Source organism: Streptomyces sp. NPDC031340, from assembly GCF_055569945.1.
In genome coordinates, this window is record NZ_JBVIIE010000002.1 from 80127 (window position 1) to 283145 (window position 203019).

General features: G+C 70.1%; 159 protein-coding genes and 14 pseudogenes. 100 read left to right on the forward strand and 73 right to left on the reverse strand.

Annotated elements, in window-relative coordinates:
* Positions 1 to 159: 159 nt before the first annotated feature.
* Positions 160 to 486, reverse strand: coding sequence for a rhodanese-like domain-containing protein (locus tag ACZ5GT_RS01790; RefSeq protein ID WP_469012693.1), 327 nt, complete (start codon positions 484 to 486; stop codon positions 160 to 162).
* Between the two features lie 124 nt (positions 487 to 610).
* On the opposite strand from ACZ5GT_RS01790, the gene ACZ5GT_RS01795 reads away from it, so the two are divergent.
* On the forward strand, positions 611 to 1066 hold the full coding sequence (locus ACZ5GT_RS01795; protein ID WP_469012697.1) for a MarR family winged helix-turn-helix transcriptional regulator: 456 nt from the start codon (positions 611 to 613) through the stop codon (positions 1064 to 1066).
* A 162-nt stretch (positions 1067 to 1228) separates the two neighbouring features.
* Here ACZ5GT_RS01795 and ACZ5GT_RS01800 read toward each other — a convergent pair whose 3' ends face one another.
* Both ACZ5GT_RS01800 and ACZ5GT_RS01805 read right to left on the reverse strand, forming a co-directional pair.
* Positions 1229 to 1516, reverse strand: a complete 288-nt coding sequence (locus ACZ5GT_RS01800) for a hypothetical protein (protein ID WP_469012700.1) — start codon at positions 1514 to 1516, stop codon at positions 1229 to 1231.
* 114 nt (positions 1517 to 1630) lie between these two features.
* Positions 1631 to 1954, reverse strand: a complete 324-nt coding sequence (locus ACZ5GT_RS01805) for a DUF2690 domain-containing protein (protein WP_469013133.1) — start codon at positions 1952 to 1954, stop codon at positions 1631 to 1633.
* Positions 1955 to 2259: 305 nt separating this feature from the next.
* Between ACZ5GT_RS01805 and ACZ5GT_RS01810 the strand changes: the two genes are divergently transcribed.
* From ACZ5GT_RS01810 to ACZ5GT_RS01820, 3 genes are all read left to right on the forward strand, one after another.
* A complete protein-coding gene (locus tag ACZ5GT_RS01810) occupies positions 2260 to 2607 on the forward strand; it encodes a hypothetical protein (RefSeq protein ID WP_469012705.1) in 348 nt (115 codons plus the stop codon).
* 251 nt (positions 2608 to 2858) lie between these two features.
* Positions 2859 to 3902: a zinc-binding dehydrogenase gene (locus tag ACZ5GT_RS01815; protein WP_469012710.1), complete on the forward strand. Its 1044-nt coding sequence runs from the start codon at positions 2859 to 2861 to the stop codon at positions 3900 to 3902.
* 36 nt (positions 3903 to 3938) lie between these two features.
* Positions 3939 to 4451 carry a hypothetical protein gene (locus tag ACZ5GT_RS01820; protein WP_469012714.1) on the forward strand — a complete coding sequence of 171 codons (513 nt, stop codon included), beginning with the start codon at positions 3939 to 3941 and terminating at the stop codon, positions 4449 to 4451.
* Positions 4452 to 4528: 77 nt separating this feature from the next.
* Here the strand turns inward: ACZ5GT_RS01820 and ACZ5GT_RS01825 are convergent, their stop codons facing one another.
* The 4 genes from ACZ5GT_RS01825 to ACZ5GT_RS01840 all read right to left on the reverse strand — a co-directional run bounded on the left by ACZ5GT_RS01825 (position 4529) and on the right by ACZ5GT_RS01840 (position 8076).
* Complete coding sequence (locus tag ACZ5GT_RS01825) at positions 4529 to 5722, reverse strand: OmpA family protein (protein WP_469012716.1); 1194 nt, start codon at positions 5720 to 5722, stop codon at positions 4529 to 4531.
* Positions 5723 to 5977: 255 nt separating this feature from the next.
* Positions 5978 to 6826, reverse strand: a complete 849-nt coding sequence (locus ACZ5GT_RS01830) for a hypothetical protein (RefSeq protein ID WP_469012720.1) — start codon at positions 6824 to 6826, stop codon at positions 5978 to 5980.
* Positions 6823 to 7269: a hypothetical protein gene (locus tag ACZ5GT_RS01835; protein ID WP_469012723.1), complete on the reverse strand. Its 447-nt coding sequence runs from the start codon at positions 7267 to 7269 to the stop codon at positions 6823 to 6825. The genes ACZ5GT_RS01830 and ACZ5GT_RS01835 overlap by 4 nt, the downstream gene beginning before the upstream one ends.
* Positions 7270 to 7374: 105 nt before the next feature.
* Entirely contained in the window at positions 7375 to 8076 is a 702-nt protein-coding gene (locus ACZ5GT_RS01840; RefSeq protein ID WP_469012725.1) for a hypothetical protein, read from the reverse strand.
* Between the two features lie 254 nt (positions 8077 to 8330).
* Here ACZ5GT_RS01840 and ACZ5GT_RS01845 point away from each other — a divergent pair, with 254 nt between their 5' ends.
* Both ACZ5GT_RS01845 and ACZ5GT_RS01850 read left to right on the forward strand, forming a co-directional pair.
* The gene (locus tag ACZ5GT_RS01845; protein WP_469012726.1) at positions 8331 to 10385 is read left to right on the forward strand and encodes a hypothetical protein; all 2055 of its coding nucleotides are present in this window, start codon (positions 8331 to 8333) and stop codon (positions 10383 to 10385) included.
* Positions 10382 to 11575: a tyrosine/phenylalanine carboxypeptidase domain-containing protein gene (locus tag ACZ5GT_RS01850; protein ID WP_469012729.1), complete on the forward strand. Its 1194-nt coding sequence runs from the start codon at positions 10382 to 10384 to the stop codon at positions 11573 to 11575. Before ACZ5GT_RS01845 ends, ACZ5GT_RS01850 begins: the two co-directional genes overlap by 4 nt.
* A gap of 236 nt (positions 11576 to 11811) precedes the next feature.
* On the opposite strand, the gene ACZ5GT_RS01855 is transcribed toward ACZ5GT_RS01850, so the two are convergent.
* On the reverse strand, positions 11812 to 13998 hold the full coding sequence (locus tag ACZ5GT_RS01855) for an ATP-binding SpoIIE family protein phosphatase (protein WP_469012731.1): 2187 nt from the start codon (positions 13996 to 13998) through the stop codon (positions 11812 to 11814).
* A gap of 286 nt (positions 13999 to 14284) precedes the next feature.
* Positions 14285 to 14607, reverse strand: a pseudogene (locus ACZ5GT_RS01860) (imine reductase family protein); the annotation flags it as partial.
* 534 nt (positions 14608 to 15141) lie between these two features.
* On the opposite strand from ACZ5GT_RS01860, the gene ACZ5GT_RS01865 reads away from it, so the two are divergent.
* The 4 genes from ACZ5GT_RS01865 to ACZ5GT_RS01880 are packed head-to-tail and all read left to right on the forward strand — an operon-like array spanning position 15142 to position 19649.
* Positions 15142 to 16422, forward strand: coding sequence for an ArgE/DapE family deacylase (locus ACZ5GT_RS01865; protein ID WP_469012734.1), 1281 nt, complete (start codon positions 15142 to 15144; stop codon positions 16420 to 16422).
* A 21-nt stretch (positions 16423 to 16443) separates the two neighbouring features.
* Positions 16444 to 17319, forward strand: coding sequence for a FadR/GntR family transcriptional regulator (locus ACZ5GT_RS01870; protein WP_469012737.1), 876 nt, complete (start codon positions 16444 to 16446; stop codon positions 17317 to 17319).
* 33 nt (positions 17320 to 17352) lie between these two features.
* A complete protein-coding gene (locus ACZ5GT_RS01875; RefSeq protein ID WP_469012740.1) occupies positions 17353 to 18171 on the forward strand; it encodes an alpha/beta fold hydrolase in 819 nt (272 codons plus the stop codon).
* 17 nt (positions 18172 to 18188) lie between these two features.
* Positions 18189 to 19649 (forward strand): APC family permease, encoded by a 1461-nt coding sequence (locus ACZ5GT_RS01880; protein WP_469012742.1) that lies wholly within the window; start codon positions 18189 to 18191, stop codon positions 19647 to 19649.
* Positions 19650 to 19842: 193 nt separating this feature from the next.
* Here the strand turns inward: ACZ5GT_RS01880 and ACZ5GT_RS01885 are convergent, their stop codons facing one another.
* Positions 19843 to 20892, reverse strand: a complete 1050-nt coding sequence (locus ACZ5GT_RS01885) for a LacI family DNA-binding transcriptional regulator (RefSeq protein ID WP_469012745.1) — start codon at positions 20890 to 20892, stop codon at positions 19843 to 19845.
* A 160-nt stretch (positions 20893 to 21052) separates the two neighbouring features.
* On the opposite strand from ACZ5GT_RS01885, the gene ACZ5GT_RS01890 reads away from it, so the two are divergent.
* The 12 genes from ACZ5GT_RS01890 to ACZ5GT_RS01945 all read left to right on the forward strand — a co-directional run bounded on the left by ACZ5GT_RS01890 (position 21053) and on the right by ACZ5GT_RS01945 (position 31325).
* Positions 21053 to 22039, forward strand: a complete 987-nt coding sequence (locus ACZ5GT_RS01890; protein ID WP_469012748.1) for an asparaginase — start codon at positions 21053 to 21055, stop codon at positions 22037 to 22039.
* Between the two features lie 60 nt (positions 22040 to 22099).
* Entirely contained in the window at positions 22100 to 22990 is an 891-nt protein-coding gene (locus ACZ5GT_RS01895; RefSeq protein ID WP_469012751.1) for a polysaccharide deacetylase family protein, read from the forward strand.
* A complete protein-coding gene (locus ACZ5GT_RS01900) occupies positions 22987 to 24366 on the forward strand; it encodes an MFS transporter (RefSeq protein ID WP_469012754.1) in 1380 nt (459 codons plus the stop codon). Before ACZ5GT_RS01895 ends, ACZ5GT_RS01900 begins: the two co-directional genes overlap by 4 nt.
* Positions 24367 to 24542: 176 nt before the next feature.
* Positions 24543 to 25331: an SDR family NAD(P)-dependent oxidoreductase gene (locus ACZ5GT_RS01905; protein WP_469012758.1), complete on the forward strand. Its 789-nt coding sequence runs from the start codon at positions 24543 to 24545 to the stop codon at positions 25329 to 25331.
* Positions 25328 to 26074, forward strand: a complete 747-nt coding sequence (locus tag ACZ5GT_RS01910) for an SDR family NAD(P)-dependent oxidoreductase (RefSeq protein ID WP_469012761.1) — start codon at positions 25328 to 25330, stop codon at positions 26072 to 26074. The genes ACZ5GT_RS01905 and ACZ5GT_RS01910 overlap by 4 nt, the downstream gene beginning before the upstream one ends.
* Before the next feature lie 9 nt (positions 26075 to 26083).
* Positions 26084 to 26431: a hypothetical protein gene (locus ACZ5GT_RS01915; protein ID WP_469012765.1), complete on the forward strand. Its 348-nt coding sequence runs from the start codon at positions 26084 to 26086 to the stop codon at positions 26429 to 26431.
* A 9-nt stretch (positions 26432 to 26440) separates the two neighbouring features.
* On the forward strand, positions 26441 to 27160 hold the full coding sequence (gene pxpA, locus ACZ5GT_RS01920) for a 5-oxoprolinase subunit PxpA (RefSeq protein ID WP_469012768.1): 720 nt from the start codon (positions 26441 to 26443) through the stop codon (positions 27158 to 27160).
* 43 nt (positions 27161 to 27203) lie between these two features.
* Positions 27204 to 27449 carry an acetyl-CoA carboxylase gene (locus tag ACZ5GT_RS01925; RefSeq protein WP_469012771.1) on the forward strand — a complete coding sequence of 82 codons (246 nt, stop codon included), beginning with the start codon at positions 27204 to 27206 and terminating at the stop codon, positions 27447 to 27449.
* Positions 27450 to 27453: 4 nt separating this feature from the next.
* A complete protein-coding gene (locus ACZ5GT_RS01930; protein WP_469012774.1) occupies positions 27454 to 28830 on the forward strand; it encodes an acetyl-CoA carboxylase biotin carboxylase subunit in 1377 nt (458 codons plus the stop codon).
* The gene (locus ACZ5GT_RS01935; RefSeq protein ID WP_469012778.1) at positions 28827 to 29717 is read left to right on the forward strand and encodes a 5-oxoprolinase subunit B family protein; all 891 of its coding nucleotides are present in this window, start codon (positions 28827 to 28829) and stop codon (positions 29715 to 29717) included. The genes ACZ5GT_RS01930 and ACZ5GT_RS01935 overlap by 4 nt, the downstream gene beginning before the upstream one ends.
* Positions 29707 to 30687, forward strand: coding sequence for a 5-oxoprolinase subunit C family protein (locus ACZ5GT_RS01940; RefSeq protein WP_469012781.1), 981 nt, complete (start codon positions 29707 to 29709; stop codon positions 30685 to 30687). The genes ACZ5GT_RS01935 and ACZ5GT_RS01940 overlap by 11 nt, the downstream gene beginning before the upstream one ends.
* Before the next feature lie 44 nt (positions 30688 to 30731).
* Positions 30732 to 31325 (forward strand): biotin transporter BioY, encoded by a 594-nt coding sequence (locus ACZ5GT_RS01945; RefSeq protein ID WP_469012783.1) that lies wholly within the window; start codon positions 30732 to 30734, stop codon positions 31323 to 31325.
* Positions 31326 to 31408: 83 nt separating this feature from the next.
* Here ACZ5GT_RS01945 and ACZ5GT_RS01950 read toward each other — a convergent pair.
* The 6 genes and pseudogenes from ACZ5GT_RS01950 to gcvPA form a co-directional block, all read right to left on the reverse strand.
* A pseudogene (locus tag ACZ5GT_RS01950) lies at positions 31409 to 31534 on the reverse strand (cytochrome P450); the annotation flags it as partial.
* Positions 31535 to 31575: 41 nt separating this feature from the next.
* Positions 31576 to 32217 (reverse strand): GntR family transcriptional regulator, encoded by a 642-nt coding sequence (locus ACZ5GT_RS01955; protein ID WP_469012785.1) that lies wholly within the window; start codon positions 32215 to 32217, stop codon positions 31576 to 31578.
* A 49-nt stretch (positions 32218 to 32266) separates the two neighbouring features.
* Positions 32267 to 33013, reverse strand: a complete 747-nt coding sequence (locus tag ACZ5GT_RS01960; RefSeq protein WP_469012788.1) for an SDR family NAD(P)-dependent oxidoreductase — start codon at positions 33011 to 33013, stop codon at positions 32267 to 32269.
* Between the two features lie 72 nt (positions 33014 to 33085).
* A complete protein-coding gene (locus ACZ5GT_RS01965) occupies positions 33086 to 34276 on the reverse strand; it encodes an ATP-NAD kinase family protein (RefSeq protein WP_469012791.1) in 1191 nt (396 codons plus the stop codon).
* Positions 34273 to 35865, reverse strand: coding sequence for an aminomethyl-transferring glycine dehydrogenase subunit GcvPB (gene gcvPB, locus ACZ5GT_RS01970; RefSeq protein WP_469012793.1), 1593 nt, complete (start codon positions 35863 to 35865; stop codon positions 34273 to 34275). The genes ACZ5GT_RS01965 and gcvPB overlap by 4 nt, the downstream gene beginning before the upstream one ends.
* On the reverse strand, positions 35862 to 37241 hold the full coding sequence (gcvPA, locus tag ACZ5GT_RS01975) for an aminomethyl-transferring glycine dehydrogenase subunit GcvPA (RefSeq protein WP_469012797.1): 1380 nt from the start codon (positions 37239 to 37241) through the stop codon (positions 35862 to 35864). Before gcvPA ends, gcvPB begins: the two co-directional genes overlap by 4 nt.
* Before the next feature lie 307 nt (positions 37242 to 37548).
* On the opposite strand from gcvPA, the gene ACZ5GT_RS01980 reads away from it, so the two are divergent.
* Positions 37549 to 38154 (forward strand): class I SAM-dependent methyltransferase, encoded by a 606-nt coding sequence (locus tag ACZ5GT_RS01980; RefSeq protein ID WP_469012804.1) that lies wholly within the window; start codon positions 37549 to 37551, stop codon positions 38152 to 38154.
* Positions 38155 to 38280: 126 nt separating this feature from the next.
* Here the strand turns inward: ACZ5GT_RS01980 and ACZ5GT_RS01985 are convergent, their stop codons facing one another.
* Together ACZ5GT_RS01985 and ACZ5GT_RS01990 are read right to left on the reverse strand one after the other, a co-directional pair.
* Positions 38281 to 38727 carry a hypothetical protein gene (locus ACZ5GT_RS01985; RefSeq protein ID WP_469012808.1) on the reverse strand — a complete coding sequence of 149 codons (447 nt, stop codon included), beginning with the start codon at positions 38725 to 38727 and terminating at the stop codon, positions 38281 to 38283.
* A gap of 199 nt (positions 38728 to 38926) precedes the next feature.
* The gene (locus ACZ5GT_RS01990) at positions 38927 to 40612 is read right to left on the reverse strand and encodes a cellulose binding domain-containing protein (RefSeq protein ID WP_469012810.1); all 1686 of its coding nucleotides are present in this window, start codon (positions 40610 to 40612) and stop codon (positions 38927 to 38929) included.
* 345 nt (positions 40613 to 40957) lie between these two features.
* Here ACZ5GT_RS01990 and ACZ5GT_RS01995 point away from each other — a divergent pair.
* Positions 40958 to 41644 (forward strand): annotated as a pseudogene (locus ACZ5GT_RS01995) (lytic polysaccharide monooxygenase auxiliary activity family 9 protein); the annotation flags it as partial.
* A 300-nt stretch (positions 41645 to 41944) separates the two neighbouring features.
* On the opposite strand, the gene ACZ5GT_RS02000 reads toward ACZ5GT_RS01995, so the two are convergent.
* The 3 genes from ACZ5GT_RS02000 to ACZ5GT_RS02010 all read right to left on the reverse strand — a co-directional run bounded on the left by ACZ5GT_RS02000 (position 41945) and on the right by ACZ5GT_RS02010 (position 44345).
* Positions 41945 to 43153, reverse strand: coding sequence for a cytochrome P450 family protein (locus ACZ5GT_RS02000; protein WP_469012814.1), 1209 nt, complete (start codon positions 43151 to 43153; stop codon positions 41945 to 41947).
* Positions 43154 to 43332: 179 nt separating this feature from the next.
* Entirely contained in the window at positions 43333 to 43557 is a 225-nt protein-coding gene (infA, locus tag ACZ5GT_RS02005; protein ID WP_469012816.1) for a translation initiation factor IF-1, read from the reverse strand.
* Positions 43554 to 44345, reverse strand: coding sequence for a GNAT family N-acetyltransferase (locus ACZ5GT_RS02010; protein WP_469012819.1), 792 nt, complete (start codon positions 44343 to 44345; stop codon positions 43554 to 43556). The genes infA and ACZ5GT_RS02010 overlap by 4 nt, the downstream gene beginning before the upstream one ends.
* A 457-nt stretch (positions 44346 to 44802) precedes the next feature.
* Between ACZ5GT_RS02010 and ACZ5GT_RS02015 the strand changes: the two genes are divergently transcribed.
* Both ACZ5GT_RS02015 and ACZ5GT_RS02020 read left to right on the forward strand, forming a co-directional pair.
* Positions 44803 to 46089 (forward strand): MFS transporter, encoded by a 1287-nt coding sequence (locus ACZ5GT_RS02015; protein ID WP_469012821.1) that lies wholly within the window; start codon positions 44803 to 44805, stop codon positions 46087 to 46089.
* A gap of 156 nt (positions 46090 to 46245) precedes the next feature.
* Entirely contained in the window at positions 46246 to 47196 is a 951-nt protein-coding gene (locus ACZ5GT_RS02020; protein ID WP_469012822.1) for an SDR family oxidoreductase, read from the forward strand.
* A 104-nt stretch (positions 47197 to 47300) separates the two neighbouring features.
* Here the strand turns inward: ACZ5GT_RS02020 and ACZ5GT_RS02025 are convergent, their stop codons facing one another.
* Both ACZ5GT_RS02025 and ACZ5GT_RS02030 read right to left on the reverse strand, forming a co-directional pair.
* Positions 47301 to 47801, reverse strand: coding sequence for an NUDIX hydrolase (locus tag ACZ5GT_RS02025; RefSeq protein WP_469012824.1), 501 nt, complete (start codon positions 47799 to 47801; stop codon positions 47301 to 47303).
* 246 nt (positions 47802 to 48047) lie between these two features.
* Positions 48048 to 48497 carry an excalibur calcium-binding domain-containing protein gene (locus tag ACZ5GT_RS02030; RefSeq protein ID WP_469012826.1) on the reverse strand — a complete coding sequence of 150 codons (450 nt, stop codon included), beginning with the start codon at positions 48495 to 48497 and terminating at the stop codon, positions 48048 to 48050.
* A gap of 240 nt (positions 48498 to 48737) precedes the next feature.
* Here ACZ5GT_RS02030 and ACZ5GT_RS02035 point away from each other — a divergent pair, with 240 nt between their 5' ends.
* Positions 48738 to 49238 carry a GNAT family N-acetyltransferase gene (locus tag ACZ5GT_RS02035; RefSeq protein WP_469012828.1) on the forward strand — a complete coding sequence of 167 codons (501 nt, stop codon included), beginning with the start codon at positions 48738 to 48740 and terminating at the stop codon, positions 49236 to 49238.
* Between the two features lie 142 nt (positions 49239 to 49380).
* Here ACZ5GT_RS02035 and ACZ5GT_RS02040 read toward each other — a convergent pair whose 3' ends face one another.
* Complete coding sequence (locus tag ACZ5GT_RS02040; RefSeq protein ID WP_469012830.1) at positions 49381 to 50601, reverse strand: NUDIX domain-containing protein; 1221 nt, start codon at positions 50599 to 50601, stop codon at positions 49381 to 49383.
* A 248-nt stretch (positions 50602 to 50849) separates the two neighbouring features.
* Here ACZ5GT_RS02040 and ACZ5GT_RS02045 point away from each other — a divergent pair, with 248 nt between their 5' ends.
* Entirely contained in the window at positions 50850 to 51554 is a 705-nt protein-coding gene (locus ACZ5GT_RS02045; protein ID WP_469013136.1) for an RNA polymerase sigma factor, read from the forward strand.
* On the forward strand, positions 51551 to 52690 hold the full coding sequence (locus tag ACZ5GT_RS02050; protein WP_469012832.1) for a CU044_5270 family protein: 1140 nt from the start codon (positions 51551 to 51553) through the stop codon (positions 52688 to 52690). The genes ACZ5GT_RS02045 and ACZ5GT_RS02050 overlap by 4 nt, the downstream gene beginning before the upstream one ends.
* Before the next feature lie 431 nt (positions 52691 to 53121).
* Here ACZ5GT_RS02050 and ACZ5GT_RS02055 read toward each other — a convergent pair whose 3' ends face one another.
* Positions 53122 to 53436: a hypothetical protein gene (locus ACZ5GT_RS02055; RefSeq protein ID WP_469012833.1), complete on the reverse strand. Its 315-nt coding sequence runs from the start codon at positions 53434 to 53436 to the stop codon at positions 53122 to 53124.
* 646 nt (positions 53437 to 54082) lie between these two features.
* Here ACZ5GT_RS02055 and ACZ5GT_RS02060 point away from each other — a divergent pair.
* The 4 genes and pseudogenes from ACZ5GT_RS02060 to ACZ5GT_RS02075 all read left to right on the forward strand — a co-directional run bounded on the left by ACZ5GT_RS02060 (position 54083) and on the right by ACZ5GT_RS02075 (position 59079).
* Entirely contained in the window at positions 54083 to 54898 is an 816-nt protein-coding gene (locus ACZ5GT_RS02060) for a CAP domain-containing protein (protein WP_469012836.1), read from the forward strand.
* 1111 nt (positions 54899 to 56009) lie between these two features.
* Positions 56010 to 57290 carry a N,N-dimethylformamidase beta subunit family domain-containing protein gene (locus ACZ5GT_RS02065; RefSeq protein WP_469012838.1) on the forward strand — a complete coding sequence of 427 codons (1281 nt, stop codon included), beginning with the start codon at positions 56010 to 56012 and terminating at the stop codon, positions 57288 to 57290.
* A 390-nt stretch (positions 57291 to 57680) separates the two neighbouring features.
* Positions 57681 to 58342: pseudogene (locus tag ACZ5GT_RS02070) on the forward strand (ISAzo13 family transposase); the annotation flags it as partial.
* Positions 58343 to 58689: 347 nt separating this feature from the next.
* Complete coding sequence (locus ACZ5GT_RS02075) at positions 58690 to 59079, forward strand: hypothetical protein (protein WP_469012841.1); 390 nt, start codon at positions 58690 to 58692, stop codon at positions 59077 to 59079.
* A gap of 55 nt (positions 59080 to 59134) precedes the next feature.
* Here ACZ5GT_RS02075 and ACZ5GT_RS02080 read toward each other — a convergent pair whose 3' ends face one another.
* Together ACZ5GT_RS02080 and ACZ5GT_RS02085 are read right to left on the reverse strand one after the other, a co-directional pair.
* A complete protein-coding gene (locus tag ACZ5GT_RS02080) occupies positions 59135 to 59284 on the reverse strand; it encodes a hypothetical protein (protein WP_469012844.1) in 150 nt (49 codons plus the stop codon).
* Positions 59285 to 59367: 83 nt separating this feature from the next.
* Positions 59368 to 60096, reverse strand: a pseudogene (locus ACZ5GT_RS02085) (APC family permease); the annotation flags it as partial.
* Between the two features lie 41 nt (positions 60097 to 60137).
* Here ACZ5GT_RS02085 and ACZ5GT_RS02090 point away from each other — a divergent pair.
* A pseudogene (locus ACZ5GT_RS02090) lies at positions 60138 to 60600 on the forward strand (IS5 family transposase); the annotation flags it as partial.
* 88 nt (positions 60601 to 60688) lie between these two features.
* Positions 60689 to 61105, forward strand: a pseudogene (locus tag ACZ5GT_RS02095) (hypothetical protein); the annotation flags it as partial.
* Positions 61106 to 61546: 441 nt separating this feature from the next.
* Here ACZ5GT_RS02095 and ACZ5GT_RS02100 read toward each other — a convergent pair.
* From ACZ5GT_RS02100 to ACZ5GT_RS02115, 4 genes are all read right to left on the reverse strand, one after another.
* Positions 61547 to 61978 (reverse strand): lipocalin-like domain-containing protein, encoded by a 432-nt coding sequence (locus ACZ5GT_RS02100; RefSeq protein ID WP_469012847.1) that lies wholly within the window; start codon positions 61976 to 61978, stop codon positions 61547 to 61549.
* Positions 61975 to 62811, reverse strand: coding sequence for an alpha/beta fold hydrolase (locus ACZ5GT_RS02105; RefSeq protein ID WP_469012852.1), 837 nt, complete (start codon positions 62809 to 62811; stop codon positions 61975 to 61977). Before ACZ5GT_RS02105 ends, ACZ5GT_RS02100 begins: the two co-directional genes overlap by 4 nt.
* A 50-nt stretch (positions 62812 to 62861) precedes the next feature.
* Positions 62862 to 63824 (reverse strand): VOC family protein, encoded by a 963-nt coding sequence (locus tag ACZ5GT_RS02110; protein WP_469012855.1) that lies wholly within the window; start codon positions 63822 to 63824, stop codon positions 62862 to 62864.
* A gap of 149 nt (positions 63825 to 63973) precedes the next feature.
* Complete coding sequence (locus ACZ5GT_RS02115) at positions 63974 to 65515, reverse strand: bifunctional 3-(3-hydroxy-phenyl)propionate/3-hydroxycinnamic acid hydroxylase (RefSeq protein WP_469012858.1); 1542 nt, start codon at positions 65513 to 65515, stop codon at positions 63974 to 63976.
* 251 nt (positions 65516 to 65766) lie between these two features.
* Here ACZ5GT_RS02115 and ACZ5GT_RS02120 point away from each other — a divergent pair, with 251 nt between their 5' ends.
* The 4 genes from ACZ5GT_RS02120 to ACZ5GT_RS02135 all read left to right on the forward strand — a co-directional run bounded on the left by ACZ5GT_RS02120 (position 65767) and on the right by ACZ5GT_RS02135 (position 70365).
* Complete coding sequence (locus tag ACZ5GT_RS02120; protein ID WP_469012861.1) at positions 65767 to 66600, forward strand: alpha/beta fold hydrolase; 834 nt, start codon at positions 65767 to 65769, stop codon at positions 66598 to 66600.
* Between the two features lie 34 nt (positions 66601 to 66634).
* The gene (locus tag ACZ5GT_RS02125; protein WP_469012864.1) at positions 66635 to 67537 is read left to right on the forward strand and encodes a VOC family protein; all 903 of its coding nucleotides are present in this window, start codon (positions 66635 to 66637) and stop codon (positions 67535 to 67537) included.
* Complete coding sequence (locus ACZ5GT_RS02130; protein WP_469012868.1) at positions 67534 to 69687, forward strand: FAD-dependent oxidoreductase; 2154 nt, start codon at positions 67534 to 67536, stop codon at positions 69685 to 69687. The genes ACZ5GT_RS02125 and ACZ5GT_RS02130 overlap by 4 nt, the downstream gene beginning before the upstream one ends.
* 102 nt (positions 69688 to 69789) lie before the next feature.
* Positions 69790 to 70365: a TetR/AcrR family transcriptional regulator gene (locus ACZ5GT_RS02135; protein ID WP_469012871.1), complete on the forward strand. Its 576-nt coding sequence runs from the start codon at positions 69790 to 69792 to the stop codon at positions 70363 to 70365.
* 317 nt (positions 70366 to 70682) lie between these two features.
* Here ACZ5GT_RS02135 and ACZ5GT_RS02140 read toward each other — a convergent pair whose 3' ends face one another.
* The 3 genes and pseudogenes from ACZ5GT_RS02140 to ACZ5GT_RS02150 form a co-directional block, all read right to left on the reverse strand.
* The gene (locus tag ACZ5GT_RS02140) at positions 70683 to 71030 is read right to left on the reverse strand and encodes an NAD-binding protein (RefSeq protein WP_469013140.1); all 348 of its coding nucleotides are present in this window, start codon (positions 71028 to 71030) and stop codon (positions 70683 to 70685) included.
* Positions 71031 to 71072: 42 nt separating this feature from the next.
* Positions 71073 to 71620, reverse strand: a pseudogene (locus ACZ5GT_RS02145) (NAD(P)-binding domain-containing protein); the annotation flags it as partial.
* Positions 71621 to 71737: 117 nt separating this feature from the next.
* A complete protein-coding gene (locus ACZ5GT_RS02150; protein WP_469012875.1) occupies positions 71738 to 72601 on the reverse strand; it encodes a class II fructose-bisphosphate aldolase in 864 nt (287 codons plus the stop codon).
* Here ACZ5GT_RS02150 and ACZ5GT_RS02155 point away from each other — a divergent pair.
* The 4 genes from ACZ5GT_RS02155 (at position 72590) to ACZ5GT_RS02170 (ending at position 75393) form a co-directional block, all read left to right on the forward strand.
* The gene (locus ACZ5GT_RS02155) at positions 72590 to 72997 is read left to right on the forward strand and encodes a hypothetical protein (protein ID WP_469012879.1); all 408 of its coding nucleotides are present in this window, start codon (positions 72590 to 72592) and stop codon (positions 72995 to 72997) included. The two genes, ACZ5GT_RS02150 and ACZ5GT_RS02155, sit on opposite strands and share 12 nt — an antisense overlap.
* A gap of 128 nt (positions 72998 to 73125) precedes the next feature.
* Complete coding sequence (locus tag ACZ5GT_RS02160; protein WP_469012881.1) at positions 73126 to 74310, forward strand: beta-ketoacyl-[acyl-carrier-protein] synthase family protein; 1185 nt, start codon at positions 73126 to 73128, stop codon at positions 74308 to 74310.
* A gap of 543 nt (positions 74311 to 74853) precedes the next feature.
* On the forward strand, positions 74854 to 75084 hold the full coding sequence (locus ACZ5GT_RS02165) for a hypothetical protein (RefSeq protein WP_469012884.1): 231 nt from the start codon (positions 74854 to 74856) through the stop codon (positions 75082 to 75084).
* A gap of 174 nt (positions 75085 to 75258) precedes the next feature.
* Positions 75259 to 75393 carry a hypothetical protein gene (locus ACZ5GT_RS02170; protein WP_469012886.1) on the forward strand — a complete coding sequence of 45 codons (135 nt, stop codon included), beginning with the start codon at positions 75259 to 75261 and terminating at the stop codon, positions 75391 to 75393.
* Here ACZ5GT_RS02170 and ACZ5GT_RS02175 read toward each other — a convergent pair.
* On the reverse strand, positions 75380 to 76036 hold the full coding sequence (locus ACZ5GT_RS02175; protein WP_469012889.1) for a cutinase family protein: 657 nt from the start codon (positions 76034 to 76036) through the stop codon (positions 75380 to 75382). The two genes, ACZ5GT_RS02170 and ACZ5GT_RS02175, sit on opposite strands and share 14 nt — an antisense overlap.
* 248 nt (positions 76037 to 76284) lie before the next feature.
* Between ACZ5GT_RS02175 and ACZ5GT_RS02180 the strand changes: the two genes are divergently transcribed.
* Positions 76285 to 77784, forward strand: a complete 1500-nt coding sequence (locus ACZ5GT_RS02180) for a LuxR C-terminal-related transcriptional regulator (RefSeq protein ID WP_469012890.1) — start codon at positions 76285 to 76287, stop codon at positions 77782 to 77784.
* Between the two features lie 179 nt (positions 77785 to 77963).
* Positions 77964 to 78614, forward strand: a pseudogene (locus tag ACZ5GT_RS02185) (ABC transporter permease); the annotation flags it as partial.
* A 316-nt stretch (positions 78615 to 78930) separates the two neighbouring features.
* Here the strand turns inward: ACZ5GT_RS02185 and ACZ5GT_RS02190 are convergent.
* The gene (locus tag ACZ5GT_RS02190; protein WP_469012894.1) at positions 78931 to 80187 is read right to left on the reverse strand and encodes a PucR family transcriptional regulator; all 1257 of its coding nucleotides are present in this window, start codon (positions 80185 to 80187) and stop codon (positions 78931 to 78933) included.
* Positions 80188 to 80342: 155 nt separating this feature from the next.
* On the opposite strand from ACZ5GT_RS02190, the gene ACZ5GT_RS02195 reads away from it, so the two are divergent.
* From ACZ5GT_RS02195 to ACZ5GT_RS02205, 3 genes are read left to right on the forward strand one after another with little or no spacing between them, the layout of a single operon-like run.
* Complete coding sequence (locus ACZ5GT_RS02195; RefSeq protein WP_469012896.1) at positions 80343 to 81830, forward strand: class I adenylate-forming enzyme family protein; 1488 nt, start codon at positions 80343 to 80345, stop codon at positions 81828 to 81830.
* Positions 81831 to 81871: 41 nt separating this feature from the next.
* Positions 81872 to 83689 carry a DUF3556 domain-containing protein gene (locus tag ACZ5GT_RS02200; RefSeq protein WP_469013143.1) on the forward strand — a complete coding sequence of 606 codons (1818 nt, stop codon included), beginning with the start codon at positions 81872 to 81874 and terminating at the stop codon, positions 83687 to 83689.
* Positions 83686 to 85104 (forward strand): phytoene desaturase family protein, encoded by a 1419-nt coding sequence (locus tag ACZ5GT_RS02205; protein WP_469012898.1) that lies wholly within the window; start codon positions 83686 to 83688, stop codon positions 85102 to 85104. The genes ACZ5GT_RS02200 and ACZ5GT_RS02205 overlap by 4 nt, the downstream gene beginning before the upstream one ends.
* A gap of 168 nt (positions 85105 to 85272) precedes the next feature.
* Here ACZ5GT_RS02205 and ACZ5GT_RS02210 read toward each other — a convergent pair whose 3' ends face one another.
* Positions 85273 to 85728 (reverse strand): hypothetical protein, encoded by a 456-nt coding sequence (locus tag ACZ5GT_RS02210; RefSeq protein WP_469012901.1) that lies wholly within the window; start codon positions 85726 to 85728, stop codon positions 85273 to 85275.
* A 15-nt stretch (positions 85729 to 85743) separates the two neighbouring features.
* Here ACZ5GT_RS02210 and ACZ5GT_RS02215 point away from each other — a divergent pair, with 15 nt between their 5' ends.
* The gene (locus ACZ5GT_RS02215) at positions 85744 to 85893 is read left to right on the forward strand and encodes a hypothetical protein (protein ID WP_469012903.1); all 150 of its coding nucleotides are present in this window, start codon (positions 85744 to 85746) and stop codon (positions 85891 to 85893) included.
* A gap of 561 nt (positions 85894 to 86454) precedes the next feature.
* Here ACZ5GT_RS02215 and ACZ5GT_RS02220 read toward each other — a convergent pair.
* Positions 86455 to 87273, reverse strand: coding sequence for a helix-turn-helix transcriptional regulator (locus ACZ5GT_RS02220; RefSeq protein ID WP_469012905.1), 819 nt, complete (start codon positions 87271 to 87273; stop codon positions 86455 to 86457).
* Between the two features lie 137 nt (positions 87274 to 87410).
* Between ACZ5GT_RS02220 and ACZ5GT_RS02225 the strand changes: the two genes are divergently transcribed.
* On the forward strand, positions 87411 to 88475 hold the full coding sequence (locus ACZ5GT_RS02225) for an aldo/keto reductase (protein ID WP_469012908.1): 1065 nt from the start codon (positions 87411 to 87413) through the stop codon (positions 88473 to 88475).
* Between the two features lie 428 nt (positions 88476 to 88903).
* A complete protein-coding gene (locus tag ACZ5GT_RS02230; protein WP_469012911.1) occupies positions 88904 to 89335 on the forward strand; it encodes a hypothetical protein in 432 nt (143 codons plus the stop codon).
* Between the two features lie 89 nt (positions 89336 to 89424).
* Here the strand turns inward: ACZ5GT_RS02230 and ACZ5GT_RS02235 are convergent, their stop codons facing one another.
* Together ACZ5GT_RS02235 and ACZ5GT_RS02240 are read right to left on the reverse strand one after the other, a co-directional pair.
* On the reverse strand, positions 89425 to 89769 hold the full coding sequence (locus ACZ5GT_RS02235) for a hypothetical protein (RefSeq protein ID WP_469012914.1): 345 nt from the start codon (positions 89767 to 89769) through the stop codon (positions 89425 to 89427).
* 182 nt (positions 89770 to 89951) lie between these two features.
* A complete protein-coding gene (locus ACZ5GT_RS02240) occupies positions 89952 to 90515 on the reverse strand; it encodes a hypothetical protein (protein ID WP_469012916.1) in 564 nt (187 codons plus the stop codon).
* A gap of 589 nt (positions 90516 to 91104) precedes the next feature.
* Here ACZ5GT_RS02240 and ACZ5GT_RS02245 point away from each other — a divergent pair.
* Positions 91105 to 91677 carry a LysR family transcriptional regulator gene (locus ACZ5GT_RS02245; RefSeq protein WP_469013149.1) on the forward strand — a complete coding sequence of 191 codons (573 nt, stop codon included), beginning with the start codon at positions 91105 to 91107 and terminating at the stop codon, positions 91675 to 91677.
* 10 nt (positions 91678 to 91687) lie between these two features.
* Here ACZ5GT_RS02245 and ACZ5GT_RS02250 read toward each other — a convergent pair whose 3' ends face one another.
* Positions 91688 to 91846: a hypothetical protein gene (locus ACZ5GT_RS02250; protein WP_469012917.1), complete on the reverse strand. Its 159-nt coding sequence runs from the start codon at positions 91844 to 91846 to the stop codon at positions 91688 to 91690.
* Between the two features lie 144 nt (positions 91847 to 91990).
* On the opposite strand from ACZ5GT_RS02250, the gene ACZ5GT_RS02255 reads away from it, so the two are divergent.
* The 4 genes from ACZ5GT_RS02255 to ACZ5GT_RS02270 all read left to right on the forward strand — a co-directional run bounded on the left by ACZ5GT_RS02255 (position 91991) and on the right by ACZ5GT_RS02270 (position 98022).
* On the forward strand, positions 91991 to 93547 hold the full coding sequence (locus ACZ5GT_RS02255) for an ABC transporter substrate-binding protein (protein ID WP_469012920.1): 1557 nt from the start codon (positions 91991 to 91993) through the stop codon (positions 93545 to 93547).
* 779 nt (positions 93548 to 94326) lie between these two features.
* Positions 94327 to 95751: a flavin-containing monooxygenase gene (locus ACZ5GT_RS02260; protein WP_469012922.1), complete on the forward strand. Its 1425-nt coding sequence runs from the start codon at positions 94327 to 94329 to the stop codon at positions 95749 to 95751.
* Positions 95748 to 96194, forward strand: a complete 447-nt coding sequence (locus tag ACZ5GT_RS02265) for an ester cyclase (RefSeq protein WP_469012925.1) — start codon at positions 95748 to 95750, stop codon at positions 96192 to 96194. Before ACZ5GT_RS02260 ends, ACZ5GT_RS02265 begins: the two co-directional genes overlap by 4 nt.
* Complete coding sequence (locus ACZ5GT_RS02270; RefSeq protein WP_469012927.1) at positions 96184 to 98022, forward strand: CocE/NonD family hydrolase; 1839 nt, start codon at positions 96184 to 96186, stop codon at positions 98020 to 98022. The genes ACZ5GT_RS02265 and ACZ5GT_RS02270 overlap by 11 nt, the downstream gene beginning before the upstream one ends.
* A gap of 195 nt (positions 98023 to 98217) precedes the next feature.
* On the opposite strand, the gene ACZ5GT_RS02275 is transcribed toward ACZ5GT_RS02270, so the two are convergent.
* On the reverse strand, positions 98218 to 98922 hold the full coding sequence (locus tag ACZ5GT_RS02275) for a DUF4328 domain-containing protein (RefSeq protein WP_469012932.1): 705 nt from the start codon (positions 98920 to 98922) through the stop codon (positions 98218 to 98220).
* 260 nt (positions 98923 to 99182) lie between these two features.
* On the opposite strand from ACZ5GT_RS02275, the gene ACZ5GT_RS02280 reads away from it, so the two are divergent.
* Positions 99183 to 99914, forward strand: coding sequence for a DUF6461 domain-containing protein (locus ACZ5GT_RS02280; protein ID WP_469012934.1), 732 nt, complete (start codon positions 99183 to 99185; stop codon positions 99912 to 99914).
* On the opposite strand, the gene ACZ5GT_RS02285 is transcribed toward ACZ5GT_RS02280, so the two are convergent.
* The 3 genes from ACZ5GT_RS02285 to ACZ5GT_RS02295 form a co-directional block, all read right to left on the reverse strand.
* Positions 99872 to 100537 carry a Mu transposase C-terminal domain-containing protein gene (locus ACZ5GT_RS02285; RefSeq protein ID WP_469012937.1) on the reverse strand — a complete coding sequence of 222 codons (666 nt, stop codon included), beginning with the start codon at positions 100535 to 100537 and terminating at the stop codon, positions 99872 to 99874. The genes ACZ5GT_RS02280 and ACZ5GT_RS02285 overlap by 43 nt on opposite strands.
* A 501-nt stretch (positions 100538 to 101038) precedes the next feature.
* Positions 101039 to 102766: a glycoside hydrolase family 43 protein gene (locus tag ACZ5GT_RS02290; RefSeq protein WP_469012939.1), complete on the reverse strand. Its 1728-nt coding sequence runs from the start codon at positions 102764 to 102766 to the stop codon at positions 101039 to 101041.
* 307 nt (positions 102767 to 103073) lie between these two features.
* A complete protein-coding gene (locus ACZ5GT_RS02295) occupies positions 103074 to 104123 on the reverse strand; it encodes a LacI family DNA-binding transcriptional regulator (RefSeq protein WP_469012942.1) in 1050 nt (349 codons plus the stop codon).
* A 379-nt stretch (positions 104124 to 104502) separates the two neighbouring features.
* On the opposite strand from ACZ5GT_RS02295, the gene ACZ5GT_RS02300 reads away from it, so the two are divergent.
* The 5 genes and pseudogenes from ACZ5GT_RS02300 to ACZ5GT_RS02320 all read left to right on the forward strand — a co-directional run.
* Entirely contained in the window at positions 104503 to 105780 is a 1278-nt protein-coding gene (locus ACZ5GT_RS02300) for an ABC transporter substrate-binding protein (RefSeq protein WP_469012945.1), read from the forward strand.
* 220 nt (positions 105781 to 106000) lie between these two features.
* A complete protein-coding gene (locus tag ACZ5GT_RS02305) occupies positions 106001 to 107008 on the forward strand; it encodes a carbohydrate ABC transporter permease (RefSeq protein WP_469012948.1) in 1008 nt (335 codons plus the stop codon).
* An 8-nt stretch (positions 107009 to 107016) separates the two neighbouring features.
* Positions 107017 to 107940: a carbohydrate ABC transporter permease gene (locus ACZ5GT_RS02310; protein ID WP_469012952.1), complete on the forward strand. Its 924-nt coding sequence runs from the start codon at positions 107017 to 107019 to the stop codon at positions 107938 to 107940.
* Between the two features lie 137 nt (positions 107941 to 108077).
* Entirely contained in the window at positions 108078 to 111674 is a 3597-nt protein-coding gene (locus ACZ5GT_RS02315; RefSeq protein ID WP_469012955.1) for a carbohydrate-binding protein, read from the forward strand.
* A gap of 351 nt (positions 111675 to 112025) precedes the next feature.
* Positions 112026 to 112160, forward strand: a pseudogene (locus ACZ5GT_RS02320) (IS256 family transposase); the annotation flags it as partial.
* Between the two features lie 375 nt (positions 112161 to 112535).
* Here the strand turns inward: ACZ5GT_RS02320 and ACZ5GT_RS02325 are convergent.
* The gene (locus ACZ5GT_RS02325; RefSeq protein WP_469012959.1) at positions 112536 to 113363 is read right to left on the reverse strand and encodes a hypothetical protein; all 828 of its coding nucleotides are present in this window, start codon (positions 113361 to 113363) and stop codon (positions 112536 to 112538) included.
* 147 nt (positions 113364 to 113510) lie between these two features.
* Here ACZ5GT_RS02325 and ACZ5GT_RS02330 point away from each other — a divergent pair, with 147 nt between their 5' ends.
* Positions 113511 to 114143, forward strand: coding sequence for a TetR/AcrR family transcriptional regulator (locus ACZ5GT_RS02330; RefSeq protein WP_469012965.1), 633 nt, complete (start codon positions 113511 to 113513; stop codon positions 114141 to 114143).
* A gap of 85 nt (positions 114144 to 114228) precedes the next feature.
* Here the strand turns inward: ACZ5GT_RS02330 and ACZ5GT_RS02335 are convergent, their stop codons facing one another.
* The gene (locus tag ACZ5GT_RS02335; RefSeq protein ID WP_469012970.1) at positions 114229 to 115899 is read right to left on the reverse strand and encodes a CocE/NonD family hydrolase; all 1671 of its coding nucleotides are present in this window, start codon (positions 115897 to 115899) and stop codon (positions 114229 to 114231) included.
* Between the two features lie 138 nt (positions 115900 to 116037).
* Here ACZ5GT_RS02335 and ACZ5GT_RS02340 point away from each other — a divergent pair, with 138 nt between their 5' ends.
* From ACZ5GT_RS02340 to ACZ5GT_RS02370, 7 genes and pseudogenes are all read left to right on the forward strand, one after another.
* Complete coding sequence (locus ACZ5GT_RS02340; RefSeq protein WP_469012973.1) at positions 116038 to 117732, forward strand: AMP-binding protein; 1695 nt, start codon at positions 116038 to 116040, stop codon at positions 117730 to 117732.
* Positions 117729 to 118499: an enoyl-CoA hydratase/isomerase family protein gene (locus tag ACZ5GT_RS02345; protein WP_469012977.1), complete on the forward strand. Its 771-nt coding sequence runs from the start codon at positions 117729 to 117731 to the stop codon at positions 118497 to 118499. Before ACZ5GT_RS02340 ends, ACZ5GT_RS02345 begins: the two co-directional genes overlap by 4 nt.
* Positions 118496 to 119305 carry an SDR family oxidoreductase gene (locus ACZ5GT_RS02350; RefSeq protein WP_469012981.1) on the forward strand — a complete coding sequence of 270 codons (810 nt, stop codon included), beginning with the start codon at positions 118496 to 118498 and terminating at the stop codon, positions 119303 to 119305. The genes ACZ5GT_RS02345 and ACZ5GT_RS02350 overlap by 4 nt, the downstream gene beginning before the upstream one ends.
* Before the next feature lie 248 nt (positions 119306 to 119553).
* A complete protein-coding gene (locus tag ACZ5GT_RS02355; protein ID WP_469012984.1) occupies positions 119554 to 120420 on the forward strand; it encodes an SDR family NAD(P)-dependent oxidoreductase in 867 nt (288 codons plus the stop codon).
* A 147-nt stretch (positions 120421 to 120567) separates the two neighbouring features.
* Complete coding sequence (locus ACZ5GT_RS02360) at positions 120568 to 121311, forward strand: SDR family NAD(P)-dependent oxidoreductase (RefSeq protein WP_469012987.1); 744 nt, start codon at positions 120568 to 120570, stop codon at positions 121309 to 121311.
* Between the two features lie 71 nt (positions 121312 to 121382).
* Entirely contained in the window at positions 121383 to 122855 is a 1473-nt protein-coding gene (locus ACZ5GT_RS02365; protein WP_469013151.1) for a CocE/NonD family hydrolase, read from the forward strand.
* Positions 122824 to 123084: pseudogene (locus ACZ5GT_RS02370) on the forward strand (CocE/NonD family hydrolase); the annotation flags it as partial. The gene ACZ5GT_RS02365 and the pseudogene ACZ5GT_RS02370, both read left to right, overlap by 32 nt.
* Before the next feature lie 107 nt (positions 123085 to 123191).
* Here the strand turns inward: ACZ5GT_RS02370 and ACZ5GT_RS02375 are convergent.
* Positions 123192 to 123365, reverse strand: a pseudogene (locus tag ACZ5GT_RS02375) (SbtR family transcriptional regulator); the annotation flags it as partial.
* A gap of 64 nt (positions 123366 to 123429) precedes the next feature.
* On the opposite strand from ACZ5GT_RS02375, the gene ACZ5GT_RS02380 reads away from it, so the two are divergent.
* The 3 genes from ACZ5GT_RS02380 (at position 123430) to ACZ5GT_RS02390 (ending at position 125089) form a co-directional block, all read left to right on the forward strand.
* Positions 123430 to 124338: an SDR family NAD(P)-dependent oxidoreductase gene (locus tag ACZ5GT_RS02380; protein ID WP_469012990.1), complete on the forward strand. Its 909-nt coding sequence runs from the start codon at positions 123430 to 123432 to the stop codon at positions 124336 to 124338.
* 242 nt (positions 124339 to 124580) lie between these two features.
* Complete coding sequence (locus ACZ5GT_RS02385) at positions 124581 to 124922, forward strand: transposase (protein ID WP_469012993.1); 342 nt, start codon at positions 124581 to 124583, stop codon at positions 124920 to 124922.
* Entirely contained in the window at positions 124919 to 125089 is a 171-nt protein-coding gene (locus tag ACZ5GT_RS02390) for a transposase (RefSeq protein WP_469012997.1), read from the forward strand. Before ACZ5GT_RS02385 ends, ACZ5GT_RS02390 begins: the two co-directional genes overlap by 4 nt.
* A gap of 41 nt (positions 125090 to 125130) precedes the next feature.
* Here ACZ5GT_RS02390 and ACZ5GT_RS02395 read toward each other — a convergent pair whose 3' ends face one another.
* The 3 genes and pseudogenes from ACZ5GT_RS02395 to ACZ5GT_RS02405 form a co-directional block, all read right to left on the reverse strand.
* Positions 125131 to 125811, reverse strand: coding sequence for a TetR/AcrR family transcriptional regulator (locus ACZ5GT_RS02395; protein ID WP_469013001.1), 681 nt, complete (start codon positions 125809 to 125811; stop codon positions 125131 to 125133).
* A 435-nt stretch (positions 125812 to 126246) separates the two neighbouring features.
* Positions 126247 to 127461, reverse strand: a pseudogene (locus ACZ5GT_RS02400) (helicase associated domain-containing protein); the annotation flags it as partial.
* 105 nt (positions 127462 to 127566) lie between these two features.
* Positions 127567 to 131058, reverse strand: a complete 3492-nt coding sequence (locus ACZ5GT_RS02405; protein ID WP_469013003.1) for a helix-turn-helix domain-containing protein — start codon at positions 131056 to 131058, stop codon at positions 127567 to 127569.
* A 163-nt stretch (positions 131059 to 131221) separates the two neighbouring features.
* Between ACZ5GT_RS02405 and ACZ5GT_RS02410 the strand changes: the two genes are divergently transcribed.
* The 4 genes from ACZ5GT_RS02410 to ACZ5GT_RS02425 all read left to right on the forward strand — a co-directional run bounded on the left by ACZ5GT_RS02410 (position 131222) and on the right by ACZ5GT_RS02425 (position 134906).
* Entirely contained in the window at positions 131222 to 131359 is a 138-nt protein-coding gene (locus tag ACZ5GT_RS02410) for a hypothetical protein (protein ID WP_469013006.1), read from the forward strand.
* 313 nt (positions 131360 to 131672) lie between these two features.
* Positions 131673 to 132770: a tyrosine-type recombinase/integrase gene (locus ACZ5GT_RS02415; protein ID WP_469013010.1), complete on the forward strand. Its 1098-nt coding sequence runs from the start codon at positions 131673 to 131675 to the stop codon at positions 132768 to 132770.
* Between the two features lie 229 nt (positions 132771 to 132999).
* Positions 133000 to 134352 carry a tyrosine-type recombinase/integrase gene (locus ACZ5GT_RS02420; protein WP_469013013.1) on the forward strand — a complete coding sequence of 451 codons (1353 nt, stop codon included), beginning with the start codon at positions 133000 to 133002 and terminating at the stop codon, positions 134350 to 134352.
* Positions 134349 to 134906, forward strand: a complete 558-nt coding sequence (locus ACZ5GT_RS02425) for a DUF6262 family protein (protein ID WP_469013014.1) — start codon at positions 134349 to 134351, stop codon at positions 134904 to 134906. Before ACZ5GT_RS02420 ends, ACZ5GT_RS02425 begins: the two co-directional genes overlap by 4 nt.
* 56 nt (positions 134907 to 134962) lie before the next feature.
* Here the strand turns inward: ACZ5GT_RS02425 and ACZ5GT_RS02430 are convergent, their stop codons facing one another.
* Complete coding sequence (locus tag ACZ5GT_RS02430) at positions 134963 to 137590, reverse strand: helicase associated domain-containing protein (RefSeq protein WP_469013015.1); 2628 nt, start codon at positions 137588 to 137590, stop codon at positions 134963 to 134965.
* Between the two features lie 851 nt (positions 137591 to 138441).
* Positions 138442 to 141144, reverse strand: a complete 2703-nt coding sequence (locus ACZ5GT_RS02435) for a P-loop NTPase family protein (RefSeq protein ID WP_469013020.1) — start codon at positions 141142 to 141144, stop codon at positions 138442 to 138444.
* A gap of 662 nt (positions 141145 to 141806) precedes the next feature.
* Here ACZ5GT_RS02435 and ACZ5GT_RS02440 point away from each other — a divergent pair.
* Genes ACZ5GT_RS02440 through ACZ5GT_RS02450 form a run of 3 tightly spaced genes read left to right on the forward strand, consistent with a single transcriptional unit; the run spans position 141807 to position 146766 of the window.
* The gene (locus ACZ5GT_RS02440; protein WP_450192429.1) at positions 141807 to 143120 is read left to right on the forward strand and encodes a ComEC/Rec2 family competence protein; all 1314 of its coding nucleotides are present in this window, start codon (positions 141807 to 141809) and stop codon (positions 143118 to 143120) included.
* Complete coding sequence (locus tag ACZ5GT_RS02445) at positions 143117 to 145669, forward strand: ThiF family adenylyltransferase (RefSeq protein ID WP_469013025.1); 2553 nt, start codon at positions 143117 to 143119, stop codon at positions 145667 to 145669. Before ACZ5GT_RS02440 ends, ACZ5GT_RS02445 begins: the two co-directional genes overlap by 4 nt.
* Positions 145666 to 146766 (forward strand): patatin-like phospholipase family protein, encoded by a 1101-nt coding sequence (locus tag ACZ5GT_RS02450; RefSeq protein WP_450192425.1) that lies wholly within the window; start codon positions 145666 to 145668, stop codon positions 146764 to 146766. Before ACZ5GT_RS02445 ends, ACZ5GT_RS02450 begins: the two co-directional genes overlap by 4 nt.
* Positions 146767 to 146898: 132 nt before the next feature.
* Here the strand turns inward: ACZ5GT_RS02450 and ACZ5GT_RS02455 are convergent, their stop codons facing one another.
* On the reverse strand, positions 146899 to 148878 hold the full coding sequence (locus ACZ5GT_RS02455) for a hypothetical protein (protein ID WP_469013031.1): 1980 nt from the start codon (positions 148876 to 148878) through the stop codon (positions 146899 to 146901).
* Positions 148879 to 149803: 925 nt separating this feature from the next.
* Here ACZ5GT_RS02455 and ACZ5GT_RS02460 point away from each other — a divergent pair.
* Positions 149804 to 150133 carry a hypothetical protein gene (locus ACZ5GT_RS02460; protein WP_451378170.1) on the forward strand — a complete coding sequence of 110 codons (330 nt, stop codon included), beginning with the start codon at positions 149804 to 149806 and terminating at the stop codon, positions 150131 to 150133.
* A 51-nt stretch (positions 150134 to 150184) separates the two neighbouring features.
* The gene (locus ACZ5GT_RS02465; RefSeq protein WP_469013036.1) at positions 150185 to 150799 is read left to right on the forward strand and encodes a hypothetical protein; all 615 of its coding nucleotides are present in this window, start codon (positions 150185 to 150187) and stop codon (positions 150797 to 150799) included.
* On the opposite strand, the gene ACZ5GT_RS02470 is transcribed toward ACZ5GT_RS02465, so the two are convergent.
* Together ACZ5GT_RS02470 and ACZ5GT_RS02475 are read right to left on the reverse strand one after the other, a co-directional pair.
* Positions 150784 to 152010, reverse strand: coding sequence for a hypothetical protein (locus ACZ5GT_RS02470; protein WP_469013037.1), 1227 nt, complete (start codon positions 152008 to 152010; stop codon positions 150784 to 150786). The two genes, ACZ5GT_RS02465 and ACZ5GT_RS02470, sit on opposite strands and share 16 nt — an antisense overlap.
* A 4-nt stretch (positions 152011 to 152014) precedes the next feature.
* Entirely contained in the window at positions 152015 to 153124 is a 1110-nt protein-coding gene (locus tag ACZ5GT_RS02475; RefSeq protein WP_469013039.1) for an ImmA/IrrE family metallo-endopeptidase, read from the reverse strand.
* A 369-nt stretch (positions 153125 to 153493) separates the two neighbouring features.
* Here ACZ5GT_RS02475 and ACZ5GT_RS02480 point away from each other — a divergent pair, with 369 nt between their 5' ends.
* Positions 153494 to 154666 carry a hypothetical protein gene (locus ACZ5GT_RS02480; RefSeq protein ID WP_383463737.1) on the forward strand — a complete coding sequence of 391 codons (1173 nt, stop codon included), beginning with the start codon at positions 153494 to 153496 and terminating at the stop codon, positions 154664 to 154666.
* 388 nt (positions 154667 to 155054) lie between these two features.
* Here the strand turns inward: ACZ5GT_RS02480 and ACZ5GT_RS02485 are convergent, their stop codons facing one another.
* The 7 genes from ACZ5GT_RS02485 to ACZ5GT_RS02515 all read right to left on the reverse strand — a co-directional run bounded on the left by ACZ5GT_RS02485 (position 155055) and on the right by ACZ5GT_RS02515 (position 165528).
* Positions 155055 to 156803 (reverse strand): UvrD-helicase domain-containing protein, encoded by a 1749-nt coding sequence (locus ACZ5GT_RS02485; RefSeq protein WP_469013043.1) that lies wholly within the window; start codon positions 156801 to 156803, stop codon positions 155055 to 155057.
* Positions 156800 to 158677, reverse strand: a complete 1878-nt coding sequence (locus ACZ5GT_RS02490) for an ATP-dependent nuclease (RefSeq protein WP_469013044.1) — start codon at positions 158675 to 158677, stop codon at positions 156800 to 156802. Before ACZ5GT_RS02490 ends, ACZ5GT_RS02485 begins: the two co-directional genes overlap by 4 nt.
* 391 nt (positions 158678 to 159068) lie before the next feature.
* Complete coding sequence (locus ACZ5GT_RS02495; RefSeq protein ID WP_469013047.1) at positions 159069 to 160136, reverse strand: hypothetical protein; 1068 nt, start codon at positions 160134 to 160136, stop codon at positions 159069 to 159071.
* Positions 160137 to 160225: 89 nt separating this feature from the next.
* Complete coding sequence (locus ACZ5GT_RS02500) at positions 160226 to 161362, reverse strand: ATP-binding protein (RefSeq protein WP_469013048.1); 1137 nt, start codon at positions 161360 to 161362, stop codon at positions 160226 to 160228.
* A gap of 34 nt (positions 161363 to 161396) precedes the next feature.
* Entirely contained in the window at positions 161397 to 163625 is a 2229-nt protein-coding gene (locus tag ACZ5GT_RS02505; protein ID WP_469013050.1) for a transposase, read from the reverse strand.
* A complete protein-coding gene (locus ACZ5GT_RS02510) occupies positions 163622 to 164335 on the reverse strand; it encodes a TnsA-like heteromeric transposase endonuclease subunit (protein ID WP_385149558.1) in 714 nt (237 codons plus the stop codon). Before ACZ5GT_RS02510 ends, ACZ5GT_RS02505 begins: the two co-directional genes overlap by 4 nt.
* Before the next feature lie 173 nt (positions 164336 to 164508).
* Positions 164509 to 165528: a TniQ family protein gene (locus tag ACZ5GT_RS02515; protein WP_469013053.1), complete on the reverse strand. Its 1020-nt coding sequence runs from the start codon at positions 165526 to 165528 to the stop codon at positions 164509 to 164511.
* A gap of 215 nt (positions 165529 to 165743) precedes the next feature.
* Between ACZ5GT_RS02515 and ACZ5GT_RS02520 the strand changes: the two genes are divergently transcribed.
* Together ACZ5GT_RS02520 and ACZ5GT_RS02525 are read left to right on the forward strand one after the other, a co-directional pair.
* A complete protein-coding gene (locus ACZ5GT_RS02520) occupies positions 165744 to 168068 on the forward strand; it encodes a helicase associated domain-containing protein (RefSeq protein ID WP_469013056.1) in 2325 nt (774 codons plus the stop codon).
* A gap of 120 nt (positions 168069 to 168188) precedes the next feature.
* Positions 168189 to 168997, forward strand: a protein-coding gene (locus tag ACZ5GT_RS02525) for an IS5 family transposase (protein WP_469013058.1) whose coding sequence is annotated in 2 segments (ribosomal slippage) — positions 168189 to 168536 and positions 168539 to 168997 — 807 coding nt in all. Because the reading frame shifts where the segments join, the coding sequence is not laid out codon by codon here.
* Between the two features lie 133 nt (positions 168998 to 169130).
* Here the strand turns inward: ACZ5GT_RS02525 and ACZ5GT_RS02530 are convergent.
* Positions 169131 to 169937 carry an endonuclease domain-containing protein gene (locus ACZ5GT_RS02530; RefSeq protein ID WP_469013060.1) on the reverse strand — a complete coding sequence of 269 codons (807 nt, stop codon included), beginning with the start codon at positions 169935 to 169937 and terminating at the stop codon, positions 169131 to 169133.
* A gap of 321 nt (positions 169938 to 170258) precedes the next feature.
* On the opposite strand from ACZ5GT_RS02530, the gene tap reads away from it, so the two are divergent.
* Both tap and tpg read left to right on the forward strand, forming a co-directional pair.
* Positions 170259 to 172361, forward strand: coding sequence for a telomere-associated protein Tap (gene tap / locus ACZ5GT_RS02535; RefSeq protein ID WP_469013062.1), 2103 nt, complete (start codon positions 170259 to 170261; stop codon positions 172359 to 172361).
* A gap of 6 nt (positions 172362 to 172367) precedes the next feature.
* Positions 172368 to 172922: a telomere-protecting terminal protein Tpg gene (gene tpg, locus ACZ5GT_RS02540; protein WP_197923581.1), complete on the forward strand. Its 555-nt coding sequence runs from the start codon at positions 172368 to 172370 to the stop codon at positions 172920 to 172922.
* A gap of 486 nt (positions 172923 to 173408) precedes the next feature.
* On the opposite strand, the gene ACZ5GT_RS02545 is transcribed toward tpg, so the two are convergent.
* Positions 173409 to 173630 (reverse strand): hypothetical protein, encoded by a 222-nt coding sequence (locus ACZ5GT_RS02545; RefSeq protein ID WP_197923580.1) that lies wholly within the window; start codon positions 173628 to 173630, stop codon positions 173409 to 173411.
* 389 nt (positions 173631 to 174019) lie between these two features.
* Between ACZ5GT_RS02545 and ACZ5GT_RS02550 the strand changes: the two genes are divergently transcribed.
* A complete protein-coding gene (locus ACZ5GT_RS02550; RefSeq protein ID WP_469013063.1) occupies positions 174020 to 174586 on the forward strand; it encodes a hypothetical protein in 567 nt (188 codons plus the stop codon).
* On the opposite strand, the gene ACZ5GT_RS02555 is transcribed toward ACZ5GT_RS02550, so the two are convergent.
* The 3 genes from ACZ5GT_RS02555 to ACZ5GT_RS02565 form a co-directional block, all read right to left on the reverse strand.
* The gene (locus ACZ5GT_RS02555) at positions 174504 to 174848 is read right to left on the reverse strand and encodes a transposase (RefSeq protein WP_469013153.1); all 345 of its coding nucleotides are present in this window, start codon (positions 174846 to 174848) and stop codon (positions 174504 to 174506) included. The two genes, ACZ5GT_RS02550 and ACZ5GT_RS02555, sit on opposite strands and share 83 nt — an antisense overlap.
* A gap of 293 nt (positions 174849 to 175141) precedes the next feature.
* Entirely contained in the window at positions 175142 to 175615 is a 474-nt protein-coding gene (locus ACZ5GT_RS02560; protein ID WP_307811843.1) for a PDDEXK family nuclease, read from the reverse strand.
* Positions 175616 to 175958: 343 nt separating this feature from the next.
* Complete coding sequence (locus ACZ5GT_RS02565; RefSeq protein ID WP_469013067.1) at positions 175959 to 176999, reverse strand: hypothetical protein; 1041 nt, start codon at positions 176997 to 176999, stop codon at positions 175959 to 175961.
* Positions 177000 to 177192: 193 nt separating this feature from the next.
* Here ACZ5GT_RS02565 and ACZ5GT_RS02570 point away from each other — a divergent pair.
* From ACZ5GT_RS02570 to ACZ5GT_RS02585, 4 genes and pseudogenes are all read left to right on the forward strand, one after another.
* A pseudogene (locus ACZ5GT_RS02570) lies at positions 177193 to 177455 on the forward strand (helix-turn-helix transcriptional regulator).
* Between the two features lie 157 nt (positions 177456 to 177612).
* A complete protein-coding gene (locus ACZ5GT_RS02575; protein ID WP_469013070.1) occupies positions 177613 to 178488 on the forward strand; it encodes a DUF6083 domain-containing protein in 876 nt (291 codons plus the stop codon).
* Positions 178485 to 178964: a hypothetical protein gene (locus ACZ5GT_RS02580; RefSeq protein ID WP_450328857.1), complete on the forward strand. Its 480-nt coding sequence runs from the start codon at positions 178485 to 178487 to the stop codon at positions 178962 to 178964. The genes ACZ5GT_RS02575 and ACZ5GT_RS02580 overlap by 4 nt, the downstream gene beginning before the upstream one ends.
* Complete coding sequence (locus ACZ5GT_RS02585; RefSeq protein WP_469013073.1) at positions 178961 to 180424, forward strand: UvrD-helicase domain-containing protein; 1464 nt, start codon at positions 178961 to 178963, stop codon at positions 180422 to 180424. The genes ACZ5GT_RS02580 and ACZ5GT_RS02585 overlap by 4 nt, the downstream gene beginning before the upstream one ends.
* A 98-nt stretch (positions 180425 to 180522) precedes the next feature.
* On the opposite strand, the gene ACZ5GT_RS02590 is transcribed toward ACZ5GT_RS02585, so the two are convergent.
* From ACZ5GT_RS02590 to ACZ5GT_RS02605, 4 genes are read right to left on the reverse strand one after another with little or no spacing between them, the layout of a single operon-like run.
* Positions 180523 to 181884 carry an AAA domain-containing protein gene (locus ACZ5GT_RS02590; RefSeq protein WP_037751206.1) on the reverse strand — a complete coding sequence of 454 codons (1362 nt, stop codon included), beginning with the start codon at positions 181882 to 181884 and terminating at the stop codon, positions 180523 to 180525.
* Positions 181874 to 183382 (reverse strand): hypothetical protein, encoded by a 1509-nt coding sequence (locus tag ACZ5GT_RS02595; protein WP_469013080.1) that lies wholly within the window; start codon positions 183380 to 183382, stop codon positions 181874 to 181876. Before ACZ5GT_RS02595 ends, ACZ5GT_RS02590 begins: the two co-directional genes overlap by 11 nt.
* Complete coding sequence (locus ACZ5GT_RS02600; RefSeq protein ID WP_450328849.1) at positions 183379 to 184524, reverse strand: hypothetical protein; 1146 nt, start codon at positions 184522 to 184524, stop codon at positions 183379 to 183381. Before ACZ5GT_RS02600 ends, ACZ5GT_RS02595 begins: the two co-directional genes overlap by 4 nt.
* Positions 184525 to 184572: 48 nt before the next feature.
* A complete protein-coding gene (locus ACZ5GT_RS02605; protein ID WP_125510606.1) occupies positions 184573 to 185418 on the reverse strand; it encodes a hypothetical protein in 846 nt (281 codons plus the stop codon).
* A 136-nt stretch (positions 185419 to 185554) separates the two neighbouring features.
* Here ACZ5GT_RS02605 and ACZ5GT_RS02610 point away from each other — a divergent pair, with 136 nt between their 5' ends.
* The 6 genes from ACZ5GT_RS02610 to ACZ5GT_RS02635 all read left to right on the forward strand — a co-directional run bounded on the left by ACZ5GT_RS02610 (position 185555) and on the right by ACZ5GT_RS02635 (position 198088).
* A complete protein-coding gene (locus tag ACZ5GT_RS02610; protein ID WP_037751211.1) occupies positions 185555 to 186874 on the forward strand; it encodes a metallophosphoesterase family protein in 1320 nt (439 codons plus the stop codon).
* A complete protein-coding gene (locus ACZ5GT_RS02615; protein WP_469013092.1) occupies positions 186871 to 190068 on the forward strand; it encodes an AAA family ATPase in 3198 nt (1065 codons plus the stop codon). The genes ACZ5GT_RS02610 and ACZ5GT_RS02615 overlap by 4 nt, the downstream gene beginning before the upstream one ends.
* 123 nt (positions 190069 to 190191) lie before the next feature.
* On the forward strand, positions 190192 to 191664 hold the full coding sequence (locus tag ACZ5GT_RS02620; RefSeq protein ID WP_385147493.1) for a hypothetical protein: 1473 nt from the start codon (positions 190192 to 190194) through the stop codon (positions 191662 to 191664).
* 13 nt (positions 191665 to 191677) lie between these two features.
* Positions 191678 to 192517, forward strand: coding sequence for a hypothetical protein (locus tag ACZ5GT_RS02625; protein ID WP_469013095.1), 840 nt, complete (start codon positions 191678 to 191680; stop codon positions 192515 to 192517).
* Complete coding sequence (locus ACZ5GT_RS02630; RefSeq protein ID WP_469013100.1) at positions 192510 to 197003, forward strand: coiled-coil domain-containing protein; 4494 nt, start codon at positions 192510 to 192512, stop codon at positions 197001 to 197003. Before ACZ5GT_RS02625 ends, ACZ5GT_RS02630 begins: the two co-directional genes overlap by 8 nt.
* Positions 197003 to 198088: a Wadjet anti-phage system protein JetD domain-containing protein gene (locus tag ACZ5GT_RS02635; protein ID WP_469013104.1), complete on the forward strand. Its 1086-nt coding sequence runs from the start codon at positions 197003 to 197005 to the stop codon at positions 198086 to 198088. The genes ACZ5GT_RS02630 and ACZ5GT_RS02635 overlap by 1 nt, the downstream gene beginning before the upstream one ends.
* A gap of 649 nt (positions 198089 to 198737) precedes the next feature.
* Here ACZ5GT_RS02635 and ACZ5GT_RS02640 read toward each other — a convergent pair.
* Complete coding sequence (locus ACZ5GT_RS02640) at positions 198738 to 198881, reverse strand: hypothetical protein (RefSeq protein ID WP_469013107.1); 144 nt, start codon at positions 198879 to 198881, stop codon at positions 198738 to 198740.
* Positions 198882 to 199817: 936 nt separating this feature from the next.
* Here ACZ5GT_RS02640 and ACZ5GT_RS02645 point away from each other — a divergent pair.
* Positions 199818 to 201179, forward strand: coding sequence for a restriction endonuclease (locus tag ACZ5GT_RS02645; protein WP_469013109.1), 1362 nt, complete (start codon positions 199818 to 199820; stop codon positions 201177 to 201179).
* 207 nt (positions 201180 to 201386) lie between these two features.
* Positions 201387 to 203019: hypothetical protein (locus ACZ5GT_RS02650; RefSeq protein WP_469013112.1), on the forward strand; the 1633-nt coding region annotated here is incomplete at its 3' end.

The window sequence follows — 203019 nt, forward strand, 5'->3', positions numbered from 1 at the left end:
CCGCCCCCCCCCCCCCCCCCCCCTCCCCCCCCCCCTCCCCCCCCCCCCCCCCCCCCCCCCCCCCCCCCCCCCCCCCCCGGGCCGGGACGGCGGGCACGGCGGTGTTGCGGTCCTACCGGCCCGTGTCCGTTTTCTTCTGCGTTCCGCGTGTGCCGGCTGTCACGCGGACTGGGTGGGCAGTCCGGCGGTGATCCAGTCCTCCTTGCCGTCCTTGTAGGTGTAGACGCGCTGGTAGCCGAGCTGGGTCAGCCGGCCGGCGGCCTGGGCGGAGTTGGGGCAGGTGGGGCCGGTGCAGTACACGATCACTTCGGACTGCTGGTCGGGGACCAGCTGGGGGGCGAGGGTGTCCACCTGGTCGAGCGGCAGGCAGTGGGCGCCCGGCAGGTGGGCCTCCTTCCAGTACTGCTCCGGCAGGGCCTCCAGGACCGTCACCGCGCCGGCGTCGATCTTCTGCTTGACCTCGTCACGGGTCAGGTTCTGCACCATGGGGTACCTCCAGTGGGTCGTGGCTGCGTGCGCACTCATGTGGCGCACCAGCGGGATTTCCGTGCGTGCGCACACACTTTAACCATTGTGTGCGCACGCACGCAACCCTGGGTATCATCGCCTGATGGCCGACCGAGACTACGGACTAGAGGCGTGGCGGGCGATGCTGCTCGCCCACAAGGCTGCACTGCAGGCGATCGAGAGCGACGTCCAGCGCGACGGCCGCGTCCCGCTCACGTGGTACGACGTACTGCTCGAACTGAAGGCGGCCGGCGCGGAGGGCCTGCGCATGCGGGAGGTCGCGGACCGCGTCGTACTCAGCCGCACCCGGGTGAGCCGTCTGGTGGACGACATGGTGCGCGCGGGGCTCGTGCACAAGACGCCCGATCCGTATGACGGTCGGGTGTCCTGGGCGGCGATCACCGAGGAAGGCGCCACCGTGCTGCGCGCCACCGCTCCTGTTTATCTGCGCAGCATCCACCGACACTTCTCCACATATCTGAGTGACGAGGACGCTCAGGTGGTCGCCGAGGCCCTGGGCAAGGTCGCGGAGCAGGACCGCGGCGTGCACGGGAGCTGACCGGGACCCGTCCGCGGCCCGCCGGTCCGTGCCGGCGGTGGCGAGATCCGGTGCTGCCGGCCCGGTGGCGCCGGCCCGGTGGCGCCGGCCCGGTGGTGCCGGCCCGGTGGTGCGGTGCGGAGTCCGGGACTGCCGCCGTCCGCGTTCGGGGGCGGACCGAGCTCAGCCGAGACCGCGGTGGGCGGCCCACAACGTCCCGGCGTGGCCGGCGGCGTCAGAGATCAGGGCCGCCAGTTCGGGTCTGTCCGGGACGGGGAACGAGACGTATGCGCCCCGGCCGCCGCCGACCGGCCGGCCATAGGCCTTGGCGGCGAGGCGGCCGTCCGGGAGAAGCCGGACGTTGAGGGTGGTCAGGGTGAACGCTTCACCCCGTCGAGTGTCCGTCCAGCGAAGCGCCTCCGGGATCGTGACGTTGATCGCCAGAGCACTCACTTCCAGGTCGCTGCTCATCGACGGATGATCTCACGCCGGTCGCCGCGGGCGGGTGCCACCGCGGATGCGCTCATGCGGCAGGGCGGCAGCCGTTCCGAGAGACCGTTGCGGGTTTCCCCGGCGATACGCGTCCTAGCGGCGGGTGGCTGTCCTGGACGGCGGTACGGAGACGGGCGGTTCGGGCGGCTGCGTCAGCCGGACCGTGCCGCCCGGCTTCGTGCAGCCGTGGGCGCCGGAGGTGAGGACCGTGCAGGCCCTGGCGTCGGACGGGGCGTCCGCCGCGACCATGGGGGTGTAGACGTCGGTGTCGTAGTGCACCGTGTCCTGTTCGGTCGTGCCCTTCGCGGACACGACCCGCGCGACGTCACCCGCACGGCCCCAGCTGATCCGGGCCCAGGCCGCCTTGCAGGAGTCGCTGTAGCGCAGTTCGACGTAGACACCGTCGATCCGGGTGATCGCTGAGGTTCATGGGTCGCCGCAGCCTTGCGTCTTGGGGTCCTTGCCGGTGCAACTCTGCTCGTAGCAGCTCACGTTGAGGGCACCGGAAGCGTGGGCGGTGGACGGTCGTCGGACTGCGGCGGCTGTGCCGTTCGCGCCTTTCGCGGCGTGCGTCGTCCACAGGGCGACGGCGGCTCCGGTCGCGGTGACGGCCAGCGCCAGGGCTGAGGCCGGCACGGTCCAGCGGCGGCTCGTTCCGGCCCATCGCCCCCGACGGCCCCGGCGGATCCGCGCCTCGACGGATGCGCCGGGCTGCTCCGTTGGTGAGCGGAACACCACCAACCACGGCGGGGACATCGCGGCGGCCCACGCGTGGGGGGAACGAAGGTCCCCTCGACAGCGGCCGGGTCCTGGTCGACGGAACGCTGAAGGACACCAGGTGGGGCTCCAGCAACGGCGACGGCATGTCGGCCTGCCTGCAGATCCACGCCAAGTATGCCGACGGCGGCACGCGCGACGAGTGGGTGTACACCGGCGGCAGGCACACGAAGGGCATCTACTGCACCTTCGCATCGAGCGTGCGCACGATCTGGGTGCGCGAGGGCCTCGGCAAGGGCGGCCACTGCACGAAGACGGCCCAGAACGGCGTCTACAAGATCTACCCGCAGTGAGCTCTCGGTCCTCAGCGCCCCCAGTGCTCCGCACAGGTACGGAGCAGAGCATTGAGCACTGAGCTCTGAGCACTGAGAGCGACACGGGGGAGAAGCGGGACGGGGCTCGCGGCAGAGGGGGAAGCCACGGGCCCCGTTCTCCTCGTCGCGCACGGCTTCGACGCGAGCCGACCGCACCAGCTCCCGCAAAAGGGTAAGAAGCGTCCATCTGGTCACACGGTGACCGTGTCCCGTTCCCCGGAGGTGAGCTGATGACGACGGCGACCATGCGTGCGGCGCGCTTCTCTCGGGCCGACCGCCGGCTGCGGGTGGCTCAGGTGCCGGTGCCGCAGCCGGGACCGTCCGACGTGCTGGTCCGCGTCGAGGCCTGCGGGATCTGCCTGTCGGACGTGCACATGATCGACGGCACCCTCGACTGCCCGCTGGAGGAGGTCACCCCGGGCCACGAGCCGGCGGGCACCATCGCCCGGGTGGGCGCCGACGTCCCGTACTGGCAGCCGGGCCGGCGGGTGGTCATCGCGCCGGGCAGAGCCTGCGGCTCCTGTCCCCACTGCGGTGACGTACAGGGCTGCCTCGCCCCGCAGACGATGGGACAGAACTGGGACGGCGCCTGGGCGCAGTACGTCGTCACACCGTTCCAGACCCTGGTGGAGGTGCCCGACGGGGTGCCCATCGAGCAGGCGGCGATCTGTGCCGACGCGGTCGCCACACCGTTCTCGGGAATCGTCGAACGCGGTGGGCTGCGACCGGGCGAGCGGGCCGGCGTGTGGGGGATCGGCGGCCTCGGCGTGCACGCCGTCCAGATCGCCCGGCTGGCCGGGGCGAGCCTCGTCGTCGCCGTCGACCCCCTCGACTCCGCCCGCCGGCGGGCGCTGGAGGCCGGAGCCGACCACGCCCTCGACCCCGCGACGACCGACGTCCCCGAGCAGGTGCGGCGGCTCACCGACGGTGAGGGGCTGGACCTGACGGCCGAACTCTCCGGCGTCGGCAGCGCCCTCGCCCAGGCGGTCTCCTGTCTCGGCCGGTACGGACGGGCCGTCATGATCGGCATGTCGCCGCAGCCGGTCCACCTCACCGAGAACACGATCCTCTTCGGCTACTACAACCACGCAGTCCTCGGCCACGACGGCTACACCCGCCGCCACCTCACCCAGCTCATGCGCCTGCTGGCGGCCGGCCGCCTCGACCTGTCCCGCTCGGTCTCCGAGGTACTGCCGCTGGAGGAGATCGCCCGGGGCGTGGAGCGGCTGCGGACGAAAGAGGGCGACCCGGTGCGCCTCGTGGTCAGGCCGTAGCCGGGAGAGGACCCGGCCGTGCAACGGAGAACTCGTATGCCGGTGACCTCCTACCTGCGCAGGCAGGCGACGATCGCCGTGCTCGTCAACGTGGTGGTCAACGGGCTGATCACCTGGCTCGGCCATCGCCGCACGGGCTTCGTTCCGCTCGCCGGGAGCAGCGGCATCACCACCGATGTCTTCGTGACCTCGGTCCTGCTGTCGTTGCTGGTCTCGCTGTTCGTCACCAAAGGAGTACGCCACGACCTCACCGCCGGACGCCTGGCGGCGGCGGACGAACCCCCCGGGGCGGGGCGCCTGCTTGCACGGCTGCCCGCGCGGTGGTGGGCGCTCGGCCTGCTGATCGGGGTGACGGCGGGCGTCGTCGCCGTCGTTGTGCTGGGGCTGCTCGGTGCGCTGGGGCTGTCCGGCCTCGGCCTGGGGGCGTTCGTGGCGTTCATGGCCGGATACACCGGGCTGCTCGGATACGCCGTGACCCGCTGGGTGATCCTCCGGCAGCTGGCGGAGCACCGGACGGGTCCGCAGGGCACGAGCGGCCCGGGCCGCTGAGACCGCGCACCCGGGAACTCGGCTCCCCTCCACCCGCACCGCCGCGGTCTTCTGCCGTGCTCGATGTGATCCGCGGGTCAGCAGTTCAGTGTGACGACGACCGAGCGGTTGCGCTCCGCCGGTCCCGGCAGCAGGACCCCGTCGGCGAGGTCGTTCACATGCCCGGGCCAGTCGGTGCCGACGCCACGCACGGTGATGCGGTCGGCGGGGATGCCCAGATCCACCAGGACGGCGCGGACGGTCTGGGCGCGCTGGAGCGAGAGCCGTCGGCGGCCCGCCTCCGTTCCCGCGGACGCGGTCGTACCGGTGAGCCGGACCTTGGCGTCGTGTGCCGAAGCCCAGTCGGCGATGTCCTGCAGCGCCACCTTCGCGGCCGCGGGATCGCGCAGGACGGCCCGGTCGGGCTTGAAGCCGACGCTGCCGCTGTTGTGCAGCACGTGGTCGCCGCAGCCGGCCGTGTAGGTCTCCACCGGCGGCACGGCGACGCGAGAGACCGCCGGGGTGCCCGCGACGGACTTCGACTGCCGGGGCGTGGTGTCCACCGAGACGCAGGCGGCGCCCGCCTTCTCGGCGATCGCCTGCCACATGGCGACCAGGTTGTCGTGCTGGCGGACCGGCAGGGCGGCCTGCGGAGCGGAAGTGTCCCCGATGCCGGCCAGCAGCACCTCGACACCGGTCAGCCGAGGCAGGGACGACTTCCGGGCCAGGAAGCCGGCGACGTCGGCGGGATCGGCGTCGAGCACATCGCCATGCCGGAAGTCGAGCGGGGGGACCGTCTGGAGCCCCGAGTCGACGACGACCACGGTGCCGCCCTCACCGACGGCCCGGGCGGCCACGCCGAGTGCGGTCAGCGGATCGGCCTCGGGCCGGACCGCCTTCGCCGCGCGCATCGCCGCCTCGACCTGCCCGACGTAGGCGTCGTGATCCGTGTCGCGGGCCGGACCGTTCTGTCCGTCGGTGTGGAAGGCCTGCGAGAAGACCTTCTCGGGGGCGCCGTCGACGCGTACGACGGTAACGGTCGCCTCCGCGTCCATCGCCGCGTCGAGCAGGGCCTGCACGGACGACGGCAGTTCCGGGGCGGGACTGTTGGCGCGGGCGCCCAGCACCAGGGCGAGCGACCTGGTCTCGGCGGCCCCGCACCCGGGGAGCCGGGGCGGCGTGCTCGCCCCCGCCGGACCGCCGCAGCCGGCGGCCGTCGCGATGACGGCGCACAGCAGCACGGTGGTGCGCAGGCGGCCGCCGAAGGGGCGGGAGAAGGCGGACGATTTCATCTTCGACCTCCTGGTCGTGAGGTTGAACCGGCAGGCAGGGCCGTGGGGAGGGAGGGGCGGGCGGAAGGCGGGCGGATCAGGGGCTGGTCCAATGCCGGCCGCAGCGCGGGCAGCGCCGCCCGAGGCGGCAGTCGCGGCAGGAACCGCTGCCGCCCTGGGGGCATGTCCCGCACTTCCGCAGCCGGCCGCCGCAGTGCGGGCAGAACGCGGGCGGGGGCGGAGGCGGCCGCATCGGGTCCCGCCCCGGCACCGGGCTCACGCCGCCTCCTCCGGCGGCGGGGCCGCGTGCAGGCCGGGCCGTCCCGGCGGCGCCTTCGCCAGCCGGGCACCGGATTCGGTGAGACCGTCGGTGGCGGCCGGGTCGCCGATGTGCGCGGCCATCAGGAAGCGCGCATAGTGCTTCAGCTCGTCCGCCCACGCCAGGCGCTCGGCCGTGGCCGACTCCCAGCGACGGCGGTCGCGATCCCGTTCCGCCTGATGCTGCTCGTACCGGTGGAGCGCGCGCACCTGACGTGAGGTCAGGACCCGCACCTCGGCCCTGGCCCTCTCGTGGTGGCGCTGCGCACGGGCGTACGACTCGGCCACCGGATTGTGGGAGAGATACGAGGTGATGCCCGCTACCAGGCCGCCCGCCAGGAACAGTCCGAGGAACAGCATGGCCCCGCCCATGTCGTGACGGGCGACGGCGTCCTCGGCCGGGGAGACGGAGTAAGGGCTGCCGATCGAGCGGCCGCCGGCGCGGCCGGCCGGCTCATGGGTGGCGCGGACGTAGCAACAGACCGCGCCCATGAACAGCCAGACCGTGGTCGCGGCCACGGTGAGCAGGCCTGCCGGGGGGAGGTGCCGCTCGACGTACCGGCGGGCCGTCGAGCCGATGAGGTGGGTCAGGCCGAGGGACAGACCGGTGAACCCCGCGACGAGCAGCCAGACCGTCCAGGGCTGCTGCTGGGCCATCAGCAGTGCGACGATCTGGTAGAAGGCGGCCGCGTCGGCGGCTGCGGCGATCAGCAGCAGAACGTACACGTGGCTGTTGCGGGAGACGCCGGTCAGGCGGTCGGCGTCCGCGAACGGACGGCGGCGGCCCGGCGAAGGGGATCGGGTCATCGGGCGGTCCTCCGGTTGTCGTCGTCAGGCGTGAGGCGGTCGCGTTGCAGGGCGAGGTCGTTCTCGGCGCGCAGCAGGTCGTCCTCCGCGTGACGGAGGGCTGTTCCGGCGGCCGCGAGTTCCTCCGCGGCCACCCCGACCAGGTGGTCGCAGACCGCCTCGCGCAGGGTGTGCTCGGCGTCCAGCCGGGCGATCCACTGCGCCGCCCACGCGTCGACGAGGTGGTCCAGGGCCGCGCCCGTGCCGGCGTCGATGCCGTCCGGCGCCAGTTCGCCGACGAACTGACGCAGGGTTTCCCGCGCGGTGCCCAGGTCGGCCGGGGGTGCCATCCGGTAGAGCGCGGGGATCGTCCAGCTCGGATCGCCGTCGACCACGGTGGAGACCGCGGGTTCGGGCTGGTCCTGGCGGGCTTTGCGCCTGCGGTGCGAAAGGGGTGTGAACACGGGGGACTTCCTCTCGGTGTGGCCGGTCGCGGGCGTCGTGAGGGGTGAGCGAGTCGTGGTCGTGGTGGCCGTCGTGGCCGTGTGCGGGCGTGCGTGGCCGGTCGGTCAGCGCGGGCTCGGGGCGCCGACGGCCCAGCCGGGCAGTTCCGGGCCCCCCTGCTTGAGTTGTGCGTTGATCCGGGCGCCGTCCGGGTGCCGCCGGACCAGTTGCCGGTAATAGGCGACAACCCGGCGCAGGGTCTGCTCGTGGATGTGGACCGCGCGCGCCGCCGCGAGCTCCTCCCGAGCGGCGATGCGGGCTTCGACCTCGCGCACCTCGATGCTGAGTGCCGCCATCCGCTCGGCCGCCCGGGCCTCGGCGGCACGGGCCGCGCTGAGCAGGCCGGCTCGCTCCCGGGCCCGGCGGGCTCGTACGACGGACTCGTCGGTCCGGTGCTCCCCGCCGCGGCGCCGCGCCAGGTCCTCGTCCGTCATGGGGGCGGCCAGCTCGCGGACGGCCGCCTCCGCTTCGGCCGAGGCGCGTTCCGCCTCCGCGAGGCGCGCACGGACCGCCTCAGCGTGCGCCAGGAGTTCGGCGCAGTCTTTGCGGCACCGGATCCACTCGCGCTGCTGGAGGGCGGCTGCTCCCCGGCCGAGGTATTCCGGGGTGGGAGTGCCGAGGGTGCCGTCCTGGTCGAGCGCGGGCAGTCCGGCGGAGGCGTCACGGTTGGCGTGGTGCCGGTCGACGAGACGCAGGTGGAGCGGGTAGCGCCGGGGCGCGGGCGGGTCGACGGGGCGCTGGGCGCGGCCGTTGCGACGTCGGAGCATTCGGGCCTCCAGTGGGCTCAGCGGCCACCGCGGAGCGGTGTGCGGATGGCGTCCCGGAGGCAGGCTCCGAGAACTTCTGACTAGACAGTCCCTTGCTTCGCCACTGGAGTCAACCTCATTGGTGACTTTTTCTCTATCAAAAGAAGATGTAGTTGCTCGGTTGGAAGCTTCTCCGCTGGTTTACTTGATACTGGAAGGTAGTATTCTTGTGGAGGTCCGCAGAACTCTGACGGAGGAAGAGGAAGGGCGTCGCAGTGATCCTCAAGGCCCAGATCCCGGCCATCCCGGAAAGTCGGCTCCAGCAGATGCCGGCGCGGCTCGCCCGGAAGGTCGGCCCCCTCTTCGGGGTCCCCTGGGACGGCGCCCCCGGTGACATGCGCTCATGGTGCTGCGACTACATCCAGCTCACACTCGCGGAGATCATGCGCGGCGCCCCCCGCAGGGCCAAGAAGTCCGAGCTGGGCGGCTACGACGACCGGGGCGTGCCCGACGACGTCGTACGGGGGCACCCCGTCATCGCCAACGCCACCGCGGCACGGTTCGGCCCGGACACCAAGGCCGCCTTCGTGCTCGTCGGCGCGAACGTCCTGCTGAAGCCGGTCACCGACGCCTTGTGCGGAGCGCTGCGCGAGGTACCCGTGCAGGATCCGCAACTCCTGCTCGGCGCGTACGGCTACTGCCTGATCGAGGTCTTCAGGTCCGAGCCGGTCCTGCTCGTCGCCGCTCTCCAGGCCCAGGGAGTCCAGCGGGCGCTGGGCGGAGTGTCCGTGCCCATCCAGACCGGCACCGTGACGAGCCTGGCCTCGCACGAGTACGGGCCGAACCGGGTGCGCTACGACCCCGGAAACGCACCGGTGAGCCTGGACCTGGTGGAGCGTCTCACCGACGTCCTGTGCGAGCGGCTGGAGCCCCGCGAGCGGGTCGACGCGGACGCCCCCGAACCGATCCCGGGCGGCAGCGCCCGCGACCGGCTGCACCGCACGATCGTGGGCATGGCCCAGGCCACCCTCCTGGACATGACCGAAGGAGCCGTCGACGCGGCCGTGCGGGTCGTGGACACGGCCCGAGGCCGGACAGGAGAGGTGCTCCTGATCACACCGGCCCGGATTCAGCGATTCGCACACGCGGCCTCGGTGCACGTGAAACTCCCCGAAGGCGCGGCGGAGAGCCGAATGGCCGACAAACTGACCCTGCTCGGCGACATCGCCGAGGGCATCCCCCAGGGATCGGACCTTGACCGCCGAGCCGCGCTGACGGTCCGCCGAGGATTGCTGACGGCCGCACTGGCCCTGTTCCAGAACCGGGACGAGTCCAGCCGGCACCTGAGAGGGCGCATGTTCGAAGCGCTCACCGAGCGCATCCGGGAGCAGTTCGGCGAGGACTCGGTCGACTACCGGTTGGAGCGCCTGAAGGCGCTCGCCGACCTCATCCACTTCCCGGCGGCACAGAACGAGGATCCCCGTGACCCGCACGTCGTCGTCCGGCGCGCCGCATGGCTGGATGAAGCGCTCGACCGGGCCCACGAACTCCTGGCGGACACCGCCGAGGGCCACGTCGACGCCGGGCAACTGGTCCAGCGACTGCCGGACCTGCTGGTCGCCGTCAACCAGGTGCGCAGGGCCGTGCACAAGGAGCCGATCGCGAGCCTGCCGGACGCGCAAGAGATCACCCGGCGACTCCTCCCCCTCTGGGACGCCTACCAGCGGCTGATCGCATCCTTCCTCGGCCAGGACAACCCGCGTTACCACTACCGGCAGCACAACTACTGCGCGTTCCTCGTCGGGCCGGGTTCCCCCCACGACCTGCGTGCGCGCGGACTCGAACTGTACGACCTGGAGGTGATTCCGGCCCGCAGGAAGGCGGTGGAAGGGGGCGCCGCGTTCGTCACCCTGCGCGGCCCGCTCCAGGTGGCCATGCGTGGCCACGTCGCCCTCGCCCGGGAACACGACGACCCGGCAGCGAGCCAGGTCCACCTCGCCACCGCGCGGTCCTACGCCCGAGAAGTGCTGGCGAACGAGGAAGAGACCCGCGCCCTCCTGGGGGAGTCCGGCGCCAGGACCACCAGCGGTTTCATCATGGCGACCGCTCTGGCCGAATGCTTCCTCGCCTCGGCGGAGTTCGCCCCGGCCGCCGACCAGGCAGAGGAACGCGCCGAGTGGCTCCACCAGGCCGCACAACTGCTGCGCCTTGCCGCGCCGTACGTCACGGGCGAGTCGACGGGCCACAAGAACCGAGCCGACCGACGCAGAATCTACGAGGAGTTGCGCGACCAGCTGACCGAGCTCGTCGGCGACGGTGGACAGGGATGACCCCCGAACTCGCCGGGATGGCCCGTGCCGACGACGCCGTGCGCCGCCTCGAGGCCGCCGCCGCGCACATGAACCCACTGCGTGCGGCGACCCCCCGCGACCTGCCCGATCACCGTGAACGCTTCGTCCGCGACTGGGAACGGGGACGGCCCCGCGATCCCCTCTTCACCTACGACGAGTGCTCCGATGACGGCGTCCGCGCGGCCACGGCGCTGCTCGCCGACATGGAGGGGCTGTCCGACCCCTGGCACCGCATGGTCGGGAACGAGGCCCGCCGCACCGTCGAGACCTTCCGCGCCTGCGCCGACCACGATGCCGGCCGCATCACCGAGCTGACGCTGGCGGCGAACGGACGCCCGGACGACGCCCTGCTCGCCGAGGCGCACGCGGTGCTGGCCGCCGCCCGGACGGACCCCGACGACAAGGGCGCCGCGGGCGAGGGCGGAGAGGCAGCGGGGCTGGACGCGGCGGCATCAGCGTCCGTCCTCACTCAAGTGCTTGCGGAACTCGGTCTGTCCGACTGGACCGTGCTGGTCAGGCCCGACATGGCGGCTCGCATGAGCGTGCTCGCTGCGCACCGCCAGATCAACCTGCGGGCCGACCTGCTCCTGACAGTGGAAGACCTCGTCCGGCTTGCCGTGCACGAGATCGGCACGCACGTCTTCCGCTCGGTGAACGCGCGCCGTGGCCCGCGGATCCTCCACCTGCGGCTGCCCGGCCACACGGAAACCGAGGAGGGACTGGCCGTCTGGCACGAGCGGACCGTGGCCGGGGCGGGCGCCGTCGACCCACGGTTCGCGATGCGGGTCGTCGCGGTGCACCGCGCGCTCACCGGGAGCTTCACCGATGTCGTCGCCGACTTGCTGCCGTACACCGGTCTGCGCACCGCATTCGACGTAGCCGTGCGGGTCAAGCGCGGCCTCACCGACACCTCCGTCGCAGGCGGCTACTGCAAGGACCACGTCTACCTTTCGGGGTATCACATGGTCCGCAGCCACCTCGAACAATTCCCGCAGGACCATCCGGTGCTGATGAGCGCGAAGTGGCCGCTGCGCCAGATCGGTCTACTGACCGAAGTCGGCCTCCCCGCGACGCTCCCGGGTCCCCTGATGCTGCCCGACGACAAGCTCGCCCGGCGCGTGCGGTCGCTCGCCCGCCGCTGTTCGACGACGCTCAGAACGCCCACGTGAGCACATCCGGATCCGTCTGCGCACAGCAGGGGGCGCCGGGGCGCCGGGGCGCCAGGGCGGCGGTACGGCATTCGGTGGCAGCGGCTGCGCGGGCACAGACGATGCCGGGACGGGTGGCCGGCGGGGCTGTCGGCCCCCGGCCGGGCCTGCTGTGTCACCGGTGACCGCGCAGGTGCAATCGTGCTCGGCGCACTTCCCGGCCCGGTCCGGAGGCGCCGGCGCTCGTCGCGTCCATCTCAGCAGTGGCGCGGTACGTCCATCTCCGCCCAGACGGCTTGGCCGGTGCTGGTCCACCGCACGCCCCAGCGTGTGGTGAGTTTGTGGACCACCAGCAGGCCGCGTCCCCGCTCGTCGAGCACGTCGCTGCGGCGCAGGCGCGGCCGGCCGTTGCCGGTGTCGCCGACCTCGCAGGTCAGGCGGCCCCTGGCGCTGACCAGCCGTAGGGTGACCGGTTCGGAGCCGAAGCGGACGGCGTTGGTGACCAGTTCACTGATGACCAGCAGGGCGCGATCGTGGGCCTGGTCGCCGGTGCGCCAGCGCCGCAGCAGGGGAGAGGCCAGGGTGCGGGCGCGGGCGGGGGTGTCGTCGCGGGCGGGCAGCTGCCAGGTCGCGGTGTGCCGGCTGTGGCGGCCGGTCATACGGGCGAGCAGCAGGGTCACGTCGTCGCGCAGGCGCCCCCGCGGGGCCAGCTCCGCGGTCACGCGGCGCGCGGCCTGCTGCAGGTCGTCCCAGGGATGCACCTCACGCACCACCTCTTCGAGGCGGCTGATGCCGTCGTCGATGGAGGTCACCGGGTCCTCGACCAGGCCGTCGGTGTAGAGGGCGAGAAGCGAGCCGGGCGGCGCGGCGAACTCGTGCACCTCGAACGGTTCCCGCACGGCGAACTCGGCTCCCAGGCCCGGGTGAGGCTGCGACGTGACGGTCGCGGCGGACCCGTCGGGACGGACGAGGACGGGCGGCAGATGCCCGGCGTTGGACATCGTCACCCGGTTGTCGACCGGATCGTAGACGGCGACGCAGCACGTCGATCCCAGTGCGCTGTATCCGGCCGCCAGGCCCGCGTCCGTGTCGTCCAGGAGCGTGACCGTCTCGTCGAGACGTTGCAGCACTTCTCCGGGGCCCAGCCCGGCCGACAACAGCGCGCGGGCCTCCATGCTGAGCTGGCCCATGGCCGCCGCGGCCCCCAGGCCGTGCCCGACGACGTCGCCGACCACCAGGGCGGTACGGTCACCGGGCAGGGGAAAGCTGTTCACCCAGTCACCGCCGACGCCTGCGCTGTCGGGGGTGGTGGGCTGGTAGACGGTGGCGACCTCGATGGTGTCGCTGCTGGTCCGCGGCAGCAGCCGGCGCTGCAACGCCAGGACCTGCGCGTGTTCACGCTGATGCTGGCGGGCCAGATCGACGTGACGGGCGGTCTTGGCCACGAGTTCCTGCAGGTCGAGCAGTTCGCCGGCGCGGAAGGGGCGGTCCTGGCGCCGCCAGACCTCCGTCACGCCCAGCACGACGGGCCCTGGTGTGCCTTCTGGTCCTTCGACGACCAACGGTATGCACGCCACACTCGCCGGCCGGTCGCCGGGCACCAGAGCGCGCACCAGCCGCGGATCGCCGAGATCCCGCTCGATCGCCGCACGGTCGGTGAGGACGACGGCCTGCGGTACCTCGTCACGCATGACCGCGCCGAGCAGCAGGCGGCTCGCTTCGCGGGGCAGGTTGTCCCCGCACGTCACATATCCCTCGGGCCAGGACCGGTCCGGCGCCAGGGCCGCCCGGCGCAGCCGGATCCGCTCGTGCGCCTGCTCGGTGACGGCCTCGCCCGTCCACACGGCGAAATCGAAGTCGACGGCGGCCACGTCTCCCCACGCCAGCAGGGACTGGGCCAGGGACTGGGCGGTTTCGCCGACGTCCAGTGACGTCCCGATCGCGGTCGCGGACGCGTACAGGTGCAGTCGCCTGGCCATGGCGATCAGGGAGACCGTCAGACCTCCCTGCGGTGGGGCGGCCGGCAGGATGCTCATCGAGACCACCAGCTCCGTCCCGTCGTCCCGCCGCAGGCGCTGGACCCGGGCGACGTGCGCCTCCTGCGTCTCGATGACGCTCCGCAGCCGCTGCGTGACCGTCGGCACGTCCTCGGGCGGCAGCAGTTCGGCGAAGGCGGCCCCCGGCGCGATGCTCACCCCGGCGAACGGGGCCGCGCTCAGATTGGAGCCGGTGATCCTCAGATTCCAGTCGAGATTGACCACTCCGAGGATCTGCTCCTGGCCCTCGGCTTCCGGGCTGTCACCTACGGGCCGACGCGCACCGGGGTCGCTCCCGGCAGCGGGATCTGGGGCCTCGGTTGCCGTGGCCCGGCGGATGTAGTCCGCCAGGGCACCGCTGACCATGCCGAACGGCGGCCCGGACGAGGAGGCGGGTGTGGGATCCATGCAGGCTCACTCAGCTCGCGGCCTCCGGCATGCGCCGGAGAGGAATTCCCGAGTCCGTGCGGCCGAGCCCCGAGATCCCTCACCGCACCTCTCCTGGATAGCACAGTCGTCGTCTTCACCGTAGGGGCGGAAGCGACCGGAGCGGACGCGGGCGCCGCCGATTCAGGGCCGCTCGGCCATCGGCCGGCGCCTGCTCGATCCGCTGATCGCGGGCTGCCGGCTTCGGCGATCGGCGAGTGTCGCCCGTTCGGCCCCGTGGAGGGTGCCGAGAAGTGCCGGCGTGCGGTCAGCGCGCTCCGCGGATGCTGTCGATGATGCGGGTCCAGTTGTCGCTGCCGTGCCCGTTCTCGATCGCGCGCCGGCAATGGGCCTGCACGGCGGGCGGAAGTGCCAGGTCGAACCCAGTGACGTGCTGGTCTCCACGATGTGGTCGGACGTCGCGCCCATCATGGTGACCGTGCTGAGGTCGCCGGGATGTTCTCCGGCATCGAGCACGGTGCCGGGATTCTCTAGAGCGAGTTGGGCTTGATGCATCAGCGGGGCGGAGGCCCGGGTCCTCGCCCAGACATGGGCCGCCTCCGTGCAGACCATCGGTGCGGGAACCGGCACGGCCGAGCCGAACGACGGGTGCGCCGCCGCCCCATCGTGCTTTCCGACCGCTTCCCGACCGCACAGACGTGTTTGCGTCAGTGAAGGTCTCTGGCGTGTTTCTGGTGTGTCGGGGGAGGACCCGAATCCGGTGAAGCCGGCGAGGCGGGTGTGTCCGACGCGCTGGCGGAGAGCGCTGCCGGCAGGGTCGGCCGGGGTTGTGAACAGGGCTGCTTCCGTCCCGCCCGCGGCCGACTCGCCCATGTTCACCTGGCCCGTCGCGGCGCCCGCGTAGCCGCGACCGCTCGGGCGGGGCCGGGGTGTGGACGGCGGTCCGCCTGTCGTCAAGGTGTGACCTGGCCGCTCGGCCGCGACATCTCGCTCGGTCGTACGTCGCCGCCTGTCGCCGAAGGGCTTCCCGATCGCGCACACTCCGCAACCAGCCTTCCCGGCGCCGTGCCGCGCTGCGATTCGTGCGGCCGGACTCCTTGACACCCTCGGCGTCCGGTGCGCTTAATAGCCCGAACTTCAGGCCTTTTAGCGAAAGGCGGCCTCATGACCGGTGTGCTCTCCCAGCGTGACGCGGCACGGATCGACGATGCCATCGCCGAGCAGGCGGAGGAGGCGTTCGTCTTCCTGGAGCGACTCGTCGCCGCGCCGAGCACCCTGGGGCGGGAGGCGGCGGCGCAGTCCGTGATCGAGGAGGAGCTCACCGGCCTCGGCTTCGAGGTGCGGCGGGTGGAGATACCCGAGACGATCACCGACGACCCGCTGTCGGGCGTGCCCCAACTGCCCTACCAGGGCCGGTACGACGTCTACGGCACGCTGGGCGGCAGCACCGACACCCCCGCGCTCCTGCTGAACGGGCACATCGACGTGGTGCCCGCCGAGGACGGCGAGCTGTGGTCCTCGCCGCCGTTCACCCCCACCCGGCGTGACGGCTGGCTCCACGGACGCGGCGCGGCCGACATGAAGTGCGGTTTCGCCATGGCCGCCCTGGCCCTGCGCGGACTGCGAGCGGCCGGTATCGGCCCCCCGCGCCCGCTGGGCTTCCTGAGCGTGGTGGAGGAGGAGTGCACCGGCCACGGCACCCTCGCCGCCGGCCGGGCCGGCATCCTCGGCGACAACGTCCTGCTGATGGAGCCCACCGACCTCGGCATCCTGCTCAGCGGCAGCGGCGTGCTGTGGGTCGACGTCGAGGTGATCTCGGGCGGCGGCCACGCCGAGCGAGCCGACCGCTCCGGCAACCCGGTGCTCCTCCTGATCCGGGCCCTGGAGCAGCTGCGCGATTTCGAGCGCAGGGTCAACGAACACCGGGACCCGGTGTTCGCCCGGGTCGACCATCCCTACAACGTGAACATCGGCCGCATCTGCTCAGGCGACTGGACGTCCAGCGTGCCCGCCCGGGCACGGGCCTCGGTCCGCGTCGGTTTCCCCCGGTCGTGGTCACCGGCCCGCGCCGAGCGCGAGGTCCGCGAGGCGATCGACCGGTCGGCCGCGGCCGACCCGCTGCTCGCGGCGCATCGCCCGACGGTGCGCGCCTCCGGCTTCCGTGCGGAGGGCTACGCCCTGGACCCGGACCATCCTCTGGTCGAGGTGGTGGCGGCGGCTCACCGGGACGCCCACGGCATCACCCCGGAAGCGTACGCGGTGGGCTCCACCACCGACGCGCGGTTCTACCTCAACCAGTTCGCACGCCCCGCGCTGTGCTACGGGCCACGGGTGCGCAACATGCACGGAGTCGACGAGGCCGTGGAGCTCGCGAGCATCGTGACGGGAGCGCGCACTCTCGCCCGGGTGATTCCCGCGCTGCTCACCGAACCCGGCTCTTGCTGACCACGACTACGAGGAGACTTCGTGACCGACCTCCCCACTGCCGATGAGGGCCCCTCTCCCGACATGCCCACCGGTGAACCCGACCTGTTCGCCGACATATTCGCCGAGGACGAACCGCCGGGTCTGAACACGCTGTTCCAGCCCCTGCGAATGCTGTCCGCCGGGGAGCGGATCGCCGACCGGCTGGTCACCGCGATCGCGCTGGGCGGCTTCGTGCCCGGCCAGCGGCTGCCGAGCGAACGGGAGCTGTCCGCCATGCTGCAGGTCAGCCGCTCGTCGGTGGGGGAGGCGATCCAGCGACTGAGCGCCGAGGGCTATGTGACGGTCCGGCGGGGACGCAGCGGGGGCGTCTTCGTCACGACGTCGTGGGGGCCGGGCTCCGCCGAGAAGATCCGCAGAACGCTCCTGCCGACCTGGAAGGAGATGGAGCAGGTACTCGAGTGCCGGGCCTTCACCGAGGAGATGATCGCCAGTGTGGCGGCCCGCCGTCGCACCGACGAGGACACCGCCGCCATCAGCGAGGCCCTGGAGGACTACCGCGCCGCCGGCGACGACCGTGAGGCGTCCCGGGCCGCGGACGAGGCCTTCCACCTGGCCGTGGCGCGCGCCACCCACAACGTGTACCTGGTCAAGCTGAGCCGGCGGCTGCGGCAGGCGGTCAACCTCGGTTTCCGGAGCGAACCGTACAGCGCGGAACTGCGCCGGACGGCGCTGCACCAGCACGCCTCGCTGGCCGAGGCGATCAACGACGGGCGGGCCGCGGAAGCCGGTGCCCTCGCCGCCGAGCACTTCACCCTGACCACCGAATCCACCCTGCGCGACCTGGTCGCGCGGATCCGTGACGACGGGCGGCACCCGGAAGGAGAGACCACCCCGCCCGGCCACGACCAGGCCTGACACCCCCGAAGAACCCCACGGAGAGGAACCCTCGTGCCCATCGCGGCCGTCAACGACATCCAGATCAATTACCGGCTCGAAGGCGAGGGCCCCGAGACGATCGTCCTCGTCAACGGGCTGGCCGACGACCTGACCACCTGGGACTACCAGGTCCCGGCCTTCCTCGAGGCCGGATACCGCGTCCTGCGCTTCGACAACCGGGGTGTGGGGCAGACCAGCAAGCCGGCAGGCCCCTACACCAGCCGGATGCTCGCCGACGACGCCAAGGCGCTGGTGGACCGTCTCGGCATCACCGGCTTCCATCTGATGGGCACCTCCATGGGCGGCATGATCTCCCAGGAGTACGCCATCAACTACGGGAGCGACCTGCGCTCCCTGGTGCTGTCCTGCACCTACGCGGCCCCGGGGCCGTTCTGCTCCCGGCTGTTCACCGTCTGGGCCGAACTGGCGCCCACCCACGGGGTCCCGTTCATCATGCGTGAGGTGACCCTGTGGGCCTTCACCCAGGACTTCTTCGAAAACCGCCCCTCCGAACTCGCGGCCTTCGAGGACGAGATGGCGGCCATGCCGTGGCCGGCCGAGGCATACCTGTCCCAGCTCGACATCATCCGCGAGCACGACACCACCGACCGGCTGTCCCGCATCACCGTCCCCACCCTGGTACAGGCAGGTGAGGAGGACATCCTCATCCCGGTCAGGCTCTCCCGCGCACTGCACAAGGGCATCCCGGACGCGGAGTGGGCGACCACCCGCGGTGGACACGCCTGCCTCTGGGAGCACCCCGACCAGTTCAACTCCACTCTTCTCGAGTTCTGGTCCAGACACCGCCGCGCCGCCTCACCGGCCGGATGAAAGCAAGGAGCACCACGTTGTCACAGCACAGCACCCCCGGTGAGAACGGGACCGGCGGGACCGCATCCGGGAAGCTCGGCCTCCTGGGCGTGATGATGCCCGGCCTCGCCCAGGTCGGGCCGTTCTTCAACATCCTCTTCAGCACGGTCCTCGTCGCCGGCCTGGTCGGTGTCTCGACCCCCCTGGTCTATCTCATCGCCATGTTCGGGATCGGCGCGACCGCCAACAGCTTCGCCCAGTTCTCCCACAAGTACCCGAGCTCCGGATCATTCGTCACCTTCATCACGCGGGCCCTGGGCGCCCCGGTCGGTGTGGTGACCGGCGTGGTCGCGATGCTCGGATACGTCATCGCCTTCGGCGGCATCTACGTCTTCGTCGGCGACTACATACGCCAGAACCTGCTCGGTGACACCCACTTCACCGGGGCCACCGCGCTGATCACCGTCGCGTACGGCGTCCTGGTGCTCCTTCCGGCCATCCTCGGTCTGTCGTTCGGTATGCGCACCACCATCGCCCTCTACATCGTGGAGATCGTGGTACTGGCCGTCTTCGTGATCGGTGTCCTGATCCAGGGCGGCAAGGACGGCCTCAGCCTGCTTCCCCTGACCCTGCAGGGAGTCGCCGATCCCAAGAGTCTCGCCCTGGCGCTGTCGCTCACCGTGCTCGCCTACGGCGGCTTCGAGGCCGCGGCGCCGTTCGCCGAGGAGACCGCCGACCCGCGCCGCAACGTGCCGATCGCCCTGCTCGCCAACGTCGCGATCAGCGGACTGGTCTACGTCCTCGGCTCGTACGCCCTGGTGATCGCGTTCGGCGTGGAGCACGTGGACACGATGGTCAAGGACCCCAACCCGTTCGTGACCGCCGGCCACGCCTTCGTCCCCTTCGTCGCGGTCGCCGTCAGCTGGGTGTTCATGTCGAGCATCACCAGCTCCTACATCGCCGCCAACCTCGAGACCTCCCGGGTCGTCGCGGCCGGCGCACGCGGCGGGCTGTGGTGGGGCGGCCTGTCACGACTGCACCCCAAGTTCGGCACGCCGTGGGTGGCCGTCGTCGGCTTCGTGGTTCCGAGCGTGGCGATCGGCGTACTGTCCACGCTGTTCACCGATCCGGGAACGGCCGCGGGCTTCCTCGGCACCTACGGCACCATCGGTTTCCTGCTGATGTACATGGTGACCAACGTCGCCCTGGTCGTCGAGTGGGTCAAGGACCGCCGTGCCGGGGAACGCGGCCATGTCTTCTCCCGGCTGATCTCGCCGGTCGTCGGGGTCCTGGTGCTGATCATCCCCTTCTGGGGCGACTTCCAGCCGGGGCAGGCCGCGCCGTACAGCTACCTGCCCGTGCTGACCGTCCTGCTGATCCTCGCCGGCGTCGCCTACATGCTGGTGCTGCGCAGCCGCAAGCCGCACGTCATGGACCGGGCGGCGGCTCTCCTCAGCGGGGAGGAGCTCGACGAGGAAACGGCCCCGGCCGCCGGCTGACCCGGGCCGACCCGCAGTTACGGCACCGGAGTGAACGCGCCGTTCCTCCGGGGCCGTGGCGTATCACGACCGCCGTCGGCCCGGAAGCGGTGAACTCCTCGACGGCGGACCGGTGGACGGCGGCGGAGACCACCGGGGTGTGGGCACGGGATCCGATCCGCGAGCAGGCCCCGGACCACGTGCCACGCCGGCCTCAGCCCAATGTCGAGGCGCGTGCGACCAGGGCGGGAGACAACAGCTCGGATTCGACGTCCTCGCCCGCCAGCCGCTTCATGAGCAACCGCACCGCACGCACACCCATGTCGTGCATGGGGGACCGGATGGTCGACAGTCCGATGGGCAGGCATCCCGCGAGCGGCACGTCGTTGAACCCGATGACCGCGATGTCGGTGCCGACGGTCAGCCCCGCGTGGCGGCACGCCTCCATGGCCCCGATCGCGGCGAAGTCGTTGACGGCGAACACGGCGGTGGGTCTGGTGCGCCCGGCCAGCAGTCGCTGCATGGCCTCCCGGCCCCCGCCGGTGTCGAAGCGGGAATGCACGATCCTGGTGGCCGGCACCTTGATCCCCGCGGCAGCGTAGGCGTCCCGGAAGCCGGCGGTGCGGTCGATGCCCGTGCTGGCGTACGGCTCACCGGCGATGACCCCGACCCGCCGATGACCCAGCTGCAGCAGGTGCTCGGCGGCCAGCTGACCGCCCCGGTAGTCGTCGCAGGTCACCGACGGATGGGAGCCGGCCCGCCGGGAGACCAGCACGAACGGCACGCCACGCCCGGCCACCTCGTCCAGGAAGCGCCCGTCCACGTCGGCATCGCCGAAGATCATCCCGTCCACACGACGGGCGAGCACCATTTCGGTGCGTTGGCGCCGCGCCACCGGGTCGTCACCGGTGTTGGCCACGAACGCGGAGAACCCCGACGCCGCGCACGCCTCCTCGATGCCCTCGTAGATGGTGGCCAGCACCATGTCGACGAGCCGTGGGACGAGCACCCCGATGAGGTTGCTGCGCTGGGTGCGCAGGCTCGTCGCGTGCGGGTTGGGTGTGTAACCGATCTCCTCCGCGATGCGCCGGATCCGGTCGGCGGTCTCCCGCCCGGCCATCCGGACACCGGTTCCCATCGTCCCGTTCAGGACCCGCGAAACCGTCGACACATGGACTCCGGCGAGCTCGGCGACCGTGCGCAAGGTGGCCCGGCCCGCCGCGTCTATGTGCGGCAGCTGCCCCCCCGTAGAACCTTCGACCATCCTCGCCTTCCTCTCCGCTCGACAACATTTTCCCCCAGATGCCTTGACGCCCGCCCCTGGGTCGAATTTTATATGCGCAATCGTTCGGCGCAATCGTTCGGCGCAAAGGTTCGCGCTGACACATCGGCCGGAGAAGACCGTGACATATCAGGAGGTATCCGTGCGGACCGTCATGGTGCTCGCGACCGGCGGGACGATCGCCACCCGGAGCAATGCCGCGGGCGGAGCCGTCGCTCGTGCCAGCGGCGCCGAGTTGGTGGAGCAGCTGACCGTGGCGGGCGATGTCCGGGTCCGGGTCGACGACGTGTTCCGGATCGGCAGCTACCTGATGACCCTGGAACGGATGCGGACGCTCGCGCTGCGGGCCCAGGAGCATCTGCGCGGGGAGGACGTCGCCGGCCTGGTGATCACGCACGGCACGGACACCGCGGAGGAGACGGCGCTCTTCCTGGACCTCTTCCTGCACGACGAGCGTCCGGTGGTGCTCACCGGCGCACAGCGGCCCGCGGACGCACCGGACAGCGACGGCCCGCGCAACATCTCCGACGCCGTCACGGTGGCTGCGCAGCCGTCGAGCAGGGGGCTGGGCACACTGATCGTCTTCGACGGCTCGGTGTTCGCGGCGGGAGGGACGCGCAAGAGCCACACGATTGCCTCGAGCACGTTCGCCTCCCCCGACGGCGGGCTGCTCGGCTGGGTCCACGGCGGAGCCGTCCATGTCTCACAGGCCTCGCGTCCACGGCCGCGACTGGACCTGTCGGCCATGGACCCCTCCCGCGCCCGCGTCGACATCGTCGCGTGCTACCCCGGCGCGGACGCGACGGCCCTGCACGCCTTCGCCGCCGCGGGAGCGCGCGGCATCGTGCTGGAGGCCACCGGCGCGGGCAACGCCAATGCCGAGATCTGCGAGGCGGTGTCCGAGCTGACCGCCGCCGGGGTCGTGGTGGCCACCTCCACGCGGGTCGCCGCCGGGCCCGTCGCCTCGATCTACGGCAACGGCGGCGGCGCCGACCTCCTCGCCGCGGGCGCCGTCCCCACCGGGGTGCTGCGCCCTCCCCAGGCCCGGGTGCTCCTCGCGGCGCTCCTGGGAGTCCACGCCGACCCGCGCGCGGCGCGCGAGGCGCTGGCCGCATACACCACCGGCTGATCCCAGCCGCTGGACACACGACTCCCGGCCGCAGTGGCCGGGTGATGGAAGGAGTCGACCTTGCCCAAGGAAATCCTGTGCGCGTTCGGCGTCGATGTCGACGCCGTCGCCGGCTGGCTGGGGTCGTACGGGGGCGAGGACTCCCCGGACGACATCTCCCGCGGCATGTTCGCCGGCGAGGTCGGTGTACCGCGTCTGCTGAACCTGTTCGCCAAGTACGACCTGCAGACCACCTGGTTCGTGCCGGGGCACTCGATCGAGACCTTCCCGGACCAGTTCCGCCAGGTCGTCGACGGCGGACACGAAGTGGGCGTGCACGGCTACAGCCATGAGAACCCGATCGCGATGACCCGCACCCAGGAGGCCGCGGTCCTGGACCGCTGCATCGACCTGATCGAGAAGGTCACCGACCGGCGCCCCACCGGCTATGTCGCGCCGTGGTGGGAGTTCTCGCCGGTGACCAACGAGCTCCTGCTCGAACGGGGCATCAAGTACGACCACTCGCTGATGCACAACGACTTCACGCCCTACCGCGTGCGGGTCGGCGACAGCTGGACCAAGATCGACTACACCGCCCGGGCCGAGGACTGGATGAAGCCGCTGGTCCGCGGCGAGGAGACCGAGCTCATCGAGATCCCGGCGAACTGGTACCTGGACGACCTGCCGCCGATGATGTTCATCAAGGCCAGCCCGAACAGCCACGGCTTCGTCAATCCCCGGGACATCGAGCAGATGTGGCGGGACCAGTTCGACTGGGTCCACCGGGAGATGGACTACGCGGCCGTCACCTTCACCATCCATCCGGACGTCTCCGGGCGTCCGCAGGTGCTGCTCATGCTGGAGCGGCTCATCGAGCACATCAACAGCCACGAGGGCGTCCGCTGGGTCACGTTCGACCAGATCGCCGACGACTACGCCGCCCGTCACCCATGGAAGGCACAGGCCAGATGAACAGCGAAATGGTCTCACCGACGGGCGACGTGCCCGAGGCCGAACCGGCGCAGCGCCGCCGGCGGCAGTTCCCGGCGTTCACCCGCCGGCAGACCAACACGGCCGTGGTCCTGGCGCTCCTGGCCTGGACCGTCGCGGTCTTCGACTACGGCCTGTTCGGGACCCTGCTCCCGGTGATGCAGGACGACTTCGGCTGGAGCGCGTCGACGGCCTACCTGGTCAACACGCTCATCGCCATCGGCACCGCGATCATCGCCTTCGGCGTCGGACCGGTCATCGACCGGCTGGGACGCCGGCGCGGCATGATGGTCACCATCGGCGGCACCGCCGTCGCCTCCCTCCTGACCGCTCTCACCCCCGCGAAGATGGGTCTGGCGAGCATCGCCGGCATGGTCGGCGTACGGTCGCTCGGCGGCCTCGGCTTCTCCGAGCAGTCGGTGAACGCGACATACCTCAACGAGGTGTTCTCGATCACCGAGGACGAGGAGAAGCGTGAGCGCCGCGGGTTCTGGTACGGCATCGTCCAGGGCGGCTGGCCGCTCGGCTTCCTGCTCTCCAGCGCTCTGGCACTCGTCCTGCTGGACTCGATGGGATGGCGCGCGATGTACCTGGTCGCGAGCCTTCCCGCGGTCGCCCTGATCATCACGATCGGCAAGAAACTGCGCGAGACCCCCCAGTTCGAGCTGCACCAGAAGCTGACCCGGCTCAAGGCCGAGGGGAAGACCCGCGAGGCCGAGGAACTGGCTGCCGAATACGGCGTGGAGCACACCGACAGCGCCCCGATCGCCCGGATCTTCCAGCCCGAGCTGCGCAGGAACACGATCGTGCTCTCGCTGGCCTGGATCGTGAACTTCTTCGGCATCAACATCTTCAGCGTGTTGGGGAGTTCCATCCTGGCCAACGCCAAGGGCGTGCAGCTGAGCACCGCGTTCTGGATGCTCATCGTCATCAACCTGGGCGCCTACTTCGGCTACATCTTCCACGGCTGGCTGGGCGACCGCATCGGGCGCAAGCGGACCATCGTCATCGGGTGGATGATCTCCGGCGTGGCCTTCGCGGTGATGCTCTCCCCGCTGGTCACCAGCACCGCACTCATCGTGGCCACCTACGCCGTGGGACTGTTCTTCCTGGTGGGCCCGTACGCGGCGATCATGTTCTACATGGGGGAGTGCTACCCGACGGACTGCCGCGGCACCGGCACGGTGATCATCGGAGCCATGAGCCAGCCCGGCACCATCCTCGGCGGGTTCCTCTTCACCGGAGCGGCGGCCGCCTGGGGCACCGGCATGGCGGCGCTCTGGGTCGGCGCGGTCGGCACCTTCCTCTCCGGTGCGCTGATGCTGCTGGCCAAGCCCGTCGCCCGCCTCCAGCACTGACCGTCCTCAGCGGCGCGCGGCCGTTCACGGGGCCCGGTGGGCGGGGCCATCTCCGCCCTCCGGTGTCGTCCCCTCACCGGTCCGCAGACCTCACGGGTCCCGGGGCCTCGCTACTCCGCGGGCCCCGGGGACCTCGAGGTTCCGCACATCTCACAGGATTCAGAAAGGCTCACATCATGTCAGCACAGACGCAGGGCGGTGATTTTGCGTCGGGTGTCGCGGTCATCACCGGAGCGGCCAGCGGGATCGGCCGGGCCGTCGCGGTCGGGTATGCCCGCCAGGGCGTACGCGTGGTGATCGGTACTTTCCCGGGCGATCCGCACGACCCCTACGAGACGCTGCGTCAGGTGGAGACCGCCGGCGGCGAGGGGCTGGTCGTCGAGGTCGACGTCCGCGACAGCGGTCAGGTCGACGAACTGGCGCACAGCGCCCACGCGGCATTCGGGCGCATCGACTACGCGGTGGCCAACGCCGGCGTCCTGCGGCGTGCCCCGCTGGCCGACCTCACCGACGAGGTGTGGGACGACATGCTCTCCGTCGACCTGACAGGTGTGCTGCGCACCTTCCGGTCGTGCGCGCCCTACATGGGGGAGGGTTCCGCGATGGTCGCGGTCTCGTCCATCGCGGGGGGTGTCTACGGCTGGGAGGACCACGCGCACTACGCCGCGGCCAAGGCCGGGGTGCTCGGGCTGTGCCGCAGCCTGGCGGTGGAGCTGGCTGCCCGTGGCATCCGCGTCAACGCCGTCATACCCGGGCTCATCGAGACACCCCAGTCCTCGGACCCGGTCAACTCCCTCGGCCCGCAGGGGCTCGTCCGGGCGGGCGGTGACATCCCCTTCGGCAGGGTGGGGCAGCCCGACGAGGTCGCCGACGTCATCCGGTTCCTCACCTCACCGCAGGCCGGGTACGTCACCGGCCAGCAACTCGTCGTCGACGGCGGCCTGACCGTGAAGATGCGCGCATGAGCGCGGTCGCGGACCTGACCGGTCGCACGGCCCTGGTCACCGGTGGCGCCAGCGGCATCGGCCGGGCGATCGCCGAAGCATTCGTCGCCGCCGGGGCGCAGGTGGTCGTGCTCGACCATGACGCCGAAGCGGCCGAGCGGACCGCGCGGTCCATCGGCGCGGCCGGCGGCGTTGCCGCCGACGTCACCGACGAGCAGCTGGTCCGGTCTGCGGTCGCCGCAGCCGAGCTGCGGCTCGGCCGGATCGACGTCCTGGTCAACTCCGCCGGCATCCTGACCCAGAGCCCGCTGGTGGAGATGTCGCTGGAACAGTGGCAGCAGACCATCGACGTGGACCTGACCGGAGTGTTCCTCATGTGCCGGTACGTGGTTCCCGGGATGGTGTCCCGCGGTCACGGCCGGGTCATCAACATCGCCTCCCAGCTGGCCATCAAGGGCGGGACGTCGCTGACGCACTACAGCGCGGCCAAGGCAGGCGTCCTGGGCCTGACGAAGGCCCTGGCCCTGGAGGTGGCCCGCGACGGGGTGCTGGTCAACGCCATCGCCCCCGGCCCCATCGAGACGCCCCTGGTCGACGGGATATCCGAGGAGTGGAAGCGGGCCAAGCGCGCCGAGCTGCCGCTCGGGCGGTTCGGCAGGCCCGAGGAGATCGCGCCGACCGCGGTGCTGCTGGCCTCGTCCCCCGGCGGTGACCTGTTCGTCGGCCAGACGCTGGGGCCCAACTCCGGCGACGTCATGCCGTAGGAGCGAACCGTGTGTGGCGCTTGTGGCAGGGCCGTGGCGACCGACGCCTGGTCCGGCATCTTCTGTACCCGGCGTGCCCGTTGGGAGGCAGCCCGGATCGTCAACGACGTGCTGGGCGCGTGCGGACATCCCGCGCGGGTGACCTGCCCGACCGGGGCGTGGGTGGTCCGCTCGGGGACGGGCCGGAGCGTCGTGGTCACCACCGTCAGCCAGTTGTGGCAGGTGCTCCTGTCCCTGCCGGGCCCCCGCCTCGACGTGGCCGGGGCACTGGCCGGCCGGCCGCCCACCCCGGTCCTCGACGCCGTCGCGGCCTCGGCGAGAGCGGCGGCCCCCTCACCTCCCCCTACGAACCGATGAGTTGTGATCATGCCTGTAAGCCTTAACTCGGACATGGGTGAATCGTTCGGCATTCACTCGTTCGGCAACGACGACGCTCTGCTCCCGCTGGTGGACGCCGCCAATGTGGCCTGCGGGTTCCACGCCGGCGACCCGGTGGGCGTCCGCGAGACGGTGACGAAGGCTGCCGCCGCCGGGGTCGCCATCGGCGCCCACCCGGGTCTGCCCGACCCGGTGGGCTTCGGGCGCCGGGAGATGAAGCTGTTCCCCGACGAGGTGCGCGACCTGGTGCTTTACCAGGTCGCGGCGCTCAAGGGCTACCTGGACGCAGAGGGAGTGCCGCTGTGCCACATCAAGCCGCACGGATCCCTCTACGGCATGGTGGCCCGCGACGAGGAACTGATGGACGCCGTCTGTGATGTGGCCGTGCAGTACGGCGTCCCGGTCTACGGCATGGCCGGCACCGCGCACGAACGCGTCACGGCCGGGCGCGGCGTCCCCTTCGTGTCCGAGTTCTACGTCGACCTCGGATACCGGGCCGACGGCAGCCTCGCCATCGTCCGCCGCCCCCACGCCACGGAGCCGCGTCTCGCCGCCGACCGCGCCCGGCTCGCGCTGACCGACGGTCTGGTCGAGACGGACTCCGGCGGGCGCGTCCCCGTTCGCTTCGACAGCATCTGCGTGCACTCAGACACCCCGAACGCCGTCGAAGTGGCAACCGCCGTACGCCAGGTCATCCAGTCCGCCTGAGCATCCCCCGACAGACAACGAACCAGACCGTGAAAGGACATTCATGGCCGAGCACACTGTGCGCTCCCCCATGCCCGGCGTCTTCTACCGGTGTCCGGCACCGGGCCGGCCGCCGTTCGCCGAGGCCGGTACATCCGTGACCGCCGACCAGACCATCGGAATCATCGAGGTCATGAAGCAGTTCGCGGAGGTCAAGGCCGGAGCCTGCGGCACGGTGACCGCCTTCATCGCCGAGAACGACGCGCTGCTCGGCCCGGGAGACCCGGTCGCGACCATCGAGGCGGGCTGACGACATGCACAAGCTTCTGGTCGCCAACCGAGGTGAGATCGCCGTCCGCGTCATACGGGCAGGGCGCGAACTCGGCGTGCGGACCGTCGCGGTCTGCAGCGAGGCCGACACCGACGCCCCGCACGTGCGTCTGGCCGACGAGCATGTGGTCATCGGCCCCGCTCCCGCGGCCCGCAGCTATCTCGACACCGAAGCGGTCCTGTCCGCCGCCGCCCGGTCCGGGGCGGACGCCGTACACCCCGGCTACGGGTTCCTCTCCGAGCGTGCGGCGTTCGCCCAGCAGGTCGCCGACGCGGGAATGACGTTCGTCGGGCCCTCCCCGGAGGCGATCCGGCTGATGGGCGACAAGTCGCTGGCCCGCTCCACCGCCACCCGCGCGGGCGTGCCGACGGTACCCGGATCCGACGGCGCGGTGACCGGCCTGAGCGACGCCCTGGAGGTCGCCGAGCGTGTCGGCTACCCGATCGCGGTGAAGGCGGCGGCCGGCGGCGGGGGCCGCGGCATCCGGATCGTGGAGGGCCCGGACGAGTTGCGTACGGCACTCCCGCTGGCCCAGGCGGAGGCCGCGGCGGCGTTCGGCAACGGCGAGGTCTACCTCGAGCGGTTCGTGCCCCGCGCGCGCCACATCGAAGTACAGGTCTTCGGCGACGGCGAGCACTTCCTGCACCTGGGGGAGCGGGAATGCTCCCTGCAGCGCCGTCGGCAGAAGGTCGTCGAGGAGGCCTGCGCGCCCGACGTTCCCGCACAGGTCCGCCAGGCCATGACCGAGGCGGCCGTGCGTCTGGCGGCCGAGGTGGGCTACTCCGGTGCCGGAACAGTGGAGTTCCTCTACGACTCCGCGAGAGAGGAGTTCTTCTTCATCGAGATGAACACCCGCATCCAGGTCGAGCACCCGGTCACCGAGATGGTCACGGGCAGGGATCTGGTGCGTGAGCAGCTCACCGTCGCCGCGGGCGACGCCCTGTCCTTCACCCAGGAGCAGGTGGAACTGCGCGGACACGCTTTGGAGTTCCGGCTCAACGCCGAAAACCCCGACCTGGGGTTCATGCCCAGCCCCGGCACGATCACCGCGATGCGGATGCCCGGGGGCCCGTTCGTGCGCATCGACTCCGGCTGCGAGCAAGGCGGCCAGGTCAGCCCGTTCTACGACTCCCTCATCGCCAAGCTGGTCGTCTGGGGCGACACCCGCGAGGCCGCGCTGACGCGCGCCCGCCGGGCGCTCGACGAGGTCGAGGTGCGGGGAGTGGCCACGACGGCACCGTTCCTGCGCGCTCTGCTCGACGTCCCGGAGTTCGTCGACGCGGACTACCACACCACATTCCTGGAGAGCTGGCTGGCCGGCCGGGCCTCCGACCGCGATGCCACCGGGAGGACGGCGTGAGTCCGCTCAGCAGCAGCCGCTACTCGTGGGGCGGCGACGAACACCTCGTCGTCCAGCTCGACGAGGCCATGAGCCTGCAGGTCAACTTCCAGGCGATGGCCATGGCCAAGCTGCTCCACAGCCGCAAGCTGCCGGGCGTGGTCGACATCTGCCCTGCCAACGCCTCCCTCCTGGTGCGGTTCGACCCGGACGTCATCGCCCCCGCGGCGCTGGAGACCGCCGTGCGGCAGGTGGAGCGGGAAGTCGGTGAGGCGCCGTCCCTGACGCTCGAGACACGCATCGTCGAGGTGCCCGTCTGGTACGACGACCCGTTCACCAACGAGACCGGGGCCCGCTTCCGCGACCGCCACCAGCGGCCGGAGGGGAACGACCTGGAGTTCGCGGCGCTCGAGAACGGACTGCCCTCGGCGCAGGCGTTCGTCGACCGCCACTCGGGATCACCATGGATCACCTCGATGGTCGGCTTCGTCGCCGGGCTTCCGTTCCTCTTCCAGATGGTCCCTCAGGAGCGGCAGCTCGAAGTCCCCAAGTACCTGCGCCCCCGCACGGACACACCGGCGCTGACCGTCGGGTACGGCGGTTGCTTCTCCTGCATCTACTCCGTGCGCGGCGCCGGTGGCTACCAGATGTTCGGCGTCACCCCGGTGCCGGTCTTCGACCCGGCCCGGAAGCTGCCCGACTTCGCGGACTTCATGGTCTTCTTCCGGCCCGGTGACATCGTGAAGTTCCGTCCGGTCGACGAGGACGAGTACGAACGCATCAGGGCAGAGGTCGCGGCGGGCACCTTCCGCTACCGCCAGAGCCCGGTCAGCTTCAGCCTGCGCGACTTCCTGGCAGGCCCTGACGCCTACAACGCCACACTGCTGGAGGCCCTGTATGGCCATTGAGATCGTCAGCCCCGGCCTTGCCTCGAGCGTCCAGGACCAAGGCCGTCCCGGCTACTACGAGGTGGGCATCCCGCCGTCGGGCGCGGTCGACCTGTACTCCGCCCTGGCCGCGAACCTGCTGGTCGGCAACGAGGACGGCGCCGCCCTGATCGAGGCCGCCTACCTGGGGCCTGAACTGCGGTTCACCGAGCCCGCGGTGGTGGCCGTCACCGGGGCCGGGATGCCGCTCCTGGTGGGCGGGCGGCCCGCACCGCAGTGGGAGTCCTTCGAAGTCGCGGCCGGCGAGGTGCTCTCCTTCGGCTACCTGGAACAGGGGGCCCGGGTCTACATCGCCGTGTCCGGGGGTGTCGATGTGCCCCGGGTGCTGGGCAGCCGGTCGACGTACACCCTCGGGGCGTTCGGCGGGTTCGAGGGCCGTGCGCTGAGGGCAGGGGACGTGCTGCCGGTCGGCACCGGCGGCGGGCGGCCGGGACTGGTCGTCCCCGAGCACCTGCGCTCCGCGCTGTCCCGCGAGCTCGACGTGCGGGTCATGCTCGGCCTGTACGACCACCGGCTCACCCCGGCCGGCCTCGCCTCGCTGCTGGACACCACGTGGACACTGACGCCGGTGGCGGACCGGGTCGGCTTCCGGTACAGCGGCGGGACGCTGGAGTGGCAGGAGCGGGTGCAGCCGTTCGGCGCCGGTTCCGACCCGTCGAACATCGTGGACGCCGGCTACCCGCTCGGCTCCATCCAGGTGCCCGGTGGGGTGGAGCCCATCATCCTGCACCGCGACGCCGTCTCCGGCGGCGGTTACGCCATGGTGGCAACGGTGATCAGCGCCGATCTCGACATCGTCGGCCAGTCCGCGCCCGGGACCCGCACTCGTTTCCGCCCGGTGTCCATGGAGCAGGCGCTGGATGCCAGAGCCGCCGCCGCAGCACGCGTCCGGCGGCTGCGCACGGCGCTGACCCGGCCCCAGCCCGCCTGACGCAGCACTTCCCCATGTCACTGTTCGAAAGGATTCCCACCACTATGAGTTCCCTTGCGCCGGTCGCCTCCGGAAGGGGCACGCTCGTCGACCTCTGGGCGCGCAGCCGCACCCGCGACGCCGCGCTCGTCGTCGGTGCCGCCGGACTCACCGCCCTGGCCGCCCAGGTCTCGGTTCCGGTGCCGGGCTCGCCCGTGCCGGTCACGCTGCAGACGTTCGCCGTACTCGTGACCGCGGTGGCCCTCGGCGCCACCCGCGGCGCACTGGGCCAGCTGGTCTATCTCGCCGCCGGTGCCGCGGGGCTGCCGGTCTTCTCCGGGGCCACCGGCGGCGTGTCCGCCGTCCTCGGTGCGACCGGCGGCTACCTCCTCGGGTTCGTGGTGGCCGGCTACCTCGTGGGAGTGCTTGCCCAGCGGGGTGCCGACCGGCGCCTGTCCGGCACCTTGCTGACGTACGCCGCCGGATCGCTGGCCGTCTACGCGCTGGGGGTTCCCGTACTCGCCCTGGTCACCCACCAGTCGCTCGGCTGGGCCGTGGCCCACGGCCTCGTGCCGTTCCTCGTGGGTGACGCCCTCAAGGCCCTGGCCGCGAGCGCGCTGCTGCCCGCGGCGTGGCGTGTGGCGGGCCGCACCCGCTGACCGGGCGGGCGCGCCGGCCGCCCGCGGACAGCCGGCCGGGTCGCAGGTGCCGGCGGGTGTGCCGTCGCATACGCCGGCGCCCCGGCAGCGAGCGCGAGATCGGGGCAGCTCGCCGGCTGGGCGCGGATCGCGACCCGGGCCTCCACGCGGGCGAGCGGCACGCCGAGGCAGTAGTGGATGCCGTGACCGAAGGCGGCATGGCCGCCGGCGACATGACCGCCCGCCGGCCGGCCGCGGTCCCAGGGTGCCCTCAGTCCGTGAGGTGCTCCAGGATCCGGTGCATCCCGCTGTTCCAGTTCTCCTTGAGCGCCGCCACCGCCGCGTCCATGTCACCGCGTTGCAGACACTCCGCGATCCGCTCGTGTTCCACGGCGGAGCGCTCCAGGACGTCCTGGTCCCCGAGGGCGACCCGCTCGTAGCGGTGCATCGTCACCTTCAGCGAGGTGATCAGCTTCATCAGCCGGTCGTTGGCGCAGCCTGACAGGAGCAGGTCGTGCCAGGCGTCGTCGTAGCGCTCTATGACGTCGTGCGGCGCCTGCGGCGCGGAGAAGGCACGCGCCTCCTCCAGGAGACGGGGAGCCGTCGCCCGCAGGTGCTCCGGGTCGCTCGACTCCAGGGCCAGTGCCTCCAGCGCCGCCACGATCGCGGTCAGGTCACGGAATTCCCGCGCGCTCAGCGGCGTGAACCGGAAGCCCTTGCCGCGCTCGCTGGTGATGACGCCCTCGCGCTCGAGCGTGATCAGGGCCTCCCGCAGCGGCGTGCGGCTGACCCCGAGTTCGGTGGCGAGCTGCCCCTCGTTGATCGGCTCGTTGGTCGCGATCGTGCCGCGCCCGAGGCGCTTGATCAGTTCCTCCTTGACCTGTTCGCGCAGCGGGCGGTTCTCGATTGGCATGTGGGGCGGCCCTCCTCTTCCGTCCGGTCGATTATCTGTTACCGGCGAGTCACGCGGTACCCGCACCGTCGACCGGGATGATCGCCCCGCTCACGAACGACGACGCGTCGGACGCGAGGAACGCCACGGTCTGGGCGATGTCCCTCGGCTGCCCGATCCTGCCGAGGGGCCGGTCGGCGGCCTCGGCGTAGAACGCGTCGGAGCTCTCGCCGAGTTGCCGGGCCTCCTCGGCGAGCATGCCGGTGGCCGTGTCGCCGGGGCAGACGCAGTTGACGCGGATGTTGTCGGGACCGTGGTCGATGGCCATGGCACGGGTCATATTGACGACAGCACCCTTGGAGGCGCAGTACGAGACCGCCCGACCACCGCCCGAAATGCCCCATCCCGAACCGGTGTTGATGATCGAGCCGCCGCCCTGCGCGGCCATGCCGGGAATCACCAGGCGGCTCATCAGCATGATGGAGCGGACGTTCACGGCCATCACCAGGTCCCAGTCGTCCTCGGTGATCTCGCAGACGGTGGAGCGGCGGATGACGCCGGCGTTGTTGAACAGCACGTCGACGCCGCCGAAGCGGTCCCGCGCGGCGGCGGCCACGGCCTCGCAGTCCTCACGCCGCGAGACGTCGCAGCGGACGAAGACACCGCCGGTGTCCCTGGCGGTCCGCTCGCCGCCGTCCGTGTCGATGTCGGCGACGACGACGCGGGCGCCGAGTTCGGCGAGGACCTGGGCGGTGGCGCGGCCGATGCCGGTGGCTCCGCCGGTGACGATGGCACGCTTGCCGTCGAGAGTGATCATGAGTCTTCCTTCACGGGGTACGGGGCGCGGTTGTCGAGCGCTCGAACGGCAGGTGGTCAGGTGGACAGGCGGTCAGGTGGTCAGGCGGTACAGCGACGTGCGGCGCCGGCCGGTGATGACGGGCAGGTGGCCTGTCAGTTCGGCGTCCAGCGCCTCGTCGCCCGTGTCGAGGAGGAGTGGGCGGCCGCCCAGAGACGCCAGTTTCTGTTCGGTGCACAGCACGAGCAGCCGCTCCCGGCCGCCTGCCGCGCGCAGCACACGCGGCGAGATCTGCTGGTTGCCGCGGCCGAGGAGAAAGCCCTGGCCGCCGATGGGGGAGAGGGCGATCCAGCGTGGCCCCGCCGCGAGGAGGGCGTCCTCCCCGGCGTCGCGCAGCACGACCCCGGCCGGGTGACCGGGCCGCAGCGCGAGCACGTCGACACCCGTGAGGGAGGCGTCGGCCCCCAGCGCGGCGGCCACGGCGCGGGTGGTGCTGCCCGGGCCGAGTGCCAGCAGCCCGTCGCCGACACGCTCGGCGACCTCGGCGGCGATGCCGCCGACCGTCTCCGGCGCACCGGCCGTGCCGCCGGTCTTGCGCTGCTGGACGCGCACCGGCACGTCGGGGACGCGGAGCCAGCCGTAGAGGCGGGAGGTGACGCGTCCCGCGCGCAGTTCGTCCTCGTCCCGGTCCATCACTTCGGCATCGCGCAGGCGTACGGAGCCCGAGCGGGCGAGCCACGCGGCGGCCACCTCGCCCGCCGCGCGCGGGCTGACGCCGAAGACGGCCGAGTGCATCTTGACCCCGGTCGGCACTCCGAGCACCGGGCAGCTCAGCCCGTCGAGCGCGGCGAGCATGTCCCGGGCGGTGCCGTCGCCGCCGGCGAAGAGCAGCAGGTCGACTCCCTCGGCGACGACGGCCCGCACGGCGGCGACGGTGTCCGCGGCCGAGGTCTCGTCCTCGGCCCCCGGGGCGTACACGACCCGCGCCGTCAGCCCGGCCGTGGCGACGGAGTCGGCCCCCATGGCGCCGGCGGCGGTGACGACCTCCGGTTCCGCGCCGGGGTGCCCGCCTCCCGGTCCCGCGACCACGCGCCCCGGGTCACCGGCACCGGTGCCCGACCTCGCCCGCAGTTCGCGCAGTGCCGCAGCCGCTCGTTCCCCCGCCAGGGGTCTCGCGCCCAGGCCGAGGGCGCGGTGGCGGCGCTCCCGGCCGTCGGTGCCGCCCAGGCCGACCCGGCCGCCGAGCCCGGCGACCGGGTTGACCACCAGGCCGATCCTGGTCAACGGGGAGCCTCACCAAGGATCTTGCGGCGGTAGGCGCGCCAGGAGACGGCCCAGGTGGCCGGGTCGTCCAGGGTCTCCGGGCGGACCCGGTGGATGGTCGAACGGTGCGGGGCCGTGCGGACCGTGTCCGGGGACTCGTACGCCTCGCGGGCGACCTCGGCGAGGATCGCCGCGTACTCGTCGAGGTCGGCGCGCGTGTACGACTCGGTCGGTTCGAGTGTCATCGGCTCGGGGACGAGGTGCGGGTGGTGGCTCGTCCAGTAGTGAGTGCCGAAGTCCGCGGCGCGCAGCCCGATGTCCTCGGAGTGCAGCCCGGTGTCCCAGTGCAGCTTCTGCCAGCTGTAGCGGACCTGTTCGACGCGTGGCCGCCCCTGGGCGTACGGCACCGAGACCCCCGGGATCTGCCGGACCTTGTGGAGCAGGTAGTTGTTGTTGAGGACGGCCGTCTCCGCGGCGCAGCGCAGCCCCTCCGCGCCGAGCGACATGATCCACGCGTACGCGCGCACGAGGTTGGGCACCACCCCGTAGAACGGCCGCATCTTTCCGACGGACTCGGGCCGGTCGTCGTCCAGACGGTAGCGCTCGCCGTCGAACTCGACCGTGGGCCGCGGCAGATACGGCGCCAGCTCCTCCGTCACCGCGCACGCGCCGGCCGCCGGCCCGCCGCAGGCGTGCGGCGTCGAGAACGTCTTGTGCAGGTTGAAGTGGCACAGGTCGAACCCGGCCTCACGGGCGCGCGTGATGCCGAGGATGCCGTTGGCGTTGGCCTGGTCGTACGAGCACAGGCCGCCCGCCTCGTGCACGATCCGCACGAACTCCTCGATGCGCGGGTTGTAGATGCCCGTGTCCTCGGGGTTGGTGATCAGCAGCGCGGCCGTGCGTGGTCCGACCGCGGCCTTGAGCGCCTCGATGTCCGGGTAGCCGTCCGCGTCGGGGTGGAGGGTGATGACCTTGAAGCCGGCCGTCTTGGCGCAGGCCGCGTTCGACGGGTGGGAGAAGATCGTCGTGATGACTTCGTCGCGCTGCTCCAGCTCGCCGCGCGCGGCGAAGTACGCCCGGATCATGGCCACGTTCGTGTAGATCGCGGCTGAACCGGCCCCCGGCTGGAGGGAGACCCGGTCCATCCCGGAGATCTCCTTGAGGAGCAGTTCCAGGCTGTGCATGATGCCGAGGACGCCCTGGACGGTGTCCTCGTCCTGGAGCGGGTGCAGTGCGGCGATGCGCGGGTCGCGGGCGAACTGGTCGTTGACCTTGGGGCTGTACTTCATGGTGCAGGTGCCCTGGCCGACGTCGACGTTGAGGTCGGCGCCCAGGTTCTCCTGCGACAGACGCAGGTAGTGGCGCAGGACCTGTTGCTGCGACATCTCGGGCAGGGCGGGCGGCTCGGCGCGGCGCAGTGCCGGGGGGATCTCCACCCGGGCGATGGAAGGGTCCGGTGCCGGGACGAGGACGCCGCGTTCGCCCGGCGAACCGAGTTCGAAGATCAGCTTTTCGTCCCAGGACGCCTGCTGGAAGCGGCGCAGGGACGGCTTGGGCGCGATCCGCGCGTCCTCGGGGGAGACCGGTACGGGTACGTGGTGGGCGGTCACTTGACGATCTCCTCGAGGGCGGCGGCGAGCCGGTCGATGTCGGCTTTGGAGTGGACTTCGGTGACGCAGAAGGCGGCCGTGTGCTCGCCGGTGGGCACGGAGCCGTAGATGCCGCGTTCCTTGAGGCCGGCGCGGACCTCGGCGGCGGTTCCGCCGTGGGTGTAGCGCACGGTGAAGTCGGCGAAGTGCAGGGCGTCCCCGTACGGCACCTCGATGCCGGGCACCTGGGCGAGGCGCTGCCTGGCATAAGCGGTGTGGGCGAGGATCGTCTCGCCGATCTCCCGCATGCCCTGCGGCCCCATCAGGGCGAGATGGACACCGGCGCCGATGCCGTGCAGCGCGGCCGCCGTGCCCACCCACTCCTTGCCCTCCTCGCGCAGGGCGAAGGAGGTCCGCCCGTACGCGACGTCGCCGAAGCCGTACTCGCCCTCGACCGAGGTGGGCACCAGCCCGAACAGGCGTGAGGGGTACTCGGCGACCAGCCACTCCTCGTCGCGGGTGGCGACGAAGCCGGCGTTGCCGCCGCCGAAGCTCTGGTGGATGCCGAGCGGCTGGATGTCGCCGCAGGCGATGTCCGCCCCGTAGGCGGAAGGAGGCGCGACCACGCCGAGGGTGAGCGGATTGCAGCCGACGACGTACAGGGCGCCCGCGTCGTGGGCGAGTTCCGCTAGCCGCGGCAGCGCCGAGTCGACGATGCCGAGGGCCGAGGGGGCGTCCGCGTAGAGGGCCGCGATGTCACCGGCGGCCAGCTCCTCGTGCAGCGCGTCGAGGTCGGCGCAGCCCGTCTCCGGGTCGACCGGGACCACGGTGACCTCATGGTCGGGACGGACGTAGTCCCGTATGCGTGACAGCTTGTCCGCGTCGATCGCGGTGGCGACGAGCACCCGGCGGCGCCCGGTGATGCGGCCCGCCATGCGCAGGGCGGTCCCGGCGGCCTGGAAGCCGTCGTACACCGGGACGTTGACGACCTCGACGTCGAGGAGTTCGGCCATCATCGACTGGTACTCCCACAGCGCCTGGAAGCGGCCGTGGTCCTCGTAGGGCTCGCCCGCGTACGCCGTGAGGAACTCGCTGCGATTGACCACCTCGTCCACGACCGCGGGCACATGGTGCTGGTAACAGCCCGAGCCGAGGAAGCTGAGGACCTCCCGCGTCGAGGTGTTGCGGCCGAGCAGTCCCTCCATGTGCCGAACCAGTTCCGCCTCCGAACGCAGCGGAGCCGGCAGGTCGAGGGGGCGGTGCAGCCGGATCCCGTCCGGGATGTCGGCGTAGAAGTCTTCGGTGCTCGCCGCGCCGATCTCGTCGAGCATCGCCTGCCGCACGGCGGGCACCGAGTTCGGGATGTAGGGGTGGACAAAGTTCTCGGACGACGTCATGCCGTGCCTTTCGGGTAGGCAGGGTCAGCTCGATCTCGGTCTGGCACGACCGGTCTCAGCAGTCTTCGCATGTACACGTCTTGGCGGAGAGACTCCATCACCTCCGTCATTCAGTGTTCTGAATACAGCATTCAGCATTCACTCCCAGAGGGCAAGTGTGTCCAAGAGCGCCGATGAGACCCCGCGCGGCGGACGTCCCGATCACAGGCCTCGCGGCCACGGCGCCGGCCCCGTTCGGCGGCTGCGCCATGGGGGAGCACCCATGGCGCAGCTTCGAGTGGCTTACGGCCGACATATAGTTCGGGTCATGAGCCGTTGGAATGCGTTGACCGGGGGGACGTCCGGAGAGGATTACGCCGCGAGGTTCGCGGCCCTCGCCCTCAGCGGGAAGGACGTGCACGGCGAAGCGCGGTTCTGCGCGGCTCTCGTACCCGTCGGAGCGCGAGTGCTGGACGCCGGGTGCGGTACCGGACGGGTCATGATCAGGCTTGCGGAACTCGGGTACGACTGTGTCGGGATAGACCTTGACGCGTCGATGCTGGCAGTGGCGCGGAAGCAGGCGCCGGGGCTGCCCTGGTTCCAGACCGATCTGACCGGGTTCGATCCGGCCCTGCTCGGCATCGCCGCGGACTTCGATCTCATCGTCGCCGCAGGCAACGTTTTCCCGCTGCTCGCTGCCGGCACCGAGGTCACGGTGGCCAAGCGGCTGGCCGCGGCCCTGCGTCCGGGCGGTCTGATGGTCGCCGGCTTCGGCCTGGACGAAGACCACCTGCCCGTGCCGCCCGGCATCACGCTGGCGGAGTACGACGACTACTGCGCCGAAGCGGGCCTCACCCTGGTGGACCGCTTCGCCACCTGGGACGCCGATCCTTACGACGGTGGCGGCTATGCCGTCAGTGTCCACCGCCGGTGAGGACGTGCCGGACGGGCCAGGTGCTCATGGCGGCAGGCTGCCCGATGCGGTCACGGGGAGGGTGTCGTCCGCGCACCGGGCGGCCAGGCACGCTACACCGGCCTTGAAGGAGGTCGCTCCGACCGGTTACAGACCGGCGATGTCACCGGCCCTCTTGAATGCCGAGCGGAACTTGTCCACCACCGCGTCGTGCCGCCTCTCGCGCGCCGCCCGGTCGGCCGGCACCAGTCGCTCGGCGGCCCGCACGGCGTAGGCGTCCGGATCGCCGAATGCAGCCTGCGGATGATCTCCCGTATCCGCGCAGTGCGTGGTGACCTCCTTGACCGCCTGAAGCACGACCGCTCGGTCCACGCCCGGCTGCATGGCCAGCCGTACCTGGAAGCGTGCCATCCATGTCTCGGGGTCCTTCCCCCAGGCCGCGTCCGTCGTCGGGTCCTTGTCCGTCACGTTTCTCCCGGCTGATCGCTGGCCGCTCTTCGTGGAGTTGGACGCGAGGATGACGAAGCCGGTTGCGCCGGCACTCTCGCTCCGCGCACGCTCCGGGCTGCCCGCCGGATCGAGACGGGTCTTCACCGGCGGACGGAATCCGCGGCGAGCACGATGCCACCATCGCCGGCGCCCGGCGCCGGCACCTGTAGGCCGGGGCGGTCGTGGAACGCGACCCGGAAGCGGGCCAGGACACGAACGCTTCCGGGCCGACCACGTCGAGCAGCGGATACCCGCGCCGGGGTACCGGGGTCCTCCTTTCTGCTTCCCCTGGGATCACGCCCGGTCAGTCGAGTGCGCAGACCGGATTGCCGGGCAGGCCGGAGGGGTCTCCGGTGGCGTTGAAGCCGAACGTCGTGCTGCCGGAGGGCGAGATCGCGCTGTTGTAGTCGACGTTCGAGGCCGTGACCGAGGAACCCGACTGCGTGAGCTTGGTGTTCCAGGCGGTCGTCACCTTCTGGTCGCCGGACCAGGTCCAGCCGGCCTGCCATCCGCTGCTGGTGGAGGTGCCGGTGTTGGTGATCGTCACCTCGGCGGTGAAGCCGCCGGACCAGGAGTTGACCAGCTTGGTGGTGGCGGTGCAGCCGGAGTCCGTACCGCTTCCGCCGCCGCCCGCCGGGCTCAGGGTGGTCGCGGAAACGCTGACCGAGGCCGCCGATGTGCCTCCCGAGCTGTCGTGGGCCTTGACCGTGTAGGTGTACGAGGTCGAGGCGGACAGCCCGCTGTCGGTGAAGGACGTGCCGGCGGTGCTGCCCGCCTGCTGCCCGTCGCGGTAGACGTCGTAACCGGTGGCACCGGACGAGGCGCTCCAGGACAGCGAGACGCTGCTGCTGGTGGTGCCGGTCACGGTGAGGTTCGCCGGCGCGGCCGGCGAGCCGCTGCCGCTGCCGCCGGTGGTGTAGCTGACGCCGGTGTACGGCTGGGGGCATCCGGAGGAGCAGGAACTCGGCATGGCGAAGCTGTACGTCCGGCCGTTCTGGACGAGGTTGCCGTCCACGTCACGGACCCGGATGGTGTAGTTCGATCCGCCCGAGGAGTTCGGGGCGATCGTGTACTGCTGTCCCAGGTCGCTGACCATGCCGGCCGGCACCCACGCGCTGCCGTTGTAGTACTCCACGCCGTGGATGCCGTTGGGCAGGTGCGTGACGTCGATGGTGGGCCACCAGGTGGCCGCGTTCTGGACGAAGCCGATCGAGATGTCGCCGGAGTAGTCGGGCGCCGGGATGAACGACCAGGAGATGTGCCGGTTGTTCCAGTGGTTGGGGTACATGTCCGCCACCGGCCGGCCGTCGAGTGCGAAGGCGTTCAGCGAGTTCGTGGCCAGGTCCAGGTGATACGGGTCGTCCCGGCACCAGGCGTTGGTGTCGCCGCAACTGTCGGCGACCAGCATGTCCAGGGTCGCGCCGTTGTACGTGTCCGGCGTCCAGTTTCCGTTCCGGCAGAACGCCTGGCCCGCCGCGCCGTCGTTGGTGCCGGTGCAGAAGTCGCCGATCGTCACCCGCACCCAGCGGCCGCAGTTGTGGCCGTTGTCGAACAGCCCCATGCTGGCCGAGTCAGCGGACGGGACGGGACGCGGGGTGGGCTGCCCGGTGTAGTCGCCCGGAGTGTTCCACACGTTGAGCGCCACGAAGTTCTGTGACTCCAGATTCGCCTGCGGTACCCCGCACCCGCCGTAGGGCGATCCGAGGCCGTCGAAGTGCGTGGCGTTGCCGGTGTGGTCCGACGAGTCCGCGGCTGCGGCGCCGCCGGCCGGTACGGCGGACGCCGGCGCGGCGGCGGCCGGGGACGGCAGGCCGCAGAGGAACGACGAGGCGAGCAGCAGTACGCCGAACACCGCGGTGATGAGTAATCGCCGGCCGGTGCGTTGTGCGAGAGGGGCGGTGATCACGGTGACCTCCCTGATGCCGGACCCGATGACCGGCATGTCGACTGGCCCGATGTGGCGGCCCCCGCGCACCACAGTCGGGTTCATGCCAATAATGCGGCCGCAGCCGCGCCTGGTCATCCCCCGCGCAGAATGTCGGCACAGGGCGTTTACGGCACCGCCGGTCAGCGCTATACCGATAGGTGGGAGCGCTCCCAGCGCACAGCTCCGGTCGGCCCCCCAGACCGCCGTGCGCCGACGACGGGAGCCTTCCACGCACGGTCGCACCACCCGCGGACGGTCCGCTTCCGGCCCTGCCGGAGGGCACCGGTCCGATGCTGACCGGTGTGCCTGACCGGCGCTAGCCGGGTGCCTGTCGTCCCCGCCGCGCTCGGATGACCCAGAGGAGACCCCCACATGACGAATCCACGCACCAGCCGCCGCAGGTCCCCGATGCCCGCCCCTCGCCTGCTCGGCCTGCTGGGAGCGGCGCTGCTCGCACTCGTCCTGGGCTTGCTGCCTTCCCCCGCGTCGGCCCACGGCGTCGCCATGGTGCCGGGCTCGCGCACCTACCTGTGCTACAAGGACCTGTTAGCCCACAGCAGTACCCAGATGCCCGCCAACCCGGCCTGCGCCGACGCGGTCAAGGCGACCGGCACCACGCCGCTGTACAACTGGTTCGCCGTCCTGGAGTCCAACGGCGGCGGGCGCACCAAGGGCTTCATTCCGGACGGGGAGCTCTGCAGCGGCGGCCACACCGGTCCGTTCGACTTCTCCTCGTACAACGCGGCCCGCACCGACTGGCCCAAGACGCACCTGACCGCGGGCTCGACCATCCAGGTGCAGTACAGCAACTGGGCAGCCCACCCCGGCACGTTCAACGTCTACATCACCAACGACGGCTGGTCCCCGACCAAGCTCCTGGCCTGGGACGACCTCACGCTCATCAAGTCCGTCACCAACCCGCCGCAGTCCGGCAGCCCCGGCTCGGACGGAGGCCACTACTACTGGGACCTCACGCTGCCGAGCGGCAAGACCGGCCAGCACGAACTGTTCATCCACTGGATCCGCTCGGACAGCCAGGAGAACTTCTACTCCTGCTCCGACATCGTCTTCGACGGCGGCAACGGCGAGGTGACCTACTGATCACCGAATGACGCGCCGTCCCGGACCCGCCGGGCACCACCCGGCGGGTTGTCGCCCCGCCGCGCCACCGGCCATCCGGCAGTGCGGGGACCTGCTGATCTCCGCGCCTTCCGGCGGCCTCGGCGACGGCCGCGGCGGGTGTCCTGTCCGGCGTACGCGCCGCTGCACGGCGGCGAACTTCCGGGCACGGTCGGCCAGAAGGCCGCCGACATCACCCCGCCGACATCATCTGGCCGGGCCGATGAATCTGCAGACGGCCGGGTCGCCGGTGCCGGCGGCGTGCCGGCGCGCAGCTCAAGGGCGCGGCTTCCACCGCACCGGCAGCTGACGGGGGCCCCGGATGAGCATGCCGTGGCGCCAGGTCAGGGCGGCCGGGTGGGCGTCGAGTGCGAGGTCGGGGCAGCGCTCCAGCAGGGCGCGGATCGCGACCCGGGCCTCCATGCGGGCGAGCGGCGCGCCGAGGCAGTAGTGGATGCCGTGACCGAAGGCGACATGACCGCCCGCGGCCCGCCGGATGTCGAAGCGGTCGGGGTCGGGGAAGCGTGCCGGGTCGTGGTTGGAGTCCGCCAGGGCGACGAGGACCAGCTCACCACCGCCGGGGATGACGGTACCGCCGATCTCGACCGGCTCCGTGGTGAACCTGAACGTCGGCGTCTCCACCGGCCCGTCGTAGCGCAGCATCTCCTCCACCGCGTTGTCGATGAGCGTCATGTCCTCGCGCAGTGCGGCGAGTTGGTCGGGATGGGTCAGCAGGGCCAGTACGCCGTTGGAAATCAGATTGACCGTGGTCTCGTGCCCCGCGACCAGCAGCAGCCAGGCGGTGCCGCGCAGTTCGTCCACGGACAGCCGGTCGCCGTCCTCGTCGGTGGTGCGGATCAGAGCGCTCATCAGATCCGGGCCCGGGGTCAGGCGCTTGCGATCCAGCAGCTCGGCGAGATAGGCGGACGTCTCGGCCGTCGCCGCCGACCGCACCGCCGGGTCGGGGTCGGTGAGGATCGTGCTGGTCCAGGCCCGGAAAGCGGCCCGGTCCAGCATCGGCACACCGAGCAGCTCGCAGATCACCGAGATCGGCAGCGGGAACGAGAGCGCCTCGACGAGATCGGCCCGTCCTTCCGGAAGCGCCACCATCGCGTCGAGCAACTCGTCGGTGATCTGCTGCACACGCGGCGTGAGCTGCTCGACCCGGCGCGGTGTGAACTCGCGGACGACCAGCCTGCGCAGCCGTTCGTGGTCCGGCGGATCGGAGTTGAGCATGTGCGGCCCCGCGGCGGGACTGGTCATCGGGAAGGAGGGCGAGGCGTTCTTCCACTGCTTGGACAACCGCGGATCCACGAGCGCGGCCCGTCCGGCCTCGTACCCGACGACGAGCCAGGCCTCCGCACCCTCCGGAATCCGCACCCTGTGCACGGGGCCGCGTTCCCGCAGCGCCGCGTAGACCGGATAGGGATCGCGGACGAAGTCCTCGCCCATCGCGACCAGATCGATCACCTCGGCTGTAGCCATCGCTCACCCCCGTCTCCCGCTTCGCCCGACGCTAGCAGCGGGGCGGTGCCCCGGCGAAGAACGCATTCAGCCGAACCGGGCCGGACGGGACCTCGCGAGCCGTCACCGGGACCCCGGTCACGGAAACGCCGTGACCGGGGCTCCGGGAGATCAACTGCCGCGGAGGGTGCCGACCGCCGCTAGTTCCGGTACCGGAACACGATCCGGCCGCGCGTCAGGTCGTAGGGCGGCAGTTCCACCAGCACCCGGTCCTCCAGCATGATCTTGATGTAGTTCTTGCGGATCTTCCCGCTGATGTGCGCGAGCACCTGGTGGCCGTTGTCGAGCTCCACGGTGAACATGGCGCTGCGCAAGCACTCGACGACCCTGCCCTCGACTGCGATGACGTTCTTGTTCTTCGTCATCGGACCAGCTCCAGGTTGCTGCCCATCGGCCGGGCGCCGATGCCCTCGAACAGCGCCGAGGCCGCTTGGTTGGACTCCTGGACTTCGGTCCAGGCCGTGGCGGTCCCGGAGCGGTGCAGCGTCCCCAGCGCGTGGGCCAGCAGCGCCCGCGCGATGCCGCGGCGCTGCTCGACGGCCCGGACCGCGACCAGCCCGATGCGTGGCCGCTTCACCGGCACCACCCGGATCAGACCCAGGTAGCGGTCCGGCGTCGCGGCCACCGCGTACTTCGCCGGGTCGACGATGGTGTCGCCCTCGGGGCGGGCAATCACCTCCGCGGGCATCGACTGCCACCCGACGGTCGCCTCGACTTCGTCACGGATCGCGCGGTCCACCGCCCGCAGCAGCTTCTCGTCCCCCTGACCGGCGGGCACGATCGTCACGCCCGAAGGCGGCAGGACCGCTCCGAGCCCGGTGACCCGCGGGTCGGTCGGCACGGCGTACTCCCACTCGCGGCGCCGGATCGTGAAACCGGCCCGCCGCCAGCCGGCCGTCAGCTCGATGTCGGCTTCGTCGACCACCGTGTACAGCGGCGCCGGCAGTTGGGCCTGCATCGCCTCGGCGAGCCGGTCGAAGGCGACGTCGTGCCAGGCGTCGATGCTGACGTACAAGCGTCCGTCGGGCCGGTGCTCCGCGTGCCCGCGGCCGACCACCAGGTCGTCATCCAGTGCATGCCATTGCCGGTCCGCGACACGCGTGATCACCACCGCGTTCTCGCTCAGGCCAGATGTGAAAGGCTTCGTGTTCATCGGAGTCTCCTCCCAGGAGTGCCTCGATCTCAGGCGCTCCTGGCGACACCGAACGTCAGCCGCCGGACCGTGACGGGTTGAGGGAGCACCCACGGGTAACTGTGTTCACGGGGCTCACCTCCATACGACGACTGCACGGTCCACCACGAACGTAGCAGCGGCGTGCCCCCGCGCTCAAAGCATTTACGACGAGGGAACACGGCCGTCGGCGCATTCCCCTCACACACCCTCAGACAGGTGCGCCCTGCCCCGCTGATCTTGCGGAGTCATGAGCGAGGGGATCGAAAGGGTCAGCCTCTAGCGTCGGATACCTCACCTGCCGGCCTGTCAGCGCACGGCCTGACCGCCGCCCGGCAGAAATCCAGGTGACCGTGACGACGGTCCTCCTTAGGATCGGGCGCTGCACATCTTGTCCTTCCGCCCCGATCGGCCGCTCGTGAGATCCCTGATTCCCCCTGTGCTGCGCGAAGAGCCGCAGTTCGCCCGCCTGTTCATCGGGCAGTCACTGTCCGTGCTGGGTGACCGCGTGTCCTTCGTGGCCGTGCCCTTCGCCGTGCTCTCGGTGGGCGGGTCGGCCTCCGACGTCGGAGCGGTGGCGGCCGCGGGCCTGGTGCCCATGCTCCTGTTCGCCCTGGCCGGTGGCGTGTGGGCGGACCGTTTCCGGCGGCACCGCATCATGCTCGTCTCCGACGTGGTGCGGTGCGCTGTACAAGGGCTGACCGCCCTCCTGCTGCTGACCGGCGTCGCCGCCGTACCGCATCTCGTGCTGCTGATGATCGTGTTCGGCACCGCGGACGCCTTCTTCATGCCGGCGTCCACCGGGCTGATGCCTCTGGTCGTCGGCCCCGAGCGACTGCGGGAGGCCAACGCTCTGCGAGGGTTCGTCCAGTCGGCCGGGCTGGTACTGGGCCCGGCCCTCGCCAGCGGCCTGGTGGTGCTGGCCGGACCCGGTGGCGCCCTGGCCCTGGACGCCGCGACCTTCGCGGTCAGCGCCGCGTTCCTGGCCCGGCTGCGACCCCGAAGCACGGCGACCGAGGCGGCGGGGCCCAGCGCCGGTACGGCATTCCTCGGGGAGCTGCGCGCCGGCTGGGTACAGGTCCGCAGCCGCACATGGGTGTGGTCCGGCATGGCCGCCATCGCCGTCTACCACGTTGTCGTACTGCCGTCGGTGTTCGTGCTGGGACCCGTCCTGGCCGACGAGGAATGGGGCGGTGCCGCGAGCTGGTCGGTCATCACCGCGGGCTTCGGCATCGGCTCCGTGATCGGGGACGTCTGCGCCTACCGGCTCACGGCGAGGCGTCCCATGGTGATCGCGGCCGCGGCGCTGGCCGTGGCCTCCTGCCAGGCGATCATCATCGGATCCGGCGCACCGGTCGCCCTCATCGCTGTCCTCGAAGCGGTCACCGGCGTTGCCGTCTCCCTCTTCTTCGTCACCTGGGAGACCGCGCTGCAGACACACGTGCCGGAAGCAGCCCTGTCCCGCGTGAGCTCCTACGACTTCCTGCTGTCGGCAGGCCTCATGCCGCTCGGCCTCGCACTGGCCGGCCCGGTGTCCGACACCATCGGCGTGCGGCCCACCCTGTACGCGATGACGGTCATCGCCGTCCCCGCCGCCTTGGCGCTGCTGTGCGTCCCGGCCGTACGACGTCTCCCCGCGCAGGCCTCACCTGTCACGGCCGCCGACGGCGCCGGCAGCGGCAGCGGCGGCAGTGTCCAGGTCGCCTCGGAGACCGGTCTGCCGTAGAGGGGCGTGGACCCTCAAGGATCCGCAACCGGAAGCGAGGGGAGAGGCACACTCCCAGTGGCCGACCTGTAGCACACGCCGGGCGGCAGAACGGTGTTTTTCGGGTATATCGGGAAAGGGGGTCGTGCAGAGCACGTCACGAGAGCCGAGGCCCGCATGCGCCACACCGTCCGCACCGCCCGCACCTCCACAGACAGGTCCGCTCGGGACACACCGCTCCAAGGCCGCGTGGCCGTCGTGACAGGAGCGGCCCGCGGTATCGGCGAAGCCCTGGCGCGACGCCTGTCCCATGCCGGGATGCGGGTCGCGCTCCTCGGCCGTGAAGAGGAAACCCTGTGCCGGGCGGCTGCCTCCCTGCCCACCCCGAGCATCTGCGTCGAGGCCGACGTCACCGATCAGACCGCGCTCGACCGTGCCGCTCACCGGGTGGAGGCGGAGCTCGGCCCGGCCGACGTCGTCGTGGCCAACGCCGGTATCGCCGTCGGTGGACCCTTCAACCGGACCGCGGCCGACCTGTGGAACCGCGTCATCGACGTCAACCTGATCGGAGCCGCCAACACCGCCAGGGCATTCCTGCCCCAACTGACGCAAACGTGCGGCTACTTCCTCCAGATCGCCTCCACGGCCGCCTTCGGCTCCGCGCCGATGATGAGCGCCTACTGCGCATCGAAGGCGGGCGCGGAGTCCTTCGCGCGAGCGCTGCGCGGTGAAGTCGAACCCGACGGTGTGGGCGTCGGCATCGCCTACCTGCACTGGACCGGCACCGATATGGTCAGCAGCATCGACGAGCACCCCGTGCTGCGCGCCCTGCGCCGGAACCAGCCTTGGTTCGCCCGCCGGGTGCACACCCCGGCGCAGGTGGCCGAGTGGCTCACCACTGGCATCGCCCACCGCGCACACCACCTCTACGCACCGCCGTGGCTTCGCTGGTGCCAGCCTCTGAGGCCCCTGTTCCCGGCCGCGGTGGCCCGGATCACCCGTCGTGAACTGCGCTCGCAGTCGCAAGGGGACCTGGCCGCCGACGTCGGTGTCATGGGCGCCGGCGGGCGCGCCGACTGGGACGCACATTCGTCTGCCGAACCCACGCGGCCCCGTCGACACGAGTAGGCCACCGCGAAGCCCTGGCTCCGCCGTGTGCAGGCGCGAGCCGATCCGGCCCGATCGGACAACGGTTCCTGGGCTGAGGAGCCCGATCGAAGAGGCGAGAAAGCTCAGGACTGCTCGGGCCGGAACGCGAGATACCGGCTGAAGGCTTCGTGGCTGTCGGGAGTGAAACGCCACTCCAACAGGGCCGAATGAAGCTCCGACTCGGTCAGCCAGCCATGCCAGGCGACCTCATCGGGATCGGGGGTCACAGCGTCCCGGACCACGGCTTCATGCATGCCGAGCCAGTGAGGGCTCAGGCCGCTGCGGTTGAGGAACGTGAACAGCAAGCGCGGCAGGCCACGGATGCCGAGTTCTTCGGCCAGCTCCCGTGCGGCAGCCTGTTCATAGGATTCGCCGACATCCACGGCGCCACCGACCATGACCTCATAGAGCCCGGGGAAGCGCGACAGCTGCTCCGACCGCCGATGGACGAGGACCCGGTCACGCTCATCACGACACACCGTCGAGGCAATTCGATGCAGCCAACCCTCCCGGACGGCCTGCCGACGGGTGACGATCCCCAGGACACGATCTTGACAGTCGACACGCTCCACCAGTTCATCCACGAAGCACACCCTGGCAGAACCCACTGACAACGCCGTTTCTCGGCAAGCCGTTCTCGTAACTCGACAACATTCTGGACCCGCTTGATCAACATCTGTTGTCTGCACTCGGCATCAGCCGTTCTCGCGTTACACCGACGAAGCCACATCCACCGTCCGGCGCGTACACGCGGCCAGTGCACCGCATGCGCGGAGGATGCCCCAACGGCCCGACGGGCCCGCCCCTTTGCGGTGGGGCGGGCGGAGCCGCTATTCGCAGGCGACGCCGTCGCCGTCTCGGTCGAGGTGGCTGCCGTATCCGGGGTCTCCGCGGTGGACGGGCGCGGCTCCCGCGGCGCGGGCGGCATCGCAGTTGGCGTAGTAGACGCTCCCACCGCCGCTGTCGCTCCCACCACCGCTGCCGGCGTCGGCTACGGGTTCGGCGGTCACGGTCTTCGTCACCTTGACCTTGACTTTGACCTTGGTGGTCTCGGTGGCAGTGACGGTGACGGCAGGTTCAGGCTCCGCTGTCGGCGTGGTTGTCGCGGTGACGGTCACGGTAGGGCGTGGCTTCGCGGCGGCAGGCTCGGCGTCGGTCGTGGTCTGGTCGCCGGCTCCGGCACCGATACCGAGGAAGAACGCGAGGCCGAGCGCGGGGAGCACGTACCGCTTGCGCGCCCATCTCGGTGCCGGCCTGGGCTGGGTGTACGGGTTGGTCATGTCGCCCCCCTGCAGGTTTGTGGAGGTGTTGACGATAGTGGCCGGTGTGGAACGGTTGTGGCGTCGTGGGTGAGGAGTCGCCGATTCGTGACGCACCGCAGGCCCGGTGGCGGTGGTCGTGCAAGTCGACTCTTAGCTTGGCAAGTTGACGCTGATTCGGACTCGCAGCCCAGTCTTGGAGATGTCTGCCACTGACGGAAACTCCGGTGGCCCAACGCGCCATCCGGGTACAGTCGGACGGTGCCCGAGTTGCAGCGGCTGCACGTTGCCCATGCCCCGGCGGTCCTCGCATTCGAGCTGGCGAACCGCGCCTACTTCGCTGCCTCGATCTCCGATCGTGGTGACGAGTTCTTCGACCAGTTCGCCGACCGGTACAGCGCGTTGTTGGCTGAGCAAGAGGCCGGCCTCGGCGCCTTCTACGTGCTCGTTGCCGAGGACGGCTCGGTCCTGGGCCGGTTCAACCTCTACCGCCTCGCGGGCGGCACCGCTGAGCTTGGTTACCGGGTCGCGCAGCACGTCGTAGGCCGCGGCGTGGCGACCGCGGCAGTCCGGGAGCTGTGCCGGCTGGCGTTGACGCGGCACGGGCTGCGCACACTGCGAGCGGCCACCTCCCGTGACAATGCCGCCTCCCAGAGGGTGCTGACCAAGGCTGGGTTCGTCCCGGTCGGCCCGGCAGACCCGGCCGACAGCGGCGGCAAGCCGGGCACCTGGTACCAGCTCGACCTGGTGCTCCAGCCGTAGACCGTGATCTTGTGGGTGGACCGGCTGCGGGAGAGCGGCGGCCACCGCTGGCCGCGAGCCTGCAGGTGAGCAGTCCGTCGGCCAGAGGTGTCGCCATGATGCGCAGAAGGCGCTTGTCGACGGCTGCGTACCGGGCGGGCGGCTACGTCCCGACCCGACCGGCGATGTCCTGACCGGCGCCGGGCGGTGTTGCGAAGGGGGTGAAGTGGGCTGGCGGATGGTCGATGGGCAGGTCGGGGCGCCATGCGGTGAGGATCTGTGCGCTGCACTCGAACAGGCCCGACGGCAGTGCGTCCAGCGGCCACCACGCCCAGTCACCGACCCGCTCGTCCGGCTGGTCGGCGGGCTCGCCGCGCCACCGCGTGACGAGCGCGCCGAAGGTGATCCGCACGACGCCGCCGACCCGGTCAAGGAGCATGCCCAGCAGGCGCACGTCGGCCGGGTCCGCGTGCAGGCCGGTCTCCTCAGCCAGTTCGCGCACGACCGTCTCCTCCAGCGACTCGCCCGGCTCCACCGTGCCGCCGGGCAGCTCGATGGTCCCTCGCCGGTGGCGGCCGAGCAGCAGACCGCGCGGCCCCACCAACACCGCGCCGACTCCGGCCGCCGCGTGTGCGACGGGCGGCTGGGCCGTACGGGGACGAGAGGTGATCCGGGCCGCCCTGCGGACCTGGAAGAGCCGGTAGGAGCACTGGTTGTCCTCCTCGGGCGCGTCCAGCACGGTGACCTCCTCGGTGCGCAGCCCGTGCTGCGCGAGGAGGTCCGTCCACAGCTCGGTGGTGAGCACCCACATCTGTCCGCTCAGTTCGCCGCCGCCGGCCAGGCGCAGGATCTCCGGGCGGGTCTTCACCTCCGAAGAGGGTCCGTTCCCGGACGAGTTGGTGTGCAGCACGGTGAAATACAGCCGTCCGCCGGGCCTGAGCGCCGCCGCCAGGGCGGGCAGCAGCCGGTGCGGGTCGATGAAGTGGACGGCGGACACGGAGTAGATCACGTCGAACGGCGCCGAAGTACGCAGATACCCGACGGCATCGGTCTGGATCAAGCGCAGGCCTGGCAGGTCTCCGTAACGTGCCCGTGCGCGCTCGATCTGCGTCGATGACAGATCGACGGCGTCCACGGTGGCGTGATGGGTACGGGCGAGGTGGGCGGCGTGTCGGCCCGTACCGCAGCCCAGGTCGAGTACGCGCAGGCCCCTCAGGTCGCCGAGGACAGCATCCCCCGGCCCTGTTCCCGCCGGACCCCAGGCGATTTCGTCCACCTCGGGCAGGGGAGTGGCCCGGTCGAGGTGGTGCGCTCCGTAGGCGTGCCACATCGCGGCATTGACCTGCTCGGCATCGGCCGTACCGGATGTGTCGCGTGCCGTCATCGTTTCCTCCTCAAGTCGCTGCCGAGCGACGACCCACCTCTTGCCCTTTACCCTGCCTGAGGACCTGGCGGTCACCGACCGGTGGGTTCCTCGACCCGGCGGGGCCGCTCATCAGGGGCCGGGCGGGCCCGGCTCAGAAGAGTGTGACCGAGGCCACTGGAACTGCCGCCCGCGCCCGGAGAGTCAGAGGTGTGAGGTCCAACGAAGAGAGTGCAGAGGCCGAAGGTGCCGACGGTGACCACGATCAGTTGCGCGGGCGGGTGCGGGGCGGGGAGCGGGAGGCGTTCGCCGAGCTCTACGAGCTGTACGCGACGGCCGTGTACAACCACGCTCTCCGGCTGACGGGAGACTGGTCCGCCGCCGAGGAGGTCATGTCGGAGACGTTTCTCGCCGCCTGGCGGGGACGGGGCGAGGTGGCCGTAGAGGGCGGGTCGTTGCGGCCGTGGCTGTTCGGGATCGCCACCAACAAGGCACGCAACGCCGACCGGAGTCTTCGGAGGCGGCTCGCCTTTCTCGTCCGGCGGACGGAAGCGGGGACCCGGGCGGGCACGGGAACGGGGGTCGACGAAGCTGTCGATGACTTCGCCGAGGAGCTCGTGGGGCGGATCGACGACTCCCGTCGGCTCACCGAAGTGCTGCGTGTGCTGGGTCGGTTGCGGCGGCACGAGCGGGAGGTCATCGCCCTTTGCGTATGGGGCGGGCTCGACTACGCGCAGGCCGCCGAAGCTCTCGGGGTGCCGGTGGGAACCGTCCGGTCCCGGTTGTCCCGGGCCAGGGTCCGGCTGCGGGAGAAGGTCGAGAAGGAGACGCGCCGGTCCGGGCGTGCGGAACGACCTGGGGACGGACCCGCGGAACGGCGTCCGGGGGCACGTACGGAACCCCGCTCCCGTCGCGGAGAGGTAAAGAGTGAGACCGCGTTCGCGGTCCTGCCCATTCAGGAGGAAGCCCGATGAACTCCCCCCCGGTCGGACCCGAGCAGGAGCAAATCGACGAACTCGGCGAACTCCAGAGGCTGTTGCCCGCGGTTCTCGCCGAGCAGGTACTGCCTCCCGGGCGGCGCTCCCATCACAAGGACGTTCTGATGCAGCTCATCGACAAGGACAGCGGAAGCCGTAGCGAAAGCACCGGTAGCAGCACTGACAGCAGCAGCGGCCGCTTCGGCGGCAGCGATCTGTACCGGTTCCAGGGGCGACGGTGGTTGCGGCCCGCTCTTGTCGCAGGTGTCACCGCCGCGTTGGCGGCCGGCCTCACGGTCTGGACCGGCCCGGGGCGGTACGGCGACGGTACGGCGGCGCGGCCCGGCGCGAGCAGTACGGGGGGCGGCGACCGAAGTGCTGTCGCGACCCTCGACCGTATCGCCGCCGTAGCCAAACGAACGGACGTCCAGCCCGTGGACGACGGTCAGTTCGTGTACGTGCGCAGCACGGGTGCCGAGAACGAAGGTGCCTTCGGCGGGCCCGTCAAGCTCGGCAAGCCGCGCGAGCGGCAGGTGTGGTTCTCACAGCGACAGGGACGAGTGACCGATGTCGGGCTGATCCGTGAGGACGGACAGGACTGGCCGATCAAGGTGGGCGTGCCGGACGGAACGGATCCGAAGGACGCTGCGGTAGGGGCGGGCTTCGAGCGGCCCACCTACGCCTGGCTCGCCTCGCTGCCCACCGATCCCGGCGCCCTGTTGAAGCTGCTCTACGCGCACACTCAGGTCGAGAAGGGGGACGACAAGGACCAGGAGGTCTTCGACCGGATCGGCGATCTCGTCGGAGAGCAGGTCATGCCGTCCGCCACGGCTGCCGCGTTCTACAAGGCCACCGCCCGGATCGCCGGTGTGACAGAGGTGGCCGACGCGGTGGACGCCGCCGGCCGGCACGGCATCGCCATCGCCCGTGAGGACACCCGGCACGGGACCCGCACCGAGTGGATCTTCGATCCCCGCACCCTCGCCTACCTCGGCGAACGCACCGTCTTCAGCCGGGACACCGAGCGTGCCAAGGCGGGGGCGGTGTACGCCACAAGCGCGGTGCTGGAACGGGCTGTCGTCAACAAGCGCGGGCAGGAGCCGGACGACCGCCGCCGGGCCCGGCGCAACTAGGAGCTGTCCGGGCGATCACATGACCGCCCGGACTTCACCGATCCCTGCGAAGAGCCGGGCGCCGGTGGGCACGGGAAGTCCGGGGAAACTCGTGATGATCTCCGCGCCGGTCCGATGGCAGGACGGGGCCGCCGACTGACAGGTCGGCGGCCCCAGGAGGTCGGTGACGGTCAGATGCCGAGGAGGGCGGCTCAGGGTTTCTGCGCGCGGCGTTGCGGGGCACGGCGCGGCGACCGACGCCCGGAAGCCGGACCGCCCGCCTGCGCCGTCTGCGCAATGGCTCACACGGCTGACGGCCTCCCGGCTTCGACGAGGAGCGGTACACGAAGCGCAAGGCTGTCTAGTGAGCGATCAACAGGATGAAGCAGTCCCGATTCGTCGCCACTCGCCATGACAAACGCGGGGCTCCGAACCGTGACCGTTCGGAAAGGCTACGGTGTACCGCCGCCTTTTCGGTTACCGCCGGTGAGCTGACCCGTCATCATGAAGATGAGACCGGCGAGGAGAATCGCGGCACCGATCAGCGTCCCCGACTGACGAGCGCCGGAATCGCTGATCACCAACCCGAAGACCATTTGCCAGCACAGTGCAAAGGCCACCACCAGCTGACCCCAGCCGTAGATCCGCGGGGCCCGAACATGGCGCCGGTTCATGGGAAGCACCCAGCCGCTGGTAACCGCCGCAACGCCGGAGGCGGCGATGAGCAGCGCGAACAGGACAAGAGGTACGGCGAGGTACAGATTCACGGTTGCTCCCCTGCGTACCGGACCCACGCCCGGCAACGGCGTGATCATGACACCGACTGCATTGCACGTCCACAAGTACGCAGGCCCGGCGATCGGTCGGACAGCTCCTGGCCGCGTCGCCGCCAGGCTCGGGTGGTGGGCGCGGTGCCGACACTTGAGGTCATCGACCCGCTCCTGCGCATGGTCACCGCCGCCTGACCACACCCCTGGTATGCCGGATGTCGGAAGGGTTGTGGGGGGTATCAGTGACTTCCCTCACACGCCAGGCCCGTGTCAACGTGTTGCGATAGTAGATGGTCTGCGGGCGACATAGGCGGATCTGGCGTATGGAAGCAGGCATACGCGGCACCTCGGCCGGGGATACCGGCTGCCTCACCGGCCTCGAGCCGTCACACCGCCGCTGCCGTCCTTCTGACAGAGCGTGAGGCGCCCGCCGGTGTCCGGCACGGCGGCTCGGCACAATCCCGGGCCGGATTCAAGGGCGTGCCTCGCCTACTAGGCGAGGTAGTGCAAGCCCTCGTTGCCATGCCCTCACGCGGCTCTTAACAATGACGGCCCTGCAAGGCGTCCCCGCAGGTCAAGCGCAGTGTCTGCGCGAAACCGTGTCGGTCGGAGGCGCAAGGAGAGTCGACCGAACGAGGTCCGCATGAGGAACAACCGGAAGCACCGCAGGAAGACGCGCCGCCGTTCCATAGCCATCGCCGTCCTGGCGATGGGCGCGGTGGCGGTGCCGTCGGCCGCCATGGCGTGCATGGGCGACCAGGGAACCGCAGCCGCCACCGCCAGGTCCAGCCATCCCTGGACGGAGGGGAGGAAGGCGTCCTGGAGCGGACACTGGGGGCGAGACGTCCGGTCCGCGAAGCCCACGACGACGGCTTCGCCCTCGGCCTCGCCGACGGCCTCTCCCGGGACTGCGGCACCCGCTCCGGAGAAGCCCGAGGCGCCCGTCTCGAAGACACCCCCGCCCGCTCCGGCGAGGACCAACGCCACGTCGAAGCCGACCACCGCGCCCCCTGCGACGACAACCGCCGCACCGAAGCCGCCCGCGACCACGGCCCCCGCTGCCGGCACGGAGACTCCTGCGTCCGCCGCCGTCGCCCGCGTGGTTGCCCTGGTCAACAGCGAGCGTGCCAAGGTCGGTTGCTCCCCGGTTACCCTGAACGCGAAGCTCTCGCAGGCCGCCCAGGTCCACAGCGCGGACATGGCGAGCCACAACACCATGTCGCACACCGGTTCCGACGGCTCCGACCCGGGACAGCGGATCACGCGCGCGGGCTACACCTGGAGCACATACGGCGAGAACGTCGCCTACGGGTACTCCACGCCCGAGCAGGTCATGGCGGGATGGATGGCCAGCGCCGGACACAAGCGCAACATCCTGGACTGTGCCTTCAAGGAGATCGGTGTGGGGGTGGCACAGCCCGGCAACTACTGGACGCAGGACTTCGGCACGGCCCGCTGACGCTGACGGGGCCTGCCGGCCGTCATGGCGGTCGCAGGATGTCGCCGGGTCGGTCCAGGAGGCCGTTGCCCGGGCCGGACGCCTGACACGCGGTCTGCCAGGGCAGGCGCACCAGCTCGCCCACGGCCCATCGTGCGAACGGCTCGAGTTCGAGCCGCTCCAGGCCTCTTCCTACCACGGGGGAGTGTGCTCGCCCCGAGGCCGTCGAGGGGTGTGGCCGTCACGGCTGAGTCCGTGACCGTGAAGGCCACACCCGTTTCGGGGCCCGCGGCCCGGGGCCAGGTAGACGACCGTGCCGCTGGGCGCGTGGGCGTCGGCCGTGCTGTCGGAGGCCGGGCCGCACAGGTGCAGACCTCGGTCACCAGCAGTGCACGGGTGCGCTCCAGGCGGCTGACCGCACCGGCCGTGTCACCGGCCCGTCAGGCCGCCACGGGCACCTCGGCGGGCAGACCGCGTGAGGTCCGCAGCCAGGCTCCTTGGCCGCGCGCTGCCCCTGCTCGGCCATCAGCCTGTCCACCGCCCGCCCGTTGGTCAGGACCGCTCGGCGCTCAGCCGGGTCCGCCTGCGGTCGCATGCCGCCGCCGGCGGGCGCGGCGGCGGCGACCGTCAGCCGCTCCACGGCCTCGTCCCGACGGCGGGGGCGCTGAGCTCGAGCTCGCTGCGGTCAAGGCCGGGCAGGCCGGCCGAGGGCTCCTCGGACTGGGCCCGTCTCTCTCGTCGGCCGCCGGACGAAGGCGGGGCGCGTCCCGCCGTGCCGTGCGAGGCTGCCCGCAGGGGCGGTGACGTACGAGCCGGACACACGGGAGGCGATGTGGGCCCCGACAGCCGACAGACACCGCGACACGGGACGGAACAACACGGGCCGGTGCTGCGTCGCAGAGCCCTCCTGGAAGCGTGCGCGGGCGTCGGACTCCTCTCGGCCACCGTCGGTGCCTGCGACTCTCTCCATGCCACCCGCGACCGCCGGGCGGCGCCTTCGCACCGGCCCGAGACGGAGCTGGACCGTCCGGGGACACCCGACTGGCGTATCCGGTCACGTGGTCCCGCAACGGCCGTCGCGGGGTACGCCGAGCGGGTCAGTGTGCTGCCGGGCGAGGAGTGCGGTCTGTACGTGTCGACGACCGCCTCGTCCTTCCGTGTCTCGGCTTTCCGTATCGGCTGGTACGGCGGGGTCGGGGCCCGGCTCGTCTGGGCGTCCGAGCGCATACCGGGCCGCGTCCAGGCTCAGCCGCGCTTGGTGAACGACACCCGCACGGTCCGTGCGGACTGGCGGCGCACCCTGACCTTCGGCACGGGAGGCTGGCCGGAGGGGGCGTATCTGCTGCGGCTCGACACGGAGGACGGCCACCAGCGCTACGTCCCCCTGATCGTGCGCTCCGCGCAGGGCGCGGGCCGGACGGTGCTGATGCATGCGCCCGCCACCTGGCAGGCCTACAACCGATGGGGCGGTTACAGCCTCTACGCGGGCTCCTCCGGGGCGTACGGCGAACGGTCCCTCGCCGTGAGCTTCGACCGGCCCTACGACTCCGACGGCGCGGAGAAGTTCATGGTGTACGAGCGGGCGGCCGTGGTCCTCGCCGAACGGCTCGGCATCCCTCTCGCGTACACCACCGGGATCGACGTGCACCGCGACCCGAAGGTGCTGCACGGGGCGGCCGCCGTCGTCTGCCTCGGCCACGACGAGTACTGGACACCGGAACAGCGTCAGCACGTCGCCCGGGCCCGCGACGCCGGCACCAACGTGGCCTTCCTGGGCGCCAACAGCTGCTTTCGCCGGATCCGCCTGGAGCACGACGGCACACGGCCCGAACGTACGGTCGTCTGCTACAAGACGTCCTTCCCCTCCGACCCCTGCTACACCACCCACCCGTCCTTGGTGACGACGGACTTCCGCCGGTCACCCGCGTCCGATCCGGAGTCCTCGCTGACGGGCGTGCTCTACGAGGGCTACCCGACGGATGCGCCCTACGTCGTCCACGCGGCGGACCACTGGCTGTACGAGGGAACAGGCGTACGCCCCGGCGACGGCTTCGACCATCTGGTCGGTGTCGAGTACGACCGGGTCACGCCGGGCGCGCCCGCACCCGACCCCCTGGAGATAACGGCTCATTCCCCTCTCGTCTGCAAAGGACGCCGTAGCCACAGCGACTCGGCGTACTACACCACGCGAAGCGGCGCGGGCGTCTTCGCGACCGGCACCATGCGGTGGGTGGAGGCACTGATGGCCGCGACCCCCGACGGGGGCCGCGACCACGGTATGGACGCCCGTACCCGCGCCTTCGTCACCCGCACGACGGAGAACCTCCTGCGCGCCTTCGCGCAGGGTCCCGCCGCCCGCCACCGGCCCGCGCCGCGTCCGAACGTGACGGAGGTGTACAAGGGCATGGCCTGAAGAAAGCTGCTGCAAGACCTTGTCGAGCGGAAAGAGGGGCCGCCGTCCTGGTGCTTGCAGAAACGCTCATGCAGCGGAGATCTCCGCAGCCGGGAAGCCGCCACTGGGCGCGACCGATGCCGCGGTGTGCATCAGTCGGCGTGGCGTCGAGGGCTACCGCGCGCCGGCACGCCGGACATTACCGAGCGCCGTGAGCCTTCCGGCGCACCACAGGGGGTACACCGTGAAACAGGTTGCTCGTGGCCGCCGCGACGGCACCCGTCATGGCCGCCGACGTGGCCGCCGACAACGTGACGGCTGCGGTGAACAAGTGCGCGCAGAAGAACACCTACCGCAGCGCGAAGAGTGCTTGCGGATCATGCTTCCCATCTCGTGGCTCGGTGATGTGATATGCGCATCCTGGACGAGATCTGTGCCCAACTCGCCATGAGGTTAGCGGTGTTGTTCCAGCATCTGGATGAGCGGCAGCCTCGCGCAGCGACGGCTGCTGATGGCCGCAGAGGCCGTGTCCTGGGACACGGCGGTGTTCGGGCCGTCGCGCGGGCGGCCTCGGTGAGTGAGACCACGGTCCGCGAGGGCGTGTCCGAGTTGGAAGCCGGCGAGGAGCCCCTGGGGCGGGTACGGCGGCCGGGCGGAGGCCGCAAGAGGGTCGCAGATCTCGATCCGGGGCTGCGGCCGGCCCTCCTGGCGCTGGTCGAGCCGGACGACCGGGGCGATCCGATGTCGCCGCTGCGGTGGAGGGTGAAGTCGACCCGCACCCTGGCGCGGGAGCTTGCCCGGGCGGGGCACAAAGTCAGCGCGGACACCGTCGCGGACCTGCTGCGAGAGGAAGGCTTCAGTCTGCAGGCCAACGCGAAGACCATCGAGGGAAGCCGGCATCCCGACCGGGACGCCCAGTTCCGCTGTCTCAACGAACAGGCTCGTGATCACCGGAATGCCGGCCAGCCGGTGATCAGCGTGGACACCAAGAAGAAGGAACTCGCGGCGAGTTCAAGAACCACGGCCGCCAGTGGCGTCCTGCAGCTGATGCGGTGCCGGTGAACGTCCATGACCATCCGGTGGATGCGGTCCGGGCCCGCATGCCCGGCTTCCTCCGCCGGCGTCCGGCTGTTCTTCCGCCTTCTTGGAAGACGGTCCGTGAGCCTTTGAGTGCTTCTGCCATTGCCTGTGAGCGTGGGTGGAATCCGCCGGTCCACGAGCGGGGACTGGGTGGGTGAACCCACGCAGTCAAGGAGCAAGCCAAGGCGCTGGCCAATCTGACCGAGCCGGCGCCACCGGCCCCGCGCCTGCCGCCGCTCGAGCTCACCCTGCCCGGCGGTGACCGGCTCGTCCTCCCGTTCACGTCCCACTTCAGAGCGAGCCGGTCGACTGCTCCACGAGCAGCACGCTCGAGCTCGACATGTCCATCATGTTCGACGTCGATGACGCACTGCGCGCGTACGCGGAGACGGGCGGCCCCGAACCCGAGGCGGACGGGCGCATCCAGGTTGGGTACGTCTACGCGACGATCCGGTTCGAGTCCTTCCTGCACCCTGGTTACGCGTCGGTGGAGTGCTGGGCGGCGACGTCGGGGATGAGCCGCTTGTTCGCGCGGTCGACCAACATCAGGAAGGTGTTCACCGACCTCGCCGCCGCCAGCGGCGGAGTGTGCTGCCTGTTCGACACCGGCGACGGCGGTCCCGAGCAAGTGTGCTGGCTCAACGGCGAGACCACCCGGGAGATGGTCCCCGGTCCCCGCTTTCCGGATCGGCGAGCACTTGTGGCGAGTTGGTCCGACCCCGAGAGGTGAGTACCGGTGCCCCTTGGCCAGGCGCAACCCCGGACGGATCATCCGGGTGCGGTCTTCAGGGGGAGCCCGTGAAGCTGCCGGTGTCGGCTTCGGTGAGGATGCCGATTTTGACCAGGCGTTTCAGCTTGGCTCGGGTGCCTTCGTCCGCGGAGTCGTCACCGGCGGCCCAGCCTGCGCGGGCGCCGTCGGCAGGGCAGCGGGCCAACGGGTGCGGCCTCTTCGGTACCCGGTCTCGGCCGGGTACCGAAGAAGCCGTCGTAGGCCGTCGTGCGGGGCCGGAACCGGCGCTCAGTCGATGTCGGTGGTGGCGAGACGGGCGTAGACGTCCGGTCGGGAGCGGCGCATCCGGGCGGCGAGGACGACGCCGGTGAGGAAGACGACCGGGGTGAGTGCGGCCAGTGTCCAGTTGACGGCCGGGCCGGCGCCCGTGAACAGGTTGAGGCGAGTGCAGACCAGTGCGGTGGCCGCGGCGAGCAGGACGGCGGCGGCGCCGGGGGCGGCGAGGGTGCGTAGCCGTCCCTCGCCGCGCAGCGCGGGGTTGCGGCGGAAGTAGGCGACGACGGAGCAGGCGGCGAGCAGTTGCAGGGCGAGGATGCCGATCACGCCAGGGGTGTTGACCCACAGCATGAACTGGTTGTACGGCTGGGCGCCGATCACGGCGAACACCGTCACGGTCCCGGCGGCCAGGATGCTTTGGGCCATGCCGGCGATCCACGGGGAACCGTGCCGGGGGTGGATGCGGGCCAGGGAGGCGGGCAGGGCGTGTTCCGTGGCGAGGGCGTATCCGTAGCGGGTGATGGCGTTGTGGAACGCGAGCAGGGAGGCCAGCAGGCTGGTGATGATGAGGATGCGCTGGAGGTCGGTGGCCCAGGCGCCCACGTAGTGCGTCATGGCCGTGAAGAACATCTCGGCGGGGTTCTTGGCTGCTGCGCCGACCGCGCCGTCGTTGCCGAACGCCTGCACGATGACCCAGACGACGAACGTGTAGAAGAGGCCGAGGAAGCCGACGGCGAGGTAGGTGGCGCCCGGAGGTGCGTGCTTCCCCGGCCCGTAAAGGGGGCTCCAAGACGGGACGAAGCCCCATTGACCGGGGCGGGACGGGCAGCAAGCACCATCTGATCACCGACGCCACCGGCATCCCGCTCGCCGCCACCCTGACCGGTGGCGACCGCAACGGCGTCACCCAGATGATCCCCTCCTCCAGGCCGTACCGCCGGTACGGGGCAAGCGTGGCCGGCCCGGCGCCGCCCGGACGTGGTGCTGGCCGACCGAGGCTACGACCACGACAAGTACCGCCGACTGGTCCGGGACCTCGGCGTGAAACCGCTGATCGCCCGCCGCGGCACCGAGCACGGCTCCGGCCTCGGCACCCGACGCTGGGTCGTGGAGCGCGCGTTCGCCCACCTGCACTGGTTCCGCCGCCTGCGGATCCGCTGGGAGATCCGCGACGACATCCACGAAGCCTTCCTCACCCTCGCCTGTGCGCTCATCTGCTGGCGGCGCCTGCGGGTATTGAAATGAGGGCTGAAAAGAGAGTTGAGTCCTACGTCATGAGCCGATACGTCAAGGCGTTCCACGCCATCGAGATCGGTGACGGCGGCGACGGGCGATGGGCCGAGCACGTCCGGCCGGCAATGGCAAGCGCGGAGAACTGGCTGACCGAGGAGGGCCAGAGACCCGAGGGCGCAGCCCGCGCCCGGCGACTCTTCGAGGACCACATGCCCGAACTGGTCCCGGCACTCGACCAGCTCGCCGGCCAATTGGCCTCACCTCGGGCCAGAACGCTTCTCACCATGGCGCGGTGCGGCCGTTCTACTCCGGCTGCACCCAGATCGGCCGCAGGGGCACTCTGCTCAGAAACTACGACTTCGCTCCCGAACGCTGTGAAGGCATCATCGTCTCCTCCCACTTCCTCCGCCCTGTGATCGGTATGCAGGAAGGCGGGTGGGGTCTGCTGGACAGCATGAACAACGCCGGCCTCGCGGTGTCGCTCATCTTCGGCGGGCGGTTCGTCCAGGGGCGAGGATTCGCCCTTCCCATTGTCCTGCGCCATCTGCTGGAGACCTGCCGGACCGTCGATGAGACGATGGGCAGGTCGGCGCTCCGGCCGGTCGGCCGCGTTCCCGAACCTGTGGGCGAGACAGTCACACCCAGGAGTGGACGGACTGCACCCGGCACCCACGACCACGCGACACTTCGACAACAGGGCCTCTTGCTCCTCGCTGGACTCGACAACCGCGAGCTACCAAGAGGCCCTTCTTTCATGCCTGCACGTCGACCAACTCACCCGATCCAGGACCCCGTTCGAATCAGGCCGAGCACGCGAACAGATAGCGAACGGCCAGTTGGACCGAGGCTGTTCGCTGACGCCCTGGTGCACGGGGGCGCTGCCCGCGGCGCCGCCGCTCGAGAAGGTGTCCCTCCCGTTCGACTGACGGAAGCTGGCCCGCGGCCGCGGGCCGTGCCGTCAGGCGGTCTGCCGCCGCCAGGCCAGGCGGGCCGTGCGGGCCTGGCCGGTGCCCTCCTCGAAGCGGGCGGTCAAGTGGAGTTCCCCGTCGACGAGTCGCGCCGTGCGCACCTGCACGGCGCCGACCCAGTTCGGGAACAGGCTGACCTCGATGTGGTGCCGCACTTGGCCTTCGGCCAGCTCGTACCTCCCCCCGTACGCCAGGCAGGTGTCGTAGGCGCGGGCGCGCTCCTCGACGTCGGCGTCCCACTGTCCGCCGGTGACGAACGACGGGCGGTCGGCCGCGGTGATGAGAACGGTGACCCGTCCGTCCGGGGTGTAGGTGAGGCAGCCGGTCGGGTCCTCGCCCATGGGGTGGACCCGTCGGCCGTCGTCGTACTCCTGCGACCAGGTGACGAGGCGCCAGGTGCCTTCGACGTCGGTCTGCTTCATCGGGACGCTCCGTTCGTGGGGAGGAAATCGGTGACGAGGTCGCAGAACTCGTCGAGGTGCTCGATCTGGACCCAGTGCCCGCACTCGGGGACGACCTCGAGACGCGCGGACGGGAGCAGCTCGACCAGTCGCCGCGAGGCGGCCAGGGGGATCACCCGGTCGTCGCGGCCGTGGACGATCAGCACGTCGCAGGAGATCTCACCGAGCGACCGGTCGTCGAGGGCCAGGGCGTCGACCCAGCGCTGCCGGGGCGCCGGGAACAGGGCCGCGTAGCGCTCCTGGACGGTGGGGCGGCGGCTGGCCTCGAAGCGGGAGCGGATGAGGTCCTGCGTCACGAACGACGTGTCGTAGGCGAACACGTCCATCAGCGCCTCCATCGCCTCCGGCGACGGCTCGTAGCCCCACACCTTCTCCAGGCCCTCGGTGATGGGGAAGGCGGTGCCGACCGGGCCCATCAGCACCAGCCGGTCGACCCGCTCGGGGAAGCGGTGCGCGAAGTGCAGCGCCATCGCGCCGCCGAAGGAGTTGCCGATGATCGAGCAGCGGCCGACGCCCAGCGCGTCGAGGACGCCGGTGAGCTGTCGCAGCCAGAGGTCGATGTCGAACCTGGTCTGCGGCGCCTCGGTGTACCCGAAGCCGACCATGTCGGGGGCGATGAGACGCAGCCGCGGGCTCAGCCGGGGGATGACGCCGCGCCAGTTGGCCCACGCGCTGACGCCGGGGCCGGAGCCGTGGATGAGCAGGACCGGCTGCCCGGTGCCGGTGTCGTGCAGGTTCACTCGCAGCTCGCCCAGGTTCAGCGTGGTTCCGAGCTCGGGGATGTCGTTCGTCATGGGATGTTTCCTGAGGAAGTCGGGGATCGGACGGGGTGGCGCGACGTCGCTCAACTCGCGTCCGACACGTCGTAGTTGTCGCCGTGCACGTGCACGGGGGCCCGGCAGCCCAGGGCGGCGGCCTGTTCGCGCATGCGCCGCGCCTGCTCCCTCTTGTCCTCGGGGAGCCAGTGGCGCTCATGGCCCCACAGGCTGGGGCCGATGGTCAACTCCTCCGGCACCCAGCCGGTCGGCTCGATCAGCCGCCCGCCCCAGCCGCACTCGATGAGCACGCCGGCGGGGGTGTTCGCGTAGAAGGAGAACATGTGGTCGTTGGAGTGGCGGCCCAGCGTGACGTTCACCCCGTCGGCGAGCTGCGAGGCGAGGTCGTAGGACTGGCCGACGTCGTCGATGCCCTGCATCTCGACCATGAGGTGGTGGATGCCGGGAGCGCCCGTCTCGATGATCGCCAGGCTGTGGTGCCGGGGGTTGAGGTGGAAGAAGTACGCCTTGAAGGGCTCGTGGCAGTAGTCGCTCAGCCGGAAGCCGAGCAGGTCCCGGTAGAACCGCACCATCGGCTCGGCGTCCGCCGTGGTCAGCACGGCGTGCCCGAGCCCGAGCGGGCCGGTCCGGAAGCCCGAGATCGCCCGCCCGGGGACGAACGGCTCGGTGGCGGTCGCGGCGCCGTGGAACACCTCGACGCGGTTGCCGACCGGGTCGAGGAACACGATGCCGTCGGTCACGAACCGCTGCGACCGCTCGGACGCCGACATGGGGGCGTATCGCACGCCCGCCGCGTCGAGCCGGTCCGCCAGCTCGTCGAGGGCGGCCGCGGAGCCGGTCTCCCAGCCGAAGTACCCCGGCCCGCCCGAGCCGTCGATCACCAGCCGCTGGCGGTGATCGTCCATCCGGAACGAGGTGGTCTTCCGGGAGCTGTCCGCGACCTGCATGCCCAGCACGCGGGAGGCCAGATGGGTCCACTCGTCGAGGCCGGTGGAGGTGAGCCCGACGTAGCCCAGCGACTGCAGCACCATGGTGACTCCTTTCCTGCGCCGCGCGCCCCGCACCTGGTGGAGGCAGGGCGCGGCGGTCGTTGTCGGGGCGGCCGCCACGGTGGCGGCCGCCGGTGGCGCCGCCCTGCCCACGAGTGGCCGGTGGGCAGGGCGGCGGAGCGGCGCGGGGGTCAGGCGGGCCGTTCGAGGCCGGACGGGCTCGCGGCCGCGACGAAGTGGTCGGGTCGCACGGCCACCGCCGTCGCCTCGTACTCGCGCATCCAGGCGAGCAGCGTCCCGTCGAGATCGATGATGTCGTCGGGACCCTCGCTGCGCTGGTCGACCTGGCGCACCGCCACATAGCGGGCGCCGATGGCGTCCCAGGCGGCCTTCGCCTCCCGGCTCAGCAGGGTCGCCGGGTCGACGCCGTCGCCGAGCAGGACGAAGCCGTTGCCCAGCAGTTCGTCCAGCGGTCGCAGCAGGCCGTGGATGTCGGACGCGACCGGCTGGGGGATCATCTTGCCGACGGCGCTGTCCGGGGCCGGCGGGCCGGTGAGCCAGCCGCCCTCGATGAACGGCGGCCACAGCAGCGGAGGCAGCTCCTGCTCCTCGTCGGGCTTCGGCGCCAGGGCGGCTTGCTCCTCCTCGCTCAGCTGCTGGGTGATGATCCGGCCGAGGTGCACCGAGACGTCCGTGTAGAAGCCGACGTTCGGCTGCCGCTCGGCCTGGTAGGTGTCGAGCAGGCTGTCGGGCAGGCGCCCGGCGAGCACCTCGCGCAGCTTCCAGGCGATGTTGAACGCGTCCCGGATGCCCGACTGCATGCCCGAGCCGGCCCACGGGGGCATCAGGTGCGCGGCGTCACCGACCAGGAAGACGCGTCCCACCCGCCAGCGGTCGGCCATGCGCACATGGTGGCTGTAGAAGGCGCACTGGTGGATGTCGACGTCGTCGCGGGTGATGCCCATCCGCTCCAGCAGCGGCCAGACCTGCTCGTCGGTCGCGTAGTCGGCGTCCGTCTCGCCGGGCTCCAGGGGGATCTCCCAGCGGTGGTTGCCGCGGCCGAGGGCGATGTCGACGACGGGGTGCTTCCGGTCCGACCAGAAGGTGAGCAGGTTCCGGTCGGGCCACCAGCGCTTGACCCGGGCGTCGATGACGATCCACCGGATGTCGACGGTGTCGCCCCGCATCTCGACGCCGAGCCGGGTCCGGGTCCGGCTGGAGCCGCCGTCGCAGGCGAGCACGTACTTGAAGCGCGCCGTGCTCTGCTCACCGGTCGCCAGGTCGCGCGAGGTGAGGGTGACGCCGTCCTCGTCCTGGACGATGTCGCCGACCTCGACTCCGTAGTGGACCGTGATCAGTTCCGGGAACCGGTCGAGACCGGCGCGCAGCTCCTTTTCGAACAGCGGCTGGTAGATCTGATACGCGTTCAGATAACCGAACGGTGTCGGCGGCAGCTCCATCCGCATGATCTCGACGCCGTCATACGTTTTCCAGCGCAGCGCGCGGGTGGGGTCGAGGTGCTTGCCGACGGCCTCCGCCAGGCCGACGGACTGGAAGTGACGCATCGTCCAGGCGTTGACCGTGACGGCGCGTGCCCGCGGGTAGATGTCCTTGTCGATCTCGTAGGCGACGGCCGAGATGCCGTACGCGCCGAGCGCGTTCGCGGCGGAGACGCCGCTGGGTCCGAAGCCGATGATCGCGACATCGGCGTCGTAGGTGTTCGCACTGCTCATTTCTCGCGCACCTCCTTGTCTCTGGGGTTGTCTCTGGGCCGGAGCGTCAGCAGGCGAAATGCTGCTGGAACAATCCATCCAAAATTTGCGGCTCTGTGCACCAGAGAGGTTGACAGCGCCGAAACGCTACTGGAACGATCCATCCAATTCAACGGTTCGCTTCGAAGAGCCGCGACGAGATCCCGAGCGGATCTTCCACTCCCACAAACCTCTCCGATCCGGGCAGCGAACCGCCTGAGCAAAGGATGTCCATGTCCAACGAGTCGATCGGCCGCTACCTGGACGTCGACGGCGTGCGGGTGCACCTCCACGACGTCGGCCGAGGGCCCGCGGTCCTGCTGCTGCACGGGGCGGGGGCCGGCGCCACCGGTATGAGCAACTTCGCCCGGAACATCGGGCCCCTGGCCGAGCACTTCCGGGTGATCGCGCCCGACATGCCGGGGTGGGGGCGAAGCGACTCCATCACCAAGGCGCCGGACCCCGTCGCCACCGTCACCGGGATGCTCGACGCCCTCGGCATCGAGAAGGCCGCCCTCGTCGGCAACTCGATGGGCGGGATGAACTCCATCCGCACCGCGCTCGCGCACCCCGAGCGGGTGAGCCACCTGATCACCATGGGGGCGCCGGTCCCGGGGACCAACCTGTACTCGGCGGGCAACGGCCCCTCCGAGGGGCTGAAGATCCTCAACGCCGGCTACCACGACCCCAGCCCGGCGACCCTCAAGCGGCTGGTCGAGATCATGTGCTTCGACCCGTCCTTCGCGACCGACGAGCTCGCCGAGATCCGGTCGGCCGCCGCCCTGGAGCGTCCCGAGCACCTGACGGAGTTCATCGCCAACCAGGGGCCGCCGTTCATCCGTCCCTACCTGACCACGGCCCCCGGCGAACTCGCCCGGATCACCGCCCCGCTGCTGGCCATACACGGCCGCGACGACCGGGTCGTCGGCTTCGAGAACAGCCTCCGACTGGTCTCGCACGTGGCCAGGGCCCAGCTGCTGCTGTGGAACCAGTGCGGTCACTGGGCCCAGATCGAGTACGCCGACCGGTTCAACAAGGTCGTCACCGACTTCGTCCTCGACAACTGACGACCCGACCCGACCCCACGAGAAGGAAACAACTGTGAGCAACACCGTGAGCGCTCTGTCCTACGCGGTCTTCCGCGGACCGATCGGCGCCTGGATCATCTACGCCACCGAGGTGCTCGGCCTGGAGCACGTGGCGACCGAAGGGGACACCGCCTACTTCCGTATGGACGAGGCGAGTTACCGCATCGCCGTGCAGGAGGGCGAGCCCGGCCCCGGCTGCATGCTCGCCATGGGCCTGACCACGCACACGGAGGGCGACCTGCTCGCCCTGGCCGAGCGGGTCGCGGCCGCCGGCGTCGCCGTCGCCGAGGACCCCGCCCTCGCCCACCGGCGCCACGCCAAGCGGCTCTTCGTCACCCAGGACCCCGACGGCAACACCATCGAGCTGGTCTACGGCCGGGTCGGCGACCACTCCCGGTTCGTCTCCCCGACCGGCGTGCGGTTCGTGGCCGGCGACATGGGCCTGGGCCACCTGTTCCTGTCCTCCCCGAACCCCGCCGCCACCGCCGCCTTCTACCAGGACGTCCTCGGCTTCGAACTCACGGACACCATCGCCTCCCCGGGCCCCGACACCCACTTCCTGCACTGCAACGAGCGCCACCACACCATCGCCGCGGGGTGGATCCCGGAGGCGGGCGTCGGCATCGGCCACCTCATGCTGGAGGTGAGCGAGCTGGAGGACGTCGGCCGGGCGCTGGACGCCGTACGGGCCGGGACCGCACCGCTCGCCATGGAGATCGGGGAGCACTCCAACGACCACATGGTGTCGTTCTACTCGGTCACCCCATCCGGGTTCCTGGTCGAGTACGGCTGCAACGGCCGGGTCGTCGGCGACGACTGGACCGTGGGCCACTACACCGCGATCAGCAACTGGGGCCACTGGATGGCCGACGGTTCCCCCGCTCCGGGCGTGCCGGTCTGGAAGGCGATGTCGTGACGCGTATCTGTGTGGTGGGAGGCGGCATCGGTGGTGCCGCCACGGCCCTCGCCCTGACCCGGGAGGGCTTCGACGTCACCGTCGTGGAGCAGGCCCCGGCGATCAGCGAGGTCGGAGCCGGCCTCCAGGTCTCGGCCAACGGCACCCGGGCGCTGCGGTACCTCGGAGTGCTCGACGACTTCCACTCCCGTGCGGTGCGTGCGAAGTCCTACCGGATCATGCAGTTCGAGTCCGGCGAGTTGGTGCACGAGCACCCGCTGATGGAGCACTTCGGCGACCAGGCCTACGAGGCCCACCGGGCCGACCTGCTCGACGTCCTGCTGCGGGCCCTGCCCGACGGGATCATGCGGACCGGCAGCAAGGTGGCCTCGGTCGAGCAGACCGAGGCCGGCGCGACGGTGGTCCTGGAGTCGGGCGAGCGCCTCGACGCCGACCTCGTCATCGGCGCGGACGGCGTCCACTCGGCGGTCCGGCGGACGCTGTTCGGCGTGGACGACCCGATCTTCGCCAACATGGTCGTCTGGCGTTCGCTGATCCCCGCCGACCGCCTGCACCACCTGGACCTCCAGCAGCGCTTCCACGGCTGGCGGGGCCTGAACCGCATCGCCGTCGGCTACTGGGCGCGTCCCGACGAACTGTTCAACTTCGCGGCGTTCGTGCCCGCCGACGAGCTGCGCCGCGAGTCCTGGTCGCAGCGCGGCGAGCACGAGGACCTCGAGAAGGCGATGGCCGGCTGCGAGCCCATGCTCGCGAGCCTGGTCGAGGCCAGCACCGAGAACTTCATCACCGCGATGTACTACCGGCGGCCGCTGCCCACCTGGACCGACCGCCGGATCACGCTGCTGGGCGACTCGGCGCACCCGATGCTCCCTTACATGGCGCAGGGCGCCGTGCAGGCCGTCGAGGACGCCGTCGTCCTCGGGCGCAGCCTCGGCGCGGCCCGCTCGGCCGGCACCGACCTGCGGGAGGCACTGCTGCACTATGAGGCGGTGCGCCGCCCCAGGACCGCGAAGGTCCAGGCGAGCGTCCTCGCGCTGCGTGAGTTCTGGTTCGCCCACGAGCCGCTCAAGCGGCTGGGCGGCATGCGCCGCATGCAGGCCCAGGACGTGATCGACCCCTTCGCGGAGAGCCAGTGGGGCTGGGTCTACCGGTACGACCCCGTCCTCGAGGCGGCGCTGCCGCCGGCCGCCAACCCGGCCATGCCCGGCACGCGCGCGCCGTCGGAACCGGTGTGGCCCAAGACCCTGGGCGAGCAGCGCTGGGCCGACGTGTTCACCTTCGACGACCTCGCCGAGGGGCACGAGGGCCTGCGCAAGGGGATCGAGCGCCACTTCGCCTCCGACGTGCGGGCGCGCGCCCGCGAGCTGGGCGGTGTGCCCTGCCTGGAGGTCGGCGGGCCGGACTCGTCCGGCACCGTGGTGCTCGTCCACGGCGGCGGGTACGTGGCCGGGTCGGCGGCGGCGTCGCTCGGGCCGGCCGACGCCATCGCCACGGCCTCCGGGGCGTCGGTGGTCTCGGTGGACTTCCGGCTGCCGCCGGAGCACCCGGCGCCGGCCGCGGCCGAGGACGTCGCCGCGGTCCTGCGGGCGCTGGCCGCGGAAGGAGTCCCCGCCGGCCGCGTCCACGTGGTCGGCGAGTCCTCCGGAGCGGCCATCGCCCTGGCCGCGGTGATGGCCCTGCGCGACGCCGGGGAGGACCTGCCGGCGTCGGTCACCGCGGTCTCCCCGTTCGCGGACATGACCCTGTCCGGGGAGTCCATGGCCGTCAACGGCTTCGCGGACGTCTTCCTCAACCGCGACCGGCTGCTGGACATGGCGACGAGCAACTACCAGCTGCTCGACCCCACCGACCCGCGGGTGTCCCCGGTGTTCGGCGACTTCGCGGGACTGCCGCCGCTGCTGGTGCTGGCCGCCCGGCACGAGGCCCTCGCCAGTGACGCGGTCCGGATCGTCCGCAACGCGACCGAGGCCGGAACGCCCGCCCGGCTGGTGCTGGCGGACACCGCGACGCACTCGTTCCCGCTCTTCGCGGGCGAGGCGGCGGCCCGGCCGGCCATCGACCTGATCGGCTGGTTCGTCCGGACCGCCGGCCGGGCCGACGGCCGGCAGGTGGGAACCGAGGCCCAGGAGCTGATCCGCAAGATCATCTGACCGAGCCCCCGTCGGTCACGAGGCCGGGCCGCCCGTAGGATGCTTGCCGTGACAAAGGCACCCCGGGCACAACGGCCTCGTGGCCGACGGACCCAAGAAGCAGTGCTCGACGCCGCGGAGCGCCTGTTCGCCGCGCAGGGCTACGCGGCCACCAGCATGGCCGAGATCATCGAGACCTCGGGTGTCGCCTCGAGTTCCATCTACTACCACTTCGACTCCAAGTCCGGGGTGTTCGTGGCGGTGCTGCGGCGAGGGGCGACGGAGTTCCTCGAAGCGGCCCGCGCCGCCCGCGCCAAGGACCCCTCGCTGAGCCCCAAGTCGCGCCTCCAGGTGGTCGTCGCCGAGAGCGCGAAGGCGATGGTCGAGTACCCGCGGTTCCTGCGGCTGTACTACGGCTCGATCAACGGGATCGAAGGCGACGACGCGGCACGGGGCGCCATGTTCGACCTGCGCCGGGCCGGGGTCGAGGCCCTCACCGCCAACCTCGAGGAGGCCTTCGAGGCGTGGGGGAGCGACAGGGCCCGGGCCGCGGCGGTCCGGGTGGCGGCCGTCGCGCTCCCGCTCTTCGACGGGGTGTTCCTCGCCCACCACGCCGGAGAGGTCCCGGACCTGGACCACTTCGCGGCCGAGGCGGCCCAGGCCCTCTACGCGCTCGCGGAGTCCACGCCCGAGGCGTGACCGGGTCAGCGACCCGCGCACCGTCACCGTGTCACTTCGAACCGCCCCCGGATCGGGTTCTTCCCGGGGGCGGTTCGAGGCGTTCGGCGGGGTGCGACCCGTGCGGGTCGTGCCCGGAGCCCTCGATGCTCAAGAGCCGGAAGTCGCTTCCTCGGCCGGGCCGGGATCTTGACGCGCACCTCTCGCTTCGACGAGTGATGGAGCATACCTTGTCAGGTGTGAGCCTCCGGGATGCGGGATCAACAACGCCGCGGGCTCACCGGCTCCCGGCCCGCTGCAGAACACCGACCCGGCGACCGTGCGCAGGCAGTTCGAGATCAACATAGCTGCTCGGCGGCTGCGACCAGCGGCACCGGGACGTGTGCGTCCTTCGCGATGCCGGTGACGATGCCCATGTCCTTGACGAAGATGTCGAGCCGCGACTTGACCTCGGGATCGGGCCCCTCGCCGTACGTCTGGACCATGCGCGGCCCGCGGTCGGCGAACATGAAGGATCCGGCTGCGCCGTGCTGGAGGCTCTCGACGACGGCTGCCGGGTCGAGCCCGAGGCCGCGGGCGAGCGCGATCGCCTCGGCAGCGGCCGCGATGTGCACACCGGCCAGCATTTGGTTGACGGCCTTCATGGCCTGGCCGTCACCGGGACGCGGACCGACGACCGTGAGCATCGAGGCCAGCAGGTCCAACACCGGCCGGGCCGTCTTCAAGGCCACGTCTTCGGCGCCGACGACGATCAGCAGATCACCGTTGCCGGCCCGCTGGGGGCCACCGCTGACCGGGGCGTCCACGGTCAGCACACCGCGCTCGGCGAGCCGCAGGGCGGTGCTGCGTGCCGCCCGGGGCCCACGGTGCTGGTGAGGACCACGACCGCGCCGGGACGCAGGGCTTCGGCGGCGCCGTTCTCACCGAACAGCGCGCCCTCGATCTGCGCCTGGTCGCGCACGGCGAGCACGACGACGTCGGCGTCGCGGGCGGCCTCGGCCGGGGACACGGCGTCGCGGCAGCCCTCGGCCGCCAGGGCGGCCCGCGGTCGGCGGCGATGTCGTAGACGGAGAGGGGCACTTCGGCGGCCAGGTGGCGCGCCATGGGAAGTCCCATGGCGCCCAGACCGATGACGGCCGTGCGGGGACGGGGACGGGCGGACATTCTTCCTCCTGGGGAGAAGAGGAGAGGAGCGGGTTGAACACCGGGGTGGGAACGGCCCGGTGGGGGAGAGGGCAGGGCGCGCGGACGCGGTTCGTGCGAGGGGATGGCGCACGGCCGGCGGCTCTCGGGGCGGATCGCGCGGGTGAGGCGATGCCGTGGGGAGCCGTACGACGGTCTGCTGCCGTACGGCCGGGGACTGCGGCTTGTTGTCAGCAGAACGGGGACGAGGTCATGCGCCGCTTTCCTCGGCGGCGGGGCTCAGACGGCCGATGACCTCCAGGACGGCGTCCCGGACCGCGTCTCGGCCCGCCGCCCACAGGGAGACGGTGTCGGAGCCGGGCAGTGCGGACGGGAGCGCGGCACGGACGGCCTGCAGGTAGGCGCGGCGCGGTTCGGCGTTGACGTTGACCTTGGCGACGCCGCGTGCGAGGGCGCCGTGCAGTTCCTCGACAGGCAGACCGCTGGCACCGTGCAGGACGAGCGGAACCGGTACGGCCTCGTGGACCGCGGCCAGCCGCCCCAGATCGAGGCGGACCGGGTCCTTGGTGAAGCCGTGGACATTGCCGACGGCCACGGCGAGCGCGTCCACGCCCGTCGCGGCCACGAACTCGGCCGCCTGCTGCGGATCGGTCATGGCCACGGCCTGCGCGACGGCGTAGGTGGAGACGTCCTCGTCGCCCGGCAGGGCACCGAGTCCGGCCTCCACCCAGGCACCGTGGTCACGAGCCCGCCGGACCGCCTCCTTCGTCAGCGCGACCTTCTCGGCGAACGGCAGGTGGGAGCCGTCGACCATGACGGAGGTGTAGCCCGCCTCCAGGCAGACGGTGATCTCGTCCAGGTCCCGGCTGTGGTCGAGGTGCACACCGAGGCGGGCGGCGGAGTCCCCGGCGGCGTGCACTGCCAGCCGCATCAGGGCCTCGCGCCCGGCGTGTTTGAAGGGACTGGAGCCGGCCTGGATCAGGACGTGCCGTCCGGCGGCCTCGGCGGCGGCCGTGATGCCCTGGACGGTCTCCAGGTTGTAGGCGACGAACCCGGGCAGGGCGTGACCGGCGGCCGCGGCCTGCTTCAGGGTGTCGGTTCCGTGCAGCAGCATCACGCTGCCACCAACGAGCCGGCGCGACACCTCTCATCCGGGCCGATCCTGCTGCTTCAGGGCACCAAGGACCTCTCCGTCATGCCGCCGGCGACCAACCGGCTCGACTACGAGTTGTGCGAACTCGGCGACAGGGTGCACTACCGCACGTACCCAGGCGCCGCTCACGACGCCCTCCTCGCTCGGGCCTACTCCGACGTCAGACGGTGGATGCGGGCACGGCTGGCCGGACGACAGGCCCCGGACGACTGCCAACCAGCCCCCACGACCGCGAACCAGGCACTGGCCGCCACCGGCACTTTTCCCGCCCTGCCATGGATCAGCCAAAGCCTCGGCGCCCTGGTCCTCGGCGCCACGACCATGACGCTGCTGCGTCGCCGAACCGCCCGCCGCTGACCCGACCGGAGTCAATGGGCGCTCTGCGAAGTAGATTGGTATTACGGCTTCTTGGCCATGATCCTCCGTTTTGAGGGAATCTCGGCCACAAAAAAGGCCGTCAAGTGTCGCGGAGAAGGGGGCGTGTTGTGAGCGCCTATCTGTGTCCTCCTGCTGTGGTGCACGGTGAACACGTCGTAGAGACCCGCCAGATCCTGACGGAGGTACGGAGTCGACACCCGCAGGCGCCATGGCTGCCGCGGATCGACGGCATGGCTGCGAGCACCGGGATCGCATCCCGCGGGTGGATGCAGCCGCTGGCGGCAGCCGTCGCGCCCAGCAGCGGGAGCGGCTTGCGAACTCCCGCCGCTGGCCCGGCCCGTGAAGCTCTGGCCCACGAGGGGTTCAACGACCGGGAGGTGGACCGGGTGATCGCCGCACTGGAGGCGATACCGGCACCGCAGACCATCGAGGAGCGCACCGCGTCGGCTTGGGCGGCGGTGCAGCGGTACGGGGAGCGTGCGGCCCGCGGCGCCCTTGAGACGGCCGGGCTGGAGGCCGCCGACGTCGACTGCCTGATCACCAGTCACTCGACCACCCCGGCGCTGCCGGGGCTGGACCTGTCTTTGTTCGAACAACTCCCGCTGCGCACGGACGTGCTGCTGCTGCCGGCCGCCCAGTGGGCGTGCATCGCCGGGACCCGGTCGCTCGCACTGGCGGCCGATCTGATCGCCGCGGACCCCGACCGGGTGGTGCTGGTCGTGATATCGGAGGCGCTGAGCACCACCTACCAGCCCACCGACGACACGCTGGAATCCCTCATCGTCCGGCTGCTGTTCGCGGACACCGCGGTCGCCGCGGTGGTCACCGGCCGCCCGAGGAGCGAGTCGATCCTGCGGCTGGACGCGACCTGGCACCACACCCTGCCCGGGACCGCAGACCTGCACCGGCTCGACACCCGGGCCGACGGCGTGCACTTCGTGATGGACCGCCGCGGGCCGCGCGCCGTGCAGCAGACGGTCACCGCGATGTGGCAGTGGCTGCGCGCGCGCCACCAGGACGACGAGCCCCCTTGGCATCCCGACCTGCTGATCGCCCATCCCGGCGGAACCCGGGTGCTGGAGTACATGGAGCAGACGATGCCCGAGGGCTGGCCGGCGCGGCTCCTGACATACAGTCGGGCCGGCTACGCCACCGGCAACCGCGGCGGCGCAGCTGTGTTCGACATCCTGCGGCGTGCGTACGACGACGGCCAGAAGAGCGGCAGCCGTACGGTGCTGTACGCGGCCGCACCCGGGCTGACGGCCACGGCCGTGGAGGGGGAGTGGCTCTGACTTCCGCGGCGCGAGACGGGGCTCGGAACCGGGTTGGGGCGAACCGCTGAAGTATGGATCATGGCTGCGTGATGAAGCGGACGAAGAACGAACCTACGGTCGAGCAGCCAGACCCTGAGGCGGAGTTGTCCCCGTACCAGCAGGCGATGCGGCAAAGGCTCCTCGCGGCCCCGGTGGTACCGGCACCTGAGCCCTGGCAGCGCATCGCCTCTGCGCCCGGCGGCGGACTTTCTCGGGATCGGCTACGCTTCGCGGCTCGTGTTGACGCCGCGGCCGCGAACGGCGCAGCCGACACTCATTGCGTGCGCATGTGCCCGTACTGGACAGCCAGGACCACCAGCCCGCCCGGCCTGCGTGAACCTCTGGACGAGCACAGCCCCTGCCGACGCGCTCAGATCAGTGCCCGGTGCACGTCCGGGTAACAGCGCAGCCGCACCCCGGGCCCGCCGACACCCGTGCCGTGCGTCCCACCAACGCCTTCGCCTCGGCCCAGCCCACTGCCCCGCACACGGACCCTCTTGACGAACGCGGACCACTGCGCCGATGACCAACACCGGCACGAGTCACCTGTCCGGGCACTCCGAGGCCGCTGACATCGTCCTGACCACCGATCGCGTGGACCGCCTCGCCGATGCCGTGGCCATCGCCAACGCGCCCGGCGCACGCCGTGCAGAGCGCGCTGGGTGGCATGGCTGCGGCCGCCGTCGGCCTGCTCCCGCCCGCCGCGGCACCCTGCTTCAGGAGTGCATCGGCATCCTGGTCATCCAGCCGTGATCATTCCCGGTCGGCAGGACCCACGGCTCATCCGGAGTCCGGAGACTCGGCAGGTGCGATGGCCATGCTGCACCAGGCCCTCGTACCGGATGTACTTGGGTCTGTGCCCGGCGCGGCGAGAGTGCGTGCCGGGCGTCGCGGGGCAGGCAGGACTTTCGCAACAGGACCTACGGCGTGCACAGCGTCGGCCTGCTCGCCGCGCTTGCGCCGGCGACCGTCCAGCGCCTGTTCAGCGGCCTGTTCGGACGCACGGCCGCTGACCGCGCCCGCGGCATCGACCCCTGCCCGGTCGTCGTCAAGGCCTGTTGATCCGGTCCGCTGCGAACTGTCCGCCCTGCGGCACGCTGCCGTTGCGGGGGTAGGCGAGATGGGCGGCGAAGTTGAAACCGTTGGCGCACACCGGGTCGCCTGTGTTGCAGAACTCCTTGGCCTTCGGTCCGTAGAGGCTGCTCGCGCTGTTGATGGTCTGGCGCTGCAGACGCAACGGGTTGCCGTAGACGACGACGGCCTTGATCCGGGGTGCCAGGGCGGTGGGGATGGTCCGGCCCCTGCCCAGGCTCGTGGGGATGCCCAGGGCGATGTCGGTGACGCTGGCGCCCTGCGAGTACCCGCCGAGCACGAAGACGGTGTCGGCGCAGTTGGCGGCGACGGACGTGACGTGGTCCGTCATGGCCGTCGCGCCCGGTCCGGCGCTGCTCTGCGAGGCGTTGGCGGCGTAGTCGACCGCGTGGGAGCCGACCGTCTTCCCGGGAAGCCTGCGCTTGATGTCGTCGACCAACGGCGCCCCTACGATGCCCAGGCCGGGGCGTTCGCCGGTCCCCCGGGCGAAGACCACGTCGACATCCGGGCAGGGGGCCGCGGAGGCGTCGGACGGCAGTACCAGAGCGGCGGCGCCGGCGGTCACGGCGGCGCCGGCGATCGACGTACGGCGCCAGAATGCGGAGATGGGCATGCGGTACCTCTTCCACGTGCGTCGGTTCGGGTGCCCCGCGTCCGCCGGCCGGGAGCCGACAGGAAGGACACAGCACGAACGTAGGAAGCCCCTGCTCTCTGAGCATCCGTGAAATCACCAGTCCCACGAGGCTCTTGGCGGCGAGAACGGCAGCGAGAACCGCCGGGTGCATTCCGAACACCTTCGTAGTCACTTCCGTAGTAACGGGTGACTCCTTCACGGAGGAATCACAGAGAGCGAGGGTGCGCATGGATCTGAGCGACAAGACAGAATCACCGCCCAGGGACGGCCGGGCGGTGCAGCGGGCCCGGGAGGAGTTCGAGCGGGGCCGGCGGCTCCTTCGTGACGGGCCGGTCATGGACGCCTACCATTCCCTTCTGCTCTCGGCGGCCGGCTTGGAGCGGCAGGATCCCGAACTCGCCATCGCGGCCCGGTTGAGCGCCGCCTCCGCCGCGTGGTCGGCGGGTGACCATGAGCTGTACCTGCGCGCCCTGGACGGTGTCGACGGCTCCGGCGCGGATGCCGGGGAGTCCGCTCCCGGGCCGCGGGAGTCCGTAACGTCCCCCTGGGGCGCCTACTGCGCGGGTCTGCGCTGTGTCATGACAGGTGACTTCAGACGCGCGAACGTCCTGCTCCGCCCGGCACTGGACCGGCTCTCGGCCCGCCACGCCACCGAGGACCTGCTCAACGCCGGGAGCGCCGCGCTGCTCCTCGGCGACATTTCCAGGGCCCGCCATGTCCTCGGCCTCGCCCTGGCTGCGGCGCGATCGGCCGGAGAGGGGCCTCTCGCGGTGAGCGCACTGGAGCACCTTGCCTACGCGGAGCTGCGGGCGGGGCGCCACCACCAGGCTCGCGCCCATGCCGAGACCGGACTCGCGGCGGGGGCCGCGCCCGGCATGCGCAACCTCACGGCGAACCTCTCGGCCATCCTCGCCATGGTCTCCTCCATCTCCGGCGACCTCGACACGGTGGCCGCGCACGCGCGAACCGCGCTCGACATCGCGCACCCGCACGGGCTGGCCCAGGTCCGTACGCTCGCCGAGTGGGCGCAGGCCCGGGCCGACCTCGTCCATGGTCACCCCGAGCACGCGGCCGCCCGGCTCTCGCTCCTCGTCCGGCCCGGCCCCCGCCGGGGCCACTTCGGCCTGTGGGTGCTGGCGGTGCCCTGCCACATCGAGGCGACCGTGCTCGCCGAACGCAACGGCTGCGTGGACGATCTGATCGACTTGTACGCTGCGTGGGCCGCCATGGGCGCGGATCCTCAGGCGCCTGCGGTGCTCCGCCGCTGCCGAGCACTCGTGGCGCGCGCGGACCGGACCGAGGTGCTCTTCCTGGAGGCGCTCGACCTGCACCAGATGGTGGACGGTCCTTTCGAGCATGCCCGCACCCTGCTTGCCTTCGGCATGTGGCTGCGCCGCCGGCGGCGGCACGTGGAAGCCAGACCGCCATTGCGGGACGCGGCCGTGGGATTCGAGCAATGCGGTGCCGCCGCCTGGGCGAAACGCGCCCGCGACGAACTCCGCGCGGCAGGAGAGGCGATGGGCGACACCCCGCACCCCGGCCTGATCGGCCTCCTCACGCCACAGCAGTTGCGCATCGCCCGCAAGGTCGCGCAGGGAGCGACCAACCGCGAAGTCGCTCGCGAACTGGCGATCAGCACCCGTACGGTCGAATACCACCTGCGGAACGTGTTCACGCAGCTGAGAGCCCGCTCCCGCGTCGACCTCGCCCGCCTGCTGAACGACTGACGTCCGTGGCCGACGCGGTGTACGGCCCTCCCGAGGGCTTTCCGCGCCCTCGGGAGCGGACTTTGCCTGCTGCGCCGCGGGGAGTCGCTTCCCAGTGACCGGATCGCCGGGTACGGGAGAGTCAGGAAGAACTCGCCCACTTCGTCCGAACTGGCCGCGGAGGGCAGGCATCCTTCTGGGACCGCGGGGCCGTCCCGGAGGCGGTCGATCTGCACGTCTCGGGGCTTGCGCTGCTCGCCGCGTCGGGATCGGCCTGCTCACGGCGCTCGGCGCCGGCTGGACGGCCGGACGCAGGCCCGCGAAGACCAAGCCTGGCCAGGCGCCGGCCGAAGCCTCGGTGGAACGGCTGCGGCCGGGCGTCATCCGCACCGTCTCGGCGCGGTCGGCGGCGGCTCGGTCCTCGTCGGCGTCGCCGCCTCCGCCGCCGGTTCCGACGCGGCGAATGCCTCCCTCGGCGTCGTGATGCTCTTCATGCCGGCTGTCGCCCTGCTCGGTCCGGTCCTGGCCCCGCTGTGCGCGGCGCTCTTCGGTCTGCTGCTGCGCGGCGGCGGCGCCTCGGCGGCGCTGGCCGCGGCCGACTCCCGCGCCAACGCCCGTTGGACGGCCTCCGCGATGACGCCGGTCGTGCTGGCGATGGCCTTCGCCTCGACGCTCGTCTTCATGCACACGAGCGAGAGCCACGTCGCCTCGGAGCAGCTCCGCGACGGCATCACCGCGGATCACGTCGTCACGAACGCCGCGGGCCTGCCCGCCGACGCCGCCGACGGGCCGCCCGCGCCCCCGGAGTCGACGCGGCCGTGAGCCTGCTCGACACGCAGGTGCTGGTGCCCGGGGCCCGTCGGCGGGATGGCTCGCCGCACGCGTCGGACCGGCCTCGCCCCTGGCCGGGGCCGTCACGCTCAGGACCGTGGTGACGCTCGGGATGTTCCTCGGGGTTTCCCGCACCGTGACCGTCGCGGTGGAGGCTTCCCGCATGCCCGGGTCGGCCTCGAGCAGGGAGCGCGGCCCGGCCCCGGCATCTTGGATGCGGCGTCACCCGCAGTCGTCACGGTTGATCCTCAGGCTGCGGGTCTGGTCGTCGAGGTTGTAGCCGCGCAGGCCGTGGATGGAGCCGCCGCTCTTTGCCGACGCCGGTGCCGGGCCCGCTCACCCAAGAACGGCGTCGCCCAGCCAGTGGGCGGCGAGGAGTGCGGTGCGGACGTTGAAGTCGTCCTCGAGGCTTTGGGCGCCCTGCGGGAGCAGGGCCGTTGCCTGTTGCACCCGGTACTGGATCGAATTGCGGTGCAGGCTCATCTGCTGTGCCGTGGCGGCGTGGCTGCGGTGATGGGTGAGGAAGGCCTGCAGTGTCTCGCGCAGGAGGGCGTTGCGCGTACCGGTCGCCGCCAGGCCGCCCAGGGTGGCCGACACGAAGTCGCGGACCGCGGACATGTCCGCGGTCATGAGTGCCACGGGGGCCACCTGCGCGTAGCGCACCCACTGCGGCCGGCGGGGAGCGGTGTCGGACTGCCTGGCGCCGCCGAGTCGGGCGGCGAGGATCTCCCTGACCTGGGCGGCCTGCCGCGCCGACGTGCGGAAGCCGGTCAGGCCGGCTGCCGGCTGCCCGATGGCGGCGTTCAGCGGGCTTCCCTCCGGGGGAGCGAACCGCTCCAGCCGGTCACCGGCGGACGCCGGCAGCGCCAGCCACAGGCGCGCCTCGCGTTCGTCGGTCGGTACCACCAGCGCGGCGGAGGCCCTGAGCACGGACACGGCATGAGCGCGCATGTCGTCCACGGCGGAGACGAGGTCGAAGGATGTCATCGGGTCGACCGGCCACAGGGTGCACGCTACGTGCACCGCGTCCAGCGGATAGCGCAGCGCCCGCTCGGCGGCGGCGCGGTCGAGCGGGCCACCGCCGAGGAGTTCATTGACCCACTGCTGACGCAGCCCGCTCCGGCTGGCCACCCAACGGTCGCGTTCCCGTTCATAGGTGCGTCCGACCTGCTCGCAGATCTGGTCGAGGAACTGCGCCGACCGGCGGACCAGCTCGACGACGAGTGGCAGCCGGTCGTCGTCGGGCAGGTCGTCGAGGAAGGCGAAGGCGTGGTCGAGGAACCGCAGGTGGCCGATGCGGTAGGCGCGGATCAGCGCGGACAGCGGCACGTCACGCTGGGCGAGTACGCGGGCGTAGGCCAGAGCGGCCGTCGGGGCCTCCACGTCGTCGGCGTCGAACTCCTGCCGCAGGAAGTTCATCGCGACCACGATGTTCTCCGTGATGCTCGCCTCGAGCAGGGAGCACGACGCCGCGTCCTGGCCGAGAGCGGGGATCTGCGCGCGGATGTCCTGCCAGAGGCCCGCGATGATCTGCTCCCGGGTCTGCCAGAGGCGGTCGCCGACGCCGCGGATCAACGCCTGCTGTGAGTGCATGACCGCACCATACGTCGCCGCTCGGCCGGGGTGTTTGTGGCGGGAACACGAAAGCCGCCGAGGACCTTGTGTCGCGCGTCCGTGGCCGCTCGGGGGCGGTGGGCCCTAAGTTCGCCTGGATCCCACCACCACCCGACTTTGAGGTGCGAGCCCGCATGAATCTGAGCCGCCTGCCCGCTGTGCGCCGCGAACAAGCCCCGGACGCGCCGGCCGTCACCGACGACGTGTTCGGCACGTTGTCGAACACCGCCTTCTGCGACCTGATCGACCGCTACGCCCGCCACTTCGCTCACCGCGGTGTGCGCGCCGGTGACATCGTCGCGGTCAAGCTCACCAACCGCGTCGAACTCGTCGCGGCCCTGTTCGCCGCCTGGCGTCTGGGAGCCGCCCTGACCCCGGTCAACCCCGCACTGACCCCGGCGGAGGCCCGTTACCAGCTCACGGACTGCCGCGCCACGGCCGTCGTCGTGGAGACCCGGCCGGACGACCTGCCCGCCTCCGTCATCGTCCTGACCCTGGACGAGCTGGCGGGCCCCCCACCGGAGGCCACCCCTCTGCCCGAGCCGCCCGCGGATCCGGACGCCGGCGGCGACGACCTGGCGCTGGTCATCTACACCAGCGGCACCACCGGGCGCCCCAAGGGCGTCGAGCTCGTGCACCGCAACCTCGACGCGATGACCGCGGCGATGATCGAGTCGATGAAGCTGACGCAGGCCGATCACAGCCTGCTGATCCTGCCGCTGTTCCACGTCAACGGCATCGTCGTCGGCATCCTGTCGCCGCTGCGGGCCGGAGGACAGGCCACCGTCGTCGGACGCTTCAGCGCCAAGGGCTTCTTCGCCGCGCTCGAGCGGGCCCGCCCCACCTACTTCTCCGGGGTCCCGGCGATCTACGCCATGCTGGCAGGCCTGCCGCCCGAGGTGCAGCCGGACACCTCCTGCCTGCGCTTCGCCATCTGCGGCGCCGCTCCCATGCCTCCGCAGCTCATCGAGGCGGTGGAGCGGCGGTTCGCCGTGCGGCTGATCGAAGGCTACGGCCTGTCGGAGGCGACCTGCGCCTCGACGGCCAACCCGCTCGACGGCGTCCGCAAACCCGGCACGGTCGGGCTGCCGCTGCCCGGCCAGAGGGTCGGGATCATGGGCGAGGACGGCCGGCTCGTCACCGACGGCGGCATCGGGGAGGTCGTCATCAGCGGGCCGACCGTCATGCGCGGCTACCTGGGCCGGCCGGAGGAGACCGCCGCCGCCGTCCGGGACGGCCGGCTGCACACCGGCGACGTCGGCCGCCTCGACGAGGACGGCTACCTCGTCCTCGTCGACCGCGTCAAGGACATGATCATCCGCGGTGGGGAGAACATCTACCCCAAGGAGATCGAGACCGTCCTGCACGGCCACCCCGCGGTCTTCGAGGCCGCCGTCGTCGGCCGCCCCGACGACGTGCTCGGCGAGGTCCCGGTCGCCTACGTCGCCCTGCGCCAGGGCGCGGACGCCGGGCCGCGGGAGATCACCGCGTTCCTCGACGACCGCCTCGCTCCGTACAAGCGGCCCGCCGACGTCCTCGTCGTGCCCGAGATCCCGAAGAACCCGGTCGGCAAGATCGACAAGCCCGCGCTGCGCCGACAGGCGCTCACGCCCTCCCGCTGAGCCCCGCCACCGCCCCTACGAGCCACCAGGACGTGACCCTCATGGGCTTCCTCAAACCCCAGTTGCCGCCCGTCGACGCCGAAACCTTCCGTACGCTGCCCCGCGACGAGCGCCTGAAGATCCTTACGCGGCACTGGGTCGAGTACGGCTTCGGCACACCGTACGCGGTGTACCTGTTCTACGTCGTCAAGTGCCTCCTCTACGTCGGCGGGGCAGCGTTCGTGATCTCGCTGACGCCTGGCCTCGGCACGATCGCGCAGGTCCCGTCGTGGTGGTCGGAGCCGATCGTGTACCAGAAGCTGATCGTCTTCACCCTCCTGTGGGAGGTGCTGGGGCTGGGCTGCGGGTCCGGCCCGCTGGCGTCCCGTTTCCAGCCCGTCATCGGGTCGGTGCTGTACTGGCTGCGGCCGGGCACCATCCGCCTCCCGCCGTGGCCGGCGCGGGTACCGCTGACCCGGGGCAGCCGCCGCACCGGCATCGACGCCGCCCTGTACGCCGTCGTCCTCGCCTCGGCCGTATGGCTGCTCACCCGCCCGGGCGACGGCGGCCACGCGGCCGGTTCCGGCACGGTGGGCCTGCTCGACGCGCGCGCGGCCCTCCCCCTCGTCGTCAGCCTCGCGCTGCTGGGCCTGCGGGACAAGACGGTCTTCCTGGCCGCCCGCGGGGAGCAGTACTGGCTGTCGCTGCTGCTGTTCTTCTTCCCCTACCCGGACATGTTCATCGGCTTCAAGCTGGTCATGCTGGCCCTGTGGTGGGGCGCGGCGACCTCGAAGCTCAACCGCCACTTCCCCTTCGTGGTGGCGACGATGATGAGCAACGCCCCGCTGGTCCCGAGCCGCCGGCTCAAGCGGATGCTCTACCGCGACCACCCGCGCGACCTGCGCCCCTCACGGCTGCCGTTCCTCCTCGCCCACATCGGCACCGTGACGGAATACGGCGTGCCCCTCTATCTGGTGTTCATCGGCGACGGAGGCTTCTGGACCTGGGCGGCCCTGCTCTACATGGCCGTGTTCCATCTCCACATCCTCTCGACCATCCCGATGGGCGTGCCGCTGGAGTGGAACATCTTCTTCGTCTTCTCGCTGTTCTACCTCTTCGGCGCCCACGGCGACATCAGCGTCCGGGACCTGCACTCTCCCTGGCTGCTCGCGCTGATCCTGCCGAGCCTGGTCCTGCTGCCCGTGCTGGGCAACATGCGCCCGGACCTGGTGTCGTTCCTGCCCGCCATGCGCTACTACGCGGGAAACTGGGCCACCAGCGTCTGGCTGTTCACCGGTGACGCCCTGTCACGCCTGGAGAGCGGCCTGAACACCGCATGCCGGCTTCCCACCCGGCAGTTGGAGAGCCTCTACGGCGAAGGGACGGCCCTGCTGATGTCGCACAAGGTGCAGGGCTGGAGGTCGTTGCACTCCCACGGCCGCGCCCACAACGGCCTCATCGACCGCGTCACGCACGGCCAGGACGACGTCGTCGTGATGGACGGCGAGCTGATCGCCGGCTTCGCCATCGGATGGAACTTCGGCGAGGGCCACCTCCACGACGACCAACTGCTGCACGCCGTCCAGGAGCGCTGCGGCTTCGCCCCCGGCGACGTACGCGTGATCTGCCTGGAAGGCCAGCCCATCCACCGCCGGACACAGGCCTACGAGGTCCACGACGCAGCGCTCGGCCTCCTCGAGCGCGGCCACGTCACCGTGCGGGACATGGTGACCCGTCAGCCCTGGCCCACCGACGGCCCCGACTACCCCGTGTACGACGTGGAGAGCGTGCATCCGCTGCAACCGGCACTCCAGCCGGGCATTCCCGCCCCTGCCGGGGGCGGGAACGTCACGCCGCCGGCCCAGGGCGCCTCGTCATGACCACCGCGACCGTCATCGGCGGTGGGCCCAACGGGCTCACCGCCGCCGCCCTCCTCGCCAAAGCCGGCCTGGACGTCACGCTGCTGGAGGCCGCCGACGAGGTCGGCGGCGGCACCCGCAGCCAGGAGGCGATCCTGCCCGGCCTGCTGCACGACCACTGCTCGGCCATCCACCCCATGGCCGTCACCTCGTCGGCCCACAAGGAGCTGAACCTCCAGGACCACGGACTGCGCTGGCGGCTGCCGGACATCGACTGCGTCCACCCCCTCGACGACGGCACGGCGGGAGTGCTCCTGCGCTCCGTGCGGGACACCGCCCGCCTGCTGGGTCCCGACGGCGCCCGCTACCGGCGCCTGCTCGAGTCCCCCGTGCGCCGGTGGGACGCACTGAGCCAGGACGTGATGGGCCCCCTGCTGCGCATCCCTTCCCACCCGCTGCTCCTGGCGCGCTTCGGCCTGCCCACCGCACTGCCTGCGGCCCTCCTCGCCCGCGGCTTCTCCACCCCCCAGGCGCGCGCCCTGTGGGCCGGCATCGCGGCCCACTCCTTCCGGCCGCTGTCCCACCCGCTCAGCTCCGCCATCGGCCTGGGCATCCTCACCGCCGGTCACGCTGCCGGGTGGGCCGTCGCCGAAGGCGGCTCACAGGCCATCGCCCGCAGCCTGGAACGCGCCCTGCACGCCTACGGAGGCCGGGTGCACACCGGCGTCCGTATCACCCACCACGCACAGATCCCACCCTCCGACGTCGTCCTCCTCGACCTCGACCCCGCCCAGATCGCCCGCATCTACCACGACCGGCTGCCCAGCCGCGTGCGCAACGCCTACCGGCGCTTCCGCCGCGGCCCCGCCGCCTTCAAAGTGGATCTGGCCGTCGAAGACGGCGTGCCTTGGACGAACGAGCATGCCCGCCGGGCCGGCACCGTGCACCTCGGCGGCACGCTCACCGAGATCGCACGGACGGAACGGGCCGTGAACGACGGGCGCATGCCCGAACGCCCCTTCGTCCTCGTCGGCCAGCAGTACCTCGCCGACCCCAACCGCTCGGCCGGCAACGTCCACCCCGTGTGGGCCTACGCCCACGTGCCCCACGGATACGACGGCGACGCCACCGAAGCCGTCCTCGGCCAGCTCGAACGCTTCGCCCCGGGCACCCGCGACCGCATCGTCGGCCTGCGCACCACCTCACCCGCCGATTTCGCCGCCGCCAACCCCAACTTCGCCGGCGGTGACATCCTCACCGGAGCCAAGACCGTCCCCCAACTCGTCCTCGGAGCCCGCCTGGCCCTCAACCCCTATTCCACCGCCCTGCCGGGCGTCTTCTGCTGCTCCGCCGCCACCCCGCCGGGCCCCGGCGCCCACGGAATGTGCGGGGCCGCGGCAGCAGCGTCCGCACTGCGCCACCTCGGCGTCTCCTGACGGGCGCGGCCGGCGGAGCCGGGGCCCCGGTCAGGGGATCCGCACTGTCGCCGCCCTTGTAGGTGCGCAGTACCGGGGCCGTTTCGATGCGGGTCACCGCCTCCCATGCGATGCGCCGCGTGAGGTAGGCGTGGAGCGCCCGCCCGTCGGGGCACAGCGCGTGGGCGATCAGGTTCGTCGGCCCGGTCGTCGCCGCGACCAGCGCCATTTCCTCGACGGCGTCGTGTCGGCCGCCGCCGCTGGTTCCGCGTAGCTGACCCGCGCGTCCTCGCGCAACGCCTCCAGCAGCGCCCGGTCGGTGTCGGTCAGCAGGTACGGCTCGTCCGCGGGTTGCGCGGCGCGCCCGCCGACGCCGATCGTGTCCCGTTCGGCGCGTAGCCGGGCCCGCTGGTCCTCGTCCAGGACGTTCACCCGTCCGCGCCACGCGGTCGGCCAGCCGAGGTAGGCGCGCAGCAGGTAGTGCGCGGAGACGGAGGTGATCCCGGCGGTGCGGTTGCGCGGGATGTCGCGCAGCACCGCGTGCGCGTCCGGACCGGACGGTGCCGTGTGGCTGATCGCCACGATCTTCGTGCCGCCGGACGTCAGCCGCACCGACGAGGTGTCCGGCCGGCGTGCGAGCGCCACCGCGGATGACGACTGATGAGCGCCGGATGGACCCCCGGCCTCGACTCCGATGTCGCAGCCATCCCCGGGCCCCGCCTGGCCACGCCAGCCGAACAGCTGCAGACGTGCGTCTACCCGCTGTGGGAGTCCGACGGCACTTGGACCTTCCGCTTCCTCCTCTCCTGACCCACCGCGATCTGCCTCGCCTTGGACGGGTGCCACGGCTGCCTCTACACCGGCATCGTCCAGCGCGGCGCTACCGGGCATCCCGACATGAACGCCATCCGTGACCGCACCCGCGAGCATTTCCGCGACAACCAGCCCCCCGAGGCCCGCGGCACCTGGCACCACCTGTGGGTCATCCCCCTCGGACATGGCACCCCAAGCGCCGACCTCAAGGCATGGGAACCCGTGTGCGCAGGCAGACGGCCTCCCCGCAGATCCGCAAGATCACACTGCTGCGCCCGGCCTGGCACCACCAGGCCGTGAACAGTCAGCCGGGCATTACGGTGGGACACGAAGGCCTCCGCGCGGTGAAGATTCGACACCTCCACCACACACGGGGGCCTTCGCCACGATCAAGACCGCCCCGCGTCAACAACGCTCGTGACCAATACACCTGGCCCGCCTCTTGCACGACGTGGAACGCACCGGCGGCCCCGGCCACCCGGTCGCGGGGGGAGGTACGGCGGACGCTGCGGTGGCTGGGGCGGGTGCGGGGTGAGGCGCTCCTGACCGGCTGCGGTGTCAGCGGGTGCGCAACCGGTCGAAAGCTTCCCGGCTCGTGTCGTTCGCCGGGCGGCAGATCATCAGCCGCTGGTCCGTGTTCTGGAGCGGCATGAGCACTTCGAAGTGGACCTCGATCGCGCCGACCACGGGGTGCTGCATGGCCTTGCTGCCACGGCCGTTGACCTTGACATCCCTCTCGGCCCACCAGTGCGCGAATCCGTCCACGCGCGAGGTGAACTCGGCGATGAGACCGGCCAGTGTCCGGTCTCGCGGATGTGCGGCCCACGCGGCGCGCAGGTGGGCGACCGTTTCCCGGACGACGCGTTCACGGTCGACGTACATGTCGCTGGTCGCCGGGTGCGTCAGGCAAAGCCGCATCGCGTTGCGCTGCTGCGGTGGCAGCGTCGCGAAGTCCAGGAGGAGCCGTGCCATCCCGTCGTTCCAGGCCAGGATGTCGCAGCGGTGGTTCATCAGCAGCGCCGGCAGGGGCGACAGGTCGGCGACCAGCCGGGCCAGCGGCGGTGCCGCGGCGGTCGCGGGCCGGCCGGCGGCACGGTCACGCTGCTGAGTCAGGTCGAAGAGGTAGGCGCGTTCGTCGGGGTTCAGCCGAAGCGCCCGTGCCAGCGCCTCCAGCACCTCGGCTGAGGGCCGCAGCCCGCGCGCCTGCTCCAGCCGTACGACGTAGTCGACGCTGACCCCGGCCAGTTCGGCGACCTCCTCGCGGCGCAGCCCAGGGGTCCGCCGGGTCCGCCGGCGTGCCGGCAGGCCGAGGTCCCGTGGATCCAGCCGTTCACGCCGGCTCCGCAGAAACGCGGCCAGTTCCTGTGTCGTGTCCACGGTGTAGGTCGTCACGTCCACCGCAACAACGAGGGTGGGACCGGCCTTCCCAGGAAGCGGCTTCCCTTACTCCGCGCCCGCGCCGGTCGCAGCCTTGTTCCCGGCAGCATTCACGAGCGCGATCACAGGAGGACGCGATGCCGCTCACCCTCGACACCTATCGGCTGCTGGGCCGGTCAGGGCTTCGGGTCTCACCGCTGGCGCTGGGTACGGCGACCTTCGGGACCGAGTCGGGTTGGGGCGCCGAGAAGGGCGAGGCACGCAAGCTGTTCGACCTCTACGTCGAGCGGGGCGGGAACTTCTTCGACACCGCGAACACCTACAGCGGCGGCACGTCGGAGCGGCTGCTGGGCGAGTTCGCCCGCGGCAGCCGCGAGAGCCTGGTCCTGGCCACGAAGTACACCACGCTGAGCCGCCCTGGTGACCCGAACTCCTCAGGCAGTCACCGCAAGAGCCTGACCACCTCCGTGGAAGCGAGTCTGCGGCGGCTGGGTACGGATTACATCGACCTGCTGTACCTGCACGTGTGGGACTTCACGACGCCGGTCGAGGAGATCCTGCGAGGCATGGACGACCTGGTCCGGCAGGGCAAGATCCTGTACGTCGCGATCTGCAACGTCCCCGCCTGGCAGGTATCGCGCATGCAGGCCATCGCCGAAGTGCGCGGCTGGTCACCGCTGGTCGCGCTGCAGATCGAGTACAACCTGATCGAGCGCACCGGGGAGCGTGATCTGATCCCGATGGCCCGCGAAATGGGTCTGGGCGTGGTCCCGTACTCCCCGCTGGCCGGCGGAGTGCTCACCGGCAAGTACAGCCGAGCCGGCCTGACGCCGGGGAACGCCGGCGTCGGCGACGGCACCCGCAGGTCCTTCAACGTCGCCCTCGGCACGGTCACCGAACGCAACCTCGTCACAGCCGAAGCGGTGAAGGAGGTCGCCGCGGGGACGGGCCGTACCCCCGCCCAGGTCGCACTGGCCTGGACCCTGCACAACCCCGACGTCACGGCACCGGTCATCGGCGCCCGCACGCCGGCCCAGATGGAGGACAACCTGGGCGCCCTGGACGTCGAGTTCACCGCCGCCCATCTGGCCCGTCTCGAAGAGGTCAGCGCGATAGAGCTCGGTCATCCGCATGACCTGCTCGCCGGCGACCACATCCGCGTGGTGACAAGGGGCGACCTGAAAATCCCGACCCACCGCTGAGGCTCGCCCGAACGCATGCCGGGAACGGCTCGACTGCCGCCCCTCGGCAGCGTCATGTCGGGACTGGGCGCCGTTCTTCGCCGAGGGCCGAAGCCGTTGCTTCATGGGGGTGGCGCGGATATGAGGCACCTTTGACAGTGCTCTCCGGGCACAGCCGGCACGGCGTGGTGTGGCGCGGGCGGGGCTGGTCCGGCTGCTGACCCACGGCGCCGGCAGGCGGGTGCCCACCGTGTAGCCGATCAGAGCCCGGTGACGCGGAAGACCCTGTGGCGGCCTGCTTGCACCAGGCGGGCGGCGCCGTGACCGACGAACAGCGTTCCCTGCCACCGCCGCTGAAGCTCTGCAACCAGCTCAACCAGCTCAACCAGCTCACCCAGCTCAACTCAACCGGCTCAACCGGCCGGTAGGGCTTGAATAGGCTTCCGCGCATGGTCAGCCGATCTTTTCCCTACGACCGGTTCCTCGGTGAGTTCCAGGAGCTGGCACATGGCCGCCCCGATGGGCCTGCACTGCGCGACTCGGTCCGTGACCACGCCGCCCCGGACGAGGAGAAGCTGGTGCGTTACCTCCGATCCGGATCAGCGCTTGCCGTCACCGGGTCGCCGGTCCACGACGTACTGAACAGCGAATTCATCGGCGCGTTGGAGCTGCACACCGACGGCGAGTGGTTCTGGTACTCAGACCTCGCTCACTACGTCGCGCGGTACCACGTCCCGCTGGACGAGACCTTTGTCGACCATGCACGCGCACGCCACTGGACTGCACCCGCGCTTTCCGCTGAAGACCTCGTGGAGATCGGAGACAGGTTGGACGCGCTCGATGCCGAAGCCCCTGAAGATGCTATGGACTTGCCCGGTTGAGCGCTTGGGGGTGTGCATGACGGTCGGGGCTTTCGCTGAAGCGGGGTGTGCCTGCCGTTCGGGGGTGGTGTGGGCGGCCAGGCAGGGCGTCAGGTCTCGGCGCCGGTTCGGCCTGCGGCCTGCGGGGCACCCGGCGCGATCGGGTAGATCTGCCGGCTGCCGTCGTGGAAGGTGAACGCACCGGATTCGCGTCGCGCTGTGCCAGGGCTGATCTGATGGACGCGGTGAGGGTTTCCATATGGATGTTGCGGACGGCTGTCTGTCGGCGGATTCCTCAAGTTGGGCTCTATGAGGTCGAGTAGGTCGGCGGAGCTCGGGAGGATTTCACGGTTGGTGTGCCGCCAGGAGTTGACGACCTTGTTGCGCAGGATGCCGCAGGCATATCGGAAGGGCGGGGTCGGGTCGGCGAGCACCTCGCGCCACTTGGTGTACATGACCTCGAATGTCTCGGCGACGAGGTCCTCTGCCGTCCAGGCCGGCACCCGCACTTTCGCTATCCGGGTCAGCTTCGGGTGTGCGTTGGCACGAACTCCTCTGACACCGTGGCAGGTTCCTCCATGGCAGCCCATCTGGCGGAAGCCTGCTTGTCCTGACGGGCGGAGCAGAGCTGCAGGGATCAGTTGGCGGAGATGTCGGCGGCGCGGACGCGAACGGCCTCCCGGGTGCTGTCCGCGGCGAACCGGATCTCCCGTACTTCCTGCAGCGGCTTTCCGGGGTTGGGCGCGGCAGGATTGGGCTCGCGCAGAGTGACGCCAAGCGTGGTGGAGTCGCCGATGGGCATCGCGAGGACACCGTCGTCGATCTGGACGGCCCTTCGGTAACCGCTGTGCCGGCTCGTGCGGACGGATTCGATGAGGTCGAGAGGAATCACGATCTGCACGAAGTGGGCGAAGCGCGGCGCTGTCTTGCCGTCGCCGACGATGTGCGGGTGAATGGACAGCACCGCGATGAAGCCGAGTACCCACAGAGTCCTGTAGACGGAGGCCACCAGCAGGACGATGCGCGCCACGGACCAGGGAACCAAGAACTCGACGGCGAGAATCTCCAGCGGCACGAGAAAGACCATCACCCACATGATTGGCTCAATCTCCGGGCCATAGGTCAGCACCTCGTGCCCTTCCGGCGCGTTCGGCTTACGGCGGATCCAACGCCAAAGAGCGCGAAAAAGACCGAATTCCATCCCCAGCTTGGCTCCTGGTTGCCTTGTAGGCCCGCATGGACAGGGCGAATTCGGTGAGGACGATCCCGGCCAGGAGCAGCTCAAGCAGTAGTCCGGCCACTATGGCCTCGCTTGGGCCGAACACGTCGGTCCACACGAGGCAGACCTCGACGAGGACAACGGTGGGTGCCGCCCATCGGGCGCCGGTCGCCATGATCCTCCGCAACGTCAACGGCCTTTCTCTCGTAAGTATCGTCGCACCGGAAATTCTCCCCGCTCGCCTCCCAAGGCTAGGCGTCGTGACCGGCGTTGGAGGCTCTGTCGGCACCTCTGCCCGGCGTCCCCGGGGCCGGCTCGCACCAGCAGCCCGGACCCAGTTCCGCAGCATCCTCAGGGTCCAGTGTCTCGTGTGTCCAAGACCAGGGGTCAAGGCCCATGGGCCCCGCCATGACAATAGTCCCAGTCATAACAGAACCATCAGGCCCGGCATAAGACTTTACGCAAGGAGCGCGATCGAGTCCCACAGGAATCGGCGCACACGCATAATTCGCTTGCCGTTTCCGCCACATAGCGAGGTGTACTGATGGATCTGGAGCTGCGCCATCTGCGCATGCTGTGCGCAATCGCGGACTCCGGGAGCGTAGGGCGCGCAGCGGCCGCGCTCGGACTCACACAGCCCGCGGTGAGTTCACAACTGCACCGCATCGAGCGACTGCTCGATGAAGGACCCTTCATACGCAGCGGCACCGGCGTAGAGCTGACTGCCTTCGGTGCGGAAGTCGTCAGTCAGGCCCGCGACGTCTTGATCCGCGCCGATGCTCTTGGGCGACGCTGCACGAGTGCTTCGTCCCTGATGACCGGGACCGCGCGGCTCGGTGTCACCGACACACCAGTGGTTCCGGCACTGCTGGACACCCTCCGCGACGTCTGCCCGGACTCGAGGGTGTCCGTCTGCAGCGTGTGTGCCACCGGTGACCTCGACGCCGCATCAGGTGTGGCCTGCCCCGGGGTACCGCTGCCGCACTCCTCGGTGCTGACAGCACCGTGCCGTCAGCACAGTGCCCGTCTTCGTTGCCACGCCGGCCGGCCACCCGCTGGCGCATCGTGTCGAGGGACCGCTGGAAGGGCTGTCCGAGGACAGCTGGTTCGTCGCCTCGGACGACGGCGTCGGTTGGGCACTTGACCAGCTGCAGTCAATGATCGCCAAGGTCGTTGGGGTGACAGCCGTTCAGCCCGCCGTGTGTCCCGTCGCCGGAGTCCTGGTCGAACCATTGGCCGGAGATCAGCGGCATCTGCTGATCCGGCGCACAGAAGCCGTGGAAGGCCCCGTGGCCGAAGTTGTGCATCACCACGCCGCTCGTGTCTACCGAAGCCTGTTGGCACGAGTTCCACACCTGCAGAAATGGGCCGGATCCAGGCTGGGCGAAACCGTACCGCGGATCCGGTGAGCTCCCGTTTCGATCGTGAACTTGAGACCCGGAGAGGACAAAATACCGATGAGAACGGCCCGTATACGCATCCTTGCCGGCTTGCTCGCACTCACAGGAGTCGCAGCAGCAGGCTGGCTACTGCTGCCGTCGGACGAGCAACCGGGAAAGGTGATCAAGGTCGGCACGACGGACGCCGCTACGTCCCTCGACCCAGCCGGCGGCTACGACGCCGGCTCCCTGGCCCTGTACAGCAACGTTTTTCAGACGCTGCTGACCCTCGAGACCGGCGGTGCCGAGCCCGTGCCGGACGCAGCCAAGAGCTGCGCCTTCGTTGCCGCAGACCTGCGCACCTACCGCTGCGAACTGCGCGACCGGATCACCTTCCCCAGCGGACGCGCCATGACGGCCAAGGACGTGAAGTTCTCCTTCGAACGCGTCAAGAAGATCAACTCCGACGTCGGCCCCTCGGCCCTGCTCGACACCCTCACCTCGGTAGAGGCCAAAGGACGCATCGTCACCTTCAACCTGTCCGCCCCGGACACCACGTTCCCCTTCAAAGTGGCCACCGGGGCGGGCTCGATCGTCGACTCGACCAAATACCCGGACGACACCCTACGCACCGGTAACGAGGTCGACGGCACTGGCCCGTACACTCTGAGCTCATACGTCAAGGGCGAAAAGGTGGTGCTTTCGCCCAACGCCCACTACAAGGGCGCCGCGAAGGAGTCCGGCCGGCCAGTCGAGCTGCGCTACTACAGCGCTCCCGGTGCCCTCAATAGCGCCTGGAAGAGTCGCGAAATCGATGTCGCCACTCGGCAACTGCCTCCCAAAGCCCTCGCCGACCTGGACCCCAGCGACCCCGGACAACACGTATCGGAAACCACCAGCTCCGAAACCCGCAACCTCTTTCTCAACGTCCGAGAAGGGAAACCACTGCACGACCTCAGGGTCCGGCAAGCCTTGGCCTGGCTGATCGACCGTCCCCGACTCGCGGCCACCCTCTACGGGGGCACCGTCGACCCGCTCTACTCACTCATCCCTACGGGCCTCATCGGCCACACCACCTCCTTCTTCGACCACTACCCCAGTCCGGACATCGCCAAGGCGCGTCAACTGCTCACCGAGGCCGGTGTGACCCTGCCGGTGCACTTCACCTACAGCTATGCCGAGGGCCGCGGTGCCGCCGCCGAAGAGGCCGCGGAAATCAAACGGCAGCTCGAGACCGGCAGCCTGTTCAGAGTCAAACTCAAGGGTTACGACTGGACTGAGTTCCAGAAGCGTTGGGCGGGCGGCATGCTCGATGCTTACGCGGTCGGCTGGGTAGCCGATTACCCCGACCCGGACACCTTCGGCAGCCAACTCGTCGGCACCGGCGGCACGATGAACACCGGTTACAGCAGCAAGACCGTGGACCGGACGATCGCCGTGAGCCAACGCTACGCCGACCGAGCAAAGGCCGACGGCACCCTGACAGAGCTGCAAGAGGCCGTCGCTCGCGATGTCCCTGTCATCCCCCTGTGGCAGGCAAAGGAGTACGTCGTCACCAGTGAAGACGTTGGCGGCGGCCAGTACTTGTTGGACGGCACGGGCGCATTCCGCCTGTGGCGCCTGACCTGGCTTTGACCTCACAAGGTACCGATCTGCACGCGGTAGCAGACTGGCGGCGTCGGGGGAAGACGCCCGAAAACGCCTCGCGCCGCGTCTGGAGGCGGCGTGCGTGGGGAGTGTCTCACCAACGGCCGTCCGGCGATCAGGGAAACTCCGGCCTCTTCGGTCGCGATGTGTCCGGTGGCTGCTGCCCGCGTGCCGGGTAAGGGCTTCCGCGTTTCCGTGCGGATCGCTGGGGCGAGGCCACGGCCCGTTCGGCAGCGTCGTCCCTCTTCGGTGTGCCGGTCCCAAGCTGCCACGGCGGCCGGCCCCGGCGGCAGATCAAGGCCTGTCCGCGGTGGTGATCCGGGCGGTGGCTGCCGGGTCCGCCCTGGGTGCGGAGCTGTTCAGGGGGCTTGCCGGATCTGTGCCCGGAGGATGATGGGAATGGTGTGCGGCGTGTGCGCGGCTGTCGTACCGGGTGACGCGGTCGGATGTTCAGAGGTCGTGTGGTAGGCGCTGAAGGGGTGCGTCCGGCGTCCGGGGAGGTGGCGGACGCGGTCCGGGCGGGTGCCCGGGGGCAGGCCGCGCTGCCGACCGGGCGGACCCGCTCCGGGTCAGTGACTGCGGTCCGCGGCGCGGAAAGACCCCGGCGCGGGTCTCGCGCCGGGGCCCTTCCGGGCGGGCGTCCGCCGCTCGGCCGACGGGTACGCCCCAATGCCCGGGACGGCCGGGCGCAAGAGTGTCTTTAGCCAACTCGCGGACACTTTCCGCGCCAGCGGGTTCGCCGGTGGGGTTGGTGAGGAGGCGGTCGGGTGTCTGTGCGGGTGTGTGTCATCGGAGCCGGGGTGTGCGGGCTCGCGGCCGCGCAGGTCCTCAGCGAGCGGGGTATCCCGTTCGACGTGTACGAAAAGGGCTCCGACATCGGGGGCCAGTGGCGTTTCGGCAACGACAGCGGCACCTCCGCCGTCTACGACTCCATCGAGCTGAACAGCTCACGGGACATGAGCGGGTTCCCCAAGTTCCCGATGCCCGGCCACTATCCGCTGTTCCCCGGGCATCCGCAGATGCTCGACTACCTCCAGCGCTACACCGAGCACTTCGCCCTGCGCCCCTACATCCGCTTCAGGACCTCGGTGACCGGTGTGGTCAAGGACGCCGCCGGATACGCGGTCACCCTGGACGACGGACAGACGCACCGCTACACCCACGTCCTGGTCGCCAACGGCTTCCACTGGAACCCGAAGTGGCCGAAGCCCGCGTACCAGGGCCAGGGCGAGTTCACCGGCACCCAACTGCACAGCAAGGACTACAAGAGCGCCGATACGCTGCGCGGCCGGCGGGTGCTCGTCGTCGGATCCGGCAACACCGCCTGCGACCTCGCCACCGAACTGTCCGCCGTGGCCGGCCGGGTGGTCTCCAGTGCCCGGCGCGGTTTCTGGATCACCCCCAAACGCCTCTTCGGCAAGCCCGCCGACAAGGTCAACCGTCCGCTCGCCACCATCGTGCCGCCCTTGGTGCAGAGCCTGCTGCTGACCGCGATGCTCTGGGTGACGCAGGGCAGGATCAGCCGGTACGGCCTGCCGGCCCCGGGCCACCTCGCCCTGCGCACCCACCCCGCCACCTGCGAGGGATACCTGCCTGCGGTCAGGGCCGGGCGGATCGCGGTACGGCCGGGCATCGAGCGCTTCGACGGCGGCCACCGGGTGCGGTTCACCGACGGCTCGGTCGAGGAGTTCGACGCGATCGTGTGGTGCACCGGCTTCACGTTCAGCTTCCCCTTCCTGCCCGAGGAGCTGACCCCGGTGATGGTCGGCCCGATGCGGCTCTTCCGCCGGATCGTGATGCCGGATCACGAGGGGCTGTTCTTCCTCGGCTTCGCCAAGACGCTCAGCGCCATCACCCCCGTCGCCGAGGCACAGGCCGAATGGACCGCCGATCTGATCGAGGGACGTACCCGGCTGCCCGGCCGGGAGGCGATGCTGGCCGAGATCGCCGCCGACGAGCGCCGGGTACGCCGGCGCTACTCCGCGACGCCCCGGCTCACCGTCGAAGTGGACGTCTACCGCTACCTGCGCCAACTGCTGCGCGACCGCCGACGCCACCTCACCGCCGCCGGCCCGCTCCCTCCGCTCCCTGTCCACCGCACCCGCGACACCACCCGCCCCGTCCCCGGCCCCGTCCCCGCCCGCAGGCCCGGCCCGGTCGGATCCCGCCTGAACACCCAGGAGTCTTCATGACGACCGACCCCACCCCGGCCGAGGCGCACCGCATCTGGGAGAAGTGGATCGCCCTGTGGAACGGCGACCTCTCCCTCGGCAAGGAACTGCTCGCCGAACGGCTCACCGTCCACTCGCCGAAGCTGTCGGACAGCATCGACCCGAGCCTGATCGGCGACCACGACGGCGCCCTCGCCCTGATCGGCGGCATCCAGAACATCGCAGACCTGACCTACACCACCGAGGTGGGCCCGGTCGCCGAAGGGGCCTACGTCACCGGCGGCTGGCAGTTCGCCGGCACCTACTGCGGGGGACTGCCCGAGACCGCCGCCGCCCCCGGCACGCCAGTCACCAACCGGGGCATCGACATCCTGCGCATCCACCAGGGCCAGGTCGCCGAATGGTGGAGCGCCGCCGAGAACCTCCAACTGCTCGCCGCTCTGGGACTGCTCCGTGCGGGCTGAACGGCCGGGCGGCGCGCTCGCCGCGCGCCTGGCCGGCCGGCTGATGCGGCTGCCGGCGGCCCTCACCCGGGACGTCCGGGTCACCAGAGACATACGGGTGCCGATGCGGGACGGCGCCGACCTGCTCGCCGACCACTACGCGCCGGCCGGCGCCACCCGCCCGCCGACCCTGCTGGTACGCAACCTCTACGGCTGGGACCTGCCCATCGGCCTGCTCTACGGCCGCCTCTACGCCGAACGCGGATACCAGGTGCTGGTGCAGCGCTGCCGGGGAACCTTCGGCTCGGGCGGAACACTCGACCCGTGGGTCCAGGAGGCCGCCGACGGCCGGGACACCGCCGCCTGGATGAGCAGGCAGGACTGGTTCTCGGGCGAGTTCGCCACCATCGGGGCCAGTTACCTGGGCTACGTGCAGTGGGCCCTGCTGGACGACCCGCCGCCCGGGCTGCGCGGCATGGTGGTCCAGATGGGGCCGCACGAGTACGCGCGGGTCGCCTGGCCGGACGGCGCGTTCGCCCTGGACACGATGGCCGGCTGGGCGTCGATGCTCAGCCACCCCAAGCGCGGACCGGTGAGGGACACCGCGCGCCAGCTGCGGGAGAAGCGGAGACTGCAGCGGATCGCCTACCGGCAGCTGCCGCTCGGCCCGGCCCTCGAGCGGGCGCTGGGCCGCACCTGCCCGCACCTCGATGCCTGGCTGGCGCACGAGGCCGAGGACGATCCGTACTGGTCCGCCTCCGACCACACCGCCGGGCTCCTACGGGCCCCTGGCGTTCCCGTGCTGCTGCAGGGCAACTGGTACGACGCCTTCCTGCCGCAGACGCTCCGGCAGTACGCGCTGCTGCGGGCCGGCGGCGCGGCAGCGCGGCTGACCATCGGACCGTGGACGCACACGGCGGTCGGCCGCTGGTGGCCGGCCTTCATGGCGGACTCCCTGGACTGGCTCGCCGGAGTCTTCCCCGAGCACCAGGCCGTCACCGCCCGCGAGGCCGTCACCGGCCGCAGGGCCCGCCCCGCCAACAAGGTCCGCCCCGCCCGCGGGGTCTTCCCCGGCCGGCAGCTCGCGCCCCACCGAGGCCCCGTACCCGGATCCGGCCACGCGGCCGCCGGCGCCACCGCCGAGCGGCCCGAGCCCCCCGATCCGGTACGCCTGTTCCTGCTCGGCGCCGAGGAGTGGCGCGGCTTCGGCGCCTGGCCGCCGCCGCAGGCACTCTCCCGAAGCTGGTACCTGCATCCGGACGGCCGCCTCGACCCCGCCCCGCCACCGCCGAGCGGCCCCGACCGCTACCGTTACGACCCGGCCGACCCCACCCCGGCCGTCGGCGGCGCGTGGACGGGCGCGGGCGCCGGGCCGCGCGACAACCGCGCGCTGGAGGCCCGCCCGGACGTACTGACCTTCACCACCGACCCGCTGGAGGCAGACCTGGATGTCGTCGGCGAGGTCTCGGCCGAGCTGTACGTACGCTCCAGCCTCGCGCACACCGACTTCTTCGCCCGGCTCTGCGACGTGCACCCGGACGGCCGGTCGGTGGACATCACCGACCGTCTGATCCGTGTGCGGCCCGGGTCCTCGGCCGCCGGCCGGATCGATGCGGACGGAGTGCTCGCGCTCGCCCTCGACCTCGCACCGACCGCCTGCCGGTTCCGGGCCGGCCACCGCATCCGGCTCCAGGTCTCCAGCGGGGCCCACCCCCGCTTCGCCCGCAACCCCGGCACCGGCGAGCCGACGGCGAGCGCCGTCCGTCTGCTGGCGGCGGACCAGGAGATCCACCACGACCCGCAACGGCCCTCCGCGATCCGGCTCAGCGTGCTCCCGCCCGGCACCTGATCCCTCGGCCCGACCCCGGCCAGCCCGCGGCCCCCATCGCTCGGCTCGACTGCCGACCGGGGCGGTGGTGGGTTTCGGGTGAGGTGGTCGAGGCGGATGGCTTCGAGTGTGATTTGGTGATGCGTTCGGTGCCGTCGCTGATGGCGGTGGAGCGGCGGCGGTACGACCGGGGCGGGAGTGCCACAGCCATGGGTTTCAGCCAAGTGCGGGAGCCGGCAGCTCGCCGGATAGGACCTTGCGCTCCTGCATCCGGGTCAGGTGGACGACCACCACGGTGGCGAGGACCGCGGCCGCGATGTCGAGGCAGTCGGAGAACAGCATCGTCCCGGCGGCCTCGCGCAGTTCGTCCGCCGTCTCGGCCTGCCGGGAGCTGCGGTCGGCGAACCGGCCCACGAAGAGGCTGACGAGCCACAGCGTCCACCAGGCGTCGACCGGCGTGTGCCCGGACCGCGAGCCCCAGGGAGCGCTGGCGTCCCAGCTGTCCGCGACGATCCGGCGCGGGAACCACAGGTTCACCACCGGGCAGAACCAGGCGCCGATGGTCCAGCCGCGCTTCATGCGATGCCGGGAGGCGTCGAACACCTCGGCGTTCACCCGGATCCGCCACAGCCAGCACAGGTAGACGACGGCCGTGACCACCAGCGCGACACCCTGCGCAATGCCGGCGATGCCGTAGAGGGCGTCCGCGTGGTCCGCCCGGTCGATCACGTCGGCGCCGGTGACGCCGTCGGCCAGGTCGCCGGTGACGTCCATCTCCAGCAGGTCCGCGTAGCAGGCGAACAGGTCGGTGGCGATGACGAGGCCGAGCAGCACGGCGGTGGCGCGGCCGAGCGCGGCCGGCGAGCGCAGCCAGGCGCCGGGCGGGGCAGCGTACGGCGAAGCCGGCATGGGCGTGGTCATGAGAAAGTCCCCCCGAGAAGACGAGATCCGAGCCGGCGCGCGGTTCTCCCCGAACCGGCGCGGGTGCACTGGTGCCGGCGCGCGTGCGAGGACGCGCGCGGACACCGGAACATACGGTCGGATACCGTCGTACGTCTACTTGGTTCTCAGCCCGGCCAAGTCCGCAGGCTTCCTGAAGCCGGCCCGGGCGAGCGCTGGCGCGCCCGGGTCCCGCAGTTTCTGCACGGCGGCCCCGCTGCTGCAGCCGGATGCCCCCGCCCGTGTCCGTGCCGTCTTCTCCGTCTTCGGCAGCCCGGTCGGCCTCAGCGCCGAAGCGACCGTGCCGCCAGCAAACCTGGGGGACTCTGGCCACCGATGTCAGTGGCATCAGCGAGGATCTCGGGGATGACTTCGACTGCTGCCGACTACATGTGGTCGAGGAAAGATTCCCCGACCTCGCAGAGGCATACTGCTTCACCCTGGTTCACGGCCTGCCGCCTTCAGAGGTCCTCCGCCGTCTCCAAGGATGTGAGGAGTCTCCGCAGACCGGGGCGGAACAGATAACAGAGGCGGCCTTCGACCTCCTGGACCCCGACAACACCCGGCAGCTGATCGCCATGACGAGCGTCGGGGACTGGACACTGCTGATCGAGCCCAACGGCTATCTCGGTGTCACCGAGGAGACGGCCCTGCCGGCGTCCGCCGGCACCAGATGGGTCTCGCACTTCGTCAACATCAACGGCGTCGACTCGTTTCTCTGGGCCGAGGACGGGACGAACCGCCTGACCTTCGAACCCGGATTCCCCGACAGCCGATGGGGCACCACCCCCGACGAACTCCTGAAGGCCATGCACAACATCGGCTTCCAGTTCTGGGAGGAGACCTCCGACACCGCAGAGGACCGATCCGCACCAGCAGCATTCGCGCTGGCCGAGTATCTGACCGGCGTTCGCATCACGCCAGAACTCCTTCAAGAAACGACCTTCACCTGCGGCAGCGCAAAGATCAGGTGACCCGGCCATGGCCTCCCTTCCTCGCGACGTGCACACGAGCGCGGCCTGGATCCGTCGCCGCCCCCTTCCGCCACAAGCACACCAAGGCCGAACTGCTGCGCATGGCCCATACGGGCGGCCTGGTGAACCACAACTCCCCCGAGAAGTGGTGCAAGGACGAGCCGTGGTGTGGATCGAGCCCCACTTCCCGTCCAGCCGCTGCCCTTCACGGGTGCCGGCGCGGGCCCGGGCGGTGACGACCTTCTCCCGGTGGCTGCCCTGCCCCGCGGCGGCGCGCTCGAGCACTCGCGCAATGCGAGGGCCAGGTCGTGTTCGTGTTGGACGCGGCTGCCGCGTCGGGCGACGGTGCGCCGGATGTGCTGCCAGGTGAAGTCGGTGAACGGGGCGGTGACCAGGGTGTGGTGGATCCACGGCACCGCCTCCCACCCGTATCCGCGTGGCTGGTCAGGCTTCGGCAGGCGTACCCAGATCTGGCCGGGCGCGTGCGGGTTGTAGTGGATCTCCCACAGGCCGTCTCCTGCTGGCGAGCGTTCGCCGCGGTGGGGGTTGAGGACCTTGTGGTCGTAGGTGCGGTAGTCGATGCGGATGCCGTAGTCGTTGATCTTCTGCCGCTTGATAGGCATGAGCTCGATGTAGTCCTCGCGCCCCAGCGGCACCGGGACGTACGGGTCTGCTGCACGATCGGGTGGCATCTGAACCGGCTTGCCCCGAGGGGCGGGTGGGAAGGATGCCACTGTACGCAAGCCCTGTCCGGAGGAGTTCCGCCAGGACGTCGTGTGAGTCGAGATGAACCGCGGCCCGGGTTGTCACGGTCGAGCAGGTGGCCGCCGATTTCGGGGCCCACCCGATGACGTCGTGGAAGTGGATGCGCCGGGCGGACCTCGATGACGGGTCCGGGCCCCGGGGTGACCAGCCAGGAGAGCATGGAGCTGCGGGAAGCCCGTCGGCGGATCAGTGGCTGGAGCGGGAGAACGAGGTGGTGAGCGAGCCGCAGCGGGTGCCGCTTCCGTCTCGCACAGCGCCGCGGTGGTCGCGTGGTGCCGGAGGACCGCGATCGCCGCGACTACGCGAGTGCCGCGCCTGGGCACCGGCCCTCGGGCAGAGGGCTGCGGCCCTGTGATCGCTCACGTCTCGCGATAGGAGAAGTGGTCGAAGTCGGCGTGCAGTCCCGACCCGGTGAGGTCCTGGACAGCCATTCCGAGGAAGGCTCCAGTGAACCCCCAGTTGGTTATCTGACCCGAGACGGCACGGGTGGCGTACTCGTCGGACAGCAGGGATGCGTCGAGGTCGCCACCGATGCCTCGCCAGCCGACATCGTCCGTGCGCCACGCGAAGCGGAGTACCGCGCCGTCGACGTCGGCCCGCAGGTGGACCGGGCCGCTCCCGGGTACAGGGACCACCTCGCTTTCCTGGTAGGTCTGGTAGTCCAGGCTTCCCGTCCTCAGTACGCGACCGAGGTCTTCGTCCCAGGTGAGGTGCAGGTAGTGCCACAGACGGGTGTTGTAGATGTGGACGAGTCCCGCCATCTGCTGCGGCGATCGGGGCCGGAAGCCGACGACTGTCTCAGCCCGGCAACGATGTGCCGTCTGGCGGTGGGCGACGACGCTCTGGCGGTGGGGAGAGGCGAGGGACTGTTGCCCGCGCAGCCTCAGATGCCCCGCTCGCTCACGCAGGTCCAGCCAGGCGGGGTCGGCGTGCAGACGCAGGGTCAGGAGATGCGGGTCGAGCCGCCCGGTGGAATGAGGGTCGTCGAAGGCGTCGTGGAAATGGTAGGGCCGGACACTCACCGGGAGGGTGGTCGCGGTGTTCGGCGTCGCCACTCGGGTTGCCGCCGGTGGGGACACGACCATGGCCGGACGACTGCCCTCGATCCTGGGCCAGCCGTCGGCGCTCCACGTGACCGACTGCAACGCGGTCTCGCGGCCGAGTACACAGCGATCGGTGCCCGGCAGCGGACGCGCACACAGGTGAGCGAGATACCAGTCCCCGCCGGGTGTGTCCACCAGGCTGGCGTGGCCGGCTTTCTGCAGTGGGTGGTCGGGGGCGTCGCGGGTGGTCAGCAGAGGGCCGGCCGGGTCGAGTTCGTAGGGGCCGGTGATCGTACGACTACGCGCGACGGCGGCGCCGTGGTTGAACCCCGTGCCGCCGTCGGCCACAAGCAGCAGGTACCAGCCGTCGCGCCGATACAGGTGAGGGCCCTCGGTGCAGCCCCGGCCGGTGCCCTCGAGGATGCGGTGGACGGGTCCTATGAGTCGGCGTTCACCGCGAGACCACTCCTGCAGCAGGATTCCCCCGAAGGAGTCACGGCCCGGGCGGTGTTCGTACGCCATGGACAGCATCCAGCTCCGTCCGTCCTCGTCGTGGAAGAAGGACGGGTCGAAGCCCCGGTTGTGCAGGGGGACCGGTGCGGACCACGGTCCAGTGGGGGAAGGGGCGGTGACGACGTAGTTGCGCAGGTCGCGGTAGGGGCCGACGTTGTGAAGCATGTGGGTGTAGACGAGGTGGAACAGGCCGTCGGCGTAGGACAGGCAGGGTGCCCACGCGCCGCCGGAGTCGGTAGTGCCCACCAGGTCGAGCAGCCGGTTCTCGGTGAGGGCGCCGCCGAGCAGTTGCCAGTTCACCAGGTCACGGGAGTGATGCAGGGTGACACCGGGCAGCCACTCGAAGGTGGAGGTGGCCAGGTAGTAGTCGCGGCCCACACGGAGAATGGACGGATCAGGATGGCTGCCCGTCAGTACGGGGTTGCGGATGACGGTTGGGCCTACGGCGTCGTCACCGGTGGAGATCGGCGCGTGCGGGGTTGCGCCCGAGTCGACGGAAAACGTGCCGGCTTCGGACTGAGGGGCTGTCACGGGGGTTGACTCCTGGTGGTCTGACCCTGGTCCAGAAGATCACCACGACATGGCCCATGAGGCAGGCCACGCCCCGGCCTTCAGGTGCCTGAGGGTCGGCGGTCGGGCGGCGCCCACCGCTCAGCGGCGAACCCCACCTTGTTCGCCCGTAGCGCACCTATCGGACGGCCTGCCATACACCCTGTCGTCGACGGACGGGTGCCGTGCGGTCGGGAGCGTCGGGAGCTCCCCCGCGGACAAGCGCTTTCTCAGTTCATCGAAGATCATAGAAGCAACTCCGGTGGTCGGCAACCCCACTACGGAACGGTTACGAGGGCGCGGACGGCGGGGGAGCGGTGGTGGCCCGTTCGATCAGGGTGGTGGACAACTCCGTTCGCCGGCTTCCCGGCGGCTCCCCCTGAGACATGCGCATGACGAGTCGCACGGCATGCGCGGCCATCTCGGCCAGGGGCTGCTGCACGGTGGTGAGCTCCGGAACGGTCCAGCGCGCTTCCGGCAGGTCGTCGAAGCTGACGATGCTGATGTCTTCGGGGATCCTGAGCCCCCTTTCGCGGATCGCGCGGATCGCGCCGAGTGACATGAAGTCGGAGCATACGAAGACTGCTGTGGGCGGCGTCTCCAGGTCCAGCAGCTCGTGCATGCTTCGCTCGCCGCCCGGAGGGTGGAAATGCCCGCGGCGCACGTACCCCGGCAGTATCCGGGCGCGAGCCGAACGCATGGCGGAACGGTAGCCCTCGATGCGCACGTCGCTGCAGTGGCGGCCGTGCTTGCCGGCGATGATGGCGATCCGCCGGTGTCCCAGAGCCAGCAGGTGTTCGACGGCGCCGCGAGATCCCTCCCAGTTGGTCGCCGCGACGGAGTAGGTGTCCGCAGGCGGTGGCGTGATGGGGTCGATCATCACGTACGGAACCTTGTTCTGGCGGAACCAGGCATCCTGTGACGCCGAGAAGTGCGCGAGCGCGGTCACCACACCGAGGGTTCCCCGGGCTGAGATCCGTTCCAACCAGCCGCGTTCGGTGCGTTGATGACGGGTGCGCCCCAGCATGGCGTTGACCACGAGGTGCAGACCCGCCTCATGGGCCGCCTCCTCGGCGCCTTCGACGATCGCGGCAGTCCAGGTCGAACCGAGCTGGTGAACCACCAGATCGATGGTGCGCGCCGCCGTCTGCCCCTCCGTGGAGCGCAGCCGCTCCCGACGCCGGTAGCCCAGGGTGCGAAGAGCGGCCTCGACATGGCGACGTGTTTCCGCGGCCACGTCTTCGCGCCCGTTGAGCACTTTGGACACGGTGGGTACGGAGACACCGGCATGCCGCGCGACCTCCGCCATGGTCGGTCCGCTCCTGCCCTGGTTCTTCACGGGGCCTCCCTCCGGCGCGTCGCCTCAACGGCACGCCGTCGTCCTAGAAAGTTTCGATCTTTCGGTGAAACAGGAAGAGAACGTTGACGCCCGACAGGGGCAACTCTACGTTTGCAAGCGCTTCCAGCAGGTGGAGCACTTACTTCACCCGCTGTCCGCAGCAAACTATCGAAACTCTCGGTTCATACCCGCATCCGTGAACTTCGGCGGTCACCTTGACGGCGCGTCGGGAGCGCAGTCAAGCACCCCGGGCCCACGGGCTGCCCACACCACTGGGCGAAGCCCACCGGCCCACCGCGACCACCGAGCACCCTCCCCGATCCATCCGGCTGGGCGCGGCCTGTGCTGCGCCCTGCCGGCCCTTCACAGGAGCTTCTCCATGTTCTTCAGACAACCCCGACGCCTCCTCTGGGCGTCGTCCCCGCTCGTACTCGCCCTGACGCTGACCGCGTGCGGTTCCGGCGCGGGCAGCGGGAGTGGTGACGGCAAGGTCACCCTGCAGGTGGTGACCCAGTCCGACTACGGCTACAAGAGCCTGATCAAGGCCTACGAGAAGTCGCACCCGAATGTCGAGGTGAAGCTCGTCCAGCTCGAAGGCGGCACGCTGACGACGCGGTTGAACACGCAGATGGCGGCGGGACGCGGCGCACCCGACATCGTGGGACTGGCAGTCGACTCGATGCCGTCCTACCTCAAGGTCTCCGACAAGTTCGTGAACTTCGCGGACTACGGAACGAAGGCCGGACAGTGGGTGGACTGGAAGGCCAAGGGCGGGAGCCCCGACGGAAGGACGATCACGGGGCTCGGCACCGACATCGGCGGCATGGCCCTGTGCTACCGCAAGGACCTGTTCGCCAAGGCCGGACTGCCCACCGAACCGACCGCCGTCGCCAAGCTGTGGCCCACCTGGAAGGACCTCATCGACGTGGGTGAGCGGTTTCAGAGCAAGGTACCCGAAGTGAAGTTCGTCGACTCTCCCGGCAACGTCTGGACGGCCATGCTCGGCCAGATGAACCAGACGTTCTTCGCCAAGGACGACTCCTTCACCGCTGACGGCAACGCGCAGATGAAGGCCAACTTCATGACCGTGGCGAGCCTGGCGACGAACGGTCTCACCAACGGAGTCGCTCCCTTCACCCCCGAATGGCACGCCGTGCTCAAGCAGGGCAAGGCGGCGGTCTCCGTCTGCCCGGCCTGGATGCTCAGCCGCGTGCAGACCGACGGCGGCGATGCCTACAGGGACAAGTGGGCGATCGCGGGGGCACCCGGCGGAGGCAACTGGGGTGGGTCCTACCTCATGGTCCCCAAGCAGGGAAAGAACCTGAAGGCATCGGTCGAACTCGCACAGTGGCTCACAGCCCCGGCGCAGCAGGTGACCAACTTCACCACCGGCAGCTACCTGCCCAGCACGGTCGAGGCGCTGAAGTCGCCCGCCGTTCAGAAGGCCACCAACCCCTACTTCTCGAACGCGCCGATCGGGAAGATCTACGCGGCCTCGGCGCTCGATCTGAAGGTCGACTACTTCCGGGGCTCCCAGGACGGAACGGCGCAGGGACCGTTCCTCAACGCCATCCTGCGGATCGTGCAGGGCAAGCAGAAGCCGGCGGCTGCCTGGAAGCAGGCGGTTTCCGACACCAAGGCGGCGCTGCAGCAGTGACCGAGCGCCGAACCGCCCGCAGCAGCGTGCGGGCGGTTCAGTCGGCCCTCTTAGCAGCCGCAAGGGCGGACGCGAGGACTACGAGACCCACGGCGACACGGATCCCACAGTCACCCACGGACCGGGCCCGGATGACTGAGCCAACGTTCCGCCTGCACCCGCACATTCCGATGGAGCAGCCGCCCGGACAGGTGTCTCCACGACCGATCAGGAACCAACCATGCCCTGTGACACAGCCACTCGATCGGCGGGAGGTCCGGCGATCGGTGCCTCCCCGCCCGCACCGCCGGGTGAGCATCGCCCGGACTCGGGACGTGACGCCCTCCGCCGCCGCCTGTCCCGCTGGGACTTCCGGTTCACGCCCTACGGTCTCATCGCCCCCTTCTTCCTCGTCTTCGCGGCGTTCGGAGCGCTGCCCCTGCTCTACACGGGCTGGCTCTCGCTGCACCGGTGGAACCTCCTCGAGGGCGACCAGGGTTTCGTCGGCGTCGACAACTACACCCGGTTGCTGAGCGATCCGTACTTCTGGAACGCGCTGGGGAACACCCTCATCCTGTTCGTGTTCTCCACCGTCCCGCAGCTCCTGGCGTCACTGTGGCTCGCCTCGCTGCTGAACCGGCGGCTGCGGTTGCGGTCGTTGTGGCGGCCCCTGGTGCTGCTGCCGAACGTGATGTCAGTGACCGCGGTCGCGCTGATTTTCGCGCAGATCTTCGCCAGCCAGACGGGACTCGCCAACGCCTTTCTGCGGCTGGTCGGGCTGGACGGTGTCGATTGGCAGGCCAACCACTGGTCGGCGATGGTCGCGATCAGCGTGATGGTCATGTGGCGGTGGACCGGATACACGACCCTGATCTATCTCGCCGCGCTGCAGAACGTTCCACGCGAACTCGTCGAGGCCGCCGCTCTTGACGGGGCCTCACGCACCCGCACGTTCTGGACCGTGATCGTCCCCTCCATCCGCCCCACCATCCTGTTCACGGTCGTCACCTCGACGATCGGCGGCCTCCATCTCTTCGCCGAGCCGGCCCTCTTCGACACCCAGGGTGTCAGTGGTGCGGGCGGCAGCGACCGCCAGTTCCAGACACTGATGATGTACCTGTACGAACGCGGATTCCGCGACATGAACGCCGGTTACGCGGCGACCGTCGCCTGGGTGATCTTCATCGTCATCGCTCTGGCCTCGCTCATCAACTTGACGCTGGCGCGGCGCATCGCGTCGAAGGGGTGAACTCCGCCATGCCCGTGTCCACGTCGCCCGCAGTCCTGCCCGCAGAGATCGGCCCTGCCGAGCGCCCCAGGGGGATCAGGCCGCGCCGCACGAAGCGGTACGTGCCCTCCGAGGCGGACCGGCCCAGCCGGTTCGGATACCTGATCCTCGCCGCGGTGGTGACGGCATCGGTCTTTCCGCTCTACTACTCCTTCGTCCTGTCCACGCACGACAACTCCGTGATCGGTTCGAGTTTCCCGCCGCTGGTGCCCGGAGGGCATCTCCTGGCGAACATCCGCCGCGTCTTCGACACCATCGACTTCTGGCTGGCAATGCGGAACTCGCTGATCGTCGCGAGCGTCACTGCCTTCGCCAACGTGTTGCTCGGTTCCCTGGCCGGCTTCGCCTTCGCCCGACTCCGCTTCCGGGGTCGCAACGCCCTCTTCATGGTCGTGATCATCACGTCCATGGTTCCCGCCCAGCTCGGTGTCATTCCGATGTACATCTTCGTCAGCGACCTGGGCTGGGTCGACACCCTCAAGGCCGTCACAGTGCCCGCGCTGATCGGTGCCTTCGCCGTGTTCTGGATGCGCCAGGCGGCCGAGGAGTCCATCCCGTACGAGCTGGTCGAGGCGGCGCGCATGGACGGCTGCTCGGTACTGCGCACCTATTGGCATGTCGCCCTGCCCGCGCTGCGCTCCCAGGCGGCGGTGCTCGCCATGTTCTCCTTCATGGGGGCATGGAACGACTTCTTCTGGCCGCTCATCGTGCTGGATCCCACCAACACCCCCACGGTCCAGGTCGCCCTTTCCTCGCTCGCCGCCGGCTACGGCATCGACTACACCCTGGTCGTCACGGGAGCGACGCTCGGCCTGCTGCCCCTGCTCGTCGTCTTCGTCCTGCTCTCCCGCCACATCGTCTCCGGAATCATGGCTGGCGCGGTAAAGGCCTGAGCGGGCGCTCCGAGAGCCGCAGGATGCCAGGCCCGCCGGGAGGCGAGGCCCCGGCACACCGCAGAAACGAGGTTCCAATGATCCAAGACCCTGCCAGAACCACGCGCCGGACCGGTCCTGACCGGCCATCCCACGCGATGCCGTCGATCGACCAACTGCCGCGGGCAGAACGGGCGTCCCGTACTCCAGGGCGCGCGCTGCTGCTCGTGGTGACGGTGCTGGCCACGGTGCTCGCCCTGATCGGTGCGGTGCCGGTACACGCCCACGCCGCCACCTCCCCGGCGCCGTCCGCGGTGATCGGCGCCGAGGACGGAACGGTCGTGAGCGAGGCCGGCTTCGCCCACCCCGGAATCACCATGGACCGCACGCAACTGAACACCATGAGGGACATGGCCGCGGCCGGCAAGAAGCCCTGGGCCTCGGCGTACAGGGCGATGAGCGTCGATCCGACCGCGGCGAAGGACTACGTGCTCAAGGGGCCCATCGCCGCCGTCTCATGGCGCTCCAACGGGGCCAACCAGTACCGCCTCTACCAGGACGGCCACGCCGCCGGCATCCAGACCGACATGTGGTACATCACCGGTGACGAGGTCTACCGGGACAACGCGCTGAAGATCATCCGCGCCTGGACCTCCACCTTGACGGAGATGACCGAGGGCATCCACGCCCCCGTCGGCCTGGCGGAGATGACCCAGGCGGCGGAGATACTGCGCTACACCAGCGGTTCGGGCTGGACGGACGCCGACACCACCGCGTACTCCGCCATGGCCAGGCTCGTGATGCGCTCCCGGGACGCCGGAGGGATCGACCTGCCCAGCGCGTTCATGAACCAGGCCGGCGCTCAGCTCATGCCGCTCGTCGCGTTCGCCGTCTTCCTCGACGACCGCGCCGCCTACAACCAGTACATGGACCGGATCACGGTGGGCAACAACCCCAACCCCCTCCTGGATGTCGCGGTCTCGAAACAGATCGCCGCCGATGGACAGGTCGCCGAAATGGGGCGCGACCAGGGGCACGCCAGCGCGGACGTCACCCAGCCCGCCTGGATCGCCTCGACGGCGTACATCCAGCACACACGGGGCGACCTCGGTGCCGACGGCATCGACCTTTACGCCTACCTCGGCAACCGCATCCTCAAGGGAGCGGACTACTTCGCCCGCTACAACCTCGGGCACGACGTGAGCTGGGACCCGTCCGGGTACTACTCCAAGGTGTCGAGCGCGGGGCGCGGGCTGATCCTCGGCTCCGTGCCGCTCTACAACCACTACCGGTACGTGGCCGGCGCCGACATGCGGGACTACCCGTACCTCGAACGCAATGAACAGCTGAACCTGCAGCGCAACGCGACACCGCAGGACATTCTGCAGAGCACCCCCGCGAAAGCGGTCAGTCGCGGTCCGCTCACGTCGGTCGACACCGACGTGACTCCCGAAGCCGCCGTCGACAGACACAACTCGGCCGACGGGATCACCGCGATCAGCGGTACGGACGACGTGGGCGTGGAACCCTACGTGGACCCCGACGGTGCCCGGCACATCATCACCAACGTCCAGAAGAACGGCTGGGTGAAATACGGGGACTTCGACTTCGGGAACACGCCGAGGGACACGCTGGTGGTGCGTGCGGGCGTCAAGAGCACGGTCGGATCGCAGATCACCGTCAAGCTCGACTCGTCCTCAGGGGAGACGATCGGCGTCGTCAAGGTCCCCTCGACCGGGGGAGCGGTCAACTGGGCGACCGTCGTCACAAAACTCGTACGCCCGCTGTCCGGTCGGCACACGCTGGTGTTCCAGTGGTCGGGAAGCGACAACGTCTTCGGCTGGCAGGGCGGCCTGAACTGGTTCAAGCTCGCTGCGGGCAGCGCCCAGGTCACCAACAGCGTGGCAGACGCCCCCGAACACTCCGGCGTCTCGGCCGGCCCGGACGGCAAGGGACTGACCTTCGCTGACGGAGCCTCCGTCGGGTACACGGACCTCGACTTCGACAACGGTGCGGCGAGCGTGAACCTGAGGATCAACACCACGGCGGCCGGCACGCTCGAGATCCACCAGGGAGCGGCCGCCGGCAAGCTCCTCCGCAGCGTGAAACTGTCGTCGACCAGCGGTAAGTGGGCTGACTTCTCCGCGCTGGGCACCTCCACCGGACTGCTCGGCCGCCAGGACGTCACCTTCGTCTACCGAGGCGATGAGCCAGCGGCGATCGACACCTTCCGGTTCACCTACGCCAACCCGCTGCACCCCGTGACGACGGCCGACTCCTACCTGTCGGTGATCAAGGGCCGGGCGCAGCGCGCGTCCGACCACCAGGCGGAGCCGGGTGCACTCCGGCTGACCGCGGGGACCACGCTCGGCTACGCGGCCGCCGACCTGAGCGGAAAGTACCTGGCGGTGCGCTACACCTCCTCCACCGGTTCCACGGTCGCCGTGCACACCAATGACCTCTCGACGGACTCGGTGGTCACCGCCCAGCTGCTGGCGACAGAACGCGGGGAGTGGCGTACGCACTTCATCCGCCTGCCTGACGGGATCGCGGGTGGATTCACCTACTTCACCACCGAACAGCCGATGACCCTGGCGTGGCTGCAGACGGATCCGGATGTGTCTGCACCGGCGACCGTCACGCACTCGGAGGTGAGCGCCCGGTACTTCGTGGGCCAGCCGGTCACGCTCACTTACGAGGCGAACGACCCCTTCGGAGGCAAGCCCCGCCTCCAACCCGTCACCCTGCCGGAAGGCGCCGAGTTCCATCCCACGACCGGGACGCTCACCTGGACGCCGGGAGCACAGCAGACGGGAGACGCCCACATCGTTCTGCTGGCACGCGTCGGTGACCGGACGGTGACGTCGGACGTCATGCTCCACGTCGCGGCCGACGCCTCGACCGCCGTGGACGAGATCGCCAAGACCGTGGACCCGTCCGAGTACACCCCCCAGTCGTCAGAGGCCTTCAAGGAGGCTGTGACGGAGGCGAAGCAGGTGTTCAGGGGCAAGATCATCAGCTTCTCCGATCAGTCCGCCTCCGGCGACGCAAGCATCCCCTTGCAGCGTGTCACCGCCTACCTGGACCTGGTGCAGAGCACGGTCGACGGCATGCGCAAGCCGTATGCGCGCAATGCGGACAACGCGATCGACGTCATGGACAACGCGGTCGTCAACTACGACGGTGACGAGTCGGGTGCGACCAACGCCAACACCGCGCTGGCTTTCGACGGCGACCTCACCACCACACCCAACGGCGTGAACTGGACGCCGGTGAACCTCGACTTCGGGCCCGAGCACCCCGCTGTCGTCGACAGCGCCCGCTTCTATCCCAGGGTCGGTCTGGCCAAGCAACTCTCGAAGGGCAGGCTGGAGGGTTCGAACGACAAGGCGACTTGGGTGACACTCGGCACAGCGCCCGTCATCACGGACAACTCGCAAGTCCAGTGGTACGACCTGGCCATGACCGGTGACACCACTCAGTACCGGTACCTGCGCATCTCCGGCGTGCAGTATTTCCATGCCGCGGAAGTGCAGATCAACGCCCACTTCGTGGACACGTCCGTCATCACCTATCAGGTCGCCTCCGCCGCCCTGCTGTCGCAGGCGGACTTCACCTCCGGCTCCTGGCAGCGGCTCCAAGAGGCGCTTTCCTCGGCGAAGGCGACCGTCGCAGCCCCGCAGTCGACACAGACAGACGTCGACAAGGCGGCGGACCGGCTCGTGAAGGCACGTGAGGAGTTGGCGAACGTCTGAGCCGGTCGGTGAGCGGCGACGGGAACGGTCAGGGCGCAGCCTGGACCGGGCGGCACGAGCAACGCGGCCGCACTCCCCGTCGCCGCAAGCCTTTGCCCGGCAAGGCCGGCGGGTTACGCCGGGTGACCGCGGGACGCTCCCTATGGGTCCGGCGAAGGCCGACGATCCGGGCGGGAGCGTCCGGACGTCTTCCACGTCATGACCGTCACCGGCGGTTGCGTTCTGGGAAGTGGTGTACGGGCTCCCACCTGATCCGGGCGTTTGGCCCGGCGTCGGAGTGAGTGTCCGGGTATGAGAACGGCTACCGGCTGATCTTTCAAGACGACCAAGTCTTTGAAGGAGATCAGCACGATGACCGCAGCCGACAGTCTGCCCCTGCGCGTCCTCGCGGAAGACAATCTCGCCTCGGCGTGTCCGGACCTGCTGCGCGCGATGGTCAAGACGTTCGCCGACGCGCTCATGTCGGCGGAAGCCGACGCCCTCTGTGTGATGTGCCGGTTTGGTGTCGGTGGCTGGGTGTCAGTGACGGCATGTCAGGTACGGGTGTTTCCGCTGGTCGGGTGTTGAGGAAGGGCGTGGTCACTGCCGTGGGGCGGTGCACCCCACTCCGCTCCACTGTCTTGAGAACGGCACTTCTGATCTTTCCGAGGACTGCGCGGCGGCACGGTGGTCGGTGTCGGTTTTGCGCGGGCGGAAGGGTGTGGGGTGGGGGAGCCGGGCGCGTGGGGTGAGGTCGCGGCGGGGTTGAGGGTGTCCAGGCCGGTGCTGGTTGCGCGGCTGCTGGAGCTCCCGGCCGCGTCGGAGGGGCGCGGGCGGAGGCCGTCACGATGCACCGGCCGCGCCGCCGGCACCCACTCCGCGTCACCGCGCGGCCCCCGCCCGCCTACCGCGGGGATGTACACGGCGAGCGCGGCGCGAAGGCTGCCCCGCCCTGCGCCGGCCGGCGTCCCGCGCCCGCTGCAGTTCCTTCAGCCCGCCGTCGGGGAGGTCGTCGGTGCAGGCTTCCGTCCGCCGGTGCCCGGCTTCTTCCTCGTCGCGCAACTGGCGGTCGTACCAGTCGAGTTCGTCGCCGTCCTTCGGCGCTGGCTTCGTCGCCGCCGGTGACGTTGTGCCGTTCTCCGCGCGGGTGAGGGCCGCCGACGCACCGGAAACCCGGGTTCGACGCCTTCGTCGAGTTCGTCCCTGCCCCTGAACCAGAAGGGCACGGCCGCGTCGCGCGCGCCAGGCCTGCAGGGCGGTCTCCGCCCGCGGCCGGGGCAGAGGTCCGGTCAGGATCCGCGTACGGGCGGCGAGCAGCGCCCGGGTGACCTCCTCGCCGGCGCCGCACGCCGCCGCGAACGCGGCCAGCAGTTCCTCGCTGGGCAGCCGCCGGCCTGTGAGAGCGTTGTGCAGGGCGCTGCGCGAGATGCGGCCCGCGGCCGCGGGTGAGGCGGCCAGCCGGCGCAGGCTCGGCCCGCCGGCCGCCACCCGGACTTTCTCCATGGCCGAGGCCAGTCCCGTCCGGGTGGTGATCTGGTGCCCGGGTACGTACGTGGTCGGCTTCCGGACCGGCGCGGGACGTACGGCGGCCTCGGCCGCCGCCCATACCCGTCCGGCCTCCTCCTCGTCGGCGCCCGAGCCCCGGGCGAACGCACGGACGGTGTACAGGGTGGGCAGCCGCCCGCCCAGGGCCCGGCGCAACGTACACACCGAGACCGGCAACTTCCCGGCGCCGGCCCGCCGCGCCAGGGAGGCGAAGGTACGCCGCCCTTTCGCCGCCCGCAACCAGCCACGCAACTGCCGTGACTACACCACCCCGCGGGACATGACCGCAGACTGCTGTGAAACACTTGCCGCATGCCGTCTGCAACTGGCCCGAAGGTCGACCTCGTCCGGGCACAGCCGTCGCGGACGAAGCGCGAGTCGCTGCGTCGCGAGCAGCTGCTGCAGGAGCTGGAGACGATCTTCCTTGCCGAGGGGTTCAGCTCTCTCACGACGGATGAGCTCTGCAAGAGGCTGCGGTGCTCGAAGTCGACGCTGTACACCGTCGCTGGTTCGCGTGAGCAGATTAACCAGGCGGTGGTGCGTTACTTCTTCGCGCACTCGAGCGCGGAGATCGAGGCGGCTCTGTCCGAGGCGTCGGAGCCTGCGACGCGGATCGTCACATACCTGCACGGCGTGGGACGGGCGATGGACCGGAACTCGGCGGCCTTCTACGTCGACATGGTGACGTACCCGCCCACCGCTGAGATCTACCGCCTGAACTCGCAGGCCGCTGCCGCTCGCGTCCAGGCCATGATCGAGGAGGGCGTGCGAGACGGGAGCTTCCGCCACGCTGATGCTGCGCTGGCGTCGATGACGGTGGCGTCCCTGATGGACGGGGTCCAGTCCGGTGAAGTGCTGGAGGCCACGGGCCTGAGCGCGGGTGCTGCGTTCGCCGAGCTCGGCGAACTGTTGGTGCACGGCTTGGCCGTGCGCAAGCCCGACTGAGCGTGCGTGGGGCGGAGGCGACCTCGGTCACCTCCGCCCCACGGTTGTTCCTGCTCGTCGGGGGCGGGCAGGACGGGTGTGCGGCTCAGTTGTTCACGATCGGCAGGATGATGCGTGAGGGTCGGCTGCGGTCGTGGTGGATGCGCTGCTGGGCGACCCTGATGGTGGTGGCTTCGGTGACCGGCTCGCCCGTGTTGAGGTTGCGGTCCCAGCGGGGGAAGTTGCTCGAGGTTACCTGGACGCGCAGGCGGTGGCCGGCCTTGATGACGATCGAGGTAGACCACAGGTCGACCTCGATCTCGTCGACGCGTCCCGGCTCGGTGGTGACGCGGGTGATGCCGTCGACGATGTTGCGGGAGACGCCCGCCGCGTCCACCTCGCACAGGCGTACGACCCAGTCGGTTGAGGGGCCGTCGGTGGAGGCGAAGAGCGTGGCCCGCACGCGGCCGGTGATCTCGATCTGCTCCTCGAGCGGCTCGGTGGTGAAAACGAGCACGTCGTCGCGGGCCTCGGTGTCGCGTTGGTCCACGGGACCGACGGGAAACTCCGAGGCCATGACGAGGTTCCCACCGCGGGTGATGACCGGGTCGGCGGGGTCATAGGTGAAGGTCGACTCGGAGCTGTCGCTCTCCGGAGCGGTCCACGACAGCGCGGATCCGTCGCCCAGGTGGAGCGGGGTGTCCACGGCCCGCTTGAGAGGCCACTGTGCCTCTGCTCGCCACTGGTTGGTCCCCATCACGAAGAGCAGGACGCCGGACTCGTGCGCAGTGGTGGCGGGCATGTCCTTGAGCCAGTGGTCGAACCACTCGCGCTGGAGGTCGCTGACCATCTGGCCACCGGGCGCGAGCGCGCCCAGGCCGAAGTTGACCTCTCCGACCTGTCCACCGGCAGTCATGGCGGCCAGGCTCAGGTGGTGCCAGGGCCCGACGACCAGGCGGGCGGTGCGGCCCCGGGTGCGCTGGCCGACGTAGTTGTCGAGGTCGCCCTGCAGGAACACGTCGTACCACCCGGCCAAGCCGAGGCTGGGGACGTCGATGTCGTCATAGTGGCTCGACACCCTCGACTCCTCCAGCGTCCCCGGGTCCGCGAGCGCGCGGGTGAGTCCGAGGTCGGGCTGGCCCGAGGCCGCGAGGGCGGGGAGGGCACCTGCCGGGAGCTGCCAGTAGGTGTCGGTGGCGAGCGTGTCGTAGTCGCTTATGGTCCGCACGAGCTGCGCGAACATGTCGGCGGGCTCGAGCCCCGCCTTCGGGATCTGGCCGAGGCCGGTCATGAGGCCCCACTGGGTGTTGAGGCCGAGCTCGAGGGCGCCTCCGCGGAACAGCAGTCCGTCGTCGGGGTCGGCCCAGGTGGTCGTGGGAGCGATCGCGAACAAATGTGGTGCTCCTGCGATCGCGGCGCTCCACTGGGTGCTGCCCAGGTAGCTGCCACCGAACATGCCGACCCTGCCGTTGCTGCCCCGCAGGGCTGCGGCCCACTCGACCGTGTCGTAGCCGTCCTCACGTTCGTGCTTCCACGGGACCCACTCGCCGTCGGAGGTGAACCGCCCTCGGACGTCCTGTGCGACCACGATGTAGCCGGCGCGCACGATCGCCTTGAAGTCGAGGTACCCGGAGTCGAGCACGTTCTTGTCGTAGGGGTGGCGAGTCACCAGCACCGGGAACGGGCCGTCGCCCACGGGCCGGTAGACGTTGGCCCGCAGCACCGTGCCGTCGCGCATCGGAACGGGGACCTCGAGCGCGATCCTGATCTCCTGCACTGGCTGTCCTCTCGAACAGGGCGGACCGTCCGGTCGACGTTCCGGGTGTGACGACAGTAACATTTGGAGTACGTTCGTATCCAGTATCGTACTGGCGATGCCGGAGCGGCATCCAGACGGAAAGGCAGGACCCCACCGGTGGCCATCGAGACGCACAGCAGGTTTCCCGACCCTCCGTCCGACGCTCACCAGCGGGCTCGTGAGATCCACGCGGACTTCGGCGCGGACGACGCATCCGCGCCTTGGCTGGTGTGCGACCGCCACCCGACCGACGACGTGGCCTTCCGGTTCGTCGACACCGAGCTCCGGGTCACGGACATGACCTACGGCGAGCTCGCGCAGCGTTCCCGCCGCGCCGCTCACCTCCTCGAGCAGCACGGGGTCGGCCCCGGTGACCGCGTCGCCTCCCTGATGGGCAAGGGCCCGGACCTCCCGGCCCTCATCCTTGGGATCTGGCGCCTAGGGGCCGTCTACGTCCCCCTGTTCACCGCGTTCGCCGCATCCGCCGTCGCCGAACGCATGACCGACGCCGGGGTCACCCTCGTCGTCACGGACACCGAGCAGCTTCCCAAGGTCCGCGAGCTCTCCGTCACCATCCTCATGGCCAACACCCGCGGCCTCGGAGGCGGCGCGAACGTGGCCGACGGGACGGATGCGGCAGCAGCACCAGAGCGTGACCTGAGTGCCGCACTTGAGGTCGGACCGTCATGGACCGGCACCACGCCGTCGACGGGGCCCCAGGCCCCCATCGTGCAGATGGCGACGTCGGGCACCACGGGCAAGCCCAAGGTCGTCGTCCACCCACTGGCCTACGCGGCAGGGTGGCAGTCCTACGTCGAGCTCGGGCTCGCCCCGGGCAAGGCCTTCTGGTGCGGAGCGGACCCCGGATGGGCCTACGGCCTCTACACCCTCATCGTCGGCCCGCTCTCGGCCGGCATCACCAGCATCTTCACCTGCGGCACCTTCAAGCCCGAGGCGACATGGCAGGTCCTGGAGCGCCTCCAGGTGAGCGACTACGCCGCAGCCCCCACCGCCCTGCGGGCCCTGCGTGCCAGTGACACCGGCGTCGACCTGCCCCATCTGCAGAGGCTGTCCACCGCCGGCGAACCCCTGACCCCGGAAGTCAGCGCGTGGGCCCGGCAGCGCTTCGGCATCGACGTGCACGATCACTTCGGCCAGACCGAACTCGGGATGCCGGCCGGCTTCTCCTACCACCCGGACCTCGCTCGCGAGGTCGTCGATCGAGCCATGGGAGCATCCTTCCCGGGCTGGAGCGTGACCGTCCTGCAGGCCGGCGACGACGCGCCAGCCCCGGTCGGCGAGGTGGGCCGGTTGGCCATCGACGTCGCCAACAGCCCGTTCTTCACGTTCACCGGTTACGGCAGGGAGCGCGACCAGCGCTGCTCCCGCTTCACCCCGGGCGGCACTCACTACCTCAGCGGCGATCTCGCCTCGCTCGGCCAGGACGGCCTGATCCGGTTCTCCTCGCGTGACGACGACGTCATCCTGATGGCCGGCTACCGCATCGGGCCGTTCGACGTCGAGAGCGTGCTCGTCACCCACCCCCTGGTGGTCGAGTGCGCCGTCGTGGCCACCCCGGACGAGGTCCGCGGCGAGGTCGTGCACGCGCACGTCGTGCTGGTCTCGCCCCCGAGCGACCCCGACGCACTGGCCAAGGAGCTCCAGGACTGGGTGCGCACCCACTACGCCGCACACGCATACCCACGCCTCGTCACCTTCGTCGACGCCCTGCCCAAGACCCCGAGCGGCAAGATCCAGCGCGCCGCACTCCGCGCCGCCGCCCGCACGCCGGACACCGGAGCCGTCACGTGAGCACCCTGCTCATCGAGCGCAGCGGACCGGTCGAGACCTGGATCCTGAACCGTCCAGCAGTGCGCAACGCACTCGACCAGAACCTGGTGAGCGCACTGCAGGCCGCAGTGGACGCCGCGTCCCGCGCCGAGACGCAGGTCGTCGTGCTGCGAGGCGCCGGACCGAGCTTCTGCGCCGGCGCCGACCTGTCGCTCCTGAGCACCTACGACGCCGCTCGCGGTGAGACCCCACGCGACCATCTGACCGCCATCTGGGACCTCACCATCGCGATGGAACGCTCGACGACGGCGTTCGTCGCCTCGCTCCACGGCCACGCGATCGCCGGTGGCATGGAGCTCGCGCTGGCCTGCGACGTCGTCCTCGCGTCCTCAGGGACCCTCATCGGCGACGGACACGTACGCCGCTGCCTCATGCCTGGTGGCGGTGCCAGCGCCCGCATGGAGAGGACCCTCGGACGCGCGACCTCGACCTGGCTCGCGCTGACAGGCGGCTTCCTGCCGGCAGAGCACCGGGCGTTCGCCCCGTGGCTGCACGACGTCACCCCGCTCGCGGACCTCGGCACCGCGACCGACGCCGTCGTGCAGGCGCTGCTGCAGGCACCGGCCAGCGCACGTGCCGCGTACAAGCGGCTGCTCGACGACACGCACGGCGGGTTGACCGAGGACGACCGTGACCGCGAGCTCGACGCCTTCGACCAGCACTGGATCGCCAACGACGTGCCGCAGGAGCTGCGCGCGTTCCTCACCCGAGACGGAGAGGCATCATGATGTCCCACCACGCCGATGACTCAGCCCCCGCTGCTCGTCCCGACGCCGGCCATCCGGCGGGTCGCTACGACGCCCAGGTCGTCCTGATCACGGGCGGCGCCCAAGGACTCGGCGCCGCGATGGCCCGACGGTTCGCCGCCGAAGGAGCGCGAGTCCAGCTCGCAGACCTCAATGCCGCGGCCGCTGAGGAGGTGCTGGACAGCTTGGACGGCGAGGGGCACGAGTTCAGCCAGGTCGACGTCGCCGACCCCGCTGCAGCCCGCGCGTGGGTCGACGACGTCGCCGGACGCGAGGGCCGCATCGACGTGCTGGTCAACAACGCCGGCATCATCCGCGACAACCGCATCGAGAAGATCAGCGTCCAGGACTGGGACGCAGTCCTGGCCGTCAGCCTGAACGGCGCCTTCTACTGCACCCAGGCAGCCTTCGCGCACATGCGGGAGCGTCAGTACGGCCGCGTCGTATCCTTCTCGTCGATGAGCTGGCGCGGCAACTTCGGCCAGGCCAACTACGTGGCAGCCAAGGCCGGCGTCGTGGGATTCACCCGCGGGTTCGCACTCGAAGGCGCCCGGCACGGCGTCACCGCCAACGCGATCGCCCCCGGGCTCATCGAGACCCCGATGCTGGCCTCCATGAACGGACCGGCCCGAGACAAGCTCGTGGGCAAGGTGCCCATGCGCCGCACCGGGCGTCCGGAGGACATCGCCGCTGCTGTTGCGTTCCTCTGCTCCCCCGAGGCCGGCTACATCACCGGAGTGGTCCTCGACGTGGACGGCGGCATCGGGATCGGGTCCTCGGTCCGCTGAGGACGAACGTCCCAGCCGGGATGCAGGCGACGCGCGTCCGCAACGATCGCCGAGCTCATCTGCTCACCCGGCTTCGGACTCCGGGCTCCTGACCGCGCCAGAACAAGGCGTGCTTCAGCGGACTTTTCGCAACGCTGTTCCGACTGACATGCGTCGATTCACAGGGGAGTAAACGCTGTGTCACAGGTCTCATCCTGATTTTACGCAACACCGTTGCGCAAGTATTGCAACGGTGTTTTGCTATTTTCATGGCAACTCAGACATGGTTCATCACGGGTTCTTCGCGCGGCTTCGGTCGCGCCATCACGCTTGCTGCCCTGGAGGCCGGCGACCAGGTCGTCGCGACGGCGCGCAAGCCGGAGCATCTGTCCGACCTCGTTGAGCGCTTCGGGGACAAGATTCTCCCGGTCGCGCTCGACGTGACCGATGGCGCGCAGGCAGTCGCAGCCTTCGACGCCGCAGTGGAGCGGTTCGGCCGCGTGGACGTCGTGGTCAACAACGCCGGCTACGCGAACGTCGCCCCTGTCGAGACGGCGCCCGAGGACGACTTCCGCGCTCAGTTCGACACCAACTTCTGGGGCGTCTACCACGTCTCGAAGGCCGCGATCGCGGTCATGAAGAAGCAGGGCTCCGGTCTGGTCATCCAGTTCTCGTCCATCGGTGGCCGCGTCGGCGGCGCGCCGGGTCTGGGCTCCTACCAGGCGTCGAAGTTCGCCGTCGACGGCCTGACCCGCGTCCTGGCGGCCGAGACGGCTCCGTTCGGCATCAAGTACCTGGTGATCGAGCCGGGCGGGTTCGCCACCGACTGGGCTGGCGCATCGATGGACATCCAGACCATCCCCGAGGAGTACCAGGCCACCGTCGGCGCCTTCGCCGGGCTCATGGGGACCCCGGTCACGCAGGCCGGCGACCCCCAGCGCGCCGGGGAGACGCTGGTACGGGTGGCCAAGCTCGACGAGATACCGACGCACTTCGTGCTTGGCGCCTACGCGGCACAGGCGGCGATCGACTACTCCCAGAGCCAGATCGCCGAAGCGTCGACCTGGCAGGCCGTCAGCGCCTCGCTGGACTTCGACCAGCCCTACCCGGTGCCGCTGCCCGGCGAGCAGGCCTGACCCGTTCGACGACGCCCCCCGGGGGCCGGCGCGGTCTGCGACCACCCGGCCCCCGCCGGTCCGCACACGCGTGCGAGCACCGGCTACGGCTTTGCTCGAGAGCCGTTCCGATCATCACCGTTCACCCTCATCAGGAGAGACACCATCATGAACAGGTTCGAGAACAAGATCGCGCTGGTCACCGGCGCGGGATCGGGCATGGGCCGCGCCACGGCCGTGCTCCTCGCCGAGGAAGGCGCCGCCGTCACCGTCGTAGGACGTCGGGAGAGCAAGCTCGCCGAGGTCGTGGCGGAGATCACCACCGCAGGAGGGCGTGCCCTCGCCGTCATGGGAGACGTCAGCAAGCCCGAGGACCTCGAGCGCGCCGTCGCTCGGACACAGCAGGAGTTCGGCGCCCTGCACTACGCGGTCAACAACGCCGGCATCACCGGCACGGCCGCCACGCTGCACGATGAGTCGATCGAGGACTGGCAGCGGGTCATCGCCACCAACCTCTCCAGCATCTTCTACGGCCTCAAGTACGAGATCCCCGCGATCCTCAGCTCCGGTGGCGGCGCAGTCGTCAACGTGTCCAGCGTCTTCGCCGACCGCGGCCAGATCAGCCGCGACTACGCCGCGGCCAAGCACGGCATCCGGGGCATCACCCGCTCAGCCGCCGCCGAGTACGGCAGGCAGGGCGTCCGCGTCAACGAGCTCCAGCCCGGCGTCATCCTCACCGAGATGACCGAGGGCAACCTCGAGGCCACCCAGCAAGTCGTCGACCGCGGCATCCCCCTGGGACGCATGGGTGCCGGGGAGGAGATCGCGACCGCGGTGGCGTTCCTCCTCTCCGACGACGCCTCCTACATCACCGGCGCACACCTCGCCGTCGACGGCGGATTCCTCGCCTGACCCTCTGTTCCACCACCCGAGCACCAGCCAGGAGCGACCCCATGCCCTACATCTACGAGCGCGACGTCCCCATGACCACCAGGGACGGAGTGACCCTGCGCGCCGACGTGTGGCGGCCGGCCGAGGGCAAGGCTCCCACCCTCGTGGTGCGCCTGCCCTACGGCAAGGAAGGGGCCGACACCATCGGCGGCCCCCTCAGCAACATCCCGCCGCTGCTGTCCCTGGTCAACGCCGGCTACGCCGTCGTCTGTCAGGACGTTCGTGGGACGTTCGCCTCCGACGGGGAGTTCACCCCGAAGGTCAACGAGATCGCCGACGGGGAGGACCTCCTGGCCTGGCTGGCCGAGCAGGACTGGTTCGACGGCACCGTCGGTGCCTACGGCGGCTCCTACCTCGGCATGACCCAGTTCGCGCTGGCCCTGGGGGACAACCCGGCGCTGAAGGCGATCGCCCCCACCGACACCGCGACCAACTGGTACACGGGTCTGTGGTACTCCCCCGGCGGCGCCATGAGCTTGAGCCTGGTGACCGCGTGGAACGCACTCATGTTCGCCAACGACGAGCAGCGCGCCCTGCAGCGCGGCGAGTCCACCGACCCCTCGACCCTGATGCGCATCGGCGGGGCCGCGCTCGACATCCTGTCGCTCAACGACGCGACCCCGGTGGCCTCCCGGCCGGTACTGGGTGAGGGCCGCTGGCTCGATGACTGGCTGGCCCACCCCACCTTCGACGAGTACTGGAAGGCCCAGGACTGGTCGACCCGCCTGGACGAGGTCACCGTGCCGGTGCTGCAGATCGGCGGCTGGTACGACCTCAAGGTCCACCAGCAGGTCGCCGACTTCGTCAGCATCCGCACGTCCGCCGGGTCCGAGGCAGCCCGGGAGAAGTCCCGGCTGGTCATCGGACCGTGGGACCACATCAGCACCGCCGGCTACTACGCCGACCGGAACTTCGGGATCCTGGCCGCCCAGAACCAGGCCCCGCTGCACCTGCAGTGGTTCGACGAGCACCTGCGGGGCGTGACGCCGGAGACCCCGGCACCCCGGGTACGGATCTTCGTCATGGGGATCGACCAGTGGCGCGACGAGACCGACTGGCCGCTGCCCGGCACCCGCTACACCGACTTCCACCTCACCAGCGGCGGATCGGCCAACACCCGCGACGGCGACGGGGTCCTGACCACCGAGGCCCCGGCCACCGAGGGCAGCGACGGGTTCCACTACGACCCGCGCGACCCGGTGCCGACCGCCGGCGGCGCCCTGCTGCCCCCTCTCCCCGGCTTCATGGGACCGGTCGACCAGTCTGCGGTCGACGGGCGAGCGGACGTGCTCTGCTACACCAGCCCGGTGCTCACCGAGCCGGTCGAGGTCACCGGGTCCGTCGAGCTGAGGGTGTTCGTCTCGGCGACCACCCCCGACACCGACATCACCGCCAAGCTCGTCGACGTCTTCCCCGGCGGGAAGGCCATCAACCTGTGCGACGGCATCCTGCGGCTGCGCTACCGCAACAGCCTCTCCAAGGCCGGAGCTGATGACCCCCGGTGAGGTCTACGAGGTGACCGTGCCCATGTCGGTGACCTCCAACGTGTTCCTGCCCGGCCACCGCATCCGCCTGGACGTCTCCGGCAGCAACTTCCCGCACTACGACCGCAACTCCAACACCGGCGGAGACATCTCCGCCGAAGCCTTGGAGGACATGGTCGCCGTCGACACCACCGTCCACCACGGCGGTGCCCGCCCCAGCCGACTCGTCCTGCCGGTCATCGACCGCTGACCGCAAGACCGCCCGTCGTCGTGGACCCCGCAAGCCGGGGCCGCGACCGTCCCGTCACGGACCTTGAGGAAGAGCGGATGCGGCAGACGGTGCAGGCCGTGCGGTCGTCAGGGTCGTGCTGCCGTTCCATGTGCGCGAATCCCGTCGAGAATGAACTCGGTCCCGCGTTCGGCGACCTCGGGGATGTGATGCTGCACAGCCTGACAGGCCACGATGATCGCCTTGGCGTCCCTGTCGGTCAGGTTGGAGCGGACCGAGCCGGCCTGCTTCGCAGCCGTGAGGAGCTCGGCGAAGTTCTAAGCGGAGCGCTCGTTCCGCTTCCACCATACTAACGAGGAGGACTGCATGTCGAAGTGGACCACGACCGACATTCCCACCCAGTCCGGAAGGATTGTCGTTGTCACCGGCGCCAACTCCGGCCTGGGCTTCGAGACGGCTGCCGCTCTGGCCGCTGCGGGCGCACATGTCGTGCTGGGCGTGCGCGACCTGACCAAGGGCAACGCCGCGGCCGACCGGATCATCGCCGCAACGCCTGACGCCAGCGTGGAGGTGCAGCGCCTCGACCTCGGATCGTTGGGCGCAGTGCGAACCGCGGCCGCCGAGATCAAGGCGGCGCACCCGCGGGTCGACCTGTTGATCAACAACGCTGGGGTGATGTACACGCCCAAGCAGCGCACGGCTGACGGGTTCGAGCTGCAGTTCGGCACCAACCACCTCGGCCACTTCGCACTGACCGGCTTGCTTCTGGACACGCTGCTGCCCGTGCCCGGATCGCGTGTCGTGACGGTCAGCAGCCTCGGGCACCGAGTCCGCGCGGCGATCCACTTCGACGACCTCAACCTGGATCGCAGCTACAGCCGGGTGGCGGCCTATGGCCAGTCCAAGCTGGCCAACCTGTTGTTCACCTACGAGCTCCAGCGCCGCCTCGTCGCCGCAGGCGAGACCACGATCGCTGCCGCCGCCCACCCAGGCGGATCGAGCACCGAGCTGGGCAGGCATCTTCCGGCGGTGTTGGAGGTGGCCGTCATGAAGCTGGCGTCCCAGCCTGCTGAGATGGGTGCCCTGCCGACCCTGCGGGCTGCGACGGATCCTACCGTTGCGGGAGGGCAGTACTACGGCCCGGACGGATTGGGAGGTGTCCGGGGACACCCGCGGCAGGTCTCGTCCAGCAAGCAGTCCCGCGATCCCGAACTGGCGCAGCGACTCTGGCAGGTCTCGGAAGACTTGACCGGCGTCAGGTACTCCTTCGGGTGACAGGCTCCCCAGCACGTCGAATCCGTCTCCCGCGCTGTCCGTGGCGCGTCACCACGCTCGCCGTGCACCATGCGGGCAGCGATCGTCGGTGCGTGGCGGGGAGGCGGGTTCGGCGAGCGTGGGGAGCCTGCGCTGCCAGCTCGACCAGATCGACGAACGCGGTGTCGCGTTCGACTCTGAGAGGATCGGTCGTCGGCGGCACCCGCTCGCGAGCGCCCTGCGCCTGGGTGCCGGTCTCGGAAGTGCCGGCCGAGTTGTCGCAGGGGCTGGCCGCGCTGGCTGACCAGCTGGTGGCCTCGGCGAGTGATCAGGGGCTGGCGCTGACGGGGAACGGGGGCTTGCTGACGCAGTTGACCCAGCAGGTCCTGCAGGCAGCGCTGGAGGCTGAGATGAGTCACCATCTGGGCTACGACAAGCACGAGTCGGCCGGCCGTAACCGGGGCAACTCGCGTAACGGGACGAGCCCGAAGCGGGTGCGCACCGAGGTCGGTGAGGTCGATCTGGCGGTTCCGCGGGATCGGGAGGGCACCTTCGAGCCGCAGATCGTGCCCAAGCACCAGCGCCGGCTGACGGGGAGGCCGTGATCAGCCTGTACGCGAAGGGGATGACCACCGGGGACATCGTGGCGCACCTGGAGGAGGTCCACGACACCACGATCAGCCGCGACCTGGTCTCTACGGTGGTCGACAAGATCACCGCGGAGATGAAGCGGTGGCGCACCGGCCGCTGGACCGGGTCTACCCGGTGCTGATCATCGACGCGCGCCGAGACGCCGTCCGTGACCAACGAGGCTCAGTGGGCAGAGGTGTACCCGGTCAACAGGCCCGCAAGGATGTGGGCCACCTCCGGACCGACGTCGACCAGCGCATGGGAGAGGTCCGGGTCGGTCTCGTAGAGCTCGCGGAGGTTGGTACCTGGCGCAGCCATCTGCCAGAGCGCGCCTGCCATGGCGGTCGCGGTCCCGAGGGCGTTCATGGCCTGCCGGTCGTCGAGTGGAAGCAGCTTCTTGAGGGTGTCGCAGAGCGCGCCGACCTCGGCCAGCACGACGGACTTGTACGCCCGGACGGAATCCAGCGACACGTTCCGTTCGAGGTTCAAGGGCGCTTGGGCGATCAGGTCGCAGAAGAGTGGCCGGGCGACCAACGAGGACGCGATGATCGCGGCGATCGCGTCCGGGAGGCCGTGCGCAGACGGAGCGGCGTCGGGACGAGGGGCAAGGACGTCGAGCTGCGATCGCACCTCACCTGCCCACTCCCTCCAGCAGTCTGCCGTGACGAGCAGGAAGATCTGCTCACGCGTCTCGAAGTAGCGCAGCAGCGCCGACTTGTGCATCCCGACCTCGCCGGCGATGTCGGTCAGCGTGACCGGTCGGACGCCTCTCTCGGTCGCCAGCCGACGAGCCGCGTCGAGGATCGCCTCCTCCCGGCTCCGCTTCGCCTCGGGGCTGCGGGCTCGCTGGAACTCGAGTGTCATGCCCCCATTTTTGCACAACGCCGTTGCCTTGAGTACGTGTTCCACGCCTCGTCCAGCATGCAGAGGACCGTCCGGTTCGGCACCCGTAGGCTCCCCCATCATGATCAGACTGAGGTGGTCGGCCCGCCACGGACTCGATCCGCGCCATCCGGCCCTCCCGGGTAACAACGTTGCGCTACCACCCGAAGCCCCGCTGCGAGGAGCGTACCGGAGCGGACAGAGTCCCGTCTCGCGGACGTTGTCCGTGGCAGGCTCGTCGCGGCTGGTTCCGGCTTAAGCCCCGCTCGGTCTGCTCATGCCCCTTCTAACCGTACGCGTCGCGTACGGGGCGAGAGCGTATGGCGCCCATTCTCCGTGCTGTGTCCGCTGCTCAGCGCCCTCTAAAGCGGAGCGCCCCAGATCAGCTCAGGTGACGCAGTCGAACCATTACTCCGGCTACGCCCACTGGATGCCCAGCTCCCGCAGCGCGTTCTGCTGGTCCTGGGTGAGTTTGTCGCGCCTCTGCTTGGTGTTGGAGACCCACACGCCCAGTTTCACGACCACCGGGTCCGTCTCGCCGTCGACCGCGATTTCCTCGCTGTGACCGCGCGGCACCGACCGGCCCGCCCCTTCCCGCTCCACCCACTGCGTGAGCGCCGCAAGGCCGCGCTGGAAGGCCTGCTGCGCCTTGCTCGGCCCCTTCGCCGCGCGCCTGGCCGCCGGGATCGCAACAGGCCGTTCGACGGGCGTCACGCCCAGCCGGGTCAGTCGTTCCTGCTGCTCGGTCGATAGCTGCGCCCAGGTGGCTGGCTGTTTCTGCTGCTGGAGCCATTTGCCGATGTCGTCGCCGTCCATCAGGACGCCGGGTGCGATGTCGGGCAGGCTGCCGTCGGCGTCGACGAGGTCCGCGAGGACGCGGTAGTGCCGCTGCCAGTCCAGCGGCCACGGGCAGTCCCAGTCCGGGTCGATCGCGGTGAGCTGCGCCGCGCGTACAGCGGCTCGATCCGGGTCTTTGCCGAGGCCGTTCTTGGCTCCCTTGCGCCGGAGGTTGGCCATGTGCTGGCCGATGGGGGCCATTGCCTTGCCCTCGCCCCAGACCGCGTCCTGACGCGGGGCAAGGTGCCCGGTTGCCCACCGGTAGGACCGCAGCGCGGCCAGCTTGGCTTCCCATGCTTCCTCGCCCGGCTCCCAGACCATCCCGGCCTCGGGCGCGTCCAGCAGCGTCTTGCGCCGGTCCTCCAGCTCCCCGGCCCGCAGCGCCTTGCGCTGCTGGTGGACCCATCGGCCAAGCGGAAACGCTTTGGTCGCCCCGACTTCGACCTCGACGTCGTAGGGCACGGCGTAGACGCCGCTGATCTCGTTCTCCGCCCGCCACCGCAGCAGGGCCTGGTAGCCCTCCAGCCACACCAGCGACTCCGGCCGGTAGACCCGGGTGCGCAGGAACGCGGCGATCGTCGCCGCGTCGCGCGGGCTGGAGAAGTGGAGCAGGGCGGACTCGGCAGCGGCGTCGGTGTCGTCCTGCTCCTGGTCCTCGCCGTCGCCCTCTCCGCCGGCCCCGGCGATCCGCCCGTCCTCATCGCGCTGGAGGTGGACCTTGCGCTTGCCGCTGGTGAGCGCGCGGGAGGCGAGCTGCTCGACCAGGCGCTCATCGTGGCTGCGCAGGCCCTTTATCTAGGGTTGGTGACGTGTGAGGGACGTTTGTCAGAGGTTTGACGTGCAGTGATGAGTTGTCGGGTTCCCGCAGGCAACGACAGCCACACCCTTGCTCGCTGCCTGTCAGCGTTCCTGTTCACCGATGGCGCGTTGGAGCTGGCGGTACTGCCACAGGTATCCCGGCTCGAGTTCGGGGTCGGCTGCGCGTACGCACCACAGGACGTCCGAGATGTCCGCTGCGTTCGTTTTCGGGTCAAGGCTGCCGAGGCGGTAGAGCAACAGTGGATCGATGGTCAGGAGCAGGTCGAGAGCTGCTTCGTCCTCACGCTCTTGTTGGTGCAGCAGTCGGATGCGCAGGGCCCCGCAGAGTACTTGATCGAGGCTGCGACTGCTCCAACGGGCAGAGTCGGCCCGGCCGAGCAGGCGCAGTGCTCTGTCTTCGCGGCTCGTGCGCTGCAGGCGGCGGGCGAGGACGTGGCGTGCTCCTGAGTCACCGCTGTCGATGGCCTGTTGTAGTTCATGTTCCACTTGGTCTGGAGTGTGGAATTGGTCGTAGTAGGCGGCGAGAGCGGTCCACATGCCCTGTGTGGACTCCTCCCATCCCGAGGCCCTCTTGTTCTCCCATCGCTCGTGATGAATGAGTTCATGGCAGATCGGAACCATCGTTGGCAGCCCGCTGAGGGCCATCAGGGCGGCAGTTATCTGTCCGCAGGGCGGTGGGGCGACTTCGCTACGGGGGCGGACGAGGCACACTGCTCGGTCGGTGTTGTCAGTGTCTAGAAGGAGGCGGATCAGCTGGTTGACGGGGTGTTGTGGAGCAGTACTGGTGATCTGGCGCAGCAGTTGGCCTGCCTGCGATGGGCCGTCGGGCAGATGGAGGAGTGTCTCGGCCAGTACCGGTCCGAAGGAGGACAGGCCCGCTTCGAAGGCGCGGCGTGCGATCGATTCGGCTTCCTGCCACTGGCCCAGTCGGACATGCGCCAGGACGCGGTAGCCGAGGTTGAAGTCGGGCCACAACTGGGCTGGCTGTGGGGGCCGCCAGCGGTCCAGCAGTTCGCGCCACTGGCCGGCCCGGCGGTGGAACTCCAGGACCGGCATGTCGTGCCCCGTGCGGTCTGCCTCCCCCTGCGCTTCCTCCTCGGTGAAGGTCCTGCCTGCGAGTTGAGGATGCAGTTCGTGGAACATCATGGTGAGATCCCAGCTGAGCTGCCCTGTCGGCCGCGGATTGGCGTGCTCCATTGCTCTGCCGAATTCCAGTTGCAGTTCAGGAGCAAGGTCGTCGTTGCTATCTGGGTATGGGGGCAGTGCTGGCGCGGCGATGCGGCGGGCGATCTGCCGCTGCTGTTTCAGGACTGCGTCCACGCCTACGATGCCTGCGGCCGCTGCGCCGTGGAGCAGTGGTTCGAACTCGTCGCGGCGACCGTGGGACCACAAGAAGAGCAGCAGGTGATTCCAGCCGTACAGCGATCTGCCGTCGTCCCACTGGACCGCCATCCGCAGGAGGCGGTCCTTCTCGGCCTCGAACTCGCCAATGGCTGTTGTTGCGGTGTCGATCGTGGGCTGCTGCCCACTCTGCTCCAGTAATGCTGCGATCCGCTCGCGCCACCACGACCACTGTCGAGATTCCGCCGGGCGGACGTTGCTGACGACGGCGAAGGGGGAGGGGAAGGAGAGCTGTTGGGTGGGGTCGATCCATCGAAGCCGCTTCATGGATCGGAGTTCGGTCTGCAGCGTGTGCCGAGCGGGTCCTGACGAGTTCCGCTCGGCGAGCAGCCGTTCCAGGTCGGTCCAGCGTGCGCGCGCGGTCAGGGCTGTGAAGAGGCCTTCGGGGCCTCGTCGGTATTTGCGTACGTCTGTCTCCGCGATCCATCGGTCGAGGACGTCGTCGTACCTGCCGCAGCCAACGAGGTATTCATCCAGATCGTCGCGCGCCCGCGGGCTGAGCGGTTCTGCGCGCCGCAGGAGAGGCTCGGCCTTCGAGCCTTGTCCGCGGTCCAGATAGAGCCTGCCGAGCTGTTCGGCCGCGCTTGCGGCGACGTCGGGGATCGCGCTGTTGAGGGCCTTGCGCAAGGCGGTTTCCGCCGCATCGACGGCGAGGGCGGTCAAGGCCCGCTCACCGAGAGCGAGTGCGGTCTCCGGGTCAGCTGCGGCAGCCAGCATGCGCCATACCGTGTCAGGGACAGCTCGATCGCGCTGTGCCTGTGCGTCGTCGACCAGGTAGTCGAACGCGCTCAGCGCATGGCGGTCGTCGGCGGACGGGATGAGCAGGCGGCTGTAGCCGCGGCGCCGGTGGGTCGCCCAGGTGACGGCCGCGTCCAGGTCTTCCGGTGTGACGTCGCTGCGCAGATCAGCGGGGATGTAGTGCGATGCCAGGGAGCGCAGCAGATCCGGTGGGACCGGGCGGCTCCAGCCCGCTCGGGCGCAGTCCACGGCGGCATGCACCAACGCGGCACCGACGAACTGCCCGTCGGCGTCGCCGGTATGTGCCGCTAGCAGATCGCGCAGTTCAGGACCGGCGGCCAGGAGTTCGGCGAGTCCGAACCGGTGTGTTCCGGGCAGGGTGGCGGCGATGCGCGGGTCGCCCTCAAGGCGCTTAGCCCGCTCCAGCTCCTCGGTCGTGAACAGTCGTTCCAGCACGACGGTGTGGGCACGGTCCAATAGGGCCTGGATCAGGGGCAGGCTGTCGGTTCTTGGCCGGTCCGGGTCGCCCTGGCGTCCCCCCTCTGCGGAGGCGTCGCGCAGGGCGGCTCGTTCGCTGGACCTGATCGTGGCCAGGAGGACCGGGCGGCTCGGATGGGCGAGCAACCGGTGGAGGGCGTGGACATGAGCGCCGCCTGGCCCGATATGCAATTGGAGGTCGTTGAGCCAGACAACGGTGCGGGACAGGTCGAACCGGGGGTCGGCGAGGGGGGCCAGGTCCTCGGAGACGACTGGGATCAGCAATTGCCAGCCCGGTAGACAACTCCACATCGCCTCTGCCGCCGCACGCGACTTGCCGGCCGCAGAGGGCCCCTGGACAAGGACGAGACCACCTTGATCGCGGGCACGGGTCAGTGCCAGGCGCAGTTCTCCGTCGCGTTCTCTCTCGACATAGCTGGGCAGTTCCGGATCAAGGACAACATCACTGCGCCGGCCGCGTACGGGCGGTGCGGGATGGATGCGCAGCAGGGCACGGTCGCGTACCGCACCGACAGACGGCAGATCGCCGTCAGGGCCGAGGTGCACACGCCCGCGCAGCACCAGATGCCGCCGTTCGAGCTGCGCCGGCGAGCGGCGGGCCCTTGTGATCGCGCTGCGCGCGGCAGCCTGCCGGTCCGCCTCCTTGACCTCCCCGCGGCGCTGCTGATCCGCAGCCTGCGCTTTGAAGCGCAGCCTCTCCCACCCTTTGTCCGGATCGACGCCGCACGTCGCCAGGATCTTCTCGAGGGTTTTGGGCGTCGGAGCCCGTGCCCCCCGGAACGTCTCACTAACCACCGTTTCACCGAGCCCGCAAGCCTTGGCGAGCTCGGAGTTTGACGCGAACCCCGCGGCTTCCGCAGCCTCGCGCAGCCGCAGTGCGAGCTCGCGCACCGGCTGTGGTGCGGCCGGATCGACCGGCTGGCGTCGCCGTCCCATGTGTGCCCCGATTCTTCGTGCGAAGAATCCGTTTCCCCGCGCTGATCACTACTGATTCTCCGCGTATTCCCCGCGTGATGCCAGCCGCGCCAGACGGGGAACCCACGCCCGCCGACGGTGAGTTCGACGGCCGGACGGTCCAGCCGCAGAAGGGAAGATGACGGTGAACACGCTGTACGAGCTCGCTCACGACCTGAGCCCCCTCCAGCCCGTGCTCACGCTCCTGCAGGTAGCCATCGGCGGAGCCAATGTCCTCCTCAAGCTCGCGCTCCTGCGGCGCGTGCGGAGTGAGCAGGAGTAGGGCGTTGTCGTCTGTATCGGTGGGCGAACATGTGAGAGGCGGTCGGCGGCTCCTGCGTAGCGGCAGGGGTCGGTGACGGCTTGTGGTGATCGCGGCACGGTCTGCTTTTCTACCCGCGCCTATGTGTGGCAATGACATGGATTATCTGGGGGCGAGTCAACGATGAGGGACGTTTGTTCCTGCTGTCGCCTGCGGGGATGGTGCGGGCCGGAGTGCCGTACGCCGTTCTGCGGGCGGTGGTTGTGTTTGTTACGTGGATGCCGATTTTGTGGCGGAGCGTGCTGTTTCTCCGGCGACTGGTCTGATCCGGTGGGTGGTGGTGGACGCCGGTTCGTTTGATCTGCAGGCGGAGGCGGTGGCTTATCTGGCGTCGTTGCGGGCGCGGGGGTGTTCGCCGAACACCGAGCGTGCCTATGCGGGGCGGGTCGCTCTGTACTTGAGCTACTGCCAGGTGCGGCGGCTGGACTGGAAGGCTCCCGGCTTCCTGGATCTGGCCGGGCTGCAGCGGTGGCTGGTCGAGACCCCTGTCCAGCACCGGGTCGGCCAGGTGCGCCCCGGGCTTGTCCGCTACCGGTCGCGGGGGACGGCGAATGCGATCATGACGGTGGTGGGGGAGTTCCTGCGGTTCGGCGCTGTGCACGGCTGGGTGCCAGCCGATACGACGGCGTTGCTGTCGCAGCCGAAGTTGCTGCGTTTCACCCCGCCCGGCTTCGATACCGGCGAATCGGGTCAGCTGCGCCCGGTCGGGGCGGCCGTGTTCCGCTTCAAGGTCACCGAGCCGGGCTATGAGGACCTCAGTGGCGAGCAGATCCGCCGGGTGATCGATGCGGCTCCGAGTGCCCGGGACCGTTTCCTGATTGCGCTGCTGGCGTGTACGGGGCTGCGGATTGGCGAGGCGCTCGGCCTGCACCGCGGCGACATGCATCTGTTGGCCTCCTCCCGCGTGGTGGGCTGTGGCGTTGAGGGTCCGCACGTGCATGTCCGCCGCCGTATGGACAACCCCAACCGGGCTCTTGCGAAGTCCCGGCACCATCGCTTCGTGCCGGTCACCGCCGATCTGGTCGCGCTGTATACCGACTACCAGTACGAACGTGACCGGGTAGCCGAGGCTGCGGAGTCGGAGATGGTGTTCGTGAATCTGTTCCGCCCGCCGCTGGGCCGGGCGATGTCGTACCCGAATGCCAAGGAGATGTTCGACCGCCTGGCCCGCACTCTCGGACAGGCGTGCCGTCCGCACATGCTGCGTCACTCGGCGGCGACACGCTGGCTGCGCGACGGCGTCGACCGCGACGTGGTCCAGCGGCTCCTGGGCCACGCCTCTCCGTTGTCGATGGAGCGCTACCGGCACGTCGACGACGTCGAAGCACGGGCAGCGGTTGAAAGCGTCGGCTCCCTGAGGGAGTACCGATGAGCATCGTGCCCGCTCTCTCGCGGCTGCCCGCACCGCGCACCGAAAACGCGGAGGAACTCGGCAACGGGGGATGGGCTGCATGGCTGCGAGGCCATCTCGATCCCGCCTGGCGGACGAGTGAACCCTCCAGCAGCGCCCTGACGCGGACGAGTTCGGCCGGACCCTGCGCGGCGTCGAGCTTGCCTCCCGGGCTCTCGCCTCACGGCCCGCAACCGACGACCCTGCCGGCTTGCGCTACGACGACGTCACCACTGTGGTCGAAGCGTTCCGCACCGCACTGAAGCTGGACGGCGAACCGGCCGGGTGGAACTACCGCATGTCCATCGCCAGCCATTTCTTCGCCCTGATCGACTACGGCCGCCGTTCAGGCACCGCCGGCACCCTCTCGGCCGCCTTCGTCCGCGACCCTGCCCTTCACCGCATCCCCGAGGAGGAAGCCAACGAGGACGAGATCGGCAAGGCGATCCCCGAACCGGTGATCCGCCAGCTCGATGCCCACCTCCACCTCCTCGGCCTGGGGCGGGCCCGCGGTCAGCGCTCCCTCGCCCCCGACGACCTGCAGCTGATGTACCGCACGCTGTACATCCTGCTCAAAGACACCGGACGCCGGCCCCTGGAAGTCTGCTCCCTGCCCCGCGACTGCCTGGAAACCCGCAACGACCAGATCTCTCTGGTCTGGAACAACCACAAGGCCCGCCGCCACCGCAGGCGCCTGCCCATCACCACACCCACCGCCCACGCCATCCGCACCTGGCAAGAACGCCGGGAGCAGCTCCACCCCAGCCTTCCGCCTGCGGGCGCCGACTACCTCTTCCCAGCCCTCACCCACCTCTCAACCCGCCCCTACCTGCCCACCAGCTACCTCAGCGAGACCCTGCGCCACTGGGTCGACTCCATCCCCCACCTGCACGCAGAAGGCACAGACACCCAGGGCAATCCGCTGCCCTTCGACCGCACCCTCATCTACGCGTACGCCTTCCGCCACTCCTACGCCCAACGCCACGCCGACGCAGGCACCCCGCTCGACGTCCTGCGCGAATTGATGGATCACAAGTCGGTCAGTACCACCCAGCGCTACTACACCGTCTCCCTGAAACGAAAACGCGACGCCGTCACGAAGCTCGCCGCCCACGTCGTCGACAACCACGGCCGCCCCAGGCCCAGCTCCGAGACCGCCTACGAACTGCGCTCCGTCGCCGTCCCCTACGGCGGATGCACCGAACCCAGCAACGTCAAAGCCGCAGGCGGCTCCTGCCCCATCCGCTTCCAGTGCGCCGGCTGCGGCTTCTACCGCCCCGATCCTTCCTACCTCCCGGCGATCGAACAGCACATCAACGAACTGCGCGCCGACCGCGAAACCGCCCAGGCCATAGACGCCGCCGAGTTCGTCATCAGCGCCTTCACCGCCCAGATCACCGCCTTCGAGCAGGTCACCGACCGCATGCGCCGCCGCCTCGCCGCCCTCCCCGCCACAGAACGCCAGGAGATCGAGGAGGCCAGCACCATCCTGCGCAAAGCCCGCGCCGGCCACACCCACGCCCTCCTGCCGCTCACACCCGTCTCCAGGACCGACCCGGCATGAACCCTCACGGCAACCCGCACACCCTCGCCCAGGCCCGCCGCCGCGCCAGCCTCGACAAACGCCAGCGAGCCCTGACCGCACTCACCACCCTGGAACAGCAGGGCAAGAAGATCACCCACGCCGCGGTCGCCCGCACTGCCGGCGTCTCCACCTGGCTCACCTACACCGAAGGCATCCGCGAGCACATCGAAGCCGCACAACAACGCCAGCACCCCACCACCCCCTGCGTCCGTACCCGCAGCACCACCGCCACGTTGCGCACAGAACTCGAGCTCGCCAGGCAGGAGATCCGGACTCTGAGAGAAGACAGGGACCGGATGCGGCAAGCCATTCAGCACCAGCTCGGACAGCAACTCGACACCCTCGACACCAGGCACCTGACCGAACGCGTCGACGAACTGACCCGGAACAACCAACGGCTCGAAGACAGCCTCCAACAGGCCACCGACGACAACCACCGGCTCCACGCCCGCGTGGGCACCCTGGAAACAGACCTGGCGGCAGCGCGTACCAGCCTTCGACGGATGATCCGAGAGGAGAACACGAACCGCTGAGGACGCCAGGCGTCCCTCAGGACACGCCACGCTTCAGCAACCCGACAGACCTGCTGCTACGCCCACTCGACTCCGAGTTCGGCGAGTGCGGCGCGTTGGTCGTGGGTGAGTTTATCCCGGCGGCTTTTGGTGTTGGAGATCCATACGCCGAGTTTGTGCTGCTGTTCCTGGCCGTCGATGACGACGGTTTCGACGTGCCCTCTCGGTACTGCCTTGTGGGTGCCCTCGCGCTGGATCCACTGGGTGAGGGCCGCGAGGCCGCGTTGGAAGGCGGATGTCTTCCTGCCGTCCTTGGCCGCCGGGGCCGAGGCGGGCCGCTCGGCAAGCGTTACGCCCAGCCTCGCCAGCCGCTGCTGCTGTTCCTCGGAGAGCTCCGCCCAGCTGCGGCGTTGCCGCTGAAGCCATTTGCCGAGGTCGTCGCCTTCGTAGAGGACGCCGGGGGCGATGTCGGGCAGGACGCCGTGGGGTTCGTCGGCGGCGAGGTCGGCGAGGACGCGGTAGTGGCGTTGCCAGTCGAGCGGCCAGGGGCAGTTCCAGTCGGGGTCGATCTGGGCGAGTTGTGCGGCGCGGGCTGCGGCGCGCTGCGGGTTCTTGCCGAGGCCGTGGGTGCGGCGGAGGTTGGCCATGTGTTCCCCGACGGGGATCAGTTCGCTGTCGGTGTCGCCCCAGACGGCGTCGCGTCTGGGGGCGAGGTGGCCGTGGGCGCGGTGGAAGGAGCGGAGCGTGGCGAGTTTGGTCTCCCAGGCTTCGTCGCCGGGTTCCCAGACCATGCCGGCTTCGTCGAGGAGTGTCTTGCGGTGGGGATCGAGTTCGCCCGCGCGGTACATGCGCCGCTGCTGGTGGACCCACCGCCCGAGCGGGAACGCCTTGGTGGCGCCGGCTTCGGTCTCGGTGTCATACGGGACGGCGTGCAGGCCGATGATGTGGTTGTCCTTCCGCCAGCGCAGCAGTGCCTGGTAGCCCTCCAGCCAGACCAGGGATTCGGGCCGGTACACGCGGGTGCGCAGGAACGCGGCGATCGTCGCTGCGTCTCTCGGGGTGGAGAAGTGCAGCAGCGCTGACTCCATCGCGCCCTCGGTCTCGTCCTGCCCGCCCTCGCCTCCGGCCGTCGTGCCGGTGATCCGCCCGTCCTCGTCCCGCTTCACGTGCACGTGCCGCTGCCCGCTGCTCAGGGCCCGGCTGGCGAGCTGTTCGACGAGGCGTTCGGAGTGTGAGCGCAGGCCCTGGAGGACGGCTACGAGGGGTGCGAACGAGGCGGAGGCGACCATGTCGGTCGGGTCCTCGCCGGGCTGGAGGAAGACGGGCACGATGATCCTGGCGGTCTTGGCCGTGCCGTCGGGGTTCGGGCGCAGGGCCCGGCCGATGTTCTGCACGATCTCCACCTGGGAGCCGCGGGTGTCGGCGAAGCACACCGCCTCCACGCCTCGCTCGCCGACGATGTCGACGCCTTCGCCGAGGACCCGGACGGAGGCGAGGAAGGCGCGGTGTACGCGGCGGCCCGCGGCGTCGATGCCATTGGCGAACTGCCATAGGGCTTCCCGTCGCTCGGCGACGAGGTGGTCGCCGCACAGCCATGCCGACCACACCCGCTCCGGAGGCACGTGGCGGCCGGCCTCCAGCTCGTAGAACTCCGCGTCGATCGACGACTTCGGCAGGGCCTCCGCGACGGCCAGAGCCTCCTCGGAGACCTCGGCCGCGTACAGCTCGGCGGCCGTCTGCGGCATCTTCTCCGCGAACGCCATCGCCTCCTCCACCCGCTGGTGGAAGGTCATCACCGTGCGCAGGTTATACGCGGCGGCGTGCTCCAGGAGGGCGGTCTGCAGCAGGGCGAGGCGCCGGCCCCGCTGCGCCTCCTCCGACTCCCCGGGGACGGGGGAGGGGTCGTGGATCTCCAGGACGTCGATCTCGAACCCGGCGAGGATGCCGCGCTCGATCGCCTCGGACAGTCCGAGCTCGTAGATCCACTCGCCGTACAGGCCGTCCGGGTCGGACGTCATGGTCGCGATCTCCAGCTCCTGGCCCTCCCCGCCCTTCTGCGGCCGCGGCGGGGCGAGGATGCGGGGGGTGGCGGTGAGGTAGAGCCGGTAGTCGGAGGGGATGCGGGTGTTGTCGTGGATCGCCGCCCACGGCCGACCGAGATCACCAGTGGTTGAGTGGGCTTCGTCGACGACGGCGAGGTCGAACGGGGCCATCGTCTGCCCGTACAACCGCTCTCCGCCCGCCAGAGCAGCCTCCAGCGGCCCGCGGACGCGTCCCTGGCCCAACGTGTCCTCCGGGTCGTCGCGGTCCACGAGAGAGGCGTACGTGGCAAACACGACCACCGGCCCATGCCCCGCCCACAGCGCCAACTGGATCGCGTTCGTGGTGGTCCGCACGCCCAGATGCTCCAGGACGTCGTCCTTCTCCAGCGAGCACACCGCGACCATCGGCCCCGTGTGGCCGACCCTCCGCCACGCCTGGGCGGTCTGCACGAGCAGGTCGAGGGTGGGGACCATGACGAGGATCCGCCCTCCCCGGAAGCACTCCACCGCAGCCCACGCGGCCGTGATCGTCTTGCCGGACCCCGTGGCGGACACCACCGTGGCGCGCGCCCCTTCTTCGGACACGGAGGACCTTGCAGGGAACCCGACCCACTGACGGATACGCGCAATTGCATCCACCTGGTGCTCTCTGAGCTGGATCACCGGCACTCCAAAATTCTTTATCGGATAACGAAGAGATGGACGATTAACGTACTCGGGAGGCGGTGCTTATTGCCCTGCTCTCTCACAGCCCAGGCCGTCGAGCTGTCATTCTCCTGGCGAGGTTCCATCTACTCAGAACCCGTCATAGCAAGACCATTTCGCGACGATCGCTGGTCTGGAAAGGCATTGTTGCACCAAGCCAGGGGCACGATAATAGGGGCCATGGTTGAAGACTTCTGCGAAGTCATGTTCCTCCCCGCCTCTCAGTGCGACCACTGCCGAACATTCCGTTCCGACCTTCCTCGAAGGGTCTACGTCACCAAAGGAGGGAGCGTTTACCACCGGACACCGAACTGTGAGGGCCTCAAAGACGGCCAGCGATACGCACAGTGTGGCTTCCCGGTCCTGATCTGGTGCGCTTCGGGATGTGAGCTGGGCACACGTGGTCAAGCTGGAAGATCCGGACCGAAGTGTGCGGGGTACCTGACCTCTGCAGGTTGCGTTCTGTTCGGCTATGGCCAGCGATGTGTGGCCCTGTGAGCTGCGAGTTCGAGACTGAGCTGGAAAGTCACAGCTACCACGAGAATCCCTGTGGATTGTCTTTCGTTTGTACAGGTCAGCGACCCAGCGCACCTTCGGTGCGCGCCGGGGGGCGGGTAAATGGCATGCTAAGGGACCCGAATCCCTTGATCAACACCGCAGGGCGGGAGGTCGGGTCTGCTACCTGCAACGATGCCCTCCCGCGCTGGTATTTACGCGTCAGAGACGTGCGGGGGAGCGCGGTGTAACTGTTCGGGTGACCGAGGCGTCGGCTTGGGGGAGCAGGCGAGCGTCCCGCCTGGCGAGGTGGCTCACGGGTGACCTTGGGCCTGTTGAGCAGCGAGATCCTCGATGATGCTGGCCTGCTCGCGAATGTCGTCTGCCTGCGCGGGGGTGGGCTCGTATTGTGTGAGGCTGCTGATCTCTGCTCTGGCCGCAGCGATGTCTCCGGTACGGGCGAGGGCCACGGCTCGGTGAGACCTGAGCCCGACGATGAGTTCGGGCAGGTTGTAGGCCTGGGCGATGGGCAGGAGCTGCCGGTCGATCAGGCTCAGGGCGGCCTGCCCTTCGTCGAAGCGCAGGAAGGTCTCGACCACGTCTTGGCCGAGGTCGACGGCGGATCGCCAGGCCCCGGCGACCATGTAGAGCTTCATCGCAGGGAACGCGGCGCTGCCGTAGTCGAGTTTGAGCTGACGGCAGCACTTGACATGCATGGCGAAGCAGTCGGCGAGGCGCTTGTAGTCGTCGGGCGTCTCGCTGTTCAGGCAGGCTTGTTGCAGTGCCTCGGTGGGGCCGTGGAGGTCGGCCAGGTCCAAGCCGAGGTGATCGCAGTAGGCGTCGGCGAGCTCCAGGGCCTCGGGGCCTGCGGCTCGGTAACTGCCCGCGTGGTAGAGCCCCTGAACGTAGCCGTAGCGCAGAGATCGCTCCAGGAGCGAGGGGGCGGGAACCTCAGCCAGGGCTGTCCTGAACGCAGCATTGAGGGCTTCGATGTCACCGGTGTGCCCGTGCAGTGGGAACTGGCGGGTGGCCACCAGGACCTTCTCGCGTGGTCCGATCCCGCTGCCGCCCTCTGCGGCGAGAGCTTCCATGGCGTGGACGTGGCGTGCGTAGGCGTCCCAATCGGTGTCCCCGTATGCCCAGGTGGCCAACGCACTGTGCGCATCAAGGCGGTCGACGGCGTCCCGACGTGGTTCCTGCGCCACGTCCGCGATCACCGTGCGCAGTTCGCGTGGGAAGCCACCCTCGTAGAAGCCCTCCTGGCTGGTGATCTCCAGCAAGAGGTCGATCTGGCCGGTATCGGCGAGCAGCCGCATCCAGCGGGCCAGCCGCGGCAGCTCCCTGTGGCCCTGGAGAAGATCAGCCAGGGTCTGCTCGACACGGCGGGCGGCTTCCTCGGGCAGATCATACGATGCAAGGAGGGCCAACGGTGCGGCCGCATCGTGGAGTTTGGTGAAACCGTCGGCGAATGTCTGTACGAGGCCGAGGCCTGCGAGTTCGCGCACGGCCCCGGCCGCGGCAGCGGGACGTGTCGGTCCCGCGGAGGCCACCAGCTGCTGCAATTCCGGGCTGCTCAGGGGAACTTCGGCGATGGCCATGAGGCCGGCCATCGTGCGTGCCGGCACGGACAGGTGCCCGAAAGTCTCTGCCAGGATGCGTTCCTGGGCCGTGGGGGCGAGGTGGGTCTGCTCCTGCACCGCCGCGCAGAAGGCGGCACCGTCACCTGCGTAGAGGGTGCGGGTGAGCGCCGCGGAGTTGAGGACGTACAGCGGCAAACCAGCGGTGAGCGCCAAGACCCGCTGTGCGGTTGGGTAGTCCAGGGTGCAGTCTTCGGCGGCGAAGACGGCGGCCACGGTGTCGGTGTCCCAGCCGGGCAAGGACTCGGCAGAGACACCCAGATGCGCGGCGAGCGCGGTCTGCTCCGGGTGGGGGTGGCCCAGCAGCGTGATCCGGGCCGTCGGCAGCGCCTGGACAAGCAGCCGTACGTCGTCGGATGGGAGGTCGTGCACGTTGTCGATGACGACCGCGATGGCTGTGCCGTCGTGGGCCAGTCGGCCGTGCACGGCCCGAAGGACGTCGATGCCGGCCCCGCTCGGCAGGCTGAGGGCATCGGGCCCGCTCAGGTGCCGGGCAGCAACCTCCCGGGCCAGCGCACCGGGCACCACCGCGGGCGGCATCTGGCCGGCATCGAAGTAGGTCACCGGGAGCGGGCACCGGGCGGTGGCGTGCGCCGCCCAGGTCGTCTTCCCGGCCCCGGAGAAGCCCGTCACCAGCCGCACGCGCTGCTCGCCCGTCAGCTCCGGTTCGCTGCCATGCGGCCAGTAGACGTCGGGAACCTGGGGAAAGGCCTGCAGCTCCTCGACGAACTGCTCGTACAGGGCTGGCAGTTCACTGGCATGAAAGGCTCGCCCATGGGCTCCGGCACTCGCGTACTGGACGCGGGCAGCCAGCTTCCACACCAGCGTCTGCGCTCCCAGGGACCCGAACGGGACCTGGGCGGCCTGCTCGGTGCACCACTGCAGGACACCGGTGAGATCCGCAGCAGCGGGCGGCAGCCACGTCTCCTGCGGATCGGGATGGCCCGGCCACAGCAGAGACACGTCCGCCGACCAGTCCGACTGCTGGGTCCGCTGCAGCAGAACCGGACCCGGTGCGGTATTGCTGACCACGACCAGCCTTGGCGTGCCGGGGCGCCGCTCTGCCGTGTGCTCCGCGCGTAGCTTGGCGAACTGCTCGACCGACCCCCTGATGTCGCTCCACATCAGATTGCCCTGCCGGGTCTTGACCTGCAGGTAGAGATACCGATCCGGGAGCACGACCTCCAGGTCCTCGTCCAGCTCCATCAGCAGCGTTTGCGCACCAGCCTGACGCAGCCGCAGCAGGCATCCCACGGCGTACAGGTTCTGGTAGGTGAACCCGCGGTGCAGGGACGTGATCCGCCGCAGCTGTGCCGCATTGAGCGGGGCGGCCGGCCCTGCGGCGGTGTCGCTGGCCAGTGGCGGTTCCTTGTCGTGCACGCCGTCAGGGTAGCGGCCCGCCCGCAGCAGCCGTACGTCCCGCATCGCGGTGTCCGGGCCCGCCGCCTCCCGCAACGCGACGTCGGCGGCCGTCAGAGCGCCGGAGCAGGCAATCTCGCCGTCGCCGAGACCGAATTGGTGCGCAGGGCGCTGGTCAGCGCAGAGTGCAGGGGCCCAAGGGGCCGGGATCCGGAAAAAACTCGCGGACGGAAACGGCATGCCCTCCCAGGACCCCCGGCCCGGGGAGCCTTCCAGGCCGCACCCGCCGTGACGCATGTTCGTCTGCCGAGACGGTCGTGGACCGGCCACGCCGGGCGATGAGAAAGGGCCGAGCCTGCCAGGGCACATGGGGCGTCGAGCAGGACCCACCCCGCAGCGCCGCCGGATGCCTCACTACGGCCTGCAGCGGCCGACCTTGGTGCACGGCATGCCAGGCCAAGCCGGGTCACCACCTCGTGATGGTCACCCGGCGCCGCCCCTGCTCGCGAAGAGGCCGCGTGCCAGCCGTAATCGGGGGCGGCAAGGGCCCCTGAAATTGGCCCTGTTGACGCATGAAATGCCTGATGAGGCCGTGTTGTCAGTGGCGCATGGTAGATGTGAAGACAGGGAGAACTTGTGTGGTTTTCCCGTTAGTTGATCAAAGCCGAGTGAAGAGGCAGGGCATGGTCGAGACGGAACTTCCCGAGCGTGGGGTGGTGTTCTGGCCGGTCGGCACGGGCGACTCCACCACGATCGTGCTCGGCGGCGACCTGGTCCTCCAGGTCGATCTGCGGGACATGAAGGCCGCTGACGAGAAGGGGGCGGTGGTCGCCGCGGTCATCGACCGTCTGGCGGACACTTTGCCGCGCCCGGACTGGCTGGACGGGGAGACCCCCTACCTCGCGGTGTTCGCCCTGACCCACGCCGACCTGGACCACTGCTGCGGGTTCGGTGACCTGCTGGACAGCGACATCCTGATCGGGGAGATCTGGGCAACACCCCGGCTGTGGCGGGAGATCTCCGAGGACAAGACCATGTGCCAGGACGCCCAACTCTTCCAGGACGAGGTCGAGCGCCGCGTCGCCGCCACCCTGGAGGCCCTCGAGAACGGTGAGGAGCCCGCCAGCGGCAACCGGGTACGGATCATCGGCTACGACGACGACCGCGACCAGCACTCCTACAACGAGCTGCCCGACGAGTACTTCACCTTCCCCGGCAAGACGATCACGATGATCGACGGCAACGACCTGTCGGACACGTTCGAGGCGTTCGTCCACGCCCCGTTCAAGGGCGACTGCGCGGGCGAGCGCAACGAGACCTCCCTCGCCCTGCAGATCCGCATGCACACCGGCGACGGCACGACGGGCCGGCTGCTCCTCCTCGGCGACCTGGCCTACCCCACGATCAAGAAGATCTTCGACAACAGCGAGTACTTCGGCAACACCGACCGGGTGGAGTGGGACCTGCTGCTCTCCCCGCACCACTGCTCCAAGAAGGTCATGTACGCCAAGGGCGAGGACGGCGAGGAGGAGCGCAAGCAGGACATCCTCGACCAGTTCGAGACCTACGCCAGTGCGGACGCGCGGGTGATCGCCAGTTCGCGGCCCTTCCGGGACCAGGACGAGAAGGGACACAACCCGCCCCATCTGCTGGCCCGTGACGCCTACCAGGAGATCACCGTGCTGCCGGTACTGTGCACGGGGGAGTACCCCACCCAGGACGAGCCCCGGCCGGTGGTGTTCGCCCTGGACCCCTTCTTCGGGTTTGAACTCGTCGACGTCGCCGAGCTGGAGAGCAAGTCCCTGGTGATGAAGGCCGCCGGCGGTGGCCGCCGGATGCTGGCCGCGCTGGGCACCACCCGCTTCCCGGCCGCCGCCTTCACCGCCACCGCCGCGCTTCCCTCCCCGCGGGCGGCCGCCGCCGCGCGCAGCGCCGTCGAGCAGGCCCGCGGAGACAAGGCCGCACCCGCCACGCCCCTGGGATTCGGTGACGAGTGAGCGAGCGCACCACTACGGCCGTCACGGCCGGCCAGCACCTCGCCCTCGACCAGCTCCGGCAGATCACCAGCTCAGCTCGCGGCGGGGTCTTCCTCGCCCATGTGGACACGGCACCCACGGCCCCTAAGGGCTTCGTGGAGGCGCGCATCAGCGTGGGCTGCGCCGGTCTGCCCCGCGCCGAGGGCGGGCTGCGGCTGCGCAGCGAGGAGCCCGTCACGCTCTACATCCCGCCGGACTTCCCCTTCGAGATCCCGATGGTGTACACCCGGCACAGCCGCTTCGCCGGGGCCCCGCACGTCGTCTGGGCCCATTTCCCGTGCCTGTACCGCTCCACGGCGACGGAGTGGAACCCGGCCGACGGCATGTACGGGTTCATCACCCGCCTGCTGGACTGGTTCAGGGCCGCCGCGGCCGGGGAACTGGATGCGCCCGGCGAGCCCCTGCACCCACCCCACGCGGTGGGCGACTACGCGGACGGTCTGCTCGTCGTCCGTCGCAACGCGCCCGCCGCCGAGGACGACGAGCCGTGGCTGGGCGCGGCCCTCCTGCACCGCATCAGTGAGGAGCGCAGTGACGTGGTCGCCTGGCTCCCCTTCGGCCAACCGTGGCCCGACACCCTCGCCGATGCCCGCGCCGCAGCCCAACTCCCCGACGACGCCGAGGTGTTCCTCGCCCCGGCCGTGATCACCGCAGACCACCTGACCTTCGAATACCCCGACACCGCCCGGGCGCTCATCACCGCACTCGCCCGCGGCCGCATCACCGCACGCATGGTCCTCGGCCTGGTCGGCGTGGCCGCCGACCACAACCGCCGCCTGCGCACTACCGCCGAGCAGACCGGACCGGACGGCACACCGCATCCCCTCACCCCGGTCCACCTGCTGCTGGGCACCCCCTCCCGGGGGACCAGCGGCCACGGCCCCCGCCGGACCCACCTGGTGGCCTGGCACCTGCCCGACTTCGCCGACAAACTCACCCGCCTCGCCGTCACCGCCTACGTCGACCGCCAACTGCCCGAACTCGGCGACGAGATCATGCAGATCGGCGAGGAATGGCTCGACACCCTGACCACCCGGTGGCTCCGCCTGTACGAGGCCCGCCCCGAGGTCACCGTCCGCCGCGACCACCACACCCCGGCGGCCTGGCTGCACGGCAAACGCATCCTCGTCCTGGGCGCCGGGGCACTCGGCGCGCCCGCCGCCGATATCTGCGTCCGTGCCGGTGCCGCCCACCTCACCGTCGTCGACCAGTCACTCGTGCATCCCGGCATCCAGGCCCGCCAACCCTACGCCGACGCCGACATCGGCTATCCCAAGGCCGACATCCTGGCCGCCCGCCTCAATGAGATCGACCCGCACACCACCCGCATTGAGCCCGTCGTCGCCGACATCACCCGCCGTTTCTCCGCCCTTGACGTGCACTCCTTCGACCTGATCCTGGACTGCACCGCCAACCGTGTCGTACGGGCCTACCTCGAACGCGCCCGCCGCGCCGACCCGACCGCCTGGCCGCACCTGGCCACCGTGATGATCGGCTACCAGGCCACCCGCGGTATCGCCGCGCTCTCACCCCGCTTGGCCACCGGCGCAGGCACCGACGTGCTGCGCCGCACCGCCCTGGCCGCCCGCCAGGATCCCACCCGGGCCCTGGCCGACATGGTCGAGGACTTCTTCCCCACCGAGCCCCGCACCGAGCTCTTCCAGCCCGAACCCGGCTGCTCGGACGCCACCTTCACCGGCTCCGCCGCCGACGTCACCGCCCTGGCCGGACAGCTCATGACCGGCATCCTCCACGCCGTCAGCGCCCCCGACGACCGGCACACCATGGCCGCGCTCACCGTCCGCACCCCGGGCGGCCCCACCGACCCCCAGCCCGCCGGGCCTCGCTGGCTGACCTGGCGCAACGACACGATCGTCACCGACGACGCCACCGGCTACGACGTCCGCATCGCCCCCGCCGCCTTCGCCGAGATGCGGGCCGAAGCCCGCCGCGGCGCCCGCGTCCGCGGCCCGCGCGTCGAAACCGGCGGCATGCTGCTGGGCGCCATCGACGACTCCACCGGCATCATCTACGTCGACGAGGCCACCGGCCCGCCCCCGGACTCCCTGCTGAGCGAGGCTTACTTCCAGCACGGCCTGGACGGCGTCACCCGCCACCTCGCCGCCCGCCGCACCGCGACCGGCAACACCAGCCGCTTCCTCGGCCTGTGGCACACCCACCCCCACACCCCGGCACAGCCCAGCGCCACCGACCGCACCGCCATGGAGCTGCTGACCCTGCCCGTGGACGACGCCCCCGCCCGCGCCCTCGTCCTCATCGCCGGCGGACCGCAACCCGTCTGGGACAAATGGCTCGCCACCGGCGACGGACCAGACCTCTACGCCCGCCTCGCCACCCGCACCACCGCGGCCACCACCCCACCAGCAGAGACGCTGCCACCCGGCCGCCCCCGCTCGGCCCTCTGGTGGCCCGGCGGCTACGCCACCCGCCCCACCACCGCCGACAGCACCGTGCCCGCCCCACGCCGATCGGACGACCCCCGCCCATGACCCGCACCCTCGGCCTCGCCCTGTCCGGCGGAGGCTCCCGCGCGGCCGCCTTCCACCTCGGCTGCCTGCGCGCCCTGCACGACCGCGATCTCCTCGACCGCATCCGCGTCGTCTCCGGCATCTCCGGCGGATCCCTGCTCGCCGCCCTGTGGGCCTACGGACCGCCCGACTTCGCCGACTTCGACGCCCGCACCACCGACTTGCTGCGCTCCGGCCTGCAACTCGACATCGCACGACAGGCGTTTACGCCCTCTGCCGTCATCCGCAACCTCACCGCCGCCGCCCGTGCCGGCACCCGCCAACTGTTCACCCGCGCTACTGACGTCAGTGTCGCCCGTCCCGCCAACCGCACCGACGCGCTCGCCGCCGTCCTGGCCCGCAAGGCCTTCGCCACCGCCACCATGGCCGACGTCACCCACCCCGGCCTGGACGTCGTCCTCACCGCCACCGACCTGGCCACCACCAACGCAGTCCGCTTCGGCAGCGCCCGCAGCGGCTGCTCCCGCTACGGCACCATCACCGAGCCCGTCCACGTCGCCACCGCCGTGGCCGCCTCCGCCGCCTATCCCGCCTTCCTGCCGGCTCTGGAGCGCACCTTCACCTTCCAACACCCCGGCGGACACCACGAACAGCACACTGTGCTGCTCACCGACGGCGGCGTCTACGACAACCTCGGCCTGTCCGTCCTGGAACCCGGGCGCTCACCGCACCACACCCAGCACGTCTACGACGTGCCCTTCATCATCGCCTGCGATGCCGGCGTGGGCGAACTCCCCCTGCAGACACCGCACTTCATGACCGGCCGCCTCAGCCGCTCCTTCGTCACCGTCCATCGCAAGGCCCAGGACTCCGCCCGCTCCCGCCTGCATGAATGGGCCGCCAGCGGGCGCATCGACGGCTTCGCCCTGGCCTACCTCGGCATGAAGGACCACCGCCTGCCCGCACCGCCCGCCGACCTCGTCCCGCGCAGCGCGGTCGCCACCTACCCCACCAACTTCCGTGCCATGAACCGCACCCACTTCGACGCCATCACCACCCGCGGCGAACAACTCATGCGCACCGTCCTGCCGATGTACCTGCGCTCTTCCCAGCGCTGACATACAGCGGCCAGCGCATTCCTGCGATGCGCACACCAGGAAGCCCGTCGACCGCAGCGCGGCGAGGGGAGGGTGAGAAACCACGCCCTCAGACCCCGGGCCATCGCCGCGGCGTGCGTGAGCCGGTACGGGCTACAGGTTGCGACGGCAGCTCTCTTGGGCCAGTCCGGGCAGGCCGTGCCGAGACCACCAGTGGAGGTGCCCGTCGGAGAACTGCGGCTGGGTGAGGTCCGCCCCGGTCAGCACGATCGGCAGGACGGGATGAACGAACCCTTGATGATCATTGAGTGTGATCGGGGGATGCGCGCACAGTCTCTGCAGAGCGTCCCGCTCGCTGGGCTCAAGGTGATCGCGGAGCACGGCGGCCAGGAGGTAGCACTCCACCCCCTGCTCCCGAAGGCGGGTCTGAATGGCGGTCAGCACGGCGAGGTCGTCCTGGTTGATGAGATCGCCCGGCCGGGCACTCAGCCCACCCTTGACCTCGCCGACCACCGCCACCGGCTGTGGCCCGTCGTCCAGCACCACCACGAGGTCCACCTCACGCGGCCCACCCGGGAACTCGAAGCTGACGCCGAGCTGGCACGTCATCGTCGTCCCGCCGGCAGCGGGCAGCAAACCGGCAGGAAAGAGCTGCTGGTGGTAACAGGCAAGAACAGTCGCGGCCGCCATCACCGGCCGGGTCTCGGCCATCAGGTTCCGCGTGATGCCATCCGCGAGTCGGAAATGCCAGTCAAAGCGCCGCGGTGATGAGCCCAGGAGATAGCCGAGCGGAAACTGGCGCCCGCAGTGCGAGCAGGCCATTTCCGCTTCCAGCCGAGGCGCGGGCACTGTGGTGAACCCCCTGCACTCAGGGCAGTGAAGCGGGGCGACCGGCTCCAGAAGGCCACGCTGCTGCAGGGCCAGGACCACCTTCGTGGCGTAGCTCGCGCGACCGTCCGGCGTGCTCACGGGCCCCGGCCAGTGCTCCCGGTGCTTGTTGGCGAGTCCTACGAGCCGGTCGTGGACCAGGCCGTCGGCACTCTTGGACGCCGTGTGGAGCACCTGCCATACGGCGGGCTCGCATCCGGCCGCGCTGCTGATGCCTCCCAGGCGGCGGATCAGCCCTGTCACCTTGCGCCCGTTGACCTCCTGGCGCGGCTGCCAGCCGGAACCGCGGAAGAGGCCGTTGAGGATGTCGGCGTTGTCCAGCAGGCACAGGCGCACCTCGTCGGTGCCGCTGTCGGCCAGGACACCGCAGACCCTGCCGCCGCGGGCGGGCCGGTGAAATGGTTCCGGATGATTCGCGGGCTGTGTATCGAGCAGATTGCTCAGCGAACGCAGGTTGGGCACCAGGGGCGTCCAACCGGGATGACCGTCACGCACATCGGTGAAGGTGACGTGGGCCGCCACGATTCCGGCGTAGTGACGGTCCGGCCGCCAGCGGGCCGGCCCCACCGGCGGCATCGGTACGGCCAGAGTCCTCTGTTGCGGCGCAAGGGGCACCGAGAATTCCTTGACCGAGGCAGTCAGGAACGGATGACGCCCACGCCGGGGCAGAGCGTGCTTCACCGAGCTGCCGGGCAGCGCGGTGATGCCCAAGTCATCCAGCAGGACGACGAGATCCTCAGGAATGGGAAGATGCCGGGTGATCACGCTGATCGTCGGTCCCAGGTCGAGACCGTCGCCCCGCACCGAACGGCCGAGTGCGTCCTCGCGTAGGGCGGCGCGGAGCCATTGCTCAGCCACGGCGCGAACCCGGTCGGCATGCGTTGCCGGCCAGGGCAGAACGTGGTGACCGGCAGCCCGGGCGGTCCACAAGAGCATGAGATCAGCGGGATCCGCTGCATCCACCAGGACGATCACGCTCGTGGAGTCGTCCGAGTCGTACTCCACATCGAGGCAGGTCAGGCCGATCGGGGTGACCAGACCCTCGAAGGCAGGAACGGGGGCATCGACCCCGATCCTGCGGCTCTCGGCAACGCGAGCGAAGCGGGACCGCAGTTCGGCCGCGGCAGGATAGTCGCCGTAATGGCCGAACCACACCTCGAACAACGGGCCCAGAGGATCTGCCGTGTCCCACTCGGGCAGCACGAACGCGTGCTGGGGTGCGGGGTCATCCAGCAGCCACTCCACGCCCAACACTCCCGGAGCCGCCAGCGGTTCGTGACTGCCGAAGGGAGTGCCGTGATCAGGCTTCCACCGGTAGCCCTCTTGACCCGCGACCTCACACGCTGCGGAATCGCCCGCCACTGGGTAGAAAACGTCGACCGCAAGAGCCTCGGCAGTGTGAAGAGTGTCCGGGGCGTCGGGCGCCAGCCACGGAAAGTACGCCCCGCCCCAGACACAGGTGCAGGCCTGCACCGCGCTGGAGACGGCCTCGGCGTCAGGCTGGAGAACCATTCCGACCCGAACTGGCCGGACGCAGATCATTCCACTGGCGTGCCCGCTCTGAGCCATCCCGCATGTCCTCGTCCGTCCCGCTCAACAGCGACAGGCTACCGCTCAGGGGCCCCGGGGGCTGTCTGAGTTGGGCGATGTCCGGACCCGTGCATCGCCCGACCTGGCTGCGTGCCATGAGTGATCCGGCTGTGGGACCCATTCGCCCCGCGCTCAGAAAACCATGTGCCGCTGACTGGGCACCAAGGCCCCGTCACCGCCCTTGCTGCCCTGCCCATTCTGACGCCGAACGTGACCTGCTCGTCAGCGCCTGCTCGGACGACGCCAGCATCCGCGTGTGGGACCACCACACGGGACAGGAGGTTCTCCGCCTGGTCACCGGCGCACCCGTCACCTCATTCGTCGTACTCCCCGCCAGCTCCGCCAACCGCACTACCGCTCCCGCGGTCATCGTCGGCAGTCCCACGGGAACGGCCGCTGTCACCGTGCACCTCCAACCTCCAGGCGGCACAATGCGCGAGGACGCCTGAACTCCTTCCAGGCACCGATCCAGAAGGGCCACAGAGCAGCGACCACCCCCACAACGGTGGGTCGGCCCCCGCGCGAACGGAACCCCCGCTGCAGTGTTGACATTTGAGCAATGATTCGCGAATCATGAATCATGTCTCAACAGGACGTGGAGCGGCTGCGTGAGGCGTCCGTGCGGGTCTTCGGCAACCGCTACCGGGCAGAGCTGATGTGGGCGCTCGCGGCAGCGGGCGAGCGGGGCGTGTGCCTGGGAGACCTTGCCGCCGCCCGCAACGCACCGGCGAGTGTCTACCAGGCGCCGATCCGGGCCCTGGTGGAGGCCGGGCTGGCCGAGCGGCTACCGCGGACGCCGGGGGAGCGGCGCCGCTGGTACCGGCGCAGCGACAACGAGACGCTCTGGCAGTGCCTTAAAGGCCTGTTGAGCTGTTTGGCAGAACAGTCCGTACCCATGCGGGTTGGATAGTCGGTGGGGCCGCCGCGTGCGGCCGGAGCCCGGTGAGGCAGGGTGGAGGCCATGGTGACCTTGGCGAACTCCGTGATCAGCCGTTCCGTGCGGACGGCTTCGGCCGCCCTGCTGGAGGCGGGCACCCAGACCAAGGCCGCCTCCCTGCAGGGCATTGAGGCCCTGTTCTTCCACCGGCTGGACGCCGCCGAGCACGCCCGGCGCCAGGACGCCGCCGCAGGACGGCTGGATCGGATGGCGGCGCTGGAAACCCTCCTGACGCTGCCGGTGGGCATCCCCGTCCCCCTCGCTTCCCTCGAGGCCGGCCGGCGGCGGGCCGTACGCGCCCTGCCAGCGGGCGCCGCGGACCGTGACCGCACGACGGTGACCCGGCGCGCGGTCCGGCCGGTGCGCGTGGACCTGGCCGTGGTGCGCGCCGCCGGATGGCGCCAGGGACTGCGGGACGCGGGCCGGTTCGCGCCGTTCTGCCGCCGCGCCGTGCTGCTCACCCGCCGCCCCGCACACCTGGAAGAGCTGCTGGCCGAGGCCGACTTCTACGGCATCGGCGTGTTCCTCGCCGCCGAGCACGGTGTGGAGATGCTGCTCGCGCCGCAGGAGTACCGGCCGCAGCGGCACACCGCCGCCGCCTGGTGCTTCGTCGAGGAGCTGTATCAGCTCCTGCGCTGATGGTCGGCCTCCGCCTGCCCGGTCGCTCCGTCCGTCACCGAGACCGGGGCGGCCAGCGCCCACCGCTTGAGCTGCTGGGGCACCTTGAAGGCGTCCGGCTGCCGCAGTTGCGCGTTCACCAGCGGATACCGCTCCACCGCCGCGCGGCAGCGCTCGTGCCACCACTGCTGGCGCGCCAGCCCGGGAGTGATCGCAGTCAGCGTGCGCAGCCACTCCATCAGCACGGCCACATTGTGCGCGGCGGCCCGTGCCGGCCGTTCGCCAGCATTGCTGGCGAAATCATCCAGTGCCCACACCCCCTCACACGCCGCGCAGCCGCAGACGGGAGCCTCCGCACCGGCGAAGCGGTCGGCCAGGGTCTTGCCGAGGAAGAAATCCATCAGCTCGGCGAACAGCACGTGCGGCGACGTCGAAAAGCCCTTGCTGGTCTTGGCCTTCTCGCCAGGGGCCACGATGTGCCGCAGCCGACTGCCGGCACCGAACGCCGTGAACGTCGCCCCCGCAGCCAGCGCGCCGAAGGCCGCCAGATCGGTGCGCAGCAACGCCGCTCCCGGCACTTCCTCGATCACCCGCCGCAGGTGGTCGACGGCCCGTGCATGACGCGCGAGAGGGTCCATCTGCCCGCCCAGCATGATCGCCTTGGGCCCCTTCACCAGCCGCAAACAGGCGATCAGCTGCCGCACCGCGTCCTCTTCCCGCAGCCAGCCCACGTCGACCGGCGCCGCGAAGACCACCTGCGCATCGTCCAGGTCGGCCACCCGCCGCACCGCCGCCTTGAGGGCATCGGAGTCCTCGGCGCGAATGTAGCCGGTCGGGGTCACCGGGGCGGTAACACCGACCGCCCGCTGCTCCGCCAGCGACACCTCAAGCGGATCGTCGAAGGCGAAGGTGTCCTCCGACGCGGGCGGGAACGGCTCCTCCTCGCTGGCCGCCCGCACCTCGTACACGGCCGGATCGACCAGCAGCGGCCCGCTGAACTGCTCCTGCTCGCGCAGCCTCTTCGCCTTCCGCAGCGCGTTCGTCCCGCACAGCACCAGCCCGCTGCGGCCCGCATCAAGCTGTCCGAGCAGATAACCGACACGGGCTGGAGACACCTGCAGCAGCATGCGCCCCTGCAGAACACCCAGCGCACCGGACAGGGCCTGCGGCGCGTCAGGAGGTTCCGTGAGATCGGAGCGCGGACGCGGCAGCGGAGCAGACGGGTCGATCATGGCCTCACCTTCGAAACGGCTCAGGGGATAACGAGCGGTCGCCTGCCACATACAGGCCCTTGAAGTCCTCGGGCAGCAGGCGGGCGCACGCGGCCGCCTCGTCGATCGCCAGGCCCCGGTCGGACAACAGGGTGTCCACCAGCGCCGGCACACGCGTGGGCCGCTCCAACTCCACCTCGACCGGTTCGGCCGTGCGGTAGCCGAGCGCCGACATCTCCACCATCACCGTGCGGTACTGCCATTCGGTGATGGCGTTCAGGGTGAGCGCGCGCCGCAGCAACGCGCTCATCGACACCCGCCAGACGCGCTTGAGCTCCGCCAGCCGCGCCAAGTCCACACCGTCGGCGAACGCCTGCCGGATATCGGCCGCGGGCATCAGGAACTCCGCGGCGAACGCGTCGGCCTGCTTTTCCTGCTCGCTCGACGTGCCGGGCGCGGGATGCATCACCAGATGGCCCAGCTCGTGCGCGACACTGAAGCGGCAACGATCGCCCGGCGCATGGTCGTTGACCAGGACCAGCGGGACCTGGAGGTCGTCCCACTGACTGACCGCATCCAGCAGCTCACTGCCGAGACTGCGCATCACGACCAGGCCGCCGGCCTCCTCGATCGCGGCGATCACATCCGCCACCGGGCCCCTGGGCAGGCCCCAGGCGCGGCGCACCTGGCGGGCCGCATCCTTGGCCGTCGTGAAGTCATCCAGAAGCACGCGGGAGAAGCGGTGCGGCACGCCCGCTGCCGCGGCGGCCTGCGCGAGACCCGTCACCTGCAGCCGTACCAGGGCGAGTTGAGCGTGGATGCGGCGCAGCGCAGAGGACGACAGAGAGGCTCTCTTGCGGTGATGGATCAGTCCCACCCCCACCCCGCTCACCCGGGGATCCAGGCACAGCAGGTCTACCGGGTAACCCAGGGCGGCGGCATACAGCTGAAGACGATCGTCGGCGACCACAAGGCGTCCCGACTCCGCGCGGCTGACATACCCCTGGGACACGACCGCGGCCCCGGCAGGAGCGGCCTTGGTCATGGCCGCGGCCACGTCGACCTGCGTCATGCCCCGCGACTCGCGCGCGAGTGCGAGCATGCCGGGATGCGCCTGCAGGTCACCGGACGCCATCACACCCCACCACCTCAGATCAGACCTCAAAACATTAACACGAAATATTCCGGGGCTGATTCGGCTTCCTGGTGGGCTCCGTCACAGCCAACAGCCCTCTGCTGAAAGGGCCGTGCAGTAGACCGGAAACCGCGCGGCCGCCCCCGCCGTCCCCCGGTGATCCGGTCACGGCAGGACTCAGCGGGACCGGCCGGGGTCCGGGCCGGTCAGTGACGGCGTGGTCCGCCCTGCAGCGGCTTGCCGACACGCGCCGGACGGCCCCGGACCGACGGCATGATGTGAAGGCCCCGACGGTGCGGGGGAGTTGCGCACCACATCACGTCCGGGAACGGCGCGTGGTACGACGCAAGCGAGAAGAGGAATGCGCAAGTGAACACGGTACGAGCCCGGGTGTGGCAGTTCCAGGTGCAGGAGGCGGTGGTGACCGTCACGGAGGTCGGGCAGGGCGAGTTGCCGGTCGGGCTGGCCCGGCTCATCCACATCAACGCGCTCGCCTGCGACCACAACCGCGTCCTCGACTACCGGACCAAGCAACTCGAGGTCCGTCTCCTTGCCAGCTACCTCCATACCGCCGGGGCCGACGGCCCACTTCGGGTCGATCACCGCGCGTTCACGGCGAGCTCGCGGCATATCCGCGGCTTCGTCGCCGAAAGCTCAGGCCTGGGCATGCTGACGGCGGCCGGTGAAGCGCTCTTCGCCTGGGACAACACGGCGCATCCGCTGCACAGCTTCGACGCACTGCCCGGTAGCCTGACGGACTATCAGAACGACGGGATCCGGCCCGATTTGCTGTTCCACCTGCCCGGCGGCCGGGTTGCGGGAGAGGCCCGCGGCCGACACCGCCGCACCAAGACACTCCTGCCGAAACGGCCCCTTGCCGAGCAGAAGAACCGGCTGCAGGACCTGGCCCGCTGGTCCGCCGCCCACCAGGACCACGCCTACTTCATGAGCTGGGTCTGGATCGGCCGCTCCGGCGTCGCCGTGGACATCTTCCTCCCCCAGGACAAACGCTGGGACGGTGCACTCGACGTCCGCTGGAAGCGGCAGAGCGAAGGCCACCAGTGGCGCTTTCCCGTGCACGAGCGACGGCGCAGACCACCAGAGGGCCCCCTCGGGCAGATGCCGACCGATGAGTCTGAACCGCCGCTCACCCCGCCGTCCGCCACGGACGCACTGCGGACCGCGATGCCGGTGCCCGTCGCTGCCCGCACACAACCCACGGCCGACCCGCTCTCACAGACCGGCCGCCTGGTGCAGCGGCTGTACGACACCGCCCCCGAACTCGATGCGGAATTCGTCGGCAATCCCGTCCGCGGCACCTGGGTACCCGCCGACGCGCTGGGACCTGCCCAGCACGAGGTGCTGCTGGCCGTCCTGGCCGAACAGCCCCCACCCCAGGCCGGCGTCCGAGAGCGCCTCGCACGGGCCGAAGGCCGCTTCGACGCCTGCCTCGACGGACGTCTGCTGACCGTCGTGCGTTCTGCAGCCGAGCCGCCGCCAAGCTGGCAAGACCTGGAAGAGGTGCTGCTGAGCCCGGCGTGACACACACCCAAGCCTGCCCGTAACCGGTAGGGGTGCCCGACGCCCAGGCGTCCAACGGACGCTGCCCAAGGCCCGCTGGACGCCGGGCAGCCTTCCCGCCGGGTGTGGGAGCCCTGTTCTCGGTCATGCCGATCCGGGCAGCTCACTCAGCAGAGCCTTCACGGTCTGCTGCCACCTGCGGGCTTCCTTCCACAACGGGAACCATGCGTGGGCAGTCTGCCGGTCCAGATCGGTGAACTCCTGCAACCTTGACGCCAGTTCAGCGCAACCGGTGCTGTTGTTGCGGGCTGCCGCAGAATGCCGACAGCGCGGGCACGCCGAGCAGCAGGCTGCCGCGAGGATCGTGCTGTCTGCCCCCGGCCGGTTGCGGGACAGACAACACGAAGGGTCATGCGACGCGGAACGGTACCTGCCGCTCGGCCAGCAGCCGGGCCAGCTCGTCGCTCTCCTCGTCGGGCAGGGCGACGGCGGCCAGGCGGCGGGCGCGGGTGACGGCGACGTACCAGACACGCAGGACCTCGTCGGTGGCCGGGTCTGCGGTGGCCCAGCGCTGGACGCTTCCGGCATCGGGCAGTAGCAGCAGGACGCCGTCTGCTTCATCGCCCTTGAGCTGGTGGACGATGTTGGTGCGGATCCCGGTGGCCGCCTGGGGGCGGGACACGGTGGGTTTTCCGGCGGGGCGGCCCTTTCTGCCTTGCGGAGCAGCCCCGGGCAGAGCGGGCCAGGCCTTCATGGCCTGCCAGACCTGCGGCCCCCATTCCCGGTGGGGCGCAGGCAGGCTGTGCAGGAAGGCGAACGCCGTGCGGTTGACCTGTCCGGCCGAGAGACGGTGGCGGGCCATGATGCGGTCGGGGCCGCCGGTCTCGCCCGGGTACCAGTAGCCGAACAGGACGCGCACGGCGACCGCGCAGGCCCGGGCGAGGTCATCGCCGCTGGCGCTCGGGGCGTGGGTGACGGTGCGGGCCCAGGCCAGGCTGGTGATGGCTTTGGTGTTGGGCTTCTCCCGGGTGATGCCCGGCAAGGTGGCGTACTTGTAGGCGGTCACCAGGCAGTCCTTGGCCGGGACGGCGTACTCCTCGGCCAGCGTGCGGAAGGCGTCGACGATGCCGGCACCGGTCGGGGCGTGCAGGTGTCGGCTGCCGGAGTCGACGAACCGGGTGGGCAGCACGAGGACGGGGATGTCGTCGTCGCGCACCACGGAGGTGTCCGGCGGGCGTTGCCCCGTGCGTAGGGTGGACGCGAGCCGGCAGATGACGGGGGAGCTGCGCCAGTTGCCGGTCAGACGGTGCGGGGCGGGGGAGAGCTGAGCGGCGAAGGACTGGAGAGCCCGGGGTTCGGCGCCGCGCCAGGCGTAGATGGCCTGGTCCGGGTCGCCGACGAGAACCAGCGGCAGGCCGGCGTCGTGCAGCAGCTGAAGGGTCGCCAGGTCGGCGGCGGAGCAGTCCTGTGCCTCGTCGACGACGACTTCCGCGAACCGGGAGAGCAGCGGGGGCAGCAGAGCGGCCGCGGTCTTGGCGTGGCGCAGGTTCCACAGGGCCAAGACCCGCGCCTCGTGCCCGGTCAAATAGCCTTCGTCACACCACGCCTTGCGGGTTTCGAAGATCTTCTTCTCCCACTGCGCGCGGCTGTAGGAGGTGTCCTTGATGAGCTGGCGGGTGTCGTAGTCGAGCTTGTCCCAGGCAACAGTCTCGCGCGCTTCGCGGTAGGAGGGATCTATCGTCATGGGGAAGCGGTGCAGGTTGATCTCCCGGTCCGTGCCCTGCACCGGGGCTTTGATGCTTGCCCAGGATTCCAGCAGACGGGGCGTCGGCTGGGCCGCCCGCCGCGGCTTGACCAGGAACTCCCACAGGAACGAGTCGAGCGTGCCGATGAAGTGCGGTGCCTGCACCAGATCGGCGCGGCCCGCCGAGCGGCAGCGCCGGGCCATCTGATCCCGCGCCACCCGCGTGAACGAGATCAGCGCCCGCCCCTTCCGCAGCCGTCGCCGGGGCGACTGCAGATGCCGGTTGGTGATCACATGCGTCTTGCCCGCACCCGGGCAGGCAGCCACGTAGGCAGGCGCGGCCACGGCCATGGCGGCCTGCTGCTGCTTTTCGGCGTCGGCCCGCACCAAATCCGTCTGCTCAGGCGTCGTCATGGCGCGCCCACTGCAGGCGTGCTCGTGTCCTGGGCGGTGATGAAACGGATGGCACCCGCCAGGTAGTCAGGCACCGTGAACGGCACCACCCGGTCGGCCAGCACGTCGGCGAGTTCCTGCGCGAACCGGCCCTTGGAGATCTCGGTGCCCTTCAGGGTTTCTCCGTCCGTGCCGGTGACGGTCCGGCTGGTCTTCGGGACGAACAGCTCCCCGAACGCCAGGGCGGGATCCGTTGCCTCAACGACCTGCTCCCAGCGGTCCTGCGAGTGCGGCGCGCAGCGCAGGAACGCCGCCCGCAAGGCGGTGATGTTGTTCTGCGACCACAGGGCCGGCTCCAGCGTCCTCGGCGCCGCGGCCAGGTGCAGCTCGCCAGGAGAATGCCAGCCGCGCGGCAGCTTCCGCAGCGACTGAAGCCGGGGCGGTTCCGGCTGACCGGGCGCCACGTCCGTGTCGGTGATCAAGGCAACCCGCCGGCCCAGACAGATGCCGTCAACGGGCGCCAAAAGCACCCGCAGATAGACCTCGAACCCCACCCCGTCGACGATCACCCGGGTGGTGCCGAAGAACCGTTCCACCGCCTCGAACGCCTCCCGCTTTGCCGATACATCGGCGCCCTCGTCTGCGGCGAGGACCCGCTCGGCCAGAGCCGGCAGCAGCAGAAGCTCGGAAATACCCTCCACGAGGATCGCCCGCGACGCGAACAGCAGAGCACTCTTCGTGGCATCGAGATAGCGGTCCAGATGCCGCACCCGGTCTGGGCTCAACTGCAGCCGAGGAATGGGCAAAGGCCGCGCCTGCCAGCCGTCCGACAACTCACCCGGGCAGCGCGCCATGACCACCAGGTCCTGAACGCTCGCCGCGGCCGACAGGATGGGGGAGTGGGTGGTGACCACCACCTGCAGATGCCCGGCCGGCTCAGCCGGATCCTCCGACGGCTGCTGGCGCGAGGCGCGCGCCCGCCGCTGCAGGTAACGCAGCAGCAGGGTCTGCAGCTGCGGATGCAGGTGCGCCTCGGGCTCCTCCACCAGCAGCACGGTCAGATCCGCCTCCGCCGCCGCGTCCAGCTCGGCCATCACCGTGGCGATGAACAGGGTGTTGGCGTAACCCAGCCCCGAGGCCGACAACGGGAACGGCTCGGCGGAGACATCACCCAGCAGCATGCGCAGCGACCGGGCGATCGACGCGAACGTCGGTTCGGCCAGGGCCAGTTCACTCGCCTGGGGATGCGCGCCGACCGTCAGATCCCGCAGCGGCTCGTTGATCTTCTCGCTGACCTTGACCACGTCCGGGTCCGCAGCCACCTTCTTCAGCTCGGTGCCGATCCGTTCCACGAAGGCATCGACCTGCTCGTCATCGCCCAGCAGCCCGCGAAGGATCATCCGCACCCGATCCCCGCCCGCCGAGGCCAGCTCCCGCTCGGCATCGCGCAGCGCCGGCAGATAGACATGCCGCACACCGCCCCGCGCCGGAGGGTCCCCCGTGACCGGAAGGCCCGCGCCCTGCGCCCAGACGGTGCTTCCACGCCGCCCGCCCGTTTGCGGCGGCGTCCAGGACACCTGCCATCGGGCGGTACGGCTGTCAGGAGCCCCTTGGGGCAACAGCGCCTCCAGATACGCGCCGCTTTCCCGCGGGCCGATGCCGGCCACGTCCAGCTGCAGGCTGGGGCCGCCCTGCGCGGCCGCGGTGGTGAGGACATCGGACTCCTCGAAATACCGCACGCGCCGCCCATCCAGGGGGTCCGTGAGCAGCCGGAGCGCGTCGATCACGGACGACTTGCCCGCGTTGTTCTCGCCGACCAACACCGTCACTTCCGGCCGCAGCGGAATCTGTACCCGCTCGCACGAACGGAACCGCTCCACCAGCACCTCGGCCACGTACACCGCCCACCCCCATCCCCGGCACATCACTCTGAGTAATAGCGATCATCGGATAATAGTGGGCAGTGTCTGGCGCAGCGTTCAGAACGCGTCGTAAAGCAAAGCGGTCAGCGCAGATGACGGCCCGCGCCACAGGAGTGCCTGCTGCCGTGGGGCCGGGCCCGGCCCCACGTGAGGCGAACCGGGCATCCAGGAGGAACGCCACGTACATCACCAGGCGCTGCAGGCAGTCGTCCCCGAAGCCGATCCGCAACAGCGCCGTGCCTGGTGATGCCCGTCGGCAAGACCCCCCTCGCCTCCGGCAGGCCGGGGCTGGTCTGTGGGGAAAGGACCGGCCCGGGAGCTGCCCGAGACAGCGGTCACGGGTGCCGTGGGTTGTCTCATGCGGTCAGAACTCGTCATCGTCGGGATCGGTGAGGAGCCCGAGTTCTGGATCGTAGTGCAGCGGGGACTGCACATAGCCGTTGTGGAACTGCCAGCCCTGGCGCAGCACCGTCCTGACCGGCGCGAACGCGAGGTTGCCGACCCTACGGCTGGCGCCGAGCGTGGGAACTGCGGTCTGCCCGGGCTCAAGGGAAGGGATCTCCACGATCAGGCGGTGTCCGAGATCCGGCACATAGACGTGCCACGGCGCCAACTGCGCGGGCAGGTGCCCCGGGTAGGGCCGCTCCTCGGTGACCGTTCCGTCCAGCTGAAGCTGGCGGCGCAGGATCTGCGCCAGCCCCGGCCGGTCGCCGCTGCTGGCCGGGATCACACGGTGCACCACCCTGGACTCCACACTCATGCGGCGCAGATGCCCCGAGATGTCCTGGCTGGGGTCCACGGAGTCGCGGTACACCAGCAGTCCGCAGGAGATCGCCATCCATGTGAACAGCAGGGCACGGAACTGCGGGTGCTCCGGCAGATCGGGGTCATCGGCCTGCACCGGCCAGAAGTCGGGCTCGGCGTAGACTTCCTGGTGGAAGGCCAGCCCTCCGTGGATCATCAGCATGGTCGGCTCGGCGATGCCGGCGCGCACACCGGCTGCCGTATCCGTCCACCAGGACCACCAGGTGCCACCATCGTAGGAAGGCCCCCAGGAGACGGCCCGCAGCACCACCCCCCTCTCGATGCTCACCGGCGGCTCTTCCCACACCATCAGTCCGGACGGCGAGGGCACAATGCTGGCGATCTGGGCGATGCACGGGATACCCGCCAGCCAGGCGACGCTCTCGGCGGCTTCCCGGGTGATGTAGAACAAGTCCGCTTTGCGCAGCCGGCGGCCTTCCGCGTTGGCCAGGGCGGCCGCCTGATCCTGCACCCGCTTCAGCGCCGCCACGGCGGGCGGCATCAAGAACGTCACGCCCTCCTGCTGCAGCATGTCCGCCCACAGTTGGGGCGCGTTGTAGTGAAGGAAGTCCAGTGTCTGCAGCCACAGGGCATGCACGTCCTGGATGCCGGTCCGGTCGACGCTCATAGGGGGCTTGTCCTTGAGAGGGATGCGGGTGAAAACGGTGCTGATGCGGTGGCGGTGCGGCCTGTGGCGACCGGTGCTCGCGGGCATGGTCAGCGGCTGGGCAGGATCTCTTCCCGGCCGATGCGGATGGCCTGAAGGTGCTCGAGGGTGACGTCCTCGGTGCCATCGAGGATCGCGGCGACGGCGGCGCCGCAGATGAGCTGGGACAGGTAGAGGAAGTAGCCGCCGGTCCGGTCGTGCAGATACTGGGCGTGCCGGGTGAGAACGTCCTTGCTCAGCTTGCGCATGCGCAGGTTCTTCTCGAAGCCCTTGAGCACGGCCAGGAAAGGCCCCTGGTCGTCGCTGTAGGGCAGCGGGTCCACCCAGGTGACCGGCAGCAGGCTGCGCACCTTCTGTTCCTTGGCCACTGCCGCCTTCAGGTCGGCGGTGGTGGCCCCCGGCTGCAGCCGCTGGTGGGCGGTCCACAGCGCGTCGTCGCGGCGGTCGCAGCCTTTGCGGGCGGCATGGACGATGTCGGTCGCGCCGGTGCCGCAGAAGATGGTGGTGATGCCCAGCCGGGTGCGCAGGTAGTCGAAGTAGTGCAGGATCGGGCCGAGTTGGCTGGGGGAGACCCGCTGGATGTCGTCGACCAGCAGCAGGCGGGTCTGCTTCCGTTCCATGACGGTGTGCACGGGCAAGGACAGGTCGGGGATGCGGCGCAGCTGACGGGCTTCCGCCTCGCTCTTGGGTTCGGGCGCCAGAGCAAGGAAGGAAGCGATCTCCCATATCCAGTTGAGTTTGTTCTCCGGGTCGTGCGGAACGGTGATGTGCACGACCGGGATCCGGTCGCTGAAGTGTTTTTCGACCCTGCGCTGCAACTCGCGGCCGATGAGCCGCAGCAGGTACGTCTTGCCGGTGCCAGCCGGGCCGTCGATCACCATGTCCAGCAGGCCCTCGTACCGGTTGCCGTTGATACCGAAGGTGCCTCGGGCCCGCAGCAGACAGTCCTCCAAGAACGCGGTCTCGATCATCAGCAGATGGCGGTGGTAGTCCACCCGTGGGTCGTCCACGTCGACTTCCACGTCCGCCGGTGCGCAGTCCAGCAGGTCAGGCGGATTGAACTCGGTGCGCACATACCGGTCCCAGCCTTCCCAGGAGAAGATCCACGCGGGCAGGGGCGGTGTGGTACGCACCAGGTGGGCGATCTCGGATCGGGCATCGGATGCGGCGGGCGCGGTGGTCTTCATCAGCTCTCCTCGGCGTGTGCAGCGACGTGCGGGTTCATGCGGGCGCAGCGGTGCCTGCCGGCGGCGGGTCGTCCTCGGAGCTGGCCGGGGCCCAGGTGGGCAGGGTGTAGCGGCCGTTGTCGAGGTCCCGGGCCGGCACGGGCAGCGAGGGGGCGGCGGGAACGGTGTCGGGGTCCAGCGGCGTGGCCGGCGCCGCGCCGGAGCCGGATGCGTCGCCGGTCTCGGGGCGGATCACGCCGCGGAACGGCAGGCGGGGTTCGGCCGCCTGCCGGGCGGTCGGCCCGCGGCGGGTGCGGCGGCGGCGCTCCTTCACGGCCAGGGTGATGGCCACCTCGTCCTCGCGGCTGCCGCCGCCCAGCGCCCATTCCTCGGCGGCGTCCTGCCAGTGGTAGTGCGTCCACGGCAGATCGGCCAGCATGTGCCGGTAGAGGAACTCCACCGGGATCCACCTGCCGCTCAGCCGGTGGTCATAGAGCCAGGCGACGTCGGGATAGTAGGGGTTGTAACGGGCCTCCCACCGGCCGTTCTTGTGCGCGAGCCCGGAGTCGAGGCCCTCCAGGTCCCACAGCGGCCCCTCGAGGGAGCGGTAGGTGCGGTTGTCGATCTGGACGCCCTTGTCGGTGACCGTGACCCAGGCCGGCACTAGCAGTTTCCGGTTGTCCTCGGCCGTCAGCTGGCGGGGCCGGTAGCCATAGCTGGCCACCAGCCGGTCGTACATCTGGTTCGGGGACAGCACCATCCCTGGATACAGGGGGCTGCGCAGCCCCTCGTGCGGCTGCTGCTGGTAGTCGAGCGCCACCCACTCCTCGGCCGCGGCCTGTACCTGGTTGAGGCTGAACAGGCGCTGGCGTTCGACCCCGTAACCGCGCTGCTCGAAGCTGCGGCCCGTCCACCCCTTCACGAACTGGCTGAAGGCGTCGGCGAAGCCGTGAAAGAAAGCCTCGGCCAGCGGCTTGTCGGTGGGCGTGTCCTTGCGCGCGTATTCGATGCTGATGCCCAGGAAGCTGCACACCCTCTTGAAGTGATCGCTCAGATACGGGCTGCCCTGGTCGATGACGATGGTCCGCGGGTGGATGACCGGGCGGGCCGCGACAGCCTCGGCGAAGCGGGCGTCGGCCGCACACAGCTGGCCGTAGGGGAGGGCCGAATTGCGGGCGGCGGTCAGCGGGTCCCAGCCGGGCCGCATGGGCAGAGGGGCGAAGCACTGCGCCAGCAGCAGCACCAGATCGAACGCCTTGGTGGCGCGGCCCCCGATACGCCTGCCGGGCGGCCCCTCCCCGGTCACCACGGGAACGATCATGAGGGCCATGCAGGAACGGGAGGCGACATCGATCGCGGCGGTCAGCTCGGCCGAGACGGCGCGGCCGTCGTCCCCGATCACCTTGATCTTCAGCGGAGACGTGTCGATCTGCACCAGCTGCCCCGGCCGCAGCGCCACCGACGGCGTGTACGGGCGCCGCGGTTTGCTCGCCTCGCGTGAGCGCCGGCGCGTGGTCTTCTTGAGCTGCTCGGTCAGCCCGAGCTCCTGCATCCGGGTGTAGAACGTCGAGCGGGGCAGCAGCAGCCGCTCCGCTTCCCGGGGATCCTTCAACTCGCGGCGGTAGCGCTGATGGACGAGGGTCTCGACGTCCTCGTACACGCGGTTGACCCGGCCGCCGGACTCGCGGGCGTGGCGGGCGGTGACCTCGTGCATCAGCGCGATGACCCGCTTGTCGGTGCGGCCGCCCGGGTCGGGGGTGCGGGTCTTGCGGCCGTCGTACAGCAGCACTAGCGGGTTCTCGTCGGCCGCCTTCCAGGCCCGGCGCCGGTCATCCAACGCCCGCCAGCTGAACTCGATGCCGACTGCGGCGAGTTCGGCCGACTTGGTCTGGCAGCGCTGCTTGAAGGTGGTGGTGTCCGGGTCGTAGCCGGGACGTGCCGTGGTGCAGCCGGGCCGCAGCCCGGTGTGGAGTTCTTTCATGTGCTCGTGCCACCACAGGGCCTTCTCACGCTCTGCCGGGGTAGTGGCCTCCAGCAGCTCGCCCAGCGCGGGCAGGTGTTTGCGGGCCACGTCCTGCCCGTCGTTGTCGAGGACGGCGAAGTCCGGGGCGCTTTCCACCTCCCGCCAGAGCGTGTCCACCGGCGCCTCGAGGCCCGACTGCGGACGCAGGGTGATCTGCCGCCCTTTGAAGGCGGTGACCTCCCACACGCCACCGCGCCAGCGGACCAGATCCCCCAGGCAGACCCGGTCGGTCTCGAACCAGCCCGACACCGTGCCCGTCATCGCTGCCCCCTCGCCGCCCAGACCGGGGAGAAGGGCAGCAGTGGCCGGCTCCAGTCGATGTCCAGAAGGCGGCGCCAGATCAGCCGGTGCACATGGTCGCGGCCGAGGTACTCGGGCACCCCGCTGGCCAGTACACCCTCCTGCAGAGGGCGCGGCCGGCGAAACGCGGCCAGCAGGGCTCGCTCATGCGCCTGATCGCAGACGGCAGGCTGCCGGAAATCCGCCACCAGCAGCAGATTCTCCCGCCGCACCCCGTGCGGCACCACTCGCACGCACACGCTCCAGCCGGCCTGAGCGGCGACCTCGCGCAGGGCGGCCAGACGTTCGCGCCACTGCGGGCCCATCCGGTGCGGGGCGAGCACCACGGCCTGCCGCTGCTGGTCGCGGGTCAGGGCGAGGAAGTCAGGCCGCCACCGGTGCCGGATGCGGCCCTGCTCCCAGTGCAGTTCGACCGGCTCCCCGGCGAACCGGCTGATGGCGGGATCGAAGTCCAGCTCGGTGGCCACATAGGTGCGCCGCTTGGACCCGCACACCACCAGCGTGCCCGTCGTCGCCGACCACCAGTCGGTGAGCTTGCCCTGCCGGCCGTGGTAGGCGACCGGATCCGTGGGCGGCTGGCGCTCCTCCAGCGCCACCCCCCACAGCGCCTCGGGTGCGACACACACCAAACGGCCGTCGTCGTCGAGATGCCACGCCTTCACCTCACGCACCCAGAGCCTCCCTGCCTCCCGGCCGGAACCGGTGCCCCGAACCCGGCCGTGGCGCCAGCCTGGCCGTCTCCCGCCCGCAGCGGTCAGCGCAACGAAACCGGCATCACTCGAACGGGTGAAGCTCCCTTGACGAACCCACTTTCGATCAACTTGCCCTTCACGAAGGCCAGTTCTCACAGCATGCAGGAGCGCTCACGCAATGAGCCGGAGGGCTCGGCGAGTCGGCTGTGCCCCACGGCCAGCACCCGCCGACGGCGCCGACGGGCACCACCGGCACCGTCGGTACGGTCGGCGAACGGGGCTGCAGCGGGCTGAGCATGGTGATCCAGCCACTGTGCCAGCTCGCCCCAGCCGTCCACGTCCTCCAGCCCCCAGCCGGCCATCAGCTGCTGCACGTCTTCCGCCCACGCCGCCCGCGCCGCAGGAGTGCGCTCGCCGCGCTGCTCGTAGCGCAGCATCTCCCGCGCCAGTTGGATGGCCTCCGGATAGATCACCAGTGGGCCGGTGCGCAGCTCCCGCGCCTCCAGGCCCGACCGCCAGGCCCGCTGCGTCCAGCTCCACACGTCCGGCGTACGTTCCCACCAGCGCGCCACCACTTGGAAGCCGTCGGCGAACAGCTCCGCTCCCGCTGCCCTGAAGCGGCGCTCCAGCCGCAACCGGTCGGCGTGCGCACGTGCCACCTCCGGCAGCCTCGCCAGCCGCACGACGTGCGGGCCCTGGCCGCGGTGGTCGTCGGTGAACCGCCGGTGGCGCAGGCACACCCGCCACGGATCCGGCCACACCAGCCACGCTGCCTCGCTCACGCCCCGGGCAAGGGCGCACAGGTCGCAGCAGCGCACCACATGCCCCTCCCGGACCTCGAACGGCCACTGCCAGCGCGCCGGATCATCTCCCGGCAGCAGAAAACGGTCCTGGAGGTTGGTCAGGGCCAGTTGCAGCCGGTGCGGCGTCCGGCCGGACAGCACCGCCAGATGATCCAGTGCCGCCCGGTTGACATACAGCTCCGCCAGGGCCGGCAGACGAGGATTGACCGGTTGGCGGCCCGTGCCCACCCGGTCCAAAAGATCTCCGAGCTCCAACTCGTGGGCATGCGCCAGGCGATTGACGAACGAGCCGGTTGACTCGCCGGCCAGGGGCGGCACGGGGACCCGCAGCCGCAGGCGCGGTCCCCATACGCCCGCCCTGTCTGCCATCACACCTCCCACCAGGACCGCATGCGCCGCGGGCCGGGCTGCACGCGGCCCGGCCGCATAACGCAACCTCCGTATCCCAGTCCCGGCCGCGCACGGCCGCAAGCCCGCGTCATCCGTTCGGGTGAAGTGCGGGCGTCTGCGCACTGCAGGGCGACAGGTCTCCCTTCCACCCTTGAGGAGGGTCCTGGCTGCCTCAACTCGAAAGGAGCACGGCTATGGCTGAGTTACTCCGGTTGCGTACCCCGTTGCGCCCGTTCCAGCAGCAGGCGGTCGACAACTGCGTCACCGAGTTCCTTCTCGGTGCGCCCCGCTGCCGCGTCGACTCCCCGTGCGGCAGCGGCAAGACCTTCATCGCCCTCAACGTGGTGCATCACATGGCGCCCACAGGTACCTCCGTGAACGTCGTGCCCACGCTGGAACTACTCGAGCAGACGGCGCGCGAGTGGCACAAAGAAGGCCGCCCCGGCCGCTACCTCGCCCTCAGCGGAGATCCGGATCTGCCCAAGGACCCGGCCCTGCGCGGCATCCTGACCGCCGTCACCACCCCTGCCGCACTCGCCGCGGAGATCTCCCAGGCTGACGGCCCGGTCAGCGTCTTCGCGACCTACCACTCGCTGGGAAAGATCGCCGACGCCCACCGGCTGTTCCACATGCCGCCCTGGGACGTGCTCGTCTGCGACGAGGCCCACCGTTCGGCCGGCAACCTGGCCAAACCTTGGGCGCTGCTGCTGAACAGCCAGCAGATCTTCGCCCACCACCGGCTCTTCGTCACCGCCACCCCCCGCAACTTCGAGTCCAAGACGGGCCAGGACCTCCCGGTCGACATCGAAGTCGCCTCGATGGACGACCTGAACCTCTACGGTCCGGTCGTCTTCCGACTCTCCCTGGCCGACGCCATCGACCAGGGGCTGCTGGCCGACTACCGCATCGTCGCCGTCGAGGTGGAAGACGCCGACCTGCGCGCCATCCTCAACCGCAACCCGATGTTCGCCGCCGACTCCGAAGGCCTGCGCATGGCGGCCGCCGAGGTCGCCCTGCTGCGCGCCATGCACGACTACGACCTACGCCGCGTCCTGGTCTTCTCTCCCCGGATCAAGGCCGCCGAGGTCTTCGCCGAGACCCTCCCCGAGACGGCGGCCCTGATGCCCAAGCGGATGCAGGGCCCGCTCCAGGTCGGCACCGTCAACTGCGAGCAGAGCCGCTACGAGAGGCTCGCCCAGGTCAGCGCCTTCAAAGAAGCATCCCTGACCTCCAGCGACAAAAAGCCGCTGCGGGCCGTCCTGACCAACTGCATGATCTTCGCCGAAGGAGTCGATGTCCCCGCCATCGACTCCGTCCTGTTCACCAGCGCCAAGACCAGCACCTACCAGATCGTCCAGGCAGTCGGCCGGGCCCTGCGCCCGCTGCCCGGCCAGAACAAAGTCGCCCACATCATCATCCCCGTCTACAAGGCCCCCGGCCAGGACCTCGCCGACGCCGCGAAAGGCACCCGCTTCTACCTGCTGCAACAGGTCCTGTCCGCCCTCAAGCTCTACGACGAGCATGTCTTCCACCGCGTCCACTACCTGCGCCACCCAAAGCCCACCGGCCCGCTGCACCCGGTGGCGCGCCCCGAACGCGCCGACGAACTCGTCCCCCTGCTCAGCCTGTACGCCGAAGACCCCCACAACTGCATCTGGGAACTCGGCCTCGAAAGCGCACGGCGCTACCGCCAGCAACACGGCAACCTGAAGGTCCCCAGCAGCTACTGCGGCCCCGACCGCTTCTATCTCGGCTGGTGGCTCGGCAACCAGCGCTCCCTGCGCATGAATCACAGCCTCAAGCCCGAACGCTTCGAAGCGCTCGACGCGCTCGGCATGAGCTGGGAACACCCCCGCACCAGCATCGAGTACCGTCTGGACATCGCCCGCGCCTACCACGCCCAGCACGGCCACCTCGTGCCCGTCCCGGGGGAACGCTTCCGGGGTATGGACTTCGGGCGCTGGATCAACACTTGCCGCAACAAGGCCCGCCGGGGGCAACTGCCCTACTGCTACCAGCGGGCCCTCACCGAGATCTACCCTTGGTGGGACGCTGGCTGGGACAAGCACGGCCACTGGCGGCGCATCTATGCACGCGCTCTCGCAGCCGCCCGCCGCGGCGAACTGGCATTTCCCGACCTCGCGCCCGACAGCGACGACCGACCGCTGGAGCATTGGCTCGACCAGCAACTCCACGTCCTGCCCAGCCTCAGCTCCGCTCAGCACAACCTCCTCGGAGCCCTGCCGCTCCACCACCCACTCGCCCTGCTGCTGCGCCCGCCTCGTAGCCAGAGCGAACGCGCCTTCGCCCACGGTCTGCGCCACGCCCACGTCTACTGGCGCGCCCATCAGCACCTCAACGTCCCCTACGATCACGTCGTCTGGGACCGCGGCAGCTCCTTCCGCCTCGGGGAATGGGTCTCCGACAAACGCCTGCGGCCCTACCGTCTGTCCCGCGAACAACTCGACGCTCTCGAAGCGCTCGACATGCGCTGGACACGAGCCCACGCGGCGACGTGAAAGTCCCACAGGTACGGACTGAGCCTGTGGGAAGACGGGTGGCGCATCCTTCGAACCACCGTCCTGCCGGCCATTCCTTAGACGTCGTTTCTGATGGCGTGATGGCTCGTTGAGCAGTGCATGACGGATCTGGTGGAACGGTTGGTGCCGGACGAGTTATGGGTGCTGTTCCGGCGGGTGGTCCCTCTGACGGAGGTCATACGCCCGCAGGGCGGCGGGCGACGGCGGGCCGGTGACCGTGAATGCCTGGCAGCGATCATCTTCGTGGCCACCTCGGGCTGCACCTGGAGGCAGCTGCCCCCGGTGTTCGGGCCGGCCTGGCCCACGGTCTACCGGCGCTTCGCCCAGTGGAGCCGGGATCGGGTGTGGGCCAGACTGCACCGGGTCATCCTCGACGAACTCGGCGTTCGGGGCGAGTTGGACTGGTCGCGGTGCGCGATCGACTCCGTCAGCGTCCGGGCGGCAAAAGGGGGCCACTGACCGGACCGAATCCGACCGACCGTGGCAAGCCGGGATCGAAAATCCACCTCATCACCGACCGAAACGGCGTGCCGCTGTCGCTGGGCATCTCCGGCGCCAACACGCACGACAGCCTCGGCCTGGAACCGCTCGTGCGAGGGATCCCGCCCATCCGCTCCCGCCGCGGCCCGCGCCGCCGACGTCCGGCCAAGCTCCACGCAGACAAAGGGTACGACTACGACCACCTGCGGAAATGGCTTCGCGAGCGCCGCATCCGCCACCGCATCGCCCGCAAGGGCATCGAGTCGTCCACGCGGCTCGGCCGACACCGCTGGGTCGTCGAGAGAACAGTCTCCTGGCTGGCCGGATGCCGCAGGCTGCACCGCCGTTACGAGCGAAAGGCCGAGCACTTCCTGGGCTTCGTCGGCATAGCCGCAGCCCTCATCAGCTACCGCCGACTCACCAACTGAAACGACGTCTTAGCCGGCGCCGAGATCGGCCAGGCCTCCCGCCTGGAACTGCCCAGCCCAACGCCCCGCCCACCTATCTGTGCCTCCGGGAGGAATCCGGCCCTAGGCTCTCCAGGCATCCGCCTCGGACGGGCTACGGTTGCGGCAGAGGAGCTTCCCGGCGGCGCTCATACCGCCGGAGATAGTCTTCGAACACCGGCACGATAGTGATGCTGCGGCCGACAAGCTCATACCAGGAGAGCCCCTGCGTGTTGCACAGCTGGCACAGGTAGCCGCGTACGCACATCCCACATGAGGGGCCACGGGAGGGGCAGCAGGCGCTGTCATGGTCAATGTGGAAGGCGTTTCCCCCCTCTTGCCACTGCCGCTTGCAGATGTCGCATCGGTGGCCGCGGGACTCTCTGAACTCCCGGACTGCCTCCATCGACGAGAATTTGAACCGCTTCATGAGCACGTAGTCCGGCTGACAGACGATGCAATACGTCGACCGGCCGCTGAGTTGAGCTGACGAACGCCCGAACTCCGCGAGGGGCTTGACGTTCCTGCAGGCGGGACACCGCTTCAAGCCAGCCTCCAGCAGCGAATACGCCTCATCCTGGCTGATCCGCAGCGTGAACAAGGGCACCAGCTCGCCGCCCCGCCTGTCCTGCTGGTAGTGGCTGTTGCACAACCCCCCGCCGATGGCGGGCAAGCCGCACGGCACGTCGGCCCCCTCGGCCCCCGGCCCAGTGCAGAACTCCGGCATGGCCCGCCGCCTCTGTCGGATCGGGCGCAGCTCTGTGCCGGCCGCGCGCTGCTGGTTGTGGGCGTCGCACAGCCGATTGGACCGTATCGGCCGTTCGCACGAGGGATAGGGGGAGACTCCGGGCGGGAACGCCTCGCAGCTCTTGGCACCCGCCTGGTGCTCGGGCGGCTGAGGGATGATCTGGAAGTCCGTCACGGCCGGATCCTAAGGTCTGGCTCTGACACTGCCTCCATACGCCCCGGCCTCTTGCGCGGGCAGTGCAACGTTCTTCGTAAGTACGCGGAGTGGGCTGGATGCCGCAGACGCAGCAACGCGCCGTGATCTGGACGATCATCCGCCGCTGGCACGAAATGGCCCGGCGTTCAACGTTCGGGGGCACACACCCAAGACCCGATGGCACAGGACGGACAGGAGCGTGCAGATTTTTGCGCGATCCCCCAACTCAACGCTCTCCTTGTGTGTTTGACGTGCGATCCAATGTGTGTTTCGGGTAGAGTGGGGGTGGAGGTGGCTCTTGTGGCCGACGAGCAGAACGGACTCTTCGCATCAGTCGACGCCCTGCTGGAACAGGCGGCGGCCCACGATGCCCTGCCGGTCCCCGCCGAACGTAAACGGCTGCGCGAGGCCGCAGGCCTGAGCCAGGACCAGGTCGCGAAGGCGCTGAACGTGCGACGCGAAACGGTAACTGGATGGGAGGCGGGCCGCACCGAACCGCGCCCGCCCACGCGTGCCGCCTATGTCCGTCTCCTCGACGGCCTGGCCGACCGCTTCCCCACTCCTCAGCCGCCCTCCGGCTCGGCGCCAGGACCGCGTACCGGCCCAACGGTCATCGCGCAGCCGCAAGCGCCCACATCGCCCGTCCTGTCCGCGGCAAGCCCGGCGGCCCCGGCCCGGGCGGTGAGCGCGCGCCCGCCGGTGGCCAAGAAGACAGCGGCCGCGCCTGCAGCGGACGCGCGCTTCGCCCATGGGCCGCTCGCCGTCGTGGACGGCGACAGCGCGGCCTACTGCGCGGACGGCCTGGTGCTCGACTGCCCGCTCACCGACCTTCCGGCACTCGTCGACTGGGCGCTGGGCGAGGCGAAGCTGGGTGCTGCCCGCCTGCACCGCTCGGGCAAGGACGCCGACCCGCTGATCGTGCTGACCGAGTCCGCCGTCCAACGCCTCGGCCTGCCGACCGCGCTGGAGGACCGGCGCGGCCTGCGCCTGCCCGACGATCACCAGGTGCTCAAGCAACTCGCCAAGAATCGGTGGAAGTTGACAAAACGGGGCTTCGGCCCGTGGGCGCGGGTCTACCGCACGGCCGACGGCGCACGCCGCCAGTGCGTGCAGTTCGCCGTCGTCCCGTGGGGCGCCCTCGACACCCGCTCCTGGGGGACGGCCGACCAGTTGGAGCCCGCCGAACTCGCCCGCCTGCTGGGCACCTACGCCACCCGCGTGCTCACCCCGTGCGGCTCCACCGCCGTCACCGGCCTGGAACTGATGACCGCGCTGCGCCCCCCGACCCGCGCGGTGAAGGACCCGGCCACCGGCAAGTGGGTGTCCGGCTCGGTGCCCGGCTCGCTGACCGAGGCGGTGGAGTGCGCCCCGCCCGAGGCTCCCGACGGGCACCCGGCCGTCGCCGCCTTGTATCCCCGCTTCCATCAGCGCACCCCCGACCAGGTGCTGGACGAAGAGGCCTACCAGTGGTCCCGGCCGTTGACGGACGCGGAATGCATGAAGCCCTACGTGGTCGGCATCGACGTCAACATGGCCTTCGCCGCGGCCGCCAACCGGCTCACCGTCGGCCTTTCCGCCCCCGTCCACGTCCACCGACCGCTCTTCGACGCGAAACTGCCCGGCTCCTGGCTGGTTGACCTCTCCCACATCCGCCTCGACGAGCGTCTGCCCAGCCCGTTCACCCCGCACGGCGAACGCCCCACCGGTCCGGCCTGGTATGCCACCCCGACGGTCGCCTACGCGGTCGAACTCGGCTACCGCGTCACCCCTCTTGAGGCCTACCTGCGCTACGAGCACGGCCCCTACCTGGACGCCTGGTACACCCGGCTGCGCGACGCCTACGTCGCCACCATGGCCGACCTCGGCATCACACCCGGCATGCCCGAGGAGCATTACCTGGCCGCGATGGCCGCCCACCAGCAGACTGACCCCGTCCTTGCCGCGGTGCTCAGCGCCATCAAGGCCACCGTCAAGGGCGGTATCGGCAAACTGCGCGAGCGGGCCCGCAGCGGCGGCTGGCGGCCGGGCGAGCCCTGGCCCGCGCTCGCCCGCCCAACCTGGCGCCCCGACATCCGCGCCGCCGTCATCGCCAGCGCCCGCGTCAACATGCACCGCAAGATGCTCCAGCTCGCCACCCACGCCGGCCTGTACCCGGTCGCGATCCTCTCCGACTGCGCGGTATACGCCTCCGACGGGCCCAGCCCGCTCGACTTCCTCCCGTACCGGGACGGCAAGCCGCTGCCCGGAGGCTTCCGGCTCGGCGTCTCACCCGGGATGGTCAAGCACGAGGGCACCCAGAGCGTGCTGTGGGCCGAGGGCCTGCTCGAGGAGCACGGCCCGGATGTGAACATCGCCCGGCATATCAAGACCGGCATCGTCTCCGGCCAGGACGAGGGGGAGTAGGCACCGATGGGCATCCTCGCCGACAGCCTCGACAAGGCCGACGCCGCACACTTCACCCGCCCCCTGCCGAAGTCGGCCCAGAAGCAGATGCAATACCTGGTCAAGCAGACCAAGGGCACCAAGGCCGCAGCCGACCTGCTCGGCATCACCCAGCGCACCGTCGAGCGCTACCTCACCGGCCAGCTCAAGCAGCCCCGCCGCGACCTCGCGGAACGGCTCGCCGGCGAGGTCCGCAAACGGTGGCAGCCCCGCGTGCGCGAGAGGGCAAAAAAGCAGGCCGCCACGACCGGCGGCATCGTCATCGACACCCGGGCACGCTTCGGATTCACCGCCGCCCCCGGCACGACCGACGACCCGCGGCTACGGCCCATCACTCAGGGCCTTCCCCCCGTCTACGCAGCACGGCTCTTCGACGCCCACGCCGCCGGAGCCACCGAGGAGCAGCTCCAGAGCATCGTGGCCGAAGGACTCCAGGACATCTACTTCAAGGACCGCGGCCGGCGCGCGCAGGGCCTGTTGGTGGACTTCACCGACATCGATTACGTCGACGTCGATTACTGATTGAACCCTCAGGTCGTGAGCGGTGAGCCGGCTGTGACTGAGCGCTTCACTTGGCGGATGAGCGATTGAGTTGGCGAACTGAGCACCCGCGCGTGGGGACGCCTGGCAAGCCGAAGTGCTCAGTCACACGTTGTTGAGCAGGGGTTCCTACTTCCCAAACCCTCTGCGGATCTCCTCGGCGAGGACGCCGTCCTCTTCGCTCAGGCTTAGGTAGGCCCACGAGATCCCGGCGCCGGTGAGCGCCTCAGCCATGGTGGCCCTTCCCGGGTAGCGGGCTTCGAATCGGCACGATGGGGCGCACCCCGCGTCGGCAACCGCGGGCCGGCGGCCCCGTTCCCGCGCGCGTTTTCGCCCCCGGCCGCCGGCCCGTACCGGCGCGGGCGCCACAGGCCCGCTGACGGCCCCGCCGCTCATGGCTCAGGGGTCTGTCAGCAGCCATACAGGCACGCGGTGATGCGTTCCAGGGCTCCAGGGATAGGGGCGTGATCAGAGATACCGCCTCAGCCAGTCGGGCATGCTCGGGTCGTCAAGTCCCCAGGCATCCTGGACCGATTCGTCCTTCTGCCAGGTGTTCTCATCGCCGTCGAAGAACTTCTGCCGGTGGCACTTGTACTTGACGACGGTGTCGCCTTCGAGCCTGTACTCGTTCCAGTAGTAGTTCTGCCTCCCGTGGCCTTTCCACTCCTGGGTCGTGTAGATCGTCGTCATGAAGTCGGAGTGTAGCCAGGGCGCTGATCCGGCTTGACGGCGTAACCCGGGCGGGCCGGGGCGAGTTGGGAGGCGGTCGCGGACGCCGCCGGAGTACGGGCCGCGGTAGCGAAGAGGACGGCGTCCTCGCCGAGGAGATCCGCAGAGGGTTTGGGAAGTAGGAACCCCTGCTCAACAACGTGTGACTGAGCACTTCGGCTTGCCAGGCGTCCCCACGCGCGGGTGCTCAGTTCGCCAACTCAATCGCTCATCCGCCAAGTGAAGCGCTCAGTGCGTTGTGGCAAAGGGAGTCCCTGTTCGATGAGCAGGGGCTTCTTCGTGTGCGGGGTGTGATCGCGACGGGGTAGGGGCAGGCAGCGGGCGGCTTGTTGTGGATCGAGGAGGGTGCGATGCCGTCGGTGCTGGGGTTGATGGAACAGCGTGAGGCGTGGGCGAGGCAGGATCTGGAGTCCTGGACGGAGGTTCTGGAGCAGGCTCAGGCCGAGGTGGATGCCGCGCGGGAGCGGGTCGAGCGGGCCCGGGTGGGGCGTGAGGAGCTCGTGTCGGTGCTGGCCGGGGAGAGCTCGGTGAGTACGCCGGTTTCCGTGCCGTCCGGTGGTGTGATGGCTGCCGCCGTGGGGTCGAGCGGTGTGGGCGTGGGGCATGGCGAGCGGCCTCCGGTGTGGCGGTCTGGCATGGGCGAGGAGGTGCTCAGCGGCCTGTATCGGGAGGTGTTCGCCGTGGTGGTGGCTGCTTCGGGGCCGGTGAACGGGGTGGAGCTGACGCGGGCGGTGGGCCGGGAAGCGGAGATCAAGAACGAGGTGGAGGAGATCCGTCACCGTGCGTATGTGCTGGAGAAGCGGGGCTGGCTGGTGCGGGCGAGGGACGGACGGTTCATGCCCGCGCCCGGGGCAGTCGGCCGGGACGTTTCTCCGGCCAGCGCGGAGCGTCTGCGGCCAGGCGCCGGGACAGCCTGATAACTGCAGACCACCACACCATCTGGGCGTGGTGGTCGGGGCGGCGTTCGTGGTCGCGGTTGAGGCGGCGTGAGCGGGAGAGCCAGCTCAGCGTGCGCTCCACCACCCACCTGCGGGCCAGTACGACAAATTCGCGTTGTCCGTCGGAGCGGCGCACGACCTCGATCCGGACTCCGTGGCGGGCGAACGCCTTCGCCAGCGCCGGACCCTGGTAGGCACTGTCGACCCACACCAGCTGCAGCATCCGGCCCGGCTGCTGCATGAACGTCTCCACGCGGACCACGTGAATCCTTGTGGGTGAGAGTGGCGAGCAAGGCACGGGCGCGTGGCCCAGCTGTGAAGGGACCTCAGGCCAGGCTGTGAACTGCTGGGGGCTGTCGCCCCTTGCCGTTGCCTGCCCACCAGGCGGCCCACTGCCTTCGCTGGCCCGCCTGATCCATCTGTTCTGCTGCGGCGGCGGCCGAGTGGTGGCGGAGAGCCCTCGAGCCCCTCGGGTGTGATGGGCGCGGCGCAGGAGACCGGGGCGCCCTGGTCGGCAGCTGCATGCCGACCGGGTCAGGCGGCGCCGAGTTGGGGGGTGTGCCGCTGCTGCATGGTTCCGAACACCTCGTCGAATGCGAGGGAGCGTCTCGTGGGCACCAGGTGGTAGGGGGAGCCTGAGCCTGCGGCGGGTTGCGGACCTGTGCGGCCCAGCATGAGGACGTCCAGGGGAGTGAGGATGTCGAGGTTGTCGAAGACGTAGCAGATCGGCAGCTGCGTCCATGCGGCGAGCTGGAGGTGCGCCATGACGGCAGCCCGCTCCACCGCATGGCGATGGGTGATGCGGCTGGTCATGCGGCTCTTGCAGTCGATCAGAAACACCTGCCGGTCCTTGGCGGCCACTAGATCGGGTGTCCAGCGCAGTGAACTCTCGGTGCCCCGCAGGGCGACTCGCACAGCTTCGGTCAGCACGCCCTGGCCCCAGGGGCTGACGTCCCATCCGCGCAGGGCGAGTTCCTCGGCGACGCGCCTTTCGTGTGCGTCGCCCACGGCCTTCCTTTGCTGAAAGCTCGGCATACCGGCAAGTGTTGCTCTCCTCCTCGGGCTCGAAACAACCCGGTGCCCCGTCTCGGACACTCCTGGCCAGGGATGTTGGCGGTCGTTGTCGTTCATTGGCGTTCATGGGTGTCCGCCGGTGTCTCTCTGCGTCTCATGGCGTCTCACGCTGTCTCGAAACAATATGACCGGATCTGATCCCTGCAGCCGTGCGCCGGAGTTGCGGCCCACTTGCCGTACGTCTCTTCGTCCCACCGTGGCAGGACCGGACGATGGCGGGACGCGGATCCGACGTGCTGCCTTTCGTGCCGTTTCGGAGGGAAGGGCTGTCAGGTGATCACCTTCCTGGTGTGGCGCTGCTCGGTACGCCGCGTTCGGGGAGGAGGTGCCAGGCGATCTCATCGTGCTCCCTGAGGTGTTGCCAGGAGGCAAGGAGACGGCAGCGGACCAGTTGGTCGAGGAGATCCTCCACCTGCTGCTGGGACTGACTGCCCAGCCGGGCAAGCACGTCGAGTTCCGCACTTCCGAAGCCGTCAGAGGTGTGAGCTGCCAGGATAAGAGCGGTGAGCTGCACCGTGGGGGACATCCCGCGCGGTGCGACCAGCGGAACAGGGTTCAGGGCCCAGTGCGCCGCGCGGGCGCGGGTGCTGCGGCCGGATGTCTGGGAGTGCATGTCCGCATCGAGCAGACGCGCCTCCACATGGGGACGCCGCGGGCCGGAACAGCGCAGCCACCCGGCGTGTTCCAGTTCGCTCCACAGTTCTGCACGGCCGTGCAGCCGCATGCTGCGCAGAAGGCCGCTGGGGAGCCGGACGCGGCCTCGGCCGTCGGCGCGCAGGGCGCACTGCAGGGCCAGCAGTCGGGCGGCGGGGGAGGAGAAGCGGGGCAGGGCGACGGCGAGGTAGGTGAGCATTTCCCGCACGCGCTGCTGCTCCGGCGGGCCGTAGGCGGGCACCCTGCGTTCTGGCTGCGGCCCGTCGGCGGAGGAACGGATGCGAGCGGGACTGAGCAGTGTCGGCGGCACGATGGCGGTGTGGCTCATCGCGGCGGCGCAGGCGGCACAGGCGTCTGCGAGCCGCCACGTGCGGCCGCTGAGATCCCGGGTCAGGGCAAGCAGGACGGGGCCGGCGCAGCCGCGGTGACGGGGGTGCCAGTGGCAGCCCCGGGCCCGGCACTGGCAGGTGCGCAGGTGCCCGGGCAGCGTGTCGGCGCGGGCGTGGCGGGCCAGATGGGTCAGGGCGGCCGACCGGGCGGAGGCGGCCTGCACGGGATGGTGCGGGGTGCAGCGGGGGCAGGCCAGGGCCGGCCCGCCCGGCTGCGGGCGCAGTTCCACCGTCCAGGTGCGCTGCACCGCGGCGTGCATGCTGGCAAGCCGCATCGGCTCGGTGCCCTCCCATCTGCTCAGCGTCGGCGAGGTGTGGCGTCCTCCCGGTCAGGCGAGCGCGGGAGTCGGCCGCACCGTAGTGCAGATCTCTGCACTCGTGCAGTGCCGGCGGCCGCGGCGTCCACCAGCGGAAATAGTGCAGAGGTCTGCACTGACAGGGCAGGGTCCTGCACCGTCGGATGGTGGGGTGACGATCTTGCCGCCCGATCCCGACCTCACCGCGCTGCGCGTCGAACTCGCGCGCCTGCGGGGCGAGCGCGGCTGGACCTTCGACGAACTCGCCGACCGCAGCGGCCTGGCCCGCCGCACCCTGATCGACTTGGAGCACGGTCGCACCACCGGCAGTGTCACCACCTGGCACGCTCTCGCCCACGCCTTCGACGTCCCATCGAGCACCTGCTGGGCACCCTCTGCGACGACCACACCCCGCCCGGGGCGAAGGGCTCCTGACCCCGCCGAGCCCCGCCCATGAATCACCCGAACCGGCGAGCAGGCGCCGAACGGTCAAGCGGCAACTCGCATGCAGGTTCGCCCCGGATGGGCTGCCCGGGGGACGCGCCTCCGCCGTCCCCGCCGCTTCGGCGCGCCGCCTGGCACGGTCCGGTCCATGTGCCCCAACACCGCCTCCACCGGCCGCCACTGGGACGGCAGCCCCCGCACCACCCGCGCCCGCCGCCCGCTGCGGGTGGCTGCCACCAGCCCCAGCCGCCTGCTGCGCTGCGGGCAGAACGTCTGCTGCCGCCTGTGCGGCAACCGCATCGACGTCTACCTTTGCAGCGATCAGCGGACCATCGCCCTGCACCCCGACGAACTGGCTACCGCTCAGATCCCCGAGTCCTGCCGCTGGCACCTGAGCTGCGGCATCGCCCACCCCCACGCAGACGGCAGCGCCTGGTGCCGCATCCCGCACACCGTGCTGTGTCCCGGCCGCACCCCACCCGCAATCGTTCAGCTGAGCCCGCACATCGAGGCGGTGCGCCGCGAGCTCGCCGTCCGTTCCCGCCGCCTGGTCGACACCGGCGCCTTCACCCCGCCGGCCCCGCCCGACCCGGCCTGCGAGGAGCAGGCCGCCGACGCCCGCCGTCCCGCCCGGCCCGTGGTGCAACTCCTGCTGGGCCGCTATCTCGCCGACCGGCCGCTGGAGGAGATCCGGTGTGTGGCCCAGACACGCCAGCGCCGCCGCTGCCCCCAGCCCGTGCTCGCTGCTCACACGGCCGCAGGTCGCTGGACCCTGCTGCCCGCCGGCCCGCAGCGCGGCCAGTTGACCCTGCCCGCCACCCTGATGGCCGTCTACGACCTCAGCCGCCTGCCGTACGCGGAACGGCTGCGCTGGCGCACCCAGCGCTGCCCCGCCCACGCCGCAGCCCCCGGCGCTGCCGACCTCGCCCTGGCCGACTGGCAGGTCTTCGACCCCCTCCTGCACGCGGCGCACATCCACACCCGCCTCCCACACGCCGCGCCCAGCCACCAACGGGAGGCCTGACAGTGGCGCACCATGCCCTCGAAGTCACCCTGACGCGACCGCTCACACCGGCCGAACTCCACCACGCCGCCCAGGTGCTGCCGCTCGCGGCCAACCATGACGCCACCCGCCTGATGATCCTCGTGCGCGCCAAGAGCCCCGACCGGGCCGCGCACCGTCTGCGCCACCGTGTTGGGCCACGGCTACCAGTGGACGTGGTCACCACGCACTACCCGGACACCGACGGGCAAATCGTCCTCAACATTGCCTTCCCGCCCACTGCGCATGCCGCCATCTGCGACACCGCCCACCGCGCCGCACAGCCCCCGGAACTCTTCATCCGGCACGCCATCCACCGCGCCCTGGACCGGCACGACCGCGACGAAGCCGCACGCCTCGACCAGGCGATCCAGCAGCTGCTCGCCGACGCGACGCCCGCCCACCTGCTGGCGGCCGTCGGACGTGCCCTCACCCACATCCCCGGAGCCCCGCAGTGAATCCGACCGACGAACAGACCGCCGCGGCCGACGCCTTCCATGCCGGCGAGCACCTGGCTCTGCAGGCCGGCGCGGGCACCGGCAAGACCACCACCCTGGCCCTGCTCGCCCACACCACCCAGCGCCGCGGCCGCTACCTCGCCTACAACCGGGCCATCGCCCAGGACGCCACCAGGCGCTTCCCTGCCAACGTCTGGTGCAAGACCGCCCATGCGCTCGCCTATGCCGCCGTCGGTCACCGCTACACGGGCCGGCTGAACGCGCCGCGCCGTCCGGCCTGGCAGACCGGACAGGCCCTCGGCATCACCAAAACCCTCCCCATCGGCGAGCGCGACCTCTCCCCGAAAGCCCTGTCCTACGCCACCCTGCGCACCGTGGCCCGCTTCTGCCACACCGCCGATGAGGCGATCACCCGCCACCACGTGCCGCACCTGCGCGGCCTGGAAGACCGCGACCTGCACAGCCAACTCGCCGCCCACATCGTGCCCTTCGCCAAGAAGGCCTGGACCGACCTGCAGCACCCGGACGACGGCGCGGTCCGCTTCGACCACGACCACTACCTGAAGATCTGGGCCCTCAGTCAGCCAAGGATCGACGCCGACTTCCTCCTGCTGGACGAGGCCCAGGACACCAACCCCGTCGTCGAACAGGTCTTCCTCGCTCAGCGTGGGCACGCCCAGCTGGTCATGGTCGGCGACTCCGCGCAGGCCATCTACCAGTGGCGGGGCGCCAAGGACGTCATGACCGGCTTCGACGGCACCCAGCTTGCCCTGTCGCGGTCCTTCCGCTTCGGCCCGCTGCTGGCCGAAGAGGCCAACCGCTGGCTGCACATCGCCGGCGCCCCCCTCCGCCTCACAGGCACCGATGCGGTGCCCACCGAACTCGGTCCCCTCACCCGGCCCGACGCGGTGCTGTGCAGGACCAACGTCGGGGCCATGGCCCAGGCGATGGACCTGCTGGCCGCCGGACACCGGGTCGGGCTGGCCGGGGGAGGAGACAGCCTGCGCGCTCTGGCCCAGGCCGCCCGTGACCTGAAGGACGGCCGCCACACCACCCACCCCGAACTGCTCCTGTTCCCCTCCTGGGGCGAACTGCAGGACTACGCCGCCCACGACCCGGCCGGACGTGACCTGCAGCCGTTCGTCGACCTGGTCGACACCCACGGCACGGACGCGATCCTGGCTGCGGTCGCCCAACTCGTCCCCGAACAGCAGGCCGAAGTCACCGTTTCCACCGCCCACAAGGCCAAGGGACGCGAATGGGCCAGAGTGAAAATCGCCGACGACTTCACCCCGCCCCAAGGCAGCGACCAGCAGGATGACAACGGCCGCCCGGTGCCCGGTCCCATCGATGACGGCGAGGCCCGCCTCGCCTACGTCGCCGTCACCCGTACCCGCCACCGGCTCGACATCGGCGGCCTGTCCTGGATTCATGACCATCCGGACGGCTCCCCTGGGTGACCAACGCGCATCGAGCCAGCGCCTTCACGGTTGCGGGTGCCACCGTGGTCGTCGTGGGACGACCGACCTACCTGTGGGCCGGGGTGCCTGTGTCGAAGTCACGCGGCGACGCGATGCAGTGCGAGTTTGGCCAGCATGACCTGGTTGGCTTCCCAGCCGTCGGGGAATTTGGCGGGCACGGACAGATGCACGGGGTCGGTCGAGGGGTGGCTGTCCAGGAGGTCGGCGATTCCTTCGCGGGTGACGACGATGCATGCCTGCCGGTGGCGGGAGGCGAGGACACACAGTCGTCCGGCTTCCAGGTGGAAGGCTGTGGCGTCCCGGCGGCCGGACAGCGGGTGCACGACGATGACGACTTCGAACTCGCGGCCCTGCAGCCGGTTCGCGGTGTCCACCGCCACGCCTGGCGCGTTGGGGTTGCCTGTGCGGGCCAGCGCGGTCCGGACCAAGTCGGCCTGGTCGCGGTGAGCGACGCCGATGGCGATGTCGCCGGGTTCCAGGGGCCGCCCGCCCGGGTGGCGTTCGCAGGTGGCGACCGCTCCGCGGCCCAGCAGCCGACCGGCGAGGTCGGCGGCGGTCTGGAGGGTCTCGGTGTCGGTTCGCGGGACGTGGCGGCGGGGCAGTTCGTGCAGTGCCCAGCCGGTGGTGAAGGCCTCCGCGAGGGTTTCGTCCAGGTCGGTGCGGGCGAGTCCGGCGGTGCGGAACTCCAGGGCACGCGTGTCGTCGCCGGTTCCGGAGGTGAAGGGGGTGAACGGGTAGAACGCCTGGGCGATGGTGGGTGCGGCCGAGAGCGGCAGGCGCCAGGACACCGGCAGCCGGTGTACGGGGATGTTCTGGTTGTGCTGCAGCATTACGCTGACGCCGTTCTGCGTGGGGTCGTGCGGCAGCCCGATCCAGCGCTCGGTACCGACGATCGTGAATGGGTCCAACTGGCCCGGGTCGCCGACGAACAGGCCTTGATCGAAGCGTTCGACGATCTGCAGCAGCATGTCCGAACGCATCTGGTAGGCCTCGTCCAGGATCGCCCAGCCGAACGTGGCGTCGCGGACGGTGGCCCACTTGGCTGCGGTGGCGACGATGATCCGGCAGCCGGCCAGGTCGGCCAGGGTGCGGCCGACGGTTGTGTTCGTCAGGGCATTCAGGACCGGCGGCGGGTTGTAGCCGGTGGCACTCAGCCGTCCGACGGCGATGCCGGGGTGCTCCTTTGCCAGACGTACGACCAGGTCGTCGACCTGGTTGTTGGTCTGGGCGACGACGATCGGGCGCTCGCCGCCTTCGGTGAGTTCCTGGGCGGCGCGGACCACCAGAGTGCTCTTGCCAGCGCCGGGCGGGGAGTCGACGACCACGGCCCTGTGACGCCCGTCGGCCATGTCTGTGAGGATCGCCTCGGTGGCAGCGGCAGCGGCCGTTGCAGGGTTGGGTGCGGCTGGTTCGGGCGTCGCGCTGGTGTCAGTCCTCATTGCCCCACTCCTCTGCGGCGGCGTCCTCGGGTATGACGGAGTCGGTGCCGCTCTCGTCGGCGGCACTGTGTGTCCACGGGGTGGCGTCGGAGGCCGGGAACTGCGGCGCTGGGCGCCATCCCGGATCGGGTAGGTAAGCGATGCGCTCGCCCAGTTCCGGGACGGTGCCCTGCTGCGGCACGCGGCTGCGTCCCATGCCGCCGGTGATCTCCACCGTGACCCGTGTGGTGCCGCCGTCGGAGAGGACGGAGACGATCATGGCTTTGTGTCCGGCCGGCAGGGACGGGCTGATCAGCTTGGTGTCGGCGGCCAGGCGCACGGGATCTTCGGTGCGGACGGTGACGCGGGGCCGCGGCACACGTCTGTTTTTGTCCGTGGTGACCACCCGGCCGGGGTCGGCCTCCACGACCGTCCCGGCGAACGCCTCCCCGGCGCTGCGCCGATCGGCCAGCACGAACCGATCGTCGAACGCCATGTCGGACTCGAATTCGGCCAGCGCGTGCTCCAGCCAGCCCAGCCGCCGGGCCGCACCGATCGCGTTGTCCCGTTTGCGCTGCGGAAGGCCGTCGGAGTCCCGGTAGTCGGAGTACTTAGTGAAGGCCTTGCAGTCGCCTTCGAAGCGCTTGGCGGTCCGCGGTGCCTCGGGCACGGAGCGCAGCAGTGATATGGCCTGCCACACCATGCGCCAGGTGGGCTGGATCTGTCCCGCGATCAATTCCCGCAGTTCGGTCTCGGCGGCGGCCAGCGCATGCGGGTCGCCGAGGGTGTGGGCCGTGTCGAACCTTCTGATCGCCGGGGCCAGGTCGCGGTTGTCGAACTCGGGGGAGGTTGACGGGCCCGCCGGCGGGCACACGTCCGGGTTCTCGGCATCGGCCATGGCCTGCTCGACGCTCAGGCCCGGCGGGGGAGCGATCCAGGCCATCAGGGAGGCGAGGTTCTGATCCTCGAGCGTGCTCTGGCCGGTCGCCCAGTGCTCGGTGAGCATTGCGGTGACGGGCAGCAGCGTGGAGGTGCCGGCCTGCTCGGCCCTGTCGACCAGGAACGTCAGCCACATGCCGAACTCCGGTACGACGTCCGGCACCGCGTAGGGACCGGACGTCGCGCGGAAGCGGCACATGCGGCCCAGGTCGGCCAGGGCTTTGACGCCGCCGGCGTTGGGCACCAGGATCTGAGGCGCGTCGGTGTACCGGGAACGCTCGCCTTCCCCGCGGCGGTCCTGGCGGAAGGAGTCGATGTAGTTCATCACGATCCGGCCGAGGTCGGCGGCGAACGCGAACCGCTGGTCGCGGTTGCGGGGCTGGGCCACGACGAGCAGGGTTCCGTTCCTCTTGGCGGAGCCGACCATGGCGGCCAGGGGAGCCCCGGCCTCTCCGGCCATGGCCAGCGGGACGATCACCAGTGGCCGGCCCGAGAGGTGCCGGTGCCGGAACTCGGTCCGGGGCACCGCCTGCATCGTCTCCATCGCCTGCACGTGTGCCAGCGCCGACAGCGTGCTCATGCCGCACCCCCGAGGTCTTCCAGTTCTGCGCGCAGCCGTGCGGCGTGCCGTAGGGCCGCGGCTATCTCCACCTGGTCCTCGCTCGGTGTCAGTTCTCCGCGCGCCAGTCCCATGACCATGGTCGTGGTGTCGATGCCGCCGAACTGCTCGCGCACTGTCGGCCCGAGGACATCCAGCGAGGCTTCCGCTCGGGCACGGGAGCGGCAGTAGAACGCCATCTCGCAGTGGTTCAGGCAGTCCGGTCGGTACGTCACGAGGACCTGATCCAGTGCCTCGGTCAGCTCCTCGGCCGGGCGCCGGGGCTGCTTGTTCTTGTCAGGGGTGGGGTCGAGATCGAAGGTGAGGTCCTCGGGGAGCAGGTCCACCAGGTCTCCGATGCGCTCGATGCGGGACAGCTGACGGGTCAGAGCGGCCACCTGCTTGCGGGCGTCGACGAACGCGCCGGTCGGCCGGTTGGTGAAGTCCTTCGGCGCGACCAGCACGATCGTGTCGGAGACGGCCTCCTCGCCGATGCCGGCCCGCCCGAGCAGGTCGCGCAGCGCGATGATGTACGCGCATGCCTGTGTGGTCGCCGCCCGTACCTGCGTGGAGTCTGCCTGGTCGTCGATGATCGGGAAGCTCTTGATCTCCACGACGTGGAAGCGTCCGTCGATGCGGAGGGCGACCAGGTCGGGCTCCAGGTACACCTTGTGCCCGCCGATCAGCAGGCGCAGCATCGGGTGGTCGAACAAGGTGGCGTCGCCCTCGCCCCGGGCGGCCCGCAGCAGGACCTCTTCGGTGCGCTCGTGGCGCTGCTTGGAGCGGCCGTCGCCGCCGACGTCGTTCAGGTCCTCGTAGCCCACCTCCGGCAGTGTCAGCTCCAGGGTCTCGCGCAGGACGCGCAGGAGCTCCGCGCAGCCGTTGTCTTTCACCATCGCCTCGAAGGCGTTGCCGCGGGTGATGGCGAAGGAGGACTGGCCGAAGGACGGGGGATGGCCGATGTGTGTGGCGATCGCGGCCTTGTCGGAGCCGGAGGCGTCCAGCAGGGCCCGCAGCGTGCAGCGCGGGTTGTTCTCCAGGGCCGCCAGCGACCTGGCGTTGTAGTCCAGGCGCTTCGCGGATCCGCGCAGTGCGTCGAGGCGGTCGTCGACTGGGTTTTTCACGGTCTCGTAGATCCTTGCGGAGGAGAAAGGGCTGCGGGGAGACGGGAGTCAGGCGCGGGCCGACCGCAGATGCGTGACGCCCTGCAGGGGCGCGCCGAACAGCTGTCCGTCGTCCCCGAGGGACTTACGGGCTCGCCGTGCGGCTGCCGCCCGGGTGGCGCGGTCGGTGCCGGTATGCACGTCCAGCTCGGCCTGGGCGGCGCCGATCACCTGCTGGGGTTCCAGCGCGCCCTCGTGACCGGAGGCGTTCCTCGGCATGGCGTCGGGGATGTTGACGGCGAAGCGCCACAGCAGGCGCAGGGCCTCCGGGCTGGGCCCGTCCGGTGTGGACTCGGCTGCGGTGTGCACCGCTTCGGCGATGCTGATCGCGCTGGTGAGGAAGTCCACGCGCGGTGACAGCGGGCCGATGATGCGCTGTTCCAGCGTCCAGGTGCTGATGGTGATCAGTGCCCGCACCGGTGTCAGCAGGTCGTGCGCCAGTGCCGGGCACAGGTAGTACGGGCGGGCACCCGGACTGGAGCGGTAGGAACGCTCCTCGTCCCGGCGCAGGCTGGAGAGCTTGGACGCGGACAGCTCTCCCGGGAAGAACGCCTCGTGCACGCCGACGATCAGTTTGGGGGCGGCCGGGGTCCCGAGCAGCATCAGGGCGCGGTGGACGTGTTCGCGCGCCGGGAGCTGCGCCCCCCGGGCGGCAGGGGCTGCTTCCGGGGCGGGGCGGGGCGGCGCGGCCGCCGGTTCGTCGGCGTCGATGAGGGCGTCCCAGGCCCGCTCGGCGCGGCGCAGCTGCATCCGCAGCTCGCCGGCACGCTCGGTGTCACCGGCGGCGGAGGCGTCGCGGATCGCGCGGCGCAGGGTGCCGATGCTCTTCTCCAGGGCGTCCAGCGGATCACTCATGGCCCAGACGCTACCAGACTTCCAGAGTTTTCCAGACTTCTTCCTGAGATTGTGTGTACAGTCGTTGCCACCGAACCTCCGACCCGCGGCGGCGCAGCCCGCGTCGGCCTGCAGACCGTCCTCCTGGAGGCACCCCGTGACGGGACGCGTATTCCATACCTCCGACTGGCACCTGGGTCGCCAGATCGGCCGCCACCACCGACGCGACGGCGAGTTCGACGCCGTCCTGGACGAGATCGTCGAGATCGCCGCCGACTTCGCCCCCGACCTGATCGTGCACAGCGGTGACTTGTTCGACGGCCCCAGGCCGAGCCTGGACGACATGCGGCGCGCCGCGCAGGCGCTGCGCCGCCTCGGTGCGATCGCGCCCGTGGTCGTCGTCGCCGGCAACCACGACACCCCCTACGTCCTGGCGTTCCTGGAGTTCGTCCTGAACGACATGGGCACCCGCGAAGGAGACCAGGTCCGGGTGCGCTTTGCTACCGACGCCCGCCCCGACGGGCTGCTCGTCGCCGAATACCCCACCAAGGACGGGGAGTTGACGCTGCGCATCGGCGCGCTGCCGTACCTGCATCCCAACCGGTTCACCTACGACTTCGCCGACCCCGCCCTGACCACCGCGACCTACGCCGAGCGGATGCGCACCGTCCAAGCCGACGTCTACCGCCGCCTGACCGCCGGCCGCGGTGCCCGGGACGTCCTGGTCTTCGCCGCCCACCTGTTTATCGAAGGGGCCACCCCTTCCTACTCGGAGCGGCGTATCTCCTTGAGTGCTGAGTACGCGGCCGCAGCCGGGGACCTGCCCGACGTCGCCTACGGCGCCCTCGGCCACATTCACAAGCCGCAGCCCGTCGGCCGTGCCGGGTTCCCCGCCTACTACGCCGGCAGCCCGCTGCAGATGGACTTCGGCGAGAGCGGCGACACCAAGAGTGTCGTACTCGCCGAGGTCGGCCCGGGCGCCAACCCGCGCATCGAACTCGTACCCCTGACCTCCGGCCGCCGCCTGATCCGCCTGGAAGGCACTCTGGAAGAGATCGTGCAGCGCGCCGGCCGCGTCGGAGACGCCTGGGTGAAAGCGGTGGTGAACGTCGAGGCCTCCAGTGCGTTCCTGCCGGAGACTCTCGCCAGGATGCTGCCGAAGGCGACGATCGTTGACATCGAGGAGCGCCGCCCCGGGGTAGCCGGCCGCGTGCTGGACCGGGAGGCCTCCGCCGGGGAATTGCCCGACATCAAGGACCTGCTGTGCGACTACCTGCCCGGCCGTGGCACGACCGGCCCAGCCCTGGACCGCGTCATGGCCGCCTTCGCCCACCTGCAAGCCGAACCGGATCCCGAAGATCCCGCACCGTGCTGCGAGGAGACACTGCTGGCCGCGGCCATCGCAGGCCTGTCCCTTGACGGCGTCGACCGCTCGGGTCTGTTGGCCGACGGCACCGGATCGGAGGCGGCGCGATGAGACCGCTGGCGCTTTCCCTCACCGGATTCCGCAGCTACCCCACCCCGGTCACCGTCGAGTTCACCGGCAGGAGCCTGGTCGCAGTCCTCGGCGACACGGGCGCCGGCAAGAGCAGCCTGCTGGACGCCATCACCTTCGCCTTGTTCCGCAAGAGTTCCTGGGATGCCAAAGAACCCCGGCAGCTCATCGCGGACGGCGCGCAGGCCATGAGCGTCGAGCTCACCTTCCTGCACGACGGGCAGCGCTGGCACGTACACCGCACCATGCACGCCACCAACGCGAACGCAGGCCGGCACCACCTCAAAAACCTGGATACCGGCGAGGAGATCGACAACGCCAGCGCCGTCGATGCCCGCATCAGAACGGTGCTGCAGATGAGCTACGACACGTTCCTGCGTGTCGGGCTGCTCCCTCAGGGCAAGTTCGACCAGCTCCTCACCGCCGCCCCCAGGGAGCGAAGCGAGCGGCTGCGGGAACTGTTCGGCGCCGAATCACTGGAGTCCGTCCAGCAGATGGCCGCCCGCCACTGCCTGACGCTCAAGGGACTGCTGGGCGATGCCAGGGTCAAACGCGCCGTCATGCCGGAGGACCCCGAGCAGGCCGCGGCAGAAGCCGGCAAGGCCGCCGACGCAGCCGCAGCCCGTGCCGAACGCCTGAACACCGCCATCGACCGCATCACAGCGCTGCAGGAGGAAACCACCGCAGCGCGTGCCGTCGCCGAAGCAGCCGCCACCGCCGCCCGGACCCTGTCCGCGCGCACGGTGACCGACGCCCATACTGTCCTTGACGAACTCGAGCCCGTCGCCGCCGCCATCGCCTCACGACGGGACACCCTGGACCAGCGCGCCGCCCAGGCCGCGACCCGGGAAGATGAACTGACCGCAGCGATCACGGCAGCCGACACAGGCGGAGAAGGACGGGACGCCCTCGGCAAAGCCGCCGTGGTCCTGGAGACCCTCGCGGAGCGCGCCGAGGAACACCGTGGCGAACGCGACCGGCTTGCCGCACTCACCGAACAACTCGCCAACGAAAGCGCCGCCATCGTCGCAACCGAAGCGGAGCTGACCAAGCGCGCCGACCACGCCAAACCCCTGGCAGAGGCAGCCCGTGCCGCCGCGGAGGCGAGCCAAGAGATCCGCACGTGCGCCACCACTGTCCGTACACTGATCACCGCTGCCATCTCGGCCGTCCGCCGCGTCGCCGACACCGCCAGCGATCAAGCCGCCGCAGTGGCCAAACGCGACGTTGTTCGCGAGGATGTCGGCCCGCTGCAAGCGGAATCAGCCACAGCCGAGAAAGACGTCACGAACGCCGAGACGCATCTGGAGACGCTCCAGCTGCGGGACAAGGCTGCCGCGATCGCCGCCGAACTCCATCCCGGCGGCGACTGTCTCGTGTGCCGGCGGAAGCTTCCGGCCGACTTCGAACCCGCATCCGAGACCGGTACGGCCGAGCTGGCCGCCGCGAGAGAGCAGCTGCGCGAGGCGAAGGCCTCACGTGACAAGGCCGCCGGCCGACTCGCCGAAGCCCGCGCCGCCGTGACCGCGGCCGAGGAGGCCGTGTCCGAACGCGGGAGGGAGCATCAAAGCACTCAGCACAAGGCACAAGACGCCACAGCAAACGCAGTGCGCGCCTTCGCGGACCTCGCGGCCCTGGCCGCCGCAACCAAGGCAGACTTCGACGCCGAATCAGCTGCTGCGACGCTGACCGCGGCCGCAGCAGCCCTGGCCGTGCCGGCCGCCAGCGCCGCACACCTGGAGCAATCCTCCGAGCGGTACACAGCGCCGATCACTGACGCCGTCACCGCATGCGAACAGGCAGCCGCCGCGCACGCCGAACGGCTGCAGAGCGACGTGCATGGCCGCACCGCCGTGATCGAAGCAGAACGCAAGGCGCTGGCAGGGCGCAGGAGTTCGCATCAGCGCGACCTCGATGACGCCGCGGCAGCCTCCGAGCGGCACGCCCGCGCCGTGGTCCGGATGGCCGCCGAGGTCCGCGCGCTGCCTGTCCGCATCCAGGCGATGCTGCCGGGCGAAGCGATCGATGTGAGCGCAGATGACGCGGCTGCCGCTGCCGCTGCCGTAGCCGCCCGCCTGACCGAAATCCAGGGGCTGTTCGATGAGAGGGAAACGCAGCGGTCGCACAAGGACGCGGTCCTCGACCTGCAGCGCGCCCTCGACCAGGAGAACCGCACTGCCGTGGAACGGCCGCTGAACGAGCTGCGCGGCGCCCTAGACGTGTGGGCTCAGGCCGTCGCACAGGCGATCACGCATCTGGGCGCCGCCGACCCGTATCAGATGCCGCAAGCCCCCGCTGAGCCGGGAATCGCCGAGATCCGCCAGTTCACCGCCGACCTGTCGAAGACCGCCTCGAGGCTGGGCGACAAGCTCGCCGAGGTGTCCGCAGCCGGCGCTGCCCGCGCTGCCGCCGCGCTGACCGGGCTCGGCGAGCACGCCGCCGCGCTCGCCGATGTCGACGGCTTCGACCCCGCGGCCGACCTGACGGCACCGCAGGTGTTGCACCCTCTCGTCGCCGCGGCTACGACAGCAGCCAGAGAGGCCGAGGACCAGCACAGGAAGCAGCGTGAGGCACAGGTTCTGATCAAGCCAGCCGCTGACTTGGACTTTGCGATAGCCGCCGGGGAGGCCCGCTATGAGGCGCTGGACGTGCTGCGCCGCGAACTGGTCGACGCCAAGTTCCTCGGCCACCTCACCACGCTGCGCACTCGTGCGCTGCTCGGCGTCGCCAGCGACCTGCTCGGGCAGATGACCGACATGCGATTCGGCTTCGCCGACAGCTTCGACATCGTCAGCCGCAGCTCCGGAGTTGTCCACCAGCCGAACCGGCTGTCCGGCGGGGAGAAGTTCCTGGCGTCGCTCGCCCTGGCTTTGGCGCTCGCCGAAGTGCACGCCCGCAGCGGGCCGAGTCTCGGCTCACTGTTCCTCGACGAAGGCTTCGCAGCCCTCGACACCACCGCACTGGACTCCGCCCTGGAGGTGCTGCGCGCCCAGGCCGACGGCGACCGCCTCGTCATGGTGATCAGTCATCTGCACGCCGTCGCCGAGGCCGTTGATGACGTGCTGTGGGTGCGGCGGAACGCTGCTGGATCCTCCGCGCGCTGGCTGACACCGGACCAACGGGACGAGCTGGTGCAGGCAGATCTAGCCAGCGGCCTGCAGAAACTGGCCCAATAGTGGTTTCGATGGGTCCGGCCAATCCGATAGTTACATACGTTCGCACTCCAGCCCGGCGATACCCAACGGCACCCTTCACCCTGATCATCGCGACTGCGCTGAACGGGGTGGGAAGGAAACTGCATGTCTGAAGCGTGGGTCCGCGGCCGCGACACCCTGGGTCTGGCCACACGGGTGAAGGCACTCGCGGTCGCCGATCCGGTCCTCGACCTGGAACGCCGCAAGCCATTACTTACCTCGCGAGACTGGAGCGGCTACCAGATGGAGGAACTGGCGCTCACCGCCATCGACACCGTCACGCTGAAGATGGACTTCGAGGACGGTGCGCGTCACGAGGACGTCGTGAGCGCAGTGGCGCGCGTCGCAGGACTTCAGATACCGGACCGTGACAACGACGAACACGCCGACGTGGCCCGCTGGGTCCTCGACAGCCTGCTGAACGTCGGGACAGTCGACCGCGACTTCAGCCACGTCTACGGCATCGCCTCAGACGGTACGTACGCCTCGCACCGCTTCTCCTTCAAGTTGCTGCGCGAAGTCGCCGGACACGATGGACGGCCACGGCTTCGTGCCTCCAACGAGGCGATCGCGGTGCTGGTCGGCGCGGTGGACATCGACATCGCTTCCGAACAGGTCGCCGCCGACGCCAAGCTGGAAGCCCTGGTGAGACGTGGACGGCTGACGGACGCCCATCGCGCTGCGGAGATGGCGCTGCGCCGCACCGTGCAGTACGCCGAGTACATCCGCACACGGCTGGAGGGGATGCGCCGGGATATCCGCTCGGTGGACTGGGACCGTGACGTGCAGCGCCTGCAGACCGAAGCGCTGGAACACATCGAGGACCGCATCAGCGCCGAGAGCACCATCAAGGACAACCTGGTCCGGATGATGGAGAACAGTACCGAGGACGCCACTCCGGCCCAGGCCGCCGAGTTGATCGCGATCCTCGAGGAATGCCTACGCAGGCACGCGGCACTGCAAGCGAACCTGCAGGAGGTCGGCGACCGGTTCCGGGCCGAGCAGGAACGCCAGACCTTCGTGCCGCCCCCGAGCCGGTCCCACGTCGACCTCGAGCACCAGCTGCTGGAGCCGGCCTTGGAGCTGCCGATACGACAGGCATATCCGCTGCTGGACGGGTTCGTTACAGCGGCGACGCCGCCTCGCCGCCCCGCGATCGTCTACCTCCCCGACCTGATCGCTGGCCTGATGACGCTGCCGGCCGAGCAGGATGACGACGACAGTCTGATCATCGACCCCGAGTTCGCCAGCGCCGAAGACGTCTCTGCGTTCCGCGACGAGCAGTACACGGCCGTCGGCTCGCTGCTGGAGCATGCCGACGCCGAGGGCGTCCGCCTGTCCGAGCTTTTGCACGCAGCACGCCGTCATACCGCGAAGGCTGCTCGGGACAACCTCGATCATCTGCTCGCCCTGCACGTGCTGGGCTTGTTCGGAGCGCCACGCCCCGACCCCGAGCACGGCACGATGCTGGCCGCACTGGCAGACGACAGCGAGCTGGACGACGAGGTGTTCGCCGGAGACGACCTGCTGGTATTCCGCATCCCGGCGGCCGCTGCCCCATCGACCGAGAACGCCTGAAGGAGGCCGTGGCGTGCACGACGTCAACGACATGGCCGCAGTGAGCCGGCTGCTTGCTTTCGGCTTCCAGGCGGGGTTGACGCCCCGTCGCAACGTCGAGTACGCCGCGCTTGTGGGCCGCTGCCGTACCGATCCGGCGTTCGCGCAACTGCTGCACGCCGCCGCGCGTGGTTTCGACCTGACGGTCATCGCGGTCGACCCGCGGGCCGGGCTGGTGCTCGGGGCGACCGCCGAAACACAGTTCGCGGTCAGCGTCGCCGACCACATCAGCAAGCCCGCCGACCGGCCGATCGCGGCGCTGGCCCACCTGGCCATAGCCGCCCTCGCCTACTACCGGCCCGAAGACCTGGACGACGAAGCCCACATCGGCCGCGTCACGGTCCGTCACGTCGACGCGATGGTCGAGCAGGCTGCCAAGGAGCTGGAGCGCCGGGCCGCCGAAACCGACACGGACGATGGAGTTCCGGTCGACCACCCGGACCTCATCCAGCTGTGGCGCTACTACCAGCGGCGCAACCCGGTGGCCTTCACTGAGGACGACCGAGCCCACTCCAAGAGCCGGCACGCGATCATCAAGCGGGTCGCCGAGTACCTCGCGGACCACGGGATGCTGCGGCGCGCGGGCAGGGAGAACGGCGGCACCTACACCACCACGGCCCGGTACCAGATCCAGGTGCGGGAGTTGGCCGGACAGCAGATGCTCGGCGAACTGGCCGCGCTCGGGGTCACGGTGGATTTGGACGGCAAGCCCTCGTTCAGCAGCCCGGAGGCCGAATCCGCTGATACGGCCGACACCGTGGCATCCCCGTCTCTGCCGCCAGCTGACCAGGAGCCTGATCCCAACAATGTATGAGCTCAACCGCGTCCGCCTGTACAACATCGGCCCGACCGGGGCCCGCTATGACGACGTCCTGCTGGATCTGTCCAACGGCGGCCCCCCTATCCCAACCAGCACTCTGATCCCCTCGGCCGGCCAGCTGTTTAGGCGTCCGGCGCTGGCGACACTGCTCGTCTTGGAGAACGGAGGCGGAAAGTCCGTATTCATTCGGATGCTGCTGTCCACGGTGCTGCCCGACCGGCAGTCCCGTAAAGGCCGTGAGGCGCTGCGCGCCTACGTGGTGTCCGCGGCGGCCCCGTCACATGTGGTCCTGGAATGGGTCAATGTCCGCACCGGTGAGACGTTGGTGACCGGACAGGTGCTGGCCCCAACCACGGACGACAGGGTCGAGCGGCTGTTCTACTCGCTCAACCCCAACGCAGTCACGACCCTGGCCGCGCTGCCGTTTGCCGAGGGCCGGCGGCGGCTGCCGATGAACTCCTTTCACGATGCGCTCAAACGGCTGGACGCTGCCGACAAGGCGCTGCACGTGGAGATCGAGAAACGGCAGGGCGAGTGGGAGAACCACTTGCGGCGGCTCGGCCTGGAGCCAGATCTCTTCGCGGTCCAGCAGGCGATGAACGTCGACGAGGGGGACGCGGCCGAGGCGTTCAAGACCACCACCGGCCGACGGTTCGTGGAGTGGCTGCTGAGCAAGGCGCTGGACGCCGAGAACTTCACTGAGCTGGGCAGCGCCTTCGGGGCCTATGCCAGGAACATCGGGCGGCGCGAACAACTGCTGCTGGACCGCGACTTCTCCACAGCAACGGCGACAGCCACCCAGCGCCTTGCCTTACGGCACACCGAGCAGATTGCCGCAGCCAAGGCGGCCCAGAACGCCGCGACGGCGTTGGCACAGCTCGCGGCAGCGGTGCAGGAGTCTGTCCAGCGCTCGGAGGACGTGCTGCGCAAGCACCGTGAAGACCGGTTGACCGCGAAGACGAACGCAGCAGGGCGCCAACAGCTTCGCGAGCAGGCCGACCTGCTCCTCAAGGAGGTGCGGCGCAGAACCCTCCTCCTTCGCTGCGACGGAGCGCGTGCCGAAGCCAAGGAGACCGAGAACCGGCTTGCCGGCGAGCGCACGGAGCTGGCCGCCTGGGCGCTCGTCCCCAAGGTGCTGAAAGCTGCCGCCGCGCACGAAAAGTACCAGGTCGCCAGCGAGCTGCTGGATGCCGCTGAACAGGCCGCAGGTGCAGCCCGGCTACGTCGCGATAAGGCCGGGGCTCGGTTCGCAGGTGCCCTCCAGAGCGCCGGTCAGCAGTGCGCGACGCAGGCCGAGGCCCTCGACCACAAGAGCGCCAAGGACAAGTCGGACGCGGCCGAGGCCGACCGCCGCGCTGGGCAGGACGAACGAGAGGCCACCTCGCATACCGTCCGTGCCGAGCTGCTGGCCAAACAGGTCAAGGACGTGGACTCCCGCGTGAAGGAGGCGCGGGACCACGGCATCCTTGAGGAAGGCGAATCCGTTCCCGGAGCCGAAGCCCGCCTGCGCAACAAGGCCGACGAAAGCAAGATCAAGGCGACGCGGGAACGCGACGCCCACAAGCAACTCGAGCTGGAAGCCCGCCGGCTCGACCAGGCCGCGCAACAGCTGATCGAACCCGAGGTGAAGGCCCGGCAGGCAGCCGAGGCCGCAGTACGGGCGGTCGAGGACACAGGAATCGCCGCCGGGGCACTCGCCGCCCAGACGCTGCTGCGCGAACTCGCCGAACTCGACGGCGACGATGATGTCCCCGGCGGCGACCCCGCGCTGTGGTTGGAAGACAACGCATCCGCGCTCTGTAACCTGGCCACCGCGGCGCAGGCATCGGCCGGGGACCGGCTGGACGCGTTGACCGCCGACAACCGGGCCGATCAGCGACTGATCGAGGCCCTCACCGTCGACGACGAAGCGCTCATGCCACCGCGTCAGGCCGTCGAGAACCTGCTCGGACTGCTGGCAGACCACGAGATCACCGCGACCTCGGGCTGGCGGGCACTGGAACAGCTGGTGAACCCTCGCCTGCACGCCGAGGCCATCCAAGCCCATCCCGCGCTGGTCGACGGCATCGTGGTGGCCGACCAGGAAGCCTTGGAAAAAGCACGGACGGCACTGACCGAGGCACAACTGCTGCCAGCGGCGGCAGTGCTCGTCACCACCGCCGAGTCGTTGCAGACAGCACCGAACGAACCCAGCATCGGGTTCGTCGTGGAGCCGACACCCGCTCTGCACGATCCGACAGCCGCCGCTGGCCTGCGGAAGCAGGCCGAAGCCCGCATCGAAAACCGCAGACACACCCTCCACGAACTCGCCGAACGCCGGACAGCGGCCTTCCAGCTGGGCAACCGGCTCGACACTTGGCTGCACGACCACCCGAAAGGTCACACCGACCGGCTGCGCTCCGCCGCGGAAACAGCGTCAACCGCAGCCGCCGAGGCCAAGCTCGCACTCGATGCCGCCCGCGACGCCTACGCCCAGGCCGTGGACACCCTCGACGAGCATGCCATCGTTGCTGCAGATGCTGAGGAGGCCGCAGCCGACGCTACCCGTATCGCCGACTTCGTCGGGCGGCTCGCGGCCGATGTCGCCGCAGCCGACAAGAACCGTGCCGAGATCGGCACACTCGAAGCGGAAGCCGAAGGACATCACGCGGCAGCCCAGGAGTGCCGCGGCGAAGCCGAGCGACTGCGCAACCGAGCCACCGAATACGCGGTGCAAGCCGAGTCACTCCGCCGTGACGCCGCCTCATACGCCGACCGGCTCAAAAAAGTCATCTACGGGAATCAGTCACTTAGCCACGATCAGGGCGAATTCGACCTGGCTGCGTTGGACATTTCCTATCAGGAAGCGGCGGAGGGCTTCCATGCCGTGGAAGTCGGCGAGGACCTGCGCCGGCGCGTCGACCAGGCGCAGAAGGAAGCATCGGATCTTGACGCCGAACTACTCGACGAACCGGCCAACGTCCTGGTCCGGGCCCAAGCGCTGGCCTCCTCTCCGCAGGCGGGCAGCACCGAAACCATCGAGGCCACAAAACGGCGACTCGGCCGCGCCGTGAAAACGCTGGAGGCCGAGCACAGCAGGCGCAGCGAGCGGAGCGGCCAACTGCAAGCGGAAGCAGCCGCCGCCGGCCAGCGAAACGGGATGCCCTGGTCCAGCCTGGATGCCGACTGGACGCCATCGAACCCCGCCGAAGGCACAATGCTCACCGAACGGGCAGCCGCCGCGCTGAAGGACGCCGAGGCCCTGCTCAAGTCAGCCTCTGAGACGCAACAGACCGCCGAGCGCAACCTCCACCAGGCCGAAGCTGCGGCTCGCGAGATGACAGTCGTCCACCGCGGCCTTGCTTCCGCCGTCCGCAAACTGGAGCTGCCGTCCGGTTCCGCACCGTTCGTGGGAACCGCCGACGAAGCGCAGCAGGCTGCCGATACGGCGACTGAGACATACGGCACGGCGTCCGACCAGCTGCACGAAGCAAACCAGGCCGTGGACGATGCCGTTCTCGAATTCCGTGAAACCGCTAACCACAACCGGTTCGGCAAGCTCAAGGCGCCGATCTACAAGCAGCTCACCGAGATCGACAAAACGTCGCTGATCCAGCGCGCCGACCAGTGGACGGTCCAGCTGATGGGGCGGACCGCGAGCCTGACCACCGACCTGGAGAGCTCCGAACGTCACCGGAAACTGCTGATCGACCAGCTCAAGCACCACACCGGCGAGGCGCTGTCCCTGCTGGAGAAGGCCGAACGGCTTTCCCGCCTCCCCGAAGGCGCCGGAGTGTGGGCCGGACGCAGGATCCTGAAGATCGGATTCAATAAGCCAGAGCCGCAGGTCCTCGCCGTACGGATCGCCGAGACCCTGGACGAGAACGCCCGCGCTCAGCCGAGGCTCCCCGGCCGTGACCTCCTTCTGCGCTGTGTCGGAGCCGCGGTACCACGTGACTTCAAGGTGGAGATCCTCAAGCCCGACTCCGCAGGCCGCGCCGACTACGCGTCAATCAGCGAGATGGGCAAGGTGTTCTCCGGCGGCCAGGAACTCACCGGCGCGATCATGCTGTACTGCACCCTTGCCGCACTACGCAGCAGTACACGAACCGGAGCCCGCAGCACCAGCCGCCTGGGCGGGATGCTGATCCTGGACAACCCGATCGGCAAGGCCAGCGCCGACTACCTGCTGAGCTTGCAGATGAACATGGCCGCCGCGCTCGGCGTCCAGCTGATCTACACCACCGGGAACATGGAGGACCGGGTGCTGGCCACGTTCCCCCTATGCATCCGGCTGCGCAACGACGCCGACCAGCGCACCGGGATACGGCACCTGCACGTCACCGATCGCCTCGCAAACGAGACGATGCCGGACGAGGACCATGGCACCCACCGAGTCTCCGCCGCACGGCTGCTGGTGAAACCACGCGACCCCGAAACCACGCCCCGCGTCGGCGAGGAGACACAGCAGGAGAGCTACAGCGAGATGGACGACGACTGATGAGCGACGACCCAGGCGCCGAGGAAGCCGAGTGGCAACCCTTGTCGGAATCGGCGGCCTGCCTGGCGGCAACCCTGAGCTCGATGACGCAACGCCGTGTCGAACAGGCCACGATCTTTGCAGCTTTCGACCAGGCATGCCCCGGGACGGCCGGCACCACACAAGGCCGTCCCGTCCTCTCCGCGCTACTCGATGAGCTCGCTGACCATCACCTGGTTGAATTGCCGCGAAGCCGTGACGGGTGGGACGACGCACAGCCGCCGCTGCCGCGCTGGCTCCGTCTGCCGGTACCGCTCAAGCCAGAGTCCAAATCCGCGCGCACGTCGACACCAGCCGTCTGGCGTCGCGAGCTTTCCTGGGCGAGCGCCGACAAGTTGACCACCACTCAGATCGATGTCCTCAAGACGATCAATCGATGGCTGCGCGACACCGACGGCGACGATGACCGGCGGACCATCGTCCCCATGCGCGAGCGCTCCCTGGAGATCTTCGGTGATGAGAAGCGCCTTGACGCGCTCGCCGCCACCACCTTGTTCGCGCCCGGCCGCCTCACCCTGGCCACACTCTTCGCCGAGCGGATCCCGCCGCCACTGGCCTACGAACGCGTTGGTGAGGGTGACACCGTCCTGGTGATCGAGAACAGCGACACCTTTGAAACCGTCAGCACACTGCTGGCGGGCGACGGCGGGCGAGTTGGCTGGGTTGCGTTCGGCGGCGGCCACGCCTTCGAGGCTTCAATCGCCCGAATCGCGAGGCTGGACGGCGTCACGGACATCGCCTACTACGGCGATCTTGATGATGACGGACTGACAATCCCGCAGCGGGCCAACGTGTCCAGCGCAACACTGGGACTCCCGCCGGTCCGTCCCGCCGTCGGCCTCTACCGGCTCCTTCTCCGACACAACGCCCGAGGACCGGCCCCGAAGCGAGTTGAACCTCTCGTCGCCGAACGACGCGTTTCCTGGTTGCCTAAAACCGCCCGTCGCCCGGTAGCTGACATCCTCGTCGCCGGGAATCGGCTGGCCCAGGAGGCTACTGGAACCGTGCTGCTACGACGCGACCATTCCTGGCGCAAGGATCTGTGATGAGCGAGTCCTTCTACGCATCCCTGGGTCCTGATCGGCGGCAGCGGGGTGGGCTCAGGCACGCCGTCACCGTACGAGACGCTCAGGCTGCCCCTTCTCACCGAGAAGGGGCAGCCGATGTCAGTGGCACGGCGTAGGTTCAGTATCCGGATTCGCTCATGTGGGCGATCCCGGGGGTGGCCGGCGCTCATTGTCAGTGGCCGCAGGTACAGTGCCCCCTCGCGATCGGAGGGGCTGCTTCCTGCGCGTTGCGCATAGCGAACTCGCGGCAAAAACCCCCAATTTGACCACCGCTCAGGCGTGCTGCCCGTCACCCTTAGAGTGTGATATGCGCCACAATGGCGGCGGGTAAGCCGTGCGACACCCTCAATGAGCTGCATCCTTGCCGGTTTCTGTAGCGGGTGCATCCTGCCCACGATGTAATCCGCAGGTGCACTTTGCGCTCCAGTCAAGGCAAGATGGGGGCGTTGCCGCGCCTTGATGTGCCTTGCATCACATCTGCCCGTGTGGGCTTGCGTACGGGCCGGTAACCGCATTCGGACACAGGGAAGGCCCCACCCGCTGCCTGCAAGCTCTGGGTGAGGCCCTCCTGATACAGCACACAGCCGACTGCTGCGTGGCCCCGGCCGTCAGGCCGGGGCCATTCGCGTTACCAGGGCCAGTGATCCGACATGATCTTGTAGATCGTGTAGATCGGCCCCAGCCAGCGGACCAGCCGGTACGTCTGGTCTCGCCTGCTGCAGCAGCGGCAGTGTCCCTCCGGCACGTCGTTCATCGCCATCGGGTCAATCACCGCCCTTTCCATGGGCCCACGACCGTCGTGGACACCCGGGTGGCGCGCGAGAGTCTCGGACCCGGGGGCGTGACTGATAGCTAGGCAGATTACCTTCACGCTCCGCCATCCGGGTGCCATGAACTCTCGGCCTCGTACGGCAGGTTGGGTACGGAGCGTGACCGCGGCGCGGGCAAGGGACAGGTGGTCTACACATACTGACCGGACGGGCCCTCTTAGCTGCGGCGCCTTCTGACGGTACGTCTGATGCCGGGTGGCAGTTCCCGTTCCACACGTTGCCTATCTCACACAGGAAGCGCGCGCACCGGATGAACGTGCGCCCCCTCAAAGCCGTGGAGACTCAGCTCTTCACTGGCTATCAACAGGCAACGAGGCCTTGAAAGTTGGTTCAGATCTTGCCGGAAGTAGTCCGCAGATCTCGGCTGGTCTCGCAAGAAGGTCGCAGAGTTCCTTCGAATCGTCGAAGGTGACCGTTCTTGACGCAGGGGACTTCCATGAAAGACCACCCGAACTGTCAGGGAGGAGCGAAGGACTTCGAAGTAAAACCCGTTCGACAGGACTCTGGCACACCGCCGCGGTGGGGGAGTACGTACGAGGGGCGTTCAGATGATGGTCGAGCCGTAGAGGACGCCTACGGTGTGCGCCGTCTTGCGACAACTCTGCCGAAAGCAAAGCCACAGCCTGAACAAGGCCCGCGTCAGAAGGAGACTCGAGTAAATCTGCGAGCGTCGACCACTCGGGGCAGACCGATGAGTTCGAGATGTCTCGTCCAACACAGCCGCCGTCGAAGGGCAGAATGCGGAGGGGGCAACGAGCGGTGCGGTCGACGGCCAGCCCTCATGGCGCGACGAGTGACGAGGACGTTCGGTGATGTTTCCGCGGTTCAACCAGCTTCGGCAGCCCGTGCCCGCATCCGACGCTCGGGATGAGGCCCAGATGCTTTTCTCGCGCTACCGGGATCTCGACGCGATGGGTCACGAGCCGGTCAAGCGGGGCAAAGCCTTCAACAGCTTCCTGGCGTCGCTGCTGCGGTCAGGCGGTCTCGAAGCGCACGCAGATCAACGGGGTTTGGACGGTCGCGACGAGATCGATGTCGCCTTCTCCTTTGAGCAGCGTCACTTCATCCTCGAAGCCAAGTGGCAGGCTGAAAAGGTCAATGACGACGCGCTGGAGAAGCTTCGCGGGCGCCTGAACGTCCGTCTGCCGGGCACGATCGGCTTCTTCGTCTCCATGAGCGGCTATACCGAATACGCGCTGGAGAAGGCCAAGTTCTTCACGGGCGTCGTCCTGCTTGACAGACGTCACGTCGAGGCCCTGGTGACGGGGCTGCTCACGGTCCCGCAGCTTGTGAGCCGAATTCTGTCCTGGGCCAACCGCCGCGGCGGCTCCTACCCGCCACTCGACGAGCTGCTGCTGGCCGCGCCCTCGGCCGGCATAGACAACTGGTCCCCGCCAGAGGCGGCGCCAGCCGTCGCCTACCAGGCGACGGGCGTCAGCGTTGCTGCAGTCCTGGCCGCCTCGCCGGGCACCGCACTCACCGGTATCACAGCCCATGGCGACACCCTGCTGCTCACCACGGGCGACGGCGTCCTTCGATTGGACCCGGCGACGGGCGAAACCCGGTGGGCGCTCACTCTCCCGGGGAGCCGGGAATCAGCGCTTCGGACCACGACAGGCACGGCAGTGCTGTGCGGTGCGGCCGTCGTCACCTCCGCCGGCAGCGCCGGGATCACACCTGTGGCAGGCCCGTTCCCCAACCTGGCACGCCTCCTGACCACCCCCTCCGGTGCCTGCTGGGTGTTCGCCACCACCGGGCCGCCTGGCTACGGCGGCCGTCATACGCTCACTCGCCTCGCCCGCCGGCCCACCGAACAGCAGGAACACGCCATCGACTTCGTAGGCAAGATCGACAACATGGTGCTGCTGTCCGACAGCCGGCTCTACCTTGTCGGCGGATCCCGCGCTGGAGTCCTCGGCATCCAACAGGTGATGGCCTTTCCCGAACAGGACTGGAAGCGGGCCGCACCACTCAGCGAGATCACTGCTCTTCTGCCCTGGGGCGCCCACACGGTGCTCTCCGCCGGCCGGGCCTCGGGCGGAACCGCCGTCGAGGTGTACAGCACCGATCTGCGCACCCACGAACACACACTGATGGTCTCCATCCCTGGCCAGCACGCCGTCGGCCTCGCCCCGGGGAAGGATGGAATGGCAAACCTGATCGTGGACGTGTGGCTACCCGGCTCGGCACTTCCGAGACCGGTGCTGTTTTCGCTGCGCATCCCAGGAAGAGGGGAGTAACTCGCCAGGGCTCCGCGTCGGAGCGGCCGGACCGCCCATTTCCCGAGCCACCCAGGCGTACGGGCCGGTACAACAAGGGCAGACAACTGAGCACACTGATTCCGGCTTTGTGCTGAGACCGCTGCCGTATCGTCCATCACGATGAGCACTATGGACGCCCGTGAGCCCAAGCGTGTCCCCTGGGCACGGCACTGCTATCTCCCCGGAGTGAACGAGCAGGACCTTCCCCGCGCGGATGGTGCAGGGGATCCTCGCCTCCTGGAAGATCTGCGTGATGTGCCGGTGCTGGTCCTGATGGCCGAGCGGGGCAGCGGCAAGACCGATGTCCTCGAGGCGGAGGCGCAGGCGCTGAAAGATGAGGGGCTGGAGGCCTGCCTACTTGACCTCGGGGACCTGGCGGAAGAGCCGGACCTGGCGGCCGCACTGGCACAGCAGGCACAGCCGCCGTCCGACGGCAGTGTCTGGTACGTACTGCTGGACAGCTACGACGAGACCCTGTCCAAGACCAGCCGGCCCTACTGGCACCTGCAGAAGTGGTGGAAGGCACTGCCCGCGCCAGCCCGCGACGGCCTGCGGCTTCGGATCGCCACCCGCCCCGGGCTCACCGCGGCGGGCTCACCGCTGCGGCAGACGCTCACACAGACCTGGGGCACCGACGACGTCCAGTTCCGCGAACTCGCCCGCCTGGACGACAATGCCGTTGCCACCGCGGCCCAGCACTTCGGTCTCGACCCAGGGACCTTTGCGGTTACGGTGCGACGCCGAGGACTGCAGCCGCTGGTCTCTTTGCCGGTGACCCTCCTGGAACTGCTCCGGGATGCAGTCGAGGGACAGGACCTGCCGGCGACCGCCACTGAGGCGTACGCGCGCAGTTGCGACCGCTGGTGCCACGAGACCAACGACGAACGCGGGGCCCCGAAAGACGGCGAAGTCAAGGCGCTGCTCGCTGCCGCCGAGCAGGCCGCTGCGGCCCTTCACCTGTGCACCGTCCACCCGGTGCTCACCACCCGCCCGGACGCCCGTCCGGCCGAGGGGCTGCGCGTCAGCGATCTGGCCGACGGCCCCGAAGCTGGCGCACGGGTCACCGAGACGGCGCTGCGCGGCCTGATGCACACCGGACTGATGTCCTGGATCGACCACCACCGCGGAAAGTTCGCCCTGCGCAGCGTCCAGGAGTTCCTCGCCTCTCAATACCTGCGCCACCACCACGTCCCGCCCGCCACCCTGCAGGCGCTGCTCATCACCGGACAGGGCCCGGCCCGCCACGCGGTCACCGCAGTGCGCGATCTCGCCAGCTGGGTCGCCACCTGGGACGACATCGTCTTCGACGACCTGCTCGCCCACGACCCGCACGTCCTGCTCGGCACCGACCTGGCCGCCCGCCGCGATCCCGACACCGACCGCGCGCGCCTGGTCGAGGCCCTTCTCTACCGGGTCGGCGCGGAGCGCAACGGCAATCTCGCCTCCCACGGTCCACTCCTGTACCGCCTCGACCACCCTGGTCTGCCCGAGCAGCTGACACCCCACCTGAGTGTGCCGAGTGTGGATCACGAATATCCCCGCCTGGGCGCCGCCCTCCTCATCATCCAAGCGGCCAATCCTCAACACCGTCCCGTTGAGCACCTGCTGCGGCTGGCCGAAGACCACACCGTGCGGCCAGGATGGCGGGCGGCGGCCCTGCGCTGCCTGCCCCACGAGTTCACCCCGCACCAGCAGCAAAAGATCCGGGCCCTGGCAGTGCCAGCCGAAGACCACACCGTGCGGCCAGGATGGCGGGCGGCGGCCCTGCGCTGCCTGCCCCACGAGTTCACCCCGCACCAGCAGCAAAAGATCCGGGCCA

Coding starts and splice junctions, on each gene's coding strand:
- ACZ5GT_RS02425 (WP_469013014.1), top strand. CDS start 134,349: ATGAACCCTCACGGCAACCCGCACACCCTCGCCCAGGCCCGCCGCCGC.
- ACZ5GT_RS02550 (WP_469013063.1), top strand. CDS start 174,020: ATGCCGTCGGTGCTGGGGTTGATGGAACAGCGTGAGGCGTGGGCGAGG.
- ACZ5GT_RS01910 (WP_469012761.1), top strand. CDS start 25,328: ATGAGCGCGGTCGCGGACCTGACCGGTCGCACGGCCCTGGTCACCGGT.
- ACZ5GT_RS02470 (WP_469013037.1), bottom strand. CDS start 152,010: ATGATCGACCCGTCTGCTCCGCTGCCGCGTCCGCGCTCCGATCTCACG.
- ACZ5GT_RS02235 (WP_469012914.1), bottom strand. CDS start 89,769: ATGTACACCAAGTGGCGCGAGGTGCTCGCCGACCCGACCCCGCCCTTC.
- ACZ5GT_RS02100 (WP_469012847.1), bottom strand. CDS start 61,978: ATGAAGCAGACCGACGTCGAAGGCACCTGGCGCCTCGTCACCTGGTCG.
- ACZ5GT_RS02225 (WP_469012908.1), top strand. CDS start 87,411: ATGCCGCTCACCCTCGACACCTATCGGCTGCTGGGCCGGTCAGGGCTT.
- ACZ5GT_RS02030 (WP_469012826.1), bottom strand. CDS start 48,497: ATGACCAACCCGTACACCCAGCCCAGGCCGGCACCGAGATGGGCGCGC.
- ACZ5GT_RS02365 (WP_469013151.1), top strand. CDS start 121,383: ATGACCACCAGGGACGGAGTGACCCTGCGCGCCGACGTGTGGCGGCCG.
- ACZ5GT_RS02605 (WP_125510606.1), bottom strand. CDS start 185,418: ATGAGTGATCCGCTGGACGCCCTGGAGAAGAGCATCGGCACCCTGCGC.
- ACZ5GT_RS02050 (WP_469012832.1), top strand. CDS start 51,551: ATGAACTCCCCCCCGGTCGGACCCGAGCAGGAGCAAATCGACGAACTC.
- ACZ5GT_RS02505 (WP_469013050.1), bottom strand. CDS start 163,625: ATGACGGGCACGGTGTCGGGCTGGTTCGAGACCGACCGGGTCTGCCTG.
- ACZ5GT_RS02595 (WP_469013080.1), bottom strand. CDS start 183,382: ATGAGCACGCTGTCGGCGCTGGCACACGTGCAGGCGATGGAGACGATG.
- ACZ5GT_RS01930 (WP_469012774.1), top strand. CDS start 27,454: ATGCACAAGCTTCTGGTCGCCAACCGAGGTGAGATCGCCGTCCGCGTC.
- ACZ5GT_RS02395 (WP_469013001.1), bottom strand. CDS start 125,811: ATGACACTCGAGTTCCAGCGAGCCCGCAGCCCCGAGGCGAAGCGGAGC.
- ACZ5GT_RS01820 (WP_469012714.1), top strand. CDS start 3,939: ATGCCGGTGACCTCCTACCTGCGCAGGCAGGCGACGATCGCCGTGCTC.
- ACZ5GT_RS01925 (WP_469012771.1), top strand. CDS start 27,204: ATGGCCGAGCACACTGTGCGCTCCCCCATGCCCGGCGTCTTCTACCGG.
- ACZ5GT_RS02240 (WP_469012916.1), bottom strand. CDS start 90,515: ATGGAATTCGGTCTTTTTCGCGCTCTTTGGCGTTGGATCCGCCGTAAG.
- ACZ5GT_RS02515 (WP_469013053.1), bottom strand. CDS start 165,528: ATGGCAGACAGGGCGGGCGTATGGGGACCGCGCCTGCGGCTGCGGGTC.
- ACZ5GT_RS02200 (WP_469013143.1), top strand. CDS start 81,872: ATGGGCTTCCTCAAACCCCAGTTGCCGCCCGTCGACGCCGAAACCTTC.
- ACZ5GT_RS02635 (WP_469013104.1), top strand. CDS start 197,003: ATGAGCGACGACCCAGGCGCCGAGGAAGCCGAGTGGCAACCCTTGTCG.
- ACZ5GT_RS02255 (WP_469012920.1), top strand. CDS start 91,991: ATGAGAACGGCCCGTATACGCATCCTTGCCGGCTTGCTCGCACTCACA.
- ACZ5GT_RS02180 (WP_469012890.1), top strand. CDS start 76,285: ATGGATCTGAGCGACAAGACAGAATCACCGCCCAGGGACGGCCGGGCG.
- ACZ5GT_RS01795 (WP_469012697.1), top strand. CDS start 611: ATGGCCGACCGAGACTACGGACTAGAGGCGTGGCGGGCGATGCTGCTC.
- ACZ5GT_RS02555 (WP_469013153.1), bottom strand. CDS start 174,848: ATGCAGCAGCCGGGCCGGATGCTGCAGCTGGTGTGGGTCGACAGTGCC.
- ACZ5GT_RS02000 (WP_469012814.1), bottom strand. CDS start 43,153: ATGGCTACAGCCGAGGTGATCGATCTGGTCGCGATGGGCGAGGACTTC.
- ACZ5GT_RS01855 (WP_469012731.1), bottom strand. CDS start 13,998: ATGGATCCCACACCCGCCTCCTCGTCCGGGCCGCCGTTCGGCATGGTC.
- ACZ5GT_RS01840 (WP_469012725.1), bottom strand. CDS start 8,076: ATGCTCCGACGTCGCAACGGCCGCGCCCAGCGCCCCGTCGACCCGCCC.
- ACZ5GT_RS02245 (WP_469013149.1), top strand. CDS start 91,105: ATGCTGTGCGCAATCGCGGACTCCGGGAGCGTAGGGCGCGCAGCGGCC.
- ACZ5GT_RS01885 (WP_469012745.1), bottom strand. CDS start 20,892: ATGGTCGAAGGTTCTACGGGGGGGCAGCTGCCGCACATAGACGCGGCG.
- ACZ5GT_RS02485 (WP_469013043.1), bottom strand. CDS start 156,803: ATGACGACGCCTGAGCAGACGGATTTGGTGCGGGCCGACGCCGAAAAG.
- gcvPA (WP_469012797.1), bottom strand. CDS start 37,241: ATGACGTCGTCCGAGAACTTTGTCCACCCCTACATCCCGAACTCGGTG.
- ACZ5GT_RS01990 (WP_469012810.1), bottom strand. CDS start 40,612: ATGAACCCGACTGTGGTGCGCGGGGGCCGCCACATCGGGCCAGTCGAC.
- ACZ5GT_RS02620 (WP_385147493.1), top strand. CDS start 190,192: ATGTCTGAAGCGTGGGTCCGCGGCCGCGACACCCTGGGTCTGGCCACA.
- ACZ5GT_RS02110 (WP_469012855.1), bottom strand. CDS start 63,824: ATGGTGCTGCAGTCGCTGGGCTACGTCGGGCTCACCTCCACCGGCCTC.
- ACZ5GT_RS02285 (WP_469012937.1), bottom strand. CDS start 100,537: ATGCCTATCAAGCGGCAGAAGATCAACGACTACGGCATCCGCATCGAC.
- ACZ5GT_RS02205 (WP_469012898.1), top strand. CDS start 83,686: ATGACCACCGCGACCGTCATCGGCGGTGGGCCCAACGGGCTCACCGCC.
- ACZ5GT_RS02565 (WP_469013067.1), bottom strand. CDS start 176,999: ATGCGGCTTGCCAGCATGCACGCCGCGGTGCAGCGCACCTGGACGGTG.
- ACZ5GT_RS02465 (WP_469013036.1), top strand. CDS start 150,185: ATGGTGACCTTGGCGAACTCCGTGATCAGCCGTTCCGTGCGGACGGCT.
- ACZ5GT_RS02310 (WP_469012952.1), top strand. CDS start 107,017: ATGCCCGTGTCCACGTCGCCCGCAGTCCTGCCCGCAGAGATCGGCCCT.
- ACZ5GT_RS02195 (WP_469012896.1), top strand. CDS start 80,343: ATGAATCTGAGCCGCCTGCCCGCTGTGCGCCGCGAACAAGCCCCGGAC.
- ACZ5GT_RS01790 (WP_469012693.1), bottom strand. CDS start 486: ATGGTGCAGAACCTGACCCGTGACGAGGTCAAGCAGAAGATCGACGCC.
- ACZ5GT_RS02500 (WP_469013048.1), bottom strand. CDS start 161,362: ATGAAGACCACCGCGCCCGCCGCATCCGATGCCCGATCCGAGATCGCC.
- ACZ5GT_RS02355 (WP_469012984.1), top strand. CDS start 119,554: ATGGCAACTCAGACATGGTTCATCACGGGTTCTTCGCGCGGCTTCGGT.
- ACZ5GT_RS01955 (WP_469012785.1), bottom strand. CDS start 32,217: ATGCCAATCGAGAACCGCCCGCTGCGCGAACAGGTCAAGGAGGAACTG.
- ACZ5GT_RS01865 (WP_469012734.1), top strand. CDS start 15,142: ATGACCGGTGTGCTCTCCCAGCGTGACGCGGCACGGATCGACGATGCC.
- tpg (WP_197923581.1), top strand. CDS start 172,368: ATGGGCATCCTCGCCGACAGCCTCGACAAGGCCGACGCCGCACACTTC.
- ACZ5GT_RS02450 (WP_450192425.1), top strand. CDS start 145,666: ATGACCCGCACCCTCGGCCTCGCCCTGTCCGGCGGAGGCTCCCGCGCG.
- ACZ5GT_RS02440 (WP_450192429.1), top strand. CDS start 141,807: ATGGTCGAGACGGAACTTCCCGAGCGTGGGGTGGTGTTCTGGCCGGTC.
- ACZ5GT_RS02265 (WP_469012925.1), top strand. CDS start 95,748: ATGACGACCGACCCCACCCCGGCCGAGGCGCACCGCATCTGGGAGAAG.
- ACZ5GT_RS02105 (WP_469012852.1), bottom strand. CDS start 62,811: ATGACGAACGACATCCCCGAGCTCGGAACCACGCTGAACCTGGGCGAG.
- ACZ5GT_RS02315 (WP_469012955.1), top strand. CDS start 108,078: ATGCCGTCGATCGACCAACTGCCGCGGGCAGAACGGGCGTCCCGTACT.
- ACZ5GT_RS02380 (WP_469012990.1), top strand. CDS start 123,430: ATGTCGAAGTGGACCACGACCGACATTCCCACCCAGTCCGGAAGGATT.
- ACZ5GT_RS01800 (WP_469012700.1), bottom strand. CDS start 1,516: ATGAGCAGCGACCTGGAAGTGAGTGCTCTGGCGATCAACGTCACGATC.
- ACZ5GT_RS02305 (WP_469012948.1), top strand. CDS start 106,001: ATGCCCTGTGACACAGCCACTCGATCGGCGGGAGGTCCGGCGATCGGT.
- ACZ5GT_RS01945 (WP_469012783.1), top strand. CDS start 30,732: ATGAGTTCCCTTGCGCCGGTCGCCTCCGGAAGGGGCACGCTCGTCGAC.
- ACZ5GT_RS02165 (WP_469012884.1), top strand. CDS start 74,854: ATGACCAACACCGGCACGAGTCACCTGTCCGGGCACTCCGAGGCCGCT.
- ACZ5GT_RS01980 (WP_469012804.1), top strand. CDS start 37,549: ATGAGCCGTTGGAATGCGTTGACCGGGGGGACGTCCGGAGAGGATTAC.
- ACZ5GT_RS01815 (WP_469012710.1), top strand. CDS start 2,859: ATGACGACGGCGACCATGCGTGCGGCGCGCTTCTCTCGGGCCGACCGC.
- ACZ5GT_RS02120 (WP_469012861.1), top strand. CDS start 65,767: ATGTCCAACGAGTCGATCGGCCGCTACCTGGACGTCGACGGCGTGCGG.
- ACZ5GT_RS02405 (WP_469013003.1), bottom strand. CDS start 131,058: ATGGGACGGCGACGCCAGCCGGTCGATCCGGCCGCACCACAGCCGGTG.
- ACZ5GT_RS02020 (WP_469012822.1), top strand. CDS start 46,246: ATGCGCCACACCGTCCGCACCGCCCGCACCTCCACAGACAGGTCCGCT.
- ACZ5GT_RS02010 (WP_469012819.1), bottom strand. CDS start 44,345: ATGAACACGAAGCCTTTCACATCTGGCCTGAGCGAGAACGCGGTGGTG.
- ACZ5GT_RS01900 (WP_469012754.1), top strand. CDS start 22,987: ATGAACAGCGAAATGGTCTCACCGACGGGCGACGTGCCCGAGGCCGAA.
- ACZ5GT_RS01850 (WP_469012729.1), top strand. CDS start 10,382: ATGACCCCCGAACTCGCCGGGATGGCCCGTGCCGACGACGCCGTGCGC.
- ACZ5GT_RS02520 (WP_469013056.1), top strand. CDS start 165,744: ATGGCTGAGTTACTCCGGTTGCGTACCCCGTTGCGCCCGTTCCAGCAG.
- ACZ5GT_RS02590 (WP_037751206.1), bottom strand. CDS start 181,884: ATGAGGACTGACACCAGCGCGACGCCCGAACCAGCCGCACCCAACCCT.
- ACZ5GT_RS02040 (WP_469012830.1), bottom strand. CDS start 50,601: ATGACGGCACGCGACACATCCGGTACGGCCGATGCCGAGCAGGTCAAT.
- ACZ5GT_RS01825 (WP_469012716.1), bottom strand. CDS start 5,722: ATGAAATCGTCCGCCTTCTCCCGCCCCTTCGGCGGCCGCCTGCGCACC.
- ACZ5GT_RS01830 (WP_469012720.1), bottom strand. CDS start 6,826: ATGACCCGATCCCCTTCGCCGGGCCGCCGCCGTCCGTTCGCGGACGCC.
- ACZ5GT_RS02230 (WP_469012911.1), top strand. CDS start 88,904: ATGGTCAGCCGATCTTTTCCCTACGACCGGTTCCTCGGTGAGTTCCAG.
- ACZ5GT_RS02615 (WP_469013092.1), top strand. CDS start 186,871: ATGAGACCGCTGGCGCTTTCCCTCACCGGATTCCGCAGCTACCCCACC.
- ACZ5GT_RS02460 (WP_451378170.1), top strand. CDS start 149,804: ATGTCTCAACAGGACGTGGAGCGGCTGCGTGAGGCGTCCGTGCGGGTC.
- ACZ5GT_RS02150 (WP_469012875.1), bottom strand. CDS start 72,601: ATGCTGCTGCACGGAACCGACACCCTGAAGCAGGCCGCGGCCGCCGGT.
- ACZ5GT_RS02475 (WP_469013039.1), bottom strand. CDS start 153,124: ATGGCGTCCGGTGACCTGCAGGCGCATCCCGGCATGCTCGCACTCGCG.
- ACZ5GT_RS02175 (WP_469012889.1), bottom strand. CDS start 76,036: ATGCCCATCTCCGCATTCTGGCGCCGTACGTCGATCGCCGGCGCCGCC.
- ACZ5GT_RS02275 (WP_469012932.1), bottom strand. CDS start 98,922: ATGACCACGCCCATGCCGGCTTCGCCGTACGCTGCCCCGCCCGGCGCC.
- ACZ5GT_RS02075 (WP_469012841.1), top strand. CDS start 58,690: ATGTCCATCATGTTCGACGTCGATGACGCACTGCGCGCGTACGCGGAG.
- ACZ5GT_RS02140 (WP_469013140.1), bottom strand. CDS start 71,030: ATGCTCACGGTCGTCGGTCCGCGTCCCGGTGACGGCCAGGCCATGAAG.
- ACZ5GT_RS02190 (WP_469012894.1), bottom strand. CDS start 80,187: ATGCACTCACAGCAGGCGTTGATCCGCGGCGTCGGCGACCGCCTCTGG.
- ACZ5GT_RS02545 (WP_197923580.1), bottom strand. CDS start 173,630: ATGACGACGATCTACACGACCCAGGAGTGGAAAGGCCACGGGAGGCAG.
- ACZ5GT_RS02330 (WP_469012965.1), top strand. CDS start 113,511: ATGCCGTCTGCAACTGGCCCGAAGGTCGACCTCGTCCGGGCACAGCCG.
- ACZ5GT_RS02575 (WP_469013070.1), top strand. CDS start 177,613: ATGTGCCCCAACACCGCCTCCACCGGCCGCCACTGGGACGGCAGCCCC.
- ACZ5GT_RS01940 (WP_469012781.1), top strand. CDS start 29,707: ATGGCCATTGAGATCGTCAGCCCCGGCCTTGCCTCGAGCGTCCAGGAC.
- infA (WP_469012816.1), bottom strand. CDS start 43,557: ATGACGAAGAACAAGAACGTCATCGCAGTCGAGGGCAGGGTCGTCGAG.
- ACZ5GT_RS02300 (WP_469012945.1), top strand. CDS start 104,503: ATGTTCTTCAGACAACCCCGACGCCTCCTCTGGGCGTCGTCCCCGCTC.
- ACZ5GT_RS02495 (WP_469013047.1), bottom strand. CDS start 160,136: ATGAGCGTCGACCGGACCGGCATCCAGGACGTGCATGCCCTGTGGCTG.
- ACZ5GT_RS02215 (WP_469012903.1), top strand. CDS start 85,744: ATGAGCGCCGGATGGACCCCCGGCCTCGACTCCGATGTCGCAGCCATC.
- ACZ5GT_RS02350 (WP_469012981.1), top strand. CDS start 118,496: ATGATGTCCCACCACGCCGATGACTCAGCCCCCGCTGCTCGTCCCGAC.
- ACZ5GT_RS01960 (WP_469012788.1), bottom strand. CDS start 33,013: ATGATCACTCTCGACGGCAAGCGTGCCATCGTCACCGGCGGAGCCACC.
- ACZ5GT_RS02645 (WP_469013109.1), top strand. CDS start 199,818: ATGCTTTTCTCGCGCTACCGGGATCTCGACGCGATGGGTCACGAGCCG.
- ACZ5GT_RS02060 (WP_469012836.1), top strand. CDS start 54,083: ATGAGGAACAACCGGAAGCACCGCAGGAAGACGCGCCGCCGTTCCATA.
- ACZ5GT_RS02115 (WP_469012858.1), bottom strand. CDS start 65,515: ATGAGCAGTGCGAACACCTACGACGCCGATGTCGCGATCATCGGCTTC.
- pxpA (WP_469012768.1), top strand. CDS start 26,441: ATGCCTGTAAGCCTTAACTCGGACATGGGTGAATCGTTCGGCATTCAC.
- ACZ5GT_RS02360 (WP_469012987.1), top strand. CDS start 120,568: ATGAACAGGTTCGAGAACAAGATCGCGCTGGTCACCGGCGCGGGATCG.
- ACZ5GT_RS02630 (WP_469013100.1), top strand. CDS start 192,510: ATGTATGAGCTCAACCGCGTCCGCCTGTACAACATCGGCCCGACCGGG.
- ACZ5GT_RS01905 (WP_469012758.1), top strand. CDS start 24,543: ATGTCAGCACAGACGCAGGGCGGTGATTTTGCGTCGGGTGTCGCGGTC.